Below are 226,547 nucleotides of genomic sequence, written 5' to 3' on the forward strand. Positions count from 1 at the left end.
CCGCGGCTACCGTGCCGAGGAGCCGTCCGCTGGTCGCCAGAAGGCGCGGTGGGATGCGGCGGAGCGCCGCGACCGCGCCGCGTCCGGAGAGCGCTCCGGCCGCCCGAACTGGGAGCCGCGCAGCAACGACGACGACCGCAGCCGCGGGCGGTTCCCGCGCGACGACCGGCGCGGTGCGCGGTCGTCCGACCGGGACGACCGCGGCGGCCGGTCGTACGACCGGAGCGACCGGGGCGGCCGCTCGTACGACCGGAGCGACCGGCCGCAGCGTCCCAACGACCGAGATGACCGTGGCGGCCGTTCGTACGACCGGAGCGACCGGAGCGACCGGCCGCAGCGCTCGTACGACCGGAACGACCGGCCGCAGCGTTCGTTCGATCGGAACGACCGGAGCGACCGGCCGCAGCGTCCCAACGACCGAGATGACCGTGGCGGCCGTTCGTACGACCGGAGCGACCGGCCGCAGCGGTCGTACGACCGGGATGACCGTGGTGGACGTTCGTTCGACCGGAGCGACCGGAGCGACCGGCCGCAGCGTTCGTTCGATCGGAACGACCGGAGCGACCGGCCGCAGCGTTCGTTCGATCGGAACGACCGGAGCGACCGGCCGCAGCGTTCGTTCGACCGGAGCGACCGGCCGCAGCGTTCGTTCGATCGGAACGACCGGAGCGACCGGCCGCAGCGTTCGTTCGACCGGAGCGACCGGCCGCAGCGCTCGTACGACCGGGACGACCGGCCGCAGCGTTCGTTCGACCGGAACGACCGGCCGCAGCGTTCGTTCGACCGCGATGACCGGACCGGCCGCACCCCGCGGGTCGCAGAGCGCTCGGGCCGCCACTTCGGCGATGCCCGTGAGGACCGTGCCGCTTACGTGCCCGCGGACGACGTCAAGCTCGAGAAGCTCCAGGCCGAGGCCACCGTCGCCGCGGACGTCGAGGGCGTGACCTTCGGCGACCTCGGCATCGGCTCCAACATCGTGCGGGTGCTCGCGGAGCTCGGCGCGGATCGTCCGTTCCCGATCCAGGCCGCGACGATCCCGGACGTCCTCGCCGGCAAGGACGTGCTCGGTCGAGGCCGCACGGGCTCCGGCAAGACGATCGCGTTCGGCGCGCCCCTCGTCGAGAAGCTCATGGAGAACGGTGGGGGCAAGAACCGCCGGATGGGCCGCAACCCCCGTGCGCTCATCCTGGCGCCGACGCGCGAGCTGGCGCTGCAGATCGACCGCACCGTCCAGCCGATCGCCCGTGCGGTGGGCCTGTTCACGACCCAGATCTACGGCGGGGTGCCGCAGGGCCGTCAGGTGGGCGCGCTGCAGCGCGGTGTCGACATCATCGTGGGCACGCCGGGTCGCATCGAGGACCTCATGGAGCAGGGGCGCCTCGACCTCAGCGAGGTCGTCGTCACCGTGCTCGACGAAGCCGACCACATGTGCGACCTCGGGTTCCTCGAGCCCGTCCGGCGCATCCTCCAGGCGACCGCCGACGTCACGCCGACCGGTGCGCGCGCGCAGAAGCTGCTGTTCAGCGCGACGCTCGACACCCAGGTCGCGGCGCTCGTCGACGAGTTCCTCGTCGAGCCGTCCGTGCACGAGGTCCTCGGCGAGGACCAGGCGTCCTCGACGATCGACCACCAGGTCCTCGTCGTCGAGCAGCGCGAGAAGGACCGCGTCATCGAGGAACTCGCGAGCGGCGACGGCAAGACCGTGGTGTTCGCGCGGACCCGTGCCTACGCCGAGCGTCTGGCCGACCAGCTCGAGGACGCCGGCATCCGGGCGACGAGCCTGCACGGCGACCTCAACCAGTCCCGACGCACCCGGAACCTGTCGCTCCTGACGAGCGGCCGGGTGAACGTCCTGGTCGCCACGGACGTCGCGGCGCGCGGCATCCACGTCGACGACGTCTCGCTCGTCATCCAGGCGGACCTGCCGGACGAGTACAAGACGTACACACACCGCGCCGGCCGCACCGGCCGTGCCGGCAAGGAGGGCACCGTCGTGACCCTCGTCACGCGGAACCGCGTCCGGAAGATGGAGGGCATGCTCGAGCGCGCCGAGATCGACGCCCCGATGACGCCCGTCGCTCCCGGCGACGCGCTCGTCACGGAGCTCGCCCAGCGCTGACGCCGGGCGCGATCACGGACGGGAGGGACGGTGCGGGGTGACCCGCGCCGTCCCTCCCGTCGTTCCCCACCTGCGCGTCAGGACACGAAGAAGAGGAGCCCGCGGACGTACCCGGCCTGTCCAGCGTGCTGGACGCAGTCGTCGAGGATGCTGACGAGGCGGGCGCCGGCGGTCACGGGCGGGTCCCATGCCTCGTCGACCACGGCGTCGAGGTCCTCGGGTGCGAGGCCCCGGACGTACTCGAGTGTCCGGGCGGTGGTCGCGCGGAGGTAACCGAGCAGCAGGTCGGACGATGCGCGGACCCGTCCGACGTCGTCGCGGGACATGCCGTACCCCAGCGCGTCGGCCGGGAACGGCAGGCCGAACCGGTCGTACCAGCCGTCGCTCGTCCACACCTGCTCGCTGCCGGTGAGGTCGGCGATCTGCGCGTCCTGCCCGCGGGCGATGTGCCAGGCGAGCCAGGCGAGCGTGTTCGCACCGGCGGCGGGCCGAGCGGCGAGCTGGTCCTCCGACAGGTTCCGGACGGCGCGTTCGACGGTCTCGGGGACGCGGGCGAACGCTTCGGCGAGGAGTTCTGCTGGTGTCATGTCCGCCACGCTAGCCCCGGGCGCCGACGGTGGACGGGCGGACCCGGGACGCTGTGGAGGATCAGCCCGCGGCGTGGACCGCGTCCGGGCAGCCGTCGGCGCTGGCGCACTCGCCCAGGCGCGCGGCGACCTGCTCGAACGCCCGCGCGAGCGGGACGAGGTACTCGGTGGGGATCCCGGACTCGAACGCCGCGCGGTAGACGACCCCGATCTGCTCGGCGGTCTCGGCCCCCGTCGCCGTGAGTTGCAGGAGGACGCTCCGCCGGTCCTCCGGGTTCGGGCGTCGCTCGATGTGTCCGCGGTCGACCAGGCGGTCGACGAGGTTCGTGGTGGCACCGGTCGAGAGTGCGAGGTACTCGCTCGCCTGCTTCGGGGTGACGCCGGCCTCCGCGACCGAGAGGAAGAACACGAAGCGCACGTCCGTGGCGTTGAGTCCGCGCGCGGCGCTCTCGCGGGTCAGCACGCGGGCGTGGTGCACCTGCATGAGGCGGTACGCGTTGAGCACGCGGGAGAGTGCCGACGCGTCCGCGTCCGCGTCCGTGCCCGGGGCCCTGTCCGTGGCCGTGGTGGTGGTGTCCGTCATGTCGTCCCTGATCGTCGGCGGCGCCGAGCGTGCTCCCGCCGGCACTCCATCCTCGCTCGGCGCATCTCGATCAGCAAGTATCTTGATAATCAAGCCATGTCCCCAGCAGTGGGGGTATGGCTCGGGTTGTAAGCAGCACGACGGCAAAGTAACTTGATGGTCGTACCAAATTCCGCATCTCGAACCACATCGCAAGGAGTACCGTCATGCCCCGCGTCAGCCCCCGCACCGCCCGTGTCGCCGCCTGGATCGCCATCCCCGCCGCCTTGATCGCCTCCGGCGTCGTCGTCTCCACCGCCTCGTACTCGGCCTTCTCCGCCACGACGGTGAACCCCACCAGCAACTGGACCGCCGGGACCGTCGCCCTCTCGGACGACGACGCGAACACCGCACTCTTCTCGGCCACGAACCTCAAGCCGGGTTCGACCGGCTCGAACTGCATCACGGTCACCTCGACGGGCTCGCTCGCTTCGGCCGTCAAGCTCTACGGCACGAGCGCGGCCACCACGAACGGGCTCTCGTCCTACGTGAACATCTCGGTCCAGCAGGGCACCGGCGGCGGCTTCGGCAGCTGCACGGGCTTCACCCCCTCGAGCACCAACGGCACGCTCTACACGGGCACGCTCGCGAACTTCGCGTCCTCGTACACGAACTACAGCAACGGCCTCGGCACCTGGACCCCGACCGGCTCCGCCTCGGAGTCGCGCGTCTACCAGGTCACCTACACGGTCTCGTCGACCACCCCGAACTCGGCGCAGGCCGGCACGGCGGCGCTCGGCCTCACCTGGGAGGCCCAGAACAGCTGAGCCCCCACCTCCTGACCGCCCGTGACGGCGAGCGGTCAGGACCGGCGGGACCGGGCGCGCCCCCACTGCGCCCGGTCCCGCCGACACCACCACCGTCGACCGGGAGGCACGACCTCCCACCCAGCACCGCCCACCAGCCCGACCCACCGCCAGCGGTACCGTCCCCGAGGAACGAGTCATGACCACGACCAACATCGCCATCCCGGCCCCCGCCGCGGTGCCCGCGGTGCGCGTGGACCGGCTCCGTGACCTGCGCGACTGGAACCGCCTGGTCATCGCCACCGTCGCACGCGGCGTCATCGCCACCATCCTCGGCATGGCGCTCTGGGCCGTGGCACCGGCCGTGATCGGCTGGCACCCCACCACCGTCATGACGGGTTCGATGGAGCCGCGCCTCCAGCCGGGCGACGTCGTCGTCTCGAAGCCGGTCGCGCCGACCTCCCTCCACCTCGGTCAGGTCCTGCTGTACGACGACCCCGACCAGCCCGGCGAGCTCCGTCTCCACCGCTTCCACAAGGCGGGCGAGGACGGCCAGATCATCACCAAGGGCGACGCCAACCCGCAGGCGGACTCCACGCCGATCACACGCAGCGCCGTCCACGGTGTCGGGTTCATCCGCGTGCCGTACATCGGGATGCCCGTCATGTGGCTCCGCGACGGTGAGTGGAAGAAGGTCGTGATCCTCGTCCTCGCGCTCACCGCCATGGCGTTCCTGTCCACGATCGACGCACCGCTCCGTCGCGGCCCCGTCGTCGCCGCGACGGACGACGACGAAGCCGGGGAGGGCCTCCCGGACGACGTCGACGACCTGCTCATCCCCGTCCTCGTCGACGAGGACGAGGACGAGGACGACGACGCGGACGTGCCGTCCGGTGCCCCCGCGGCACAGGGCCGGGAGGGACGTCGCCGTCTCCCCGCTCGCCTGTTCGCCCTCATCGTCGGCTCGGCCGTCGTGCTCGCCGCCGTCGGGACCGGACTGCTCCTGCCGAGCAAGGCCGAGGCCGCGCCCTTCGGCGCCATGACCTCCACGAGCGCGTCCTTCGGGGCCGCTTCGTCGTTCTCCTGCCTCGGTCGCACCGTGACCTACTCGCCGACGATCGACTACGCGTTCAACGCGGCGTCGGGCACGAGCGAGACCGACCTCGGTTCCAGCGGCACGACGGCCACGCTGTCGAGCGGTGTCACCCGCGTCGCCGGCACGTGCGGTTCGAGCCCGTACGTCACGCTCGACGGCGCGACCGGTCAGGTCACCTCGACGTCCACCACCAAGATCACCGCCCCCTCCGTGTTCACGGTCGAGGCGTGGATCCGGACCTCCACCGCCGCGGGCAAGGTCATCGGCTTCGGCAACAGCCAGACGGGCAGCTCGAGCGCGTACGACCGACAGCTGTACATCAACTCGGCGGGCGACGTCTCGTTCAGCGTCTACAACAGCGGCAACATCACGCTCACGTCGACCAAGACGGTGACGGACGGCCGGTGGCACCACGTGGTCGGCACGATGTCGTCGAGCGGCATGGTCCTCTACGTCGACGGCGTCAGCGTCGCCACGAACACGAACACCGCTGCCGAGCCCGACTCCGGCTGGTGGCGCATCGGGTACGACAACCTGAGCGGCTGGCAGAACGCGCCCACGAGCAACTACTACAAGGGCGACCTCGACGACGTCGCGGTCTACAACTCGGCCCTGTCGGCTGCCCAGGTCAGCGCGCTCTACTCCGCCGGCCGCTGATCCTCCCAGACCCCCGCGGTGCACGGTGTCCCTGACCGGCACCGTGACCGCGGGCCCCACAGCCCGGCGTAGCCGGCGATGTCCGCGGTGCCCGCTACCGTGACGTGGTCCGGACGCTCCGGGCGCAGCGGCGGAGGGGGCACATGCGGATCCTGCACACGGGGGACTGGCACCTCGGGCGGACACTGCTCGGCGCGGACCTGCTCGACCACCAGGCGGCCTTCCTGGACCACCTCGTCGATCTCGTGCAGGAGCACGCGGTGGACCTGGTCGTCGTCGCGGGCGACGTCTACGACCGGGCGGTCCCACCCGTGCCCGCCGTCCGCATGCTGTCCCGCGTGCTGGAGCGACTGAGCGCCCTCGCCCCCGTCGTCGTGACGCCCGGCAACCACGACTCCGCCGTGCGCCTCGGCTTCGGCGCCGGCGTGATGGCGCAACGGGTCCGGATCCTCGCCGAGGTCGAGCGGCTGCACGAGCCGGTCCTCCTGGACGACGACCACGGCACGGTCGCCGTCTACGGGGTGCCCTACCTCGCGCCGGACATGGTGCGCCATGCGCTCGCGGCCGATCCCGACGCGCCGCTCGCACGCTCGCACGAGGCCGTCGTCCGTGCCGCACTCGACCGGGTCCGCGCCGACCTCGGTCGCCGTCCCGGTGTCCGGAGCGTCGTGGTCGCGCACGCGTTCGTCGGCGGCGGCGCACCGAGCGAGAGCGAGCAGGACATCCGCGTGGGCGGTGTCGACCGCGTGCCCGCGGGCGTGTTCGACGGCATCGACTACGTCGCTCTCGGGCACCTGCACGGCCCTCAGCGGGTCGGCGACGCCGACCGCATCCGGTACGCCGGTTCGCCGCTCGCGTTCTCGTTCGGCGAGCGGCACCAGCGCAAGTCGGTGACCCTCGTGGAGCTCGGTGCGGACGGCGGTGTGTCCGTCGAGTTGCTCCCCGCACCCGTGCCGCGGCGGCTCGTCGACGTCCGGGCGACGATGGCCGAGATCGAGCAGGGGGCGGCCGCCGAGCACGCCGATGCCTGGGTCCGTGTGAGCGTCACCGACACCGTGCATCCGGATCGCATGTACGCGCGGGTGAAGGACCGGTTCCCCCACGCCCTGTCGATCCTCCACGAGCCCGCGGGCGGTGTCACCGATCGCACCGCCGCGACCGTCACCGCCGCGTCGGACCCGGTCGAGGTCGCGGCCGACTTCGTGGCGTTCGCGACCGGTGGCCCGGCGACCGAGGCCGAGACCGCCGTGTTGCGCGACGCGTACGAGGCCGCCCTCGCCGCCGGAGGGGAGCGCTGATGTACCTGCACCACCTCCGTCTCGCCGCCATCGGTCCGTACGCCGAGACGGTCGACATCGACTTCGCGGCGCTCGGGGCCTCGGGTGTGTTCCTGCTGGAAGGGCCGACGGGCGCGGGCAAGTCGACGATCATCGACGCCGTCGTGTTCGCCCTCTACGGGTCGCTCGCGGGCGAGGGTGCGAGCAAGGACCGCCTCCACAGCCACCACGCCGAGGCCGGGGTCGAGCCATTCGTCGAGCTCGTGTTCGAGACCGCGGCAGGGGTCCACCGGGTCCGGCGCACCCCCGCCCACGACCGCCCGAAGAAGAGCGGAGGCGGCACGACGCGGCAGAACGCGTCGGCCCGCCTGTGGCGGCTGGCCGCGCCCGGGGACGACGTCGGGGAACCCCTGTCGATCGCGACGCAAGAGGTCGGCGCCGAGGTCCAGCGCATCATCGGGCTCGACCGCGCCCAGTTCGTGCAGACCGTCGTGCTGCCGCAGGGGGAGTTCGCCCGCTTCCTGCGCGCTCCCGGTGAGGACCGTCGTGCACTGCTGCAGTCGCTGTTCGGCACCGACGTGTACGAGCGCACGACCGAGGAACTCGTCGCTCGCCGCCGTGCGGCCGCCGCGGCGGTCGAGCGTGCGGACGCCGCCGTGCACGACGCGCTCAACCGCCTCGCCGAGGCGGCGGGCCTCGAGACCGTCGACGAGCTCGCGTCCGATGCCGTGGTCGCCGAGGTCACCGCCGCCGCGCACGAGGCGACCACGGCCCGGGACGCCGCTGCGGGTGCCGCCGCGCGCGCTCGCGCCGACCTGGCGGACGCGGAACGCCGGGCGCGGTCACTCCGGCGCCGGGCGGACCTGCTCGGCCGACAGGCCGCGCTGTCGGACCGCGCGGAGCAGGTCGCCGGTGCCCGGGCCCGGCTCGAGCTCGCGGAACGGGCCGGCCGCGTGCTCGGCCTGGTCGTCGGCCTCGACACCGCCCGCACGCGTGCGGAGCGTCGCGGCGCGGACCTCGCGCGGGTCGTCGCCGAGCACCGGGACGCCCTCACACGCCACACCGTCGGGGTGGGCGCCGGAGCCGGTGGCGCGCCGCTGGACGCGGACGGCAGCGTGTTCGAGGACCTCGAGTCGATGCCGGCGGTCGACACCACCGCGCTCGCCGCGCACGCCGCCGCGCTCCGCGACGTCGTCGCGGGTGTGCGGCACGCCGTCGCGCTCGAGCGCGATCTGCCGGCCCGACGCGCCGCCCTCGCCACGGCCCGCGCCGAGCTCGCCCGCGCCGAGGAGCGCCGCGCCGCGCTCGAACCCCTCCTCGACGCCCGGCCCGCCGAACGGCTCGCGCTCGTCACGATCTCCCGCGCGGCCGCGGACCGGGCCGCCGACGGACCCGTCGCGGAGCGCGCGCTGGCCGACCTCGACGCCGTGCGGGCCCTGCTCGACGACCGCGACCGCGCCGCGGCCGACGCGACCGCCGCCGACGCCGACCTCGCCGCCGCGTCGCTCCGGGCGCAGGCGGCCATCACGCACGAGGCCGACCTGCGGACACGACGGGCGGCGGGCCTCGCGGGTGAGCTCGCCGGCGTCCTGACGCCGGGAGAGCCCTGCCCGGTGTGTGGTTCCGTCGACCACCCGGCGGTCGCGGCGCCGCTCGACGGCCACCCGACGGACGACGACATCGAGGCCGCCGCCGACGCCCGCGCCACCGCCGACGTCGACCAACGCGCCGCCGCCGCTCGGCAGGCCGTCGCGCGGCGTGAGTGCGACCGGCTCACCACCGCGATCGGTGCGGTGACGCCCGAGTCCGTCGCCGCGACCGCGTCGGCGCTGCGCGACCGGATCGCGCGTGCGCACGCTGCCGCGGCCGAGGTCGCCCGGGCCGAGGAGCAGCTCGAGGCGTTCGACCGCGACACCCGCGCCCTGGCCGAGGAACGCAGCACGCTGGCCGCGCAGGTGGCGGCCGGGCGCGCCGGCCACGCCGCCGATGCCGCCGCCCTCGCCGCCGACGAGGCCACCGTGGAGCGCTGCCGTGCCTCGGTGGTCGACGCCGGCGGTGTCGGCACCGGCTCGCTCGACCAGGCCGTCGCCGCGCTCGATCGTGACGCGGCCGCCTGCGCAGCCGTCGCCGCCGCGGCCGACGCCCTGCGGAGCGACGACCGTGACGTGCTGGCCCGCGCAGCGGAGGTCGAGCGCGCGCTGGGGGACGCGGGGTTCGCCGACGCCGACGCCGCCCGCGCCGCCGGGCTCGGGCCGGACGAGGCGTCGCGGCTCCGGTCCGAGGTCGCGGGAGCCGAACGCGAGCACGCGGTCGTGCAGGCCGGCCTCGCCGAGGCGGACGTCGCCGCGGCCGAGCACGACGCCGTCGACGGAGCCGAGTTGGAGGCCGTCCGGACGCGTGCCGACGGAGCCGAGGAGGCCCTCCAGGCCGCCACCGGTGCGGCGGCGACCGCGGAGGCCCGTGCGGCCGCGACCTCGGCTCGACGCGCCGACCTCACCCGGGCGGTGCGGGCACGACAGGAGACCTCGGCCGAGAGCCGCGCGGTGGTCCGCCTCGCCGACATCGCGACCGCGGCGTCGAGCGTCAACCCGACGGGCATCACGCTCGGCACGTACGTGCTCATGCGGCGGTTCGAGGACGTCGTCGCCGCCGCGAACAGTCGGCTCGGCGCGATGCTCGGGGGCCGGTTCGCGCTCGAGGCCTCGGACGAGCGCGAGACGTCCTCGCGCGCCCGTCGCACGGGTCTGGCCCTGGCGGTGCGCGACCACGAGACCGGACGCACGCGCGATCCCCGGAGCCTGTCGGGTGGCGAGACGTTCACGACGTCGCTGTGTCTGGCGCTCGGCCTCGCCGACGTCGTCCAGGCCGAGGCCGGCGGTGTCGAGCTCGGCACCCTGTTCGTGGACGAGGGGTTCGGCACGCTCGACCCGGAGACGCTCGACGGCGTCGTCGGGCAGCTGACGCGTCTGACGGCCGGCGGACGCCAGGTCGGCATCGTCAGCCACGTCGAGGAGCTCAAACAGCGGATCCCCGACCGGATCGAGGTCCGGCGAGCACCGGGCGGAGGGTCGACGGTGCGGACGACGGTGTGACCCGCGCGGAGCTCAGGCCCCGACGACCGGCAACGCGTACCGGACGACGGGGTCGCCGCCGAGTGGATGCGGCACGGGGTCGCCCTCCGGCCGGAACCCCGCTGCCTCGTACACCGCGATGGCCCGGGCGTTGGTCACCCGGCTCTCGAGCTCGACGAGCACCGCGCCGCTGGCCTCGGCCTCGGCGAGGACGCGCTCGAGCAGGGCCCGTCCGACGCCCAGACCCCTGGCGTCCGGCCGCGTGGCGAACAGCTCGAGCCCGACCACCGCGTCGCCCCGGTCACTCGTCACCGCGAAGCCGACGATCTCCGACCCGGCGCCGCAGTCACCGGTGCGGGTCGCGACGAGGAGCTCCGCCCCCGGCAGGGCGAACTTGGACCGGGCGCGTTCCCGCACGGGCGCGCCCTGGTCCTCGCCGTCGCGGTCGGTGAGCGCCGCCAACCAGAGGTCGACGCACGCGTCCGCCTCGATCGCGGTGCCGGGCCGGACCTGGATGCCGTCCAGCGCGCTCACGCCGCCACCCCCGCCGCCAGTGTCGCGAACCGGCTGCGGATCTCGTCGGGTGTGACGGCTCCGGGCTGGAGGTGGTCGCGGGCGGCGACGCGTGCCAGGTGCTGCACGAGCGCGTTCCGCGGTGCGTGCGTGCCGGCCGACCGCGCGAGCAGCGCGATCTCGCCGTTGAGGTAGTCGGTCTCGATCGAGCCGGACCCGCGCACGAGCGATTGCCAGGACGACCCGCCGAGTTCGTGCTCGACGCCCGGGACGGGGCGGGAGCGGAACGTGTCGCCCCGTCGGGCCTTCTCGGTCGCGTCGGACACCGCCTGGACACCGGCGGCGGCGTAGACCCCGAGGGCTTCCTCGCGGAGCGCCGACGCGAGGTCCCGCCAGGACGCCCCGTCCGGACCGAGCAGGGCCTGGAGGCCGTTCGCCAGGTTCGACAGCAGCTTCTGGTACTTCCACCCCATCACGTCGGCCTCCGGGTACACGTCGACGCCGCTCGCGCGGAAGTCCGCCGCGAACGCCGCCACGACCGGGTCGTCGTCGACCGGGCGGGCCGGGTACGCGCCGATGGTGAGGATGCCGATCGTCGGCGCGATGCTCACGACGACCTCTGCGGGGTCGAGGCTCACCGCGGGGAGCCAGACGCAGACGCCGTACACGCGTTCGAAGTACCGGAGGGCGATGCGTTCGGACTCGACGCCGTTGAGTGCGGTGGAGACGGGGAGCAGGTCGCCCGCGGTACCGATGACCGTGCCGCCGACGTCGTGCACGGGCGCGTCCGCCCAGGTCCGGAGCGCCTCGTCCGCCTGCTGCGTCTTCGTCGTCAGGACGAGCACGTCGTCGTCGCGAAGCGCGGCCTCGTCCGGGGCCTCGACGACCGCGACCGGGACGGTGACGTCCTCGTCGGGTGTCCGCAGCCGGATCCCGCGGTCGCGCAGGGCCGCGGCCCGGGCCCCGCGGGCGACGAGGACGGGCGGGTTCGGGCTGTGGCGGGCGAGGCGGGCCGCCAGGGCGCCGCCGATCGATCCGGCCCCGATGATGACGTAACGCACACGTCATGCGTACCACGGGCCTCCCGGCAGGCTCCGGGCGGACGCGGACGCGGGTCCCGACGCCGGAGCGGAGTGTCCGGCGAGGTCGGCCCGGTAGCCTTCCGGCGTGAGCGTCCCCTACCACCGCCTGTTCCGCGTCCACTCGCGCTGGCGGTGGTGGCGACCCCTGGTGGCGCTGGCCGTGTTCCTCGGGTTCTACCTCGTCAGCCAGGTGCTCATCGCGATCGGGTTCTTCGTGCCGATCCTGGCGCGATCGGGTGTGTCGGGCCTCCAGCGGTTCGCGCACGAGATCCAGCACGACGCGCTGTCGTCGACGGATCCGCTCGTGCTCGGGCTGACGCTCGCCTCCCTCGTGTTGCTGTTGCCGGCGATCATGGCGGCGGTCCGGATCGCCGGGCTCGGAACGTGGGGTCAGCTGTCCTCGGTGCGGTTCCGCGTGCGCTGGGGGTGGATGGCGCGCTGTCTGCTCCCGCTCCTCGTGCTCGCGGTCCTCACGGTCGGCATCCAGGGCTGGTCGATGTTCCACACGCCCGGCGCCGGCTTCCTCACCTTCGGCACACGGCAGCTCGGGCACCAGACGGTGTCCTCGACGACGCTCATCGTGACCGTGGTCATGGTCGTCGTGCTCGTGCCGTTCCAGGCCGCGGCCGAGGAGTACATCTTCCGCGGGTTCCTCATGCAGACGATCGGCTCGTGGGTGCGGAACCCGATCCCGGCCGTCCTCGTGTCGACGATCTGCTTCGCCCTGCTGCACCTGCCGAACGGGTACGACGTGTGGGGGATCGTCGACGTGGGGTCGTTCGGCGCCATCGCGGCGATCCTCGCCTGGCGGACGGGTGGCCTCGAGTCGGGGATCCTCGCCCACGCGCTCAACAACGTGGTCATCTTCCTGCTGCAGGCCCCGGGGTGGTCGCGGCTCGACACCACGTCCTCCGACGGCTCGGCCGGTGGCGCGATCGTCACCATCGTCACCATGGGGATCTACGCGCTGCTCGTCGACCTGCTCGCGCGGCGGTCGCGGCTCGACCGTCGACGCCCGGGCGCGGAGGGTCCGCGGTTCCGCGGGCGGACGCCGATCTGGAGCAGCACCGTCGAGCCCGGTTGGGAGGCCGTGCCCACCACCGCGGACGTCCTCCCCACCTCGGACGCGAGCGTGATCGCCCACACCGGGACGGACCGGGAGGACCGTGTCGGCGGACGCCCGTAGGCTGCCGGCATGAGCAGTCCCTCGTCCGTCCGCGCGCCCGGGGTCTCCGGTGCGCGAGACGCGTCGAGTGCGCGGTCGGCGCCGCTCGAGGTCCTGCAGCGCGTCTGGGGGTACGACGCCTTCCGCGGGCAGCAGGCGGCGATCATCGACCAGGTGGTCGGTGGCGGCGACGCGCTCGTGCTCATGCCGACCGGCGGCGGCAAGTCGCTGTGCTACCAGGTGCCCGCCCTCGTGCGCGACGGCGTCGGCGTCGTCGTGTCCCCGCTCATCGCGCTCATGCAGGACCAGGTCGACGCCCTCGCCGCGAACGGCGTGCGCGCGGCGTTCCTCAACTCCACGCAGACGCCCGACGAACGTGCCCGGGTCGAACGCGACCTCGTGGACGGTCGGGTCGACCTGCTCTACCTGGCGCCCGAGCGACTCCGGCTCGAGTCGACGCGGGCGTTGCTCGACCGCGCGGCGATCAGCCTCTTCGCCATCGACGAAGCCCACTGTGTCGCCCAGTGGGGGCACGACTTCCGGCCGGATTACCTCGAACTCAGCGTCCTGCACGAACGGTGGCCGAGCGTGCCCCGGATCGCGCTCACGGCCACCGCGACGCCGCAGACGCACCGCGAGATCTCCGCCCGGCTCGGCCTCGACGACGCCGCGCACTTCGTGGCGGACTTCGACCGCCCGAACATCCAGTACCGGATCGAGCCCAAGGCAGCCGCGTTGCAGCAGTTGCTCAAGTTCATCACCACCGAGCACGCCGGGGACGCCGGCATCGTCTACTGCCTGTCCCGGGCGTCGGTGGAGCGGACCGCCGCCGCGCTCGTGGAACGCGGGGTGCCGGCGCTGCCGTACCACGCCGGACTCGACGCCGGGGTGCGCGCCCGGAACCAGGCGACGTTCCTGCGCGAGGACGGCGTCGTCATGGTCGCGACGATCGCGTTCGGCATGGGCATCGACAAGCCCGACGTCCGGTTCGTGGCCCACCTCGACCTGCCCAAGTCGCTCGAGGGCTACTACCAGGAGACCGGCCGTGCCGGACGTGACGGCCTGCCGTCGACCGCGTGGCTGGCGTACGGACTCAACGACGTGGTGCAGCAGCGTCGGATGATCGACCAGTCCGAGGGCGACGCCGCCCACCGCCGACGGCTCAGCATGCACCTCGACGCCATGCTCGCCCTCTGCGAGACGGTCGAGTGCCGCCGCGTGCGACTCCTGGCGTACTTCGGGCAGGAGTCCACGCCGTGCGGCAACTGCGACACGTGCATCGCCCCGCCCGAGGCCTGGGACGGCACCGTGCCCGCGCAGAAGCTCCTGTCCACCGTGGTCCGGCTCGACCGTGAGCGCGGCCAGCGGTACGGCGCGGGGCACATCGTCGACATCCTGGTCGGCAAGCAGTCGCCGCGGGTGCAGGAGCTGCGCCACGAGTCCCTCGCGACCTTCGGGATCGGGCAGGACCTGTCCGAGGGCGAGTGGCGCGGCGTCGTGCGGCAGCTCCTGGCGCAGGGGTTCGTCGGTGTCTCGGGCGACGGGTACGGCACCCTCGTGCTCACCCCGACGAGCGCCGACGTCCTGGCCGGGCGTGTCCAGGTCCGGCTCCGGCGCGAACAGCCCCGTCCCGTGCGGGCGACCCGGCGTCGGGCGGCGCCCACGGACCTCCCGAGCGAGGCCACCGGCCTGTTCGAGGCCCTGCGCGCGTGGCGGAGCACCCGCGCGCGAGAACAGGGCGTGCCGGCGTACGTCGTGTTCGGCGACGCCACCCTGCGCGGTATCGCGGCGACGCGACCGGCGACGCTCGAGCAGCTCGCGCAGATCAGCGGCGTCGGGGCCGCGAAGCTCGAGGCCTACGGCCAGGGTGTGCTCGAGGTCGTGGCGAACGCAGCCTGACTCGCCGTCCTCGCGGGCTCCTCGGCGTAGCGTCGGCGGCGCTGCCGCGGCGACCGAGCCGGGCACCGGACGGAGGAGGCGCGCATGCGGGTGACGGTGTTGGGGACGGGCGCGATGGGTGCCGGCGTCGCGGGGTCGCTCCTGCGCGAGGGGCACGACGTGACGGTGTGGAACCGTTCCGCCCAGCGTGCGCAGCCCCTCGGCGAACAGGGCGCCACGGTCGCGACCTCGCCCGCTGACGCCGTGGCATCGGCGCAGGTCGTCCTGCTGACGCTGTTCGACATCGACGCCGTGCTCGAGGTCCTCGGGCAGGCGGCGGACGCGGCCCCCGAGTCGGCCATCTGGGTCCAGAGTTCGACCATCGGCCTCGAGGGCACGGAGCGCGTGGTGCGCGTCGCTGCCGAGCACGGGATCACCCTGGTCGAGGCGATGATGCTCGGGACGAAGGGACCGGCGGAGCAGGGCAAGCTCACCATGCTCGCCGCCGGTCCGGAGGAGTTCGTCGACCGCGTCCGGCCGGTGCTCGAGGCCATCAGCGTCAAGATCGTCGTCGCCGGGGACGCGGTCGGGGCGGGGACCGCACTGAAGCTCGCCGCGAACGCCTGGATCGCCTCGATCACGGCCGCGACTGCGCAGTCGCTCACGCTCACCTCCGCACTCGGACTCGACCCCGACCTCTTCCTGCAGGCGATCGACGGCAGCGCCTCCGACTCGCAGTACGCGCACACCAAGGGCGCCGCGATGATCGCCGACCGGTTCGACCCGCAGTTCGCGCTCGACGGACTCCGGAAGGACATCGGCCTGATGGTCGACGCGGCGAACGAGTCCGGCGTCAGCACGACGCTGCTCGACGCCCTCGTGGCCGTCTACGGCCAGGCGAGCGCCGCGGGGCACGGTGGAGACGACATCGCCGCCGTCGTCACGGGGTTCCGGCCGCAGGGCGCGGCCGACTGATCGCGAGCGTCGCCGACCGGCAAGGGCGGCGGACGGGGTCGGACCGGACCGGGTCGGCCGGGCGGAGTGCGCCTCCAGGCCGTTCGCGGCGGTGCGGCGGTGACCGCGTCAGTGTCGCCGGAACCAGCGGGTGAGTCGAGCGCGCACGCGCGCGACGGTCTCGTCGTTCAGGGTGTTCGCGAGGTCGAAGGCCTCGCGCCCCGGGTCGCTGCCGGCCGCGATGCGCCGGAGGGCTGCCTCGGCGCGGGCGTGTGCATCGAGCTCGGCGAGGGGCATGGTGTCCTCGGGGTGCACGCTGCGCTCGTGCTCCGCCGTCCGCTCCTGATGCGCGTCGGGCACGCGCTCGGGGTCCGATCCCTCGTCCGCCTGGTCGTGCCCCATGTGCCGACGATACCGCCGGGCGGATGGACACCGGTCGGGAGCGGGGCAGGACGGACCGAGTCGCGCGAGCGGCGAGGAGAAGGGGGACGGTGCGGCCATCGACCCGAACGAGGCCGCACCGTCCAAGGGAGGAGAGAGGTCCGGCTCCGACCCGAACGGCGCCGCACCTCTTGCCTCGCGGGTCACAATCTAGATGGCCTAACTAGAATTGTCCATACCCGCGGGTACGGAATCTTCGGCACCCACCGCATCGGCCATCTCGGTGAGGAACCGCAGCACCACGTCAGCGGCTCCGGCAGGCAGGTCCGCCACCGCTCGACCCCGTGTCGCGTCGAGTTCCGCGATCACGCGACGGGCGCGGTGGGCGGCCGGGCCGGTGGCCGTGAGGAGCACGCCACGGCGGTCCTGCGGGTCCGGGTGACGCTCGACGTACCCGCTCCGGACGAGTCGCTCGACGAGCACCGAGGTGGAGGCCGCGGTCACCCCGAGCCGGACCGCGAGGTCCTTCGCGTTGACGTCCTGCCCGACGGCCCCGGCCTCGAGCAGGAAGCGCAACGCGTGCAGACCGTTCTCGCCCACGTGGAGGGACGCACACGCTCGGCGGTGGGCGCGCTGCTCGGCCTCGCGGAGCTGACGGAGCGCCTCGAGGACGTCGGTCACCGATGCCGGGGAGGCACTGTCCCAGAAGCCCCGGGCCTGCGTCGTTGGCTCGGACATGGAGGACATGCTAGATCATCTAGCAGCTAGTCAGTCGAGGGATTTACTGCTTCGCCGATCGGCCGCGGGCACTGCAGCTGCAGCTGCATCATGGGGTCGCTGCAGGAACAGCCCCATGGACCGCACGGCGATGCTGCCCACGATCACCGTCGCGAGCGCCACGACGACCCAGGCCGACGCGATGCCGAGCGTCCCGAGGTCCGTGGACGTGAGCAGCCGGATCCCGTAGGTGGCGCTCGCGGCTGTCGTGAAGGTCATCGCCCAGAAGCCGATCGCGAACCCGGACCTGAGGTAGCGACGGACGAGGAAGGCGTGCGGGAGGAGGAAGGCGACCATGGTGCCGGCGAGGGCGGTGTGCACGATGGACGGGGCGCCTCCCGTCAGCACCCACCATGCGTTGCCCGCGACCGCCGGCGGTGCGGAGACGATCGCGAGCGTGGGCAGGAGTGCGGCCGGGATCGCCGGTCCGGTCGCGAACCGAACGAGGAGCACGGCGCCGACGAGGAGCCAGAACAGCACGCCGGTCGCGAAGAAGCCCGTCGCGAGTGCCGGGTGACCGGTGGTCGCGAGCGCCTGCGCGCCGAGCAGCGAGTTGGCGACGGTCGGGAGCAGGTACCCGCCGTGGAGCGTTCCCGGGTCGCGAGGCGTGGTGAGCAGGTCGGTCACGAACCACGCACCGAATGCCGTGGTCAGCGCGAGCATCGCCCAGACGCCGACCGCCCCGACCGTCGGCGCCCACGTCGACACGTGCACCGCGAGCAGCGACCCCACCGCGGGCACGAGCGCGGCGAACGGACCGAGGACCGGGTGGCGGAGGTCGGCGACGACTGCTCCAATCCCGCCCGGTCGGCGCAGGTACCGGACGATGGTCACGACCCAGGCGACCGCCGCGGCGGCCCACAGTACTTCGCCGATGGCGGCCGGCGCTCCGAGCAGGTCGCCGGCCGTGGTCCAGGTACCGGCGATAACTGCCGTGCCGAACGAGATCCCGAACGTGTTGAGCGGCAATCGTGGTCGCGGTGTCGTCGTGGTGGTCATCTTGGCTCCTTGTTCGGGTGCCGATGTAACCGTCATAGGTGGCACAGCATTCCCGCCCGCTCCCGTTGCGACCGGCGCGTCCGGTCGGTGCACGTCGTTGCTGCCCGGCGCGCCTCCGGACATCGCGGACGCGCCCACGCATCCGCAACATCCGTGACCCGGGCATGAAACACCGCGGCAATCACGAGTCGTTATGTTCTCGGCATGGCCGCTCCGTCCGCTGCGGCCGACGGGTCCGGAACGTCCGAGGAGGCGACGTGCTGAGCCGCACCGCCGAGAGCGTCTTCGGGATCGGCCGCTCCGTCGAACGCGCGGACGGGACCGCCCGGCTCCTCGACGTCCACCTGCAACTGCTCAACGAGGAGCCGTGGATCGAGGAGGACCTCGCCTGCCGCAGTCTGCTCGGCGTCCTGGGGGCATCGGTGCCCGACGACGAGCGACTCACCCGTGCGGACGTGCTCGGCATGCTCGCCGTCGGCCGGCACAACGCCGCCTCGATCGCGTACTCCCTGGGCGCGGCCCGGGAGGACGCACGCCGCGCCCGCGAGTTCGTGTCGACCGAGCTGTGGGAGTGCCTCAACACGACGCGGGCGCGCATGCCCCGCAAGGTCGCGAGCGACAAGGTGCACGAGTTCTTCGGGTGGGTGCGGGAGCGGAGTGCGCTCGCGGTGGGGATCATCGAGTCCACCACGAGCCACGGCGAGACCTGGAACTTCTTCACCCTCGGCCGCTCGATCGAGCGGGCCGACCTGACCGCGCGCTTGCTCGCCAGCCGCATGCTCACCGAGGTCGCCGGGCCGAGCTGGACCACGATCCTCCGCTCGTGCGGCGCCTACGAGCCGTACCTGCACACGCACCGCGGTGTGCCGTCGGCGCGGACTGCTGCCGAGTTCCTCCTGCTCGACCCGTCGTTCCCGCGCTCCGTCCTGTTCTCGGTGCGCCGCGCCGAGCAGTGCCTCCGCGAGGTCGAGCCGGCGACGGAGCGGGCCGGTACGGAGGACGATGCCCAGCGCCTCCTCGGTGGGATCCGGTCGTCGCTCGAGGTCGCGCCCGTGGCCGCGATCCTCGAGGACCTGCCGAGCCGCATGGAGCAGGTGCGGCAGGCGACGACGGAGGTGTCCGACGCGATCCGTGCCCGGTACTTCCCGACGGACGCGGCCCCGTCCTGGGCCGGAGGCCGCTGACCTCAGGCGGAGCTGGTGCGGTTCGCGACGGCTTCCTCCGAGGCGAACTCGGCCTGCATCGCCGCGCGCGCCCGACGCCCGCCGACCACCGGGATCGAGCTCGTCACGGCCAGGTGGAGCCGACTGTCCGCGTCGTACCGGAGTCGGAGGTGCTGGAACCGGGACAACCAGACGAGCGCGATCGCGAGGGCGACGAACCCCGACAGGGCCCCGACGCCGAGCGCCCACCGCGGACCCCAGGAGTCGGCCACGGCGCCGACGATCGGCGCTCCGATGGGTGTGCCACCCGCGAAGATCGCCATGTACAGCGCCATCACCCGGCCGCGCATCGCCGGTTCGGTGGTCGTCTGGACGAGGGCGTTGGCGGTGGTCATGAACGTCATGGCGGAGAGCCCGACGAACACGAGCAGGATCGCGAACGTGGCGTACGTGGGCATGACCGCGGCGACGGCGCATGCGAGCCCGAAGCCCGTGGACGCGACGACGAGCAGGCGCAGGCGCGGACGTTCGCGACGGGCCGACAGGAGTGCACCGAGCACCGAACCGATCGCCATGACCGAGTTGAGCAGCCCGAACTCGCCCGCGCCGCGGTGGAACTCCACGCGCGCCATGGTGGACGTGAAGATCGGGAAGTTGAGGCCGAACGTCCCCACCATGAAGATCATGCAGAGCACCACGACGATGTCGGGGCGGGTGCGGACGTAGGTGAACCCCGCGCGGATCTGACCCTTGCCGCGCTTCGGCCGGATGCGCCGAGCGAGCTGTGCCGGGTCGACGAACCGCAGCGCGATGAGCACCGCCAGGAACGACGCTGCGTTGATCACGAACACCCAGCCGGAACCGATGGCGGTGATGAGCACGCCGGCGATCGCGGGGCCGATGAGTCGGGCACCGTTGAACGAGGCGGAGTTGAGTGCGACGGCGTTCGCGACGTTCTCGCCCAGGACGACGTCCGACACGAAGGCCTGGCGCACGGGGGTGTCGAAGGCGGCGACGATGCCGAGCGCGAGCGCGAACCCGTAGACCGACAGGAGCGAGGCAGCGCCCGTGACCACCATGATCCCGAGTGCGAGACCGAGCGCTCCCATGAGGGCCTGCGTGACCATCAGGGTGCGCCGGCGGTCGAACCGGTCGGCGACGAGTCCGGTGATCGGCATGAGCACGAGCTGCGGCCCGAACTGGAACGCCATCGTGATACCGACGGCGACGGCGCTGTCGTGGGTGAACTGGGTCAGGACGATCCAGTCCTGCGCGGTGCGCTGCATCCACGTGCCGACGTTCGACACGAGGGCGCCGGAGAACCAGATGCGGTAGTTGCGTCCCGAGAGGGAACTGAACATGGCGGTCACTGCTGGGTGAGCCTCCTCAGGATGTCGGTGGCGTCGGCGAGGGTGCGCCGTTCGGCGGGTGTGAGCTTGGCGATGCGGGGCGCGAGCCAGGCGTCGCGGCGACGACGGGTCTCCCGGACGAAGGCGGCACCGGCATCGGTGGCGCTGATCAGGACCTTGCGCTTGTCGACGGCGTCCTCGGTCTTCCGGACCAGCCCGCGTTCAATGAGGGCGTTCACGGTCTTCGTCATCGAGGGGGGCGTGATGCCCTCGGCATCGCTGAGGTCGGCCAGGGAGCGAGGACCGTTCCGGTGCAGTTGCGCGAGGGCGGAGAACTGGGCATCCGGGACGGAGGCGTCGGCCTTCTGGGCGCGGAGGGTCCGGGACAGGCGGTTGACGGTCATCCGCAGGTCGCTGCTCAGCGATGCGTGCGGTGTCGCCCGGTCGGGGCGAGCGGGGACTTCGACGGACACATCGTTAGCCTATCAAATTAGTTCGGCGAACGAACTGGTTCCGCCGAGGGCGCAGCCGCGTGCCCGCGCGGTCGCCCGCGCCCACCGGTCGCCATGGGGTCGCCCCCATTGCGTCGAGATCGCAGAAGATGCCGCTTCGGAGGGGGCCAAAGCGGCATCTTCTGCGATCTCGACGGACCTGGAGGACCGGCCAGCCCTGGCCGGGTCGGCCGTCAGTGGAACTGGGGGACCGTCAGCCAGATCCCGAACAGCACCGCGGCGGCGCCGACCGCGAAGCACAGTCCCGCACCGGCGATCGCCGCGGGCGGCGTGCGGCCCGAACGCGGGGCCTCCTGGTCGGAGGTCGTCGCCTCACCGCGCGGGTCCTGCGGCTGGCCGACCCCGAGCAGGCGGAGGCCCAGGGTGTAGACGACGACGATGCCCACCGCGGCGACGAACCCGACGCCGAACACCTCGCCGATGGCGCTCCAGTCGATGGTGGACCCCATGTCAGGCCTCCGCTCCGGCGGCGACCGGCTCGCGCTCCGGGGCCGGCTCGTCGTTCACGTTCTCGTGCGTGATCGGCTTGCGTCGGGCGAGCATCACGAAGGTCCCGCCACCGGCGACCGCGAGCAACGCCACGATGACGAGCCCGATCGCCGAGGACGACGCGATCCAGGTCGCGATGCCGCCGGCCACCGCGGCGGCGGGGAGCGTGATCACCCAGGCCGAGGCGATCCTCCCGACCACGCCCCAGTGCACGTCGGCGAGCCGCTTGCCGAGGCCCGACCCGACGACGGACCCGCTCGTCACGTGCGTCGTCGACAGGGCGAACCCGAGGTGGCTCGAGATGAGGATCGTCGCGGCCGAACTCGTCTCGGCGGCGAACCCCTGGGGCGACTGGACGTCCGAGATCCGCTTGCCGACCGTCCGCATGATCCGCCAGCCGCCGGTGTAGGTGCCGAGGCCGATCGCCAGGCCGCAGGCGAGGATCACCCACAGCTCGGGGCCGGTCCCGGAGTCCTGGTAGTGCGCCGCGACGAGCGTGAGCGTGATGACGCCCATCGTCTTCTGCGCGTCGTTCGTCCCGTGGGCCAGGGACACCAGCGACGCCGAGATCGTCTGCCCGTGCCGGAACCCCGTCGCGGCACCGTGCGTCGTCGCGTTCCGGGTGAAGCGGTAGGCCACGAACGTCGCGACGAGTGCGATGACGCCCGCGATCACGGGGGAGAACAGGGCCGGCAGGACGACCTTCGACACCACGGTGGTCCAGCTCACCGACTGGAACCCGGCGCCGATGACCGCGGCACCGATGAGACCGCCGAACAACGCGTGGGTCGAGCTCGACGGCAGGCCGAGGTACCACGTGGCGAGGTTCCAGAGCACGGCGCCGACCAGGCCGGCGAAGATCATGACGGGCGTGATCTCGATGCCGCTCTGGCCCTCGTTGATGATCCCCTGCGACACCGTCGAGGCGACCTCCGTGGACAGGAACGCGCCGACGAGGTTGAGCGACGCCGAGATGAGCACCGCGGTGCGCGGTCTGAGTGCACCGGTCGCGACGGACGTGGCCATCGCGTTGGCGGTGTCGTGGAACCCGTTCGTGAAGTCGAACACCAGGGCGACGACGATCACGAGGACCACGGTGACGAGGACGTCCATGCTGCCTCCTGTCGTGAGGGCGTCGGCAGCGGGACTGCCGACACGGGCGCCACGCTAGGCGAGTGCCGCACGCGCCGAGGTGAACAGCGGGTGAACTCGGGCGTCGGCGCGGCAAGATGGTGCGGTGACCGCATCGCAGCCGACACCGCCCGGCCCGAGCACGCCGATCGAGGCGACGTTCACGGACGCCTGGGGGATCGACGTCGTCTACGACACCTGGAGCGCGGTGCACCCCCACGGCGTCGTGCAGATCGCCCACGGGGTGGGGGAGCACGGAGGGCGGTACGCGTCGCTCGCCCGGGACCTCGTCGCCGCGGGCTGGACCGTCGTCGTCAACGACCACCGCGGGCACGGGCGGACGGGCCTCCGACAGCACGGCGACGACCGGACGCAGCTCGGCCGGCTCGGCCCCGGCGGTCTCCGCGCCGCCGTCGCCGCCGTCCAGCAGATGACGCGGGTCGCGCGGCAGGCGCACCCGGGCCTCCCGCTCGTCCTGCTCGGCCACTCGTGGGGGTCGATCATGGCGCAGAAGATCGTCAACACCGCCAGTGGCGAGTACGACGGACTCGTGCTGTCCGGGTCCGCCTATCGGGTGCCCGGTTGGATGAACGGCGGCGAGCTCAACAAGCGGCACGCGCACCTCGGGCCGACGAAGTACGAGTGGCTGACCCGTGACCGCACGGTCATCGAGGCGATGGCGGGCGACCCGCTCGCGGCCGAGGCGGACGTCATCGGGCTGTTCGGGATCGCCGACACCCTCCGGCTCCTCGGCGTCCCGCGGCGCCGGATCCCGCACGACCTGCCGCTGCTCCTGCAGGTCGGGTCCGACGACCCGCTCGGCGGCCCGCGCTCGGTGCAGCGACTGGCGCGGGTGTACCGAGGCCGCGCCGGACTCACCGACGTACGCGTGCACGTGTACGAGGGCGCGCGGCACGAGGTCTACAACGAGACGAACCGGGACGAGGTCGTCGCCGACCTCGTCGCCTGGCTGGACGCACATGTGGGCACTGCGGACGTCCGGGGCGGAGGCGTACCCTCGGCCGGATGACGACCGAAGTGCGGAACGACGCCGACCAGAACCAGTACTCACTCGTCGAGGACGGGGCCGTCATCGGCTTCGCCGCGTACGAGATCGACGGCGACGTCATCCGGTTCGTGCACACCGAGGTCGACCCCGAGCACCGCGGCGGCGGCAATGCATCCATCCTGGTCCGCGGAGCGCTCGACGACGTCCGTGCGGGATCCGACCGCTCGGTGGTCGCGCAGTGCTCCTACGTGCACGCCTGGATCGAGAAGCACCCGGACTACCAGGAGCTCCTGGCGGTCTAGAAGCTGCGCTCGTGCGCCCCGGCACGAGCCGGCCCGCGGTCCGCACGGACCGTGGGCACCCGGATGAGCACGTGGCCGCTCAGCAGGTCGTGGTCGTCGTCCGCCGGCGTCGGCGCCTCGACCGGGAGGCGCGACTGCCGATCGAACTCGGCCTGCGTCTCGTGACGGGTCGGCGCGAACACCTCGTCCATCATCGCGATGGCGCCACCGGACGAGCCGCCCCGGCTCGCCTTGTTCGACAGGTCGACCCAGCCGAGTCGGTCCGCGACCCACGTCGCGAGCACGGCCGCCGCCACCGCGCCGAGCAGGATCAACCAGTTCACGAGCACCGAGGCTACGTGGGTCATCCGCGCGGGGGATCAGCCGCGCGGGTGATTCTCATGATCCTCGAGTCCCCGTCTCTGGTCCGGCGTGGACGATGCTCGCGTGGCGTCCGGGAGTCCCCTCCTCCCGGACGCCACGCCCTGCATCAGGGGACGCGCTCGAGCCACTCGCGAGTGGCGAACTTCGTCGCGACGAGCTCCTGGGCGCGGGCACGTTCCTCCGGCGTGACGTGGCCCTCGTGCGCGCCGTACAGCCGGGTGAACGTCGCGATGAGTCGGTCGATGATCTCGGCGCGTGACAGACCTGTCTGCGACCGCAGGGGATCGACCCGCTTCGCAGCGCTCGTGGTGCCCTTGTCGCTCATCTTCTCGCGGCCGATGCGCAGGACCTGGACCATCTTCTCGCCGTCCATGTCGTAGCTCATCGTCGCGTGGTGCAGGATCGCGCCCGTGCCGAGCCGCTTCTGCGCGGCACCGCCGATCTTGCCCTTCGCCGAGGTGATGTCGTTGAGGGGCTGGTACCAGGCCTCGATGCCCAGGGACTTCAGCGCCTCGATCACCCACTCGTCGAGGTACGCGTACGAGTCGGCGAAGCTCATGCCCTGCACGAGGTCCGCCGGCACGTAGAGCGAGTAACTGATGATCGCGCCCGCGTCCATGAACATCGCGCCCCCGCCGGAGATACGGCGGACGACCTCGACGCCGTACCGCGCCGCACCGGCCGGGTCGACCTCGTTGCGCAGGGACTGGAAGCTGCCGATCACGACGGCGGGCTGGTCCCATTCCCAGATCCGCAGGGTCGGACCGCGGCGTCCGGCACCGACCTCCTCGGTGAGGACCTGGTCGAGCGCCAGGTGCTCGTTCGGCGGGATGGGGCCCTCGTGGATGATCTCCCAGTCGTGGTCCTGCCAGGTCGAGGCCCGGGCCAGGGACCGACGCACGGCCGTGGCCACCGCCTCCGGGGTGAACCCGAGCAGGACGGCGCCCTCGGGCAGGGCGGCCCGGACGGCGGCCGCGATGCCCGCGGCGTCGGTCTCGACCGGCAGTCCGTTCACCGCCGCGTCGATGCGGGGGAGGGCGTCGTCCGGTTCGAGGAAGAAGTCCCCCGCCAGACGGAACCCGTCGATCCGGCCGTCGACGACCTCGAGGTCGACGACGACGAGCTTGCCTCCGGGGACCTTGTACTCGCCGTGCATCCCGTCAGCCTATGCCGGACGCGACGCACGCGAGCGGCGCGGGGCGTGCCTCCCGGCCCGTGGAGCGCGTCATGATGAGCGGGTGCACCCCGTTCCCGTCTCCGACGTCGAGCCCCGCCCCGCGGTCGAGCCCGACCGGGTGGTGCACGGCGACAACCTCGACGTCCTCGCGACGCTGCCCGACGGGCTCGCGACGCTCGTCTACCTGGACCCGCCGTTCAACACCGGACGGACCCAGACGCGTCGTGCGTCGACGGCGGTCCGCGCCGTCGACGGCCCCGTCCGGGGGTTCCAGGGGCGGTCGTACGAACGCGTCCGAGGTGACCTCATGCGGTACGACGACCGGTTCGAGGACTACTGGTCGTTCCTCGAGCCGCGGCTCGCGGAGGCCTGGCGGGTGCTCGCCGACGACGGCACGCTGTACGTCCACCTCGACTACCGCGAGGCGCACTACGCCAAGGTCCTGCTCGACGCGCTGTTCGGCCGCGACGCGTTCCTCAACGAGATCATCTGGGCCTACGACTACGGCGCCAAGTCCCGGACCCGCTGGCCGACGAAGCACGACACGATCCTCGTCTACGTCAAGGACCCGGAGCGGTACCACTTCGACTCCGAGGCGGTCGACCGCGAGCCCTACATGGCGCCCGGCCTCGTCACGCCCGAGAAGCGCGAACGCGGCAAGCTCCCCACCGACGTGTGGTGGCACACGATCGTGTCGCCGACGGGTCGCGAGAAGACCGGGTACCCGACGCAGAAGCCCGAGGGGGTGCTCCGCCGGATCGTCCAGGCGTCGAGTCGGCCCGGGGACCTCGTGCTCGACTTCTTCGCCGGCAGCGGGACGACCGGGGCCGTCGCGGCGGCGCTCGGACGGCGGTTCCTGCTCGTCGACGACAACCCCGAGGCGATCGCCGTGATGCGGCGACGTCTGCCCGCGGCGGTGTTCACCACGGCCGAGCCGCCCGCCGCGGACGTGGAGGACCCCGCCGTCTGACCGCGGGCGCGGCGGACCGCCCACACGCACGAACGCCCCGGGTGCTCCCCGGGGCGTTCGTGGTCGTCGCCGTGCCGACGCGATGCGTCGACGGTCGGCGTCAGGCGCTGTGCTTGCCGTGCCGCTCCGCGTGGTCGGCGTCGGTGGTGCCGTCGGTCGTCGCCGAGGTCACGGCGGTGGCGGGCGTGGTGGTGCCGCCGATCGATGCCGCGCCCCGCTCGGCCTCGAGGACCGGCGCCACGTGCTTCGGCGCCTCCGACTCCGTGTGCACGCGGCTCGGGGAGTCGACCGCGGCGGCGGCGGAGTGGGCTCCGTGCGTGGGCGCGTCCGAGAGCGGTGCGCGGGTCTCGCCGGTGTCCAGGGACACGTCCGGAGAGGTCGGCACCGTGTTCATCGACCCGGTGTCGGGCGACACGAGGGAGCCCATCGACTCCGCTGAGCCCTGCGCGTCGACCGCCACGTCGTCGCGAGCGCCGTCACCGTCCTGGCCCGCGCTCGGCACGGAACGGGAAGCGTTCGCCTGCTCCTGCAGCGCCGACACCTTGCGGAGCGGCGGCGTGCGGAAGAACCAGGTCAGGATGAACGCCAGGAGCAGGACGCCGAGGCCGACGTAGTAGATCTGCACAGCCGAGTTGTTGAACCCGGACAGGAACGCGCGGGTCAGCCGCGGGTCGGCGCCGTTCAGGAACGACGTGTCGCTGGTGTCGCTCGTCGATGCGCTCGCCTTGGACGAACCCTTCTTGATCTGCTTGATGATCGTCGGCGCGACCTCGTTCACGACGTGCTTCCGCTGCGCGGCGTTGCTGTAGTGCACGACGAGGGTGCCGTCGGACACGCTCGCGTGCGCCTGCTTGGCGGCGGCGGCCAGTGCCTGTCGTTCCGCGGCGGGCCGCGCGGTGGCGACCTGCTGCTGGATGACCGACTGCGCGGACGCTGCGGGCACGCGGCCCGCGGTGACCTGCTGCTGGACCGCGGCGGTGACCTGCTTCGTCACCGCCTGGTCGGCGGCGCCCTTCGCCTGCGCCGCGCCCTGGTCGAGCCGGTTCTGGATCTGCTTCTTGATCGGCGCGACGACTGGCGTCCAGATCTGCTTCATGACGCCCGCGTTCTGCTTCGCGTTGGCGACCGACGGGGTCAGCGCAGCGTCGAGGCCGTTCGTCAGGTTGCTCTTGTTCTCCATGGCGGTCGAGATGTTCGTCGGCATGCTGGCGAACAGCACCGAGAGCAGGATCGCCGTGCCGAGCGTTCCGCCGATCTGCCGGAAGAACGTCGAGGCGCTCGTGGCAACACCGATGTCGCGCGGGCCGACCGAGTTCTGCGAGGCGAGCGTCAGCGTCTGCATCAGCTGCCCGAGCCCGAGCCCGATCAGGAACATGGCGATGAGCAGGAACCAGAGCGGCTTGTCGATCGTGATGAAGGTGAGGACGACGAATCCGATCGCGGTGATCGCCGTGCCGGTGACCGGGAAGATCCGGTAGCGACCCGTGCGGGAGATGATCTGGCCCGAGGTGATCGAGGCGATCATCAGACCGAGGACCATCGGCAGTGTCGCGAACCCCGACTCGGTCGGGGTCAGGCCCTTCACGATCTGCAGGTAGAGCGGCAGCGTCAGCATCGCGCCGAACATGCCGAACCCGACCAGCACGCCGAGGATCGTGGACATCGAGAACACCGGCGAACGGAACAGCTTCATCGGGATGATCGCGTCGTCGCGCATCACGCGCTCGACGATGATGAACGCGATCAGACCGACGGTGCCGAGGACGTAGCAGGTCCAGGAGCCGACCGAGGTCCATCCCCAGTCACGGCCCTGCTCGGCGACCAGCAGGAGCGGGCCGAGCGTGATGATGACGAGCGCGGCGCCCCAGTAGTCGATGCGGACCTTGCGCTTCTCGCCGACCTTCGGCAGGTGCAGGAACGCGACGACCATGAACAGCGCGGCGACCCCGATCGGCACGTTGATCAGGAACACCCAGCGCCAGCCGGAGATGAAGAGGATCTGGTTCGCCCCGGAGAACAGACCGCCGACGAGCGGACCGATGACGGACGAGATGCCGAACACGGCGAGGAAGTACCCCTGGTACTTCGCCCGCTGGCGCGGCGCGAGCATGTCGCCCATGATCGCGAGCGGGAGGGACATCAGGCCACCGGCGCCGAGCCCCTGCAAGCCACGGAACCCGGCGAGCATGATCATCGACGTCGAGAACGACGCGGCGAACGAGCCGCCGATGAAGATCGCGATGGCGATGAGGAACAACGGCCGCCGGCCGAAGATGTCCGACAGCTTGCCGTAGATCGGCGTCATGATCGTCGACGCGATGAGGTAGGCGGTGGTCACCCATGCCTGCTCGTTGAGACCGTGCAGGTCGTCGCCGATGGTGCGGATCGCGGTACCGACGATGGTCTGGTCCAGGGCGCCCAGGAACATGCCGGCCATGAGGCCGTAGATCACGAGGAGGATCTGCCGGTGCGACATCACCGCGTTCGATGACGTCGTGGGGGACGGCGCGGTGCCGGCCCGTTGCGTCGCGGTCTGGGTCATTGTGCTGGTTCTCCGTCTGGTGCGGGGTCTGTGATGTGCGTCGGCGCTCGGAGCTCGAGGCGCTCCGGTCACCGCTGCCGAAAATTGCGTTACGTGCAAAGTTACAGGTCGCGCAACTCAAGCCACAACACGACGATCACGCCAGGGTATTCCCCGCTGGCCGAACCTGATCGAGCTCTGCGAGACCTGTGGACGGAAGGCGCCCCGACCTGTACCGACGCGCAGATAGGATCCGCCGCATGGCCCTCGAACCAGCCGGTCTGACCTACCGACCCGCGGATCTGCCCGGCCCCCGTCCGACGGTCCTCGTGCTGCCCGGTGGTGGGTACGAGGAACACGGCCGCCCGAGTTCGGAGCTGCTCGCCGAGTGGTTCGCCGGGATCGGCGTGCACGGGGTCGTGCTGCGCTACCCGGTCGCCCCGCACCGGCACCCCGAACCCCTGGACGCGGCACGAGCGGCCTTCCGCTGGCTGCGGTCAGGCACGGCACCGATCGCGGTGGACCCGGCGCGCGTCGGTGTCGTCGGTTCGAGTGCCGGCGGTCACCTCGCCGCGTGCCTGGCGAACGGGATCGACGACCCCGACGACGACCGGCCCGCGTTCTGCGTCCTCAACTACCCGGTCGTCTCGATGGAGCACCCGACGCGGACCCGGCCGATGCGGAACCTGCTCGGCGATGCACCGTCGTGGCGGCTCCGGCGCGAGCTGTCCATGGAGACCCGGGTCGACGCGCGGACGCCACCGACCTTCGTGTGGACGACGGCGGACGACCGCATCGTGCGCGCGACGCACGCACTCGCGTACGTGGAGGCCCTGGTCCGGAACGAGGTGCCGGTCGAGTTCCACCTGTTCCCGCACGGGAGGCACGGGCTCGGCACCGCGGTCAAGGAACCGCACACCTCGCAGTGGACACGCCTGTGCGAGAACTGGCTGCGGTACCAGCGCGTGCTCTGACCGTCAGCTGATCGGGAGGCGCGGGGCGGAGCCGCACCGTACCTCCCGACCGAGTGCCCGGGTCGTCAGGCGTCGCCGAGTGCGGCGTCGACGATCTCCCTGGCCTCGCGCTGGACCTGCTCGAGGTGCTCCTGCCCGACGAACGACTCCGCGTAGATCTTGTAGACGTCCTCGGTGCCGGACGGGCGTGCGGCGAACCACGCGCGGTCCGTGACGACCTTGACGCCGCCCACGGCCGCGCCGTTGCCCGGTGCCTTCGACAGCTTCGCGACGATGGGGTCGCCCGCCAGGGTGTCCGCCTGGATCGCGTCGCCGTCGAGCTTGCCGAGCGCTGCCTTCTGGGCCTTCGTCGCAGCGGCGTCGACGCGCTGGTACACGGGGTCACCGAAGCGCTCCGTGAGCTCGCGGTAGAGCTGCGACGGGGTCTTGCCCGTGATGGCGATGATCTCGGACGCGAGCAGCGCGAGGATGATGCCGTCCTTGTCGGTCGTCCACGCGGTGCCGTCCATCCGGAGGAACGAGGCACCCGCGCTCTCCTCGCCACCGAAGCCCACGGAGCCGTCGATCAGGCCCGGGACGAACCACTTGAACCCGACCGGGACCTCCCACAGGGTCCGGCCGAGCGACTCCGCGACGCGGTCGATGATGCTCGAGGAGACGAGGGTCTTGCCGATCGCAGCGTCCTGCCGCCAGTGCGGACGGTGCGAGTACAGGTACTCGATCGCCACCGCCAGGTAGTGGTTGGGGTTCAGGAGCCCACCGTCCGGCGTGACGATCCCGTGCCGGTCGGAATCGGCGTCGTTGCCCGTGAGGACGTCGAATTCGTCCTTGTGGGCGAGCACCGACGCCATGGCGGACGGGCTCGACGGGTCCATCCGGATCTTGCCGTCCCAGTCGAGGGTCATGAACGACCACGTCGGGTCGACGTCGGGGTTCACCACCGTCAGGTCGAGGCCGTAGTGGTCCCGGATGCGGTTCCAGTAGGGCAGGCTGGCGCCGCCGAGCGGGTCCGCGCCGATCCGGACGCCCGCGCGCTTGATCGCCGCGATGTCGATGATGTCCGCCAGGTCGTGCACGTACGTGTCGAGGAAGTCGTACCGGCCGGGGCTCGCCTGCTCCTGGCGCTGCACGTCCACGAGACCGCCGGCGATGATCGCGTTGGCCCGGTCGGCGATCCACTTCGTCGCGTCGCTGTCCGCGGGCCCACCGTGCGGCGGGTTGTACTTGAAGCCGCCGTCGCGCGGGGGGTTGTGGCTCGGCGTGATGACGATGCCGTCGGCGGTGTCGTCGTGGCCCTCGCGGTTGTAGCGGATGATCGCGTGGCTCAGCGCGGGCGTCGGCACGTAGCCGTTGTCCTTGTCGGCGAGCACGGTGACGCCGTTCGCGGCCAGGACCTCGAGCGCGGTCCGTTCGGCCGGACCGCTCAGCGCGTGCGTGTCGCGGCCGATGAACAGCGGCCCCGTGGTGCCCTGCTGCGCGCGGTACTCGACGATCGCCTGGGTGATGGCGGCGATGTGTGCGTCGTTGAACGCGGTGTCGAGCGAGGAGCCCCGGTGGCCGGACGTGCCGAACACCACCATCTGCTCGGGGTTCGATGCGTCCGGGACCCGCGAGTAGTAGGCGTCGACGAGCTCTTGGAGATCGACGAGGTCCTCGGCGGTCGCGGGCGTTCCGGCACGGTCGTTCATGGGCCCATCCTGGCACCGCGCCGTGTCCTGTGCCCGACTGTCCACAGGCCGACGCCCGACGGGGTCCAGGGAGGAATGACACCGGTTGCATCGACAACCATTCCGTAGGATCGGGGGATGACGACGGACGACGTGCCCTGGCTCGACCGCGAGCAGGTCCGCGTGTGGATCCGCCTCGTCGCCGTCATGGAGCTCCTGCCCGCGGCGCTCGACCAGCAGTTGCAGCGCGATTCCGACCTGACGCACTTCGACTACATGGTCATCGCCATGCTCTCCGAACGCGACGACCGCACGCTGCGCATGACGGCCCTGTCCGCCGCCACGAACAGCTCGTTGCCGCGGCTGTCCCACGTCGTCACCCGCCTCGAGAAGCGCGGGCTCGTCTCGCGGTGCCCGTCGACGGACGACCGGCGGGCAACGGACGTCCGACTCACGGACGCCGGGTGGGAGGCCGTGGTCGCCGCTGCCCCCGGCCACGTCCGGAACGCCCGCCACCTCGTGGTCGACGCGATCGGCGAGGACCGCTTCCGGCAGCTCGACGCCGACCTCCGCGCGATGCTCCGCCGACTCGACCCCGAGGGTCGCCTCGCCGCCCTCACCGACCCGGATGGCCGCCCGCCCGTGCAATAGAGTCGGCCGCATGGCCGAGCCCGATGCCTCCGCGTCCGACACGTACAGCTACCTCGGACCGGCCGGGACCTTCACGGAGGCCGCGCTCAAGCAGGTCGCCGCGGCCGCCGGCAAGCCCTGGCGGTCGGTCAACAACGTCGGCGAGGCCCTCGACGACGTCATGAGCGGACGGAGCGTCGGCGCGGTCATCGCCATCGAGAACAGCGTCGACGGTGGGGTCACCGCCACGCAGGACGCCCTCGCGCGCATCCCGGGGGTCCGCATCATCGGCGAGTACCTCGTGCCGGTCGACTTCGTCCTCGTCGCCCGGCACGGCACCGTGCTCGCGGACGTCCGCACGGTGAACGCCCACCCGGTCGCGTACGGGCAGACATACCGCTGGCTCGAGGACCACGTCCCGGGGCACGGACACATCCCCGCGTCGTCGAACGTCGCGGCGGCGGCGGCGCTCCTCGACCCGGCCGCGGGGGCGCTCGCCGAGGCCGCGGTCGCCCCGCCCGGCATCACCGACCACCACGACCTCGCCGTCCTCGCCGAGCACATCGGCGAGAACCCGTTCGCCGTCACGCGGTTCGTCCTCGTGTCGCGGGACCTGGCGATCCCGGCCCGGACCGGCGCCGACAAGACGAGCGTCGTCGTGGAGCTGCCGGACGACCGCGCAGGTGCGCTCGTCGACCTGCTCGAGCAGTTCGCCACCCGGGGCATCAACATGGGGCTCCTCAGCTCGCGGCCGATCGGCGACGAGCTCGGCCGCTACCGCTTCGTCATCGACCTGGACGGCCACGTGCACGACGAGCGCGTGGCGGACGCGCTCCTCGGCCTCCGGCGGTTCAGCCCCCGGGTGACGTTCCTCGGGTCGTACCCCAGGGCCGACGGCCACGCGTCCGAGGTGCAGGCCCGGTACCGGGACGAAGCGTTCACCGAGGCACGCGAGTGGCTCCGACGGATCGTCGCGGGTGAGCCTGGTTGACCCGGCCGGGCCGGACCCGGTGACCCACCAGGTGGGCGCCTGTGGAACGACCCGACCGTCCACAGAAGCCGGGGGCCGAGAGGACGGATCAGGCGGTCCCGGTAGCGTTGCCGCATGACGACGCCCCCCGAGACCGATGCGGCCCCGCGCGACGACGTCGCCGCGGTGCCCTCGACCGCCGCCCACTCGGCCACGAGCCGGCACATCGCCGCCGTGGTCTACAACCCGATCAAGGTGGACCTGCCGGCCCTGCGCCAGAGCGTGAGCCGCTACGAACGTGAGGCCGGGTGGAGCGAGACCCTCTGGTTCGCGACGACCGAGGAGGACCCGGGCGCCGGCATGGCCCGGGCCGCGCTCGAGGCCGGTGCCGATGTGGTGGCCGCCGCGGGCGGCGACGGCACGACGCGGATCGTCGCCGAGGTCGTGCACGGATCCGGCGCGTCGCTCGCGCTGCTGCCGAGCGGCACCGGCAACCTGCTCGCGCGGAACATGCGGTTCCCGCTCGACGAGATGGACACGAGCGTGCAGACCCTGTTCCACGGCGAGGACCGCGCGGTCGACATCGGCATGCTCACCGTCGAGCGTGAGGGTGGGGAGCGTGAGGACTTCGGGTTCCTGGTCATGGCCGGGCTCGGGCTCGACGCCCGGATGCTCGCCAACACGCGCCCGGAGCTCAAGAAACGGGTGGGCTGGCTCGCCTACGTCGACGCCGTGGCCCGATCGCTCCGTGACTCCGACAACATGGAGGCCCGCTACAACCTCGACGGTGCCGGCAACCGCTCGCTCCGCGCCCACACGCTCATCGTGGGCAACTGCGGCACCCTGCAGGCCGGCATCCTCCTGCTGCCCGACGCCACGATCACGGACGGCGTGTTCGACGTCGTCGCGCTGCGGCCGAAGTCCGTGTTCGGCTGGGCCCGGATCGGCGCTCGCCTGATGTGGGAGAACGCGATCCTGCGGCGTGCGCGATCGACGAAGATCGGCCAGACCGCGGTGGGGGAGCGGATCATCGCCCGGGCACGTGAGGAACGTCCGCTGCGGTACATGCGCGGCAAGGAGATCGTCGTGCGGCTCGAGACCCCCGACGAGTTCGAGATCGACGGCGACCCGGTGGGTCGGATCCGGGCGTTCCGGGCGCGCATCGACGAAGGCGGCTTGACGGTGCGCGTGCCGGTCGGGCACGTCCTGCACTGAGCGACGGCCGCCGACGACGGACGTCCGGCACCCACCGACCTCCTGCACGATCCGTGCGACGGCCGGGAGGCGCGGGACGGGCGCGCGCCGTCCCTCCCGTCCGATCGGCGCCGGACCGGCGCGAGGGGGCGGTCGGTAAGATGTTCCAGTGATCGATCCGCAGCTCCTCCGCGACCACCCCGACCGGATCAAGGCGTCGCAGGCGGCCCGTGGTGACTCCGTGGAGCTCGTCGACCAGGCGCTCGCCGCGGACACCGCACGTCGGCTGGCGATCTCGTCGTTCGAGGCGCTCCGTGCCGAGCAGAACGCGTTCGGCAAGACCGTCGCGAAGGCACCGAAGGACGAGAAGGCGGCGCTCGTGCAGCAGGCGCAGGCGCTCGCCGCCCGGGTCAAGCAGGCCCAGGCGATCGTCACCGAGTCCGAGGACGCGTTCCGCACGACCGTCGGGAAGCTCGCGAACCCGATCATCGAGGGCGTCCCGAGCGGCGGCGAGGAGGACTTCGTCACCCTGCGCACCGTCGGCACGAAGCCGGAGTTCGACTTCGAGCCGAAGGACCACGCCGACCTCGGCGAGCACCTCGGGATCATCGACATCCCGCGTGGCACGAAGGTGTCCGGCTCGCGCTTCTACTTCCTCCGCGGCATGGGGGCGCGGCTCGAGATCGCGCTCATGAACCTCGCGCTCGACCGGGCGATCGCCCACGGCTTCGAGCCCCTCATCACGCCGACGCTCGTGCGCCCCGAGACGATGGCCGGCACGGGGTTCCTCGGTGAGCACGCCGACGAGATCTACTACCTGCCCGCCGACGACCTGTACCTGACCGGCACGAGTGAGGTCGCGCTCGCGGGCTACCACTCCGACGAGATCCTCGACGTGTCGAACGGCCCCCTCCGCTACGCCGGGTGGTCGACGTGCTACCGACGCGAGGCCGGGTCCGCGGGCAAGGACAACCGCGGGATCCTCCGGGTCCACCAGTTCAACAAGCTCGAGATGTTCGCGTACGTGCACCCCGACGAGGCCGAGGCGGAGCACGACCGGCTCGTCTCCTACCAGGAGGACATGCTCGGCGCGCTCGGACTCCACTACCGCGTCATCGACGTCGCCGCCGGTGACCTCGGGCAGAGCGCCGCCCGCAAGTTCGACATCGAGGCGTGGGTGCCGACGCAGGGGACCTACCGCGAGCTCACCTCGACGTCGAACTGCACGACGTTCCAGGCCCGCCGCCTCGACATCCGGCACCGCACCGAGTCCGGCAAGACCGCCCCGGTGGCGACGCTGAACGGCACGCTCGCCACGACCCGTTGGCTCGTCGCGATCCTCGAGACGCACCAGCAGGCCGACGGCTCGGTCGTCGTGCCCGAGGTCCTCCGCCCGTACCTCGGCGGCACCGAGGTGATGGAGCCGCGATGACCGACGACCTCCGCGAGCAGGCCGTCCCCGACCCCGGGGCGAGCTCGGGTGCGACGTCGACGGCGCCGCGGCCGGACCACTGGCTCGTGGCGCTCGACATCGACGGGACGGTCATGCGCGAGGACGGCGTCATCACCGACGCGACGAGCGCGGCCGTCCATGCTGCGGTGGAGGCCGGACACGAGGTGATGCTCTCGACCGGTCGCAGCGCCTCCATGACGTTGCCCGTGGTGGCGGCCCTCGGGATCCGCCCACGGTTCCTGGTGTGCGCGAACGGCGCGATCACGCTCGAGCGGAGCGACGCCCCCGAGGACGCCGAGCGCGGGGGCTACCGCCGCGCGTTCGTGGAGTCCTTCGACCCGACCGAGGTCCTCCGCACCATCCGCGGGTCCCTGCACGGCGCCGCGTTCGGCGTCGAGGACGAGACGGGCCACTACCGCGTGCACGGGATCTTCCCCGAGGGCAGCCTGAGTTCCGACGTCGAGCACGTCGCGTTCGACGACCTCTTCGGCGTCGAGGCCACCCGGGTCGTCGTCATCTCGCCGAACCACGACCTCGACGACTTCCTGCGGGCGGTGGACCGGATGGGCCTCCACAAGGTGTCCTACAACGTGGGGTGGACCGCCTGGCTCGACATCGCGCCCGAGGGCGTGACCAAGGCCAGCGCGATGGAGCGGGTCCGGTCCGTGCTCGACGTCCCACGGTCGCGCGTGTTCGCGGCGGGCGACGGCCGGAACGACATCGACATGCTGCACTGGGCCGCCGAGTCCGGCCGCGGCGTCGTGATGGGCCAGGCGCCCGAGGACGTCGTCGCTGCCGGCGGTGAGGTCACCGGGAGCGTCGCGGAGGACGGCCTGGCCGCCGCACTCGCGACGCTCCCGCGCTGACCCGGCCCGGTTCCCGGTTCCCGGTTCCCGGTTTCCGGTTCCCGGTTCCGCAAGATCGCAGTCGTTGCCGTTTCGACGGTGGTGTGAGCAGCAACGACTGCGATCCCGGTGGGATGACGTGGCGTCAGCCGCAGAACTCGTAGGGCGGCACCCGGTCCGTGCTCACCCAGATCGACCGCACCTGCTGCGGCGTCGACCGCACGTCGAACACGATCCAGGCACCGTGGTCCTGGTAGCCGCGGTAGTCCTCCTGGTCGTCCTCGCGGATCTGCACGAGGTCGGGGTGGTGCGCCTCGAGGGTCGCCAGCGGTGTGCCGAGCGTGTCGCCCTGCGCCGTCTTCGGCGAGGAGGCCCCGGCGCCCTGCAGGAGGATCCCGTGCACGACGTCGCGCGCGTCCGGCAGTGCCTGGGTCCACACGGAGGAACCGGTCCGCCGCCACATCGCGATGTTCGGGTTCGGGCAGTCGTCCGAGCGCGTGTACGCGGTCATGGACGCGCCCTCGGCCGTCACCGAACCGCCGATGGTGAGCGGCCCGACGCCGGCACCCGTGATCGTCCACGTCGTCGGGTCGGCGAGGTCGAGCGTCGGGGAGGCGGATGGTGTGGCGGCCGGCGGCGTGGTGGGCGTCGCGGTCGTGCTGGGCGTGGGCGTCGTCGCGGTGGCCGACGCACTCGGGCGTCCGGTGTGGCCGACCGTGGTGGCGGTGTCGGCCGCGGTCGAGGTGCTGCAGCCGGCGAGGGTGACGACGAGAGCGGTCGCGGCGATCAGGACGATCGCGGACCGCGGTGTGGTGGACATCGAGGCGTTCCGTTCCGGGAGACGCCGGTGCCCCGTGGCATCCGCTCCACGTCCCCCGTCGCTCATCTTGGCGGACTGGTCGACGGTGCGTGGCGGCTCCACGATCACGGTTCCGTCACATCGATCACGGTTCCGTCACGGGGTGCGGGAGGCGCCTCCCGGCCGTCCCGGCCGCCGCTCGTCCGCCGCATCGCGAGATCGCAGAAGGTGCCGCTTTGGGGGTGCTCAGAGCGGCAACAACTGCGATCTCGACGGGAGGGTCGGCGATGGGGTTGGCGGGGCGGGCGCGGGCCGTGCCTCCCGGCCGGGAGGCTCGCTAGACTCTCACGCGCCGGTCGCCACCGTCAGGTGGTCCAGCCAGGAGGGTTGTCCGAGCGGCCGATGGAGCTTGTCTTGAAAACAAGTGGGCAGTGATGTCTCGTGGGTTCGAATCCCACACCCTCCGCCTGTAGTTACAAGGGATTGGGGCGTTAGCCCGACGTCCTACTGGTCCTCACGGACCGGCTGTGTGTGCAATGTGCGTGCTCCGCCTCCTCTCGCGCTCATCATGAGGGCGTCCATCGCCTCCGCTGCTCGCCGGTTCGTCTCGTCGAGCAGGTGGCCGTAGAGGTCAGAGGTGATGGCGAGCGTGGAGTGCCCGAGGCGCTTGGACACGGTGCCCAGATCGACGCCGGAGGCGAGCATCAGCGACGCGTGCATGTGCCGCAGACCGTGGAAGCGCATCCGCGGGAGGCCCGCGCGGGTTACGAGCACGTCAAATCGCTTCGTGACGTAGTCGGGCCGCAGCGGCTCCCCGAGCGCCGTGGTGAACACGTAGCCGGACGGGTTGTAGGTCGACCCCAGGAGCTCGGCCTCCTGGGCCTGACGGACCTGCCAGGCGATGAGGGATCCGACGACGTTCGCGCCGAGAAGCACACGCCGATCCTGACCCGCGTCCGTCTTGACGGCGCCGACTTCCACCCGGGACCCGACCTGCACCCGCTGCTGGCGGACGGTCACCTGGGCTCGAGGGAGGTCGACGTCGGACCAGCGGAGGCCGACGATCTCGCCGCGGCGCATGCCGGTGTAGAGCGCGAACTCGAACAGGACACCGAGCCGCTCGTCGGTGAGGCCGTCGAGGAACTGCTGTGCCTGCTGCGGTTCCCACATCGTCATCGGCTTCCGCGCAGGCGTCGGCACGGTGACGTTCGCTGCCGGGTTGCTCGCGATCAGGTCGAGGCGCTCCGCGTCCGCGAGCGCAGCCCGCAGGGTGGAGTAGATCCGGCGCACGGTGACGCCGCCTCGTCCGTCGTCGCGGAGCTTCCGCACGAGAGCGTCGATGTGGTGCCGGCGGAGGTCCGTGAGCTTCAGCGCGCCGACCTGCGGCACGATGTCGTTCGTCACGTACGCCGAGTAGGTGTACGCGGTCGAGGCCCGCAGGCCGTCATCCACGCGGCGGCGCAACCACTGCTCGAGGTACTCGCGCACCGTCAGCTTCCGGTCGACTCGGTAGCGGCCGGTGCTGAGCTCCGTGAGCTTCGCAGCTCGAGCCTGCTGCGCTTCACGCTTCGTCGTGAACGTGGACTCACGCAGCTGCAGCCGCTTGCCGGTGCCCGGGTCCTTCCCCGCGCTGATGTAGAAGCCCCACGACCCGTGTCCGGTCTCCGTGAGCAGCCGTGGGCACGCAGCGGCTCGCTGTGCGTCCGTCGCACGGTCGGGGAGCGACCCGTAGGACTTGCCGTCCGGTCGCCGGCAGCCACAGCGCCGGTAGATGTCAGCCACGAGGGTCCGGCCCGTACGGGTACCGAAGGTCCACGAGGGCGACGTAGATCATCGCGAGCCCGTCCGTTCCCGAGATGTCGAGACGAACGGACTGGACCGTCGCCTGGCGTCCACCCGTGAGGTCAACGATGCTGCCGACGGGTGGGTAGATCGCGTCGGCCAGGTAGCCGACTTTGTCGCCGTCAATCATGAAGCAGGTGCAGTAGTCGCTCCTGCTGGAGTCGAAGTGAAAGGTGCGCCCTTCGCCCTCCGGCTGCTGGTATGTCGTCATCGTCAGTTCCTTTCGTTGGGTAGCTGCTCGCCGGCGCGCCCCGGGATGGACGCTCCGAGAAGTCCCCGCTCTCGAGCGCGCTGGATCCAGCGCCGCAGCGTCGGTTCGGATTGATGCCAGGCGAGCGCGAGGTTCTTGATCGGCGCGTTCGGCCAACGCTCGAGGGCGAGCTTGTAGGCACGGGCGACCGTCTCGAAGAGCGCGGGGTCGAGGGACTGACTTCGGACACGCTGTGGCGCCTCTGGGAAGTCGTCAATCGCGGCCGAGGCCTCGTCGCCCCACTGCTGCACCTTGGATACGGCGGCAAGCAACTCGGGCAGCTTGACGTGGCGCAGGATCCGGGAGGTGATCTCCCCGGAGGCGAGCTCGTGGCCGGGAGTCAGAGCGCCGATGATCAGGCCCTTGCAGGCGAGACGGCCGCTCGGCGTGCGGGCGAGGGTGATGTACACGGGCGGGACGTTCCGATCTGTCGGAACGTCCGGTTCGAGGCGGATCCAGGTCCGATCCCGGATGAGGTCGGCGACCACGTCCACGTGCTCCGAGTGCGCGGGGAACAACCCGTCAGGGTGCCACTCGGCTGGGAGCTTCGTCGTGTCGTCCACGGCTTCTATGTAACCAGGCCTGTCACCAGTGCGCAACCCCTATCAAAGTGATGTGCACGTTTGACGGCGTACCGACACGGCACCGACCCTGAGTAACAACGAAAGGGAGGTGCACCGATGATCGACCTCATCGAAGAAGTGGCCGCGGCGCGGCAGCTGCCGACTCCGCGGCTCGCTCGAGAGATCCGCCTCGCAGCCGGAGTTTCCCAGGCCCGCCTGGCAACTCAGCTTGGCGTGCAACGCGTCACCGTCGCGCGCTGGGAGAGCGGCGTGCGGCGTCCGCGGGGGCAGAACCTGCTCGCGTACGTCGGCTTGCTGCGGAACCTGCAGGAGGTGCGTCAGTGACCCTCGACGACATCCGCGATCACGCGACGATCGCGCTGTGGCCTGACGCCGGCGTTCTGCTCGGCCTCTCGAAGAACAGCACCTACGCCGGTGCACGAAGCGGCGAGATCCCAACGATCCGGATCGGCAGTCGCTACCTCGTGCCTGTCCGACCCTTCCTCCGCCTCGTCGGAGCTGATGACGAACAAGACCCCCGAGCGGATGCAGCCGCTGCGGGGGTCGAGACCCAGGGCGCCTGATGAGCGATCCCCAGATGGAGAAGAACAAACACAGCATGCCACGAACCTCTGACATCCGTGAGGTAAGCCTCCCGGACGGCGTCGACCAGTACCTCGAGCAGGTGGGTGATCAGCTGCTCGCCGGCCGCACGGAGCTGTGGCGCATCCCGCCTGGCGTCCTCAGCCTTTGGACCTACGCCCAGACCGTCGCCCGGCAGCCGTTGCTCGAACAGATCGCTCGGCTCAACGCCGAATGCGACCGCCTGTACGTCGAGGTCGCTCGCCGCACACCGCCGACAGCGCCCGAGCACGTGCCGTTCGCCGAGCTCCAGCGACGCCGCACCGAGATGTACGGGGGTGGCCGATGACGGACACCGTTCCCCGGCAGCTCGTCCTCACTTCCATGGCGGACGTCGAGCCCGAACGGCAGCTGTTCCTCTGGACCGGACGCATCCCGATGGGAACCGCGACGATCTTCGCCGGCCGCGGCGGCGAGGGGAAGTCGACCTTCTCGCTCTGGCTCGCGTCCCACGTCACCCGCGGCACACTCGACGGCGAACACCAGGGAGCGCCCGGCCGTGTGCTCCTCGTCGGCCACGAGGACGACCTCGCCACCATCGTGGTGCCCCGGCTGCTGGCCGCCAACGCCGACATGAGCCTCGTGTCGTCGGTGAAGGTCCGCACCGTCGTCGAGGGGTTCGAGCTCGACGAGGTGCCGTCGCTCGTCGACGACCTCGCCCGCATCCGGGAAGCAGTCCAGCGGACCAACGCGCGCCTGATCATCGTCGACCCCCTGACCTCCGTCATGGCCGGCGCGAACCTCGACAAGACCGCCGACGTCCGCAAGGCGCTGAACCCGTTCGTCGCCCTCGCCGGGGAGCTCGGAGTCGCAGTCGTCGCGATCATGCACCTGCGGAAGGGCAGCGGCGACACCCGCGACCTCATGTCCGGCTCCCACGCCTTCCGCGACGTCGCCCGTAGCGTCATCCTGTTCGCCACCGATGAGGACACCGGCCAACGCGTCGCCACCGTCGACAAGTCGAACTACAGCGAAGCGCGCGGCGACTCGTTCGCATTCGAACTCGAGAGCACCCGCGTCCCCGTCGCCATGAACGAGTGGGCCACCGTCGCCCGCGTCAACTACCTCGGCGACACCGACACCACCGTCGACGACATCGTCAACCGGCCTGACCCCACCGACGTCACCGACCTCGGCGAGAACATCGGCGCCGTCGTCGACTGCGTGAACGCCCACCCCGGCGGCATCCGCACCAAGGAAGTCGCCGACCAGCTCGCCATCAGCCGCAACGCCGCCAGCCGCGACCTCGGACGAGCCGTCAAGCGAGAGCTGATCCGCCGCGTCTCCTACGGCCTGTACTACCCCCGCGCAACCGCATCACCGAGTGCACCACCTACAGAACCTGGTGCACCTGATGCCCTTGGTGCCCTTACGTCCTAAATCCATCAAGTGCACCAACAGCACCATGCCACCACGCACGGAGAGCAGTGATGCACTTCCACCCACCGGAGCAACCATGACCACCGAAACCACCCCCCTCGCCGACTGGATCGACTCCTACGTCCACCGAGCCGACGGGGACACCCACGAAGCCCTCCGCCTCATGGCAGCAGACCTCGGAATCCACGACCAAGACGTGCGCTACGTGAACGACCAGGACGACGAGACGAGGGGTGAGCAGCACGTCGCCGTCGTCACGCCGATCTCGCAGAACCCCGCGCCCGTGCGAGAGCACACATGCAGCACGCACAAGTACGAGAAGCCCCGGTCAGACGTCACGTCACTTGACAGTGAGTCAGGGGAGCACGAGGTGTGCTCGTGACCAACGCGACGACGGACGCTGTCGCCTGGCAGCCGGAGTTCCCGGGCCAGCGTGCACCCTTCGAGCAGGGCAACACCCTCGCCATCAAGCACGGCGCCTACTCCGTCCGCACCACCGGACCCATCGCCGAGAAGCTGGTCGACGCCGTCCTGAACGACCCCGAGATGTCGTTCCTCGCGCACGGCAGCTACCTGCCCGCCCTGAACGCCTGGGCAGCCGCAGAGGCCAAGGTGATCGTCCTGTCCGAGTGGGTGGACGGGATGCCCATCGAGCAGGCAGCCGAGAGCAAGCAGGGCCAGGTGTCGCCGCTCGAGCTGCTGCGCCGGTGGGAGTCCAACGCCACCACCCACCGATCACGGCTCGGGCTCGATCCGCTCGCACGGGCCCGTCTCGGCCGTGACGTCGCAGCGACCAGGGTCGACGTCGCCACGGTCCTGACGCAGATGCGTGAGGCTGCAGACCAGGGGGGTACCCCCGATGAGCGGTGAGGTGGCATCCCCGGCGAACGATCCCGGGATTTTCGCGGAGAAGCTGCTGGGCCGTCCGTTGTGGCCGCATCAGCTCGAGGTGGCTCGTTCGTCTGCACGGTACCGGGTGATCTGTGCTGGCCGGCAGGTGGGGAAGAGCTCGGTGCTGGCGACGATCGCGCTGTTCGAGGCGTTCACCCGTCGGAACATCCTGGTGATGCTGATCTCGGCGGGTGAGGCGGCGTCGCAGCGGCTGTTGGAGGAGTGTGCAGCGTTGGCGGGGCATTCGGACATGCTGCGCGGGTCGGTGCTGGACGAGAGCAAGAGCTTGCTGACGCTGTCGAACGGGTCGAGGATCCTGTCGGTGCCGGCCTCGGAGAAGCAGATCCGTGGCTGGTCGGTGGACCTGCTGATCGCGGACGAGGCGGCGTTCATCTCGGGGTCTGTGTGGTCGGCTGCCGAGCCTGCGATCATCGCGCGGCCGGGGTCGCGGGTGATCTTGACGTCGACGCCGTTCGGGATCGATCACTTCTTCCGGCGGCTGTGGCGGCGGGGGATGGACTCTCCGGATGCGATGTACGCGTCGTGGCACTGGCCGTCGACGGTGTCGCCGCTGATCTCGGAGGATCTGCTCGAGGAGATCCGGCAGCACGAGAACCCGATCACGTTCGCGCGGGAGTACCTGGCGGAGTGGGCGGACGCGTCGGGGCTGCTGCTGACCCCGGACGAGCTGCAGAACTCGGTGCTGGACTACGAGCTCGTGCATCCCCGTGACGCTCATGATCATGGCCAGTTCCGGACCCACCGCTTCTTGGGCGGGTCGCCGTTCACAGAGTGGGAGCTGCCGCGGGTCATCGCGGGGTTGGACTGGGGGTCGGCGCAGGACGCCAACGCGGTCGTGATGCTGGCGGCGCTGGACGACGATCGGCTGAACGTGCCCGAGCGAACGAACCGGTTCGCGGAGGGCGATCACGTGTTCTTCGTGCCGCATCTCGAGGTGCACCATCGGATGCTGTACGGCGACTTCATCGACCGGTTGGAGCAGCTGGCCAGCACGTTCTACGTCCACGTGTACGTGTCGGAGACGAACGGTGTGGGCGCATACCCGACGGAGGAGCTGGTGCGTCGGCTGGACCGCGCGTGGGTGGATCGGCGCCTCGCAGGGTGGGGGCACCGGAAGACGTGGGTGTCACCGGTGTGGACCGACAATCGGCGGAAACAGGCGATGTTCGGCAGGTTGAAGGGGTTCCTGCAACAGGGGCGTTTGGTGTTGCCGCAGCATCCGGAGCTGCTGTCACAGTTGGCCGCGTTGGAGATGACGGAGACCGCGGCGGGGAACGTGCAGATCAGCGTCCCGGAGACGCGGGGCCATGACGACCTCGCGATGGCCTTGGGGCAGGCGTTGGCGGGCATCGGGGACACGAGACGGGTGCCGAACCAGCGGTACTGGCTGCGTCCGACGGACCGTCCGCCGCAGGAGGTCGTGACCATGCCGACGGGAACGCGGGTGCCGATGCCACCGCGGATGCTGGCGCCGGACAACCCGGACGTGTTCGACGCTGGGGTGGCTGGCACGGAGAAGGACATCCGATGGTGAGTCCGTTCGAGGTGACCGCGGACGGCGCGATCATCGGCGACATGGACGAGCTGCGCAGGATCGTCCCGTGGCTGCAGGCGAAGTACCGGGAGGACGCGGCCCGACGATCTGGCACGGGAAGTCGCCTGCTGAACGACTTCATCTCCGCCTGCGCGGAGTCAGTTCGTGTCCGCGAGGTAGTGGGTGTGCCGTTCCCGGCACTCACGACTGGCGGTCCCGAGAGGATCGAGGTGTCGGTTGATGAAGCGGCCGTGGTACTCGGGTGCTCGCCGACCCTCGTGCGTCGAAGGGCTCGCGAGGGTCGGTGGCCGGCCCGCCGCATAGGACATCAGTGGCTGATCGACATCACACGCTTCTTGGAGGACTGATGAGCACGAAGAGCCAGCCCAGCCGCGAGCTGACCCCGGCCGAGATCATCGCGCAGGCCGAGGCCGAGTACCTCGCCGCGCAGCAGCATGTCGAGACGGTGGAGGCCCAGATCGCCGCCGGGGACGAGGACCTCACACCGGAGGATCTCGACAAGGCCAAGAGCGTGTCCCGGTTCGCCGACCTCCGCCGTGCCGCCGCTGAGCGGAAGGCCGCGAGGGCTGCAGCGAAGCAGCAGCGGGCGCACACCGCGAAGGTCATCGACGACAACATCATCGCCACCCAGGGTCTCGAGCAGCAGATCGACCCTCTGCTGCAGCAGGCGCGGGTGCTCATCGACCAGGCCCTCGAGATCACGAAGCGCCACGATCGCGCGGTGTTCGCCATCGCCGAGCTCGCCGAGACCGAAGGTAACCCCTACAGCCACGACGACGACCCCGACGTCATCGGCCTCGCCAGACCGGGCGCTTTCGAGCTGACGTGGTTCGAGACACGTGGGGTGCGGGGCGAGGTCTACGGCTCCCAGAAGGTGCTCACTCGCCTCACTTCTCAGTACCGCAACCGCTCGATCTGAACTCCCGGAGGAACACCCGCATGACCATCACCGTTCCTGGCGAGGACAACGCACGGTTCGCCGCGCTCCTCGCCGCCGCCTCCCCGAAGCAGGCCGTCGCCGGCCGCACGGTCACCCTCGACGAGAGCTCCCGGATCATCACCCGGCAGCAGCTCACTGACCCGGACTTCTACGCGAAGGTGCGGCTCGGTGTCCTCGACGGCTCAGTGACAGTCCTCGACCAGCAGCTCGACAGCGTCCGCATCGGCGGCACTGTGTATCCGCTGACCAGCGAGGACGCCCTCATGGCGCTCGCCAACTCCGAGGCGTCGTGGATCGGCCGCGAGGACGACAACCCGTTCCTGTCGAGCCTGATGCGCGGCAAGCGCGCTTGACCACGACGACGGGCTGACAGATGAGTGACACCGAGGTCGGCGGGATCAAGGGGTTCCTGAGCCTCGACGACACCGCGTGGGACGCGACGGTCGCGAAGGTGAAGGCCGACGCCGAGCAGATCGGCCGGCTGAACCCGAACATCCGCGTCACCCTCGACACCGCGTCCGCGGAGGAGCGTCTCGCGGCGCTGGACGCGCAGATCAAGGCGATCGGGTCGGAGTCCGTCACGGTCGGCGTGAACGTCGACGAGCGGTCCACCGGTGGCGGCGCAGCATCGGCCGCGGCGGCCGCGGAGGCACAGCTCGCAGCCGCGCAGGACAAGGCAGAGTCGAGCGCGCAGCGTGCCGCCCGGGCCGAGACCGAACTCGCCGCCGCTCGAGCAGCCGCGGACGTGGCGAACGAGGCCACGGCAGCTGCCGAGGCGCAGCTGACGGCCGTGCGGGAGTCGCAGACGTCCACGACTGCGCAACTCGTCGCCGCGCAGGAAGCCCTCGCTGTCGCTGATGCGCAGCTCGTCGCTGCCGCGGATGCCGCTGCTGCCGCGGAGACGGCTCAGGCTGCCGCTCAGGCGGAGTCTGCCGCCACCGCAGCGGAGGACGCAGCCGCGCAGGAGGCGGAGGCTGGCGCGACGACGAGTGCGACGGCGGCCCGATCCGCTTCGACCGACTCGATCTTCTCCGCGGTCAGCGCGAACAAGCTGCAGCTCGCTGCGATCGTCGCGCTGATTACTGCCCTCGGCCCGCTGACCGCGGCGTCGGTGGCGTACGCGGGCGCGCTCACCGGCATGGGTGCCGCCGGGGTGCTCGCGGTCCTCGGGATCAAGAACGAGATGACCGCCGGCACTGCGGTCGGCGACGAGTACGGCGCTGGCCTGCAGTCGCTCAAGGGCGACCTCGACGAGCTGTCCGGGACCGCGGCGCTCGGGATGCTGTCCTCGTTCGAGGCGGCGCAGAAGCGGATCAGCGCCGACATGCCGGAGCTGAACCAGGAGGTCGCGACTTTCACGGGCGAGCTCGGGCAGACCGGCACGACCATCCTCGACGCGCTCCTGACGGCGCTGCCCGTGATCAACCCGCTCCTGCAGGACGGTGCCGCGTTCATCCAGCGGCTCGCGCAGAGCATCGACGACTTCGCCGCCGGCAACGGTCTCAAGGACTTCGTCACCTACGCCGAGTCGGAGCTGCCGATCGTCGAGGACGCCATCATGGCGGTCGCGCACGCCGGCATCGAGGTCGTCACCGACCTCGCCCCGTTCGGGCAGATCCTCCTGCAGATCATCACCCTCGCCTCGGAGGGGTACACGGCGCTGCACTCGCTGAGCCTCGGGTTCGGTGAGTCCGCATCGGAAGCGGAGAAGTACACGCAGAAGGCCGCCACCGCCTCGACGGCGGGCGAGGCGTTCCGGGACTCGGTGCTCGCGCAGCAGTCCCCGATCTCCTGGATCGCGAACGCTGTTCGAGTCTGGCAGGACAACGTCGACGGGACGACGGCCGCGAATAAGCGAGCAGCCGCGGTGGAGCAGGCTCACGAGTCGCAGATCTCGAAGCTCGCCGCGACGTACGGGATGACGTCGGGCGCGTACGAGGCGGCAGCGAAGGCAGCCGACAAGCAGACCGCGTCGACCAAGACGGCGACGCAGGCGCTGCAGCTCGAGAACGACGCTGCGGGGCTGCTCACGAACGCACTCACCCTCCTCAACGGCGGCGCACTGTCAGTGGCGCAGGCACAGACCGGGGTGGCATCGGCCACGAACTCCGCGGTCCAGTCGTTCAAGGACAACAAGACCGCGATCGACGGGAACTCGGCCGCGGCGGTCGCGAACCAGCAGGCCATCCAGCAGCAGGTGCAGTCGGCGCAGCAGCTCGCTGAGGCGCAGGCGAAGGCGACCGGTTCCACGGCGGCCGGGGTGAAGGCGTACACCGACTCCAAGACGGCGCTCGAGGGCGCTCTCAAGGCGCAGGGGTCTCTCACGCCGGCGGTGCAGGCGTACATCGACAAGCTGTACGACGTCAACGACCTCAAGGTGAAGCCGACCAAGTTCGAGATCGACAAGGCCGCGGCCGACAAAGCGATCGCCGACTTCAAGGGCGGCGTCGCCTCGGTGCCGGGGAAGCACAACACCAGCCTCGAGGCGCAGAAGGACGCAGCAGAGAAGGCGATCGCGGCGCTCAAGGGCGACATCGCTACCGTCCCCGCGTCGAAGCGCACCGAGCTTCGCGCCGAGATCGCCGCAGCCAAGGCCGCGCTGCAGCAGATCAAGAACGAGCTCGCGGGTATCCAGTCGAAGACGGTGACGATCACCACCCGGTCTGTGATGCAGAAGGTCGGGTCGGCCGCGAACGACCCGTCTGTGTCCGGCAACGGCCGAATGGGGACGGACGCGCACGGCGGCACCATCGGGGGCCGCGACGAGCACGTGCAGCACTTCGCTCTCGGCGGCACGTCCGGCACCGTCACGGGATCGGTGGGGTCGTCGACGTCGGACTCGCTGCTCACGCGGCTGTCGCTGAACGAGGAGGTCGTGAACGCCTACGCGTCGTCCTACCCGGGCGCGCGGGCCGTGATCAAGTCGATCAACGCCAACCCCGGCAAGGCGATGGATGCGATCAACGGTGGCGGCGGGACCGTGAAGCACATCGTCGAGCTCCGTGATCGGACCGACAGTGGCCTCGGGCAGTTCGTCGAGGCGACTGTGACCAGCGTTGTGGTGAAGCGGGAGAAGCGGGCCCGAACGCAGCAGATCGGCGGGACTACCCTGTGACGGCGGACGGAGGAGGCCCTGTGGACGAGACGCCTGAGGAGCGTGCGCTGGCGATCGGCGGCCTCGCCTGCCACCTCGTCATCGCGATCCGGGAGAACACCCCCGAGGAGGTTCAGGGGCTGATCACTGCCGTACACCGATCCTCGGGCGTCGATGGTCTTGCTCAGCTGGCGTACGAGACCGCGAAGATCGCGGCGGAAGCATTCGACCGGTCCCTGGATCGCGAGGTGTGGCAGGGCGCCCTTCGCGACCAGGCGATACGCCTGGAGCTACTCGGCGACCTCGAGGAGTTCGACCGCACCGGCGGCGAGGACCTCGGCACCGACTGAGCTACCGGCGCCCCACCCGGCAGCGGTTCGCGGTGTCCTCCCGCTGGTGATGGATGGAGCAGCCCGGATGCGTCCAGTACGTCGCCGGGCGGCGTCGGCGGCGGGGGAACACGGAGCCGCTGAGTGAGAACGGGCCCGGGAGCGGGATGTGCCAGCGGACACCCATCCGTGAAAGGTACACGAGCGCTCGTTTTCGCGCGGAAGCGCGACAACGACGACGCCGCAAGCAGCGCCGTTCGCTAAGTCACTGGCGTAGGATCTTCCGCGCGTTGTGTGGATGGCACCGTTCGAACTACGAGCCGTTGTCGTAAATCGATACGGACTGTCAATAAGTGAACAGCGTGTGTATCGTGGCACGCATGTTCCACTCGACCGATTTTGCCGTGCTGGCGCAGTCCATCGGCGAAACGACGATCGGGTACCTCGGCCGTGAGACGCTCCGTGCTCTCGCCGTTGAGATCAACCCTCAGACCCTAGAGGCCGACGTCGAGATCGTGCTGCGGGACGACACCGAGGACGCCCGCCGCGCTGCGCTCACTGCCTTCCACGAGGTGGAGAGCATCTTCTTCGCCGAGGTCGTGCTTGCCCACAACTTTGTGGGGGAGCTGCACGACCGCCAGCGGGCGGTTGCAGATCAACGCCGTCAGTTCCAGTTCGCCTGACGTCGGCTTATGCTCGTCGCATGACGTCGAAGGCCCTGAGCACTGCTCAACAGTGCATCGATCGGGCTGAAGCATGCCGCGAGACGGCAGACAGGCTCGCCGCGGCCGGTGACGAGTGGGCCGCGGTCTGCAACTTCTACGCCGCCTTCCATGTCGTGCGCGCGGCACTGCTCGCCGATCCGATTTTCACCTCGATCAAGGCGTGCGCGGCGAAGCACATCAACCTCCAGATGAGCGACCGCGACGTCACTATGCACCAAGCCCGCCTAGGAACGAGCTCGGGTCGCGCCTTCGGAGTGAACGATCTGGTCAAGTTGCTCTACCCGCAGATCGAGTTCGAGTACCTCGAGCTTCACTCGTGGAGCGTGAACGTGCGCTACAACGAGGGACTCGAGCCACACTCGTCGATCGGAGCATCCCGGCGGTACTACGAGACGATCCGAACGGCGTACGACGAGGGCCGCCTGGTCGCTTGACCGTCCGGGAGCGGCCGTCGGAGGGTACGTCCGGCGGCCGCTCGCTCGTCACGGTACCGCGGGGTGGGGTCGCTGGTGCCGACGTCACCCGAAATTCACCCGCGGCTTCACCCCGTGCCGGTTACCGCTTCCGGGCCGAGGTGACGGGCACGGAGACGGTGGGCATCAGCAGCACCGCTTCCTGCAGCCGCTTCGACGACACGGCCGTGTAGATCTGCGTCGAGGCGAGTGAGTCGTGCCGGAGCATCTCCTGCACCACCCGGATGCTCACACCCGCGTCCACGAGCTCAGTCCCGTAGGTGTGGCGCAGCGAGTGCCCGGTGATTCTCGGATCGGTGATCCCGGCCTTTCGGATGGCGCCCGTCATCAGGTCGGACACCGACCGGTACGTGATGTGGCTGCCCGCGTTCGGACCGCGGCCCGGGAACCAGTAGCCGTCGGGCATCGCCTTCGCGACCTCCCGGATCGCCGGGTGCAGCGGGATCGTGCGGTCCTTACCGCCCTTGCCGCGCACGAACAGCGTTGATGCCGTCAGGTCGATGTGCTCCCCGCGGAACTTCGCGATCTCGTGGGCGCGGAGGCCCTGGTAGAGGCCCAGCATGATCATGACGCGGGTTCGGAAGTAGACGCCGGAGTTCAGCATCGCCTCGACCTGCTCGAGCGTCATCGGCCGTGGACGGCCCTTCGGGACCCGCACCTTCGGTAGGTCCTTCGCCGGATCCTTCTTGACCAGCTTCGACGCTTTCACCCATCGGAAGAACGCCTGCAGGTCCGCTCGCTCCCGCTGCATGGAGGCCGGCGCAATCCCGCGGCCCATGCGCATCATGAGATCCGTCGCCGTGATCTCCGCTGGGGGCTTCCGCGTCGCCCGGGCGAGAGCGAGGAGCATTGCCCTCCGCACCTCGATCGTCCGATCCGCGAACCCCTGAGCGCGTTCGTAGGACTCGAACAGGGTGAGGACGGGCATCCACGCCATCTCGACGACGTCGTGGCTCCCAGAGGCCGTCCACATTCCGGTCCCGCTGTTGCGCGTCCTGGACGTATCGAACGGTCGCAGCGGAACGACGTTGGTCGTCTCGGGCAGGAGCTCCTGGCCGGCGGCGGTCATCGCTGCGCGCTTCCCTTGCGTGCGGCAACCCACTCAGCCGGCGTCGACGGCTCGCCGACGAGGGACCGGAGGTGGGCGGAAAGCCGGTCGAGGTCGCCGGCCAGCTGTAGTAGCTCCTCGCTTCCGACCTCGGCGTCGAGCTCGATGGAGATCGCGTGCCCGAGCGTTCCACCGTTCGCGATTCGCGCGATCTCGACTGGTGCACCGAGCAGTGTCACCGGCTTCTCGTACTCACCCGTGTGCATCTCCGTCTCTCCCTCGTCGATGGAGAGCGGGCCCTCCATGACGTGCCCGGTGCACCACTGGTACTCGGTGCAGGCGACACGGCTGCCGTTCTCGAGGTGCGCCACCCCTGACTCGATGCTTCGGACGTAGAACACCCCGAGGAACCGGACGTACCGTCCGTCCATGAGTGCGCGCTCCGTGCCCGCCAGGCAACGTCGGAAGATGTCGAGCAGTGGCTCGACGCTGTAGTTGGTCGGGCCGTCGTCCATCTGGGTGGCGAACACGAAGTCGCCTGCTTCGATCTCGTCGTCGATGTCGTCGAGGGGGACGTCGAGGCGGCGGATGGCGTTGTTGCGGTTGATGATGGTCACTGTTCGCTCCGTTGAGCTGGTCCCGTTGCGGGACAGATGTGTGCACGCATATGTGTGCAATCTCGTTGGGAACGGTTGCGATCCGGCACGACCGAGACGGTCGGGGAGATCGGCGGTTTCCCGGGTGCCCGGGCCTCGTGATACCTGGTGGTACCGGTTGAGAGGCCGGGTGGCTCCCTTGAAAACAAGTGGGCAGTGATGTCTCGTGGGTTCGAATCCCACACCCTCCGCCGAGGGGCCTTTCGGAATTCGGAAGGTCCCATTTTCGAAGTTCCTCCGGGTAACGGCCTGTTCACTGCGGAGTAGCGGCGACTTTTCCCGGCTGACGGGCGGTAGCCCGGCGAGCTTTTCTTCCGTCGCACCGCGCGTCCGGGGCCGGTTAGATTCGTCGTTGCGCGGCCTGACCTGGGGTTTCTTGGCTCATCGCAGGTGGTGGGCGGTCGTATGCAAGTTCGAGATCGCGGGCGGGTTGGAGTGCGCGGTCTGGGCGGTCTCGCCGCGACTTGTTCGGCTTCGTGGCCAGGGCGAGGATGCTGCGGATCACGTTCGTTCGGCTGCTTCAGATGTCGTCGGCGTGGTGCTCCGGGAGGTGCCCTTCGATCAGGCGTGCGGTGTTGTGGTGATGGAGGTGTCAGCGGCGCGGGGCGCGGGGAACCTTCCGCCGCGAGGTCGCGCCTGGTCGCCGGGTGCGCGAACGGGAGACGACGCCGACGCTGCTGTGCGCGATGGGCGTTGGGCACTTGTGCGGGCGCTCTTGAGGGAGGGGGTTCGTCTGTCAGGTCGAGGTGTCGTGCCAGTCGACGGCGATGTGCGGTCCGCCCTTGCCCGGCAGTGGAAGCGGCAGCATGCGGCGTGGAGGAGCCGGGAGCGCGACGCTCTCGAAGCCTGGGATGCCCCGTTGGACCTTCGCCTGTGGGGCCAGCCGCCTGAAATCGATCCCCTGAAGGTTCGACCGCGATTCGTGGTCGTTTCCGACGTGGAGTCCGCGGACGCTGCGTTGTGGCGGTGGGTCGTGTTGAACGCAGGGTGGCCGGTGAGAAGAGGTACACACCGCAGGATTCGTGTGCTGGTCGTCGACGAAGGCCATGGTGGTCGGTTAATTGGAGTCCTCGGCGTCAGTGAGGCATCGGAACGACTGCCGCTGCTGCACGCTTGGTGTGGGGCTGACGTTGGCGCGACGGGATCGGACCGCGCCTGGCTGTTGCATGTATTCGAGGCGGTCGGGCCCTACCGCAGTACGCATGGTCGCATGCTTCTCGCTGGTCTCGTGACGAGCGCGGAATTCCATCAGGTGATCCATGAAGAGGCTGGTTCCGATGTGGCGGCGCTGGTGGTGCGAGAAGAGCTGGGCCGCCGAACGTTCGTGGGCTTCGAGGTGCCAGCTGGCCCGGTGATTCGATTGGGCTTAGGAGCAGATCATGATTGGCGGGTATGGGGAGAAAGTGCGCAGCTGCTGCTTAACGCGGCGCGATCGCGGCTCCGTGACGCGCCTGAGCGAGTGCCCGACGAGGGAATCGCTCTCGGGTCAATGGTGGGGCGTTCGGGTCTCGCAGCGCTCGGACTCGGGGCGCAGCACACCCGAGGTTGATTGGTTCGGGTGCTCAGGTGCTCGTTCTTCCCATGACGCGCGCGGCGCGTTCCGTGCTTGGCGGCGGTGGAGGACGGGAGGGTCAGGTTGCTGTCGCGACAGTGACGCGGTGGTGGGCACGGCGCTGGGGCAGGCGAGGTGTGGTCCCGATGGCACTGCCGTCACGCGCGACGCGCCCGGAAGAAAGCCGATTCGCGGCCTGACAAGGCCGCCCTAGTAGATCACCCCCGGACTGGGGTGAAATCGAGCCGCTCATCACTCGCGTGGTTCAGGCGGCGTAATGCGCCGTTGGGCTGGACCGGGGCTAGTGAAGCACTTTGGCTGCATCTAGAGACTTGTTCGGGCAATGGTCGACGACAACGGCGAACAGGGCTTTCTGTGATTGACACATCGGCGCTTGTAGGTACTGTAAGCCAGGGGTGAGCTGGAACTACAATCTTGTAACAAGACCCCCTGTGGTCGATCGTGGCGCATTCCACGCGAGCAAAGTACGCGTTTTCCCGGAGCCGTCGCTCGATGCATGCTCAGAGGCCCCGATCCCCACAAACACGCGGATCTGTCTGCTCGGATCGCTTGCGCGTGGACATTCCTGAGGGTGACCTGGCTCCTTGCGCATCGCCGCGTGCGGAAACCACGTGTCGTATCGTGATTGCACGGTCGAGTTCGGTCGACCGCTGACTACCGAAGGGCACGCATGGCACTCCCGCACGACTCAAGCTGACATGCCGCGGCGCAGGATGGATCCCCATCCAACCCGCCACTGCCAAGTCCTTCTGCACCCACAGACATAAGGGAAACCATGACTGCGCACCACGCGCAGGACATGCAGAAGGCCACCCAATCCGTTGGAGCGGATTACTTGGGTGGCCTTCGTGGATCCTCGCTCGGAAACCACGATCAGAATAGCCCGGCGATTCACGCTGGTCAACTGCGTCTGATCACGCATGCCTGCCACACCTCGCACAACGCCCGACGACCGTCCTCCTCAGACGCGACAGCGCCTCCCGCGTGACGCCGCCTGGGCGCAATACACCGCCGGCGGCCGCCCGGGTATCCGGGAGCTCGACGCGCGGATGTGCAGCCGCCGCATCCACCGCGCCGACCGCGTCCGACGTCAGCGGAGGGGCGCCGATGACGCTCATGACTGCGGACGAGCTGCTCGAAGCCGAGGCACGCCTGCTACCCAATGTCGTCGGTGGCGAGCCCGCTGTGCCGTGCGGCGTCCTCGTGGAGCGGTACGTGCCGTCGATGGCCAACACGTGGTGGTGGCATGAAGGGCGTCATGTCTTTCGACTCTGGGTGCTGTCCGCCTCGCCCAAGATCAACAACGTCCGAACCTTCCTGGCGATGATGCGTGCCCTGTCGCGGATGATGTTCTACGCCGAACAGACAGGCCTCGACCTCGACGTCGAGACCCTCTTCACGGACCGAGTCATCGATACGTTCATCACGCAAGGTCTTGGTCCTGGCATCTCGGACCGCAGCCGGACGGTCTACCGGTCCCGTCTGCGGGCGTTCGGTGAGGCGCTGCTGCGTCGGCCGCCGCGGCGACGCGTTCCTCCCACGTGGGGCCGTTTCGGCCTCGCTCGCCCGTACACACCGTCGGAGGTTGATGCCCTCTTCGATCTGCCTCGAGTGCAGCGGACACCGCTACTGCAACGCTTCGCCACTGGCTGGATCGCGCTGTGTATCGGCGGCGGCATTCGCTCCGGTGAGGTGCGTTCGATCGCGGCTGACGACCTCGTCACCGTAGGAGGTGTGCGATGCGTTCGCGTCCATGGACCACGCGAACGCGTCGTACCGCTGTGGACGCGCGTGCTGCCGATGCTCGACGCGCTTGCGGAAGAGCATCCAGCCGGGCCGCTCGCAGCGAACTATCGACCCGAGCAGCGAGACCCCATGCAGCAGCACCGCGACCGGCTCAAGATCCCAGCTTGGTCGCCACGGCCGCACACCGAGCGCATGCGTATCACCTGGACCGTGCGACTCCTCACCGCCGGCATCCACATCAACCGCTTCGGCGAATACAGCGGAACGCCGAACTTCCGATTCGCCGATGCAGCCCGACTCCTCCCCGATCGCGCCGACCACATCGTAGACGACCTCCGACTCGCAGCAGGAGACCCCAAATGAACCGCAACCACGGACGCGCGGATGCGCACCGGACGCTCTCGATGCGTAGACGTTCGCGTCGCCGGCCCATGACTAGCCCGAGCCGATTGCGCGACCGCGTAGCAGGCTGGAAACCTCGCCGATCCCCATCGGCCCGGTTAGCGAACCCCACCCGGCGGGACGGCGGTTCGGTCCTGGGCGACGCGCTTCGGGCGCAGCCATCCTGGCTCACCGACTTCGACCCACATGGCGACCTGTGCGATGCCCTAGTCGAGCAAGGCGTAGTGCGGTGAGCGTCGCCGTCGACAACTCCGAGGGCGCAGAAGGCACCGGAAGCGACGCGCCGTTGGCCGTCGATTGGCTGCGATTTGGAGTGCCAGAGCCAGCGCTGTCCTGCCGCCTGCCTCGGCACGTCCCTCAGATCCGGCTTAAATCGGTTCGTCGGTCGGTCAGCAATGCGCTTCGGATCTTCGACCGGTCCGGGCTCGCCGACGATGTGCTGCGCTACGACCGTGACCGCAGGGGTCCGGCGCGGACCGTGTCCATGCGCACCGTAATCCTCCTGCTCCTGGCGTACCAGGTGCAGCGTCCCAGCCGCGACCTTGCCTTCCTGCCGCTGGTTCGTTGGGCGACGTCAGAAATGTCCGGACAGGATCGCGAACGGATCGGTCTGACCCACCCCCGCTGGTCCTACTACAAGGTCGTCGCCACGTTCCACGCGTTCATCGCCCTGATCGACGATGCCGATTCGAACCACCGCGTCGACGGGGGTGGTCTCATTCGCGAACGCCACCCTGCACTGCCGTCCCGTCATATGATCCTCAACCGCATCATTGGCGCCGCCATCCCCGACGCATGCCCCCCAACTCCCGTGGCCGCACTCGATTCAACCGACGTTGAAGCGTCCGGCGCATGGGCGAACTCACCCGACCTTCCTGACCGCAGCGACGGCGACGACGAGTACATCCCAGACGACGTGGCACAACGCCCGGCGAAGCGATCGAGACGCCCAAAACGGCAATGGCCGCAGGGCCCCGATGGGCGCAACATCTACTCGTCCGACCCGGACGCGCGGGCCGGCTATCGAACCGTTGTACACAACCGATCGCGGATCTTCATCGGCTGGGACGCGCACGTCTTGTGTGACGCGGGTTGGTACGGCGCTCACCACTACGTGCAGTTCATCCGCGGCATGCTCTTCGAACCGGCCGGGCAACACAAGGGCCGAGCTGGCATCGATTTGATCGACTCCCTCGCACCGGGGTTCACCATCGACACGCTTTGCTCCGACCGCGGCTACAGCTACAGCGTTGCGGAGCAGTGGGTCGAACCTCTCCAAGCTCGTGGCATCACGTGGGTACACGACCTCCACACCAACCAACGAACACCACGCTCCCTCATGCATCACGACAAGTTCTCTGCGCACATCATGATCGACGGAACGCTCTTCACCCGAGGGATGCCAGAACGCCTCCACACGCTCCCCAGGTACCACCCCGGCATGACGTACTCAGAGAAGCGCTCTCTCGCCGCTCGCTATGACGAACGCGCGCAGTACGCGTTCGTCCCGAACGGTGGCCCTCGGAGCGACGGAAGCTGGCAGTACCGCGGGCCTGCCTACCTCGGCCGGGTGAACTGCATCAACATGTCTTCGACCCGCCGGCTCAACCGCAACGCACCCCTCACCAGCTGCCGAGAAGGCGACGGCTGCTGGTGCGATAAGATGTTCCGCCCCGGATTTAGTGGAGGCTCGGTAGTGCCGCCTCGACGGTAATCGGAGCGGGGTTGTGCCGGTAGTGGTCGTGCTCAAACTCGACCGGCGGGACCATGCCGAGTTCGCCGTGGAGGCGGCGGTGGTTGAACCAGTCGATGTACTCGACGGTCGCGATCTCGAGGTCCTCGATGCCCCGCCAGGGACCGCGGTGGCGGATCAATTCGGCTTTGAAGATCGAGTTCACCGCCTCCGCGAGCGCGTTGTCGTAGCTGTCGCCCTTCGACCCGACGGACGCGACCGCACCGGCTTCTGCAAGCCGTTCGGTGTAGCGGATTGCTCGGTATTGCACGCCGCGGTCGCTGTGATGGATCAGTCGCGTCAGATCGCGGTGTTCGCGTTGCCTCGTCCAGATGCCCATCTCGAGGGCGTCCAGGACGAGATCGGTGCGCATGTTCCTCGACAGCTGCCAACCCACGATCCGGCGGGAGAACACGTCGGTGACGAACGCGGCGTAGACCCAGCCGGAGAACGTGCGGATGTAGGTGATGTCCGCCACCCAGAGCTGATCCGGGCCGGTCGCGGTGAACGCCCGCTGGACCAGATCCGCGGGTCGATCCCCGACCGGACCTGGAACCGTCGTCTTCGGGCCCTTCCGCTTCGAGACGCCCTGCAACCCGGCGACCCGCATCAGGCGTTCAACGGTGCAGCGGGCCATCAGATGGCCTTCCCGATGCAATTGCGCGTGCACCTTCCGGGCGCCATAGACGCCGTAGTTCGTCCGGTGTACCCGCTCCACCTCGACGACGCGAGTGGCGTCGCTGATCGATCGGGCCGACGGCGGCCGCGCCTTGGCGGCGTAGTAGCTCGACGGGGCGACCTGCAACGTGCGACAGATCGGCTCGACCCCAAACTCGGCTTTGCGCTGGTCGATGAACGTGATCATCTGCTGGACGGGCGGTCGAGCTCCGCCGCGAAGAAAGCCGACGCCGACTTCAAGATCGCGTTGGCCCGCCGCAGCTCGCGGACCTCACGCTCCAACTCCGCGATCCTGGCCGCGTCGTCAGTGGTCACGCCTGGCCGGTCGCCGGCATCGATCTCGGCTTGCTGCACCCAGTTCCGCAACGTCTCCGGATTGATCCCGAGTTGCTCACCGATCCGACGCAACGCACCGGATCTCGTTGCCGGCTCGCGGCGTGCTTCCACCGCGAGCCTGACCGCTCGCTCCCGAAGCTCCTCCGGGTACTTCCTCGGTGCTCCCATGACTCTCATCCTCCCGTGGATTGAGAGCCTCCATCAGACACGGGGCGGAACAAGACACCAACTGTCGGGTTGCGCGATCAGCTCAGCGTGCGGCAGAAGTACGCGTACGGCACGAACCAATGGTTGGCGTACTACGGGATGCGCAACGCCAGCGAAGCCAAGATGGCGAACCTGAAGAGGACGCACGGGACGATGCGACGCGCCAGCTCGACCGTGAAGGGCACAACCGCGAACGCCTTCCTATTCGCGGTGCGATGCGCTGCCATCAACATCGCCCTGCTCGACGCCGTCTACGAGGGAAGCGTGACGCTCGCCACTACAGAGCCACGAGATGTCCCAACCACCAGCCCTCGCACTCGTCGAAACACCCCCACACACCTGAGGAACGGACCGAAAGCTCGACCGCCGCGTCGCACACGGCGCACACCAGAGCCCGACCGAAAGGCGCCGAAGTCAACAACGCCTGCACGGCCCTGACCAGCTTCGGCCCGCGAACAGACGCTCGGTGCTGCGGCGGCTCTCACGATCTCCAGCAGTGGACCGCGCGCCACGCGAGCGCGTCGCAGCTGGCGGAGGACCGCAGCCCGAGGGCCACATGCGAACCCGCGGATGTTGCTCGGCTGGGAGGGCCACGGCGATCAACGAGTCTGCCCATACAAATGCCCGTGGGACTGCCGGGACCCGGGTCCGCGACGCCTCCCGCGGCGCTCCAAGCGACCCCTGCGACAAGATTCTCTATAATTCCTATGAATCGGTCGCCCTCGGAACCCGACCTCGCCGGCCTTCGTCCGCGGCGTGTCGCCGGTACTCGTGTGGAACGCGCAGTCCGATTCGTCGTGGACTGACGAGCTATTCGGCGCCACGTTCGGTCGTCAGTGTCAACGACAGGCGCGCGTCAGCAAAGCGGCGAAGATCGCTTCGGCACTCAGGGGACCGTCCCACGCGTTCGAGGCTGCGATGACCTCCAGGCGTCGCAGGAGCGCCTCCATCGACAGATGACCGAAGCGTTGGTGCGCTTCTGCCAGATCCAATGCGACCTCGTCGAAGTCGACTGTGTAGCCGAACTGGCCGGCGAGGACCGCCTCGACACCGATGTAGGGAAACGGGCCGAACCAGGACACGTCCTCCGCGGAGCGACCGTCCCACACATAGCCCACCTCCCCAGGAACCGGTGGCAACGAAGTACCAGCAGGAAGGTGCACCACCGCTGGCCACGGGCTGGAACCAAAGCCCCACCGTCGATATGCGGCGCCGCCGCCGATCACCGCCCGGCAATCAGGACGAGCACGATCGCGGCGTGCCCGCTCCCACAGCGGCACGGCCGGTTCCAACGCGACCCACGCCGCTCGTGCTGCAACATCGATATTCCCGGCTGCAGGGTCGGCCACGACGTGCAGCCACACCCCCGGCACGACCTCGTTGAGTTCGCCCGCGCGTGCCATCGCTCGCAACGCGGTGCGAGCGTCGACCCGGCTCCAGGATTGCTCGAGCTGCTCGACGGTCAGGAATCCTTCCTGCGACGCGGCAATCTCCAGCATCCTCGGCCGGACCGTGCGCACCAAGGCGCAGACGCTCCGCGCCGAGGCGGACGGCGGCGTGTGATGCATCCTGCGGGCCCGCTTCATCAACGGCTCTCTCACAGGCCCACACCCGTCGCTGGGGAACAACCAAGATCCGTCACCGTCAAGGAAGGAAGATCAAGGAGCCTGAGATTGTCCGGCTCCGTCGCGACCGGCAGTGCGATCGTCTGGCGGCCGTTCCCGTCATCCGCACGCCCACCGACGTGCATATGCCCATGCAATGCGAGCGCCGGCTGCACCGCAGCAACCAGCCGGTCGATTCGGCGACGGCTCGCGGCAGACAGGGTCAGCCTTCGCTCAGACCACCGACCCGGTTTCGCGACGATGTACTCCACCTCCCGGACGCCGGCATTGGGCGGCTCGTGCGTGAGCAGCACGTCCACACTGCCGGCTCGTGCCGCGCGGTCGACATCTGCGTCGGTCGGTGCTTCTGCCAGTGAGCGATCAGCGTCAACAGAGACGGCACCACCGAACGACAGAAAAGTGCGACCAGCGAGTGAGAAGCGGAAACCGCGAGGGAAAGCCCAAATGTGCGGCGAGAGACGCCGAGGACGCTCGGGATGCGCAGCAAACGCCGGCCCCAACGCGCTCCAATCGTCGTGATTACCGGGGGTGAGCAGCAGCCGAAGTTCCAGCTCCGCAAGCAACTCTTCGAGCCGGGGCAGGAAGCCCTCGTGGGCGTAGACCCGCCCGCCGCCAGCAAGACGGACCGGTTGCTCCCAGCGGAGATCCCCAAGATGCAGCACCGTGTGCACCTCCGGATGGAGCCGGCGGAGTAGCCGCAGTTTGCCGTACACATGCTCCCCAAGCGACTCCCAGTCGCCTGCAACCGCCACCTTCGTCTCACCCTCAAGCGTCAGGTTCGCCCCCGGACGTCCTGACGCGGTTGGCCACACCAGTCGCGCGTTCCCACGAACGCTCAGTCGCTCGCGCTCGTTCTTGCCGCGCTCAACCACGCCGAGATCCTCGTCCGTCGGCGCCCGCTTGATGCCTTCCTGCGGAAGGCGTGCGATCCGCAGCATCCGTGCGTGGGCGACTGACGGGGATGACCATCGCGAACGGCTGCCCGTGGAACGTCAGAATGAGTCGCCATCCCGAGCGGACGCGGCGGACGACGCGTGCATCCCGACGGAGACTCGTCGCGGTCGTCACCTCAACGCCCCAGGGGATCTTCCAGTCCATCGCTGGGTCGCCAGCGCGTGCCGATCGGTCGAGCATCCAGGCGATGAAAGTCCCAGGCGCGACGCCGAGCGCTTGCGCCGCGGAGAGCACTCGCTTTGACTGCGCGATTCGGCTGCTGACTGCGCTCACCTCAGGAGCGACAAGGGACGCATGATTCGTTCGCATGACACACAGCCTCACCCTCATTCAAGCCAGGACGTTTGTCCCGAACATGGACGAAGATCGCACTTGGGGACAGCGGTCCGCAAGGTCTCGTGAACTCACTTGCGATTTCATACAGTACGTGTCGAGGTGTCACAGAATGGCCAGGGTCAGGCCATTACGCCGATCCGTAGTGAAGCAGTCTGCGCTTTTATTGCAGAACGGGCGTAGGGACGAGCATCAGAAAAAGTTGCACACGCCGATTCGATGGTCGGACGGTGGTTCTTGCTAAGCTTCAAACAGCTTGAGCCGGCACGCATGATGCGTCCGGCTCAGAGTGGATGCGCCGACGCCGTGGAAAGTGACCGGCGCGCCCAGTTGTGCTGATATCAAATTGAACATCGTCCATCGCGTGGACGGCTCGGCCATATTCGCACGGGACCGCGTGCGAGAACAAGGCTACCTGGCCATCGATGGAACTTGATGATCATGAACGAAATGCCGCGTGATCCCGAAGCGATCAGCAGCGTGGTCCGAGCGGCGCGCGATGATGTTCTCGCGCGGCTACGGGATGCAACCGAGCAGTATCGCCGATCGGACGACGAGCGGCGGCAGCTCATGGTGACAGCCGCTGACCTGGGGCTCTCGATTCGGCAGATCGCGGCCGTCACCGGGGACGGTCACTCGTCAGTGGCGACATGGATCAAACGCACGCGCACGGGTCGCGGTCCGCGCGTTGAGAACGGCCACCCGGCGGACCTGTGAGATTGAACAGACGACGCGTATGGCCGCTGATCCCTGACGTCGTCATGGGTCCGAGGCCTGAACACTAGCGCAATCGTAGAAGGACGCCCGTCGGTCTTCATGCGCTTCCGTTCTGCCCGAGACGGCAGATCGGGCTCGCCAGCGGTAGGCCGATGCTGTTGAGGTCGATGGATGCGGTCGACGCAATAATGACGAGCACGCTGGTGACGAGGCTGATCAGCGCTGCGATCAAGGGTCATCCCGGCGGCGGCGTCGGGGAGCGAGCCCAACGTGACGATCAGGACGACGAGGGCCGCGACAAGGACGATGGCGCTACCGCTTCCGGTGGCATACCCGACATCAGGCAGGACCGGTGCAGTTGCGCCGACTCGCAGCCCAGCTGGGTGCGAAGCGACCAGGAGCCGCTCCATTGAACGCTTCGCTGCCGGAGTTAACGCGCCACAAGAGGCGGTGACCGGCAGCTTGATCGTATGACCGCTGGGTGCGTTCAGTCGTGCTGAACGTGGGGCGCTGCACGGATCTGGGGCCGCTCGACGCTGCCGATCGCAGTCAGGCGCAGCGCAAGGTCGTGGACCCAAGTGATCTGGGTGGGAGCTTAACTAGCGACTTCGCGCCGAGCCGTGTGCCCCAGGACCAATTGTCGTCCTCAACCGATGGACTAGGGTCCCGAGAAGGAGCCTCACCGTGATGACTCTCACCCCTTCGCCGCTGTCGAACGCGGCGATCGCCGAGTACGCCGAGCGAGTCGCTGAGGCGCACGGCGAGTACGTGTCGGGTAACCGTGTGGATCTGGACCGGCTCGTAGGACGGCTCGGCGGTCGGATTCAAACCTCGCTGGACATCCTCGGACACGAAGCTCTGACGGTCCACGACCGCGGCAACTTCACCGTGCATCTACCGCCGCTGACTTCCGACCGGCGTGACCGGTTCACGATCGCGCACGAACTCGGGCACTACTTCTTGCACTACTTGCACCCAGGCGTGACTGGACCGAAAGGGTTCGCACGCGGCAGCCGCAGTCGAGCAGAGACGCAGGCAAATATCTTTGCTTCCTCACTGCTGATGCCGCATCAGCAATTCCGAGAGGCCGTGGAACGGTACGGGCAAGACTGGTGGCGGGTTGGAGAAGAGTTCGGCGTTTCTCCGAGCGCCGCATCAGTTCGTGCACAAGTTCTCGGGCTTAGTTGATCGGGCGTGAGTGAAGCAGGTAAATCCAAGTTGTTCGTGTCCTGCGACTTGGTAGGATCGACACAATTCAAGCAATCGCGCCCAGGCTGGCAGAAGGTCTTTCTGTCGTTCTACAGAGAGTTCCCACAGTTTGTTGCGCGCGCCAATCTCGCTGCGCATGGCGACGAGGAGGGTGAACCGCTAGCGTTCCATCTATGGAAAGCTGTCGGAGACGAGTTGATCTTCGAGGTTCACGTCCGTGCAGAGAAGGATATCGGTGCCGCCATCCGCGTGTGGCTGCACGCCATGCGCGCATACGAGCAGGAATCGCTCGCAGAGTTTGGTCTAGCGCTCAAGGGTGGGGCGTTTGTCGCAACCTTCCCCGGTCCGGACAGTGAATCAACCATTCCTCGAGATCCGAGCTATGAAGATTCGGACGACCCGGTGGTTGTGCTTAATGAGGACGCCCTGCGTGGTCGACGTGCGCACACCAAATATTTGTACGATTATTTCGGGCCCAGTATCGACACCGGGTTCCGCGTCTTTGGTCTATCGTCCCGGCGGTACTTCACCCTGAGCGTCGAAGCCGGCTGGGCGCTTGCAAGCGCCGCCTACGCAGCGACAGGCGATAAATCAGATACAGACACTCATCACGTCAGCGACGTTGTTCTGCATGGTACCCACACGCTGAAGGGAGTCTGGGCTGGCCGCGAATATCCAGTGTTCGCTATCGACCGTGACCACGGCGACGCGGTCAACGTCGCATTGGCTCAGCTTCGCGCAGAGGAAATGACGGCACACAAAGTTATCGAAGTCTGCCACGCCTGTCACGCAGACCCGGGCTGGCCTTCGAAACTGTACTTACCAGCGTCAGCAAACAAAGCCTTCTGGCACGAGCCCGACGACGCAATCAAACCGCTCCTCGAGACAGAGACGCCACGAGACGTCAGTGATCGCGCTGACAGCGACGGCTCTCAAGGTCAAGGGCTGGACGAGTCGGCACCGCTCAGCTAGCGGCTGGGACGTCGACTGACAAGTTACCAGCCCATAATCGTCCTCTGCCTGCAGGACCGGATGTCGCCCTTGGGGGCGCGTATCTGGAGGGTACTCAGTCGTCGTGCTCATGGCTCGTCGACGCCGTGGTGACCTTTTCACCATGGATCATCGAGAGGGCGATTCATGTCGCTCCGGCTGCGTTACTGCCTGTTGGACTAGGTTCGCGACCGATGTCCGCGCTGGACAAGCTTGTATCTGCTCTGAGCAGATCGGTGAGGATGGTGATCGGGATGGTCGCCTTCACGGCATCCTTCGTTGCCTCGTACGGAACGGAACGATGCGCTGGGCTCGACAATGGCGGTCCGACTCTGCAACCGTGATCGCGCTCGTCGTTTCCGCTACCGGTTCGGCGCTAGGTGAAGCCGATCTACTGCCCGCTCCGTGGAGTTCGCGTCGCGCGTGGAGGGTCCCACTCGCATGGTTCGTGGCAGCGATCCTGGTTGAAGTCGCCGTCTGATACGTCGGCTGGTCAGTGCAGGTAGCGGCACGATCCTCGAAAAAAGCATCCTCGTTCCGTACGCCGTCGTGAATGCCAGACCATAGCGGTCACCCGCTCTGATGTCGTAGCCTCAGGTCAACTCAACCATCATCGGAGATGGGACGGGCACGAGAATGGCACAGCGAATCCTGATCGAGCGTAGTGACGGCAAGTGGGGCTGGCAGCTCAAAGCGAACAACGGACAGATCGTCGCCACCGACGGCTCGCAGGGGTACGAGAACGAGTCGGATGCTCGGGAGATGGCCGATCGGGTTATCGGCGGTGAGTTCGCAGGGGCCGAGAAACGCATACGTCGACAGCCGTAGATGCACACCTGAACTGACTGAGACGAGTCGGCAAGGCATCGAGCTTCGACCACGGGCGGGTAAGCACCCATCCAACGCGAGGTTACCTGCGAGTGGTGCCTGCACCCGCTCCGTCCGACCCGTTAGCCTGCAACGGTGACTGCCAACGGTGCGAAACACGCGTTCATCTCCTACGTGAAAGAAGATACGGCGGCTGTTGACAGCCTCTGTCGCATCCTTGATCGCGCAGGGATCCCATATTGGCGAGACCGGAAGGACTTGGCGCCCGGAGACGCGTGGCGGGCGAAGATCAGATCTGCGATTCGTGATGGCTCGCTTGCGTTCTTGGCGTGTTTCTCTGACCAGTCTCGTGCTCGGGGGAAGTCATACATGAACGAGGAGCTGACGATCGCGGTGGACGAGTTCCGTCAGCGGCCGCCGGGTGCTACTTGGCTGATCCCTGTCCGCTTCGACGACGGTGAGGTGCCTGACTGGGATCTCGGGGCGGGGCGGTCGCTGACAGACCTGAACTACTCGGACCTCTTCGGGGAGCGGTACGCCGAAGAAGTAGCTGGCCTGATCGCGAGCGTGGCATCGGTAATCGGTGCGAACTCCGAGGTCCCGGACCAGGCCGCGGAGGTGGTCGCTGGGGCGCAGCCGGATGACCGTGCGGAACTGATGCGTCGGCACACGAAACGGATGCTTCCAAATCCCGAGCAACGCATCGCCTTGGATGATCTTGTCCGGCAGGAGACCCGCCGAGTAGTCGATGCGCTGACCGGTCCGGCGTTCCCTACCTCTCCAGAGGGTGTGCCACGGTCGGAGATGCTGCCCTTCGCTGTCCGGCGCGCGATCGACATGGCCAAGCTGGTAGAGCCGCTGTGCTGGTCGATGCAGGTGGCGGCGCGGTGGGCTGACCCTTCGACCATCGAGTTATGGGCTGGCGTGCTGAAGTCGGTGGCGACTGCTGGACTGAAGATTCAATCCGGATACACACTGCTCGCCGCCCTGCGGTCATTGCCAGCCTTGTGCTTGCTCACTACCGGCGCGGTCGCAGCGCATGCGTCCGGGCGGTGGGACAACCTGCACGCGCTGACATCGGTGATGATCCCCGACGCCGGCCGCGGCAGCGAGCCGGTACTGAATCTTGTCACTCCGTGGCACGCATTTGACTCCAACGAGACACTGCCAAACGTCCTGGCACGGTCGGAACGCGATGGATCGGACGCTCCTGCGCAGTTTGAGTCCCTCGAGGCAGGAAGGATGCCGAAGCTGCTGACGCCGATCAGCGAGTGGATGCTGAATTGGATGCGGCCCTGCTTCGATGAACAGTTTGCGTCCCATGACGAATACGAGGGTGCGTTCGCGGCGGCTGAGACCTTCCTCGGCGTCATGTCGGAAGACGCGGCGTCCCGAGGCGCGGTCCGGTTCGGATCAGCTTGGTACGGGCGTGACACCTGGCGCGACCGCCACCGAGAAGGCAACGTCGTCGACGATCTGATCGCGGAGGCGGAGGCAGCGAAGGAAGCCTGGCCGCCACTTGTCGGTGGACTGTTCGGCAGAGACGAGAAGCGAGCCCTCTCAGCACTTCGGTCCTACCGAGCGAACTTCGCGGAGGTGGCACGTAAGCGCTGGTGACCTGTCCGCGTGCGCTGGGCGTGCGAATCGCGTTCCGGACGTCCCGTCAGGGGCGGCAGATCTTCGCTCTTGAAACGCCTAAGCGACCAGTGTCCCAACGGCGTCGGTTGCCTAACGCCAAGCCGCCGTCCAAGCCGCCTGAGATGGAACGTCAGTCAGGACGCAGGGGACCCGTTCGCCGCGCACCTCTCTTGCTGCCGATGGTCGTCCAAAGTCTCCGCAATCAGTTCCGGTACGGCAGACAGTGCAGTGCCCAGCAGGATCCGACCTGCGAGGAGTCGAAGGGGCTGGATCGCGCAAAAGCGGCTCGTGCGCGGCCTTCCCCTCGGTGGTCGCGGCACGAGCCGTGCTTCTCGTTGCCACGTTGGGATTGATGCGCTTCGCTGGTCCCTGTATGAGGTACCGGGATGGGTTTCCCGACATCGTTCAGCGCGCGTGCCCGACGCAACTGGAGATTGCATCTTCGAACGGATACGCCGCAAACCTGGTACGCGCTGCTCACGGCCTAGATCCAAGAGGATGCGACGGACGGACTGACGCGCATCTCCTCCACCTAGTCGACCTCGTTACGCTCATCATCGACGGTGAGCTTTCCCTCATAGATGTACCCGCTGAGATTGATCGGAACGACTTTCCCCTTCAGTATTTGCACTTCGACCTCGATGAGGCTGTGATTTCCCGGATCAAGCAACACCGCGTCGTCCATCAACGAGGTTGCAAGCTCGCGCTCGCCACTATTGATGTGCCGGGCGGCCAGGAGGACGCGGAAAGCAGCGTCGATGCGTCGCGGGAGTTCAAGAGACACGCGAGCCCGTCGCAGATCAATGTCCCGTGCATCCAGAACGGCGACAAGCTCCTCGGTCGTCCACGGGGGCTGCTTGCCCAATAGGACGCCAAGCGTAAGGGCCGGTACTGAAGGCCTGTTTAGGTCCGTTTCGAACTTGTCGATCAGTCCGGCTGAGCCCGGCCGGTGAAGCGCGGGCCCGGTCAGGCGATGCCACAGCACGTACGTTGCGATGAACGGCACACGCTGCTCGGCTTTCGCGAGCTGGGGGAGCAGCTCCTCGATCCGCTCCAGTGGCGCGGACATGTCAGTGACCTTCCCGTCGCCGCTCAGGGCGGCGACAAACATCTGGACGGTGTGCCCGAACAGGAACGGCCCGTCAGCCGCGCCGAACGACCCGTACCCGTGCAACCACAGTTCCGGCGACATCTTCACTTGCATGATGCCCGGAAGGTCTCCCTGCCAATCGTGATCGATATCCACGCCTGTCGGGGCACGGTCAACGAACGCGCGGATCACGTGACGGCTGAGCCGGTTCAGCCCCTCCAGCGTGAGCACCCATCGATCCTTCATGATGGTCGTGTCCGCAGCGCCCGACATGTTCCACAGCTCCGGCGCGAGATCACGAATCTCGTGCAGTGACACCGACCGTGTCTGGTACGCGAAGTCGAGTGCTCGCGGAAGATCAACGGCCCGGATCGGGTTGTCCGCCTCCGAAGCCTCAGCGCGGTAGTACGACGACGTCACATGCCCAAGAACGAACGCCTGGAACTTGCGACGCAACGACAGCTGGTCGATCTGTAAGACGGCAGCCCGTACTCGCTCGACGCGGTCCTCAGGCAGACCTGCAACGGCCGCATCCACTGCTTCCCGCTTCCGCTTGTCGTACGATTCCCATTCCGGAACAGGCACCTCAGTACCCGACGACAACGATTCCAACGCCGCCACGAACAGGCTGTACGACAACGTCGCGTCGCTCTCGGCAAGCACCGCCGCGTCGACCACGCGTCGAATAGCGCGCATCGCTCGCACAAATGGACCACGACGAAGTGCGACCAGCTGGCCAACGAACGCCGCCACGTCCGCAGCGCAGTCGTCCGACAACGCACGCTCGGCTTCGAACGTTCTCCGGAGCCGCGGCCCTCGACGTCTGGACGTGCTCTCACGTGACCGGGTGAGGCGTTCTCCTAGGACCACACTGTCCAGCACGACAGCATCCGTCGTGAAGGCAACTACATCAGCGATGTCCGACAACAGTGCTACACCGTCCGTCGCCACATGGAACGACTCCGAACCATCCGCGCTCTGCTTCGGCAAACGATCGACCGCAGAGATCTCGACAGCACGTTCCAACGCCGAAAATTCCAACCGCCCAACCGGCAGGTCAACTGCCCCGCCGTCCGTCAGAACCAGGTTGGTGAAGAAGCGTTGACGCTGTTCGGTTTCCCACACCTCCGCATCCTCGAAGAACTTCCCAGACGAGATCTGAAGCATCAACCCTCCGCCGAACGCTATCAACTCGTGGCCATGCTCGCGCCAACCACGTCAAGCATCGCACCCGCACCCGCGGCCGCCGAGAACGCACGAACCGGACTGGGGTGCTCCGCCAGTATGAGCGCGAGCCTACTGCGCTCCGCATCGATCTTGAGACTGGGGGAGAGCACCGTAGAGACTTCGCTTGGCGACTCAATCCTGTTGTCCAGCTAACCAATTTGGGCTTGGAGCCGATAAGGCGCGATTGGGGGAGATGTATGACGACAACACGCGCGATCTCGGTGATGACGCTCGCCGACGTCCTTCGGCACAGTGATCTTCGATTCGCCCATGCCGACACGGACCCGCTCCCTGCGTCTCCCGGTGTCTACTGCCATGTGGACCCTTTGGACGGTGCAGTCCTCTATATAGGCTCCGCCGCAGGCAATCACGGTCTGCGACGCCGACTCGGCAGCGAGCTGAACTGGATCGCTGCCACCGCCGGTGATGATGGCCACCTATCCCGCCGCACCAATCGTGCAGCTGTGATAGCCGGCCTGGTCGAGCACCGGACGCAAGCGCATTACGCGATCACCGCGACGGGGGCCGACGCGCGCGCCTGGGAGCGTCGTCTCGTGCACCTGAGCGTGTTGCTGACCGGCGCGCCGCCGCTGCTTCGGGGTTGGGACGTTCGTGGCGCTTCCGCGGAGGCCTTCCATTGGGTTCGAGCGCGTCTACAGCCCTGATCACCCGTCCACCTATGCAGAAAGTTCTCAATGCCCACCTTCAAGTATGTCACCCCGAACGACGCCTATTCGCTCACCCACCTGATCATCGCCAAACCGACCAATGCGTCGCTCGTTCAATACGATGCACTCCAACCCGCCGAGCAGCGTCTCGTTCGCGCTGAACTCACTGCACGCGCGGAGGACCGCCAGCAGGGTCGAGTGCTGACCGTCCTGGTTGCGGCAGCCACGCTGGTCATCGGATTCCTTGGGCTAATCTTCAACGTCGCGTTCTCCGCTCATGGAGCAGCGCTGTCCTGGGAAGGGCCGGCTCGGATCATTGGCCTCTTGGTCCTGGTTCTGCTCGCCAGCTACGTGGGCATCTGGATCCGAATCGAGTACCTCGACTCGCGCGCCCTCCGCGCCCGCGCCATGCTCGAAGCACTTCGCCCTGCAGAGTGATCCGTGATCACATAGTTGGTCGACGGACCTGTAGTGCTGCCGAGCACGCGAGCACGCGAGCACGGTGTACGCGGGCACGGAGATGTTGGGGACGGGAGCGGTTGCCCCTATGACAGCGGTGATGCGTGTGTGCCTCTGAGTGGCCGACTCACACGGGGCGGCGGTTCAAGCGCGACATGCCTATTTGACTGCGCGCTGATGGAGCGATCTGCCCGCGGACCCCTACAGTAGGGTTTATTGACGATGCGTCAACAACGATGGCGTGTCCCTCTCGATCGGATTGACATGGCGCGCACCTACCGCCCGTTCCTCGCCGCGAAAGCAGGCGAGACCGCTGCGTTGTCGAGCGTCTCGACGTGGTCACACTTCGAGCCGGTTCTTCGCATTCCGCCGCAGGACAAGGACTGGGTCGCTGGAGGCTACAAGAAGACGCTCGACGGCCACTTGGATGCCGTCATCGAGCGGATCACCAACGCGGTAGGGGCACATAGCGTGTACATCGACACGGAGGCGCTCGGCACGGAAGGCCCGACCCACGGTGTGCATCCGCTGGCATGGGTGCTGACCGAGTGCGCGCGCCTTGGTGCGGACGTTCGGCCTGTGCTCCGGGCTACGTCATCGTCCGCCGCGCTTGCGGCTGCTCGCGCTCATCACGCCGCGGCGGGCACCGGCGTCGGAGTCTACGTCGGCATTGACGACTGGGAGACTGGATCCAGCGCGGCTGGCCGCGGGTTGATTTCCTCCGTCGGCCTCGCCGACGCGGTGATCGACCTCTTCGTGGATGCGGGTCCCGCGCCGTCGACAGCGTCAGCGGTGGATCTCGACGCCGAAGTCGACGCGCTGACCGCCGGACACTCCTTCCGGTCGGTTACCGTCGGGGCGGCTGGGTTCGTGGATGCCCGTTCTGTGCCGAAGGGCCAGACGTTGCACCCGCGCCTCGACCTAACGACGTGGCTGTCGACCTACGGCTTGCGTGCCGGTCTCAGCAAGTCGGTGGTGGACTTTTTCGATTACGGCATTGAAAACCCATGGTATTTCGGCGGAGAGGTTAACCCGGCGTTCTTGTCGTTCAGCGCGTTCTTCCGATACACGGCAGGGCGGCAGTGGGTTCTCGCGAAGGGCGACCTCTACAAGGGCAGTGGCGGCTCTGGCCGCGGCGGTGAGGCGATGGTTGATGTGCTCACCGATTTGACGAAGCATCCGCTCTACAAAGATATGCTCGCTACTGACGCGGATGCCTGGATCGATCAAGTCGTCGCGAGGACGACCGGTCCCGGCAATCCGCAAGGTTGGCGGAGGTGGGGCACGCTCCGCCACATCGCTATCACTGAGCGGCAGGTCTCCAGTCTGGCCTGAGCTGCAGACGCGATCTAACAGCGTCGCGGAGGGCGTTCGTAGAAACCTGCTCCACAAGCGCCCTCCGAAGCTGGGTCCCGTTTTTTGAACGCATGCCCCGATCTGATCCGAGTGACGCGAGCACCTCTAGCGCTTCATCTCGCCAGAGCAGGCTGGTCAGGTACCACGGGTCGAGGGTCCTGTTCCGGCGTGCTTGTGAGCGTCGGACCAGCCGCATCCCGCTGCGTATGGTGCACGCCTCCGTCACTCCCCACCAGTCGGGAATGATCCGGCGCGCACCGTCGAGGTGGCGGGTGTCGACAACGAGCGTGACGTAGTCAAAGACGCGTGAGAAGACCTCGACCTGCGATGGCAGACGGCGAAGCGAGTCGCGTTCGCTTTTGATTTCGAATCCATGTAGATGGTCGCCGATTAGAGCGACGTCGACTCGGGCCTCGCCAGCGATACCCATCTCCTCGACGATGTACTGCTGCCGCCGACCGCGCGCGAGCTGCGACAACAACGCAGCACGCAGGTCTGCATCGGTCGATCCAGGCGACTGGTCGGAGGTTGCCATCGAGGTCGCGAGGGTGGTCATGCGGGCTCGATCACGTTCACGAGTGTGGGTCCTTTGAGGCGTCGGGGCAGCGTGCCGCCAACTCTAGTTCCGAGTGTCTGGCTGTGCGGCACGTCCACGCGATCGGTCGCTGACTTCTGAACAACATCCCGTCGAGCACCGCCCAGCTGCGAACCAGGGCAGGGGAGGAGTCACCGCTCTCCCGCTCATCGGGCCGTTGTGCACCTTTGCCCGGACTTCGCGGCAGAGTTTCGGCGGCGCCTCTGCAACGCCGTTTGAGAGCGTCCGATGTCATTACGCACGAAGATCGGGTCGAGGCCAACGGGCAGAGACATACGACCCCGGAGGGATCGCGAGAGAGATGCAACTGTCGGAGAGGTCCCTCCGATCAAACAGCAAGCTCCGTGAGTTGTGACAGGACGCTGACGAGGGGGTGTCGGGATGGGCGGTCGAGTAGCGACTGAGGTCATCCAACCAAGTAGTTCGGTTTGAGCCTGTAGCGCTTGGACGGTAGCTCGATCCGTCTTCGCGCATCCGCGGGTCAGAGCTGACAGCGCACAGTCCCCCTTGAGATGTCGTCCACCGTGGGCCGCCAGGTCGGACAGCAAGGGCGCACCGACAGAGGATGGTGTGGCACCCCACAACACGGAGAGAACAAATGGCAAACACCCTCGACGTCGGCGATCGCAGATTCGGGCAACTCCTCGGCCTTGGAGCCGACGGGCGCCCCATCGAGGTCCTCCTGGAACGAACTGACACGGGCATCAGCCTGACTGTCACGTGGGCGTCATCGGAGGACGCCGCATTCGCGTCCTGGTTTGTCACCGAAAGCGCAGTCTCGTCCACCGAGGGCGGCGCGCGGCCGTCGCCACCTCGTCGTCTCCGGTTCCACGACACGAAAGGCTTCGTCACCTTGCTCGGCTGCTACAGCGGCGGGTACACGATCCGGCACGGTGGCCTGGCATCGGGAACCATCCGCGCCAGCTTCGCAGTACTCGACGCACCGAGAGACACCGATTTTGACCACATTGGCGGTGCTCGCTCGTCGGTGAGCCACTTGCAAGGATGGCTGGGGGTGAAAGCGTGGCAGGCGCACGAGAAGGGCGAAGGCGGGCGCACCACCGAGTTGGCGTTCGAGGCGACGCTGCCAGAGGCCATTGACCTCGGCATGTGGGGTGGCACTCGCACACAGTTGAAGACCAGTGCCATCCAACGGAATCTCGACGATGGTGTCGTCCAACTCGAGAGCCAGACTTCCGTCGAGACCACACGCTCGTACGCGACCAGCTGGGACCGTCACCTCCGACCGTCACGCGCGCTACACGACCTCCTCGTGATCAGCGGATGGAACCGAGAGCACGTCAGTATGATCTCGGTCCACCATCCCAGCGACACACACCCAACAGCCTCCGGACAGGAACTACCCTGGTGGCGCCCGGTGGTCTCCGCCGATGTTTCGGTGGGCGATCGCCCCCGTACTCGTAACCATCTGATCACCTGGGCGGACCTGGGCGTCGACGGTATCCGACGATGGTTCTGCCTGCGAGAGCGGTACATGCGGGTGATCGACCCGGTCGTCACCAGCATCTCGCTGCGCAACGCGACTCCAACGACAATCCTGGCGCAAACGGGTCCAGCCCTCGAAGCGCTCGGCTACTATCTGCTGCTTCGAGACGGTCTCGCAAGGTCACGAGCAAACAAGATGAGTCTCGGCGCTCGCCTGGAACGGATCTTCGCTGACGTGAACCAGGTCATGCCGTTTGACGAGACCGAGTGGATTGATCGCTTTACTTCCGCGTACAACGGCATCAAGCACGCAAATCGTCAGCTCCCGGACGATTTGGATGTCGTCAACGCGCAACGAGAAGGCATCCTCGTGGTGCGAGCTTGGTGCGCACTCGAGTTGGGGGCGGACGCCGCGAGTCTGCGACAGCGGGTGCTCGAGGATCCGCAGGCGGTGCCATTCATCCGCCGGTAGTGCCCACGCAGGACCGTTGTGGGGACGCGCTGGTCTGGGCCGCCGATGTCCAGAGCCACGGTTCAACCCAGCGTGAGCGCACGCGCTCGCACGGAATGACCTCTCGCTAGCCTGATCGTATGCAAGAGCAGCACTCCGACGTATGCAACAATCGCGGTGCGATTGAGCAGAGCCCAGCGCTCAGGCGGCTAGATGCAAATCCGCAAACCCCCGCCGACGGGCTACGCGGCGGCGGCGGCGGCGCGCGCGAGCAGTCCGAGCGTGTCGACCACCCGGTTCGAGAACCCCCACTCGTTGTCGTACCAGGCGACGACCTTGACGTGGCGGCCGCCGTCGACGCGCGTGAGGAGCGAGTCGAACACGCTCGACTCCGGACGCCCCGTGATGTCGGTCGACACGAGCGGGTCCGCCGTGTACGCGAGCACCCCGGCGAGTGGCCCGTCGGCAGCCGCACGGTAGGCGGCGTTCACCTCGTCGACCGTGACGTCACGGGCCACGACGGTGTTCAGCTCGACGATCGACCCCACGGGGACGGGCACCCGGATGGAGTCGCCCGAGAGCTTGCCGTCGAGTCGGGGGAGCACGAGTCCGATGGCCTTCGCGGCGCCGGTGGTCGTCGGGACGATGTTCACGCCCGCGGCCCGGGCTCGCCGGAGGTCCCGATGCGGGCCGTCCTGCAGGTTCTGCTCCTGCGTGTACGCGTGCACGGTCGTCATGAACCCGTGCTCGATGCCGGCGAGGTCGTCGAGGACGCTCGCGAGCGGCGCGAGGGCGTTCGTCGTGCAGCTCGCGTTGCTGACGACGGTGTGCGTGGCGGGGTCGAACGCGTCGGTGTTCACGCCGTAGGCGAGAGTCACGTCCGCCCCGGTGGCCGGTGCGCTCACGAGCACGCGACGGGCGCCCGCCTCGAGGTGCTGCGCAGCGGCCTCCCGTGCCGTGAAGCGGCCGGTCGACTCGAGGACGACCTCGACGCCCAGGTCGGCCCAGGGCAGTGCCGACGGATCGCGCTCGGCGAGCACGCGGATCCGCTGACCGTCGACCACGAGCGTGTCGTCGTCGACCTCCACGCTCCCGTCGAAGGGTCCGAGTGCGGAGTCGTAGCGGAACAGGTGGGCGAGGGTCGCGGGTGCGGTGAGGTCGTTGACGGCGACGACCTCGAGGTCCTCGCCGCCGCGGGCCAGGAGCGCGCGCAGGGTGTTGCGGCCGATGCGGCCGAATCCGTTGATGCCGATGCGGGTCATGTGGGTTCCTTCCGTTCCTCCGCTCATCGTCATCGAGCCGGGAGGGCCGCTCCAGTGGCAGGAACGCCACGATCCGGGAGGATCGCGCCAGGGCTACTGCTGGAACGCGCGGCGGTAAGCGGTAGGGGAGATGCCGAGGATCCGCCGGAAGTGCAGACGCAGGTTGGCGTCCGTCCCGAGCCCCACGCGCGCGGCCACCTGGTCGACGGCGAGGTCGGAGCGTTCGAGCAGCTCCCGCGCCAGGTCGACGCGTGCCCGGAGCACCCACTGCATCGGCGTGGAGCCGGTGCTCGCCACGAAGCGGCGTGAGAAGGTCCGGGCGGACACGTTCGCGTGCGCGGCGAGGGCGTCGAGCGTCAGGGCGTCGCCGAGGTGACGCAACGCCCATTCACGCGTCGTCGCGAAGGTGTCGTCGGTCGGGTCCGGCACGGTCCGTTCGATGTACTGGGCCTGGCCGCCGCTCCGGTGGGGCGCGCTCACGAGCCGTCGGGCGACGTGGTTCGCGAGCCCGACGCCGTGGTCGCGTCGGACGATGTGGAGGCAGAGGTCGATGCCGCTCGCCGCCCCCGCGCTCGTGAGCACCGACCCCTCGTCGACGAAGAGCACGTCCTCGTCCACCTCGACGCCGGGGTACCGGTCCTGCAGCACCCGCGTGTAGTGCCAGTGGGTCGTCGCCCGGCGCCCGTCCAGGAGGCCCGCCGCAGCGAGCGCGAACGCCCCGGTGGAGATCGCGGCGACGCGCTTGCCGCGCTCGTGGGCACCGCGGAGTGCGGTGACGACCTCGGGAGGCGGTGGCGTGTCCGCCGGGAACCGGTACCCCGGCACGAACACGGTCTGCGCCCAGTCGACGGCCTCGAGCCCGCGCCCCACCGCGTAGGCGAGGCCGTCCCCGCCGCGGACGGTGCCGACGCTCGGGCCACAGACGCGCACCTCGTACGGCATGCTCGGCCGGTTGGCGAACACCTGGGCGGGGATCCCGACGTCGAGCGGCTTCGCGCCGGGCAACACGAGCACCGCCACACGGTGCGGTCGGACAGCCATCCTGCGACGGTAGCCCGAACCCGCGAACACTCGACGCGCGTCCAGCGTACGGTCACCGGTGCGTGCCGCCGAGGGGTGGCCGTGCGAGGAGGAACACCGACATGAGCAGCACCGGCGCCGTTCGTGATCAGCCGACCAGGAGTCTCGTCCCGGCTCGGATGGATCGCTTGCCCTGGACCCGGTTCCACTGGTCGATCGTGGTCGGCCTCGGGATCTCGTGGGTCCTGGACGGTCTCGAGATCCAGATCGTGTCGAACGCGGGATTCCAGAAGCCGCTCGGCCTCTCGACCCAGGAGGTCGCCGACCTCGGCACGATCTACCTGTTCGGACAGGTCATCGGCGCGCTCGTGTTCGGGCGGCTCTCGGACCGGCTGGGTCGACGGAAGCTGTTCCTCCTGACGCTCGCGATCTACCTCGTCGGATCGGGGATCGCCGGGTTCGCGCCGGACTTCGCGTTCCTCGCGGTGTTCCGGTTCGTGGCCGGCCTCGGTATCGGTGGCGAGTACGCGGCGATCAACTCCGCGATCGACGAGCTCATCCCGTCGCGGTTCCGCGGACACGTGGACATCGCGATCAACGGCACGTACTGGGGCGGTGCCGCGATCGGTGCGGCCGCGAACATCTACCTGCTCAACACCGCGAACTTCTCGGAGAACGTCGGCTGGCGCATCGGGTTCTTCATCGGCCCGGTGCTCGGCATCCTCATCATCTTCCTGCGGCGACACATCCCGGAGAGTCCGAGATGGCTCATGACCCACGGGCGCGAGCAGGAGGCCGACGACACCGTGACCCGGATCGAGGCCGAGGTCGAGCGGGAGTCGGGCCGACCGCTCGAGCGGGTCGACGAGTCGAAGGCGATGGAGGTCACGCCGCTCGATCGCGTCGGCTTCCGCACGATCGTCGGTGTGCTGTTCCGGCAGTACCCAACGCGGACGCTCGTGGGCGCGACCATGATGATCACGCAGTCGTTCCTGTACAACGCGATCTTCTTCACGTACGCGCTCGTGCTCACGAACTTCTACGGCCTGCAGACCTCGCAGACGTCGATCTACTTCTTCCCGTTCGCGATCGGCAACCTGCTCGGGCCGCTCGTGCTCGGTCGCCTGTTCGACACCTGGGGCCGTCGGCAGATGATCTTCCTGACCTACCTGGTCTCGGGGATCGTGCTGGCCGTCTCGGCGTTCATGTTCCAGGCCGACGCGATCAGCGCCACCTGGCAGACCGTGTTCTGGTGCGTCTCGTTCTTCTTCGCGTCGGCCGGCGCGTCGAGCGCGTACCTGACGGTGAGCGAGATCTTCCCGCTCGAGCTGCGGTCGCAGGCGATCTCGTACTTCTTCGCCCTCGCGCAGATCTTCGGCGCGGTCGCGCCCCTCATCTACGGCGCGTTCATCGGCGACGGGTCGAGCCGCACCCCGCTGTTCTGGGGGTACCTCATGGGCGCTGCGATCATGGTGCTCGGTGGTGTGATCGCCCTGATCTTCGGGGTGGACGCGGCGCGGAAGGGCCTGGAGTCCGTCACGCAGCCGCTCTCGGTCGTGGGAGGCGGGGCGCGCACGAGCGACCGGGCCGACCGGGCTCGCGCGCGCCGGTAGGCGCGGCTCCGCGCCGCTCGGGGTTCGACTTCGTACTTCGTATCCCGTATTCAGGATGTTTGGCGCATCGAACGGTCGCCTGGCAGCCTTCCGGTTCGAGCGTGTGGAAGCCACGCGCTCCGGACCAGGGGCGGAGGCGACATGGGGTCAGCGCAGGGCGGAGTCGAACCGGGGCGAGCGCGGGGCATCCAGGTCGGTGCGGTGGCGTGGACGGGTGCGGTGGCGCGGACGACCGTCGTCGGGGTCGGCCGGACGGCTGCGATCGGCAGCTGCGGCAGCGCCCGCGATCTGAAGTGCTGCCCCGTCCACATCGAGGGTCCGAGTGCGCTCGTCCCGAGTCGGCACATCCAGCGGGGCACGGGCCGATGCCGCTGAGTGAGGGTGTCGTGATGCACCGCTCAGATCGCACCCCGGTCCCGGGTGGACGGACGACGTCCCCCGCCGATGGTGGTGCGCGGAACAACGCTGCGCCAGCCGCCGGGCTCGGTCGGTCAGCGACGGGCGCGGGTGCTGTCGGGCCCGACACCGGCGTCGTGCCGATCGACGAGACGCCGGGTGCGGGCATGACCGGTCCGGACGCAGGGGTGGGTGGCGCGGTGCGCCGTGACCTCCTGCGCGACGCGGTGTTCACGCGGCTGGTCCACCGGATCCTGCGCGGGGAGTACCGGTCCGGGCAGCGGTTGCGGCTCGACGGGATCGCCGCCGAACTCGGGGTGTCCCGGACTCCGGTGCGCGAGGCCCTCGTCCCGCTCGAGGCGTTGCGGCTCGTCCAGGTACAGCGTTACGTCGGCGTGGTCATCGCGCCCTGGACGCCGGCGCACATGCTCGAGCGGGTGCAGATCGCGCAGGGTCTGCTCGCGGTGCCGTACCCGACATCGTCCATCGAGCGTCATCGGAGCGACCCGCCGGTCGACGTCGGAGCGTTCGATGCGACCGCGCTCCGGGCCTGCCGATCCGACGCCGGTCGGTTCGCCGTCCTCGCCGAGTGGACGCTCCGGCGCCTCGATCGCCCGGTGAGTGCGGACTGGCTCGCGGCGCAGCTGCCCGTGCTCGACGCCTTCTACATGCGTGAGGTCGCCGGCCGGCACGGGTTGGACGTCGCCGTCGGGGCCGCGGAACGCGCGAGCTCGCTGGCGTCAGCGCTCGGGGCGGTGTGGGACGAGGACCTCGTCGCGGCCATCCGTCACCTCGACGCCTTCGCCGACGCGCTCGCTGCGTTCGACCGAGGGACCCACAGACGCGACCTCCACTGAACGGCTGCCATCGCGGAACTCGGCTACCGCTGCTAGCGTGATCGCAATTCGTGATAGGAGGGCCCATGATGTTCGAGACCGCACTGCTCACGAGCTTCCTCGCCGTGGAGCGCACGGGGGGCTTCACCGCTGCTGCCAAGGACCTCGGTCTGCGGCAGTCGACGATCAGCGGACACGTCGCCCGACTCGAGCGACAGACCGGTCGGCAACTGTTCCGACGGGACACGCACGCCGTGGAGCTGACACCCGACGGCATGGCCATGGTCCGCTTCGCCCGCGAGATCCTCGCCGCACAGGGACAGGCCGAGGCGTACTTCACGGACACCGGACTCGCCGGTCACATCCGGTTCGGTGCGTCCGAGGACATCGTCGCGACCGGTCTGCCGGACATCCTGCTCGACTTCCGGAACGCGTACCCCTCGGTGGACCTCGACCTCCGGGTGGGGCTGACCGCGGAACTGCGCGAGGAGGTCCGGAGCAACCGGCTCGACCTCGCCCTCGTCAAGCGCCGTCCGAGCGAGGACGTCGGCGACCTGGTGTTCCGCGACCCGCTCGTGTGGGCCGGGCGCGAGGGTGAGGTCGTCGACCCGGACGAACCCGTGCACCTCGTCACCTACCCCGGGACGAGCGTGACCCGTGATGCCGCCGTCGCCGCGCTCGAGGGTGCCGGCCGGCCCTACCGGATCACCTGCGTGTCCGCGAGCCAACAGGGCATCCGGGCAGCGGTGTACGCCGGGCTGGGCGTGACCGTGCACCCCGGGTCGATCCTCCCGGCCGGGTTGGTCCCACTGACCGGACTGCCGGACCCGGGCTGGACGGAGTTCACGCTCGTGTCGCGTGCCGGACCGCCGAGCGTCGCGATGTCGGAGCTCGTCAACGCGATCCGTACGGGCGCGGACCGCGTCATCAAGGGGCATTCGATCGCGCGCGCGGGGGCCTGACGCTCCCTCGACGTGACCCCCATTCGGGGGCACGCCGAGGGGATCCCGGCGGTGGCCACCCGCTCGGGTATCGTCCCCGCGGACGACGGCACCCGAGCCGTCAGCCCGAACTGCCAGGAGGAAGCGTCGTGTCCGACTTCGACGACCTCACCGACCCGCGGCGGGAGCCGACGATCCTCCGAGGTCCGGGTGGTCGTGTGATCGGCGCACGGCACGGTCGACGGCACCGCGGGTTCCGGCCGGCGCGACTCCTGGTGGGTGTGGCGATGCTCGCCGGCATCAGTGTCGTGACCGCCGGCTCACTCACCGCCTACGCCGCCTACGACCTGGGGCACCGGATCGCCCAGAACGCGGTCGACGTCGGGGGAGCGGGCGGGCAGAGCACCGACGGCGCGTTCAACGTCCTGGCCGTGGCTGCCGACAACGACCCCGGGCAGGGCACCGAGTACGGGCTCCGGCAGGCGACGCTCAACGACGCGAACGTGCTGCTGCACGTGTCCGCGGACCACACGCAGGCCGTCGCGATCAGCTTCCCCCGCGACCTGCTCGTCGACCAGCCGGCCTGCACGAGCCACGGGACGACGACTGCCGCGGTGCAGGACACCCCGCTCAACGAGGCGTACGGGCGCGGCGGCCTGGGCTGCGTGGTGAGGACCGTCGAGCAGGTCAGCGGACTGCGCATCCCGTACGCCGCGCAGATGAGCTTCGACGGCATCATCGGACTCTCCGACGCGATCGGGGGTGTCCCCGTCTGCGTGACGGACGACGTCGACGACCCGTACACGGGCCTCCGGTTACGCGCCGGCGAGCACACGGTGTCGGGGGCGACCGCGCTGGCGTTCCTCCGCGACCGCCACGGGATCGGCGACCAGAGCGACCTGTCCCGGATCTCGAGCCTGCAGCAGTTCCTGTCGTCGCTCGTGCGGAAGGTCAAGGGCAACGGCACGCTCGGCGATCCGGCGAAGCTGTACGGGCTGGCCCGCGTCGCCTCGCACACGGTCAAGCTCTCGACGACACTCACGGATCCGTCGACCATGGTCGCCATGGCGCGGACGTTCCAGGGCATCGGACTCGACCGCATCACGTTCGTGCAGTACCCGGGTGCCACAGACGACCCGGACCACCCCGGCAAGGTCGTTCCGGACTCCACGACCGCCCGCCAGCTCATGGCGGCGGTGCGCTCGGATCGGTCGTTCTCGCTCGCCGCGGGGTCGGTGGGCCGTGGGTCGGAGTCGGTCAGCGGTGGGTCGAGCGGGTCGGGTGGGTCCAGCGCGGCGGGCGGGTCCTCGGGTGCGAGCGGCGGTGGCTCAGGCGGCAGCGGCAGTGCGGGCTCCGGCGGCTCCGGCTCCGGTGGCTCCGGCTCCGACGCCGATTCCGGCTCCGGCTCCGGCTCCGGCTCGGCAGGGTCGGGAGGCGCGGGGCACGAGGGGACTTCAGCCTCCGCACGTCCCGAGACGATCAGCGGCGTGACCGGTCAGACCGCGCAGCAGCGGACCTGCGCGGTCGCGGCCGGTTGACGAGCCGGACCGGGCAGCGGAGCCGAATCGGTCGCGGCCGAGTGACCGGAGGAACACTCGGGTCGCGGACGCGACCACGAGGTGACGTGCGGGGTGAGCGGGGCCGGAGCCGGGCCTCCCGGCCGGTGTGCTCGTCGTACCGTCCTGCCCGAGTCGACACATCGTCGGCTCGGACAGGAGGAGTGCCATGAGCGTCGTCCGAACCGTCAGCGTCCCGGCCCCCGACGGGAGTCCCGCGCACTGCTGGGCGGGGATGATGATCCCGCAGGCGGTCGTGCGGAACCCCCGGAACGGGCACGTCCTCATCGCGCGGTACCGGACCGACCGGACGATGGGCGTGCTCGACGTCGACGTCTCCGCCGCGACGGCCCGCACCCGATCGGACACCACGCTGCTCGACGGTGCCGGCGCCGCCGTCGTGTTCGACCAGGGGCAGGCGACGGCGACGGCGAGCAACGGGAACATCAACGATTCGCACAACTCGGTGTCCGCGGTCGTCGACCGGCAGGGGGACCTGCACGTCACCGGGAACAACCACAACACCGCGCTCCGGTACTGGCGGACCACGTCGCCGGACGACCCGACCACGCTCCGGAGCAAGGACGCGCCGGGGCCCATGGAGGGCGTCTGGGTGGTGAAGGACCGCACGGGCGCCGAGGTCCGGCGGTACCTCGACGCCGGTGCGGAGCTCGGCGCCTGCAGCTACCCGACGTTCTTCCGAGGCCCCCAGGGGCAGGTGTTCCTGTCGTGGCGGAACGGGGAGTCCGGCCGCGGCAACCAGTTCCTCTACGGGTACGTCGAGTCGTCGAAGCGGTGGGTGAGCGTCGCGGGGGAGGACGTGCGGTACGCGCCGTACCCCGACGGCCGCATCCTGCTCGAGGGCATGTCGAGCGACGTCAGCCCCTATCCGAGCGTGCCGGTGCCCGGGCCCGACGGATGGTGGTGGATGGTGTGGGTCTGGCGCGGGGACCCGACGGACGCGGACACGAACGGAGGGCTCTCGGCGGCGCGGAGCCAGGACCTGCGCCAGTGGTACGGCCTCGACGGGACGACGCTCCCGCCGACCATCACGTTCGGGACGCCTGGGGTCGTGGTGGATGACCTCCCACTCACCGGGAGCGGTCTGCTCAACGACGCGACGCGCATCGGGTTCGACCGTGCAGGGCGACCGGTCATCGCCTACTACAAGTACGTCGGCAGCGGGAGCGGGCGGACGACGCAGCTGTTCGTGGCCAGGCCGGACGGGGCCTCCCGGCAGTGGGTCGTGACGCAGGTGTCGGCCTGGAGCGGGGCCTACGACCTCGCCCGACTCGGCACCGCGCAGCAGGGCATCGCGGTGACGAGCGTGTCGACACCGGTTCCAGCAGCGGCACCGGACGACGTCGTCATCGGCTACGCGCGATCGAACGGACCGGCTCGCGCGATCACGGTGGCGAGCGGGGCGAGCGGGGCGAGCGGGGCGAGCGGGGCGAGCGTCGGCAGCGCACACAGCGTCGCGGACGCGCCCATCCCGACCACCACGACCCCGCCCGAACTCACACAGCGGTCCGTCGACCCCGCGCGGTACCCCGGTCTGGCCGTGCGGACGGCCGTCACGGACGCCTTCGACGACAGCGGCCGCCGCGTCGCGTGGACGCTCCGGTGGGACGCGGGGCCGTACCGGAACGATGGGCGGGCGCCCGACGTCGCGTTCCCGGCCGAGGGGTCGCCCCTGACGCTGGTGCTCACCGACGTGGACGACTCGGGGGTCGCGGGGTAGGCGGTCGGGCGGGGCGGGCAGCGGTGGCTCAGAACCCGTAGAGCAGGGATCCGTGGAGCTCGACGCCGGATACGGCGGAGACGGTGGGATTTGAACCCACGGTTCCCAAAAGGGAACTCCACCTTAGCAGGGTGGTGCACTAGGCCTGACTATGCGACGTCTCCCGGTGCCCACCGGAGCGAGCACGCGACCACCATCATAGGGGAGCCGAGCGGCGGGCGGGACCACCGCCTCCCGGACCGGTGCGCCTGAGCCGCGCCACGCAGACCCTCGAAATGGGGACAACGCGCCCGTTGTCCGCCATTCTGGGGACTCGTAGCATCGGCTCCGTCGCGCGCGCGATCACATCCGGGTCGTCTGATCCGGTGCGCGGACACGTACACAGCAGAGGCGTCGCTCCTCGCGAGCCCCAGGGCGCGGCCGTATCCGATCGGCATGCGCGGGGTGGGGAGCGGCTCGAGGGGGCGCGGCCGTCGTGTCGCGTCCCCTCCTGTGCCGCTGCCCGTCGCGCGTCGTGTGCGAGCCCCGCAGATTGCTTCGGCCTGCCGCCGACGCCATGTCGACTCGCGTCCCAACGGGGTCGCCGGATCACCGCGGGGAGATCGGCACGATGGCGACGCGAGCAACGGAGCGACGGGTTGCTTGTTCGAATGATGCTCGCTAATCTACGGGCGGCCGGGTGTCGGGGGCTGGCGGTCATCGTGGTGGTCGACGCAACGAAGCGTTTTCCCGGGAGCTGGTCAACCGCAGCGGTGAGTCAGGGGCACATGCGAAGCGAGACGAGCGCACGACCAGGGCGGGCAGGGGAAAACGTCGTTGAATTTGCCGCGTTCTCGAAGTCGTTCGGGGAATTCCCCGCGGTGCAGGATCTGGATCTCGAGGTCCGCCGCGGCGAGGTGTTCGGTTTCCTCGGTCCCAACGGAGCAGGCAAGACGACCACCATCGAATGCATGGTGGGCTTGCAACGTCCCACCAGCGGAGTCATCCGCGTACTCGGACTCGACCCAGCCATCGAGCGACAAGCGATCACACGTCGTGTCGCGGTGCAGCCGCAGTCGGCGAGCCTCTTCGACACGCTCACCGTGCGGGAAACGCTCGAGCTGTTCGCCTCGTTCCACGAGCAACCCCGCCCCGTCGCGGACGTGCTCGCCGAGGTCGGTCTCTCGGATCAAGCGGTCGAACGGACGAAGGGATTGTCCGGCGGGCAGACGCGCCGGCTCCTCCTCGCTGTGGCCCTGGTCGCAGATCCCGAGGTCCTCGTCCTCGACGAACCGTCCGCGGGCCTCGATCCTGCGGCACGACAGGCACTGTGGCAGATCATCCACGGCCTGCGGGACAGGGGAACGACGATCGTCCTCTCCACACACCACATGGACGAAGCGACGACGGTCTGCGATCGTGTCGCCATCATCGTCGGCGGGCGCCTGGCTGCACTCGACAGCCCGGACGAGTTGATCCGTCAGCACGCGACCACCAGTGACGTCGCCTTCACCGTGGCCCCGACCGTCGCCGATGAGCAGATCGGCGCCGCCCTGCGGACTCCGTACAGCTCCGAACCCGTGCTGGGAGGTGTCCGCGTGCAGGTCACGACAGAGGACCCGGACGAACTGATCCGTCGAGTGACGTTCGCCCGGACCCTGCGGGCTCGCGAGCTCAGTGTCCGCCAGGCGAGCCTCGAGGACATCTTCCTGCAGCTCGCAGAACTGCCGGACGAACGTCGCGTGCGCCGGGGGGCGACGACGAAAGGGAACCGGCCATGAGAACCGCACCGAGCGCCTCCGCGCGGTCGACCCATCGCGACGCGTTCCGGCAACTGGTGTTGTTGAGCTCTCGAGAGCTGTTCCGGAACATCAAGACGGTCATCGCCTTGATGTTCATGTTCTTCTTCTTCCTGATCCTGATGGTCGGGATCGACTTCGTCATCAACGGCGGTCGGCCCGCTCCAGTTGCGTCGGTCGCGAACGGGCCACACACCGCGCAGGTCGTCGAGGCGTTGCGGAACCGCGACATCGCCGTGCGGGCGGAGGACGCGGCGACCGCCAGGATCACGGTCGAGGATGACAGCGCGCGGATCGTGCTCGTCGGCAAGACCAAACCGGCGTGGAAGCACCTCGTCGCCGCGGTGCACTCCACCGGGATCCCGTCGGCGGACATCGTCGTCACTGATGCTTCCGGCGAGGCCGAGACCGACATACTGCGGGTCAATCTCGCCACGGTGCTGGTCACCGGGTTCATGGCGATCGCGTTCATGGGGACCTCCGTGCCGTTGGTCGCGCTCCGGCAACGCGGCACACTCCGGCTGCTCGGGACGACTCCGGTCAGACGGATGGCGTTCATCCTCGCGCAGAGCCCGGTGCGCTTGGCCCTGGGCATCGCCGAGGCGATCGTCATCGTGCTCATCGCCTGGAGCCAGGGGTACGTGGAGTCGTTCAACATCGTGCGACTGTTCGTGACCCTCGTCCTCGGGTTGGCGATGCTGTTCTCCTTCGCCTACCTCTTGGCGAGCCGGTCCGCGAACCCTGATGTGACCACACAGATCACCGGGTTCCTCCCGGTCATCGTCATCCTGACCTCCGGCACCGTCGTGCCGATCGACGTGTTCCCGGACGCAGTGCGCTCCATCACGTACGGGTTCCCGAGCACGTGGTTCATGCAGGCGATCGGGGCGGACATCGCCGGGACGGACCCGTTCGTCTCGGTCTACTGGCTGTGGCTGATGATGGCCGCGGTCGGCATCGCAGCTGCGCTGCTCGCGGCGCGACTGTTCAAGTGGGACCAGGGCGAGCTGTAGTCGCGATGTTGAGGAGATGCCGCTGGCGTCCGCGGGTCGCTTGGGTGTCCCGGCCTTGTCGTTGCGCCGGCCTTACATAAGGTTGTGCCATAACCTTATGCAAGGAGGTGGCGACCGATGAGTTCAGGAGCGAGTCCGGCAGGGCAGGACGGTCCGGCGGTGCGGTACGAGGAGCGCGTGCTCCCGCCTGTGCACAACCCGGACCTGCTCTCGCGACGAGCAGCCGAGCGGCGTCGCGCGCCCTACCTCGCCGCAGTTCCACCGGCGATCGCCGCGATGCCCTTCACGATCCCCACCGAGGTCCTCGCCGAGGTCGATGACGCGTCCAGGACGATCACCCGGTTCGACGCCGAGTTCGCGGGATTCCCGGCGCCGTTCTCGGCCGTCCTGCTCCGCAGCGAGTCCGCGTCGAGCTCGCAGATCGAGCACCTGACCTCCGGCGCTCGAGCCATCGCCGAGGCGGAGATCGACGAGCGGATCCAGGGCAACGCGCCGCTCATCGTGCGCAACGTCCGCGCCATGGAAGCAGCGATCGCCCTCGCCGACGACATCAGCGACGCGACGATCATCGAGATGCACCGCCAGTTGCTCGAGAGTTCCGCACCCCGGCTGGTCGGCGGGTACCGCGCGGAGCAGGTGTGGATCGGGGGCGCACTCCCGCACGACGCGGCGTTCGTCCCGCCGCACCACGAACGCGTGGCGGATGCGATGGCCGATCTCGTCGCGTTCACCAGGCGGACGGACCTCCCCGTCCTCGTCCAGGCGGCCGTCGCACATGCGCAGTTCGAGACCATCCACCCGTTCCCCGACGGGAACGGCCGGACGGGCCGCGCGCTCGTGCAGGCCATCCTCCGCAACGGTCGGCTGATCCGACACATGACGATCCCGGTCAGCAGCGGCATCCTCACGGACGTCGACGCGTACTTCGATGCGCTCGACGCCTATCGGCGGGGGGACGTGGCCCCGATCGTGGCTGTGTTCGCGACGGCCTCACTCGCAGCGCTCCGCAACGCGACCGTGCTCGCCGAGGACCTGGCGCGACTGCAGCGCGAGTGGGACGGTCGGTTGACGGGCCTCCGTGCGGACTCGACGGCGCGACGGCTCGCGCGGGTGTCCATCGAGCACCCGGCACTCAACGCTCGGCTCGCACGCGAGCGCACGGGCGCAAGCCAACCGGCGGTGGACAACGCGCTGCAGCAGTTGACCGAGCGCGGGATCCTCCGGATGGTCAACGGCCAGCGGCGGAACCGGGTGTGGCTGAACCCGGAGGTGCTCGACGCCCTCGACGCCTTCGGGGAGCGGAGCGGCCGGCGCCAGGATCCGTCGTACTGACGACCCTCCGGACGCCGCCACTTCGGAGGTACGCGAGGACTCCTCGCGACCCCTATGCTGACGCTGATCGGTGGATCCGGTCGCAGCGCCGCGGACCCGAACCCGGCGGCGCACGGAGGGGAACATGCGCAAGCGCGCCATCACCATCGGCCTCGTGCTCACGGCGGTCGCGGTCGCCGGGGTCGGCAACGCCACCGCCGCCGAGGCAGCCACCACCAAGTACGCCAACTGCACCGCCGTGCACAAGGTCTACTCGGGCGGCATCGCCAAGACCTCGGTGACGTACAACACGGTGCACCACACCAACGGCACGGTCGAGCACCGCAAGCTCAAGGGCACCGTCAAGAAGGACAACGCCCTGTACTCGGCGAACAGCAAGCTCGACGCCGACAAGGACGGGATCGCCTGCGAGGCGGACTGACCCGGCGCCCCTCGGCGGCCGCGCCAGCGGGATGAGCCGCGGAACGGACCAGGAGCCGCGCATCGCCCCGGTTCACAGTCCGTTCCGCGGCTCATCGACGCCGGTGCGACGTCGGTGCGAGTCAGTGCGACGCCGCGCGACGGCGGAGGCGGTGCGCCGCCTCAGACGAGGATCGCGTCGTGGGGCAGCAGCGCGTGCACGCCCCACGTCTGGTTCGCGATCTGGGTGACCCGCATGCTGACGGCGACACTGGCCATCGCCAGGGCCTGCGCGCGGGTGACGTCGTGCAGCGCAGCGATCCAGTCGACCATGGCGTTCAGGGCCGTGGCGGTCGCCGCGTTGAGGTCGGCGTCGAACCCGAAGGTGATCCGACCCGCCGGGGTGTCAGCGTGGACGCCCGGGACCGGTGCCGTGTCGAGCAGGGACAGCGTCATCGTCGTCGTCATGTCGCACTCGACGGCGGTGCCCGAGACCTCGCCGTCGCCCTGCGCCGCGTGGCCGTCGCCGACGAACAGGAGCGCGTCCGGCACGGTGACCGGGAGGTACAGCGTCGCGCCTGCGACGAGCTCGCGGCAGTCGATGTTCCCGCCGCCGACGGGCCGCGGCGGGATGGTCGAGTGCTCGCCGGTCGGCTCGGGAGGCACGCCCACGACGCCGAGGAACGGTGCGGTCCGGACGCCCAGGCCGAGCTGGTTCCGTGCCACGCCGGCCTCGGCGTCGATGTCCCAGAGCAGCGGGCCCCGCGTCGCGGTGTCGGCGAGACCGAGGGCCCGGTTCAGCTCGTTGTCGACGCCGCCCGAGCCGGTGTAGCCCCAGGTCCCGGGGACCAGGGCGTCGAACCGCACGGCGAGCACCTGCCCGGGCAGCGCGCCGGTGAGCGCGACGGGGCCGACGAGGCAGTGGCCGCGGCGGCTCGTGATGAGTGTCGGGACCTCCTGGCCCGGCTCCTGCTGTCGTTCGAGGTACCCGGCCGCGCTCAGCGTGCGGACGGTGACGGTGTCGCCGGGGGACGCCCGCAGGATGGGCGCGCGCTCCGCCGTGAAGACGTCGATCGCCGTGTCGGTCGTGGGCTCGAGAACGTGGTCCGCCATGCACCGATCCTGCCACCGAGAGGGGTACAGAACGGCGCCCGCCGTCGCGGAGGGGGCTGCCATCGGCCCGAGGTAGCATTCCCGGACACGTCCTACGAGCCTGGAGGTCCGGCTTGCCACACAGCGCTGACGTCGCCGATCCGGGGGGACCGGGCGGGGCGGGGGCATCGTTCCCGGTCGACGAGATCCGCTCCGCGGGCGACGCGATCGTGCGTGCGGTGGGCACGGTCGTGGACGGCAAGACCGAGGCGATCCGCACCGCGCTGACGGTCATGCTGGCCGAGGGGCACCTGCTCGTGGAGGACGTCCCGGGTGTCGGCAAGACCGTGCTCGCGAAGGCCCTCGCGGCCACGGTCGGTGGGTCGGTGAGCCGCATCCAGTTCACGAGCGACATGCTGCCGTCCGACGTGACGGGCGTGAACATCTACGACCAGGCGTCCGGGTCCTTCCGGTTCGCCCCCGGGCCCGTGTTCGCGAACGTGGTCATCGGTGACGAGATCAACCGGACGAGCCCCAAGACCCAGTCCGCCCTGCTCGAGGCCATGGCGGAGTCGCAGGTCACGGTCGACGGCGTGACACGGCCCCTCGAGTCGCCGTTCATGATCGTCGCGACGCAGAACCCCATCGACATGGAGGGCACGTACCCACTGCCCGAGGCACAGCGTGACCGCTTCATGGCCCGTATCACGATGGGCTACCCGAGCCTCGACGCCGAACGCGAGATGCTCCGCAGCCGTGGCGTCGGCGACCCGATGTCGGCACTGCGGCCCATCGTCGACGTCGCGACCCTCGCGACGATGATCCGGGCCGTGCACGCCGTGCACGTCGCGCCCGACGTTGAGGGCTACGTCGTCGACATCGTCCGCTCGACCCGGAGGCACCCGGACCTGCTGCTCGGTGCGAGTCCGCGGTCGACCCTGCACCTCGCCGGTGCTGCACGGGCTCGCGCCGCGCTCGAGGGTCGTCCGTTCGTCACCCCCGACGACGTCGCCGCGCTCGCCCCGGTCGTGCTCGCGCACCGCCTCGTGCCCGTCGCCCGGAACCTCGGCGGCGGTGCCGAGGACGCCGCTCGTGACGTCGTCGTCCGTATCGTCGCCGACACGGCGGTGCCGTTCGGCGCCGCGGCCGTGCGGTCCTGATGCCCGGGACCCGCCGCGGTCGGGTCGCCCTGCCGCGGCCGACCTCACGCGGGTGGACCACGGTCGCGGTGGGCATCGGTCTGGTCGGGGCCGGGCTCGTGGCGACGACGAGCCTCGCGGTGACGGCCGGGCTCCTCGTCCTCGTGCTCGTCGTCCTCGGCGCCGTCGTCGCGATGGTCGCCGCCGGACCGATCCGGGCGACGCGGCAGGTCCCGCGTACGACGATCGAGGCCGGTGCCGTGTTCCGCGCCACGCTGCTGGTCGAGGGTCGGCAGCGGGCGCTCGGCGTCGTGCGGGTGCTCGTGCGCGACCGCCTCGACGACCACTTCGCATCGGCAGGGGACCTCGAGGCCCTCGTCGACGTCGGGTCGAGTCGTCCCCCGGCGCGGCTCACCGTCGAGGCCATCGCCGCGCGCCGCGGTCGTCCCCGGTTGGGTCCGGCGACGGTCCGTGTCGCCGACCCGTTCGGACTCGTCCACGTCGACCGGGTCGTCGCGGCGGCGCAGGAGATCGTCGTCGTGCCCCGCACCACGGTGCTCGGCGCGATCGAGACGGGCGTGCTCTCGGGCGCGGTCTCGGCCGAGGCCGGACGAACCGGCCAAGGCGGGTCCGCGGACGACAGCGAACTCCGGCCCTACCGACCGGGCGATCCCATCCGCCGCGTGCACTGGGGGCAGAGCGCCAAGCGCGGCGAACTCCACGTCCGGCAGACCGCACAGGCCCAGCCGCCCGAGGCGACCGTCCTGCTCGACGTGCGCCGCGCCTCCTACCAGGAGCTCGGCCGCGACCCGTTCGCGGAGCTGTCCGACATGGCCGGGGACGCCGCGTTCGAGCACGCGGTCGTCGTCGCCGCGAGCGTCGCACGGGTGCTCGCCGCGCGGACGTCCCGCGTCGCCCTCGTCACCGCGGACGACGTCCAGCCGTCGCCCGCGGGGGACCTGGCGTCCGTGCTCGTCGGACTCGCCGATGTCGCGCTGCGCTCCGACGCGCGCCCGGTGGCCGAGGTCCTGCCCGAGGTCCGCGCCGTCGACGTGCACGGCATGACCGCGGTCGTCACGGGCCAGTGCACGGCGGAGCAGGCGTCCGAGCTCGTCGCCCGCACGCCCGCGGCCTCGCGCGGGCTCCTCGTGGCGATCACGCCACCGGACGCCGCCGCTCGCGGGGTCCTCGACCGTGCCGGATGGCGCGTCCTCGTGGTGCCCGTGGGTGGGAGTGCCCGATGACCGACACCGCCCGTCGCCCGGTCACGGGCCGTGACGTCCTCGAGCGCGACGACCGCACCGACGAGGACCCGGGCACGCCGAGCCGCACGCTCGTGGCCGCCGCGGCGCTGCCCGTGGTCGTGGCGTCGCTCGCCGTCCGCCCGCTCGTGCAGGGGATCGCGTGGTGGGTCTCCGCGCTCGTCGTCACCGCCCTGCTCGTGGGCGTGATGCTCGCCGTCCGCACCCGCCCGCGGTGGGCCCGCTTCGTCGCGCTCGTCGTCACCCTCGTCGGCGGTTCATGCGCGCTGGCGATCCTCGACGGCACCGAGCCGCTCGGGTGGCTCGACCGCAGCGGCGCGCTCGGGCAGGCGCTGCTCGCGATCAAGGTGAACCCCGCGCCGCTCCCCGAGACCGACGCGGTGCAGCTCGTCGTGTCCGTCACGCTCGTCTGGACCGCCGGCGTCGCCCTGTTCGTCGCGGTCATCGCGCCCACGGCCGCCCTCGCCGCCGTGCCCGCGTTCGTCGCACTCGTCGTCCCGGGGATCGTGACGGGAACGGCGCCGAGCGTGGTGCTCGTCGTGCTCACGGGCATGGCGTTCCTGCTCGTCCTCTGGTTGTCGGTCCGGCCCGTGCAGCAGGCGTTCCCGGCGATGGTGATCGGCGCGGTCGCCCTCGTCGTCGCGGTGGGCCTGCCGACCGTCGTCCCGATCGACGCCAGCTGGCTGTCGGGGGTCACGGGCGCGATCCAGGCCCCGATCAACCCCGGGCGCCCCGGCACCCTCCTCAAACTCGGTGACGACCTGCGGCGTCCGAGCGAGATCGAGGTGTTCCGCTACCGGACGACGACGGGGGTGCCGGAGTACCTCAAGCTCGCGGACCTCGACGAGTTCGGCACGGGCGACTGGGTGCCCTCGGTGGTCGATGCCAGCACCGCCCCGAGCGCTGACCAGGGCCAGTTCGCCACCGGGGTGAACCCGCGGGTCGCCAGCCGCGAGGACGTCCAGGTCCGGGTCACCGGGCTGTCGAGCCAGTACCTGCCGCTGCCGTCGGGTGCGGTCGGGATCCAGTCCCGGTCGACCGCGCTCGACCTCACCCAGTGGCGGTGGATGGGGCGGTCGAACACCGTCCGGTCCACCGGGCAGACGACCCGCCGCGGCGACGTCTACCAGGCGTACGGGGTCGCGACGTTCGCCAACCCCTACCTCGACGCGATCGCCCAGCACGGTCGCTTCGGCATGATCACGAGTGGCGACTGGAACCGTCCGACGTCCGCCCAGCTCCGCACCGACCTCCAGCTGCCGCGCAACCTCCCCGGGAGCATCCGCGCCGCCGCCGAGCGCGTCGCCGGGACGGCGGGCGACCAGTACGAGCAGGCACGCGCACTCGAGTCGTGGTTCCGGAGCGGCCGCTTCACCTACTCCGAGACGGCGCCCGTCGAGCAGGGGTACGACGGCGACAGCATGGACGTCGTCGCGAAGTTCCTGCAGGTGCGGGCCGGGTACTGCGTGCACTTCGCCTCGGCGATGGCGGTCATGGCCCGGGTGCTCGGGATCCCGTCGCGCATCGCGGTCGGGTACCGGCGGGGCGGCACGCAGAAGGACGGCGAGTACGTCGTCTCGAACCGGCAGCTGCACTCGTGGCCCGAGTTGTACATCAAGGGTGCCGGCTGGGTGGGCTTCGAGCCGACGCCGGTCGCACAGGACCAGTCGGACGCCGAGCTGCCCGCCACCGCGTCGCCGACCTCGCTCCCGACGGTCACGCCGCTCCGCTCCGCGCCCGCGAACCAGCCGACCGCGCAGCCCTCGTCGGCGTCGCCGACGCCGGATGCTGCGTCCGGCGCTGGCACGGGCGGATCGGACGGCGGCTCGGCGACGTGGGAGATCGCCCTGGCGGTCCTCGTGGCGCTCGGTGCGCTGGTCGGGCCGGGACTGTTCCGCACCCTCCGCCGTCGTCGTCGTCTCGGACTGGTCCAGACCGGTCGCGATCCCGCCGCGAACGCCTGGCGCGAGGTGATCGACGACGTCGCGGACCACGGGTTCACGCCGGCGACGGTGCCGCCGGACGATCCCGCGCTCGCGGCCCGGACGGCCCGAGCGGTGCTGACGCGCCTGGGCGCCACCCTGCCGCCGGCGACGCTGACGCCGCTGGGGACGGTGGTCGACGCGCTCGACCGCGAGCGTTACGCACGACCGGGTACCGCACCGGTCGACCAGGACCGGTTGCGGGACGCCGTTCGGGAGGTCCGGGTCGGGCTCGACGCAGCCGTGTCACCCTGGCGCCGGGTGCTGTCCCGGGTGTGGCCGCCGTCTCTCGCGCCGTCGAGAGCGTGGACCGGTCGCGGGCGCCGGCATGCCGCACCGCAGGCGCCGCGACCCGCCGAGTAGGTCCCGTCGCGACCCGCCGAGGAGGTCCCCGCCGCGCTGCTGAGGACGTGCTGCAACCGACCCCGAGACGGTGTCCCGGCCCGCCGCCGAGTAGACAGGACGGGTGGACGGACTCGAGCTCGCCGTCGTGCTCGGCGCGACCATCCTCGTCGGGGGCGTGGTCGCCCAACGCATCCGCGTCGCGGCGCCGCTCGTCCTCCTGGTGCTCGGCGCGGGGGTCGGGTTCCTGCCGGGGCTCGGCGGCGTGCGGCTGCCGTCCGAAGCGGTGCTGCTGCTGTTCCTCCCCGCACTCCTGTACTGGGAGTCCCTCAACACGTCACTGCGCGAGATCCGGAGCAACCTGCGCACGATCGCGCTGCTCGCGGTGGGTCTCGTGTTCGCCACGGCCGCGGTGGTCGCGGTCGTCGCGCACCTGCTCGGGCTGACCTGGGCGCTGTCGATCACGCTCGGCGCGGTCCTCGCCCCGACCGACGCCACGGCGGTCGCGGCGGTGGCCGCGCGGTTGCCCCGGCGGCTCATCACGACGCTCCGGGCCGAGAGCCTCGTCAACGACGGCACCGCGCTCGTCCTCTACTCCGTCGCCGTGGGTGCCGTGGTGAGCGGGCAGGACATCGACGTGTGGGGCGCGGTCGTGCGGTTCTTCGCCTCGTACGGGTTCGGCATCGCGATCGGCCTGGCGGTCGGTCTCATCGTCTACTGGGTGCGGCGGTACCTCGACAACCGGCTGCTCGAGAACACGCTCAGCGTGCTCACCCCGTTCCTCGCGTACCTGCCCGCCGAGCTGTTCGGCGTCTCCGGGGTCGTCTCGGTGGTCACGGCGGGGTTGCTCCTGACGCAGATCGGGCACCGCGTCATCAGTGCGCACGCGCGGATCCAGGGGTACGGCTTCTGGCAGGTCACGTCCTACCTGCTCAACGGCGCGCTGTTCGTGCTCGTCGGACTCGACTTCCATCCGACGCTCCTCGCCGTGCTCCACGACGACTGGGTGACGGCACTCGCGCTCGGGCTCGGGAGCACCGCCGCGGTGATCGGCATGCGGTTCCTCTGGGTCAACACGACCCCGTACGCGAGCCGGTTGCTCGACCGGCGTGCGGGGGAGCGCGACCGGCACCTGCACTTCCGGGAGCGCATGCCGATCGCGTGGGCCGGGTTCCGGGGCGCGGTGTCGCTCGCGGCCGCGCTCGGTGTCCCGCGCGCCATGTCCGACGGGAGCCCGGTCCACGACCGCGACCTCGTCATCGCGGCGACGTTCGTCGTCATCCTCGTGACGCTCGTGGTCGAGGGACTCACGATGCCCGTGATCGTGCGATGGGCACGCCTGCCCGAGGACCCCGAGGAGCAACGGGAGGAGATCGAGGCGGAGCGGGCGGCCCTGCAGGGGGCGCTCGATTCGCTCGACGACGTCGCGAGCCGGCTCGAGTCGCCCGAGGAGGTCCGTGAGGACCTGCGCGCCGACTACGGGCGCCGCCTCGAGCGGCTGCGGCGCGATGCGGAGGCCGCCGAGGGCGACGCCGCGGCAGCGAGTCGGGCGGCGGCGGACGCCGGGGTGACCGTGTCCGCCGCGGTGATCGGCGGCACGGGCGGATCGGCCGGCGAAGCCATGGCTGCAGGTGCCGACGGCTCCGACGCGGAGGACCCGATCGGCGGGGCTGCTGAGGATGCGACGGACGTCGAGCCCGACGAGATCCAGCTCGAGCGGGAGGCCGAGCAGGCCGACATCGCGCTGCGGCTCGCGCTGCTCGAGGCGAAGCGGGCGGCCGTCGACGACCTCCGACGCTCCCGGGCCATCGATGACGCGGTGATGCGGCGCGTGCAGAGCCGGTTCGATGTCGAGGAGCTCCGCCTCGCCGCGATCAGCGAGGACGACTGAACCGAGCCCGAGCAGGTGGCGGCGGACCGGGACGGCGGGCGACGGCCCTCCGGCGGATCCCCACCGCTCGGGGCGAGGCCGCGGGTGACGCGACGGGCGCGGACCGGTGGTGCCGTGCCTCCCGGCGGATGCGGCGCGCCGCGGTCCGGGCAGCATGCCCGGAACGCCGAGGAGGACCGCCATGCCCACGATCACCTGCGTCATGCCTGCCCGGAACGCGGCCGGCACGGTCGGCACGGCCGTGCGGACGGTCCTCCGCGCGCTCCCCGAGGACGGCGAGCTCCTGGTGCGCGACGACGGCAGCACGGATGACACGCTCGGGGTGCTCGAGCGGATCCGGGACGCCCGGCTCCGCGTCCTGGTCGGGCCGAGCGTCGGGATCGCCGCCAGCATGAACACCCTGCTCGACGAGGTCACGGCGCCCGTCGTCGCACGCATGGACGCGGACGACGTGTGCGCACCGTTCCGGTTCCGGCGACAGCTCGCCCTGCTACGGTCCGCGGACCTCGTGTTCGCGCCCGCGGTCGACTGGCTCCCCGGTACACCCGTCGCGCGCCCGCAACCGCTCCGCCGACTGTCCGCTGCGGCGGCGCCGTTCGCGCTGCTGCTCGAGAACCCCTTCATGAACCCGACGATGACCGCGCGCACCCGGCTGATCCGAGACCTCGGCGGATGCCGATCCGTCGCGTCCGAGGACTACGACCTCTGGCTCCGCGCTGCCGGTGCGGGGCTCCGGCTCGTGCGGGACCGGGTCCCGGCGGTCCTCTACCGACGCCACCCCGGCCAGATCACGGCACAGTCGTGGTGGCGGGCCGCCCGCGCGGACACCGAGCTCGTCCACGAGGCGTTCGACGCGCTCGCGCTCGCGACCGTCGGGTTCCGTCCCTCGTGGTTCGCGTGGCGTCGGGCCGGACTGCCGGCGGGTGGGGCGCCGGACGGGATCGGCGAGGAGCTGCGGCGGTTCCGGGGCGCGGTGGCGGTCCTCCCGGCCGGGCAGCGGCGGCCGCTGCTCCGCCGGATCGCGCTCATGGAGCGGCGGGCGTTGCTGCGCTGACGGCGACGGCCGTCAGGGACGTTCGGGAGGCCCGTCCGAGGTCGCGGAGGCCGGCCCGTCCTGGTCGTCGCGCTCGCGGCCGCGTCGGGACCGGCGCAGGAGCCGCATGCGCTCGGGCCGCCGACCCCGGCGGAAGAGCGTCGCGAGCGCGGACTGCGGCTGCCAGTCGCGGCCGTTCGGCAGCCCCCAGCCGTACCGGACGGCGCCGAGCCGGAGCAGGAGCGACAGCAGGATCGCGACGACGATGCCGATCGTCGGGACGTGCAACGCCGACGCGACGACCATGACGATCGACGCGGCCACGGCGACGGACGCGTAGAGGGCGTTCCCGCCGAGCACCGCGGGCACCCGCCGGAGCAGGAGGTCACGGGCCGCACCGCCCCCGACCGCGGTCACGGTGCCCATGATGATCGCCGGACCCCAGCCCAGGTGCGCGTCGAACGTCCGCTGCACGCCGACCACGGCCCAGAACCCGATGACGGCTGCGTCGAGCACCGTGAACAGGCGGTCCCACGCCCGCTCCGAGATCGAGACGAAGAACGCCACGAGCGCTCCGACGAGCGCCACCGGGACGTACAGCGGGTCGGTCAGCGCGACCGGCGGGCCGTCCTGGAGCAGGACGTCGCGGAGGATCCCGCCGCCGAGCCCCGACACGAACCCGACCACGAGGAACCCGAACAGGTCGAAGTCCATCTCGCGCGCGAGCGACCCGCCGAGCAGCGCGGACGCGAACACCCCCGCGAGGTCGAGGACGTTCGTCACGGTCGCGAGCGCGTGCGCGGGGACGACCAGTGCGTCAGCGGAGGAGAACTGCACCGGTCCATCTTCGCGGTTCGGGCCGGGCCGTGGACGACACCCGCGCTCTTAGGTTAGCCTTACCTCCGTTCCACTCCGCGGGGTCGTCGCCCCTCACCCCACCGGGATCCCACTCCATGCTCGCCACGCTCGTCATCGGCCTCCGCGAAGGCCTCGAAGCGACCCTCATCGTCGGGATCATCGCCGCGTTCCTCCGCCGCGGTCGCATCTCGCTCGTGCCGATGTGGGGCGGGATCGCGCTCGCTGTCGTGCTCAGCGTCGCCGTCGGCGTGGGGCTCGAGGCGCTCGAGCAGGCGCTCCCGCAGTCCGAGCAAGAGGCGATGGAGTCCGTCATCGGCGCCGTCGCCGTCGTGTTCGTCACCGGGATGATCATCTGGATGCGGACGCACGCCCGCGACCTCAAGGGCGACCTCGAGGCGAGCGCCGCAGCGGCCGTCGGTCGCGGCACCGCCTGGGCGCTCGCGGGCATGGCGTTCCTCGCCGTCCTCAAGGAGGGCTTCGAGACCTCCGTGTTCCTGCTCGCCACGTTCCAGGCCGCGAGTTCGGCGGGCACCGCGGCGCTCGGCGCCGTGATCGGCGTGCTCGTCGCCGTGCTCATCGGCTGGGGGATCTACACCGGCGGGGTCCGGCTCGACCTCCGGCGGTTCTTCACCGGCACCGGCGTGTTCCTGGTCTTCGTGGCGGCAGGGCTCGTGCTCACCGCACTCCGGACCGCGCACGAGGCCGGCTGGGTGACGATCGGGCAGCAGCGCACCGTCGACCTGTCCTGGCTCGCGCCGACCGGGTCCGTGCAGGCCGCACTCGTCACCGGTGTGCTCGGGATCCTGGCGGACCCCCGCGTCGTCGAGGTCGTCGGCTGGGTCGGCTACCTCGTCCCCGTGCTCGTCGTGAGCCTCTGGCCGCGGTCCCTCCGCCCGTCGCCGGTGCAGGTCCCGCGCGTGCGCGTCCTCGTCGCCGCGGGTCTCGTGGTGGCTGCGGTCGTGCTCGCGGTGGCCGTCCCCACCGGCCGGGAGGCCCTGCCCACCTCCGCCACCCTCGCCACCGGTGCCGGGGACCCGCGCCCCACCACGCGGCACACCGCGACGGCGACCGTCGACGGTGCCGCCGCGACCCTCGTCGTCCGCGCCGGCGACACCGTGCAGCGCGCCCGCTTCTCCTCCGCCGACCACACGACCACCACGCACGCCGGCGTCACCGCCGACCGCTGGCGCGCCACCACGCGCGTCCCGAGCACCGGCCGACCCGCGACGCTGACCTTCGACCAGCTCACCGACCTGTTCGGACGCGTGCCCGTCGGCATCTCGCCCGCGCAGCAGCCCGGCCCGTTCACCGCGCACTGGACCTCGACCGCGACCCGGACGCTCTGGACCGTCGACGGCGGCCTCCTCGACGCGCGCCGGACCGAGCGCGCGGTCCTCACCGTGTCCGGCGGCGGCCTGCCGAGCAGCCGGACCTATTCGTTCGACGCCACCGCCTGGGCGGTCCCGGCGATCCACGTGGCCGCCGCGGGCGAGACGGTGGCGAGCGGCGCCTCCGCGGGCCGCGAAGCGCTGCTCTGGAAGGCGTGGCTCCCCGCTGCGCTCGCGATCGCCGCGGTCGCCCAGGCCCTGCTCGCCCTGCGGGACCGACGCCGACCCGGGGGCAGCCGCCGATCCTCCCGACCGACCACCACGAACCCCGTCGCCGACCGGCACGGGGCGACCAGCAGGAAGACCGCCGATGCCGTTCGCTGACCGCCGCACCCGATCCGTCCTCGTCCTCGGAGCGGCCCTCGCCGCCGCAGCCCTCGCGCTGACCGGCTGCTCGACCGCGTCGTCCTCCGCCGAGGACGCCGCGACGCCGTCCGGCGCGGTGCACCGGGTGGCCGTGACCCTGACGAACGACGGCTCCGACAAGTGCGCCGTGTCGACGACCTCGGTGCCCGCCGGACCGGTGACGTTCACCGTGCGGAACACGTCGTCGACCGCGATCACCGAGGTGGAGCTCCTGCAGGACCAGAAGATCCTCGGCGAGAAGGAGAACCTGGCACCCGGACTCGACCCGGTCAAGTTCACCGTGACGCTCGGCGGCGGCAAGTACCAGGTGTACTGCCCCGGGGCGACCAAGGAGCTCACGACCTTCACCGTCACCGGCACGGCCGCATCGACCGCGAACAGCAGCGCGGCGACCCTCCTCCGGCAGGGCGCCAAGGGCTACGCGGACTACGTCGACGCCCAGGTCAACGACATGGTGACCGCCGTGCGGCAGCTGCAGGAGGACGTCGACGCGGGGGACCTCGCCGCCGCCAAGACGGCCTACGCGAACGCGCGCCCGTACTACGAGCACGTCGAGAGCGACGTCGACGGGTTCGTCAAGAAGGGCCACAAGGCGACTGACAACGCCGGGAACCTCGACTACCTCGTCGACATGCGCGCCTCGAACCTCGACCCGTCGGTCGGATGGCACGGATTCCACGCCGTGGAGCGCGATCTGTTCCAGGGCGGCGCCATCACCGCGAGCACGAAGCAGCTCGCGGCCGAGCTCACCGAGAACGTCACCCTGCTCGACAAGCTCGTCCCGACGCTCACCTACAAGCCCGAGGACCTCGCCAACGGCGCGGCCGGCCTGCTCGAAGAGGTCCAGTCCGAGAAGATCACCGGCGAGGAGGAGGGCTTCAGCCACATCGACCTCGTCGACCTGGCGGCGAACGTCGAGGGTGCGCGGCAGGCGTTCGCGTACCTCAAGCCCGGCCTGCAGAAGCTCGACCCGTCGATCACGAAGCAGATCGCGACCCAGTTCGACAGCGTCGACACGCTCATGGACGGCTACCGGGACGGCACCGCCCTCGGCGGTTTCCGCACCTACGACGCCGCCACCCGCACCGCCGACGCGAACACGATCTCGCAGACGATCCAGGCCCTGCAGGACCCGCTGTCGCGGCTCGCCGAGAAGGTCGCCACCGCGTGAGCGGAGCGCCGGAGCAGGAGCGCGACGGGTCTCCGCGTCCGTCGGTGTCGCGCCGCGGACTCATCGGCGGGCTCGCGGCGGCAGGTGCCGGGGTGGGCGCACTCGCCGGGATCGGCGGCGCCCTCGCGGCGAGTGCGGTCGGACGCACCCCCGACGACGAGTCCATCGACCTGTCGCGGACCCACCCGTTCTACGCGACCGCGGCGGGGCAGCCGCAGGGTGGGATCCGCATCGAGCCGCAGCGGTACTGCGTCTTCATGACGTTCGACATGGCGTCGACCCTGGCGACGGACCTGCAGGTCCTGCTCGCCCGGTGGTCCGCCGCGATCGCGCAACTGCAGTCCGGCGGCACCATCGGCGCGGTCGTCCCGGCGCACGCCGACGGCGTCGGTGCCGACACCGGGGAGGCCCTCGACCTCGGCCCGGCATCGCTCACCGTCACCGTCGGGCTCGGCCCCGGGCTGTTCGACGAGCGGTTCGGCCTGGCGGCCCACAAGCCCGCCGCGCTCGCTCCGATCCCCGCGCTGCCGAGCGACGCCCTCGACCCCGCGCTGAGCGGTGGCGACCTGTCCCTGCAGGCGTGCGCCGACGACCCCCAGGTCGCCTACCACGCGATCCGCGACCTCGCCCGGATGGCCAGGGGCACCGCGACCGTGCGCTGGACCGTGCTCGGGTTCGGGCGCGCGTCGGCCGGGGCGCACCAGACCACACCGCGCAACCTCATGGGCTTCAAGGACGGCACGCGGAACATCACGAGCGACGAGGACTACGAGCGGTTCGTGCGGCTCGGGGACGACGCGGACTGGATGGCGGGCGGCACCTACCAGGTCACGCGGAAGATCCAGATGAACATCGAGATCTGGGACGCCGACGTCATCAGCGACCAGCAGCGGGTGTTCGGGCGCACGAAGGTCGAGGGCGCGCCGCTCTCCGGGGGGACCGAGCACACGACGCCCGACTTCCACGCGACCGACCATGCCGGTGACACGAAGATCGACGCGCGCGCACACGTCGCCCTCGCCGCGCACGAGAACAACGGCGGCGTCAAGATCCTGCGTCGCCCGTACAACTACACCGACGGGCTCAACCAGTACGGGCAGCTCGACGCCGGGCTGTTGTTCACCGCGTTCATGAACGACCCCGATCACTTCACACGGATCCAGCGTCGGCTCGGAGCGTCCGACCGGTTGAACGAGTACATCTCGCACATCGGCTCGGCCGTGTTCGCCGTGCCGCCGGCGCCGCGCAAGGGCTCGTACATCGGGGAGCGGCTCTTCCGCTGAACCGTGGGGCCGGCGCCGGTCCGGCCTACCGCCGGTCCGGCGCCAGCAACGCGGTGACGACGTCGCTGAACGGGCCGGTCAGGTCGCTCGCCGACGCGTTGACCAGGGGGCCGAGCCGAGTGGAGGCACGCAGGAGCGTGATGCCGAAGGCCGTGGCCAGCGCGACCTCTGCGCGGAGCAGGATGCCGTTCGTGTCGACGTCATCGGGGTCCCACCCGGCGATGCGCGCCATGCGCTCCGCGTACGAGGTGAGTGTCGCATTGCGGATCCGGTCGGCCTGCTCGTCTCCGGAGGACCGGATGAGCAGGAGGAGCTCGACCGCGTGCTCCCCGGTCGGCGCGTTCGTCACCCGCTCGACGAGGCTCTGGAGCATCCGTTCGACCGAGTCGTCGTCCGGCCGGGGGGCATCGAGGTCCTCCACCGCGCGCTCGAGACAGGCCTCGAAGAGGCCCTCTTTGCTCGTGAAGTAGCGGTTGATGAGCGCGACGTTCACTCCGGCGTCGGCTGCGATCTCCCGGACGGTGGTCGCAGAGTAGCCGTCGTACGCGAACCGACGTCGAGCCGCGGCGACCAGGAGCTGCCGGGTCTTCGCGGCGTCGCGCGTCCTCGACGGCACCTGCGACTCGAGCGTCATGACGTCCTCTCCATCTCCGCAACGGTACCCGCACCGGGAGGTGCGGTGTAAACGCGCTTTGACTTCCGCGCGAGGAGCAGTAGGCTCACGACTTGTAAGCGCTTGTTTACGTCTTTCGATCACGGAGAACGATGTCCCGAGTCACCGAGGGCCCCCGCACGGGCTCGACCCCCGTCGCGGAGCGACACAGCAGCCCGAACACCACCCTCATCGTCGTGTACCTCGCACTCGGCGGCTTGGCCTACGCGGTGCTCCAGTCGCTCGTCGCTCCGGCACTGTCCACGATCGGCAAGGACCTCGGGGCCTCGACCAGCAACGTGAGCTGGATCATCACCGCCTACCTGCTGTCGGCGTCCGTCCTCACGCCGATCTTCGGCCGCATGGGCGACATGATGGGCAAGCGGCGCATCCTCATCGTCGTGATGAGCCTCCTGCTCGTCGGCACCGTCGTCGCCGCCCTCGCGCCGAACCTCGCCACGTTGATCGTGGCCCGCTGCCTGCAGGGTGCGGCCGGCGCCGTGCTGCCGCTGTCGATCGGCATCGTGCGCGACGAACTCCCGAAGGACCGGGTGAGCGTCGTGATCGGTCTGCTGTCGGGCATCTTCGGCATCGGGGCCGGTATCGGCATCGTCGCGGCCGGACCGATCGTGCAGCACCTCGATTGGCACTGGCTGTTCTGGCTGCCGCTCGCGCTCATCGTCGTCGGGCTCGCCGGTATCGTGTTCGGGATGCCGGAATCGGACGTCCGGAAGCCCGGGCGCCTCGACCTCGCCGGGACGGCGATCCTCTCGATCTCCCTCGTGGCGCTGCTGCTCGCTGTCAGCGAGGGCGAGACCTGGGGCTGGGGTGACGTCAAGACCATCGGTCTGCTGGCGGTCGGCGTCGTCGCGCTCGTGGTCTTCATCGTCGTCGAGCTCCGCGTGAAGGCGCCGCTGATCGACGTCCGGCTCTTCCGCATCCGTGGCGTCTGGACCGCTCACGTCGTCGCGCTCGTCTTCGGGTTCGCGATGTACGGCACGTTCGTGCTCGTCCCGACGCTGCTCCAGCTGCCGTCGTTCACCGGGTACGGCTTCGGCAAGACCGCCTCGCAGGCCGGCCTGTTCCTGCTCCCGACGGTCCTCATGATGATCGTGGTCTCACCGGTCGCGGGGGCCCTCGTCCGACGGACGGGTCCGAAGCCGCCGCTGGTCATCGGGGGTGTGCTCCTCACCGCGGCGTTCGTGCTCCCCGGGCTCGCGCACGATCAGGTCTGGCAGATCCTGGTGTCCGGCATCCTCACGGGTGCCGGGATCGGATTCGGTCTCTCGGCGGCGTCCAACGCGATCATCGAGAGCGTGCCGATCGAGCAGACGGGTGAGGCGATCAGCGCCAACACCGTCGTCCGGACGATCGGCTCGAGCGTCGGAACGGCCGTCATCGCCGCGCTGATCTCGTCGCACACGAAGGTGTTCACGTTGCCCACCGGGCACGTGGGGCTCCCTGGGGCCGCGGCGTTCACCATCGGCTTCTGGGCATGCGCTGGGGTCGGCGCCCTCGCGATCGTCGGCGCCCTCGCCGCTCCCGGCATGCGAAAGCGGCGCGCTGACGCCATCGCGGCGGGCGTCGAGGACATCGACGCTGTCGTCGACGAGCGCTGACGGGGTCTGCTCGACGCTGCCGGTGCATCCGGGCGGGGAGGAGGGGTGCCCTCCGCCGTTTCCCTGGAGACGGAGGGCACCCGCGCCGCCGGGTTCGTCGGGCGGAACCACCGCCCGGGATGAGAGGACACCGCAGCGGCGCCGTCGCCATGCGACGCCTCAGGGTACCGCCGCCGCTGCCGAAAACATAGGGTGCGGCAGACGAGCGGTCTCGTTCCACCCGCCTCGTTACTTCCGATCGCCGATGTGGAGCGCGTCCTTCACCCGCTCGATGCCCTCGGTCGCGAGCGCCGATGCCGAGTCCCGGATCACGCCGGCCTCCATCGGGTCGCCCTTGAGCAACGACTTGGCCGTGTTGAGCGCGTACTCACGGGTGATGTGCGGTGGGAGCGGCGGGACGTTGCGGCTGACGTAGGCGTCGATGAGCGTGACCCCGTCGTGCGCGAAGGCCTCGGCGACAGCGGACTCCACCTGGTCGTCACTGCGCACCTGGACGCCCCGGAACCCGAGGAGCTCGGCGTAGCCGGCGTAGTCCATCGACTCGACGTCCTGCGAGCCGCGCCACAGCGGATTGCCGTCCTCCGTGCGCATCTCCCACGAGACCTGCGCGAGGTCGTCGTTGTGCATGACCACGATGATGAACTGCTTGGTCTCCCACTGCTGCATGTACTTCTTCACGGTGATCAGCTCGTTCATGCCGAGCATCTGGAACGCGCCGTCACCGATGGTGCAGACCACCGTCTTGTCGGGGTGGGCCAGCTTCGCCGCGACCGCGTAGGGCATCGCCGCGAGCATGGTCGCCAGGCGGCCCGAGAGGTCGCCGCGCATGCCCCGCTTCAGGCGGATGTGGTGCCCGAACCAGTCGGCGGTCGTCCCGGCGTCCGCGGTGACGATCGCTCCGTCGGGCAGGTTCGCGTTCACGGCCTCGGTCACGCGCCGCGGGTTGACCCCGTCGTGGTACTCCTTCTGTGCCTGCGCGTGCATCTCCTGTTCCCAGTCCTGCATCTCGGCGGCGATCCGCTCCTGCCAGGACAGGTCGGTCTTCTGCTCGAGCAGGGGGAGGAGGGCCTCGAGCGTCGACTTCACGTCGCCCCAGAGGTTCAACTCCGTCGGGTAGCGCACGCCGAGCTGTTCGGGCTTGAGGTCGACCTGGATGCCACGCGCCTGGCCCGTCGTGGGCAGGAACTCGCCGTACGGGTAGTTCGTGCCGAGCAGCACGATGGTGTCGCAACGCTTGATCTGGTGGAGGCTCGGCAGGGACCCGAGGAGACCGACCTGCTGCGTGTGGTACGGCACGTCGGACGGGATCACGTCCTTGCCGCGGAGCGCGGTGATGATGCCCGCTCCGGCCTTCTCGGCGGCGGCGAGGACCTCGTCGGTGGCGCCCCTCGCACCCGCGCCGACCAGGAACGTGACCTTCTCGCCCGCGTTGATGATGTCCGCCGCCTGGCGGATCTGCTCCATCGGGGGCGTGATCGCCGTCGACGGGATGGCGTCGCTCGAGCGCGAGACCCAGTGAGCCGACGGCGTCGCCTTGATGGTCATCGCCTGGACGTCGTGCGGGATCACGACGACCGCGGGCTGGAGACGGAGCCGGGCCGTGCGGAAGGCGGTGTCGATGACGGCGCTGGCCTGGTCGGGCGACACGATCGTCTCGACGTAGCAGGCGACGTCCGTGAACACGCGCTCGAGGTTGCTCTCTTGCTGCGTGAAGGTGCCGATCGAGTCGAGACCCTGCTGCCCGACGATCGCGACGACCGGCTGATTGTCCATCTGGGCGTCGTACAGCCCGTTGAGCATGTGGAACGCGCCGGGGCTCGAGGTCGCGACGCACACGCCGACCTCGCCCGTGAACTTGGCATGCGCGGTCGCCATGAGCGCGCAGATCTCCTCGTGCGTCGGGCGGATGTACTCGATGCCCGTCCCCGCACGATCGGTCTTGCCGAGTGCTCCGTCGAACGCGCCGATGCCGTCGCCGGGGAACCCGAAGATCCGGCTGACGCCCTGGTCCTTGATCCGCTCGATCAGGAACTCGCTCACGGTGGTCATCGCGTGCCTCTCTCCGGCGCCGGGGTCGGGTGCCTGGGACTCGGGTGGTGGGACGGGGCCGTCCTCGTGTATCCAGCGTGCTCCCTCCACGGGGCCGGGTTCCCAGCCCGTCGCCCGTGGTGGAGGATCGGGGGAGCGGACCGGATGTGGAGGAACGGGCAGCATGACCACGATCGATCTCAACGCAGACCTCGGCGAGGGCTTCGGCCGGTGGACCCTCGGGGACGACGCCGCGATGCTCGATGTCGTCACGAGCGCGAACGTGGCGTGCGGATTCCACGCGGGCGACCCGTTGTCGCTCCGGTCCGTGCTCGAGCAGGCCGCGGAACGGCAGGTGTCGGTCGGCGCGCACGTCGCATACCGGGACCTCGCCGGGTTCGGTCGGCGGTACGTGGACGCCTCCCTGCACGAACTCGCAGCGGACGTGATCTACCAGATCGGCGCGCTGGCCGCCCTCGCCCGGGCAGCCGGGACGACCGTCCGTTACGTCAAGCCGCACGGTGCCCTCTACAACACCATCGCGGAGGGCGGACCGCACGCCGAGGCGGTCGTGCAGGCGGTCCTGGCGGTCGACCCGGGCCTCCCGGTCGTCGGTCTCGCCGGGTCCGCGTTCCTCGACCTCGCTCGCGATGCCGGGCTGCCCGTCGTGGCCGAGGCGTTCGCGGACCGTGCGTACGCCGCCGACGGGTCCCTCGTGTCCCGACGCCTTCCGGGGGCCGTGCTCCACGATCCGACCGAGATCGCCGAGCGCGTCGTCGGGATGGTCACCAGCGGGGCGGTCACCGCGGTCGACGGGACCAGCGTGCCGATCGACGCCGCGTCGATCTGCCTGCACGGGGACTCGCCCGGCGCGGTCGCCGCGGCGCTCGCCGTCCGGTCCGCACTCGGATCAGCGGGCGTGGTCCTGGCGCCGTTCGCGGCGGTCCGAGCGGCGTGACGGCGACCGGCGGCGTGACCGGCCCGGAGGGCGAGAGCGGGTCCGGGCGCGTGACCGACTCCGGCGCCCGGGCGCCCCGGGTGCTGCGCCTCGGCGTCGACGGCGTGCTCGTCGAGGTCCCCGACACGGCCGCCGCGCTCGCCCTGCACGCCGCGCTCCGGACGCTCGACCTGCCCGGGGTGACCGAACTGGTGCCCGCCGCGCGGACCGTCGCCGTCCGCTTCGCACCGGGCGCCACGACCGCCGACGCGATCGCCGCCGCGCTGCGCGGCGTACCGCTCGACGCGCCGCCGCCCGCCGCCGACGGTCTCGTCGAGGTGCCAGTGGTCTACGACGGCGAGGACCTCGACCACGTCGCCGACCGCACCGGGCTCAGCGTGGACGAGGTCGTCCGCCGGCACACCGCGCCGGAGTACTCGGTCGCGTTCACCGGGTTCGCGCCGGGGTTCGCCTACCTGGTCGGAGGCGACACGGTCCTCGACCTGCCGCGGCGCAGCAGTCCGCGCACGGCGATCCCCGCCGGTTCCGTCGCGATCGCGGGCGGCCACAGCGGCATCTACCCGCGGCCGAGCCCCGGCGGCTGGCATCTGCTCGGGCACACCGACCTGGTGATGTGGGACCCCCATCGGATCGGGGCGGAGGCCCTGCTCCGTCCGGGCATGCGCGTCCGGTTCCGCGCGGTCCACGCGGCGTCGTCCGCGGCTGCGTCATCCGCCGCAGCGTCATCCGCCGCTGCGTCCCCGGCCGCACGCCAGACCGCCGTCGGGCGGGAGGCCCGACCCGCTCCGACGGAGCCGTCACGTCCGACCGCTCGCAGGCGAGGGCTCGAGGTCCTGTCGCCCGGGCTGCTCAGCACCGTGCAGGACCTCGGCAGACCGGGCCGCGCGGCCCTCGGCGTCACCCGCTCCGGTGCGCTCGATCGCGTCGCCCACCGTCGCGCGAACCGTCTCGTCGGGAACCCGGCGGGCGCCGTGGCGGTCGAGCACGTCGGGGGAGGGCTCACCGTGCGGGCTCGTGGCGAGCTCGTCCTGGCGGTCACGGGCGGCGTCGGCGCGATCGAGGTCCTGCCCGCGGCGGAAGGGACGCTCGACGAGCGATCGGTGCTGCTCCCGGGCGACGACGAGCCCGCGCGCCGGGCGGTGCCGATCGAGCCCGACCGTCCGTTCGCGCTGCACGACCGTGAGGTCCTGGTGCTCGGTGTGCCGACGACCGGGGCCGTCGCGACCCTCGCCGTCCTCGGTGGACTCGACGTGCCGCCGGTGCTCGGATCACGCGCGACCGACGTGCTGTCCGGTCTCGGGCCGGCACCGCTCCGGGCCGGCGACGTCCTGCCCATCGGGTCGGACACGGCGGCGGCGGTGGCCGACGCGGCGGAACCGGGCCCGGTCCTCCCGACCGTCGAGGACGTGGTCGACGTCCGGTTCGTGCCCGGACCCCGCGACGACTGGATCGACGGGGGTGCCGACGCCCTGCACGCGGTCGTCTGGCGGGTGACGCCACGCTCGAACCGTGTCGGGGTGCGGCTCGATGCGGGCACGCACGCACTCGCGCGGAGCGTGGGCGGCGAGCTGCCGAGCGAGGCGGCGGTACCCGGGGCGATCCAGGTGCCACCCGAGGGTCGACCGGTCGTGTTCCTCGCCGACCACCCCGTCACGGGCGGCTACCCCGTGGTCGGCGTCGTCGTGCCCGAGGACCTCGGGCTCGTCGCACAGGTACCGGTCGGCGGCGCGATCCGGTTCACGCCGACGGCGAGTGCTCTTCGGCGATGAGCGGCCGTAACGTCCGGTGCGCGATCCGGAGCCCCTCGAGCACCTTGTCGTCCGTGCCACTCCACAGCGGGTCTTCGTGCTCGACCGACAGCGTGCCCGTGAACCCGGCCTCGTACAGGCGATCGACGACGTGCGACCAGTCGACCACGCCACGACCGGGCACGCGGAAGCGCCACCACCCCATGTCCCACGGGTCGTCGCCCTTGTCGACGAGCCCGAAGAAGCCGTAGCGGTCGCGCCGCGCCGGGAACAGTTCGACGTCCTTCGCCTGCGCGTGCACGATGTGCTCCGCGAACGGCAGGATCGTCTCGACCGGGTCGATGCCGATCCACGTCAGGTGCGACGGGTCCCAGTTCAGGCCGAACCCGAGGCCGGTCACCCACTCCCACAGCTCCGGGCTGTAGGCGATGTTCCCCGGGTAGCCGTCCGGGTGCCAGCCCTCCATGACGCAGTTCTCGATGATGAGCTTGACGTCGCGCTCGCCCGCGTAGTCCACGAGCTCGGGCAGCACGCGGTCGCCCTCAGCCATGTTCTCGCGCACGCTCTTGCTGTTGTCGCGGCCGATGAACGTGCCCACGTAGGGGACGCCGAGCCGCTGCGCCGCGTCGATCGCGTGCTTGAGGTGGGTCCGGACCGCGTCACGACGCTCGGGGTCCTGGTGCAGGTTGTTCTCGTAGTAGGCGAGCGCGCTGATCTCGAGTCCCGTGCGGGCCATCAGGTCCTCGGTGGCGCTGGCATCCTCGTCGGTGAACGTCGCGACGGGCAGGTGCGAGGCCTCGAAGTCGCGGCCGCCGACGTTCGGCCACACGGCGACCTCGAGTCGCTCGTACCCCTGAGCGGCCGCGAACTCCGCGATCCGGCCGAGGTCCCATCCGGGCAGGCAGGCCGTGAGCATCCCGAGCTTCATGCGATGTCCTTCCAGGCTCCGTCACCGGCACTGGCGACGACGGCGTCGATGACGTGGGCGGCGCGCGCGCCGTCCGCGAACGTGGGCAGGCCCTCCGGCCACACGCCGCCGTCCCGTGAGGCACGGACGGCGGCGTAGGTGTCGCCGACGAACGCCGTGAAGGCGTCGAGGTACCCCTGTGGGTGACCCGATGGCACGACGGCCAACCGCCGCTGGTCGGGCGACCCCTGCGAGGGGTCGCGCACGAGGATCGTCGCGCCGGTCTCGGTGCCGAACCAGGCGGACTCCGGTTGCTCCTGGTCGAACGCGGCGCTCGAGCGGGTCCCGTCGACCTCGAACCACAGGCGGTTCTTGCGCCCGGCCGCGACCTGCGACACGACGACGTTCCCGATCCGGCCACGGGTCGTGCGGAAGGTGGCCACCGCGGTGTCCTCGGTGGTGACGGGGGCCTGCGCGACGGGCACCGCGCCTCCCGGCAATGGATCGGGGTAGGGGGCGCCGGAGAAGGACGGCCCCGACGACGCCGGGCGCGTGGGGTAGACGATGTCGGCCGTGGCCGTCACGGTCGCGAATCGCTCGCCGGTGACGAACTCGACGAGGTCACACCAGTGCGACCCGATGTCGGCGAAGGCGCGCGACACACCGCCCGCTCCGGCGTCGACCCGCCAGCTCGACGAGCCCTCGTCGAGCATCCAGTCCTGCAGGTACGAGCCGTGGATCGCGAGCACGCGTCCGAGATCGCCGCCGGCGATCCGCGACCGGATCTCGCGCACGATCGGGTGGAAGCGGTAGACGAACGGGACGGTCGCGACGACACCGGCACGCTCGGCGGCGGCCGTGAGCTCGTCGGCCTGTGCGGCGTCGACCGCCAGGGGCTTCTCGCACACCACGTGGATCCCCGCCGCGATGATCGCCATCGTCTGCGGGTGGTGCTGGTCGTTCGGGGTGCACACGTGCACGACGTCGGGTGCGTCGGCGAGGAGCTCGTCGAGGTCGGCGTAGCCGCGCGGGAGCCCGAGGTGCTCGGCGACCTGTGCCGAGCGTTCGGGAGTGCGTCCGAGGACCCCGGTGACCACGGCACCGGCGGCGCGCGCCGATCGTACGTGGACGGTCGCGATCATGCCCGTGCCGATGACGGCGACGCGCAGCGGGGGTGTGTTCATGGATGCTCTGCGTTCCTCGGTTCCGGAGTGAGCGTATTGGTGACGCACGGCCACGTTCAAGGACTCGCCGCCGAGCGTAACGTCGGGCCCCAACAGGTGCCGCTGGCCGCCCCGTGTGGTGGACGGCCGCTCTCGGCGGACGAGTGTGGAGGAACGATGACGGTGTCCGGGGACTACCAACTGCAGGGTCGGACCGTGATCGTGACGGGTGCGGGCTCCGGGATCGGGCAGGCGATCGCGCGCGCGTTCATCGATCAGGGCTGCAACGTGGTCCTCGCCGGACGGCGCGAGGACGCACTCGCCGAGACCGCCGAGGGCGCGCCGGCCGAGCACGTCATCGCGGTGCCCACCGACGTGACCGACCGCGAGAGCGTGGCCGACCTCGTCGCGATCGCCGCCGATCGCTTCGGTCGGATCGACGTCGTGGTCAGCAACGCGGCCGCCTACACGGCGGGCGAGATCGACGAACTCGGTGAGGGCGACTACCGCGCCATGGTCGCGACGAACCTCGACGGCACCGTGCACCTCGTGCAGGAAGCGCTCCCGCACCTCGAGCGGGCGCGGGGCGTCATCCTGTTCACGACGAGCGCCTCGGGACTCCGGGGGGACTGGCGCCAGGCCGTCTACAACGCCACGAAGGGCGCCATGACGACGCTCATGCAGTCGCTGGCGCTCGACCTCGGGGCGCGCGGCATCCGCGTCAACGCGGTGGCGCCGGCCCTGACCCGTACGGCGGCGAACGCGGAGCACTTCGCCGACCCGGACGTGGTCGCCCCACACGCCCAGCGGACCGCGCTCGGACGCATCGGCGAACCCGAGGACGTCGCGCCGGCGTTCCTCTTCCTCGCCAGCGACGACGCCCGCTACATCACGGGCGTCACGTTGCCGGTCGACGGAGGCACCACGGCGTCGACGGGTCAGGCGCACGTCGTCGGCTGACCCCCGGTCGCGACCGCGCCCGGTCCTCGACAGCCGGGAGGCCCGTTCGAGGTTCCACAGTTCGGCCGGCGGTCGGAACCGGATCAGCGGTGCGTCGGTACGTTCGGAGCCATGGCGATCCAGACCACCCTCCTCATCCTCGGTGCCAGCGGCGACCTGACGAAGCGGCTCCTGCTGCCCGGCCTCGCCACACTCCTCGACGTCAAGCAGGACTGGGACATCGAGCTCATCGGCGCGGGCGTCGACGAGCTCTCGGACGAGGACTGGAAGCAGCGCGTCCGCGAGTCCTTCTCGAGCGCCGAGTGCTCCGGCGATCGCTTCGAGCAGATCATCGCGGCCAGCCACTACCGGAAGACGGACGTCACGAGCGCGGACGACCTCGGCGAGCTCCTGGCACAGTGCTCGCACGCGCCGGCGATCTACTTCGCCCTGCCGCCGGCGATCACCGAGCAGGCGTGCGAACAGCTCAAGGGCATGGACCTGCCCGACGGTGTGCGGCTCGCGATGGAGAAGCCGTTCGGCACCGACGCCGCGAGCGCCGAGAAGCTCAACGAGCTCCTCCACTCGTTCATCCCCGAGGAGCGCATCCACCGCGTCGACCACTTCCTCGGCCGCTCGACGGTGCTCAACCTCCTGGGCCTGCGGTTCTCGAACCGGATCATCGAGCCCCTGCTGTCGTCCACCCACGTCGAGAGCGTCGACATCATCTACGACGAGACCCTGGGCCTCGAGAACCGCGCGCGGTACTACGACCACGCCGGCGCGCTCACGGACATGATCCAGAGCCACCTGCTGCAGGTGCTCGCGGTCGTCGCGATGGAGGCCCCCGCCACGCTCGACGCCGACGACCTCCGCACGCAGAAGCAGCTCGTCTTCCGCGCCGTCAAGCCGTGGGGTGACGACCCGGCGACCGCTGGCAAGCGCGCCCGGTACACCGCCGGTACCGTCGGAGACCGCCAGCTGCCGTCGTACGTCGACGAGGACGGTGTCGACCCGGCGAACCAGACCGAGACCCTGGCGCAGATGACCGTCGAGGTCGCGAACTGGCGGTGGGCGGGCGTTCCGTTCACCCTCCGCTCCGGCAAGGCCCTGGGTGAACCGCGGCGCGAGATCGTCATCAACTTCCGCCCCTCGCCGCACGTGCCGGACGGCGTCGGCGGCGAGCACGAGCAGGACCGGCTCCGCATCTGGATCGCTCCCGACGAGATGAGCCTCGAACTCAACGTCAACGGTCCCGGCGACCCGTACGTCGTCGACCGCGCCAAGCTCGAGACGAAGTTCAACCCGGGCCGACTCACGGCGTACGGCGAGGTCCTCGCCGGTGTGCTCGAGGGCGACGCCACGCTCTCGGTGCGCGGTGACAGCGCGGTGCAGTGCTGGCGCATCGTCCAGCCGGTCATCGACGCCTGGCGCAACGGCGAGAGCCCGATCGACGAGTACCCGGCCGGTTCGCACGGTCCGTCGAACTGGGACAACCTGCTCCACTGATCCCGGGCGTACGGTCGGACGCGTGGCAACCATCCAAGACATCCTGAACACCGTTCCCGAGCCCGCCGGGGCCGACGTCCGCACCGGCATCGTCGAGTACGACCACGACGGCACGCCGCTCGAGGGCATCCTCGCGAAGGACGCGAACCTCACCGGTCGGCGTCCCGCCGTGCTCGTCGTCCACGACTGGCACGGCGTGAACGAACACGTCGAGGCCCGCGTCACGATGCTGGCCCGCCTGGGCTACGTCGCGTTCGCGGCCGACATCTACGGCAAGGGCGTGCGCCCGACCGGAGCAGAGGCCGGAGAGGTCGCCGGCAGCTTCTACCAGGACCTCGGGCTCCTGCGTGCCCGTGCTCGTGCCGGACTCGACCGCCTGCTCGAGGACCCGCAGGTCGACCCCTCGCGCGTGGTGGTCATGGGCTACTGCTTCGGCGGCTCCACGGCCCTGGAACTCGCCCGGACCGGTGCGGACCTCGTGGGGGCGGTGTCGTTCCACGGCGGTCTGATCACCCACGATCCGTCCGACGCCGGCGACATCCGGGCGAAGCTCCTGGTGCTGACCGGTGCTGCCGATCCGATGGTCGGGGACGACAAGGTCCACGCGTGGGAGGACGAGATGCGCGCGGCGCCGCGCGTCGACTGGCAGCTCGTGTCGTACGCGAACGCGATGCACGCGTTCGCCGTCCCCGGTACGGACGCGCCCGACCACGGCGCGCAGTACCAGGCGCTCGCCGACCGCCGCTCCTGGCGTGCGCTCGAGGAATTCCTGACCGAGGTGTTCGGTCCGGAGCAGCTCGCGGCCTGACCGTCCGGGCGGGAGGTGCGGCGTGCCTCCCGTCCGGCGCCGCGCTGGCACCACCCGTTCGCGCCTCGATCGGCGCGCCGGATCCCGTGCCCCGGGTCCCGTGCCCCGATTGGCGCGCCGGGTCCCGAGCCTGGTAGAGTCTTCCACGGCCGTTCGGCCACTGCGCTCGTAGCTCAATGGATAGAGCATCTGACTACGGATCAGAAGGTTGGGGGTTCGAGTCCCTTCGAGCGCACACTGTGTTGAGACAGCAGTGAACGAGAACGCCCCGGCATCGCCGGGGCGTTCTTCGTTGTCCCGGTGATCTCGGAACCGGAGCGACGTCGCGTCGAACGTCCTGGTGGCGACGCCCAGTGGCCGCCGCGTCCGCGCTGCTCGAGAGCGGCTGCTGTCCGCAGTCCGTGCGCAGCGGTCCTCGAGCGGAGCCGGGACGGCCACGCGAGGAGGCCGCCCGCTGGACGCCGGCCTCGCTGGTCGGCGGTATCCGCGCGCATCGGTCGCGGCTTGCGCGTGAAAACTCTGTGTTACCGCCTTGCCGTGACCGATTTCAGCACTGGACGCCGCTTCCGTGACGGATTACCGTCGCCGTATGACGAGTTCGGGTGATCGCGCGTCCGTTCGGCCACCGGCCGTGGGGGACGTCGATGGCACTCCGGCCGACGGCAACGCTGGGACGCCCGATCCGATCGACCTCGCGCTCCTGACAGCGCTCGCTGCGGACGGTCGCGCTTCCTGGGCCGCCCTGGGCGAGGCATCCGGATGCTCGGCATCGACAGCACAGCGGCGGGTCGGTCGCTTGAACGTGCTGGGCTTCGTCCGGATCATCGCCGCGACCGACGTGCTCGCAGCCGGGTTCGGGGTGTCGGCGATGGTCCGGATGCGCTGTGGCGCGAGCCGGACGACCGATCTCGTCGCACGACTGCAGAGCCGCCCCGAGGTCCGGTTCCTCGCCACGCTGACCGGCACTGCGGACTGCGTCGCCGAGCTCGTGGTCGAGCGGATCGCGGACATCGGACCCCTGCTCGCCGACATCGCGCCGGACGGTGATGTCGAGACCGAGGCGTTGCCCGTGCTCCGCACGTTCACGGCACCCTTCACGGTGTTCCCGGGGAAGTCCCTCCCGATGCCCCTGAGCGCGACGGCCAACGCGCCTGCTCCGGACCTCGGCGCCGATGACGGGGTGCTGCCCACCGAGGTCGCCGCGACGCCGCTCGAGCGCGCGATGGTCGGCGCTCTCGTCCGTGATGGGCGGACGCCGCTGAACGACCTCGCGCGGCACCTCGATCGAACCGAGACCGCCACGCGTCGCGCGCTCGAGCAGCTCATCGCCTCCGGGCGGGTCCGCGTCGGACCACTGGTCGCGCCGGCGCTGCTCGGCCTGGGCACCGAGCTCATGGTCTGGATCTCGGTGGCGCCGGACCTGCTCGGTGCGGCCGCACGACAGCTCGCCCAGCACCCCGCCGTGCACTACGCGGCCGCGACCCTCGGACGGTACAACCTCATCGGCCAAGCGTTCCTCCGGGACTTCGCCGCGGTCTACACCTTCGCCACGGACGTGCTCGGAGCGCTGCCGGGTGTCCGCGAGGTCGACGTCACCGTGCAACTGACCACCAGGAAGCGCATGTGGCGCCGCATCGAGGACGGCCGGTTCGTCGACGCCGACGACGCGCAGGCCCCCGTGCTGACATGACCGGCACCGCGGCGGCCCCGACCGGGGTCGCCGCTCCGACCAACCCACCCGACGAGGAGTGACCTCATGAGCGAGATCGAGCAGCAGGAGCCCTGGCGCTGGCCCGAGGAGGTCTGGCGCGGCCACGTGGAGCGGGTGCGGGCCGGCCGCAGCCTCCTGCCCGCAGCGGGCCCCGGTCGCTGGCCGGACGAGGCACGCGTCGCGGTGGCGATCTCGTTCGATTCGGATCACGAGACCCCGGCACTCCGCGACGGCGAGACGTCACCCGGGCGCATGGCCCAGGGGGAGTACGGGGCCCGTGCGGCAGTGCCACGCATCCTCGAACTGCTCGACCGGTACGAGGCGCCCTCGTCGTTCTACATGCCGGCGGTCTGCGCGCTGCTGCGTCCGGACGAGGCCCCGACGTACGTCGAGCACGGCCACGAGGTCGCGGTGCACGGCTGGATCCACGAGCGGAACACGCTGCTGGCGCACGACGACGAGCTCGATCTGCTCGGGCGTGCGATGGAGGTGCTCGAGTCGCAGACGGGTGTGCGCCCGACGGGCATCCGAACGCCGTCCTGGGACTTCTCGGATTCGACGCTCGACGTCGTCCGCGAGCTGGGGTTCACGTACGACTCGTCCTTGATGGCGGACGACGACCCCTACGAGATCCTGCAGGACGGTGAGCGCACCGGCATCGTGGAGATCCCGGTGGACTGGATCCGTGACGACGCTCCGTACCTGATGATGGAGCGGTTCCAGTCCCTCCGGCCGTACACGCCGCCGCGCGAGGTGGGCCGGATCTGGCGTGACGAGTTCGACGCCGCGTACGCGGCCGGTGGTGTGTTCCAGCTGACCATGCACCCCCACTTCATCGGGCACCGGTCGCGGCTGCTCGTGCTCGACGAGCTGCTCGCCCACATCCGCACGCACGACGACGTCTGGTTCGCCACACACGCCGACCTCGCCGCGCACGTGGCGCCCGGCCTGGCCGACTGAGTCGCCGGCGAGCACCCCGTCCGTCGACCGCGTACCGCTCCACCCGCCCATCCACCCCGTCCCGTTCCACCGACCAGAAGGGGTCATCGTGACCCAGGACGCAACCCCCGCAGCAGCGCTGCCCAACGCACCGACGGCGACCAGCACACCCCCGCCCGTCGCGACGAGTGACACGAAGCTGTCCCGCCGTGGCCGCAAGGCGATCCTCGCCGGCGGCATCGGCAACGTCGTCGAGTGGATCGACTGGTCCGTCTACACGACGTTCTCGTCCGTCTTCTCGCACCACTTCTTCCCGTCCGGTGACGACGCAGCCGCGCTCCTGGCGACGCTCGCGGTGTTCGCGGTCGGGTTCGTGATGCGCCCGGTGGGTGCGGCGGTGCTCGGGGCCTTCGCGGACCGCCACGGGCGCAAGAAGGGCCTCATGCTCACCATCGGGTTGATGGCGGCCGCGTCCCTGGTGATCGGCGTCACGCCGAGCTACTCGGTGATCGGGATCGGCGCGCCGATCGTGCTGCTGCTGGCCCGGCTCGTCCAGGGGTTCTCGGCCGGTGGCGAGTTCGGCTCCTCCTCGGCGTTCCTGGTCGAGTCCGCGGCACCGCGCCGCCGGGCGTTCGCGGGCTCGTGGCAGCAGGTCTCCGTCGGGGCGGGGGTGCTCGTCGCATCCGGCATCGGCGCGATCATCACCTCGACGTTCTCGGCGAGCGCCCTCGACGCCTGGGGTTGGCGCGCCGCCTTCGTGTTCTGCGCTGCGATCGGGCTCGTCGGGATCTGGCTGCGCACCAGCGTCGAGGAGACCGACTCGTTCACCACCCAGCGCCGCGACGACGAGGCCGGGGAGGTCCGGCGCCGCAACCCGATCGTCGCGATGTTCCGCGACCACCCCGGTGCCACGGCACGGGTGTTCGGCGTCACGATCGCGGGCACGCTCCTGTACTACATGTGGGTCTCGTACATGCCCACCTACGCCGCCGTCACGACGGGCCTGCCGCTCAACGAGGCGCTCCTGGCCAACGTGATCGCGATGGTCGTGTTCCTGGTGCTCCTGCCGTTCGCGGGTCTCCTGTCCGACAAGATCGGACGGAAGCCGACGATGTCGATCTTCGCCGGCGGGTTCCTCGTGTTCGCCTGGCCGGCGTTCACGATGCTGAACGGATCGTTCTGGATGCTCGTCCTCGTCGAGGTGATCGGGATCGTGCTGTTGCTCGGCTACTCGGCGAACTGCGCCGTGATCATGGCGGAGCAGTTCCCGCCCGAGGTGCGAGCCACCGGGATCGGCCTGCCGTACGCGTTGGCCGTCGCGATCTTCGGCGGAACGGCGCCGTACATCACGACCTGGATGAGCGGCGCGGGTCTCGGTCACGTCGTCTGGGTCTACTGCGCGATCGCCGCGGCGATCGGACTGGTCGTCTACCTGACCATGCCCGAGACCAAGGGCAAGGTCCTCAAGTGACGCGGCACGTGCTCGTGACCGGCGCCGCGAGCGGCATCGGTCTCGCGGTCGCGACCCGGTTCGCGACCGACGGCGCGCTCGTGACCATGGTCGACCTCCGCGCCGAGCCACTCGACGCGGCGTCCGCGTCGGTCGCGTCGGTCGCCGCACTCGGTCGGGAGGCGGTGGTCACCATCACCGCGGACCTCCGCGAACCCGACGCACCCGCCGCGGTCGTCGACAGGGCATGGGACCGGGCGGTCGTCGACGTGCTCGTCAACGCGGCGGGCGTCTACCCGGCGACCCCGTTCCTCCAGCTCGACGCGGCCACGTGGGACGCCGTCCAGGCGGTCAACGTCCGCGCCCCGCTCCTCGCCACCGTCGCGCTCGCGCGGCGGGCCGAGACGGCGGGGACGCGGCCGTGCGTCGTGAACATCTCGTCCGGTTCGGCGCTGCGTGCGCGTCCCGGCGCGGCCCCGTACAGCACGTCGAAGGCCGCGCTGGAGATGGTGACCCGTGCCTCTGCACTCGAGCTCGGTGCCGCCGGCATCCGCGTCAACGCGGTCGCGCCCGGGTTCGTCGACGTCGACAGCGACGTCAACCGTGTCACCGACGAGTACGCCGCAGCGGTGTCCGCCAACCCGCTCGGTCGTCGAGGCCGCCCGACCGACATCGCGAACGCCGTGGTCTGGCTGGCCGACGACACGGCGGCCGAGTGGGTGACCGGCTCGATCCTCCGGGTCGACGGCGGATCGTCGACCGGAGCCCACGCACTGCCCCTGAGTTGGGACCCGGTCGACGCGCGTGCCGACACGGACGACCAGCCCATCCGAGAGGAGACATCCGCATGACCACCGACCGCACCACCACGATCGTCGGCGCCGGCGCGATCGGGGGCACCCTCGCCGTGCACCTCGACGCCGCGGGCGTCCCGGTCCAGCTCGTCGACGCCGATCCCGCCCACGTGGCAGCGATCCGTGAGCGCGGGCTCACCCTGCTCACGCCCGACGGGGCGACGACCGCGCACGTGCCCGCGTACACGCTCGAGGACGCGCCCGACGAGCTCGGCCGGGTCCTGCTCGCCGTCAAGGCGCTCGCCACCGATGCGGCTGCCGCCTGGATCGCACCGCGGCTCCGCTCGGACGGGTTCGTGGCGTCGCTCCAGAACGGACTCAACGAGGCCACCATCGCCGGGCACGTCGGTGTCGACCGGACCGTCATCGCCTTCGTCGACCTCTTCGCGGACGTGATGGAGCCGGGGGTCGTCAAGGACGGCGGCCACGGGGGCATGGCCCTCGGCGAGTTCGCCGGCGGGACGAGTGACCGCGTGCGCGACCTGGCCGCCGATCTGGCGCACTGGGGGAGCCCGGTCGTGTCCGCCAACGTCGAGGGCTTCCTCTGGTCGAAGCTCGGCTTCGGCGCGATGCTCACGGCCACCGCGCTCGCGGACGACGACATGAGCGACCTCATCGACCGCAACCGCGCCGTCATGACGACGCTGGCGCGCGAGGTGTTCGACGTCGCGGACGGCCGGGGGATCGCACTCGAGCCGTTCGACGCGTTCGACCCGCAGGCGTTCCGTTCCGGTGCCGATCCGGCGACCACCGAGCGTGCCCTCGACGACCTCGTCGCCTGGCTCGCCACGCAGTCGAAGACGCGGTCCGGCATCTGGCGGGACATCGCCGTCCGGCACCGGCGGACCGAGGTGCCGGCGCACTACCGCCCGGTCGTCGCGATGGGTGCCGCGCAGGGCGTCGCGCTGCCCGCGATCGAGGCGCTCATCACCGCGATCGTGCGCCTCGAGGAGGGCGAGAGCGCGATGGACGAGGCCGCGATCGCCGCGCTCGCGCCGTCGACGGTCGGGGAGGCGCGATGACCGCCACCGGGACGACCACCGATCTGCTCGACTGGGTCGCCGGGCACCGCGACGCGATGGTGGGCGACGTCCTGGCGTACGTCGGGATCGAGACGCCCTCGGACGCGCCGGCGCTCCTCGCGGAGGGCCTCGCGTGGGTCGAGCAGTGGCTCGGCGCGACGGTCGGCGCTCCCACTGCTCGCACCGTGCACCCGACCGACGGCCACGGTGACGTCGCGGTACTCGACCTGGAGGCGCCGCTCGGCTCCGACGTGTGGGTCACCGCGCTCTGTCACTACGACACCGTGTGGGCCGCCGGGACCATCGCTGCGCGTCCTGCCGCCGTGGACGGCGACCGGATGACCGGACCCGGGGTCTACGACATGAAGGCCGGACTGGTGCAGCTCGCGTGGGCGATCCGTGCCGTGGACGCCGCCGCACTCCCGCGTCCGAACATCCGCCTGCTGCTCAACGGCGACGAGGAGGTCGGCAGCAAGGGCTCCCGCACCGTCATCGAGGACACGGTCCGGCGCACCGACGGGCCCGTGCTGGTGTTCGAGGCGTCCGCCGGAGAGCACGGCGCACTGAAGACCGCCCGGAACGGGGTCGGGCTGTTCGACATCGAGATCACCGGCGTCGAGGCGCACGCGGGACTCGACCCCCGCGCCGGGGCGAGCGCGGTGGACGAGCTCGCCCGGGTCGTGCTGACGCTCCACGGCGCGACGGACCTCGAGGCCGGGACGAGCTGCAACGTCGGTGTCGTCGCGGGCGGGACCCGTCCCAACGTCCGTGCGGGACACGCGTCCGCGGCGCTCGACGTCCGCGTCTCGTCGTCCGAGGAGGCGGACAGGATCGACGGCGTGCTCGCGGCGCTCACCCCGGAGAACCCACTGGCGACGATCACCGTCCACGGTGGGTGGAACCGACCGGTCATGGAGCGCACCGAGGCCAACGTCGCCCTGTTCGCACGTGCTGAGTCGGTCGCCCGCGGCATGGGGCTGACGGTCGAGGAGACGGCGGTCGGCGGCGCCAGTGACGGGAACTTCGCCTCTGCGCTCGGTCGCGCCGTGCTCGACGGACTGGGCGCCGTCGGTGACGGAGCGCACGCGCGGCACGAGTGGGCGAGCGTGCAGGGCATGGTGGAGCGGACCGCACTCGCGGCGGGCGTCCTCGTCGACCTGGCGAGTGGGACCGACGTGCGCCGCTGAGTCCCGCGAGCAGGACGGCGGACGGGAGGCCGGGCCTCCCGTCCGCCGGTGTCAGGGGTGGGCGGGCCCGACCACGACCGCGCCCGTCGTCAGCAGGTGCACGGTGCCCGATGCGCAGGCCGTGTACGCCGTGTCCTTGATGAACAGCGACGTCTTCGACCCGGGCGGGTAGACCCGGAACCCGTCGGCCGGCTGCGGCGAGCACTCGGCGGCGTCCTATGCGGCGGCCTGGGTGATCTTGAGCGCGACCTGTCCCTGCGCTCCCGGCCCGAGGGTGACGGTGTCGTGCTCGGAGGTCCGGTCGAGCTCGGCCGGCGCGCCGATCTGCTCGCCGTCCCCGCCGCCGACGAAGGACACGCCAGGCCAGCCTTGCAGGGTGCACGGCGTGGTGCCGGTGTTCGTCAGCGTCAGGACGATGCCGACGCTGCCGGCCGCACCGCCGGTGCCTTCCGCGGTACCTCCGCTGAGCTGATCCGTGGTGCAGCGGCCGCCGGCGGCCGAGGTCGAGCCGTCCGAGTCTCCGGTGCCGCTCCCACCGGTGCCGCTCCCGCCGGCGGTGACCGACGGGCTGGCGGTCGCGGTCGTGGTCGTGGTCGCCGTGGCGGTCCGCGTGGCCGTGACCGTCGGTCGGTCGGAGCCGCTGCCCGAGCCGGCGCAGCCGGTCAGGGCGATCACCGCGGCCAGGGCGGTCGCGGACGTGAGCACCATCGTCGTCGTCTTCACCAGGCCGACCCTAGCGCCGGCCTGGAACGGACCACGATGCGACTCGGAGGCTCCGATGCGGAATCGATACGTCAGTACCCGGCGTTCCGCGCGAGCTCGAGCGCGATGGTGTTCCACCAGGTCCCCGCGGCCGGTCCACCGTTGCACGTGCCGTCGGAGGCCCCGACGGTCTTGATCCACAACGCGGCGTCCTCGTTGCCGTGGCTGCTCGCCGCCGGTGCCTGGCCGATCGCGCGTCCCCGGGCGTTGCACCACTCGCCGTCGGAGCCGTTGCCGTTGCGCGACGTGTCGATGACGTAGTGCGCGCCGCCGAGCAGTCGGGAGACCTCGTCGGCGTAGGCCTGGACGTCGCTCGTCGACTTGTAGTTCGACACGTTCACGGCGAACCCGCGCACGCCCTGCACGCCGGCGGCGAGGAGGCGGGACACCATCGTCGCGGTGTCGACGCCGGAGTTGCTCGTCCCGGCGTCGAGGTACACGGTGGCGCCCGCGGCGGTCAGGGTGGTCGCCGCAGCGCGCAGGAGGCCCGTGCGGTCACCTTGCACGTCGGGGCATCGGCCGAGTTGCAGCAGCGCATCGGGTTCGAGCACGACGGCGACCCGTCGGTGCGCGATGCCCGCGGCGATCTGGGCGATCCACCTCGGGTAGTCCGTCGCCGAGAAGCCCCCGGCCGAGTAGCTCCCGCAGTCGCGGCCGGGGATCCCGTAGACCACTAGCGTCCCGGTGCGGCCCGCGGCGACGGCGGCTCCGACGTACGCGGACGTGGTGGCGGCGACGGTCGCGATCGTGTTGCCGCTCCCGAGCCACCGCGTGCCGCCGTGCGCGCTGATCCGGTCGAGCACCGCGGCGTCGGTGATGTCGCCGCTGGCCCGGAGCGCCGCAGCGGCGGCGACGGAGGGGTAGCCGGGGTCGACGTAGGGCGCGGCGGTGGTGAAGGGGTCCGTGCCGACGCTCGGCACCTGGGGCACCATCGGCGTGGGGGAGCCCTCGGCCCGCCACTGTGCGGTCGTGATCGGTGTGCTCACCCCGGCGACCCGCTTGACCACCTGCGATGACCCGACGCTGCTCAGGTAGTACGTGTCGGCTCGGTACGTCACGGACGATGCCGGGATGCTCGCGGTCTCGGCGGCCGTGGCGTGCCGCCAGACCCCGACCGGGGTGCGCACGATGATCTCGGAGGGGTTCGACGCGTAGCTCGAGTACTCCATCGCCGGGACCCGGTCGACGACGCGTGGCGTCGGCGTGCCCTGGGCCGTCCACTGCGCCGTGGTGACGGTGCTGACGACGTCGCTCGACACCTTGTAGATCGGGCCGGTGGTCCCGACCCGGAGGAACTGTGTGTTCGCCAGGTACGTGACGGCGTCCGGCGGCACGGCGGCGGCCTCGGCCGGCGTGAGCAGGCGGTAGCCCGCGGCGGTCTTGCCGATCACCTCGGCGGGCGCCGAGGCGTAGCGGACGTAGCCCGTGTAGGTGGTCGCCGCCGACGCGACGCCCGGGCGGGCGAGTGCCGCCGCGAGGACGGCCACGACGACCGCGAGGAGGGCGACGACCGTGCGGACGTTGGACACGAGGGCGCGCCGGAGACGCGGCGCACAGGGGTTCGACACTGGTGCTCCGTGGTGGGGGGAGGGCGTGGGGAGTCGGCCGGAGTGGTGGCCGGGCCGCTCCTGATCAGCGGTCCGGCCCCCGGCCGACAACGAGGATCGCTCCTGCGCCCGGTGTCGGGGGAGCCTCCGTTCGGGGGGTGGTTCTGCCCCAGAACGGGGGTCGACCGTCACCCCCGGCGCGAGCGGCGGGGATCGACGCCGTGATGTCCCGGTGGCCGCGCACGTCCTGACCCGGCGCGCCGCCCCATGACGGACGGTTGTGGCGGCTCGGCTGAACGACCACGCAGCCGTGCCGGCGTGCTCTGGACAGAACGCTGCGTCGAACGGCCCATCGCCGGTCACGTTCGCCGTCAGCGTTCGAAACGAGGAGTGAGCGCTCACTGTGAGCGCTCACCTCGACGTACACTCGACCGGGCCGCCGAGCCAACCGGACTCGGCGGATGGGATGACGACGGAGTTGTGATGACATCCACGGAGATGACCGCGCGGGACGCCCGCAGGACGACCGGGCACCACCGCAGGGGGATCGTGGTGTGGGCCTCGGTGATCGCAGGGCTCGGAGGGTTCCTGTTCGGCTACGACACGGGCATCGTGTCGGCCGCGCTGCTGTACGTGGCGCCCGAGTACCACCTCGGTGAGTTCGGACAACAGTTCTTCGTGGCGATCCTGCTCGCCGGCGCCGTGATCGGCGTCATGGGCGGTGGTCCGGTGGTCGACCGCCTCGGTCGACGCCGCACCCTGATCCTGCTCGCCGCGATCTACATCGTCGGCGCGCTCGGCAGCTCGCTCATCGGCTGGCTCCCGCTCATCTACGTGTCGCGGTTCCTGCTCGGCCTGAGCGTCGGGTCGTCCTCGCTCGTCGTGCCGATGTACATCGCCGAGATCGCCCCGGCCCGCATCCGTGGCCGCCTCGTGTCGTTCAACCAGCTGTTCGTGGCGCTCGGCATCTTCGTGTCCTACCTGGTCGGCTACGCGTTCGCCCCGATCGAGGGTTGGCGTTGGATGATCGGCCTCGCCGCCGTGCCGGCCGTCGTCATGCTGGTCGGCCTCCTGCCGCTGCCCGAGAGCCCGCGCTGGCTCGCCGCGAAGGGCCGGGTCGACGACGCCCGCGCCGTCCTCGAGCGCATCCGGTCCACCGTGGCCGAGGCCGCGGCGGAGCTCGGTGACATCACCGGCGCGATCAAGTCCGAGCACGCGGTCAGCTACCGGTCGCTGTTCCGGACCCGCGGTGTCCGTCGCGGCATCGTGATCGGCGTCGTCGTCGCGGCCACGAACCAGCTGTCCGGCGTCAACGCGATCCTCTACTACGCGCCCACCATGCTGAAGTCCGCCGGGTTCGGGGACTCGTCCGCGATCCTCAGCTCGGTCGGCATCGGCGGGGCATTCCTGCTGTTCACCCTGATCGGACTGCTGCTCGTCGACTTCCTCGGCCGCCGCTGGCTCCTCATCGGCGGGACCCTGATCGTCGCCATCGCGCTCGCCGCGATCGGTGCGCTCTACCTGTTCCCGCAGTCGTCGACGGTCGGCGTGCTCCTCGTCATCGGCCTCATGATCTACGAGGGCGTGTTCGCCGCGAGCCTCGGCATCGCGATCTGGCTCGTCAACAGCGAGGTCCTGCCCAACCGGGTCCGTGGCAAGGCGCAGTCCTTCGGCACGGTCACCCACTGGGGCCTCGACCTGATCATCTCGCTCGTGGTCCTCAGCGTGATCTCGGGCCTCAGCGCCACGACCCTGTTCTGGGCGTTCGCGGTCTTCGCGATCGCGGGCACGATCACGATGTGGAAGATCCTGCCGGAGACCAAGGGTCGGAGCCTCGAGGACATCGAGCGCCAGCTCGAGGAGGCGTAGGACCGGCGACGGGAGGAGCGGTGCGGACCCGCACCGCTCCTCCCGTCCGACGACGAGGATCGGGTGTCCTCCCGCTTCGGGTCACGGGAGGACACCCGCCGTTCGCCGCCGTGTCCTGCTGGTGGTCCAGGGACACGGGAGGCGCCGACCGGAACGGGGATGGTCGGCCTTCGCGACCCGATCGGCCGCGAGGAACGTCTGTGGTTGTCGGTGAGACGCCGACCCGGAACTGTTCGAGTTCCGCATTCACCGTCCCAACAGCGCACTGTACGTGTGTCCAGGTTGGGAGACAAGGGGTTGCGCGGAGCGTTCGCGTCCGTCGCCGGGGTCAGAAGTAGGCGATCTGGTGGGGGGTCCGGATGGGGACGAGCATGGCGCGGAGCCGCGCGGCCGACCCGGCTTCCGCACGGACGAGGCCGGCGGCGACGAGCGTGCCGACGTCCACCGCGCCGAGCACGAGTGCGCCGAGTTCCGCGACGTCGAGTTCGACGTCGGCCTCGTCCTGTCCGCCCGCGGTCCGCTCGACCGTCGCACGGCCCTGGACCACCGACAACCGCAGCGTCCCGTCCGCGAACCCGAGTGCGTCGTGGACGCCGATCGTCACCGTGCCGTCCACCGCGAACGGGCGGGACGCGAACGTCGCCACCGGGTCGAGCACGCGGAACCAGACGTGGTCCTCCTCGAACACGGTGGACAGCGCACGGTCGTCGGCGAGCACGTGGAGGACCGGGTCGTCGACGCGGGCCGTCCCGTACCGGACCACGCGCACGAGGTCGACGGCGAGCAGGTGGTGCCAGAGTGCGATGTACGCCTCGTCCGTCGCGGCGACGAGGTCGACGATCTCGAGCCGCACCGCGTGCCGCTCCGTCTGCTCCGCCTTGTACGTCACGTAGCCGTCGACGGGTTCGGACCGGGAGGGCCGGTGCACGACCGCGCGCACCGCCCGGTTCGGCTCACCGTCGCCCTGGCGACCGAGGAGGGCGTTCCAGGTGCCCTCGTTCCGGGTCATCGAGCCCGGCGTCCGCGCGTGGAACCGCTCGTACACCTGTCGGGCGAGCCCCTGGGCCAGGACGGCGGTGTCGACCGGGGCGATCTCGCCCCTGGCCGGCACGAGCAGCGGGAGCGCCGCGGATCGGTCGACGTCGATCGTGCGCTCGCGGATCGCGGCGCCGAAGCCGAACCGGCGGTAGATCGTGCCTTCGCTCGCCGTCAGGCTCGCGAGCGGGTACCCCTCGTCCGCGGCACGGTGCAGGGAGTCGGTCATCATGCGCCGGAGGATGCCGCGTCGGCGTTCGGTCGGTCGGACCGTCACCGACGCGATCGCGAAGGTGTCGATCTCGGTGCCGTCGCCCCAGCTCAGGCGCTTCGGGAGACTGCCGAACGTGCCGACGGGAGCGTCGACCTCGAGCGAGTCGGGCATGGGGTCGCGCCGGTGCACGCCGAGCAGCTCAGTGCGATCGTCGATCACGTGCCGGACCATCCGCCCGAGACGATCGGGGGCCACCTCGGGCTGATGGAACCCCGCGTCGACGCTCGCGAAGAACGCGGTGGTCTGCGCGTCGGCCGTGCCCTCCGGGGTCAGGCCGGGCGAGAACCGGCGGATGGTGTAACGGTCGTCGAAGCTGCTCTGGTCCACGTGCCCACGCTACCGACCGGCCTCTGCCCCTTCCGCGGGATCGCAGTCGTTGCCGTTCTGGGATCCGTCAGAGCGGCGACGACTGCGATCTCGCCGAGGGGCGGCGCGGTCAGCCGACCGTCACCGGAGCTGCCGGCGGCTTCGTCCGGGTGCGCCGCCACACGAAGAACCCGGTGAGCGTGAACACCCCGTAGAACACGTACATGAGACCTGAGGCGTAGTAGCCGGCCGAGAACAGCAGCGGCACCCCGACGACGTCGACCGCCACCCAGATCAGCCAGAACTCGACCCAGCCCTTCGCCATGCCGTAGGTGGCCAGGAGCGACCCGACGAAGATCCACGCGTCGCTCCAGACGGGCTCGTACGACCCGAGCGCCCGGAAGATCGGGGTGAGCACGAGCGTCCCGCCGACCATGCCGACGGCGAGCAGGGCGCGCGTCCGCCACGAGGCCCACCGCGGCTCGACGACGGCGTCGCCGGGCTCGGGACGCCGCGTCCACCGCCACCACCCGTACACGGACACCACGATGAACATGATCTGTCGCCCGGCCTGACCGAGCAGGTTGACGGGGTTCGGGGTGTCGAACACCGCGCCCATGAACACCGTGAACAGCAGCGCGTTGCCGACGATGCCGACGGGCCAGGCCCACACCCGACGGCGCATGCCGCCGAGCGCGCTGAGCAGGCCGAACACGTTGCCGACGATCTCGCGCCACAGCACGGTCTGGTCGCCGATGACGAGCTGCGCGTCGAACAGCCACCGCAGGAACGCCATGTTGCTCCACTCCGGGTCCACGGGTCGGGACCGCACCGGTCCATGCAACCGCATCCAGCGTGGTCGCATTCCGGGAGGCGCGTCCCGCTCCCGCCACCCGGCCTACGCTCGTCGGCGTGGATGCGACGACGGACGACGCGGACGCGATTGCCCGCGCCCGCACCGCGATCGCCGAGGCCGTGCAGCGGCTCGAGGCCGCCGGTGCGCGTGACGAGGCCGTCGGGGAGTACGTCGAACCGCGCCGCGTGCTCGGCATCCGGCGGGAGCCGACCATGCGGGATCTCGGGCGGGCGTGGCGGCTCGGGGTGCTGCTCGTCGACCGGGTCGGCACCGTCCGCGCGACGGGCCTGATCACCCGCGTGACGGAGCCGGGCCGACCGCAGTACCAGTCGACGTCGGCGGAGATCCGTCGGGCGTACCGTGCGGCGGCGGTCAAGGGCGGGTTCCGCGCGGGCGACACCGTCAACCACGGCACCGTGCCGATCCCGCTCGACGAACACCTGCGCGGCGCCGCAGGTCCCCTGTCCGTGCGCGACGGCGAGGTCGTCGTCCGCTGGAGCCCCACCGTCGCGGACGGCGATGCCCTGCCGCTCGCGCAGTACCTCGCCGACCGCGTCGACCTGCTCGTCCATCCGCCCGAGGGCGCCTGAAGCGCGAGATCGCGGTCGTTGCCGTTCTCACCGGAGCCAGAGCGGCAGGGACTGCGATCTCGCGGACAGGGGGACGGGCGGCCGGCTGCGGCACGCCCGGGTGCCGGCCGTGCAGGCGCCCCGGGGCCGATGGAGGACACTGGGAAGGCAGCCGTCCAGGAAAGGAACAACCCGTGACCGACGTCTCCTCCCAGCCTCCCGCCGAGGGTGACGACCGCGAGGTCCTCACCAACCGTCAGGGCCACCCGGTCTACGACAACCAGAACCAGCGCACCGTCGGCGCCCGGGGGCCCGCGACGCTCGAGAACTACCAGTTCCTCGAGAAGATCAGCCACTTCGACCGCGAGCGCATCCCGGAGCGTGTCGTCCACGCCCGCGGCTTCGTCGCCTTCGGGTACTTCGAGGCGACCGGGCAGTGGGGCGACGAGCCGATCGCGCAGTACACGCGCGCCAAGCTGTTCCAGGAGGCCGGCAAGCGCACCGACGTCGCCATCCGCTTCTCGACCGTCATCGGTGGCCGGGACTCCTCCGAGGCCGCCCGCGACCCGCGCGGCTTCGCCGTCAAGTTCTACACCGAGGACGGCAACTGGGACCTCGTCGGCAACAACCTCGGCGTCTTCTTCATCCGCGACGCCATCAAGTTCCCGGACGTGATCCACTCCCTCAAGCCGGACCCCCAGACGTTCCGCCAGGAGCCGGCCCGCATCTTCGACTTCATGTCGCAGACACCCGAGTCGATGCACATGCTCGTCAACCTGTTCAGCCCGCGCGGCATCCCGGCGAACTACCGGACGCAGCAGGGCTTCGGCGTGAACGCCTACAAGTGGGTCAACGCCGAGGGCGAGACGAAGCTCGTCAAGTACCACTGGATCCCGTCGGTCGGCGTCAGCAGCATGACCGAGGCCGACGCCGCCGCGGTCCAGGCGGGCGACCTCGGCCACGCGTCGAAGGACCTCCACGAGGCGATCGAGCGCGGCGAGTACCCGGAGTGGGAACTCCGCGTCCAGATGATGGACGACCACGACCACCCCGAGCTCGACTTCGACCCGCTCGACGACACGAAGCTCTGGCCCGAGAACGAGTTCCCGCCGAGGAAGGTCGGCACGATGGTGCTCAACCGGAACGTGTCGGACTTCTTCGCCGAGAACGAGCAGATCTCGTTCGGCACCGGTGTGCTCGTCGAGGGCCTCGACTTCTCGGACGACAAGATGCTCGTCGGCCGCACGTTCTCGTACTCGGACACGCAGCGCTACCGCGTCGGGCCGAACTACCTGCAGCTCCCGGTCAACCAGCCGAAGAACGCGCGCGTGCACACGAACCAGCGCGACGGGCAGATGGCCTACCACCAGGGCGGCGGACCCAACCCGCACGTCAACTACGAGCCCTCGATCACGGACGGCAGCCTCCGCGAGGCCGAGTACCCGACGCACGACGAGCAGGGGCCGGAGATCGTCGGGCGGCTGACGCGCAAGCGGATCCCACGCACGAACGACTACACGCAGGCCGGGCAGCGCTTCCGGCTCATGGAGGACTGGGAGCGCGACGACCTCGTCCAGAACTTCGTCACGCTCATCTCGCAGGCGGCCCGCCCGGTGCAGGAGCGCATGCTCTGGCACTTCTACATGGTCGAGGACGAGCTCGGGCAGCGCGTGGGCGAGGGCCTCGGCATCACCCTCGAGGAGGTCGCCGACCTGCCGCCGCTGCAGTCCCAGACCCTGTCCGACGACGAGCTCGCCCGCCTGGCGAACCTCGGGTACAACGGCCCGCGCGACGTCGAGGGGTTGCTCATGACGCACTGCGTGCCGGACGAGCGCGCCGTCATGGTCTGATCAGGTCGTCCGCCGTCCGGGAGGCGCGGTGCTGGTCCGTCCCGCACCGCGCCTCCCGTGCGTTCGGCGTCGTGTGCCGTCGCGCTGGACGCGGACAGCAGGACCGCGCACGTCAGGACGGACGCGAGCCGCCCTCGAGCAGGAGCACCTGCCCCGTGAGGTAGGCGTTCCCGAGCGCGGCGAGCGTGAGCTGGGCGACCTCGTCCGGACGCCCGAGCCGTCCCACCGGCGGCGTCGGGACCGACGAGGGCATGCCGTCGATCATCGCCGTGTCCGCGATGAGTGCCGGGGCGATCGCGTTCACCGTGACCCCGTGCGCGGCGGCCCTCGCGGACAGCGCGTGCACGAGCCCGTGCAGCCCGGCCTTCGACGCGGCGTAGTGCGGGCCGACGAACCCGCCCGTGAACGCGGCGACGCTCGAGGTGAAGACGATCCGTCCCCAGCCGCGCTCGACCATGCCGGGCAGGAGTGCCTGCGCGAGGACGAACGGCGCCGTCAGGTTGACGCGGAGGGTGCGCTCCCAGTCCTCCGGGCTGATCTCGTCGAGCGCGCGGACGTCGCCGACGCCGGCGATCGGCAGCAGGACGTCGACCGGTCCGAACGGGTCCGCGGCGGCCTCCGCCACCGCGTGCAGCCGCTCGGTGTCCGTCATGTCCGCCTCGACGAGCACGAGTCGGCCCGTGCGCCCCGGGTCGAGTTCGGCCGTGGAAGCGCGGCTGCGGTCGCGTACCGTGCCCACCACCGCGTACCCCGCGTCGAGGAGGCCCCGGGTCACCGCCCGCCCGATGCCACCGGTGACGCCCGTGACGAGCGCGACCCGTCCCTCCCGGCTCGGTTCCGACGTGGGCCGTTCGTCATCTGCCATGCCACCTGCCTACTCGCCGGCGGGTTCCCGGCGCCCGGCGGCGCCGGCCTGCGTGGCCGGTGCGGACCCCTACCGCTCGGTGCCCCTACCGCTCGGTGTCCCTACCGCTCGGTGTCCCTACCGCTCGGTGTCCCTACCGCTGGATGCCGCGGAGGACGTCGACCGCGCGGGTGATGTCGTCGCCCGTGGCGTCGAGGTGCGTCACCATGCGGATGCGCGTCCGGCCGGACTGCATCACGCGCACGCCCTGGGCCTCGGCCTCGTGCGCGAACCGCGCCGCGTCGGACACGTCCGCGAACACGATGTTCGACTCGACCGTCGCGGGGTCGACCCCGACGGCCGCGGCGAGGAGTCGGGCGTTCACGTGGTCCTCGGCGAGGCGGTCGACGTGGTTCCGGATGGCGTACCGGCCGGCCGCGGCGAGCATCCCGACCTGCCGCATGCCGCCGCCGTAACGCTTGCGCCAGATGCGGGCGGCGTCGATGCGCTCCTGTGAGGCGACGAGCACCGACCCGACCGGGGCGCCGAGGCCCTTCGACAGGCAGACCGAGACCGTGTCGAACCCGGCGGCCAGCTCGCGCAACGGCGTGCCCGAAGCGACGTGCGCGTTCCACAGCCGAGCGCCGTCGAGGTGCACCGCGAGCCCGTTCGTCCGCGCGTACTCCTGCACGGCGCGGACCTCGCTCTGGGGCTGCACGGTGCCACCGCCGAAGTTGTGGGTGTTCTCGATCGCGATCGCAGCGGTGGACACCATGTACGACCCGGCGTCCGGCTCCGCGATCTGCTCGACCGCCCGGTGGTCGAGGCGGCCGTACGGCGTCGCCCACGTCCGGGTCGTGATCCCCGAGAACACCGCGGCGGCGCCGAGTTCGGCTCGGGCCACGTGGGCCTGGACGTCGCAGACGAGCTCCTGACCGGGCGCGACGAGCATCCGCAGTCCCAACTGGTTCGCCATCGAGCCCGACGGCGCGTAGAGGCCCGCTTCGAACCCGAGGAGATCGGCGACCTCGGCCTCGAGCGCGTTCACCTCCGGGTCCTCGCCGTACACGTCGTCGCCGACCTCGGCGTCGAGCATCGCGGCGCGCATCGCGGCGGTCGGGCGGGTGACGGTGTCGGAGCGCAGGTCGATGGGCACCCGATGACGGTACTCCGACTGGTCGTGGCGCTCCGCATCCGACCCGGGGTGCGGCCGGGCCGCGTGGTGACAGCGCCTGGGCCTCCTCGGTCGCGAGCCCCGGATGGGGCAGGGCACCCTCATCGGAACCGCTTCCGGACCGGGCGTCTGAGCTGGTCATGGTGGCAGCGTCCGTGCGGTCGTTCCACGAGCGGCCGTGGCTCGCACGACCCGAGAACGGACACCGAACGGCACGGCAGGTTCGTCCAGACGGGGTGACGCCCCGGCCGCTGCGGCGTGTCGGCGGGTCATCGCAGGGCCCCGATCGCTTCCTTCGCCGCGGCAGCGACGAGCGCGTCACTGGGTTCGGCTGCCTGGGTGCTCTTGGTGGTCTGGATCGCGAGGACGATCGGCGCACCCGAGGGCGGCCACACCACGGCGATGTCGTTGCGGACGCCGTAGTACCCGGTGCCGGTCTTGTCGGCGACCGTCCATCCCGCCGGAACGGCGGCGCGGACGAGGTCGTCCCCCGTGGTGTTCGCGCGCATCCACCCGATCAGTCGGGCGCGCTCCGATGCGTGCAGCACGCTGCCGAGCACCAGCCGATCGAGATCCAGCGCCAGCGCTCGAGGTGTCGAGGTGTCGCGGTCGTCGCCGGGCACCGCCGCGTTCAGGTCGGGCTCCGTCCGATCCGACCGCGTGGTGGTGTCCCCGATTCTCCGCAACGCGGTCTCGAACCCCGCGGGGCCCCCGACTCGCTGCAACACGATGTTGCCGGCCGTGTTGTCGCTCTGCTCCAACGCCGCCGCGACGACGTCGCCGAGGCGCATCCCCGACTCGACGTGCTGCGAGGTGACCGGCGAACCGGCCAGGATCTCGTCCTGCGCGAGGTCGACGTGCGCGTCCAGATCGGTCGACGGGTCGGCCAGCAGGACGCCGGCGGCGAGCGATTTGTAGGTGGACGCGTAGGCGAACCGCCGGTTGGCGTTGTGGGCCACGGTCTGCCGGGTTCCGGTGTCCAGCGCGAAGACGCCCAGCGTCGCGCCGTACGTCTGCTGCAGACGGTCGAACGCCGGTGCTGTCGTCGCCGCCGCGCTTCGTGCCTCGTCTGGCTCGGACGTGACCGATGACGTCGGTCCCACCGCCCGGTGTGCGTCGTCCACGCCGGAGCATCCGGCCATGGCCAGGACGGCGATCGCTGCGACGACGGAACGTGCGAGCGCGCGCACTCGAGATGTCTGCATGACGCAACCCTTGCGACTGCCCGCCCGTGCAGTCAAAGACGGCTGGCTCGAACGCCATGCATGACCGGCATGCTCCGACCGTGGACCGCGTCGGCGCGCGCTGCGTCGTCGACGGCCGCGAAGACGCTCCGCGCGGTGGTCCGCTTCTTCAGCTGGTGAACGCCCTGCGATCGCCGAGGATCGCAGACCCCTGAGCATCGACGACCGCTCCGCGTGCGACCGGCAGACTGGAGGCCCAACGGTGGTCAGCAGGCGGCTCACGTCCGGCTCCGGTCGCCGACACCGTTCACCGATGCGGAGGACAGTCCATGAAAGCCGAACCCCTGAGCGGATCCGTCGCGCTCGTGACCGCAGCCGCTCGCGGGATCGGGCGATCGATCGCGCTCGACCTCGCGCAACACGGTGCCGACGTCGCCCTCGGGGTGCGCGACCCGGAAGGTGCCGCGGCGCTCGCGGACGAGATCCGCGCGCTGGGCAGGAGCGTGGCCGTCGTCGCGATGGACGTGACCGACCTCGCTGCATGCCGGGAGGCGGTCGATCGCGTCGCTGCGGAATTCGGGACCATCGACATCCTGGTGAACAACGCCGGCGGGAGCATCGTCGAGGATGCGTTCGACGTCACCGAGGAACACTTCGATGCCGTCTGGTCGCTCACCACGAAGTCGACGTTCTTCATCTCGCAGTACGTCGCTCGCCACATGCGGACTGTGGGCCGAGGCTCGATCGTGAACATCGCTTCGCAAGCCGGCCTCGTCGCGCTGCCTGGCGAGTCCTCCTACTGCACCAGCAAAGCCGCCGTGATCCACCTCACCAAGTGCCTGGCAGTCGAGTGGGGCCAGTACGGGATCCGTGTGAACGCCGTTGCGCCGACCTTCATCGAGACGGACGGCACCGCTCCAGCCCTGTCCGACGACGCGTTCCGGGACGACACGGTGGACCGCATCGCCGCACTGCACCGCATCGGACAGCCGCACGAGGTCGCCGCCGCCGTCACCTTCCTCGCAGGCGAGGGGGCCTCGCTCATCACCGGAACCGCGCTGCCGATCGACGGGGGCTGGACGGCCCGCTGACCCGAACGGAGGCGCGTCGCCGACGCGGCTCGATCCACTGGTGCGGCGTCGCGGCGTCGGCGGCTCGATGCTCGACCCCAGGGGGTCATGGTCGTCCTGGCAGCAGCCGTGTGAGGGGCCGGGTGAGGCGTGCGAGGAGCGCCGCGCGTTCGAAGAACGAGACCATCTGCCGCGGGGCGTCGTCGTTGAAGATCATGGCGAGACCGCGTGCTGATGCTGATGCTGATGCCTTCGCTCGGCGGAACATCTTCCGCTCGTAGCGTCCGAGTGCACGGTCGAGGTGTGGGCTCTCGATGACGGTGCGGGCGAGGTCTGCGCCGTCGATGAGGGCGAGGTTCGCGCCCTCGCCGGCGAACGGGGACATCAGGTGCGCGGCGTCGCCTACGGCCGTCACTCCTGGTACTCGGCGCCAGGTGAGGCCGATCGGGAGTGCGTAGATCGGACGCGGCCAGATGGTGTCGTCGCTGTCACGGATCATGTCCGTCAGCGGTCCGGCCCAGTCCCGGTACTCCCGCAGCAGCGCCGCACGCGCCGCCATCGGGTCGGTCCAGTCGATGCCGCTGGTCGCGGCCCAGTCCTCCGGCACGCGGAGACCGAGCCCCAGTGCGATCTCCTCTCCGCCATGGCCGCCGATCGACTTGTTGTCCGAGAGGGCGAAGAACGTCCCGTGCCCGGTCGTGCGGAGCGCCTCAGGGTGCGCACGGACCGCGTCCGAGAGCCGGAGCTCCACCATCGTGATGCCCGTGTACTCCGGCACGGTCGATGTCAGCGCCGTGCTCCGCACCCTCGACCACGCGCCATCGGCGCCGACGACGAGGTCTGCTGTGACCGTGCTCCCGTCGACGAACTGCAGTTCCCGCACCGGACCGTCCGTTCGGACCCCGGTGACCTTCGCGCCCCACCTGATCGTTCCTGGCTCGAGTGCGTCCACGAGCAGTTGCCGGAGTGCCTGCCGCTCGACTTCCGGGCGACCGTTCCCGCCGTCGACTTCGCTCTCGTCCACCAGCAGCCGCGCGTGGCGGTCCATCACCCGTGTCGCTTCACCTCCATGGCGAACGAGCGCGCGGAACTGATCGAACACGCCGGCCTGACGCAGTGCCTCTTGCCCGGTCGCGGTGTGGATGTCGAGCGAGCCGCCTTGTCGGCGTGCGTCCGCAGCGGTGTCGGCCTCGTGGATGGTGACGGGCAGGCCGGCTCGTTGCAGGATCCGGGCACAGACCAGGCCGCTGAGTCCTGCTCCCACGATGGCGACCGCGGGCCGCTCTTGCACGTTCATGGTCGGGACGGTAGCACTAGTCACTAGGAGTTCATAGTCGCTACAGATCGGTAGGATGGCGGCATGGGAGATGAACAGGGGCGGCGGGAGCGGAAGAAGGCCGTGACTCGCCAACGCCTCACGGACGCCGCCGTGCGGCTGTTCCTCGCTCGCGGCTACGACGCCGTGACCGTGGCTGAGGTGGCGGAGGAAGCAGACACCGCGCTCACCACGCTGTTCGCCCACTTTCCCGACGGGAAGCAAGCCCTCGTGTTCGGAGGCAGTGGGGACCGCGCGGCGAGCCTCGCACAGGCCATCGAGGGTCGACCGGTCGAGCAGGATGCCCTCACCGCGGTCGAGGAGTTCATCGCCGCGCACGGCCCGTTCGACGGGAAGCGGGACACTGAGACCAGTGCCGTGTTCGACCTGATCCGCACCACGCCCGCATTGACCGAGTACGCACGTCAGCGCTGGGTCCGATGCCAGGACGTGCTCGCCAGGACGCTCACAGAGGTCGGTGGGTACGGCTCTCCGGCCGCCGTGGACGCCCTGGCCCGATTCGTCCTCGAGTCGCCGCAGATCGCCGGCGCTCACCCGCGCCCGGGCCAGGCGCTGCACGAGATCTTCGACCACGTCCGGAAGGGATGGCCCCACGTCGAGTAGCCGACGGCGTGGCGAGTCCTCACGGACGTGCAGCCGTCGATCGGCTCCCGCACGTGCTCCGCCTGATCGCACCAGCTCACTGCATCAACGGGGACTCGCTCTCCGGGAGGAGGAACCATGTACATCACGGACTGGCCTGGCCGCAGCACGTCGACGCCGACGAGGCGGCACGGATCTTCCACCACTACTTCCAACACCGGACCGTGCCCGACGACGACACGCTCCGCCTCATCGACGACATGTGATCGCCGCCGGAGCCCGAGCACCGCTCGTCGACATCGAGGGTCCTCCACCGAGCGGTGGAGCCGGCATCCGCCGGTCGTCGGACGGAGGTGCTCCTGCTGGCGGTCGACGCGGCGGTGGCCGCACGTGGAGGCTGGTCGTATGTCTGGATCCAGCACGTCCCGTTTCCGTCTCATGACCGCGACCGCCATCGCCGCGTCGGTCGCACTGCTCGGCACCGGGTGCAGTTACGTCGACCAGCAGATCGGTGACGCGTGGGCGGTCACCTACGAGGTCCACGTCGACCGGCCGACCGGCGCGGAACTCACCGAGGTCAAGGCCGAGGGTGCCAGGGAGCGTGGTGACGCTCCGGAGGTCCAGCGGCTCGGATCCGTCACGACGGGCACCACGGACGGTGACGGGTCGCGGTGGACGCACGACGTCGTGGTCCTGACCGAGCAACGAGCGTCGGTCACCGCGACGCCCGGGAAGGGTGCCACGGCGACCTGCCGGATCCTGCTCGACGGGAAGCGCGTGATCGCGACCGAGACGTCCACGACTCCAGGTGGGCGTGTTGCGTGCTCAGTGACGACGCCGAAGTTCAGCTAGCGCGACCCGCTCGGACACTGCTCCGCCTACCGAACGGTAGGTAGACTGTACGCATGACACAACCGGTCCGACGCGCGGCGGCCGTCAGCCGGCGCGGGAGCGACACGCGTCGACGCGCCCAACGTGCTGCGCTGCAGCTGTTCACCCGGCAGGGGTACGAATCGACCTCGTTGCGGGAGATCGCCGACGAGCTCGGGATCAACAAGGCGTCGCTGTACCACCACTTCGCGAGCAAGGAAGCGATCCTGCAGTCGCTCTTCGACGAGCGCGGCACCGAGGCCCAGGAGCTCCTCGCATGGCTCCGCGAGCAGCCACGGACTCCGACGCTGCTCGAGGAGACCGTGGTGCGCTGGGTGGACACGTTCACCAGCGACAAGCTCGCCGCGATCCGGTTCATGACCGCGAACCCGCTCGTGATCCGCGGTCTCGCCGACTCGAGCGGGCGGAGCATCGGTGCGCCGCTGAACGCGATCGTGGACGAACTCACCGCGCTCGTCCCCAGCGGTCGCGAGCAGGACGGCCTGTTGGTGCGGATGGCGGTCCTCAGCATCAACGCAGCCGTGCAGGCCGCGGTGCACGCCGAGGTGACGGACGCGGACGTCATCGCCGCAGCGCAGCGGGCAGCGCGGGCGCTGGTCCGCGAGGTCGGCGGCACACCGTGAACGTGGTGCTCGTGGTCCAACTGGTGCTCGTGGGTCTGCTCGCGGGTGAGGAGTTCATCGTCCGATGGGGCATCCAGCCCGCGATCAGGACGCTGCCCGATGATGCGCATCTCCGCACCCGCATCGCGTTGGTGAAGTCGCTCAAGGTCGTCGTGCCGATCCTGATGGTCCCGGCCCTGCTGGCCTCGGTCGCCGTCCTCGTGATCGCCGGGGCAGACGACGGTCTCGGGTGGCGGATTGCCGCGATGGTGGCATTGGTGGTGTTCGTGCTCGCTTCGTTCCTCGGCACGGTCCCGATCAACATCGGCGTCAACGACTGGGATCCGACCGACCCGCCAGCAGACTGGAAGCGCGTCGTGATGCGGTGGGAACGCATCGACGTCCTCCGCTCGAGCGCAGCCGGCGTCGCATTCGTGCTGTTCGCCGCCGCTGTCGTCCAGATGCTGGGCTGACGAGCGGCTACGGCTCCTCGTCGACGAGGGCGACGAATCTCGTGCCCACGCCATCCACCTCGCGCCGCACGCGCCCCGCGGCCGGTTCCGGCGCCTGGTACCCCGCGTGGTAGTCACACATCAGGAAGTCCCAGTCGGGCCACCACTTCTTGGGCCGCGCATCCTCGGTGAAGCCGCAGACGACGCACTCGAGGTGGACCCAGACCTTCTTGCCCGTGCGGTTGGCCCGGGACTGCACGAGCCAGGCAGGCGGATCCTGCTCGATCGCCGCGAGGTCGGCTTCGCTGAGGCGTGGGGGGATCCCGTGATGGGCCGCCATCTCGAGGGGGATGTCGAGCCGGATGGCGGCGTCGCGTCGCGAGAGCATCCGCCCAGGGTAGGTTCTGCCGCTGGGCGCGGCCACGTCGAGGACGGACGCAGCGTGTCCGCGCAGCACGAGTCGAGGGCGAGGAGCCGCGTCCACCATCATCGCTGCTGTCGTCGGCGGTCGCTATCGTGACCGCATGCTGCCCGTCGCGCCCGGCGCCCTCCGCGTCCTCCACCTGTCCGACACCCACCTGACCGGTGACGGCTCGCTGCACAACGGCGTGGTGGACACCGCGGCCACACTCGACGCGGTCCTCACCCGGGTCGCCGACGTCCCCGGTGTCGGCCTGGTCGTCGTCTCCGGGGACTGCTCGGACGACGGCACGCCCGCCTCGTACCAGGCCCTGCTCGACCGCGTCGGGGCATGGGCGCGTGGGCACGGTTCGGCGGTCGTCGCCGTGCCCGGGAACCACGACGGGCGCGCCGGGTTCCGTGAGGTCCTCGGGAACGGCCATGTGTTCGCCGAAGGTGGGGCACCGGTCGCGCACACGCTGCAGCACGTTGCGCCGAGCGTCCCGGTCGACGGCGTCTCGATGGTGGCCGGGCGCCGGATCATCACGCTCGACACCTCGGTCCCCGGCGCCGGCTACGGCCTGCTGCGGCCCGAGCAGCTCGAACGGCTCCGCGAGCTGCTCGCCGATCCCGCTCCGTACGGGACCGTCCTCGTGCTGCACCACTCGCCGTTGCCGGCGCCGACCGCCCTGCACGAGGCGTTACGACTGCAGAACCCGGACGAGCTGGCGGATGCGCTGCGGGGGAGCGACGTGCGCGTCGTCCTCGCGGGGCACTACCACCACCACATGGTCGGCACGATCACGGGGGTCCCCGTGCTCGTGGCGCCCGGGGTCGCGAACGACACCGACATCGCGGGCGTCTACGAGCGGGAGCGCATCCTCGCCGGCGCCGGAGCGCTCGTGGTCGACGTCCCCGCCGAGGGCACCGTGCTCTCGACGCCCGTGCACGTCCCCGTGCCGGACGAGGGGCGCGAGCTCTTCACGTTCGACGAGGCGCGGGTCGCACGCATCGCGGCGGAGTCCGGCCCGCGCCGCTGAACGGCCCCGGCGGGCGCGGCGAGTCGCAGCCGCAGCCGCAGCCGCAGCCGCCGCAGCGAACCGGCCGCGGACCCAGCCAGGGGAGCGCATGCTCGGCGGTACCGCATCACGGTTGCGACGGCGACGGCGACGGTGCCGACAGCAGGAGCGTGCCATGCGTGTGGGATCAGCGGTCGAGTTCGACCGGTACGGCGGGACCGACGAGCTCCACTTCGTCGACCAGGAACGACCGACCCCGGCGGACGGTGAGGTCGTCGTCGAGGTCGTGGCGGCCGGCCTCAGCCACATCGAGATCGCGACCCGCGAAGGGGCCCTGGCGGACCGGCTTCCGACAGTGTTCCCCTCGCGGCAGGGATCGTGCTTCGCGGGCATCGTCCGGGCGAAGGGGCGGTCGGTGCGCGGGGTGCACGCCGGGCAGGCCGTGATGGGCCACGCCGTCGGTGGTGGCGCCCAGGCGAGCTGGGTGTGCGTCCCGGCGGCGGCGATCGTGCGCAAGCCGGAGAACATCCCGTTCGAGGTGGCCGGCGGTCTGTACCTGGCCGGGACGACGGCCTGGCGGATCATCGACGACCTCGCGATCACCGCGGACGACGTCGTGGTGATCGCCGCCGCCGCCGGTGGGGTGGGGCACATCGAGGCGCAGCTGGCGCTCGCCGCGGGCGCCCGGGTCATCGGCACCTGCGGTGAGCGGAACCACGACTACCTCCGGCAGATCGGCGTGCTCCCGGTGACGTACGGGGATGGCATGGTCGAGCGGATCCGTCAGGCTGCCGCAGGGCACCCGGTCACCGCGTTCGTCGACAACCGGGGCGACGGTGCGGCCCTGTCGACGGCGCTCGGGGTCGACCCGGCGCGGTTCGTGTCGCTCGAGCGGCGCCGTGACGTCGAGCTGTACTTCGTGCAGGCCGGCGGCGATGACACCGACCCCGCGACGATCATGCAGGACCTCGGTCGGCGCATCGAGGCGCACCAGCTCCGGGTGCTCGTGTCGGGGTTCTACCCCTTCGAGTACCTGGTCGACGCCTACGAGGACCTCGCAGCGGGCCATTCCCGCGGCAAGGTCGTCGTCGGCATGCAGCCCGTCGAGACCGGGATGCGGCAGGAGTGGTACCGCTCCGAGAAGGCGCGCACGATGGCGGAACGCTGACGAGCACGAGCACGAGCGCGAGCGCCTCCGCGGAGGCGTACCCGTGCGTCAGCGTGGACGCATGCCCGGGTCCACGTCAGCTCAGGACGTCCTTCCGCACGAACCGCAGTGTGGCGAGGCCGCCGAAGACCACGACGTACGCCGCCTGCAGGAGCGCATTGTGCCCGAACGACTCGAACGACAGCGGGTCGCGTAACAGGTCCCCGAACCCGAGCCACAGGTGCGAGAACAGGAACGGGTGGAGCCAGTCGAGCTGGGGGAGCGCGTCGGCGATCTGCGAGGCGCCGGCGAGGACGACCGTGGCGGCCATCGCCCCGACGGGCACCGCGGTGAGCGTCGACGCGAACAGCCCGATCGCGGTGAGTCCGAGCATCGACAGCGTCACGTAGGCGACGAGCAACAGCGCCCGCGCGGCGTACTGCACGCCGCCGACCTGGGTGCCGGAGAGCAGCGTCACCGGACCGATCGGGAACAGCGCCGCCCCGATCGCGACACCGACCACGACGATCGTCAGGGTCGCGGCGAGGGCGAACGCGCCGGCGCCGACGAACTTCACGAGTACGAGCCGGAGCCGGCCGATCGGCGCGACGAGCAGGTAGCGCAGGGTGCCGAGGTTGGCCTCGCCCGCGATCGTGTCCCCGGACGCGACCCCGATCGTCAGCGGCAGGAACAGCGGGATCGACACCGTCAGCGCCGTGAACGCGACGAACAGCCCGTTGTTCGTGATGTCGGAAAGGAACGCCGGGCCGCCCGACGTCCGATGCGTCGCGACCCGGACGGCGACCGCGATGAGGATCGGTACGAGTGCGAGCGCTCCGAGCATCGCCCAGGTGCGCCAGCGGCGGAACAGCACGCGCACCTCGGAGCCGAGGAGCGCGGTGGCGCGCGTGCCCCGGCGACCGGTGTCGGGCCTCCCGGTCGGCGTGACGGCGGTGCCGTCCACCGCGACCGCGCCCCCGTCAGCGGCGCGGTGGCTCGTGCCCGCTGCCTCACCCTGCGACATCGAAACCCTCCCCGGTCAGCGCGACGAAGCGGTCCTCGAGCGTGCCGCCCCCGACGGCGATGCCGCGCACGCGGACGCCGGCCTCGACCAGTGCGGCGGTGACGGTCTCGGCCGGCACCTCGTCCGGGAGGTCCGCCACGAGTCCGTCGGACCGGCTCGCTGCGTCGACGTGGAGGCCGAGCCGCGTGAGCACGATGTGGGCGTCGCCCCGGTCCGGCGTCTGGACCGTGACCCGCGCGGTCCCGACCCGCCGGAGCTCGTCGAGCGAGCCCTGCGCGACGAGGCTGCCAGCACGCATCACTCCGGCGTGCGTGCACACCTGCTCGATCTCGGCGAGCAGGTGGCTCGACACGAACACGGTGGTGCCGTCGTCGGCGAGTGACCGGATGAGGTTCCGGACCTCACGGGTGCCTTGCGGATCGAGCCCGTTCGTGGGCTCGTCGAGCACGAGGAGGTCACGCTGCGTGAGGAGCGCGTTCGCGAGGCCGAGCCGTTGCTTCATGCCGAGGGAGTAGGCGCCGGCCTTCTTGTCGGCCGCGTGCGTGAGCCCGACGCGGTCGAGGGCGGCGTCCACCCGGCGCGTGCGCGAGGTCGGGTCGGAGCGGGGATCGGCGGCGTCGAACCGGTGCAGGTTCGCCCGCCCGGACAGGAACGGGTAGGACGCTGGTCCCTCGACGAGCGCGCCGACCCGCGGCAGCACGCTGGGGAGCGCGCGAGGCATGCGTTCACCGAGGACCTCGATAGTCCCGGCGCTCGCCGCGGTCAGACCGAGGAGCATGCGGATCGTCGTGGTCTTGCCGGAGCCGTTCGGGCCGAGGAACCCGAACACCGAGCCGCGCGGCACCGCCAGGTCGATGCCGTCGACGGCGTGCTGCCGTCGGAAGACCTTGCGCAGACCCTGGGTGCGGATCGCGAGGTCCGCGGTGCTCACTCGGCTGCGGCCTCGAGCGCCGACACCGGCACCGCGCCGGCGAGGACGCGGCCGTCGTCCGTGATGAGGATCGACACGAGCGAGGTCTGCACCGCGCGCCCGCCGTCGACCGCCTTGGTGAGCTGTCCGAACAGCTGCGAGCCGTCGGCGTCGAGCTGGCGCTTCGGGAACGTCCCCGCGGGCAGGGTCACGATGCTCGACCAGCCGTCGCCCTGGACGCTCGGGGTCGGTGCGCCGGAGGCCCGCACGTCACCGGGGGCCACGAGGCCGGGGTGCTTGGCCGTCGAGCTGTGCTCCGCGGCGTCGGAGAGGTCCTTCGTCGTCACCTTCGCATCGCTCGGCGGCGTGAAGTCGAACAGTGACGCCTTGGGTGCGCCGTACGAGAGCGCGCTGAACCGCACCGACACCGCTGCCGTGGACTGCCCGCGAGCGTCGATCCGGGCGCTCAGCGGCAGGCCGGTGGACTTGTCGATCGCGATGACGACGTCGTGCACGAGCGTCGACGAGGACTTCGGGGTCAGTCGCACCTGCCAGGCGGCGTGCCCGGCGACCGAGGTGGTCGTCGGCGTGCCGACGTGGGTGCTCGGCGTGATCCCGGCGATCGCCCGCGCGGCGATGTCGGCGGGCGACGCGGACCCCGTGTCGGTGCCGTTCGCTGCCGCGGCGGACGACGGGAGCGTGACGTGCACGGCCTTGTCCGCCTTGGAGTCCCAGGTCCAGACGTCGCGCCCGTTGCGGATGACGTCGCGCTCGGCGAGCTGGTCGAGCACCTGCACGCGGGCCTTGCTGCGACCGTCGACGTAGACGCGCGCCTCGTGCGACGCGGTCAGCAGATCGAGCACGTCCGATGCGCCGGACCGCGCGCTCGACGCCCCGGACGAGCCGCTCGTCGACGGCAGCGACGGCAGACCGAGGTCGCTCGTCTGGCTGATCCGCCCGGAGTACGACAGGGTGTCGCTGTGTGCGACGCTCGCGAGCACCTGCGCCGCCGTGGGATGGCTGCCGGTGGTGGCGGGGGACGGGGTCGCGGCGCTCGCGGCGAGCGGGGCGGCGACCGCCCCGGCGACGACGACCGGCGCGACGACGGCCGGGAGCCAGGTCGACTTCTTCTTCATGACGCATCCCCTTCGACTGCAGGTCCGCTGACGGTACGTCCACAGCCCGAACGTCCGCTGTGGAGGTGCGGATCAGGCGCGCGGTCGGCGGACGTCCGCCAGGTGGTGGACCGGGTCGTGCAGGTAGTACCGGGCGAGGGACTCCACCGTGAACGCACTGCCGTCCGAGCGGAGGCCCGGCCGGTCGACCTGGTCGTCGCGCACCGCGGCGAAGGCGGCGGCGGTCCGATCGGCGGCGGCGAGGAGCTCCTCGGCGACGACGGCCGGGTCCTGCTCGCCGTACCGGTCCTCCACAGCGGTGGCGTCCTGGTCCCAGTTCGGGAACCGGGGCGCGTCCTCGGCGAGCATGAGCTCGAGCCGACCCGCCATGACGCGGTGCACGTCGCGGACGTGGGCGCCGTACTCCAGCGGTGACCACGTCGCGTCGTCCGGACGCTCGCGGACGTCGTCGCGCGCCAGCTCGGCCGGCCACGCGGCGGCGTTCGCACGGACGAGCCCCGGGACCTCGTCGAACGTCACGGTGCGACCGTCGAACCCGCACTCGGGGCACCGGTCCTCGAGCACCCAGGTCCAGTTCTTCGTGTCGGGTTCGATCGGCATGGCGGGACGCTACCGTACCGGGGCCCGCCCGTTCACCGGGGTCCGTAGGCTCGGCGCATGCGTCTCCTGCTCATCCGCCACGGCCAGACCCCCGCGAACGTCGACGGGGTGCTCGACACGCTCGTGCCGGGGCCGGGGCTCACCCCGCTCGGCCGGGAACAGGCGGCCCGGTTGCCCCAGGCGCTCGGCGACCGCGGTGTCGGCGCGGTGTTCGTCTCGGACATGGTCCGGACCCACGAGACGGCGGCACCGCTCGCCGACGCGCTAGGACTCGAGCCGATCGAGCTCCCGGGACTCCACGAGATCGACGCGGGCGACCTCGAGGGCAAGCGCGACCGCGCCTCCGTCCTCGAGTACATGGGCACGGTCTTCGCGTGGCTCGAGGGGGACCGCGACCGGCGCATGCCGGGCGGACCGGACGGGCACGCGTTCTTCGCGCGCTTCGACGCCGCCGTGGCGACGATCGCCGCGGGCGGCGCCGACACGGCTGCCGCGTTCAGCCACGGCGCGGCCATCCGGAGCTGGGCGGGTGGGACCGCGACGAACCTCGCGGACCACGCGCTCGCGCGCCACACACTCGAGAACACCGGCATCGTCGAGCTCGACGGCGACCCCGCCAGCGGGTGGACCGTGGTCCGCTGGGAGGGGCAGCCCGTCGGTGGCGACGAGGTCACGGACCGCAGCGCGCCCGATCCCACGGGCGAGGCGTTCTAGCCGCCGGACGGAGCGACGCCCGCCTCCCGGTGATCGGGAGACGGGCGTCGGGGGCCGGCCGGGGCGAGGGTCAGCGCGCCGCGACCGGGGTCGATCCGAGCGGGACGACGACGCCGTGCGCGACGCGGAGTTCCTCGAGCGTCGCGGCGATCTCCTCGTCGCGCTCGTCGGAGGTCCACTGCAGCGCCGTCGCGAGGACGTCGGCGAGCTCGGTGAGGAGCTCGATCGTCACGCCGCCGACGAACGCCAGGTTCGTCCGGCGGAGCACGACGTCGGACAGGTGCACGGCGTGCTCCCGCTCGGCGAAGAACGCCACCTCGGCGGTGGTCAGCTCGGGGTCGGTCTCGAGCGGCACGACGGGCTGGTCGAGGAGCACGTCGATGACCTCGGTCGCCCGGGTGCCGTACCGGGTGAGGAGCCGGTCCACGGCTGCGGGGTCGAGCCCGTCGCGGTGCGTCTGCACCCACAGGGCGCGGTCGCTGTCGGTCGTCGGGAAGTCCTTGCCGCCGCCGATCGGCATACCCGTCGTGTCGACCTTCCGGCTGACACCGAGGCGGTTCGTCACCTCGGTCGACAGGTGCGCGGACAGGGCGCGGAACGTGGTCCACTTGCCGCCGACGAGCGAGAGCACCGTGGCGGACCCGAGGCCGTCGATCGGCGTCTCGACGATGCGGTAGTCACGTGAGACGAACCCGGGGGCGGTGTCCTCGTGCCGGGGGAGCGGCCGGATGCCCGAGTAGCGGTAGACGATGTGCTCGCGGTCGAGGGCGATCTGCGGGAACACGTGCCGGACGAGGTCGAAGAAGTAGTCGACCTCCTCCTCGGTGCACACGGCGGGCTCGGCGGGGTCGGCGTCGATGTCGGTCGTGCCGATGAGCACCCGGCCCTTGAGCGGGTAGATGAGCACGATGCGGCCGTCGTCGTTCTCGAAGAAGATCTCGCGGCCCTTCGTCGCCGCGAGCAGCTCCGGGTTGTCGACGACGATGTGGGAGCCCTTCGTGCCGCCCATGTACGCCGTCTCGCCCCCGAACGCCGCGTTCGTCAGGTCGGTCCACGGCCCGGAGGCGTTGACGACGACCGGCGCGGTGACGACGAACTCGGTCCCAGACTCGACGTCGCGGAGCAGGACGCCGCCGTCGCGCGTGCCGACGGCCTCGACGTAGTTCGCCGAGCGGGCGGTCGCGGCGCTGCCGTTCCCGGTACCCGCGGCGAGCCCGTCCTTGAGGACGTCGAGCGCCAGGCGCTCGGGCTCGTGCACGGACGCGTCGTAGTAGGTGCCCGTGTACTTGAGGTCGTGGTTCAGGGCGGGCATGTCCTCGAGCGCGGCCTTCTTCGTGAGGAAGCGGTGCTTCGGCACGGATCCGCCGTCACGCGAGAACGAGTCGTAGAGCGTCATGCCGATCTTGATGAGGGCAGCGCCACGCTCCTTGGTGGACCGCTGCTTGTGCGTCAGCATCCGCAGCGGGGCGTTCATGATGCCCGAGAACGTGGAGAACACCGGCATGGTGGTCTGCAGCGGCTTGACGTAGTGCGGGGCGATCCTGATGAGGCCGTTGCGCTCCTGCACGGACTCGCGGACCAGCCGGAACTCGCCGTTCTCGAGGTAGCGGATGCCGCCGTGGATCATGTGGCTCGACGCGGCCGAGGCCCCCGACGCGTAGTCGTTCCGCTCGACGAGCACGACGTCGACGCCCTGCAGCGCGAGGTCGCGGAAGGTCGCGATGCCGTTGATGCCCCCACCGACGACGAGGACCTGGGCGGTGGGCCGGTCGGTGATGGCCGCGACGTTCGGTCGCAGCGCGGTCTTCTTCGACATGTGGTTCGTCTTCCTCCTCAGCGACGCGGCTGGATTCGCCGCGGCGACTCCTCGATGGTGCGCGCCGGTGACAGGAGGGGCAACCCGCCTGCACGAACGTGCACGGGGCCTCCAGAGCGGCGACGACCGGTGGCAACGCACGTCCGCTGGGGGCGAGAATGGAGCCAGCGGCCGTGCACGTGCGTGCAGGGCGCGCGACCAAGGTGCCGCGCGACGCTGGTGCCGCTGCACGGCACACGAACGCGGAGGACGCACGATGAGCGACGCGGCACAGGCGGTGCGGACGCAACAGGCGCTCCGCGCCGCGCACCTGTACTACATGCAGGACCTGACGATGGAGGCCATCGCCGACGAACTCGGGACGTCCCGGTCGTCCGTCTCGCGGCTGCTCAAGTACGCCCGCGACACCGGGCTCGTCGACATCCAGATCCGGTCCCCGCTCGACCAGGCCGCGGCCCTGAGCCGTGCCCTGCGCACCCGGTTCGACGTGCACGCGCACGTCGTGCCCGTGCCCGACCACACGAGCGACGTCGACCGGCTCGAACGCGTCGCGCTCTCCGCCGCCCGGATCCTGACGCAGTACATCGACTCGAACATGGTGATCGGGATCTCGTGGGGCTCGACGGTGAGTGCGATCAGCCGGTACCTCGTGCCGAAGGCGACGCACGGCTCGACGATCGTGCAGGTGAACGGTGCGGCCAACACACGCACGACCGGCATCGTCTACGCCAGCGAGATCCTCCGCCGCTTCGGCGACGCGTACGGGGCGGTCGTCCAGCAGTTCCCGGTCCCGGCGTTCTTCGACGACCCGGCGACGAAGGCCGCGCTGTTCCGCGAGCGGAGCCTCCGTCCGGTGCTCGACCTGCACCAGCGCATGGACCTCGTGCTGTTCGGGGTCGGCTCGCCCCAGGCCCTCGTCCCGAGCCACGTGTACTCGGGCGGGTACCTCGACCCGGCCGACCGCGAGGAGCTCAAGCGCGACGGCGTCGTCGGCGACGTCACGACGGTGTTCTACCGAGCCGACGGTTCCTGGCGGGACATCGGCCTGAACGCCCGCGCCGGTGCGCCGGACCTCGACACCCTGAAGCGCGCGCCGCGGCGGATCTGCGTCGTCGCGGGGCGCTCGAAGGTCACGAGCCTCGAGGGGGCGCTGGCGGCCGGGCTCGTGACGGACCTCATCGTCGACGAGAGCGCGGGACAGGCGCTGCTCGGCTCCTGAGCGACGGGGAGGCCGGCCGCCGAAGCCGGGCCACGGGGGACCCGTCGGGGGACACGGGCCGGGGGACGAACCCGGACGTGTTCCCAGCTGAGCGGGCGTAGGCATGGCGAGCTGTCCGACCACGCAAGGAGCCCTCCATGGCCGTCCTCGACGCTGCCGACGTCCTCACCCAGACCCCGATGCCGTATCCGGCACCGCGCGGGCCGCTCGGCGAGGCGATCCGCGCCGTGCTCACCGAGCGTCCGGACGCCGACCGATCCGCGCTCACCGACACCGCCCGCCGCGCGATCGCCGACGCCGAGGACCTCATCCGCGACGACGACGTGCAGAGCAGCCTCTTCGTGCTCCAGGAGCTCGCGTACGGGGGCATCCAGGGTGTCGACGACCGCTTCGAGTGGGACCCGGACCTCCTCGCGGTGCGTGCCGTGCTCGAGGAGGCGTTCGAGGCCGAGCTCCGCCGCAGGGTGCCGATGCCCGAGCGACCCGAGCCGACCGCGGACGCCGTCGCGGCGGCCCTGTTCGCGATGACCTCCGCCGACTCGGGGCCGAGCCTCTCGCGCTACGTCGCGCGGAAGGCCACGCTCGAGCAGGTCCGCGACCTCCTCGTGAACCGGACGGTCTACACGCTCAAGGAGGCCGACCCGCACTCCTGGGCGATCCCGCGCCTGACCGGCCGCGCCAAGGCCGCGCTCGTCGAGATCCAGTCGGACGAGTACGGCGGGGGCCGGCCGAAGCGCATGCACTCCGCGATCTTCGCCCGCACCGTCCGTGCCGCCGGACTCGACGACTCCTACGGCGCGTACGTCGACGCCGTGTCGGCGCTGACGCTCGCGACGAACACGATGATGAGCCTGTTCGGGCAGCACCGTCGGTTGCGCGGTGCGACCGTCGGGCACCTGGCGGCGTACGAGATGACCTCGTCCATCCCCAACAAGCTGTACGGGGACGGTTTCCGGCGCCTCGGCTTCGACGAGGACGCCACGTGGTACTTCGACGAGCACGTCGAGGCCGACGCGGTCCACGAGCAGATCGCCGGGCGCGACCTCGCGGGCGGCCTCGTCGAGGCCGAGCCCGCGCTCCTCGACGACGTGCTGTTCGGCGCCGCCGCGTCGCTCACCGTCGACGGCTGGGCCGCCGCCGAACTGCTCGAGGCGTACCAGGCCGGGCGGTCCTCGCTCCGCGCACCGGTGCAGGTGGCCGCACCGTCCCTCCAGGCCGGATGACCGCACGCGGCGGGGGTCCCCGTCCCGTCGGCCACGCCGCCGACGGCGGCGCCGAGCGCCTGCCGGCCGAGTACGTCCTGCCGCTCCGGTGGGACGACGACACCGACCCGACGGAACTCGCCGCCTACCTGGCGCGCCTCGTCGGGGTCGTCGACGTCACCGTCGTCGACGGCTCGTCGACGGTCGCGGTCGAACGGCACCGCGCCGCGTTCCCGCCGGGGGTCCGGCTGCTGCCGCCACGGGACCGGGCCGGGAGGAACGGCAAGGTCCGCGGGGTCGTCACCGGTGTCGAGACGGCCCGGCACGACGCGGTCGTGGTGGCGGACGACGACGTCCGGTACGACGAGCCCGCGCTCGCCCGCGTCGTCGCGCAGCTCGCCGACGCGGAGGTCGTCCGGCCGCAGAACCACTTCGACCCGTCGCCGTGGCACGCCCGCTGGGACACCGGCCGCACGCTGCTCAACCGCGCGCTCGGGTCGGACTGGCCCGGGACGCTCGGCGTCCGACGCGGGGTGCTGCTCGCGACGGGCGGGTACGACGGGGACGTCCTGTTCGAGAACTGCGAGCTCGTCCGGACCGTGCTGGCCGTCGGGGGTCGACAGGTCCGCCTCGACGACTGCTTCGTCGCGCGCCGACCGCCGACGGTCCGGCACTTCCTGGGGCAGCGTGTGCGCCAGGCGTACGACTCGTGGGCGCAACCGCTCCGGCTCGCCCTGGAACTCGCCGTCCTGCCCGCGGCGCTGCTCGCCGTGCGTCGACCGCGGCGGCTCGTGGCCGGGGCGATCACCGTGGTCGGGCTCGCCGAACTCGGCCGCCGCCGCGCCGGGGGGACCGCCGTGTTCCCGCCGACCGCGGCGCTGTGGTCGCCGCTGTGGCTCGCCGAGCGCGCGGTGTGCTCCTGGCTCGCCGTCGTCGCCCGGGCCCGCGGCGGCGTGCGGTACGCGGGCGAACGGCTCCCGCGCGCGGCCACCCCGTTGCCCCTGCTCGCCGACGCCTCGCCGGTGTCGGCTCCGTGACCGACACCCCGACGGAGGGACCCCGCCCATGACCCACGACCCCGACATCGAGATCGTCGCGTGCCCCGACGGGCCGCTCCTCGTGCGCGGCGACGTCCGCATCACGAACCCCGACGGCGAGGACCTGCCCCGCCGCCGACGCACGGTCGCGCTCTGCCGGTGCGGCAAGTCGATGCTCAAGCCGTACTGCGACGGGACGCACAAGATCATCGGCTTCCGGACCGAGCCGGAGCTGCCCGCCACGGACGTCGCGGCCGACCCGGTCTGACCGTCACCACGACGACAGCGGGCCCGCGACGATCGTCGCGGGCCCGCTGTCGTGCGTCCGGGCGTGTCAGCCCACGGTGCGGATGCGGTCGTCCCGGCGGCTGCGCGAGCGCGGCAGCACGAAGCCGAGCAGGATCATGCCGACGGCGAGCACGAGGTGCAGCCAGTTGTCGGCCGTGTTGAGCGGCACGAAGTTCGCCCCGCTCGTGTGGTTCGCGGTGAACAGGCCGTAGATCCAGAGGACGGCGTAGACGATGCCGCCGATGATCATGTACGCGCGCGAAGCACCGGCACCGCGGGCGGCGATGACACCGACGACACCGAAGGCCAGGTGCACGATGTTGTGGAGCACGGACACCTGGAACAGGCCGAGCAACATCGCCATCGAGCCTGATCCGGCACCGCTCAGCGAGCCGGTCGTGATCCCCGGGATGAACCCGGCGATCCCGACGACCAGGAAGACGATCCCGACGATCAGCGCGCCCTTCTGGACGGCGGTCGCGGCGTAGGGCGGGTGGGCGGAGGAGTCGGACATGGGAGTTCCTTCCTGATCAGCGCGGCATGGCCGGGTTGGTGGGATCGCCGTGTGACGGCGGGTTGATCGGCGGCCCGGAGGTCGCGGGGGTCACGCCGCCCCCGGGCACGCCGGCCTGGACCTCCGGCAGGTGGTCCGGCACGGAGCCGTGGGGTTCGGCGCCGGCGTCGAGGGCCTCGAGCCGGTGGCGCAGGACCTCGACGACCGGCAGGCGGTCGCCGTGGGCCCGTTCGTGGTCGAGCAGTGCCTGCAGGTCCGAGCGATCGAGAGCGACGATGCGTTCCCGGAGCGCCCCGAGCGGCACGTGGTCGAAGTCGGGGATCGCGAGTTCCTCGTTGGTCATCACTGGTCCTTCCCCTCGACGGCTCGTCGTCGAGTGGCCTGGACGGTACCCGGACCGGACTGCCCGGTCGCGCAGTGAACGGGGGACAGTCCGGCCGGGAGGCCCGCCACCGGTCGATCCTTCGGTGCACGCCCTTGCGGGGCGCCCGGGACCGAATCCACGAGCACGAGCAGCGCGTGCAACCGAACGATGTGCTGCTGTGACACGGCCGTTCGAAACGGATGCCTGAATGACCTCGACCCCGCGGGCCGCCGCGGGCACGACCACGAGGAGTCCCCATGCTGATCGGTGTCCCCACCGAGGTGAAGAACAACGAGTTCCGGGTCGCCGTGACCCCGGCGGGCGTCGCCGAGCTCACCCTGCACGGGCACCGGGTGCTCGTGCAGGCCGGCGCGGGCGCGGGCAGTGCCTTCGCCGATGACGAGTACGCGGACGCCGGTGCCGAGGTCGTCCCCGACGCCGCCGCCGTGTGGGGTGCCGCGGACATGGTGCTCAAGGTGAAGGAACCCGTCGCGAGCGAGTACCCGCTCATCCGGCCCGGTCAGGTGCTGTTCACCTACCTGCACCTCGCGGCGGACCGGGCGCTCACCGAGGCGCTCCGGGCGTCCGGCGCAACGGCGATCGCGTACGAGACGGTGCAGCTGCCCGACCGGTCGCTGCCCCTGCTCTCGCCGATGTCGGAGATCGCCGGGCGGCTCGCCGCACAGGTGGGCGCGAACCAGCTCATGCGCACCGCGGGCGGTCGTGGCCTGCTGCTCGGCGGCGTGCCCGGGACCCCGAAGGGCCGCGTCGTCGTCATCGGCGGCGGGGTCGCCGGCGAACACGCGGCGGCGATGGCCCTCGGGCTCGGCGCCGAGGTCACCGTCATCGACATCGCGCTCCCGCGCCTCCGTGCCCTCGACGCGCGGTTCGACGGCCGCGTGACCACCCTCCGTTCGAGCAGCTACGCGATCGCCGAGGCCCTGCGTGACGCGGACCTCGTGATCGGCTCGGTGCTCATCCCCGGGGCCGCCGCGCCGAAGCTCGTGACCGACGCCATGGTCGCGGACATGCGCCCCGGCTCCGTGCTCGTCGACATCGCGATCGACCAGGGCGGTTGCTTCGAGGGCTCCCGGCCCACCACGCACGACGACCCGACGTTCGCGGTGCACGGCTCGATGTACTACTGCGTCGCGAACATGCCCGGCGCGGTGCCGCGGACGAGCACGATCTCGCTGACGAACGCGACCCTGCCGTACGCGGTCGCGATCGCCGACGCCGGCTGGGAGCGGGCGCTCGCCGCGGACCCGTCGCTCGCGAAGGGCCTCAACGTGCACGCCGGCGCCGTCGTCAACGCGGCCGTCGCCGCTGCGCACGGCCTCGAGGTCGCCACGGCCTGACCGCTGGGGCGTGGGTGGTCCGACCCAGCGCGAGCGGTCCCGTACGCTTCGGGGCGGAGGACCCATGCCCGTCGCGCTCAACACCGTCTTCGTCGACCAGATCGCCCCGATCTCCTCGACCTCGCTCGAGGAGACCTTCCGGATGGTGGCGGAGGACCAGGCCGCCGCGTGCCTCTGCCTCGACCACCCCACGCCCGAGGAGCTCGGGGACGTCGCCGTGGCGTTCGGGCTGCACGAACTGGCCGTCGAGGACTCCGCCCACGGGCACCAGCGGCCGAAGCTCGAACGCTACGGGGACACCCTGTTCACGGTGCTGCGTCCCGCCCTCTACGTCGACGCCGACGAGGTCGTCCGGTTCGGTGAGATCCACGCGTTCGTCGGCCCCCGCTTCTTCGTCGCCGTCGTCAAGGAGGACCCGCGCGGGTCCGTCGCCATCACCACCGCCCTCACCCGCCTGGCGCACAAGTCCGGCCTGGTCGGCGCGGGACCGCAGGCACAGCTCTGGGCCCTGTTCGACTCCATCGTCGACGGGTACCGTCCCGTGGCCGACGGGCTCGAGGAGGACATCAACCAGATCGAGGACCAGCTGTTCGCCGGCGTCGCGAACACGTCGCGACGCATCTACGAGCTGTTCGGCGAGGTCGTCGACTTCCAGCGCGCGACCCGGCCGCTCGTCGCCATGCTCGAGGCGCTGCACCGCGGCGCCGACAAGTACCACATGCCCCTCGAGCTCCAGCGGCGGTTCCGCGACGTGCTCGACCACGTCATCCGGATCACGGACCGCGCCGACACGTTCCGTGCGCTGCTCCAGAACGCGCTGACGGTCGACGCCACCCTGGCGGCGCAGAAGCAGAACGACGACACCAAGCGCATCTCGGCGTGGGCCGCGATCCTGTTCGCCCCGACGCTCATCGCCGCGATCTACGGCATGAACTTCACGAACATGCCCGAGCTGCACTGGCGGTACGGGTACCCCCTGTCGATCGTCGCGATGGTCGTGTTCGCGGTCGTCCTGTTCGTCGTGTTCAAGGTCAAGCGGTGGTTCTGACCGGAGCCGGGCCGCGCGCGCACTCCACGCCGCACTGGACCCTCCGCATCGTCGTCGTCACCGCGCTCGTCGGGGTCGCGGGGGGCGTCGCCGGCGTCAGCGTGTGGGTCGCGCTGCACCTCATCCAGGTCGTCGCGTTCGGGTTCCCGTTCCACACGGGGGACGAGGCGGCGGACGAGCCGGACGCCCTGCACCGGTTCCTGGCGGTCTTCGCCGCGGGCCTCCTGGCCGGGGTCGCGTGGTGGGCGCTCCGCCGGTGGGGCCGCCCCGTCGTCGCCGTGCAGGGCGCGGTCGACGGCCGGCACATGCCGTCGCTCGTCACGGTCGCGAACGCCGGGATCCAGATCGTCATCGTCGGACTCGGAGCCTCGATCGGCAAGGAGGTCGCACCGCGTGAGATCGGGGCCTGGCTCAGCCAGCAGATCACCGACCGTGCCGGGCTGACCCGCCGCGAGACGCGGATCCTCGTCGCCTGCGGTGCCGCGGCGGGACTCGCCGCCGTGTACGACGTGCCGCTCGGCGGAGCGCTGTTCGCCGTCGAGGTCCTGCTCGGTGAGATCACCTTCGCCACCGCCTTGCCCGCGTTCGCGACGAGTGCGATCGCCGCGCTCGTCGCCCGGGCCGTCGTGCCCGTCGAGACCCTCTACACGGTGCCGACGCTCACCCTGTCGCCGTCGCTCGTCGTGTGGGCGGTGCTCGTCGGACCGGTGCTCGGCTTCGCCGGGATCGGGTTCGTCCGCCTGACGAACCGGCTGCAGACCGCACGACCGCGCGGGTGGCGCGTCATGATCGTCATGCCCGTCGTGTTCGCCGGTGTGGGAGCGGTCGCGATCTGGTTCCCCCAGGTCCTCGGCAACGGTCGCGCCCTCGGACAAGCGGCGTTCGGCACCCACCTGCACGACGCGGCGGTGCTCGGACTGGCCCCGGTCCTCCTGGTCGGCGTCCTGTCGCTGGCGAAGACCGCGACGACGACAGCGACCATCGGTGCCGGGGCCGCCGGTGGCACGCTCACCCCGTCGATCGCGATCGGTGCGACCGCGGGGGCGTTCCTCGGCGGCGCGTGGCTGCTCGTCTGGCCGGGGTCGGGGCTCGCCGCGTTCGCGTTCATCGGCGCCGCCGCGTTCCTGGCGACGACGATGCGCGCCCCGTTCACGGCGCTCGTCCTCGTCGTCGAGTTCACCGGGCAGGGGCCGACGATCCTCATCCCGGCGCTCCTGGCGGTCGGCGGTGCCGTGGCCGTCGGGTACGTCCTCGGGCGGCGTCGCCTGGTCGGGGTGGCGTAGCGCCGGAGCGCCCACGGGTGCGCCGTTCGTGACGGCGGGGTCCTCGCTGGGCGCCGGGGCCCGCGCGGCCTACTTCCCGAGCGACGCCAGCAGGGGGAGCATCAGCCCGGCCACCCAGATGAGCACGAAGAGCAGGCCACCCAGGACGGTCAGGCGCCGCCAGCGGCGGGTCGGGAGGTCCGGGGTCGAGCCCCACATCTGCGACCGGGTGACGACCCGGTTGGCCTGCGCGACGACCCGCGCGACGTCCGGATCGGACGTGTCGAGCAGCCCGTCGGCCGCGTTCGTCGAGATCCGCTCGGCCTCCTCGAGCGGCATGGTCAGCCGGGGAGGTCGCTCGCGGCGGGCGACGCGTGCGGACCGCTCGTTGCGCATGGGCGTCCTCGTTCGTTCGGGGTGTGCCCCGAGTCTGCTCCGTACGGCGGGTGTCCGTCCAGGGCATCGCGCCTAGGATCGCGCGCATGGCCGGGTTCGATGACATCAGCAAGAAGGCCCAGGAGTTCCTGGGCAACGACAAGGTGAAGAACGCCCTCCGCAGCGAGCAGGCCGAGGGCCTCAGCGACAAGGTGCTCGACGCGGTGCAGGGCGCGGTGGACAAGGCCACCGGCGGCAAGTACAGCGACCAGCTCAAGGGCGCGCGGGACCAGGCCGACAAGCACATCGGCAAGGTCGTGGGGCCAGGAGGGGACGACCGGGGGCACGACGCGCAGGCGCACGGCGACCACGGCGTGGCGGGTCACGGGGGCCACGCGGCGCACGGCGCACCGGACCAGGAGCACGACGGCGGGCCGCACCACGGCGACGGATCGGGCAAGCACAAGGCCTGACCGCGGTCACCGACTGGACGGGATCCGGAACAGCGGGGACCATGGACGGGTCGCCCTCGGGTGACGTCGCCGGCACCGTGCCGAGCGACACCGCCCACCCGGGCGCCAGGAGGACCGCACCACCGTGACGACGACCGTGACCACCGACCCGCTCACCGACGCCGAGGTCCGCGCCATCCGCGCCGACTTCCCGATCCTCGGTCAGGAGGCCGGCGGCGTCCCGCTCGTGTACCTCGACTCCGGGGCGACCGCGCAACGGCCGTCGCAGGTGCTCGACGCCGAACGGCGGTTCCTCGAGACGAGCAACAGCGCCGTCCACCGCGGAGCACACACGCTCGCCGCGCTCGCCACCGACGCGTACGAGGAGGCCCGGGCGACCGTCGCCGGGTTCATCGGCGCCGCTGCCGCGACCGAGGTCGTGTGGACCGCGAACGCCACCGACGCGCTCAACCTCGTCGCGTACGGCATGGGCAACGCGAGCCGAGGACGGGGCGGGCCCGCGGCCGAGCGCTTCCGGCTCGCCGCCGGCGACGAGATCGTCGTCACGGAGGCCGAACACCACGCCGACCTCGTGCCGTGGCAGGAGCTCGCGGCCGCGACCGGGGCGACGCTCCGCTGGGTCCCCGTCGACGACGACGGTTGCTGGACCGCCGAGGACGCCGGCGCGGTGATCGGACCACGGACCCGTGTCGTCGCGTTCGCGCACGTGTCGAACGTCACCGGGATGATCGCGCCGGTCGAGCAGGTCGTCGCGCTCGCCCACGGCGTCGGCGCCCTCGTCGTGCTCGACGCCTGCCAGTCCGCGCCGCACCGGCCGCTCGACGTCGGCGCCCTCGGGGTCGACTTCGCCGCGTTCTCCGGACACAAGATGCTCGGCCCGAACGGCATCGGGGTGCTCTGGGGACGCCAGGAACTCCTCGATGCGCTGCCGCCGTTCCGCACGGGTGGGTCGATGATCACGACGGTCACGATGGAGCACACCGAGTTCATGCCCGCGCCCGAGCGGTTCGAGGCCGGGACGCAGCCGGTGTCGCAGGCCGTCGCGCTCGCCGAGGCCGTCCGCTACCTGCAGGGCATCGGGATGGACCGGGTGCGGGCGCACGAGGAGGCCCTCGCCCAGCGCCTCGTCGGAGGACTCACCGCGATCCCGGGCGTCCGCGTCGTCGGGCCCGGGGTGGGCGTCCCGCGGTCGGGACTGGCGGCGTTCGACGTGGACGGGGTCCACGCGCACGACGTGTCGCAGGTGCTCGACGCGCAGGGGTTCGCCGTCCGCGCCGGGCACCACTGCGCGCAGCCGCTGCACCGCCGACTCGGCCTCGTGGCCACGAGCCGTGCGAGCACGTACGTGTACACGACCGAGGACGAGGTCGACCGGTTCCTCGAGGCCGTCGCGGGCGTCCGCGCGTACTTCGGGCTGTCGGACGCCGACGGCCGGGCGGACGCCGGCGCGCCGGTCGAGGTCGGAGTGGACCGATGAGCGACGCGCTCGCGGGGCTCTACCAGCAGGTCATCCTCGACCACGCGAAGGCCCGCACCGGCGAGGGTCCGCTGCCCGACGCGGACGCCGAGCACCACGAGCGGAACCCCACGTGCGGAGACGAGATCACCGTGCGGATCCGGCTCGAGCCCGGTACCGACCGCATCGCGGACCTCCGCTGGCAGGGCGCCGGGTGCTCGATCTCGATGGCGTCGGCGTCCGTCCTCGCCGAGATGGCGCCGGGCCGGACCGTCGCGGAGTTCACGGCGCTCGCCGACGCGTTCCGGACCATGCTGCGGTCGCGGGGCGTGGGTGAGCCCGACGAGGAGCTGCTCGGCGACGCGGTCGCGTTCCAGGGGGTCGCGAAGTTCGTCATGCGGGTCAAGTGCGCGATGCTCGCCTGGGTGGCCACCGAGGCGTCCGCGGAGCTGGCCGCGGGGCGCTGACCCGACCCGTCCCTCCCGGTCGGCCCCCGTCACACGAGGTCACACACCCGGCAGCGGGGTCGGGGGCGGCCGTAGCGTCGGAGCGTGACCGAACCCCAGGACGTCCGACGGATCCGCTTCAACGCGTTCGACATGAACTGCGTCGCGCACCAGTCCTCCGGGCTGTGGCGCCACCCGCGTGATCGTTCCCGCCACTACAACGACCTCTCCTACTGGACCGACCTAGCACGGCTGCTCGAGTCCGGGGACTTCGACGGGATCTTCATCGCCGACGTGCTCGGCACGTACGACGTGTACGGCGGATCGAACGAGGCCGCGTTGCGGACGGGGTCGCAGGTCCCCGTGAACGACCCGATGCTCCTGGTGTCGGCGATGGCGTCCGTCACCGAGCGCCTCGGCTTCGGCATCACCGCGGGGACGGCCTACGAGCACCCGTACCCGTTCGCCCGACGCATGTCGACGCTCGACCACCTGACGAAGGGCCGGATCGGCTGGAACGTCGTGACCGGGTACCTGCCGAGTGCGGCGCGGAACATGGGACAGACGGACCAGCTCGCGCACGACGACCGCTACGACGTCGCCGACGAGTACCTCGAGGTCCTCTACAAGCTGTGGGAGGGCTCCTGGGAGGACGACGCGGTGGTCGCCGACGTCGAGACCGGCGTCTTCACCGACCCCGCCAAGGTGCACCCGATCGAGCACCACGGCCGGCACTTCGACGTGCCGGGCATCCACCTGTCCGAACCGTCGGTGCAGCGATCGCCCGTGATCTACCAGGCCGGTGCGTCCCCCAGGGGGATCCGGTTCGCGGCCGAGCACGCCGAGGCGATCTTCGTCGGCGCGCCGACGATCCCGCAGCTCGCGGCCACCGTGCGCAAGATCCGGGACGCGCTGGAGGCGGCGGGTCGCGACCGGTACGCCGCTCGCGTCTACACCCTGCTGACCGTGATCACCGACGCCACGGACGACCTCGCACGGGCGAAGTACGCGGACTACCTGTCCTACGCGTCCGAGGTCGGCGCCCTCGTGCTCAACTCCGGGTGGATGGGCGTCGACCTGGCGCAGTACGACCTCGACGAGCCGCTCGGCAACATCGAGTCGAACGCGATCCAGTCCGCGGCCGCGAACCTCTCGGCCGCGACCGGCGAGGACGGTTCGACGTGGACCGTCCGGGACATCGCGCGACGGACCGCGATCGGCGGGCTCGGCCCCGTCGAGGTGGGCAGCGGCGCGACGATCGCGGACCGCCTCCAGGAGATCGTGCGGGAGACCGACGTCGACGGCTTCAACCTCGCCTACGCGGTGACCCCGGGGACCTGGGAGGACGTCGTCGAGTTCGTCGTGCCCGAGCTCCGGGCCCGCGGGGCCTATCCGGAGGCATCCGGAGCGGGGTCGTTGCGCGACAAGCTGTTCGGCCGGGGCGACCGGTTGCCGGACGAGCACCGTGGTGCGTCCCACCGGGTGGGGGCGCGCGCGGCAGCCGTGTGACGGCGGGGGCCCTGTGCCTCCACGATCGCCCTCCGCGTCCATCCACCCGGCTCTCGTGGTGCACCGGCTAGCGTCGAGCTGAGCACGCCGACGGACAGCGCGTGCCGGACAGGAGCGCACTCGTGAGCGGAACAGGGACGTCCGTCGTCGTCATCGGAGGCGGGGCGAGCGCCGTGTACGTCGCGGTCGCGCTCCGCGAGCGCGCCGCCGCGCGGGACCTGCCCGCACCGGACGTGACGATCGTCGCGCGTGAGACGCCGATCGGTCGCGGGCTGGCGTACGGGCACGCCGAGGCGCACCACCGGCTCAACAGCCCCGCGGGCGGGATGAGCGTCTCCGCGGGCGACGCCGCGCACTTCGTCCGGTGGTGCGCCGACCACGGGTACGACGTCGCGCCGGGGGACTACGTCGAGCGCCGGCTGTTCGGTGACTACCTCGTCGACGTCGCGGAGCACCTCGTCGCCGACCCGGACCACCCGGTGCACGTCGTGCAGGGCGAGGCGGTGGGCTGCACGACCGGCGACGACGGCGCGCACGTGGCCCTCGCGGACGGTTCGACGATCGACGCCGACGTCGCCGTCCTCGCGCTCGGGAACCCGCCGCCTGCCACGTGGCCGACGGGAGCGGCGGTGCAGATCGACGACCCGTGGGCGACCGGTGCGCTCGGCCGCGTGCCCGACGGCTCGAGGGTCCTGCTCGTCGGGACGGGCCTGACGATGGTGGACGTCGCCACGTCGCTCGCCCGCCGGGAGGCCGGGATCACCATGACCGCGACGAGTCGCCACCTCCTGCTCCCGGCGGAGCACCTGCCGGGTCCGGTGGCACCCGGACCGGGCCTCGACCCGACCGTGTCGACGCTCGGCGGGCTCGCCCACGAGCTCGGCGTACAGCTCCGTGCCGCCGAGGACGCCGGCACACCGTGGCAGGCGGTCATCGACGGCATGCGCCCTCGGCTCATGGAGCACTGGACGGGGATGGACGAGGCCGACCGCCGCCGGTTCGTCGAGCACCTCGCGCGCCGGTGGGACGTCCACCGCCACCGCATGGCGCCGTCGGTCCACGCCGAGCTCCAGGGGCTCGTCGACGGCGGCGTCCTCCGGTTCGTGGCCGACGCCGACCCGTCCGGGTTCGACGCCGTCGTGTTCTGCACCGGCCCCACCGCCGTGACGACACCCGGCTGGAGTCCCGTCGTCGATGCGCTGCTCGAGCGCGGGAGGATCCTGCCCGAGCCCCTCGGACTCGGACTGGACGCCGACTGGTCCGGCGCGGTCCGCGATGACCACGGCGACGTGGACGGACGGCTCCTGGCGATCGGGCACGCGCTGCGCGGGGCACTGTGGGAGACGACGGCGATCGGCGAGATCCGGATCATCGCGAACCGCGTCGCCGATCGGGCCCTCGACACGGTCGCGGCCGTCTCCGCCTGAGCGGGCCCGCTCACCGCTCCGCGAGGTCGCAGTCACTGCCGTTCTGGAGGGCACCAGAACGGCACCGACCGCGATCTCGCGGCGGGTCGTCGTGCCTCCAGTACCGTCGGCAGCATGACGGACCCGCTCGCGACCCTGTCGTTCCCCGTAATCGACGGCCACAACGACCTGCCGTGGGAGTGCCAGATGCGGCGCGGCTCGTCCGTCGAGGGCGTCGACGGCACCGCGCTCACGCTGCACACCGACCTGCCGAAGCTCCGTGCGGGCGGTGTCGTCGGCCAGTTCTGGTCCGTGTACGTCGACGTCGACGAGCCGGACCCCGTCCGCACGACGCTCCAGCAGATCGACCTGGTCCACCGCCTCATCACCCGCTACCCGGACGACCTCCGGCTCGCGCGCACCGCCGACGAGGTCCGCGCGGCCGTCTCGGCCGGACGCATCGCGAGCCTGCTCGGGGCCGAGGGCGGGCACGCGATCGGCGACGACCTCGCCGTGCTCCGGACGTTCGCGCGGCTCGGCGTCCGGTACATGACGCTGACGCACACCGCGGACACGGCCTGGGCGGACTCCGCGACGGGGGAGCGCGCGCACGGCGGCTTGACCGACCGCGGGCGCGAGGTCGTCGCCGAGATGGAACGGATCGGCATGCTCGTCGACCTCTCGCACACGAGCCCCGACACCATGCGCGACACGCTCGACGTCGCCACCGCCCCGGTGCTGTTCAGCCACTCGTCGACGATCGCGGTGAACGACCACCCGCGGAACGTCCCCGACGACGTGCTCGCCCGACTCACCGACAACGGCGGAGTCGTCATGATCACGTTCGTGCCGGCGTTCGTCTCCGCGGCCTGGGCCGCGTGGGAGGCCGCCGACCCGGCGAGCCGCCCGGCCGACGGCCCGATCGTCACCGTGGCCGACGTCGCGGACCACGTCGACCACGCACGCCAGGTCGCGGGCATCGAGCACGTCGGGCTCGGGGGCGACTACGACGGCACGCCCGTCCTGCCCCCGGACCTCCGCGACGTCTCGCGGTACCCGGTGCTCGCCGACGAGCTCCGGCGGCGCGGCTGGTCGGACGACGACCTCCGCGCGCTGGCGGGCGGCAACGTGCTCCGGGTGCTCGCCGCGACGGACGCGGCGTTCGTCGGCGGCTGACGCAGCGTTCGTCGCGAACCGACGACGGACGGACGGACGGGAGGCGCGGGGCCGGGCCCGTCAGAACGCGTAGCGGACGCGGCAGTACGGCATGGTCGCGGCGAGCAGCGTCGTGAACCGGTCCACCGCAGCCCGCTTCAGCTCCCGCCGGTAGCGCACGTTCACCGCGCCGTTCTCGGACACCTTCGTCTCCTGCAGCTCGGGGCGCCACAGGACGTCCTCGGCCTTCGGATGCCAACCGAGGTTGACGCCGTGCAGACCCTCGTTGTGGGTGAGCATGATGACCTCGCACGCCAGCTGCGCCTTCGTCCGCGGGGACAGGACGTCGTCGAGGTGCTCGAACAGCGCCTGCCAGTCCTGCTCCCACGTCGGTGTGAGGATCACCGGCGAGAAGTTGAGGTGGACCTCGTACCCAGCCTCGACGAAGTCGTCGATCGCCGCGATGCGCTCGGCCATGGGTGACGTCCGGATGTCCGTGAGCTTGGCGAGCTCGGCCGGCATGAGCGAGAACCGGACCCGCGTGCGGCCCATCGGGTCCCAGTCCAACAGGTCACGGTTGACGTACTTGGTGGCGAAGGACGCCTTCGCGGTCGGCATCATGCGGAACAGGTCGACGAGGTCGTGGACGTTCTCGCTCACCAGGGCGTCGGCCGAGCAGTCCGAGTTCTCGCCGATGTCGTAGACCCAGGCCTCGGGGTCGCACTGGTTCGGCTCGACCTTCGGGCCCTGCTTGGCGACGTGGCGGGCGATGTGCCGCTGGATCTGCTCGATGTTCACGAAGGTGGTGATCGGGTTGCTGTACCCCTTGCGCCGCGGGACGTAGCAGTACGCGCACGCCATCGCGCACCCGTTCGCCGTCGACGGGGCGATGAAGTCGGCGCTGCGCCCGTTCGGTCGGGTGACCAGGGACTTCTTGACGCCGAGCACGAGGGCCTCGGTCTTGATCCGGACCCACCGGCGCACGTTGGTCTCGTCGCCGTGGACCTCCGGGATTTGCCAGTGCGACGGGACCTCGACGACCTCGGCGTCCGGCCACTCGGCGACGATCTCGGCCCCGCGCGGCATCGCGAGCGCGGCCGGCTCGGCGTAGATGCGTCGGACGTCGAGGAGCTGCCGCGGGGCGGTCGTCGTGGTGCCGGTCATCGCCTCCATCGTGGTCCCGACCACCGACACCACGCGAGGTCCGCTCCGCACGCCCGGGGGCACCACGCGCGGTCGTCGTGCCCCGCCGCTGACCGCCGGTCAGCCCCGCCCGAGGTGCTGCGTCAGGAAGAGCGCGGCTCGGTCGAGCGCCCGGTCCGACTCGTCCAGCGTCCCGACGAACGTCTGGAACACGTGCGGCACGTCGGCGGTGACGTCGAGGACCACGTCGACCTCGGCCTCCACGGCCCGGGTGGCCAGGCGGACGGCGTCGTCGAGGAGCACCTCGTTCGTCCCGACCTGCAGGAGCATCGGCGGCAGGCCCGTCAGGTCGCCGACCACCGCCGGGGCGAGCAGCGGCTGGTACGGGTCCTGGCCCGCCAGGTAGAGCGCGCCGGTCCGGCGCATGCCGGCCGCGGTGAGGAACGGGTCGACGCCGTCCTTCGTGGTCATCGACGCACCCGTGCGGGTGTGGTCGAGTCCGGGCGAGAACGCGACGATCGCGGCGGGCGTCGGCAGGCCGGCGTCCCGGGCCGCGATGCTCGTCGTGACGCTCAGGCCGCCGCCCGCGGAGTCGCCCGCGAAGGCGATGGTCGCGGGGTCCTCGCCCTGGTCGACGAGGTCGCGGAAGGCCGCGACACCGTCCTCGATCGCGGCGGGGAACGGGTGCTCGGGCGCGAGCCGGTAGTCGAGCGACACGGCTCGGACCCCGGTCCGCAGGACGAGCTCCGTGGTCAGGGCCATCGCCGTGTCGGGGGAGCCGAGCAGCCAGGAGCCGCCGTGGAAGTACAGGATCGTCCCCGGACCGCCCTCACCCTCGGGTTCGACGAGGACCGCCGGGCGGCCGCCGAGTTCGACCGCGCTGCGCCGGACGCCGCCGGGGACCGGGAACCGGGCCATCAGCGCCGCGAAGTCGGCGCGCATCTCCTCGATCGATCCCGGCTCGTCCTCGTGCGCCGTCGCCCGCAGTGCCGTGTCCAGGGCCCGTCGTGCTGCTCTCGTCATGTCGTCCTCCTCGTTCGGAAACTGCATGCCGTGGCATGCATCGTAGACTGTATGCCATGGCAAGTACATCGGCAACCGCCCGCCGCGCGGCGCTCTTCGACGACCTGGTGCGGTGCGAGACCCGCGTCTACAACGCCCTCACCGACCGGCTCCGCACCGACCACGGCATCGTCGCGTCCCAGTTCGAGATGCTCCGGTACCTCCGCGCGCACCCCGATGCACGGGTCGGTGACGTCGCCCGCACCGTCGCCGCCGGGATCGGCGCGATCAGCAAGGGGGTCGACCGCCTGGAGGGCCGGGGCTGGGTCACGCGCGTCCCCAACCCGGTGGACGGCCGGTCCTCGCTCCTCCGGCTCACCGGACGCGGGGCGGAGCTGGTCGCCGAGGCAGAGCGCACCTTCGACGCGCTGCTCGAGTCCCTCCTCGCACCGGTGCTCGACGACGACCAGGTCGCCGCGACGGGCGCGGCGCTCGCCGCGCTCCGGCGGTCGCTCGAGGCGGACCGCATCGGCGTCCCCGTGGGCTAGGGGCGCGCGACGAACCCGCGGCGCACCCACGTGGCAGGCTCCGGAGCGTGACCGTCATCGCCATCGAAGAACACTGGACGACCCCCGACCTCCGCCAGGCCCTCGAACGGCTCCCCGGGGACCGTCGGGACGACAGCCTCGTCCTCAACGAGCACGGGGACACCCTCGCCCTGCTCGAGGACCTCGACGCCGCGCGCCTCGCCGTCATGGACGAGCAGGGGGTCGACCTGCAGGTCCTGTCCGTGGCCCCGCCCGCGACCGGACCACTCGACCCCGCCGACGCGGTGGCGGCGAGCCACGACCTCAACGACGCCGCGGCCGCCGCGGTCGCGCGCCGTCCCGAGCGCTTCCTTGCGATGGCGACGTTGCCGATGGCGGAGCCGAGCGCGGTCGTCGCCGAGCTCGAGCGTGCTGCCGACCTCGGCTTCGTCGGGGCCATGGTCTACGGCCGCACGGGCGACGTCCCCCTCGACGACCCACGGTACGACGACCTGTTCGCCGTGGCGGCCGCCCGGGGCCTCCCGGTGTTCATCCACCCGCAGATCCCACCGCGGGCCGTGCGCGAGGCCTCCTACTCCGGCTTCGACCCGATGACCGACCTCGCGCTGTCGACCTTCGGGTGGGGCTGGCACCTCGAGGCCGCGGTGGCGGCGCTCCGCCTGATCGCCCGGGGCACGTTCGACCGGCACCCGGACCTCCAGATCGTCCTGGGGCACTGGGGTGAACTCCTGCTGTTCTGGGTCGACCGCATCCAGAGCCTCGCGCGCACCGCTGGGCTCGACCGCCCGGTGGTCGAGTACCTGCGGTCGAACGTCGTCGTGACGACGTCGGGCATGTTCAACCCCGCGCTCCTCCGGCACGCCCTGACCGTCACGTCGGTCGACCGCCTCGTGTTCTCGACCGACTACCCGTTCCAGCGGCCGACGCGCGCGGACGTCGAGCGGTTCCTCGCCGAGTTCGACTCGGACGCCGACCGCGAGGCGTTCACGAGCGGCAACGCACGGCGCGTGTTCGGGCTCGGCGACGACGTCGCGCGGTAGCTCCGCGGGAGGTCCGCCCTACGCCCGCGCGAACACGAGCGACGCGTTGTGGCCGCCGAAGCCGAACGAGTTGAGCAGGGCGACCCCGGTGTCGACCGTCCGCGGTGTCGTCGCCACGTCGACCTCGACCTCGGGGTCCACGGCGTCGACGTTCGTCGTCGGCGGGACCGTCCCGGTCCGCAGGGCCTCGACCACGGCCACCGCCCCGAGCGCGCCGGACGCCCCGAGCAGGTGCCCCGTCATGGACTTCGTCGACGTCACGACGGGGTGCGCCCCGACGGACGACAGGATCGCGCGTGACTCGTTGAGGTCCCCGAGCGGCGTCGAGGTCGCGTGGGCGTGCACGAACCCGATCTCGGACCCGGGGACACCCGCCACCCGCAGGGCGAGCGTCATGGTGCGCGCCTGGTTGTCCGGGTCGGCCTGGACGATGTCGTGGGCGTCGCTCGTCACGGCCGACCCGTCGAGCCACGCGAGCACCCGGGCGCCGCGTGCGCGGGCGTGGTCCTCGGACTCGAGCACGAGCATCGCCGCCCCCTCGCCGAGCACGAAGCCGTCGCGGTCGGCCGCGAACGGCCGGGAGGCACGGCTCGGGTCGTCCTGCCGCCGCGACAACGCGCGGGTCTGGGCGAGCGCCGCGAGCGTGAGGCCCTCGACGCAGGCCTCGGTGCCGCCGGCGAGCACGACGTCGGCCGCGCCGGACGCGATGAGCATCCGCGCCTGCCCGAGGGCCTCGGTGCTCGACGCGCACGCGGACACGGGCGCACTGGCTCCGCCGCGGGCGCCGATCGCCATCGAGAGCCAGGCTGCGGCGCCGTTCGCCATCATCATCGTGACGGTGTGGGGGAGCACCTTCCGGGATCCCGACCGCTCGAGCGCGTGCTGCTGCTCGATGGTCGAGTGCAGGCCGCCGATCGCGGTGCCCACGACCACGGCGGCGCGGTCCCGGTCGTCGTCGGTGAGGGGGCCGGCGTACCCGGCGTGGGCCCACGCCTCCCGGCCGGCGACCATGGCGATCTGCTCCGCGCGGTCCATGCGCTTCGTCTCGCGCACCGTGAGGTGCGCGCCGAGGTCCGCGTCGACGCGCGCACCGATGCGGACCGGCAGCTCCGCCGCCCAGTCGTCCTCGATCAGGGCGACACCGGAGCGACCGGCGAGGAACGCCGCCCAGGTGCTCGGGGCGTCGGCGCCGACGGGGGAGACGGCGCCGAGGCCGGTGACGGCGACGCGGGTGCTGGTCATGCGGTCCATCCTCGCAGCGGGTCCGGGGGTCGAATCGGTGGAGGTCCCACCACGGTTCGGCGACCGGACGGTGGTGATCCTCCAACGAGCGGTCCGCCGTGTTCGGAGCCGCGGCTAGGCTCGTCGGGTGCAGGCGATCGTCATCGAGCGGCTGGACGGTCCCGACGCGGCGGTCGTCCGAGACGTCCCGGAACCCGGACACCACCACCACCGTGCGGGCGGCGTCCGGGTCGTCGTCGAGGTCCGTGCGGCGGGCCTGAGCGTCATCGACGTCCTGCAGAGCCGGGGCCGCTACCAGTACGGCACGCCCACCCCCTACGTGCTCGGCAGCGAGATCGCGGGTGTCGTGGTCGAGGCGGACCCGGCGAGTGGCTTCGCGGTGGGCGACCGCGTCGGCAGCATCGTGTTCTGGGGCGGCATGGCCGAGCGGGCGGTCGTCGCGCCGGACTACACGGCGAAACTCCCCGACGACATGTCGTTCGCCCAGGGGGCGGCGGTGTACCTCAACTACTCGACCGCCTGGTTCGCGCTGCACCGGTCGGGCGTCCGTCCGGGAGGCACGGTGCTCGTCCACGGTGCGGCCGGCGGCGTCGGGACGGCCCTGCTCGACCTCGCCGACGCCTTCGGCGTCCGCGCGATCGCGGTCGTCTCGTCGGACGACAAGGCGGAGCTCGCGCGCCGGGCGGGTGCCGACGAGGTCATCCGGTCGGACGGCCCCTGGAAGGACGACGTCCTGCGCCTGACCGACGGCCACGGGGTCGATGCCGTGCTCGACCCCGTCGGCGGCGACCGCTTCACCGACTCGCTGCGGGCGCTCCGCACGGGCGGGATGCTCGTCGTCATCGGGTTCGCCGGCGGTTCGATCCCCGAGGTCCGGGTGAACCGGCTGCTCCTGCGGAACCTGTCCGTCACGGGGATCTCGATGGACACCATGGACGCCGAGTACCCCGGCACGCTGTGCATGGTCCGCGACGCCGTGCAGGACCTCATGGCGGCGGGACGGATCCACCCCGTCGTCGGACGGGTGTTCCCGTTCGTCGAGGCCGCCGACGCGATGCGCCTCATCGAGTCCCGCGACGCCCTCGGCAAGGTGGTCGTCACCGGCCCGTGACCGGACGGGGCGGGGACCGCCCTCCTGGTAGCGTGCTGAACGGCAGTGACACGGTGTCGACCCGAACGACACCGGCTGCCGGGTGGACCGGAACGGTGGTGGACCTTGGCACGTGGACCAGCGGACGGTGAGCGGCGCGATCCCTACTCGCCGACCCTCCTCGAGGGCGATCGGATCCTCGTGACCGGCGGCGGGTCCGGCCTGGGCAAGGCGATCGCCGGCGCCCTCGTCGCCCACGGGGCCGAGGTCGTGCTCTGGGGCCGCCGCCGCGCCGTGCTCGACGCCGCCGCGAGCGAGATCGCGATGCTCGGTGACCCGTCGCGGATCGTCGTCGACTCGGTCGACGTGCGTGACGCCGAGGCCGTCGACGCCGCGGTCGACCGGATGCACGCCGGGGGTCGTCCCCTCACCGGGCTCGTCAACGGCGCCGCCGCGAACTTCATCGCCCCGACCGAGTCGCTGTCCGCACGCGCGTTCGCCGCGGTGACATCGACGGTGATCAACGGCTCGTTCCACGTCACGCACGCCGTCGGTCGCCGATGGATCCGCGAGGGTCTCCCCGGCGCCGTCGTGTCCCTCCTGACCACGTGGGTCGAGACCGGTTCGGCCTACGTCGTGCCGTCGGCGATGTCGAAGGCCGCCGTGAACGCGATGACGATGTCGCTCGCCGTCGAGTGGGCGCACTACGGGATCCGGTTGAACGCCGTCGCGCCCGGTCCGGTGCCGACGGAGTTCGCCTGGGACGTCCTCGACCCCGGGGACAGTTCCGTCATCGGGGCCACCGACGTGCGCGGCGTCCCCGCGGGCCGGTTCGGGCGCCCCGACGAGGTCGCGAACCTCGTCATGTTCCTGCTGTCCGACGCGTGTGACTACCTGACCGGCGAGACGATCGCGATGGACGGCGGGCAGCGGCTGGCCGGACCGTCGACGTTCTCGGACCTCACCCACCTCACCGCGGACGACTGGGCCGCGATCCGCGCTCGGGGCAAGGCCGCTGCGGCCGCGACGAAGGCGCAGCAGGCGGAGGGCGCCGGGGCCGACCAGCGGTAGGGGCGGTCACTGCCCGGTGAACTCGGGCGGGCGTCGGTTCAGGAAGGCGTCGAGCGCCTCGGCCATGTCCGCGGTCCGGGACAGCAGCGCCTGTCCTCGGCTCTCGTACTCGACCGCCGCGGCGTACGACCCGATCTCGAGGTTGTGCTGCAGCGCTCGCTTCGAGAACCGGACGCCCGACGGCGAGTTCCCCACGATCGCGGCCGCGGTGGCCAGCGCCTCCTCGAGCAGGGACTCCGCCGGGACGACGCGCGACACGAGTCCGATCCGCTCCGCCTCGGCGGCGTCGACCGCGCGACCGGTCAACGTGATCTCCGCGGCGCGGCCCGACCCGATCACGCGTGGGAGGAGCCAGGACAACCCGAGATCACCGGCGGACAGGCCGATCCGGACGAACGACGCGACGAAGGTGGCCGTGGGGGAGGCGAGTCGGATGTCCGCCGCGAGGGCCAGCGAGAACCCGCCACCGGCGGCCGGACCGTTCACCGCCGCGACGACGGGGATCGGCAGGGACCGGAGGCCGACGAGCGCGCGTGCCGCGGCCTCCTGGCGGGCGAGCATCCCCATGGCGGTGAGCTGCGGGAGCTCCTTCGCCTCGTCGAGGTCGTAGCCGGACGAGAACCCCCGGCCGGCGCCCGTGAGCACGAGCACGCGGACGTGCTCGTCGCGGGCGAGCGATGCGGCGAGCTCCTCGAGCTCGGCGAACATCCCGACCGTGATCGCGTTGAGCCGCTCCGGGCGGGACAGCGTCGCCAGGACGACGCCCGGCGCGGGGCGGGTCACGACGACGGTGGGCTGGTCGGCGGTCACGGTGCTCCTCGGTTCGGCGGGCGCGGCGCCCGCCGACGTCCAGGGACTCACACGGCGACCGGTTCCGCGACCGGGACGGGCGCGCCGGGTCCGGCGACGCCCACGTGCTCGGGCAGCCGCACGACCTGCGCGGCGTACGCCAGCCCGGCGCCGAACCCGAACTGCAGGGCGATCTGGCCCGGCTGCGCGAGTCCCTCGCGCAGCAGCCGCTCGGTCGCGAGCGGCACCGACGCGGACGACGTGTTGCCCGTGTCGACGATATCGCGCGCGACGATGACGTCGTCGGCGAGTCCGAGCCGGTCGTGCAGTCCCTCGACGATCCGGAGGTTCGCCTGGTGCGGCACGAAGACCTCGATGTCCTTCGGGGTCAGGCCCGCGTCCGCGATCGCCTTGAGCGCGAGCTCCGGCAGCGCCGTCTGCGTCCACCGGTACACGCTCGGTCCGTCCTGGCGCGCGGTCGGCCACGGCACGCGCTCGTCGTCGGCGGCGTACTTGAAGTCGAGCCACGAGTGCGTCAGCCCGATCGCGCCGTTGAGGCGGCCGTCCGACCCCCACACGGTCGGGCCGATGCCGGGGGTGTCGCTCGGTCCGACGAGTGCGGCACCCGAGCCGTCACCCATGATGAACGACATCGTGCGGTCGGTCGGTTCGATGAAGTCGGAGATCTTCTCGGCACCGATCACCAGGACGTGCCGGGCGAGCCCCGAGCGGATCATCGCATCCGCTTGGCCGATCCCGTAGCAGTAGCCCGCACAGGCGGCGTTGGCGTCGAACGCGGCGGTGCCGGGTCCGGTGCCGAGCCGATGCGCCACGAGGGGCGCCATCGCGGGCGTGGTCTGCATCCACGAGATGCTCGCGACGATGACGACGTCGACCTGCTCGGGGTCGATCCCGGCGGCATCGATCGCACTGCGCCCGGCCTGCTCGGCGAGGTCCTCGACCAGGACCTCCTTGCGCGCGTGCCGACGCGTGACGATCCCCGTGCGGCGGCGGATCCACTCGTCGGACGAGTCGATGGAACCGACGAGGTCGTCGTTCGGGACGACGAGGTCCCCGCGGACGCCCCCGACGCTGATGATGCGGGAGGCCGTGGTGGTGGTCGCGCTGCGCATGGTGCTGGACACGCTATGTGTTCGAGGCGGCCCGGCTCGGGGTTTGGTGACCCCAGTCCGGGGCGTCCGCGTCGAGCGGACAGTCCGGCGCCGCGCTGCCGGTCAGGCCTGCGGTGCGGCCAGCCGGGACTCCCACTTGTCGACGACCTGCTCCGCGATCCCGCGCACGTCCTCGGTGGCCGGCCCCGGCTCGGCGACGAACCCCGCGCGCCGGTAGTACTCGAGCTCCCGGATCGACTCGAGGATGTCGGCGAGGGCGCGGTGGCCGCCGTGCTTCTCCGGTGCGTTGAAGTACACGCGCGGGAACCAGCGGCGGCAGAGTTCCTTGATGCTCGACACGTCGACGCTGCGGTAGTGCAGGTGGTTGTCGACCCGGGGCATGTACCGCGCGAGGAACGACCGGTCGGTGCCGATCGTGTTGCCCGCCAGCGGTGCCGAGCCCTCGGCGGGGACGTGCCGCAGGATGTACTCGAGCACCTGGTACTCCGCGTCGGCCAGGCTCACGCCGTTCGGGATCTCGTCGATGAGGCCCGAGGTCGTGTGCATGTTCCGCACGAAGTCGTTCATGTTGTCGAGTGCCGACTGGTTCGGCTTGATGACGATGTCGAAGCCCGGGTGGACCGGCTCGAGGTCGAAGTCCGTGACGACGACCGCGACCTCGACGAGTTCGTCGGCGTCGAGGTCGAGCCCCGTCATCTCGCAGTCGATCCAGACGAGGCGGTCGTGTGACGTGGACATGTGCTCGATCCTATGCCGGTCCGGTGACGGTCCTGGGGGTGGGGTCGGGCCTCCCGGCCGGGCCGCGTGCGGTCGGGAGGCGCGGCGGACGTCCGGTGGTCAGCTCACCTCGCCGGCGCTGACGGCCTCCGCCTCGATGCGCTGGGGCTCGGGTCCGTCGTCGACGCGGCGGAGTGCGCGCGCCGCGACGAGTGTCACGACGAAGGCGACCGTGACGGACGCGCCGGCGAAGACGTACGCGGCACTCGGGGCGATCGCGTCCGCGAGCAGCGTCGCGACCGGCGGGGCCACCGCGCCGCCGATGAACCGGACGGCCGAGTAGGCGCTCGACGCAACGGCACGGGGCAGGTCCGTGGCCTCCATGACGCTCTCGGTGAGGACGGTGTTGAGCACGCCGAGCACGAGACCGCCGATCACCACGCAGATCACCAGGCCGACCTGGCTGTGCACCACGACCGCCGCCGCGAACAGGTCGAGCGCCAGCAGCGGCAGCGCGAGCCGGAGCACCGACGTGCGCCGGAGCCGGGCCGTCAGCATCGGCGCGACCCACACCGAGGTGACCGCGAGGCCGACACCCCAACCGAAGAAGGTGAACCCGATGCCGAGCGCGTCGAAGCCGAGCGGGTACGGCGTGTAGGCGAGGAGCACGAAGAAGCCGATGTTGTAGAACAGCGCGGTCGCGGCGAGGGCGGCCAGCGCCGGACGGCCGAGCGCGCGGAACGGGGCGGACAGCGGGGTGGGCGACGGCTTCTCCACCCCGTTGCCCCGGAGGAACACGAGGATCGCCACGAACGCGATCGCCATGAGCGTCGTCACGCCGAAGAACGGCCCGCGCCAGCTGATCGACCCGAGGAGCCCGCCGACCAGCGGACCGATCGCGATGCCGAGCCCGAGCGCCGCCTCGTACAGGATGATCGCCGAGGCCGTCCCGCCCGACGCCGCACCGACGATCGTGGCGAGCGCGGTCGAGATGAAGAGCGCGTTGCCGAGCCCCCACCCGGCGCGGAAGTCGATGATGTGCCAGACGCTGCCCGACGTGGCGGCGAGCACCGAGAACAGCACGATGAGCGCGAGCCCGATCATGAGCGTCTTTTTCGCGCCGATCCGGCTCGAGACCCAGCTCGTGAAGAACATCGCGACGCCCGTCACTGCGAGGTAACTCGTGAACAGGAGCTCGGTCTGCGTCGGCGTGGCCTTGAGGGACTGCGCGATCGCCGGGAGGATCGGGTCCACGAGCCCGATGCCCATGAACGCCACGACGCAGGCGAAGGCGATCGCCCAGACCGCCGAGGACTGCTTGAGGATGCTGCTGCTGCTGCTGCTGCTGCTGCTGCTGCCGTGGCCGGTGGGGCCGTGGCCGGTGGCGGTCGGTGCTGCGTGGTCCGTCACGCGGGTGTCTCCGTCCTGACCCTCGCCGTGACGAGGGTCGCTGCTCGGTGCAGGGTGTCCCACTCGTCGGGGTCGAGGTCCGCGAAGAGCGGACCGACCTCGCGCGCGAGGGTGGCGCGCCAGTCCCGGATGGCCTGGTGGCCGGCGTCGGTGATCGTGATGAGGCCGGCCCGGGAGTCCTCCGGGTCGGTGGTCCGGCTCGCGAGGCCGTCCGTGACCATGCCCGCGACGAGCTTGGTCATCGTCGGCTGGCTGACCCGGCTGACCGCGGCGAGCTCGCCGAGGCGCATCGTGCCGTCGCTGTCGAGGATGCCGAGGGTCCGCCACACGGCCGACGAGGTCGTGTTGCCGCTGGCGCGGGCGGCGCGACGGATCAGTCGATTCACGGACACGAGGAGCGTCTCGATGGTGGCCTCGCGATCGTCCATGCCGACAATTGTATAGCCGAGCTATGTACCGGACAAGAGCCGTCCTCCCGACCGTCCTCGTGGTGCCCGATGCGCGGGCCGCTCGATGCCCCGACTGGTAGAAGGGACGAATGAGCGACATCACCATCCACGAGGGCGACGAGTACACCGCCATCTACCACGACGGCCCCTTCAACGGCACGACGGACACCCGCACCGCGACGAGCGACACGTGGGACGACGAGGTGACGGCGTTCGCGATCGTCGACGGACTCGAGACCGCGTTCACCTACAAGGCCGAGAACGCCAAGCAGGTCGTCGACCAGGTGCACGTCGACTACCGCTGGGACGCCGAGCACTCGGACCCCGTCGACGCACTCGAGAACCGGGGCGACCGCACCGGCGAGTTCGACCGCCCCTGACCCGCGTCGGCCGGCCTCCGGGAATGGCGGCCGGCCGGATCGCGTTCGGCCCGGCATGCACCTCGACCTGTACACGTCCGCGTTCTGCGCCCCCTGCGCCGCGGCACGACGGGTCGTCGGTGAGGCACAGCGGCTCGTCCCCGCGCTCGAGGTGCGGGAGCTCGACGTCGCGGCGCACCCGGACCGGGTCGAGGCGCTCGGCATCCGCTCCACGCCGACCATCGTCATCAGCGGGGCGGACGGTGACGAGGTGTTCCGTGCCGCAGGGGTCCCACGACCGGACCAGCTGCTGACGGCGCTCGCCCGCGCGCTGCCCTGACGCGTCCCCGCCGTCCCGGCACGCGCCCGTCGCCGTCCACGGCCACGCCGTACAATCGCTCGCAGGCCTCCGTAGCTCAGTGGAAGAGCAGATGGTTTCTACCCATCCTGTCGCGGGTTCGAATCCTGCCGGGGGCGCGACGACGAACGGCCGCCCCCGTCGAGGGAGCGGCCGTCCATGTGGTCCGTCTGAGCGGGCGCTCGATCAGTCGTCGTCCTGGTCGGCCCGGCGCCGGAGTTCCGCCGCGCTGACCGGTGAACCGTACGGCGCCTCGTCTGTTTCGTCGGGATCGGCCGGCTCGACCGGCGCGTCCGCGATGCGGGTCGGGATCGACGTCGTGTTCGTGGTCGCGGGCCCGGCCGCGTCGACCTTCGGGTCCGTCAGCTCGCCCGCCGGTCGGCCGTGCTCGCCGGACTCGTCCGCGCTCACCGGGACGACCTGAGCCGGGGCCGGGGCCGGGGCCGCAGCCGGGGACTGGGTCGCCGGACGCTCCGACGTCGACGGTCGTGCGACGGCCACTGCCGGCACCACGGCCGTCTGCCGGTCCGCCTCGGTCCCGCCGGTACCGGACACTGCCGCGCCGGACGGCGTCACCGCTGCCGATCCATCGGCTCCCGCCTCGCGGTCCGGCGTCCCGACCGGCCGTGCCGAAGGGGCGCGGTCCGCCGGGGCGCTGCTGTCTGCCGAAGCACTGCGGTCGGTCAGTGTGCCGCGAGCTGCCGATGCGGCGCGGTCGGGCAGGGGGCTGCGATCCACACGGGGGAGCACCGGTGCGATCGGCGCCGGACGCGGAGCGGTCCCCGAACCGACCGTCACCCCACCGGCGGCGTCGGCGGTCCCGCTCGCCGCGGTCGTGCCCGTCGCGGTCGTGCCCGTCGCGGTCGTGCTCGCCGCGTCCGAGCGCCCGGCGCGGAGGGGCGTCGTCGTGGCACCGCGCTCGGCACCGGATCCCGCCCGTACCGCCTCGGTCTGGTCCGCGTTCCACTCCTGCTGGCGCTTGACGAGGTCGGCGTCGGGGTCCGGGCTCTCGAACTTCCAGCGCTCCAGGTCCGCGCGGAACAGCTTGCGTGCCCTGGACGGCCGCGCCTGCCACTCGAGCATGCGGTCACGGAACTCGGACAGCGACTGTTCGGCCTGGAAGCTGAAGGTCGACGAGTGCTTCTTGATGTCGGCGATCTCGTGCTGCGCCCAGTTCGCCGCCACGGGTGCACCGACCACGGGCAGGAGCCGCAGCCGGATGTCGGCGTCCTCGGCCAGGTGATCCGCGTAGGAACGCTCGTCGTGGCCCAGCGCACCCCAGGTCGCGGCCTTGCGGGCGGCGGAGATGACGCCGGCGACGGCGGCGTTCTTCGCTTCGCGCTCCTGCATCGCCACGACGCGCTTGGCGGCACCGCGACCGATGAGGGCCGCGACGATCCCCGCGACGACGATCGCGACGAACGGGATGATCGCGCCCGAGATGAGTCGCCACCCATGGGCCGAACCCGACCAGTCGATGAAGCTGTTCCACCATTGCATGTGCGCACCATATCCATGGCTCACGGCGCCGTCGGCGTGCGACAGGCCATTGCGGAGAACCGCCCCGCGGAGGGTCCGATCGGTGTCACCAGCGCAGGCAGTCGACGGCGTCGTCCGGGTCCCACACCGTGGGGAGCGCCACGAAGCGACGCTCGGCGGGGACGTATCGGCGCGCTCGGTACGCCGGAGCGCCCGCGACCTCGACGCGGTCCACGTACCCGACGATCTCGCCGTTCGCGCGGGTCACCCGGCTCAGGTCCTCACGCACGTCGAGGACGCGGAGGCCGCCACGGGAACGCGCGACCGGCCGTGGCGTCCCGATCCGCCAGGGAGCTGCTGTCGTCTCCAATGTCGCCTCCTCGTCCGCCAGGCGGTTCCCGGCTCGACGACGACGCTAGGAGCACCCGCCGACAGCGCAGCGCGCGACCGCGACCGGTGTGGACGACGGGCGCCGTGCCTCCCGTGTGGAGGGCGGGCCGGGGAATGGCGAGGGGCCCGTCGTCGTTGACCACCCAGCCGGGAGTCGCCCGGCCGCGGAAGGTAGGTTGCCCCCATGACGACGTTCGTGCTCGCAGGTGGTTGTTTCTGGTGTCTCGACGCGGTGTACCGCACGCTCCAGGGCGTGCAGGACGTCGTGTCCGGTTACGTCGGCGGGACGGTCGCCGACCCCTCGTACGAGCTCGTGTGCACCGGCCGGACCGGGCACGCCGAAGCGGTCGCCGTCATCTTCGACGAGACCGTGATCCCCGCCGACGTCATCCTCGACGTCTTCTTCACGCTGCACGACCCGCGCCAGCTCAACCGTCAGGGCGCCGACGTCGGCACCCAGTACCGGTCGGCGATGTTCCCGGCCGACGACGAGCAGCGTGCCCTGTTCGAGCGCGCGATCGAGCGTGCGGCTGACATCTGGGACGGCACCATCGTCACGACGATCGAGCCGCTCACGGAGTTCTACCGGGCCGAGGAGTACCACCAGGACTTCTTCGCGAAGAACCCGGGTCAGGGCTACTGCATGGCCGTCGCGGTGCCCAAGGTGAACAAGGTGCGCCGGGCGTACGCTCAGTACATCCTGGCGTCGTAGCCGGACACCGATCCGGTCGTCGGACGGCGCGGGACCACGAGGAGGTGGTCGACGATGACGACGACGGACGAGCGTGTCACCACACGCACGACGGACACCTGGGTCGCTATCGGACCGGCCGGTGCGGTGGGCAGCATCCACCGCACCGAAGCCGGGTTCCGCGTCGCGCTCTACGGCCGGGAGGATCGACACGCGTCGTACCCGACGCTCGAGTCGGCGAAGCGTGCCGTGCACGCGGCGCTCGGGCCATTGGCCGAGCGGCCCGAGTTCCGCGCCCACTGACCGGACGTCGTCCCCAAGGGACCCGTCGAGGCGGTTGTCCACCGGTGTGGTCGACAGCGCCTCGCCGCGTTGGGCCAGGCCCGACGATCGGGGCATGAACGACACGATCACCATCCGCGGCATCGTCGCGACCGAACCACGGCACCTCGTCACGGGGACCGGCCTGGCCATCACGAGCTTCCGACTGGCGTCGCCGTCGCGGCGGTGGGACCGCGCCAACTCCGCCTGGGTGAACGGCGACACGAACTGGTTCACGGTCACCGCGTTCCGCAGCCTGGCGTCGAACTGCACCGGTTCCGTCGTCAAGGGGGACCGGGTGCTCGTCGCGGGGCGGTTGCGGGTCCGGACGTGGGAGCGCCAGGACCGGTCGGGGCTCGCGGTCGAGATCGACGCCGACGCAATCGGGCACGACCTGGCCTACGGGCGCGGTCAGTGGCGCCGCACGCCGCGGCAGACGGCCGACGAGATGGCGGCTCCGGGTGACGCGCCGTCGGCCGAGGAACGCGCGGTGGCCGGTGCCGTCGCGGTCGAGGTCGCAGCCGGCGCGCTGGGGGCGACGCCCGGTGCCGACGACGCTGGCTCCATGGACGGGAACCTGGACGACGGCGGCCCGGATGGCGACGGTCTCGCCTCGACACCGGGGATGTTCGTGGCACCGGAGTTCGCGGGCGTGGGCCCCGACGGCGTCGTGCCCGACGACGACGCCGCACCGGCCCCTGGCCCGGACCGTCACGACCCCTCGGCCCTCGCGGTGGACGCCACGGCGTGACGGGCAGTGGTCTCCCGGCCCGCCCGGGTCCTGCCCGTACACTGGTGCGGCGCCGCCGGGGGGACCGCCGTCGCAGGAAGGACGCGTCCATGCGAGGCAGGCTCCCGATGGTCCTGGCGATCACGATGCTCGCTGGGATCGGCGTGAGCGCCTGCACGGGCGGCGGTGACCACGACACGGTGTCCGCACCGCCGAGCAGCAGCGTCTCCGCGAGCACGACGGCCACGGCGATCTCGACCCCGACGGACGTCCCCGTCCCGACCGCGACGATGGACGCCGCCGCCATCGCGGCGAAGGGCCGGTTCGACGACGCCGCGCACACGCTCACCACGTCGAACGCGCACCCCGACGACGCGGCGATCGTGAACTCCCTCGTGAACGCGGGGTTCCCGAAGAAGGCGATGCAGATCACGCCGGACACGACCTCGATCGGTCGCGCCGCCGACTCGATCCAGGTGTCGGTGCTCGTCGGGTCCACCTGCCTCATCGGTCAGTTCCGCGGCGCGGCGTTCGTGAGCGAGACGGCTCCCGTGCTCAGCACGGGCAAGTGCCTGATCGGCAAGACCGAGAGCATCCAATGACGCCGGTGGTGATCACCGCCCCCGCTGTCCTCCGTACCCCTCAGTAGACTGGACGAGACATGGCTGAGTACATCTACCAAATGGTCCGCGCCCGCAAGTCGGTCGGCGAGAAACTGATCCTCGACGACGTCACGATGTCGTTCCTGCCCGGCGCCAAGATCGGCGTCGTCGGCCCGAACGGCGCTGGCAAGTCGACGATCCTCAAGATCATGGCCGGCCTCGACCAGCCGTCGAACGGCGAGGCCAAGCTCACGCCGGGGTTCACGGTCGGCATCCTCATGCAGGAGCCGGAGCTCGACGAGGACAAGACGGTCCTCGAGAACGTGCAGGAAGGCGTCGGCCCGATCAAGGCCAAGCTCGACCGCTTCAACGAGATCTCCGCCCAGATGGCCGAGCCGGACGCCGACTTCGACGCGCTCCTGGCCGAGATGGGCACCCTGCAGGAAGAGATCGACGCGGCCGACGCGTGGGACCTCGACTCGCAGCTCGAGCAGGCCATGGCGGCGCTCCAGTGCCCGCCGGCGGACGAGGTCGTCTCGCACCTCTCCGGTGGCGAGAAGCGCCGCGTCGCCCTCTGCAAGCTCCTGCTGCAGAAGCCCGACCTGCTCCTGCTCGACGAGCCGACGAACCACCTCGACGCCGAGAGCGTGCTGTGGCTCGAGCAGCACCTGCAGCAGTACCCCGGCGCCGTCCTCGCCGTGACCCACGACCGGTACTTCCTCGACCACGTCGCCGAGTGGATCGCCGAGGTCGACCGCGGACGGCTCTACCCGTACGAGGGCAACTACTCGACGTACCTCGAGAAGAAGCGTGCGCGCCTCGAGGTGCAGGGCAAGAAGGACGCCAAGCTCGCCAAGCGTCTGTCGGACGAGCTCGACTGGGTGCGGAGCAACTCCAAGGGCCGCCAGGCGAAGTCGAAGGCCCGCCTCGCCCGCTACGAGGAGATGGCGGCCGAGGCCGAGCGGACGCGCAAGCTCGACTTCGAGGAGATCGTGATCCCCGTGGGGCCGCGCCTCGGCTCGCAGGTCATCGACGCGGCCAAGCTGCACAAGCAGTTCGGCGAGCGGATCATCATCGACAACCTGTCGTTCACGCTGCCGCGCAACGGCATCGTCGGCGTCATCGGCCCGAACGGCGTGGGCAAGACGACGCTGTTCAAGACGATCGTCGGCCTCGAGCCCCTCGACGCCGGCGACCTCAAGATCGGCGAGACCGTCGACATCTCGTACGTCGACCAGACGCGCGGCGGCATCGACCCGAACAAGAACCTGTGGGAGGTCGTGTCCGATGGCCTCGACTTCATCCAGGTGGGCAAGACCGAGATCCCGTCGCGCGCGTACGTGTCGCAGTTCGGGTTCAAGGGCCCGGACCAGCAGAAGAAGGCCGGCGTGCTCTCCGGTGGTGAGCGCAACCGACTGAACCTCGCGCTGACGCTCAAGCAGGGGGGCAACCTCCTGCTCCTCGACGAGCCGACGAACGACCTCGACGTCGAGACCCTCGGCAGCCTGGAGAACGCCCTCCTCGAGTTCCCGGGCTGTGCCGTGGTCATCACCCACGACCGGTGGTTCCTCGACCGCATCGCGACGCACATCCTCGCGTGGGAGGGCGTGAACGAGGACGGCGTGCCGAACTGGTACTGGTTCGAGGGCAACTTCCAGGCCTACGAGGAGAACAAGATCCAGCGCCTCGGCGCCGATGCCGCCAAGCCCGGCCGGGCGACGTACCGCAAGCTCACGCGGGACTGACGGTGGCACGACTGCGCGTGCCCGTCCGCATCCGGTGGAGTGACATCGACGCGTACGGGCACGTCAACAACTCGGCGATGCTCCGGCTCCTGGAGGAAGCACGCATCCTCGCGTTCTGGGCGCCGGACCCCGAGGAACTCGAGGGCACGTCCGAGACGCCGCCGCCGATCATCGACGGTCGCCCCGGATCCGGGACGTTGACGGTGATCGCCGGACAGCGACTCGAGTACCTGCAGTCGATCCCGTACCTCCGGCGGCCGCTCGACATCCAGATGTGGGTCGGGCGGATCGGCGGGGCGAGCATCGACGTCTCGTACGAGGTCTGCTCGCCCGCCGGTACTGACCCCTTCGTCGTGTTCACCCGGGCGACCACCTCGCTCGTGCTCGTCGACGCCGAGACGAACCGCCCGCGCCGCCTCACCGACGTCGAGCGTGCCGCGTGCGAGGCGTACCGCGAGGAGCCCGTGGCGTTCTCGCGCCCGTAGGACCGTCGTGGGCGACGGCCGGTGCCGCCGCCCACGACCCGCTTGCCGGGTTCGGCTGCCGGTCAGCGCCCGGGCAGGTTCGCGAGCGCTGCCGACCGTCGTGCCACGAGGTCCGCGTACGTGCCGTCACGCTCCGCCCAGCGGTGCATCTGCACGCCCTGCACCAGGATCTCGTGGGGCGTCGGGTCCTGGGTGAGCAGGTCGGTCACCTCGTCCAGGAACCCCTCCAGCGGCAGGGCCGCGGGGTTGACCGCGCCCTGGTTACCCGTGTCGACCGCGGGCGGGACGAGCTCGGTGACGGCGACCCCGGTGCCGGCGAGCTGCGCGCGGAGGGCCTCCGAGTACGCGTGCACCCCGGCCTTCGACGCCGCGTAGCTCGCCATGAGGGGGAACGGGAGGAACGCGATCCCCGACGTCACCGTGATGAGGTCACCGCCGCCACGCGCGATGAGGTGCGGCGTGAACGCATCGATGACCCGGATCGTCCCGAGGAGGTTGACGTCGACGGTCACCGCGGTCTGCGCGAAGTGGGCCGGATCGCGGAGGTCCTCGAGGAGCATCACCCCCGACATCGTGACGACGACGTCGAGGTCCGGGTGGTCCCGCAGCACGGTGTCGCGTGCGTGGAGGACGGAGGCCGGATCGGTGACGTCGACGACGACGGTCTCGAGGTCGTCGACCCGGTCGACGTTCCGCCCGCCGACGACGACGGTGCTGCCCGCCGCGGCGAACCGTCTGGCGAGTCCGAGGCCGATGCCGGAGGTCCCTCCGACGATGAAGACGCTGCGTCCGTTGATGTCCATGGTGCTCTGCTCTCTGTCTGGTGACGGGGACATGAGCATCGTGGGCGCACCCGGAGCCGTGGGGGAGTCGTCGGGTCTTCCTGGGACCGTCAGACCCCCGCTCAGGCCCCGGGCACGCGGAGCATGCCCTCCTGCGCGACCGTGGTCAGCAGGCGGCCCGAACGGTCGAACATCCGGCCGATCGCCAGTCCACGGCCGCTCTGCGCGCTCGGTGACTCCTGCGTGTAGAGCACCCAGTCATCAGCGCGGCCGTCGCGGTGCCACCACATCGCGTGGTCGAGGCTCGCGCTCTTGACGCCCGGCGTGCCCCAGGCGAGGCCGTGCCGCCGCATGATCGGCTCGAGGATCGACAGGTCGCTCGCGTAACCGAGCACGGCACGGTGGAGGGCGGGGTCGTCGGGCAGGTCACCGGCCACCCGGAGCCAGACGGCCTGGTGGGCGACGCGCTCGCCGGTCACCTCGATGAACACCGGCCCTCCGGGGTGCCGGACGTCGATCGACCGTTTCGCCCAGTGGCGGGCGACGGGGTGGTCGATCCCGGCGAGGAGCTCGGCGGCCGACGGCAGGGACTCGGGATCGGGGACGTCCAGGGGCATCGCGTCCTGGTGCTCCACGCCGGTGTCGGGCGTCTGGAACGAGGCGATCATCGAGAAGATCGGCACACCCCGCTGGTACGCCTGGACCCGACGCGTGGCGAAGGAGCGGCCGTCGTGGATCCGCTCGACGGCGAACGTGATCGGCTCGTCGATGGCACCGGGTCGGAGGAAGTACCCGTGCATCGAGTGGATGGCCCGCCCGTCGATCGTGGTCTGCGCCGCGACGACGCACTGGGCGAGGACCTGCCCGCCGAACACCCGGCCGCCGGGTGACCAGTGGCTCGACCCGGTGAAGATGTCCTCGCCGGTGCTCGCACCCGTGTCCACGAGCCGGAGGGTGGGCATGAAGTCCGGTTCGCCCGTCGTCGGGCCTCCGTGCGCTGGGCCGTTCATCGCCCCGTAGTCTACGAGCCACCCGAGCGGGGTGCCCCAGCGGTCCGGGGGCGTGGTCCGTTATCCTCGACCGTTGATGAGCCCGTCGTTCACGCTTCCCGACACCACCTCCCTCGGCGACCTCCGCACCTACCTGCGGCGGGCCTCCCGGGTGGAGGACGGATCGGTGCGGCTCATCGCCGGTGGCGGCGTCCTCGCCGTCTACACGGCGATCCTCTACCCGGTCGGGTTGCTCGACGAGGTGCCGACGGTGCTCGGACTCCGGACGTTCGCGCTGGCCGATCCGGTCGAGTTCGACGCCGTCGTCCCGATCGCGTCGTTCGTCCACCGGCTCGACGCGCTCGTCGAGGAGCACCGCTCCGCCGAGGAACGCGGACTGGACCCGACCGCGGCGACCGCCGTCACGGCTGAGCTCCCGCTCGAGGTCCACACCGTGACCTGGGCCGCGATCTCGCCGCCCCGCGGTGGCTGGGTCGCGCAGCTCGACATCGATGCCCGCACGCTCCGCCGGGTCGCGCGCGAGGGCATGGCCGAGGTGGCAGAAGCCGTCCCGACGGCCGCCGGCGACGCCGTCGTGCGCCGCGTCCGCGCCGAGGTCTGGGGCAGGCCCGTGAACGGTGAGGAGCACCTGCCCGCTGGAGCCGCGTTCGCGGCCGAGAGCCTCGGGTTCCTGGCCGAGGGTGAACCCGTCCGTCTGTTCGAGACGGGGCCGTGGAGCCGCCTGACGACGACCCGCGGGCATGTGCTCGTCAAGCGTCGGGCGTGGAGCCTGTCCCGCTGACGTCGCCCGCGGCGTTCACCATGGCGTGCGCCGCGCGCTCGAGGTACGCCCAGAGCATCGCCTCGTCCATCGGAGCGAGGTCGAGACCGTCGACGGCGGCGCGCATGTGCCGCAACCAGCGGTCCCGTGCATCCGGGGTCACGCGGAACGGCATGTGCCGCATCCGCAGCCGCGGGTGCCCGCGCTCCTCCGAGTAGGTCGTCGGTCCGCCCCAGTACTGCTGGAGGAACAGGGAGAGTCGCGAGATCGCGCCCTCCAGGTCCTCGGCCGGGTACATCGGCCAGATGACGGGGTCGCTCTGGACACCCTCGTAGAAGGCGCGGACGAGCCGGTCGAACGTCGGGGCGCCGCCGATCCGGTGGAAGAGCTCGCCGCCCGGGGTCACGCCGCCCGAGCCCACGCGGAGCGTGATCGGCTGCGGCCCGACGCCGACGCCGGGGCGCTCGGTGCCCTGGGCGGGGCGCTCGGTGCCGTCGCCGCTCATGCCGGGTCCCGGGGCGCCGTGGCCTTCTTGCGGGACGGTCGGGTGACGGGCGTCGGATGCGTGCGCGGGGGGCGAGCGCCGTTGATCGAGGTGGCGTTCTCCCACCCGGCGGGCATGATCATCGCCATGGCGGGCAGCGTCACGCCGAGGTCGTCGACCGCCTTCTTGAGGCGGACCCGGAGCTCCCGGCCGACGGCGTCGAGTTCGGCAGCGCGCGTCTTGATGACGAGCCGGAACACCATCGCACCGTCGGTGATCGTCTGGAGGCCCCAGATCTCCGGCTTCTCGACGATGCGCTGCCGCCAGCGGGTCTCCTGCGCCATCGCCACCGCCGCGCCGAGCAGTGCGTCCTCGACGGCGTCGATGTCCGTCTCGTACGGGACGGTGACGTCGACGAGGACGCGGGACCATCCCTGCGACATGTTCCCGACGCGGAGGATCTGCCCGTTCGGTACGAACCAGAGGATCCCGTTGACGTCACGGACCTGCATGACCCGCAGGCCGACGTTCTCGACCACGCCGGTGGCCTGACCCGTGTCGACGACGTCACCGACGCCGGCTTGGTCCTCGATGATCATGAAGATCCCGGACAGCAGGTCCTTGACGATGCTCTGCGCCCCGACGGCGAGGCCCGCGGCGACCACCGACGCCCCCGCGACGAGCCCCAGCAGGTTCGCGCCGAACTGGCTGGCGATGATGACGAGCGCCACGACGGCGATCACCACGGTCGCGACGTTCTCGAGCACGCTGCCGAGCGTCCGGGTGCGCTGGATCACACGCGCGGTCTGCAGGGGCGACGCGATGAGGGCCTGCGTGTCCTCGACGTTCTGCCGACGCTTCACACCGTTGACGATGCGGTCGACGAGGTTCCGGATGACCCGGCGCAGGAACAGTCGCAGGACGACAGCGAGGACCACGACGATCACGATCGTGATCGCCGTGTGCCAGGTGTCGACGAACTGCGTGAAGGCGTTCGTCACGATGGTCTTCGCTTCGTCGGTGGGGGATGGGGTCGATGTCGCGGCGAGGAGCATGGTCCGAGCGATGGTAGGGGATGGACCTCGGCCGGACGTTCAGCTGCGCCCGGCCGAGGCGCGGTCACACGGTGTTCTCAGGGGTCCCGAGGCCTGTCACGAGGATGACACCCTGGAGAGGATCCCAGGAGCGGGCGGAGTACCCGAGGGAGGGGCGGCGGGGGCTCCCGCCGCCCCTCCCTTCGATCAGGCGTCGGCCGCCTGGACCGCGAGCGCCCGCTCGACACCGGCGAGGTTCTCGACGACCAGGCGGCGGAGCGCCGGGGTCTCCGCGTGGGTGTCGAGCCATGCCTGCGTCGCGTCGCGGAGTTCGACGCTCGCGAGCGGCGCCGGGTAGAGGCCCGCCACCAGGGTCTCCGCGATGTGGTAGGTCCGGTTGGCCCAGATCTCGGTCAGGGCGTCGAAGTACCGCGACACGATGCCCTCGAGCGCGACGGGCGTGAGGACGTGCTGGTACCCGACCGCGGTCTGCCGCACGATCGCGTTCGGCAGGGCGTCGGAGTCGACGAGCGACGAGAACGCGGTGAGCTTGCCCTCGGCGGTGGGGATGGTCGCCCGCGCGCGCGCCGCGGCCTGCTCACCGTTCGCCGTCGGGTCGGCGGCGAGCTCCGTGGCGATCTCGGACTCGCCCGCGGCGCCGTTGAGCACGAGCCCCTCGAGCAACTCCCAGCGCAGGTCCGTGTCGATCGTCAGGTCGTTGAGCAGGACGTCACCGCTCCGGAGCCCCTGCAGCGTCGCGACGTGCTCCGGGGTCGACGCGATCTGCGCGAAGAACTTGACGAACTGGAACTGGGCGTCGGATCCGGCCTCCGCCGTCGCCGCCAGCTGCCAGAGGGCGTCGCCGACCTCGCGGACGGTGGCCTCTCGCTTCGCGGGCGCGACGTAGCTCCGGGCGGCCAGGAGCAGCTGCGACAGCGTGGTCCGGATGGTCGTCGACTCGGTCTCGGTGGCGATGTTGCCGAGGACCAGGCGGACGTAGTCGCTCGCCGGCGCTTCCGCGTCGCGGGTGGCGTCCCACACCGCACCCCAGACGATCGACCGGGCGAGCGGGTTCGCGATGGCGGCCAGGTGTTCCACCGCCGTGCGGCGCGAGTCCTCGTCGAGGCGGATCTTGGCGTACGCCAGGTCGTCGTCGTTGAGCAGCACGAGGTCCCCGCGGTGCACGCCGACGAGCTCCCGGACCTCGGTCCGCGGGCCGTCGACGTCGATCTCGATGCGGTGCGTGCGCTCGAGCTTGCCACCGGCGGACGCGGCGTTCGCGCCGAACGGGTGGACGGCCTCCTCGTGGGCGTCGCCGCCGAACGCGTACACGCCGATGGCGAGGCGATGGGGACGCAGCGTCGGGTGGTCGCTCGGGGCCTCCTGGAGGACCGCGAACGCGGTGATCACGCCGTCGTCGTCCGTCGTGAACTCGGGACGGAGCGTGTTCACCCCGGCCGTCTCGAGCCAGACGCTCGACCAATCGGAGAGGTCTCGGCCGCTCGTGACCTCGAGCTCGGCGAGCAGGTCGCGCAGCTCGGTGTTGCCGTGCGCGTGCTTCTTGAAGTAGGCCGAGACGCCGGCGAAGAAGGCGTCGATCCCGACCCAGGCGACGAGCTGCTTGAGGACCGAGCCGCCCTTCGCGTACGTGATGCCGTCGAAGTTGACCTGGACGTCCTCGAGGTCGTTGATGGTGGCCACGACGGGGTGGGTCGACGGGAGCTGGTCCTGCCGGTAGGCCCAGGACTTCTCCATCGCCTGGAACGTCGTCCAGGCCTCGGTCCACTCGGTGGCCTCGGCGGTCGCGATCGTCGACGCCCACTCCGCGAAGGACTCGTTGAGCCAGAGGTCGTTCCACCACTTCATCGTGACCAGGTCGCCGAACCACATGTGCGCGAGCTCGTGCAGGATCGTGACGACGCGGCGCTCCTTGATCGCATCGGTCACCTTCGAGCGGAACACGTAGGTCTCGGTGAACGTCACGGCACCGGCGTTCTCCATGGCCCCCGCGTTGAACTCGGGCACGAAGAGCTGGTCGTACTTGTCGAAGGGGTAGGCGACGTCGAACTTGTCCTCGTAGTAGGCGAAGCCCTTGCGGGTCGTCTCGACGACGTACTCGGGGTCGAGGTACTCGGCGAGCGACTGCCGGGCGAAGATCCCGAGCGGGATGGTGCGGCCGTCGCGGCTCGTCAGTTCGCTGCGGACCACGGTGTACGGACCCGCGATGAGCGCGGTGATGTAGCTCGAGATCCGCGAGGTTGGAGCGAACGTCCACGTCGCGACGTCGCCGTCGACGCGGGGCTCGGGGGTCGGCGAGTTCGACACGACCTGCCAACGAGACGGCGCGGTGACCGTGAACGCGAACGTCGCCTTGAGGTCGGGCTGCTCGAACACGGTGAACATCCGGCGCGAGTCCGGGACCTCGAACTGGGAGTAGAGGTAGACCTCGCCGTCGACGGGGTCGACGAAGCGGTGCAGGCCCTCGCCCGTGTTGGTGTACCGCATGTCGGCGACGACGGTGAGCTCGTTCTCGGCCTGGAGATCGTCGAGGCGGATGCGCACGCCGTCGTTGACGTCCGCCACGTCGAGCGCGGTGCCGTTGAGCGTGACCGCGTGCACGGCCGCGGTGATCGCGTCGATGAACGTCGCGGCACCCGGCGTCGCGGAGAACCGCACGGTCGTGGTGCTCCCGAAGGTCTCGTCACCCCGTGTCAGGTCGAGGTCGACCTCGTAGGCGGCGACGTCGACGACGGCCGCACGCTCCTGGGCTTCGATTCGGGTGAGGTTCTCTCCGGGCACGGGCCGCTCCATCCTTCTGCGAGCGCGCAGGCGTCGTGGGCCCGGCGCGTCGGGGGTGTCGTCGCCGTCGATGGCGACCCGTCAACCCTACCGACGCGCGTAGTGTCACCGGCATGACGGACACCGCTGTGGACAGCTCCCCGACGACCCCGACCGCTGTGGACTTCTGGTTCGACCCCACGTGTCCCTGGGCGTGGATGACGAGCCGCTGGGTGGGCGAGGTCGAGCAGCACCGCGACCTCGACGTCACGTGGCACGTCATGAGCCTGTTCGTCCTCAACGAGGGCCAGGACATCCCCGAGAACTACAAGGAGGCGCTCGACCGGAACCAGGTGTACTCGCGGCTCGTCACCGCGGCGCGCCTCCGCCACGGCCAGGACGTCGTCAAGCGCCTGTACGACGCCCTCGGCGAGCACATCCACCACCGTCAGGAGAAGGACCCGCAGCAGGTCGTGCCCACCGTCCTGGAGGAGCTCGGACTCGAGGCCGATCTCGCCGACGCCGCGTGGACCGACGAGACCGACGCCGCGATGCGCGAGAGCCACCGCGACGGCATCGAGCGGGTCGGCCAGGACGTCGGCACCCCGGTGATCGCCGTCGAGGGCACCGCGTTCTTCGGCCCCGTCATCTCGCCCGCCCCGAAGGGTCAGCAGGCGCTCGACCTGTGGGACGGCGTCGTCGCGGCGGCCCGGTACCCCGGCTTCTTCGAGCTCAAGCGCTCCCGCACCGTCGGCCCGATCTTCGACACCGTCTGACGCGGCCGCCGTCGGCCGGGAGGCGCGGGTCGGTCCCGCCCCGTCCCTCCCGGCCGCCCCTGGCCGGCCCCCGGAGTCGCCGAGATCGCAGAACACGCCGCTCACGGATGGACGTGAGCGGCGTGTTCTGCGATCTCGTCGGAAGGTCGACGCGGAGGCGGAGGGTCGGGCCCACCCCGTCAGGCCAGGGCTCGCCGCATGACGACGAGGTCGTGCCACCGGTCGAACTTGCGGCCGACCTCGCGCACGGTGGCGACGTGCTCGAACCCGAACCGTTGGTGCAGGCGGATCGACGCGGCGTTGTCCGAGGCGATGTCGGCGATCATGACGTGTCGTCCGGCCCGGACGGCGTGGTCGATCGCGGCCCCGAGGAGCGTCGACGCGATGCCCCGGCCGTGGAACCGCGCGTCGAGGTAGATGCTGTCCTCGACGGTCCACCGGTAGCCCGGGTTCTCGCGCCACGGCCCGTAGGTGACGTAGCCCGCGACCGCACCGTCGGCCTCGGCGACGAACACCGGGAACCCGTCGCGGCGGCGCTCCGCCAGCCAGTCGTCGAACCACGCGCGGGGGAGCGGTTCGTCGCGCCAGATCGCCGTGGAGTGCAGGACGGCCTCGCGGTGGAGCGCGTGCACGACGTCGAGGTCGTCCGGCTCGGCATGCCGCACGACGACGTCCGGCGGGGTCGTGGTCATGCCTCGATGCTAGGGGCCGGCAGCACCCCGGACCGGCCCGGAGCGGCGTCTGCGCCCGGGAATAGGATCGCAGGCATGCGCATCCACCTCGGCACGGACCACGCCGGCCTCGACTTCTCGCACACGCTCGCCCAGCACCTCACCGAGGCCGGCCACGAGGTCGTCGACCATGGTCCCGCCGAGTACGACCCGCTCGACGACTACCCCTCGTTCTGCATCAACGCCGCGTCGGCCGTCGTGCGCGACCAGCGTGCGGGCGTGCAGGCACTCGGCGTCGTGTTCGGTGGGTCGGGCAACGGCGAGCAGATCGCCGCCAACAAGGTCGAGGGTGTGCGCGCCGCGCTCGTGTGGAACGAGTCGACCGCGCTGCTGGCCCGGCAGCACAACGACGCGAACGTCATCTCGATCGGTGCCCGCCAGCACACCGAGGCCGAGGCCATCCGCTTCGTCGACCTGTTCATCGCCGAGCCGTTCTCGGGCGAGGAGCGCCACGCGCGTCGCATCGCGCAGCTCGCCGAGTACGAGACCACCGGCACGATCGCCGGCAAGCAGATCGACGCCTGAGCCGTCCCGATGCCCGAGGGTCACTCCATCCACCGCATCGCGCGGCAGTTCTCCCTGCACTTCGTGGGGCAGCGCTGCAGCGTGTCCAGCCCCCAGGGGCGGTTCGCGGCCGGCGCCGCCCAGCTCGACGGCCGCGTGATGACCGGGGCGACGGCGGTGGCGAAGCAGATGTTCCTCGAGTTCGAGGGCGGCCTGTTCCTCCGCGTGCACCTCGGCCTCTACGGTGCTTGGGACTTCGCCGGCGAGATATCGACCGACGCCACGATGGCGAGCGCGAACGGCCGGATCGGGCAGACCAACCAGCGCGGGACGATCGTCGACGCCGCGGGCGAGGACTCCCTGGCCAGCATCGGGGCACCCCGCCGCTCGCGCTACCGCATGGCGGAGCAGGAGCACGAGGAGACCCCGATCGAGGCCTTCCCGCCCGAGCCGGTCGGCCAGGTGCGGGTCCGGATCCTCACGGACACCGCCGTCGCCGACCTCCGTGGGCCGACCGCGTGCGTCGTCGAGACGGCGGAGGAGATCCAGCGCGCCATCGACAAGCTCGGCCCGGACCCCATGGTCGACGACGGCCCCGAGGCCGAGCAGCGGTTCGTGGACGGTGTGCGGCGGCGGAACGTCCCGATCGGGCAGCTGCTCATGGACCAGTCGGTCGTCAGCGGCATCGGGAACGTCTACCGCGCGGAGCTGTTGTTCCGCGCCCGCCTCGACCCGTACAAGCCGGGCAAGCAGGTCACCGACGAGCAGGCACGGGCCCTCTGGCGGGACTGGTCGAAGCTCCTGCACGACGGCGTCCGCGTCGGTCAGATGATGACGATGGACGACCTGACCCCCGAGGAGTACGACGCCGCGCTCCGCAGCCGTGACGACCGCCACTGGGTGTACCACCGCGCCGGGCTGCCCTGCCGCGTGTGCGGGACGAACATCGCCATGGCGATGATGGCGGGCCGCAAGCTCTACTGGTGCCCGGTCGACCAGACCTGACCCGGTCCGCACCGCAGCGGCCCTGCTCGGCGCCGGCCCCGCTCAGCGCCGGCCCCGCTCAGCGGTCCAGGTACGTCCAGCGCCCCGCGACCGCGGTCCCCAGGACGCGCATCGACCGGAGCGCACCGGACGACGCCGCGAGCGGGTCCGATGCCACGAGCACGAGGTCCGCGACGTCGCCGACCGCGACCGTGCTGCGGCCGTCGGTCGACGCCGTCCACGCGGTCAGCTGGTCGATGCGCTGTTCCGGGTGCCACGCCTCCCGGCCGTCGCGGTCCCGACCGACCGCCGCCGCCATCGACACCCACGGATCGAGCGGCGCGACGGGGGCGTCGGACCCGAGGCGGAGGCGCGCCCCGGCCTCGCGGAGTGTGCGCAACACGAACGCGCGGTCGGTCCGGCCGGCCCAGTAGCGGTCCGCCACGTCGCGGTCGTCCATCGCGTGCTCCGGCTGCACGCTCGCGTCGACGCCGAGTCGAGCGAACCGGGCGACGTCGGCGGGGCGCAGGAGCTGCGCGTGCTCGATGGACCCGCGGACCCCGACCTGCTCGAACACGTCGAGCGCCAGGGCGTTCGCCCGGTCGCCGATGGCGTGCACCGCGGGGACGAGCCCGCCGTCGGCGGCGCGGCGCACGAGCGCGCGGACCTCGTCCGGCGTGAACGCGAGGACCCCGAGTGCGTCGTGCCCGTGCAGCCCCGCGTAGGGCTCGTCGACCGCGGCGGTGCGGGTGTTGAGCGAACCGTCGGTGATCACCTTGAACGGCCCCATGGACACCAGGCCGAGGGTGCCGGGCACGACATCCCCCGTGCGCAGCCCGCGGTCGAGCACCGCGTCGAGCTCCTGGGGGTAGACGCCGGATCGGACCCGGATGCCGTCGATGCCGGCGCGGACGCGGCGCGTCCAGCGGTCGAGCCCGAACCGCATCTCGAGGTCGACGACCCCGACGACGCCCCGGCCGCTCGCCGCCTCGACGGCGTCGGCGACGTAGTCGTCGAGCACCGCGTCGGGCACGCGGGAGATCGCCGTGCTGACGTCGAACGCGTCCTGCTCACGGAGCAGCCCGGTCGGATGGGCGACGAGGGAGCGGCCGAGCAGGTCGCCGTACCGCGCGAGCGCGATCCCGTTGCACCACACCGCGTGCAGGTCACCGCTGACGACGACGACCGGGAGGCCCGGCGCGGCCCGGTCGAGCAGGTCACGGTGGGCGGCGTCCGGCCAGAGCCCGTCCCGGAACCCGTAGCCGATGAGGACGTCGTCGGGCGGGGCGCTCCGCGCGGCGTCGGCGATGACCGCGGTGACGGCGGCGGCGCTCGTGCATGCCGAGACGTCGACCCGGCGCCGGACGAGCGCCCACTGGTCGAAGTGCGTGTGGTGGTCCCACAGCCCGGGGCCGAGCCAGGCACCGTCCGCGTCGACGACGTCCTCGAGGTCGGCCGTGGGCGTGGTGGACTCGATGACGCCGGCCGGTGCGACGGCGGCGATCCGGCCCTCCCGGACGAGCACGTCCGCGGACGCGCCCGCGGTCCCGATGCGCCGGACGTGGCGGATGAGGGTCCCGGTCACGTGCGGTCCGTCCCGGGTGCCGGTTCCGGCGCGGGCCGGTCCTCGGGATCCGGCGCGGCCGTGGCGCGGTCACGGACGCGACGCATCTCCGCGGCGAGCGCCGGGTGTCCGTACGGCCCGGGGGACTCGAGCCCGGCGATGACGTCGTCGACGACCTCGGGCGCCTTGTTCTGACTGAGCTTGGCGCGCGCCTCGAACCGCGTCACCCGGATCCGGATCCCGACGGTGCCCCGGGCGATGCGGCGGGCGGCGTCCTCGTCGACGTCGAGGCCGACCGGCGACGGCATGCGCCGCTCGAAGTGGTCGACGAGCTCCCCCAGCACACGGAAGTTCTCCTCGTCGGACAGGATCTCGGGCGTGCCCCACAGGTGGGCGGTCACGTGGTTCCAGGTGGGCACGAACTGCTGGGCCGGGTACCAGGCGGGCGAGACGTACCCGTGCGGACCCTGCACGATGACGAGGACCTCGTGCCGTCCGAGTTCGTGGGCGACCTCGTCGGGGCGCCCGACGTGGCTGACCAGGGTGATCTCCGTGGCGTCGTCACCCGGGTCCTCGAGCAGGAACGGGTAATGCGACGCGACCAGGCCCTCCGTCGTCGCGGACACGATCGTCGCCCACGGGTGCGCGCGGACCAGGCGGCGGACCTCCTCGGGGTCCGTCATCAGGAACGCGGGTGTGTGGCGCATGTCGGACAGCGTCCCACAGGCCCTGCGCGGCCACCACCGGGGCTGTTTCGTCGGTGTTTCGACCTCGTGAAGCTTTCAACGCGGAGTGAAAGAAGCCTTGAGTGCGCGCCGCCGTGCTCCCTACCGTGAGCAGCCAAGCCGGCTCCTGCCCGGCCCGGCCGACCGATCCGGCGGCCACAGCAGGCCCGGCGCGACGCGTCGCGGCCCCGCGAGGAGCGAGATGGACATGCGACGGAGTGGCATCGCGGCGGTGGCCGCGGCGGCGGCGTTGGCACTGGTGGCGACCGGGTGTTCGGCGGGCGGCGGGTCCTCGTCGGACGACGCGTCCGGCACGAGCCTCGTGTACGCGACCGGCGTGCCCGACCACCTGACCCCGGGCCGACAGACGGTGGCGTTCGACCAGGTGATGAGCCTGTTCGCGCCGCTCGTCCAGACCGACAGCGACGACCACCTGACGGACCTGGCCGCGAAGAGCGTCAAGAGCGACGACGCCACGACCTGGACCATCACGCTCCGCCACGGCTGGAAGTTCCAGAACGGCGAGACCGTGACGCCCGAGAGCTACGTCCGCGCCTGGAACTACACGGCGTACGCCCCGCACGCGTGGGAGAACAGCGGCGAGCTCGCCGGGATCGTCGGGTACTCCGACCTCAACCCCACCTCGGGCACGCCGACGACCGACACCATGCGCGGGCTGAAGGTCACCGGCAAGGACACGTTCACCGTCACGCTGACGCACGCCGACAGCCAGTTCCCGCTCCAGCTGAGCCAGGCGCAGACCGCGTTCTACCCGATGCCGAAGGCCGCCTACCGGGACATCAAGGCGTACGACAAGAAGCCGATCGGCAACGGCCCGTACGAGATGACCGAGGCCTGGACGAAGAACAAGGAGTTCACCGTCAGGGCCTGGAGCGGGTACCAGGGGCCGGCGCCGAAGACCGAGCGGGTCACCTACCGCAGCTACAGCGACATGGACACCGCCTACACGGACGTCCTGGCCGGCAACGCGGACGTCCTCTACCTGCCCGCCGACAAGATGACGAGCGCGAAGTCGGACTTCGGGGACCACCTGTACTCGTTCACCTCGCCGGGCATCGACTACCTCGGGTTCCCGCTCTGGGACAAGCGGTACTCCGACCCGCGGATCCGTCAGGCGATCTCGATGTCGATCAACCGCAAGCAGGTGGACAAGGCGATCTACGGCGGACTCTACGATCCCGCGACCGCGCTCACCCCGCCGGTCATGTCCGGAACCCAGGAGGGCATCTGCGGCAAGTACTGCACGTACGACCCCGCGGCCGCCAAGCAGCTCCTCGCCGCGGCGGGCGGGTTCTCCGGCGAGATGGACCTCGTCTACCCCGGCGGCCTCGGACTCGACTCCCTGTACCAGGCGTACGCGAACCAGATCCGCCAGAACCTCGGTGTCGCGAAGGTCGTGGCGAAGCCCACCACGGACTGGGCGTCGTACTACAGCACGCTGACCGCCAAGACGGTCGCCGGACCCCACTTCGGCCACTGGGGCGCCCTGTACACGAGCCAGCAGAACACGCTCCGCGCGCTGTTCACCGCGGCGGGCGGGTGCACGACCTGCGCCGGGTACTACCAGAACGACGACGTCGACCGGCTGCTCGACCAGGCCGACGCCGCATCGACGCAGTCCGCCGCCGACGCCCTGTACAACAAGGCGCAGAAGCGGGTGCTCCAGGACTTCCCGATCGTCCCGACGTTCTTCGACAAGTACTCCTACGTCACGAGCAGCACGGTGACGAAGCTCCCCGAGGTCGCCGGCAGCCCCGTGATCTCGGAGATCCAGGTCAGCAAGTGACCGGCCTCGACACCGCCACGATCGTCGAACACGCCCGCGCGGTCCCGCAGCACACCGGGTTCCCGACGGTCGACGACCTCGTCGCACGGTTCGACCGCCTGGCGGCCGACCACCCCGACGCCGTCACGGTCATCCGCGTCGGCACCAGCCGCCTCGGCGAGCCGATCCACGCCTACCGGGTCGGCCGCGGTGCACGCTCGGCGGTCGTGGTCGGCGGGGTGCACCCGAACGAGCCGATCGGGTCGTGGACCGCGCTGCACCTGGCCCAGAGCGTGCTCACCGACCCGGTGCTCGCGGCGGCCCTCGACACGACGTGGCACATCGTCCCGACGATCGACCCGGACGGCATGCGGCTCAACGAGGCGTGGTTCGACGACCCGACGGACCGCGTGCACTACGCCCGGCACTTCTACCGGCCGGCACCCGACGCCCAGGTCGAGTGGACGTTCCCGACGAACCACAAGGGCGCGTACTTCGACCGGGTCCTGCCCGAGACGCTCGGACTCATGCTGCTCATCGACCGGGTGCGGCCGGACCTGCTCGTGAGCCTGCACAACGGCGAGATGGGCGGCGTCTACTACTACCTCTCCCGCGACGAGCCGGAGGTCATCACCACCCTGCACGCCGTGCCGGCCGCGCTCGGGCTCCCGCTCGACACCGGCGAACCGGAGTCCCCGTACCTGCGGGAGTACGCGCGGTCGGTGTTCGCGATGGGGGAGATCGACGAGGCGTACGACTACTACGAGTCCCTCGGCATCGACCCCGCCGCGTTCATCGGTGGGTCGTCGTCGTCCTCGTGGGCGGGGCGCCACGGCACGCTCTCGCTCGTGGCCGAACTGCCGTACTGGCAGCACCCGGACGCCGACGACGACACGGCGACGGGCGAGTCCTACGCCGACCTCGTCCGTCGGACCGCCGACGCCATGGCGGTCACCGGTTCCGTCCTCGATCAGGTGCTCGACGCCGCGTCCCCGATGCTCACCATCGCGACCCCGTTCCTCGAGGCCTCGCGCGCCTTCGTCCCGATGCTCGCGCGCATGGCGGAGACGGACCGCGCCCGGGCCGACCGCGAACCGCCGGAGCGGATGGCCACGGTCGCCGAGCGGTTCGGCCTCGAGGACCTCGTGCGGTGCTTCCGGCTCCGCTACGGCGGCATGCTCCTCCGTGCGATCGAGGCCGAGACCACCGCGGGCACGGCGCCCGTGGCGCTCCGGCGCCTCCGCGACCGCCTCGTCGAGCAGTACGCGACGTGGCAGGCCGAGGCGGGGACCGGAGCGGAGCAGCCGATCCCGCTCGCCGCGCTCGTCGGCGTGCAGTACGGCGCGGTCCTCGCTGCGGCGTCGCATCTCGCACGCACGCTCGGCCCGGCGGCGGGCGGCGGCGACGGACCGGCGGCCGGCTCTTCGGCGGAGGCCGACCCAGGGGCGGACGCCGGCGACGGGGCCGCCCGCAGCCGCGCCTCCCGACCGGTGGGCGTGCCGGGAGGCGCGTGATGCGGACCGCGCTCGTCGTCGGCCGCCGACTCGGCGGCCTGCTCATCGTGTTCCTCGGGGTGACGTTCCTCATCTACGCGATGACGTTCGCGCTCCCCGGCGACCCGATCAAGGCGCTCGGCGGCGACCGGCCGCTCAGTGACGCGGTCGTGCACGCGCTGCGGGCCGAGTACCACCTCGACGAGCCACTGTGGGAGCAGTACCTCCGCTACCTCGGCGGCCTGCTCCACGGCGACTTCGGCACGGACTTCGACGGCGAGAGCGTCGGCTCGGAGATGGCCGCGCGGTGGCCAGTGACGATCGCACTCGCGCTCACCGCCTGGCTGTTCGAGATCGTCCTCGGCATCGGACTCGGCGTCGTGTCGGCGCTCCGGCGGGGCACCGTGCTCGACCGGACGGTGCTCATCGGCACGATCGTCATCGGCGCCGTGCCGGTGTTCGTGCTCGGCGTCGGCGCACAACTCGTGTTCTCCGTGCGGCTCCGGTGGTTCCCGGTCGCCGGGGTCACCGCGGGGTGGCCGTTCGCCTACGTCCTGCCCGCCCTCGTCATCGCGGTCTTCGGTCTCGCGGCCGTCTCGCGGCTCACGCGGACCAGCGTGCTCGACACCCTCGACGCGGACTTCGTGCGCACCGCCAGGGCCAAGGGGCTCACCCCCGGACGCGTCGTGGGCGTGCACGTCATGCGCAACTCGCTCATCCCGACGGTCACGTACCTGGCGACGGACCTCGGGTACCTGATGGGCGGGACCGTCATCGTCGAGGGCATCTTCAACCTCCCCGGCGTCGGCAACCTGCTGTTCCAGGGGATCCGGTCGCACGAGGGCGCCACGGTCGTCGGGATCTCCACCGCCCTCATCCTCGTGTTCCTGGTGACGAGCGTGCTCGTCGACCTCCTCCACGCCGCCCTCGACCCGCGAGTGAGACGATGACCGACTCCGCGCTCAGCGCCACCCTCGAACCCGTCGTCGCGACGCGTCGTCGTCCGCTCGCCGCGGCCCTCCGCACGCCCGGTTTCTGGGTCCCCGCCGCGGTCCTGGCGCTCGTGCTCCTCATCGCCGTGTTCCCGGCGTTCTTCGCCGGGATCTTCGGCCACGGCGACCCGCGTGCCTGCGACCTCGGCCGGAGCGGTCACGGCGCGTCCGCCGGGCACCCGTTCGGCTACGACCTGCAGGGCTGCGACGTGTACGCGAACGTCGTGTACGGCACCCGCTCGTCGGTCGCCGTCGGGGTCCTGACGACCGTCCTCGCGATGGTCGTCGCGGTCGTCGTCGGCACGCTCGCCGGCATGAACGGCGGTTGGGTCGACGCCGTCCTCTCCCGCCTCACCGACGTGTTCCTCGGCTTCCCGTTCCTGCTCGGCGCCGTCGTCGTGCTCAACAGCGTCGGCGACCGGAACGTCCTGACGGTGTCGCTCGTGCTCGCCCTCTTCGGCTGGCCGACCATGGCCCGGCTCGTCCGCGGGTCCGTGCGCGGCATCCGGCAGGCCGAGTTCGTGCTCGCCGCCCGCACGATGGGACTCTCGACCTGGCGTATCACGACGCGGTACGTCCTGCCGTCGTCGATCTCGCCGCTGCTCGTCCTCGCGACCATCACGGTCGGTGGGGTCATCGTGTCCGAGTCGTCGCTGACCTACCTCGGCATCGGGCTCGAGGCGCCGGCGATCTCCTGGGGCCTCCAGCTCTCGGCGGCCACCACCCAGTTCCAGCAGGCGCCACACATGCTCGTGTTCCCCGCCCTGTTCCTCGCGGTCACCGTGCTCAGCGTCATCGGGCTCGGCGATACGCTGCGGACCGCACTCGACCCGCGCCGCCGTTGACGCCGGTCACCGATCAGGAGGTACTCCCTTGACCAACGCCGAACCCTCCGCCGCCGCGCTCGACGCGTACCGCGGCGTCCTCCCGTACATCGCCGACTGGGTCGCGTACAAGGTGTGGCAGCTCCGGGTGCCGGGCGTGCAGGTCGCCGTCGGCTACCAGGGCGAGGTCGTCTGGTCGACCGCCTACGGCTACGCCGATGTGGAGGCCGAGCGCCGGTTGACGGAGCACGACCTGTTCCGCATCGCCTCGCACTCCAAGACCTTCACCGCCACGGCGCTCATGCTGCTCGCCGAGCGGGGGCAGCTCCGTCTCGACGACACCGTGGGCACGTACGTCCCCGCGCTCGTCGACGCGGGGTCGCCGATCGCCGACGCGACCGTCCGCGAGCTCATGGAGCACGGCGCCGGGGTCCTCCGCGACGGACTCGACGGCGACTACTGGTCGCTGGCGCGGCCGTTCCCCGACGAGGACGAACTGCTGGCGCTCGTGCTCGACCAGGGGTCGAAGGTCCCGGTCGGCTCGAGCTTCAACTACTCGAACCTCGGGTACTCGCTGCTCGGCATGGTCGTCGCCGCGGTCTCCGGGCGTCCCTACAACGACTACGTGCGCGAGGAGATCATCGAACCCCTCGGCCTCCGGGACACCGGGCCGGACTGGGACCCGACCCGGGCGGACGACTTCGTCGTCGGGTACACGGGCTTCCACGTCGACCGCACCCGCTCGCGGCTCCCGCACGTGGACACGCGCGCGATGGCCTCGGCGACCGGGTTCCACGGCACGGCCGAGGACCTCGTCCGGTACTTCTCCGCGCACGTCATCGGGCAGGGCGAGCTCCTGTCCGACCACGCCAAGCGTCAGGCGCAGCGTCGGGCGTGGACCGCCGAGGACGACCCGGCGTCGCGCGGGTACGGCATGGGGTTCATCGTCGACCGCGTGGCCGGGCACGACGTCCGTGGACACTCGGGCGGGTTCCCCGGGCACATCACGCAGTCGCTGTTCGACCCGACGTCGTCGCTCGTCATCTCGGTCATGACGAACGCCGCCGCCGGACCCGCGACCCTGCTCGCCCAGGGCATCCTCCGGCTGCTCGACGCCGCCGCGGACACGGCGGCCCCGGGCGACGCACTCTCGGACGCCCCCGACGACGTGGACGTCGACACCCTGACCGGTCGGTTCGCGAACCCGTGGGGCGTCGTGGACATCGCCCGGATCGGCGACCGTCTGCTCGAGATCGACCCCTCGGCGCCCGGACCGCTCGACAGCGTCACGCGCCTCACCGTCACCGGGCCGGACACCGTGCGCATGAGTTCCGGCAACCGGTTCGGCTCCGTCGACGAGGACATCCGGTACACCCGCGACGACGACGGCGCGGTGACCGCGATCCGGGCGGGCGGGGGCATGTCGATGACGCCCTGGGCCGTCCCGGGCGACGAGTCGCCCGCGGTCGCCGCCGGACTCGCCTGAGCACGGGACACGGATGAGCACGGACGAGCGGACCCCCGCCGACGCCACCGGTGTCGGCCCCGTCCTCGACCCCGCCCGCCAGGCGTTCGTCGAGGAGTTCGCGATCATGCTCCAGGGGTCGGGGTTCCCGCTCATGGACGGACGGGTGCTCGCGTACCTCATCATGACGCGCGCGCCGTACTCGTCGTCGGCGGACATCGCGGCCGGGCTCGAGGCGAGTTCCGGCGCGGTGTCGATGGCCACGCGGCACCTCGTCGTGTCGGGGTTCATCAAGCGGCACTTCGTCCCGGGCGAGCGCAGCCACTACTTCCGCGCCGAGAACGACGTGTGGGGGAGCTGGCTCGCGGGGGAGCGTCGCTACCTCGACCGCGAGCGCGACGTGATCGAGCAGGGTCTCGCGGCACTCGGCGACTCGGACGACCCCGCCGACGCACCGATCCGCGAACGCCTGGTCAACGGACGCGACTACATGACGTGGCTGCACAGCCACCACCGCAAGATGCTCGCGGAGTGGGAGGCGTTCAAGGCCGCCCGCGACGCCGGCACCGACCCCGAGGAGCGACCATGACGACACCGACCGCGTACGACACCGCGACGGACGCACCCGTCCTCGTCGTCGACGGCCTCACCGTCGCGTTCACGGTCGAGGACGAGGAGGTCGTCGCCGTCGACCACGCCTCGTTCACCGTCGGCCGCGGCGAGGTCGTCGCCGTCGTCGGGGAGTCGGGGTCGGGCAAGAGCATGACCGCCATGACGGTCATGGGCATCGCGCCCGAGGGAGCGCGGACGTCGGGAGCGGTCCGACTCGGCGATCTCGACGTCGTCGGCGCGGACGAGCCGACGCTCCGCCGGGTCCGTGGCCGGCGGGTGTCGATGATCTTCCAGGACCCGATGGCCGCGCTCAACCCGGTGTTCTCCATCGGGTTCCAGCTCGCCGAGGCGGTGCGCCGGGCCGACCCGGGCCTCCGCGACCGGGACGCCGTGCGCGTGCGGTGCGTCGAGCTGCTCCGCATGGTCGAGGTGCCGGACCCGGAGCACCGGATCCGGCAGTACCCCCACGAACTGTCCGGGGGCCAGTGCCAGCGCGTCATGATCGCGATGGCGCTCGCCGCGGACCCGGACCTCCTCATCGCGGACGAACCGACGACGGCGCTCGACGTGACGGTGCAGGCCGAGGTGCTCGACGTCCTCCGCCGGCTCCGCGCACGCACCGGGGCGAGCATCCTGCTCATCACCCACGACATGGGCGTCGTGGCGGACCTGGCCGACCGCGTCGTCGTGATGCGCAACGGGCGCGTGGTCGAGACCGGCGACGTCGCGGACGTCTTCCACCACCCCGCCGCCGAGTACACGCGTGAGCTGCTCGCCGCCGTCCCGCGCATGGGCGAGACCGGCCGGGAGGCCGTGCCCACCGCCACCACGCCCGTCCCGGACGCGGTCCTCGCGGTCCGCGGCCTCGTGGTCGAGTACGGCAGTCGCCTCCGCGGGCGGTTCCGGGCGGTCGACGACGTCACGTTCACGGTGGGGCGTGGTGAGATCGTCGGCCTGGTCGGGGAGTCCGGCAGCGGCAAGACCACGATCGGACGGGCCGCGGTGGGACTCGCACCCATCACCGCCGGCACGGTCACGGTCGTGGGGACGGACGTCGGGACGGCGCGTCGTGCCGACCGGCGTGCGATGCGTCGGCGGGTCGGCGTCGTGTTCCAGAACCCGATGCTCTCGCTCAACCCCCGGTACACGGTCGCGCAGACGATCGCCGAGCCGCTCCGCCACATCCTCGGGCTGGACCCCGCGGAAGTCGACGTGCGCGTCGACCGACTGCTCACCGACGTCGGGCTCGGCCCCGGGTGGCGACACCGGTACCCGCACGAGCTCTCGGGCGGGCAGCGGCAGCGGATCGCGATCGCCCGCGCGGTGGCGCTCGATCCGGCACTCCTCATCGCCGACGAGCCGACGAGCGCCCTCGACGTGTCCGTGCAGGCGCGGGTGCTCGACGTGTTCCGCGAACTGCAGGAGCGCCTGGGGTTCGCCTGCCTCTTCGTGACCCACGACCTCGCCGTCGTCGACTCGCTCTGCGACCGCGTCGTCGTGCTCAACCACGGGCGGCTGGTGGAGTCGGGGACCCGCGAACGCATCCTCCGCTCGCCCGAGGACGCGTACACCCGCCGGCTCATCGCGGCCGCTCCCGTGCCTGACCCGATCGAGCAGGCCGCCCGGCGGGAGGCCCGTCTGGCCAGCTGACCGTCCCCTCCCGCGCGCCCCGCTCGTTCCCGACACTCCCGCGGTCGTCCGACGAGGCATGGTCGATCCGTGCGGAAGCGCCCCGTACAGCGGTACGTGACGACGATCCAGGTGTCGCACGACGACGGCCACGTCGGAACCAGGCGGAAGGGGGACCGGGTGGGTCTGCCCGGAGGGTGGGACTACCCGGAGGGTCGGAGGGGGACAACCCCACCACGGGGCCGGGAGCGGGCAGGATGGGGCGCGGGCCCGCCGACCGCGAGGCTCGATCCATGACCGAAACAGCTCGCATCGACACCGCGGAGACCGTGCCCATGCCCTCCGACCAGCTCCCGTCGGCCGCGTCGGGCGGCGTGCCCGCGTCCGGCAGCGCGCCCGCGTCCGCTCCCGGCCGCATACCCGGGACCCGACTCGGCGACGTCCCCCCGTCCGGCCCGGACGACGGCGCCGTCCCGCCCGGCGGTGGGGGTGGTGGCGACGGCACCCCGCGCCGCTCCTTCTACCGGGACGCCTGGAGGCACGTCCCCCGCGACTTCGGGTACCTCGCGTTCACGGCGCTGCTCCTCGGCACCGTGTACTCCGTGTTCCCCCTCGTGATCCTGCACGGGACCGCCGGGCAGGTGCTCAACCCGATCTCGCTCGTGCTGTTCCTGGCGTCGCTGTTCGTCGCGCGATGGCTCGGCGCGTTCGAGCAGCTCCGGATGAGCTGGGCCGAGCCCGAGCGCTTCCGCCCCGTCGACTGGACACCGCGGTGGCGACAGAACTGGTTCCTCCGGATCGTGTCGGCCGTGGCGAACCCGCACTACTGGCTGTACCTGCTGCACGCGGTCGTCGTCTACCCGCTCGTCGCGTGCATCACGATCGGCGCCGGTGCCACCCTCGTCGCCGGCGTCGTGGCCCCGGTCGGCGCCGGGTTCGCCGCCATCACCCACGGGTGGCAGATCAACCAGTACCTCGCCCATCAGGGGATCGGCCAGACCTGGCCCTGGGTGGTCGGCGCGATCGCGTGCGCGGTGTCGGTGACGGCAGCGGTCCTCCTGTTCCCGCTGTGGACCCGCGGCGCGGTGCTCGCGCACTACTGGGTGGACCGAGCACTCCTCGGCGGCTTCCGGTCCGAGGTGCTGCAGCAGCGCGTCGTCGGGCTGCAGGCGTCGCGGGCCGGTGCCGTCACCGCCGAGGGCCAGGCGCTCCGTCAGATCGAGCGTGACCTGCACGACGGACCGCAGCAGCGGCTCGTCCGGCTGCGGATGGACCTCGCGGCGGCCGAGCGCGCGTTCGAGCGTGACCCCGAGCGTGCCCGCGGGCTCATGGCCGAGGCGTCCGGGCACGCGAAGGACGCCCTCGACGAGCTCCGTGCGCTGTCCCGGGGGTTCGCGCCGCCGATCCTGCTCGACCGCGGGCTCGTCGCGGCACTCGAGGCGCTCGTGTCCCGGACGCCCTTGCCCGTCGACCTCGACGTGCGGCTGCCGGACGGGTTCGTGCTGCCGACCGAGATCGAGCGCAACCTGTACTTCACGGTGAGCGAGCTCCTGACGAACACCACGAAGCACGCGGAGGCGTCCTCCGCCGAGGTCTCGATCACCCTGACGTCCGACGCCGACGGTCAGCCGGTGCTCGAACTCCGGGTCCGGGACGACGGCCGGGGTGGTGCCGCCGTGCAGGAGGGCCACGGGATCCTCGGGCTCATGGGGCGGATGCGCGCGCTCGACGGCGAGCTGTCGGTGTCGAGCCCGGCGGGTGGCCCGACCGACGCCGTGGCGCGGATCCCGCTCGGCGCGCTGCGGGGTACGCCGACGACGATGCCGGGAGGCCCGTCCTCGTCCACCACAGGTCCGGTCGCGCCCGCCGCGGGACCGACCGCGGCGCCGTGACGGCTAGCATCGAGCGCATGACCGACGGCCCGGATGCACCTCGCATCCGGGCCGTCGTCGTCGACGACGCGGTCCTCCTGCGCGAAGGCCTCACGCGCGTCCTCGACGAGGCCGGGATCGCGGTCGTCGCGCAGTACGGTGACGCGGTGACGTTCCTCGCGAGCCTGCCGGAGGTCCGACCGGACGTCGTCGTGATGGACGTCCGCATGCCGCCGAGCTACACGGACGAGGGTGTGCGCGCCGCGGTCGCGGCCCGTCGCATGGTGCCGGGCATCGGGGTGCTCCTCCTCTCGCAGTACGTCGAGGCGTCGTACGCCGAGGAGCTCCTGGCGGACGGATCGAGCGGGCTCGGCTACCTGCTCAAGGACCGCGTCACGCGCCTCGACGAGATCGACGACGCGATCCGGCGCATCGCGAGCGGCGGAACGGTGCTCGATCCCGAGGTCGTGACGGAGCTCATGGGGCGTCGGCGTGACCCGCTCGCCGCCCTGACACCGCGCGAGCGGGACGTCCTCGCGCTCATGGCCGAGGGGCGCTCGAACGCCGCGATCGCACGCACCCTCGTGATCGGGACCGGCGCCGTCGAGAAGCACGTGTCGAACATCTTCGCCAAGCTCGGACTCGAGGACACCGGCGACGACCACCGTCGTGTCCTCGCCGTCCTCGCGTCCCTGCGATGAGGCACCGATGAGCGCGCCGACCCCGGCCCGGGACGGTGACCGCGCGGCACGCGTCCCGGCGCCCGCGCTCGCCGTCGCCGCCATGGTGTCGGTGCAACTCGGCGCGGCGATCGCGAAGACCCACTTCGACGTCGTCGGGTCCGTCGGTGCGGCCGTGCTCCGTCTGACGATCGGCGCCGTCGTGTTCGCCCTCGTGGTGCGGCCGGCGGTGCGGTCGTGGGACCGCGCGCAGTGGCTCGGCGCCCTCGGGCTCGGTCTCGCGCTCGGCGGCATGAACGTCTGCATCTACGTCGCGTTCGCGAGCATCCCGATCGGCATCGCGGTGACGGTGGAGTTCCTCGGGCCGCTCGCGCTCTCGCTCGTGTACACCCGGCGATGGCGCGACGTGGTCTGGGCCGCGCTCGCACTCGCCGGCGTCGTGCTGCTCGGTGTCGGCGCGTCCGGTCCCGCCGCGGTCGCGGGGTTCGTGTTCGCCGTCGTCGCCGCGGTGTGCTGGGCGGCGTACATCGTGCTCAACCGGCACGTCGGCGCGCGGATCCCCGGGGTGGACGGTCTGAGCGTCTCGCTCGTCGTCGCGATGCTCGTCGCCCTCCCGGTCGGTGCGGGCGCCGCCGTGCACGGTGTCCGAGCGGATCCGGTGCTGCTGCTCGTGTTCGGCGCCGTGGCCGTGCTGTCGAGCGTCCTGCCCTACGCCCTCGAGATGCAGGCGCTCCGGACGTTGCCCCCGCGGGTGTTCGGGGTGCTCCAGAGTCTCGGGCCGGCCATCGCAGCGCTCGCCGGGTTCGCGATCGCGGGCGAGGCCCTGTCGGCGCGGGAGCTCGTCGCGCTGGCCTGCGTGACGCTGGCGAGCATCGGCGTCACCGTGAGCGGCCGACGGGAGCGCGGGAGGAGCTCACCGGTACCCGACGCGCCGCCCGCTTGACGGGCCTCCCGGCCCGCGCCGGGGCCGGTCAGTCCTCGGACACGAGGAAGTCCGCGTACGTCGGCTCGGTCTGGTCCGGGGCGAGGAGCGACGGGTCGTTGACGCGCTGCTCGACGTAGGCCGCGATGACCTCGGGCGGGGTGAGGACGTGGGACATCCAGGAGGGGACGTCGGTCTTCTTCATCTGCCCTCCCGTGGTCGATGCGGCCGGCACTGGTCCGTCCGTCCAATCCTTCGCGCGCTGAAATGTTCAACGACGTGCGATTCGCTGAACGATCCTCTGTATGGGCAGGGCTGTCAATGCGGTCGCGTCAGAATGTCCGCTTCACGCGGTCCATGCGTCCGCGGCGTCGTTGGATGGTCACCATCGGTCGTCCGCCACCCGGCGCGTCCGGCGGTCGTCCTCGCGGAGGGTGCGGTGCTTGACGGCGGATCGCCAGACCCAGGCCTCGGCCGGATGACCGAACTGCGCCCACTCCACGAGGACGGCGTCGACGGTCCAGCTGCGGGCGAACGCCTTGACCCGGACGTGGAACGACGGGAACTGGATCCACGCCCACACCGGGATCGGCGTGACGGCGTGGCAGGGATCGCCGCCCCGGGCGTCCTCCGACAGCGAGAACGCGTCGGGGCGCGGCGACTCGGGGTGCTCCGGTGGTGACCACCGGTCCTCACGTCGCCGTCCCATACCCCTATTCGAACGTCTGTTCGAACCCGGCGTCAAGTCGAGCGGCGCGTCCCGGCTCGGCTGCGCGTCCGGTACGCCCTCGGCCGACCCTACGTGGCGTCGTAGTCCAGGTCGACGAGGAAACTGAGGTCCTGCACGTCGGTCATCTCGGCGGGCCACTCCGGCCGGCTCGGTTGCAGGGACATCGTCCCCCGCTCGAGGCGCTCGATGACCTCCTGGTCGAGCGGTTCGTCCGGGCTCTCGAGGACCGGTGTCGAGAAGATCTGGCTCGCGGGCCCGATGAGCAGGTGGGCGTACGCCCTGCTGCCGCCGTCCGTGACGACCGGGATCTGGACGACGTCGGCGACGCCCGCCACGGCGAGTGCCCGGGCGTACCGGAGGAGGGCCTTGCACGTGCTGTCGCCGGTCATGACGTACCCCCCGGCGTAGTGGATGCGTCGCATGATGCCAGCGTGGTCGTTCCGGTCTGGGTACGCTGACAGGACAGGCGTTGGGCTCCCTGGTGGCGATTCCAGGAGCCGGATCGGAGGCTGGTCCCATGGGCAGGATGATCTACAACAGCTCGTACACCGTGGACTTCGAGGACCGCCTGCTCGCGCACCTGCAGATCGTGATCGCGACGAAGCTGCGCCGCGGCGAGTCGTTCATGTTCTCCTGGAAGGACGACCGCGACGTCGGGAACGGTCGGACCGCGATCTGGCTCGACCGGACCGTGCCCCTCGTCATCCGCTACTCGGGCAGTCGCCCGCCGACCATCAACCGCGAGTGGGTCGAGGCGTTGGCCCAGGCAGCCGGGTCACCCGGCGGACTGCGCATCGTCCCCGAGCCCTCGGAAGGGACCCCGGCATGATCCGGACCATCGTCATCTACGACGGGATCGAGTACACGATCTCGAAGGAGGGGCCCGACGCGGTGCGGGAGCGGATCCGGACGGCCCTCGCATCCGACGGCCTCATGTGGCTCGAGGTGAACCGTGGCGACGGCCGGCCGACTCCGGCCCTGCTGCTCGTGTCCCGGAGTTCGACCATCGCACTCGTCGCCGACCGTGATGCATCGGACGACGGCGATCCGGTGCGGTACCGGCTCGAGGAGGACGAGCACCTGCTCGGCACGGTGGACGACGTCGGGTCGGGTCACGTGGAGGGGATGACGGGAATCGAACCCGCGTAGCCAGTTTGGAAGACTGGGGCTCTACCATTGAGCTACATCCCCGTGCGGCACCGCAGCGTCGCCCTCCGATGGTAGCGGACGGGCCGGGTCGCCACGCACACCGCGCCTACACTCGGCGACGTGCGGGTACCCCGGGTCGCGACCACCAGCCACGATCCGCTCGTGCGGCGTTCGCGCCTGGTCTCCTACGTCCTCGTCGCCGTCGGCGTCGTCGTCCTGTCGTTCGCGCCGTCGGTCGTCGGCGGTCGGGTGGGAGAGCCGCTGCACGTGCTCCTGCACGTCGTCCGCCCGATCGTCGCGGTGGCGCTGTTCGCGGCCGCGGTGCTCGTCCAGGTCGCCGTGGGCGTCCGCTGGCGGCGCCGGCTCCTGCGGGACGCCGCGGACGACGGCCGCCAGGACCGCAGGACCGGTCGCGGGCAGGACGCCGCCACCGACGGCCGGGAGGACCGGGGCGCGCTGCCACCGCCGCCCGCGTGACGCGGGTGCCCACCGCCTCCACGGCCGCTGGGAGGGCCGGGAACGCGGCGCTCGCGTGCCGCTAGACTCGTCGGGATCGATCGCGGTCGGGTCCGTCCTGCCCGCGCTCGTTGCACGACCCTGGCCCGGCAACGACCGGGGCGTAGCTCAGCTTGGTAGAGCGCCCGCTTTGGGAGCGGGAGGTCGCAGGTTCAAATCCTGTCGCCCCGACCAGGTCACACCATCGTCAACCTCAGGAGAACACACCCTTGGTCACCAGCACCGTCGACAAGTTGAGCCCCACCCGGGTCAAGCTCACCGTGAACGTGACGCCGGACGAGCTCAAGCCGAGCATCGACCACGCGTACAAGCACATCGCCGAGCAGATCAACATCCCCGGCTTCCGGAAGGGCAAGGTGCCGCCGGCCATCGTCGACCAGCGCGTCGGCCGCCCGGAGATCCTGAACCACGCCGTCGGGGACGCCATCGACACCTTCTACCGCCAGGCGGTCGAGGAGAACGAGCTCCGCGTGCTCGGTCGCGCCGAGGCCGACATCGCCGAGCTCCCGAGCGTCAAGGACTTCTCCGGCGACCTCGTCCTCACGTTCGAGGTCGACGTCCGTCCCGAGTTCGACCTCCCCGACTACGAGGGCCTCGAGCTCACGGTCGACGCGGTCGACGTCACCGACGACGAGATCGAGGAGGAGCTCCAGAACCTCCGCACGCGCTTCGGCACGCTCGTCACGGTCGACCGCCCCGCCACCGCGGGCGACTTCGCCCAGCTCGACCTCACCGCGACCATCGGCGACGAAGAAGTCGACTCGGCCACGGGCGTCTCGTACGAGATCGGCTCCGGCGACCTCATCGAGGGCATCGACGACGCCCTCGAGACCCTGACCGCAGGCGAGTCCACCACCTTCGAGTCGAAGCTCCTCGGTGGCGACCACGAGGGCGAGACCGCCCAGATCGCCGTGACGCTCACGGCCGTCAAGGAGCGCGAGCTGCCCGAGGCCGACGACGAGTTCGCCCAGATCGCGAGCCAGTTCGACACGATCGACGAGCTCAAGGCGGACCTCAAGGAGCAGATCGCCAAGTCGAAGACCTTCGGCCAGGGCGCCGCGGCCCGCGACCAGCTCGTCGAGAAGCTCCTCGACAGCGTCGAGATCCCGATCTCGCAGCAGCTCATCGACGACGAGGTCCACCGTCACCTCGAGCAGGAGAACCGCCTCGAGGACGACGAGCACCGCGCCGAGGTCGCCGAGTCCAGCGAGAAGGCGTTCAAGTCGCAGCTGCTCCTCGACGCGGTCGCCGAGCAGGAGCAGGTCCAGGTCAGCCAGGAGGAGCTGACCCAGTACCTGATCCAGGCCGCCGCGCAGTACGGCATGGAGCCGGGCGAGTTCATCAAGGTGATCGACCAGAACGGCCAGATCCCGGGCATGGTCGGCGAGGTCGCCCGTTCCAAGGCGATCGCGACCGTGCTCGCCAAGGCGAAGGTCGTCGACACGAACGGCAACCCGGTCGACCTGTCCGCGTTCACCGCGGGCGTCGCGCAGGAGCCGGCGACGGACGACGAGGCCGACGCCGAGTGAGCCGACCTGACTGACCGACCTCGCAGGCTCGGTCGGCGCCGCGCAACGCTGGCGCGTCGCACCTGCGAAGAGCGCGCACGGGAGGCCCGGGACCAGCTGGTCCCGGGCCTCCCGTGCGTCGTTCCCGGCCCTGGTATTGCCGACAGCGAACTCGGGAGATGCGCCGCGTTGCACCCGATAGGTTCGACGACAAGCGACAACTGAACGGGAGCTACACATGGCCGAAGCGACACTGAACCCCAGTGTTTTTGACCGTCTTCTGAGGGACCGGATCGTCTGGCTCGGCTCCGAGGTCCGTGACGACAACTCGAACGAGATCGCTGCGAAGCTGCTGCTGCTCGCGGCGGAGGACCCCGAGAAGGACATCTACCTCTACATCAACTCGCCCGGTGGTTCGATCACCGCCGGCATGGCCATCTACGACACGATGCAGTTCGTCCCGAACGACATCGTCACCGTCGGTATCGGGCTCGCCGCCTCGATGGGGCAGTTCCTGCTCTCGTCCGGCACCCCGGGCAAGCGCTACATCACCCCGAACGCCCGCGTGCTCCTGCACCAGCCGTCCGGTGGCTTCGGCGGGACCGCCGCCGACATCCAGACCCAGGCCAAGGTCATCCTCGACATGAAGCAGCGCATGGCGGAACTCACCGCCGAGCAGACCGGCAAGTCGATCGAGCAGATCCTCAAGGACAACGACCGCGACAACTGGTTCACCGCGCAGGAGGCCCTGGAGTACGGCTTCGTCGACCACCTCCGTGCGATGTCCAGTGAGGTCATCGGTGGCGGCGGGACGGTCGGCGACGGCGAGACCGAGACCCCGGCCGCGGCGCCGTCCGCCGAGTAGCCCACCACCAAGAAAAGGAAATCGAGAATGCATCTCCCCATGCTCGGTGGCGCGCAGAACGTCCCCGCACCCTCCGACCGCTACATCCTCCCGAGCTTCGAGGAGCGCACCGCCTACGGCTACAAGCGCCAGGACCCGTATGCCAAGCTCTTCGAGGACCGCATCGTGTTCCTCGGCGTGCAGGTGGACGACGCCTCGGCCGACGACATCATGGCCCAGCTGCTCGTGCTCGAGTCGATGGACCCGGACCGCGACATCGTCATGTACATCAACTCGCCCGGTGGCTCGTTCACGGCCATGACGGCGATCTACGACACGATGCAGTACATCCGTCCGCAGATCCAGACGGTGTGCCTTGGTCAGGCCGCGTCCGCCGCGTCGGTGCTCCTGGCCGCCGGCACGCCGGGCAAGCGTCTCGCGCTGCCGAACGCCCGCGTGCTCATCCACCAGCCGGCAACCCAGCAGGGTGGCGGGCAGGCGTCGGACATCGAGATCCAGGCCGCGGAGATCCTCCGCATGCGCACCTGGCTCGAGGAGACCCTGTCCCGGCACTCGAACCGCACCCCGGAGCAGGTCAACCACGACATCGAGCGCGACAAGATCATGTCCGCGCAAGAGGCCGTCGAGTACGGGCTCATCGACCAGGTGCTGACCAGCCGCAAGTCGCTGCCGGCGCTCGTCAAGTAGTCCCGACAGACAGAGGGCCCCGACCGTTCTGGTCGGGGCCCTCCGTCGTGTCCGGCGGCTTGGTGGCCGCGCCTGCGCCGCTGGCGCGGCCTGCGGCCTGCGGCCTGCGGCCTGCGGCCTGCGGCCTGCGGCCGGCCTGCGGCCGGCCTGCGGCCTGCGGCCTGCGGCCGCCCACCCTTCCGCGAGATCGCAGTCGTTGCCGTTCTGGGTCTCCTCAGAACGGCAACGACTGCGATCTCGCGGCTGGGGGGTGCGGTCAGTCGCGTGCGTCGTCGGCGAGGTCGTCCTCGTCGTCGCGGCCGCGTCCGGCGGTCGCCGTCTCCACGGTGGATGCGGCAGGGCGGCGAAGCAGCAGCAGGACCACCACGACGAGCGCCACGAGCACGAGTCCACCCGCGCCGATCCAGATGGCGTCGCCCACGACGCCGCTGGAGCCACTGTCCGCGCTGCCCGTGCCGGTGTCGGACGCAGCGGCCGACGCGCCGGGCCCGGAGGCGCAGACCGGCGGCCGCGTGCTCCCCGTGGCGGGACGGAAGCCGGCCGGGGCCTCCCAGCGGAACCGGTACCGGTCCGACACCGTGTGGCCGTCGGCGCTGACGATCTGCCACTCGATCGTGTACTCGCCCGACCGTCCGAGCGCCGCCTTCGTCGTCATCGACGGGCCGTCCACGATGAGGCAGCCGTTCTCGTAGTACCGACCGCTCGGTCCGACGATCCGGTAGGCGAAGCCCGAGTTGGTGTCGCCGATGTCGAGCAGTCGATCGTTCGTCGTGATCTCGAACCGCTTCGGCAGTGAGGTCAGTGTGCCGTTGACGGTCGGCGTCGACGCGATCATGTAGTTGTGCGCGGAGGCCGGGGCCGCCAGTCCGAGGACGGCGCCTGCGGTGACCGCCACCGATGCCAGCGCGAGGGCGAGCGCGCGACGCGGCCCGGTCCTCCCGGCCGGCGATGCCGCGCCGGATCCGGTGCGGATGCGGCGGGCGCTCACCGGGGACGCCGCCGGGCCATGGCGGCCGCACTCACGACGCCCACCGCGCCGACGACGAGTCCGGCGATGCCGAGGCCCCGAGCGACGAGGTCGGTGTCCCCGTCGGAGGACCCGGTGCCGCTCGCCTGTGTGCCCGTGGTGTCGGTGCCGCTCGCGCTCCCCGTCGCCGCGTCGCTCGCGTGCTCCTGCGCGTGGTCGTCGTCGTCGTCCGCGCCCGGGATCGCCGCGGTCAGGGTGACGGCCGGTGCGGGGTGCTCGGGCTCGTCCTGGCCGGCCTTCTGCACCTGGTCCCACTCGGTCGATCCGGTGACGCATGTCTGGGTCACGGGGAACGCGACTATCGTGCCGGGCTTGCCGTCGGGCAGCGAGAGCGAGAGCTGGAAGGTGTCGCGCTCGTCCGCGGCCAGGGGCGTCGTCGCCGTGTAGGTGACGCTCGTCACGCGCGTCCCGGCGTCGGCGGGGTCCTCGTCGTCGCTCGCGGACTGCTTGCTCGTGTAGGGCTCCGTCGCCTTGGTGATCGTCCAGTTGGGATTCACCGTGGGCGTGACGTCGATGACCGACCGCGGAACGTGGAAGGTCAGCGCGGTGGTGGGGGAGCCGTCGCATCCGTGCGGGACCGAGAACGTCAGGGTCGTGTACGAGTCGGCGGCGGTGTCGGTGGCCGTCGCCTCGACGTGGGCGCTCGCGGCGGCGGCGGTCCCGAGGACGAGAGCGGCCGTGATGCCCACGGTGGCGGCGGTGCCCGCGACGAGGCGCTTGCGCATGGAGGTCCTTTCGCTTCTACAACTTGTAGAGTCCCGACGGCCACCGTAGTCCGAGGCGGTCCTGCGGCACAAACCGGCCACCCCGAGCGAACGCGTCGTGGATTGCGGCACGGCCGCGCCGTCAGTGTCGTCGGATGCGATTAGGCTCAACTCCACGACGACCTCGTGTGCCAGCCACCGGTGCGCGACGACCAAGGAGGCCTCGCATGGCACGCATCGGAGAGAGCGCCGATCTCCTCAAGTGCTCCTTCTGCGGCAAGAGCCAGAAGCAGGTGCAGCAGCTCATCGCGGGCCCGGGCGTGTACATCTGCGACGAGTGCGTCGAACTCTGCAACGAGATCATCGAGGAACGCCTCGCCGAGGCCGGCGAGGACACCGCGGACGGCGACTTCGACCTCCCCAAGCCGCGCGAGATCTTCGACTTCCTCGAGGAGTACGTCATCGGGCAGGACCCGGCCAAGCGTGCGCTGTCGGTCGCGGTCTACAACCACTACAAGCGCATCCGCGCTCAGGGTGCGATCACCGCGGCCGAGCACCGCGGCGACGACATCGAGATCGCCAAGTCGAACATCCTGCTCATCGGCCCGACGGGCTGTGGCAAGACCTACCTGGCGCAGACCCTGGCCAAGCGGCTCAACGTGCCGTTCGCGGTCGCGGACGCCACGGCGCTCACCGAGGCCGGCTACGTCGGCGAGGACGTCGAGAACATCCTGCTCAAGCTGATCCAGGCCGCCGACTACGACGTCAAGCGGGCCGAGACGGGGATCATCTACATCGACGAGGTCGACAAGATCGCCCGGAAGGCCGAGAACCCCTCGATCACGCGCGACGTCTCGGGCGAGGGCGTGCAGCAGGCGCTCCTCAAGATCCTCGAGGGCACGACGGCGTCGGTGCCGCCGCAGGGTGGGCGCAAGCACCCGCACCAGGAGTTCATCCAGATCGACACGACGAACGTGCTGTTCATCGTGGCCGGGGCGTTCGCCGGGCTCGAGGACATCATCTCGTCCCGCATCGGCAAGCGGGGCATCGGCTTCGGCGCACCGTTGCACAGCCCGCTCGACCAGACCGACGTCTACGGCGAGGTCCTGCCCGAGGACCTGCACAAGTTCGGCCTGATCCCGGAGTTCATCGGGCGCCTCCCCGTCGTGACCACCGTGACACCGCTCGACCAGGCCGCCCTCATGGAGATCCTGACCGAGCCGAAGAACGCGCTGGTCAAGCAGTACCAGCGGATGTTCCAGATCGACGGCGTCGAGCTCGAGTTCGACCGGCAGGCGCTCGAGGCGATCGCGGACCTCGCGGTGCTCCGCCAGACCGGTGCCCGTGGTCTTCGCGCCATCATGGAAGAAGTCCTCGGCCCGATCATGTTCGAGGTCCCCTCGGACGATGACGTCGCTCGCGTCGTCGTCACGCGGGAGTCCGTGCTCGAGAACGCCGCGCCGACGATCGTGCCGCGGGCGCGCAAGCGCGTCGAGAAGTCCGCGTAGCGCCGCTGCAACGCGGTCGGCGGACGTCTCGCTGGCCCGTTGAACACGCCCGTGCCGTTCGAACACCGCGATCCCGGTGTTCGAACGGCATCGCGGTGTTCGGAGCCCGGCGGCGCCCCGGCGCGACGTCGGCCGGCCTACTCGAGCCCGCGGCGGCGCAGCAGGGGACCGACCTCGGCGTCGCGGCCCCGGAACTCGCGGTAGGCCTCGAGCGGGTCGCGGGACCCTCCGACACCGAGGACGATCGAGGCGAACCGGCGTCCGGCCTCGCGTGACAGGCCGCCGTGCTCCCGGAACCACTCCACGGTGTCCGCGTCGAGCACCTCGCTCCAGATGTAGCCGTAGTAGCCCGCGTCGTACCCGCCCGAGAACGTGTGGGCGAAGTACGTCGACGAGTAGCGCGTGGGGACCGCGGGGACGGCGATGCCGGCGGCCTCGAGGGCGTCCTGCTCGAACGCCTCCACGTCGGTCACCGCCGCGGCCTCCGCGGAGCTGAGGCGGTGCCAGGCCTGGTCGAGCATCGCGGCAGCGAGGTACTCGGTCGTGGCGAAGCCCTCGTTGAACCCCTCGGAGTCGCTGAGGCCGAGCACGAGTTCCGCGGGCATGGGCTCGCCGGTCTCGTGGTGTCGGGCGTAGTTCACCAGGACCTCGGGCCAGTTGAGCCACATCTCGTTGACCTGGCTCGGGAACTCGACGAAGTCGCGCTCGACGCTCGTGCCCGAGAACCGCGGGTACGTCGTCCGCGCGACGAGGCCGTGCAGCGCGTGCCCGAACTCGTGGAACAGCGTGGTGACCTCGTCCTGGGTCAGGAGTGTGGGGGACCCGGCGGCGGGCTTCGGCACGTTGAGGTTGTTGACGACGACGGGCAGGGTGCCGATCAGGGCCGACTGCTCGACGATCGGGTTCATCCACGCACCGCCGCGCTTGCCGTCGCGCGTGTACAGGTCGAGCAGGTAGAGGCCGACCGACGCGCCCTGTTCGTCCGTGACCTCGAACACCCGGACCTCGTCGTTGTAGCCGTGCAGGTCGGGCCGCTCGGCGAACGACAGGCCGTACAGGGCGTTCGCCGCGTGGAACACACCGTCGTGCAGCACGCGCTCCGCCTCGAAGTACGCGCGCATCGCGGTCGCGTCGACCGCGAACTGCTGGGCGCGGAGGATCTCGGTCGCGTACGCCCAGTCGTGCGCCTCGACCTCGTGGCCGAGCACCCGCGCCCGGACCTCGCGCTCGTCCCGGGCGTTCGCGGCGGCGGCGGGCGCGAGCGACGTCAGGAGGCCGTCCACCGCCTCCGGCGTCCCTGCGGTCTCGTCGGCGGTCACGGCGGCGGCGTGGTTCGGGAACCCGAGGAGTTCCGCGCGCTCGGCACGGAGCCGGACGATGCGGAGCACGAGGTCCCGGTTGTCCCAGTCGTTGCCCCGCCGACCCCGCTGCAGCGAGGCGTCCATGATGCGGGCCCGGACCGCTCGGTCCGTCAGCGTCGCCAGGTAGGGGTGCCCGGTGAACAGCGGCAGGGTGATGAGCCAGCCGTCCAGGCCGCGCGCCTCGGCGGCCCCGCGGGTCGCGGACCGGGCACCGTCATCGAGGCCGTCGAGCTCCGCCTCGTCGGTGATGTGCACGGCGAGGTCGTTGGTGTCGTCGAGCAGGTTGCGCTCGAACCGTGTCGTGAGCGTCGAGAGCTCCTGGTTCAGCGCGGTCAGGCGCTCCTTGCCGGATGCGTCGAGCCCCGCACCGGCCAGGGTCATCTCGGTGTGGGTCCGCTCCACGAGGCGGAGGTCCTCGCCGGTCAGGCCGAGGTCCTCGCGGGCGTCGTGCACGGCGGCGACCCGCTCGTACAGCCGGCTGTCGAGGGTGATCGCGTCGCGGTGGGCGGCCAGCAGCGGCGAGATCTCGGCTTCGAGGTCGTGGATCTCGGCGGTCGAGTCCGCCGAGGCGACGGTGAAGAAGGCCATGGACACGCGCGCCAGGAGCTGCCCGGACCGCTCGAGGGCGACGAGCGTGTTGTCGAACGTCGGGGACTCCGGGTCCGTCGCGATCGCCTCGACCTCTGCACGCTGCTCGCGCATGCCCTGGTCGAACGCGGGGCGGTAGTGCTCGAGCCGGACCTCGGTGAACGGGGGGAGCGCGTACGGGAGGGTGCTCGGGGCGTCGAAGGGCGTGGCCATGTCCACCACCCTAGGACCGGGGGTGCGGGGACGCCCGGGGGTGGGCCTCCCGGCCGGTTCAGCGGGTGGCGACTGCGGCGTCGACGAGCGTGGCGGCGGCGCGTCGGGCGTGGACGGCGGCGTCGGCGGTGCCGGCGATCGCCGCGGTGGTCTGGGCGCCCTCGGCGAGCAGTGCGAGCTGGGCGGCGAGCTCCTCGGCGTGGGCGTGGTCGAGCCCGATGGTGGCGGTGAGCCCGGCGATGTACCGCTGGAAGGACTCCTTGTGTCGCCGCGCCATGTCCGCGATCGCAGGGGAGGTCGCGCCGAGTTCCCCGAAGGCGTTGATGAACCCGCACCCGCGGAACGAGCTGTCGGCGAACCACGCCTCGAGGTAGTCGTAGACGGCGAGGAGCTTCGCTCGGGGCCCGTCGGCGGCGTCGACGGCGGCGCTGACCCCGCGCTCCCACATGTCGTGCCGGCCGGCGAGGACGGCGACGACGAGGTCCTCCTTGCCGGGGAACTCCTTGTAGAGGCGTTTCAGCGACACGTTCGCGGCCGAGCGAACGGCGTCCATGCCGACCGACTGGATGCCACGTCGGTAGAACAGCTCGTCGGCAGCGGCGATGATGCCGGCCCGGGTGTCGTCCTGCTCGACGGTGACGGTGCTCATGTCTGGTTCCTCTGGTCCTCGGTCGTGGCAGCGGAGGAGCTGCGGCGGGATGGTGTCGACGTCCCCCGTTCGGAGCAGTACCTGCGAGTCGGCTGAGACCGGCTTGCGCGGAGAACGCTCGTTCTCTACTGTAGCGGACATCGGCGGAGAACGATCGTTCTCCACCGGACCGGACCGAGAGACGGCCCGGACGACGAAGGGATGTAGGACGATGAGCACCATCACGGTCGGGACCGAGAACAGCATCGACATCGAGCTCCACTACGAGGACAAGGGCACGGGCCAGCCGGTCGTGCTCATCCACGGCTTCCCGCTCGACGGCAACTCGTGGGAGGGCCAGGTGCCCGCGCTCCTCCAGGCGGGCTACCGCGTCATCACGTACGACCGCCGCGGGTTCGGGCAGTCCTCGCAGCCGTCGACCGGGTACGACTACGACACGTTCGCGGCGGACCTCAACGTCGTCATGGAGACCCTCGACCTGCACGACGCGATCCTCGTCGGCTTCTCGATGGGCACCGGCGAGGTCGCCCGGTACATCGCCACCTACGGTTCCGGGCGCGTCGCGAAGGCCGCGTTCCTCGCGTCGCTCGAGCCGTACCTCGCGGTGACCGACGACAACCCGGACGGAGCGGCGCCGATGTCCTTCTTCGAGGGGATCGCCGAGACCGTCGCGCAGGACCGTTACGCGTACTTCACCGCCTTCTACCAGGACTTCTTCAACCTCGACGAGAACCTGGGCAGCCGCATCAGCGAGGAGGCGGTCCGCAACGCGTGGAACGTGGCCGCCGGTTCCGGGGCCATCGCGTCCGCGGCCGCGCCCCTGACCTGGCCGACCGACTTCCGCGCGGACATCCCCCAGGTGGACGTCCCCGCGCTCATCGTGCACGGCACCGGCGACCGCATCCTGCCGATCGACGCCACCGGTCGGCGCTTCGCCGGGGCGCTGCCGTCGGCGGACTACGTCGAGATCGAAGGCGCGCCGCACGGGCTCCTCACGACCCACACCGCGGAGGTGAACGAGGCCCTGCTCGCCTTCCTCCGCAAGTAGGCCCGGCGCAGCACCAGCCCGCTCCTCTCGCACCCCGCCCTCCGATCCGGCAGGGTGGTGGCCGCAGGGCGATGCCCCGCTCCACTCCGGAGCGGGGCATCGCCGTGTCCGGCGCTCGCGGCTCGCGAACGGCCGTCGCTGGGAACGACGGCCACCCGGAGGGCGTACCAGTGGACCGTCAGGAGACGGGGACGTCCCGCTCCGCCGAGCGCACCGGGAGGCGCACCATGGGCAAGCGGAACCGCACGATCGTCATCACGGGGGCGTCCAGCGGCATTGGTCGGGCCACGGCGCTCCGGTTCGCCCGTGCGGGTGACGCGGTCGTCCTCGCCGCCCGTCGTCCCGCCGCCCTGGAGGCCGTGGCCGCCGAGTGCCGTGCGCTCGGTGGCGAGGCGCTCGCCGTGCCGACCGACACGAGCGACGAGACCGCCGTGCTCCGCCTGGCAGCGGAGGCCGTCCGCCGGTTCGGACGCATCGACGTGTGGATCAACGACGCCGCCATCTCGTCGTTCTCGCCGTTCCTGCAGATGCCGATGGACGAGTTCCGCCGCGTGATGGACGTCAACGTCATGGGGTACGTGTACGGCGCACGCGCGGCCCTCGAGGTCATGGAGCGGCAGGGGCGTGGCGTGCTCGTCAACGTGTCGTCCATCGTGGGCGAGGTCCCGCAGCCGTACACCGCGCCCTACGGCATGTCGAAGGCGGCGGTCCGTGCCCTCGGCGTGAGCCTCCGGTCCGAGCTCATGCTCCGCGGCAAGAAGCGCATCCACGTCGTCACGGTCCTGCCGCCCACCGTGGACACGCCGTTCTTCCGGCACAGCGCGAACCACACCGGCCGCAAGATCGTCGCGCTGCCGCCGGTCTACGGTGTCGACAAGGTCGCGCGCGCGGTCGTCCGCGCGGCCGACGCGCCCGGCAAGGCGACCGAGATCGCGATCGGAGGTGCCGGCAAGGCGTTCGTGCAGCAGCACCGCATGACCCCGGCCGCGGTCGAGGCGCAGATGGCGATCCAGACCGACAAGACGCACCTGTCGCGCCACGAGCACGTCCCCGACAACCAGGGCACGATCTTCACCCCGTCGTCCGACCCGCGGGACGCGACGGCGGATGGCGGGTGGCACGGCGGACGGCGTACCGCGAGCCGCAACGTGATGGGCTGGGCGCTCGTCGGCGCGATCGCGGTGTTCGTCGGACGGCGTCTCCGCGCGCGCTGACCAGCCCCGCCTGGCTGCCTGCCCGGCCCGGCCGAGACCGGGCTGGGTCCGCTCAGGGCTCCTCGTCGTGGGGTGGCGTCGTCACGGCCTGCCCGAGCGGGTCGAGGTGGATCCGCGTCCCGTCGTCGAGCTCGGCGATCGGTCGGCGCTCGAGCCACGTCAGGGTCCAGCGCCACGTCGAGGCGTCGACCCCCTCGTCGGCGAGTTCCTCCTCGACCGTCCGGACCGCGACGAGCATCGCCTCCGGCAGGGCGGCCGGTGGCTCCTGCCCGACGCTCCATCGTGTGCCCAGCTGCATGCGTGCCTCCAGTCCGTCCCAGTCCGATCCGAGATCGCAGTCGTTGCCGTTCTGATCGAACCAGAACGGCAACGACTGCGATCTCGCGGAGGGGGGTCAGACCGCGGGCTGCTCCTCGAGCTCGATCTCGACGACGCTGAGCTCCGCGCCCTCCGCGAACGCCAGGTTCCGGATCCGCCCGACCGCGGCGAGGTCCGGCGCGGCCTGCTCGATGAGCGCCCGCACCGGCTCGGGAGCCGCGACGACCGCCCGCGTGACGGGCGTCTTCTGCGACGCCTTCGCCGCCGTCTTCGCCCCGCGGATGCCGATGAGCGCCTGCCCGACGGCCTCGAGCAGCCCGGACTCGTCGGCGTCGACCGGCAGGTCGGCCGGGGTCGGCCAGGAGGCCCGGTGCACCGATCCGTCGTGCGTCCAGGCCCACACTTCCTCCGTTGCGAACGGGAGGAACGGTGCGAGCAGGCGGGTCAGCACGTCCATCGCGGCGCGGAGCGCGAGCACCGCCGAGGCCTGCGTCTCGTGGGTGGCCTCGTCGGCGGTGCCGTACGCGCGCTCCTTGACGAGCTCGAGGTAGTCGTCGCAGAACGTCCAGAAGAACCGCTCGGTGACCTCGAGCGCGCGGGCGTGGTCGTACTGCTCGAACGCGGTCGTGGCCTGCTCGACGACCGAGCGGAGCGCGGCGAGCATGTCCACGTCGAGCGCCTCGGTGACGCTGTGCGCACCGACGGGCAGCTCGAAGCCGTGCACGAACTTCGCGGCGTTGAGCACCTTGATCGCCAGGCGTCGACCGACCTTGATCTGCTTGGGGTTCTGCGGGTCGAACGCCGCGTCGGTGCCGAGACGCGAGGACGCCGCCCAGTACCGGACCGCGTCGGCGCCGTGCTGCTCGAGCATGTCGATGGGCGTGACGACGTTGCCCTTCGACTTCGACATCTTCTTGCGGTCCGGGTCGACGATGAACCCCGAGATCGAGGCGTTCGCCCACGGGGCGACGCCGTCCTCGAGCTGGGCCCGGAGCGCGGTCGTGAACAGCCAGGTCCGGATGATGTCCTGGCCCTGCGGACGGACGTCGTACGGGTAGACGATCCCGAACAGGTCGGGGTCCCGCTCCCACCCGCCGGCGAGCTGCGGGGTCAGGGACGACGTCGCCCACGTGTCCATGACGTCGACCTCGCCGATGAACCCGCCGGGGACGCCGCGCTGGTCGGCGGAGTAGCCGGGAGCCGGGTCGGACGACGGGTCCACGGGGAGCTGGTCCTCGGTCGGGGTGATCACCTGGTCGAACACGGGGTTGCCGTCGGCGTCGAGCGGGTACCAGACGGGGAGCGGCACACCGAAGAACCGCTGCCGCGACACGAGCCAGTCGCCGGACAGGCCGTTCACCCAGTTCTCGTACCGGACGCGCATGAAGTCCGGGTGGAACGCGATCTGCTGACCGCGCTCGACGAGGGTGTCCTTGAGCTGCTGGTCGCGCGACCCGTTGACGATGTACCACTGCCGCGTCGACACGATCTCGAGCGGCTTGTCGCCCTTCTCGAAGAACTTGACCGGGTGCGTGATCTTCTTGACGTCGCCGATGAGCTCGCCCGATTCGGTGAGCGCGTCGACGACGACCTGCTTGGCGCTGAACACGGTCTTGCCGGCCATCTCGGCGTACACGGCCAGGCCGCGCTCCGAGGTGATGACGTCGGGCGCCTGTGACACGATGCGGCCGTCGAACCCGATCACCGAGCGGTTCGGCAGCTGCAGCTCGCGCCACCAGACGACATCCGTCGTGTCGCCGAAGGTGCAGATCATCGCGATGCCGGCGCCCTTGTCCTGCTGTGCCAGGTGGTGTGCGAGCACCGGGACCTCGACGTCGAACAGCGGGGAGCGCACGGTCGTCCCGAACAGGTCCTGGAACCGTTCGTCGTCCGGGTGTGCGACGAGTGCGACGCACGCGGGGAGCAGCTCCGGCCGGGTCGTCTGGATCACGACGTCGCCGCTGCCGTCGGTCTTGTGGAACGCGATGCCGTGGTACGCGCCGGGCTGGTCCCGGTCCTCCAGTTCGGCCTGCGCGACCGCCGTGCGGAACGTGACGTCCCACAGGGTCGGTGCGTCCGCCTGGTAGGCCTCGCCGCGGGCGAGGTTCCGCAGGAACGCCTTCTGCGCGATCGCCTGCGATTCGTCGCCGATCGTCCGGTACGACTGCGTCCAGTCGACCGACAGGCCGAGGGTGCGCCACACGTGCTCGAACTGCTGCTCGTCCTCGACGGTCAGGCGTTCGCACAGCTCGATGAAGTTGCGGCGCGAGATCGGGACCTGGTCGGCGGCCTTGGTGCTCTTGCCGTCGCCGCCCTCGAACGGTGGCGTGAAGGACGCGTCGTAGGGGAGCGACGGGTCGCAGCGGACGCCGTAGTAGTTCTGCACGCGGCGTTCCGTCGGCAGGCCGTTGTCGTCCCAGCCCATCGGGTAGAACACGCGCTTGCCGCGCATGCGCTCGAACCGCGCCTTGACGTCGGTGTGGGTGTAGCTGAACACGTGCCCGATGTGCAGCGAGCCGGACGCCGTGGGCGGCGGGGTGTCGATCGAGTAGACGTCGGCGCGGGTCGCACCATCGCGGTCGAACCGGTAGGTGCCGTCGGTCTCCCACTGCGGGCCCCAGACCTGCTCGAGGCCGTCCACCGAGGGCTTGTCGGGCATGGGCTTGGTCATGGCTGCACCTTCCGGTCGATGTGTGCGGCACCGAGTCCGTGATGAGGTGCCTGAGTGTTCCGCGCGCTGCGGGTCGGGACAAGGGTACCGGGGCCGGGAGGGTCGGACCAGTCGTCGCCACACGGCGACCACGACAGGCGAGGCGCACACCCTGAGCGGTGAGGACGCGCACGGGCCCACCGATACGGCACTCTGGTACGTGACATTCCACGACGCCCGGGAGGACCAGGACCAGTGACCGCGCCATCGAACGACACCACGACGTCCCGACCGCGCCGCAGGGGAGCGCCGGACCTCGTCCGGTCCGCCCGGCGCCGCCTGACCGCGGACGACGTGACGGTCGTCGACGGTCCGCTGCTCAAGCGCGCGGTCACCGCGGCGGCGCTGGGCAACGCGATGGAGTGGTTCGACTTCGGCGTCTTCGCCTACCTCGCCACGACGATCGGGCAGGTGTTCTTCCCGTCGGCGGACCCGACGGCCAGCACGATCTCGGCGTTCGCGACGTTCACCGCCGCGTTCCTGGTCCGACCGCTCGGCGGCGTGGTGTTCGGTCCGCTCGGGGACCGGATCGGGCGGCAGCGGGTGCTCGCGCTGACGATGGTGCTCATGGCGGCCGGGACCTTCGCCATCGGGCTGGTGCCCGGGTACGACCGGATCGGGCTGTGGGGTGCGGTCCTCCTCTTGCTCGCCCGGCTGTTGCAGGGATTCTCGACGGGCGGTGAGTACGGCGGGGCGGCGACGTTCATCGCCGAGTACGCACCGGACCGGTGCCGTGGCGCCCTCGGCGCCTGGCTCGAGTTCGGGACGCTCGGCGGGTACGTGCTCGGCGCCGGGCTCGTGACGGCCCTCCAGGCGACGCTGTCGGACGACGCGCTGCTCGCGTGGGGGTGGCGGGTCCCGTTCCTCGTGGCGGGTCCGCTCGGGGTCATCGGGCTGTACCTGCGTCTCCGGCTCGAGGAGACGCCCGCGTTCCGACGACAGCAGGCCGCGCTCGCCGAACGCGAGGCGGAACGGACCCCGGTCGTGCGCCTGCTCGCCGAACACTGGCGGCCGCTGCTCGTGTGCATCGGGCTGGTGCTCGTGTTCAACGTCACCGACTACATGCTGTTGTCCTACATGCCGACCTACCTGACCGAGACGCTCGGCAGCGACGCCACCGACGGCCTCGTGCTCGTCATCGTCGTGATGGTCGTCATGATGGCGGTGATCGGGCTCGGCGGCCGGCTGTCCGATCGGTTCGGACGGCGCCCCGTGCTCTTCGCGGGCTGCATCGGCTTCATCGTCCTGTCGTGGCCGGCCCTCGCCCTCGTGCAGACCGCAGACCCGTGGCTCGGGTTCTGCGGACTGCTGCTCATGGGACTCGTGCTCGTGACGTTCACGTCGACCATGCCGTCGACGCTGCCCGCGCTGTTCCCGACCGCCGTCCGCTACGGCGCGCTCGCGATCGCGTTCAACGTCTCGGTGTCGTTGTTCGGCGGGACGACACCACTGGCGACCGAGGCGCTCGTCGCGGCCGCGCACGACGCCGGCCTGCCGTGGGCGGACGACGTGCCCGCGCTGTACCTCGTCGTCGCCGCGGTGATCGGGCTGGTGGCGGTGGCCTGCACCACCGAGACTGCACAGGAGCCGCTGCTCGGCTCGGGGCCCACCGTGACCACCGAGGCCGAGGCGTCCGCCGTCATCGAGCAGTACGCCGACCCGACGAGCGCGTTCTCGCGCACGAGCTGGGCGCAGGACTTCGCCACGAGTCAGATCCCGGTGGTGGGGGAGCAGGACGACCCACGCGACCGCCCTCGGTCCGTTCGGTAGGGTCGACGCACGCTGCCGAGCGGGCGGCGCGACAGCGACGCGCGGAGGTCGGATGTGCTGACCGTGGTCCTCGGGCTGCTCGGCGCCATGACCTACGGGGTGTCCGACTTCCTCGGCGGGGTCGGGTCGCGGACGGCGCGGCCGATCATGGTCACGGCCATCGCCGCGGTCGTCGGCATCGTGCCGCTCGTGGCCGCAGTCCCCCTGCTGCACGCCCGGTTCACCGGCCACGCGCTCCTGTGGGGGTCGGTCGCCGGGGTCGCGGGCTCCATCGGCGTCCTGCTGCTCTACGCCGCGCTCGCGATCGGGCCGATGAGCGTGCTCTCGCCGGTCACGTCGGTGTTCGCAGCCGTCGTGCCCGTCGTCGTCGGTGTCGTCGCGGGAGTTCGACTCGGGCCGGTGGCGATCGCCGCGATCATCGCCGCCGTCGTGGCCGTCGTGCTCGTCGCCACCTCGGCGAGCGAGTCCTCGACGCCGCTGACCCTCCGCGGCCTCGGGATCGCCGCAGTGTCGGGATGCGGGTTCGGGGTCCTGGTCATCGCCTACGCCCGGACCGACGCAGCGGACGGGATCGCGCCGCTCGTCGTCGCCCGGGTGATCCAGGCGATCGTCATGTGGACGGGCGTGCTCATCGTCGTCGCACGATCACGACGCGCTGCCGCTGCTGCGCCCGCCGGAGCTGAGGGTTCGCGGGATCGCGCACCGCTCCTCCCGGTCCACCGGCGGTTCTGGGTCGTCGTGGTCGCGTGCGGGTGCTTCGACGCGTCCGCGAACGTGTTCATCCAGGCCGCACTGCACGTGTCCGACGATCCGGCGGCGCTGCCCGTGGTCAGCGTGCTGGACGCGCTCTACCCGATCGGGACGATCCTCCTGGCCGCGATCGTGCTGCGGGAGCGGCTGTCGCGCGTGCAGGTCGCGGGCTTGGTGCTCGGGTTCGCGGCGAGTGCGACGCTGGCGCTCGCCTGACGTGGACCGGCGCACGGCGCACCGGCGCTCGCCGGACCGTGCTCGACGCGTCGGTCAGGCAGGCTGCGTCTGCTCGCCAGTGCCTGCGGGCGTGAGCCGGTCGCGCAGGAACTGAACCGTACGGTCGCGGGCCGCGAGTGCGGGATGCCCGGGGACCTCCCGGACCTCGTTGGTGAGCACGGAGTGGGCGTGCGGGCCGAAACCGCCGCTGTTGCCGGGGGACGAGTCGAGCTCGATGACCTCGAAGGCGTCCCCGAGCCGACGCTTGAGTGTCTCGAACCGGGCGCGGGGCACGCTGCCGTCCTCGCTGAACCGCAGGCCGAGTGCACACACCTCGCCCGCGGCGGCACGCGCGGCGATGCGGTCGAACTCGGCCGTCGAGACGGGCCCCGGCGCGAGCTTGCGCGCGCGGCCGAGGGGGAACGGGACCGCGGGCTGACTGAGGACCGATGCCCTGACCGTGTCGTCGATCGCCGCCGCCAGCGCGAAGCCTCCGGTGAAGCACATGCCGATCACGCCGACACCCTTTCCCAGTGTCCGAGCCGCGAGGTCCGCGGCGACGGCGCGCAGGAAGTCGGTCACCGGTCGATGCGCGTTCACCGCGAAGGCGCGGAACTCCGCCGAGACGCACAGTCTGGCGACCACGCCGAGGGTGGAGGCGGGCGTCGCCGACCGATCCGGCTCACCGAAGGGCGATGGGACGACGACGGTGAAGCCGCTGTCGACCAGGTGCTCCGCGAGCCCGAGGACCTCGGGCGTGATCCCCGGGATCTCCGGGATGAGGACGACGCCGGGGCCGGTGCCCTTCTCGAAGCAGTCGTACGTCAGACCACCGCCCGTGAACGGTGAGCGCGTCCATCCGGTGAGGTCGGATCGAGGGGCGGTGCTGGCGGGCATGGCGACTCCTTCGTCGGTGGATGCAGCCTAGGGGGCGGTGCGCGGTGGGGTCCGTGCGGTCACCCGCGCTGCTCGGTCGACCCGCCGCTGCCAGCGCACCGTGCACTTCGTCGCCCGCCACTCACCCGGCGTGCCGGGAGGCCCGACTCCCGTCCTCCGCGCGGCGTCCGCCGATGCCGAAGAACGCCGCGGCCGCGGCCGCCACGGACAGGTCGTGACCGGTGCGCCCGAGGACGAAGGGCGCCCGCTTCGGCCCGGGGACCGTGTGCCCACCCCGGTGGACCGTGACCAGGCGGACGGGCATGCGCCCGTCCTCCCGGTGGTCGACCTGCTCCATCCATGTCGATCCGTGCCCGTCGGAGGGGATCCGGTCCACGACCCCCGGCGTGCTGATGCCGTTGCGCCGGGCGAAGTACGCGGCCGTGTCGCGTGCCGATAGGGCGCTGCCGCCGACCTTGAAGAAGCGCTGTGCCCACGGCTTCATCGCGCCACCGGCGTAGGGCGCGATCGGGTCGGCCGTGCCGTGCACGAGCAGGATCG

Annotated in this window: 216 protein-coding genes, 6 tRNA genes and 1 other annotated feature (2 of these 223 running past the window's edge); of the genes, 139 read left to right on the plus strand and 83 right to left on the minus strand. The window is 71.0% G+C overall.

Annotated elements, in window-relative coordinates:
• On the plus strand, nt 1-2,119 hold the 3' portion of the coding sequence (locus DEI93_RS03035) for a DEAD/DEAH box helicase (RefSeq protein ID WP_111120361.1). 89 nt of this gene lie to the left of the window's left edge; 2,119 of the gene's 2,208 nt are visible here — the last part of the coding sequence; its start codon lies off the left edge, out of view; the stop codon is at nt 2,117-2,119.
• Between the two features lie 77 nt (nt 2,120-2,196).
• Here DEI93_RS03035 and DEI93_RS03040 read toward each other — a convergent pair whose 3' ends face one another.
• Together DEI93_RS03040 and DEI93_RS03045 are read right to left on the minus strand one after the other, a co-directional pair.
• Nucleotides 2,197-2,706, minus strand: coding sequence for a mycothiol transferase (locus DEI93_RS03040; RefSeq protein ID WP_111120362.1), 510 nt, complete (start codon nt 2,704-2,706; stop codon nt 2,197-2,199).
• 61 nt (nt 2,707-2,767) lie between these two features.
• Nucleotides 2,768-3,289, minus strand: coding sequence for a MarR family transcriptional regulator (locus DEI93_RS03045; protein ID WP_111120363.1), 522 nt, complete (start codon nt 3,287-3,289; stop codon nt 2,768-2,770).
• A gap of 206 nt (nt 3,290-3,495) precedes the next feature.
• On the opposite strand from DEI93_RS03045, the gene DEI93_RS03050 reads away from it, so the two are divergent.
• The 4 genes from DEI93_RS03050 to DEI93_RS03065 all read left to right on the plus strand — a co-directional run bounded on the left by DEI93_RS03050 (nt 3,496) and on the right by DEI93_RS03065 (nt 10,196).
• A complete protein-coding gene (locus DEI93_RS03050) occupies nt 3,496-4,095 on the plus strand; it encodes a M73 family metallopeptidase (RefSeq protein ID WP_111010174.1) in 600 nt (199 codons plus the stop codon).
• A gap of 178 nt (nt 4,096-4,273) precedes the next feature.
• Nucleotides 4,274-5,827, plus strand: coding sequence for a signal peptidase I (locus tag DEI93_RS03055; RefSeq protein ID WP_111120364.1), 1,554 nt, complete (start codon nt 4,274-4,276; stop codon nt 5,825-5,827).
• A gap of 143 nt (nt 5,828-5,970) precedes the next feature.
• Nucleotides 5,971-7,125: a metallophosphoesterase family protein gene (locus tag DEI93_RS03060; RefSeq protein WP_111120365.1), complete on the plus strand. Its 1,155-nt coding sequence runs from the start codon at nt 5,971-5,973 to the stop codon at nt 7,123-7,125.
• Nucleotides 7,125-10,196, plus strand: a complete 3,072-nt coding sequence (locus DEI93_RS03065; protein WP_111120366.1) for an AAA family ATPase — start codon at nt 7,125-7,127, stop codon at nt 10,194-10,196. The genes DEI93_RS03060 and DEI93_RS03065 overlap by 1 nt, the downstream gene beginning before the upstream one ends.
• 12 nt (nt 10,197-10,208) lie before the next feature.
• On the opposite strand, the gene DEI93_RS03070 is transcribed toward DEI93_RS03065, so the two are convergent.
• Both DEI93_RS03070 and DEI93_RS03075 read right to left on the minus strand, forming a co-directional pair.
• Nucleotides 10,209-10,709: a GNAT family N-acetyltransferase gene (locus DEI93_RS03070; RefSeq protein WP_111120367.1), complete on the minus strand. Its 501-nt coding sequence runs from the start codon at nt 10,707-10,709 to the stop codon at nt 10,209-10,211.
• A complete protein-coding gene (locus DEI93_RS03075; protein WP_111120368.1) occupies nt 10,706-11,749 on the minus strand; it encodes a ketopantoate reductase family protein in 1,044 nt (347 codons plus the stop codon). The genes DEI93_RS03070 and DEI93_RS03075 overlap by 4 nt, the downstream gene beginning before the upstream one ends.
• Before the next feature lie 106 nt (nt 11,750-11,855).
• On the opposite strand from DEI93_RS03075, the gene DEI93_RS03080 reads away from it, so the two are divergent.
• The 3 genes from DEI93_RS03080 (at nt 11,856) to DEI93_RS03090 (ending at nt 15,788) form a co-directional block, all read left to right on the plus strand.
• Nucleotides 11,856-12,956 carry a CPBP family intramembrane glutamic endopeptidase gene (locus DEI93_RS03080; protein ID WP_111120369.1) on the plus strand — a complete coding sequence of 367 codons (1,101 nt, stop codon included), beginning with the start codon at nt 11,856-11,858 and terminating at the stop codon, nt 12,954-12,956.
• Between the two features lie 9 nt (nt 12,957-12,965).
• Nucleotides 12,966-14,834, plus strand: coding sequence for a DNA helicase RecQ (gene recQ / locus DEI93_RS03085; RefSeq protein WP_111010161.1), 1,869 nt, complete (start codon nt 12,966-12,968; stop codon nt 14,832-14,834).
• 84 nt (nt 14,835-14,918) lie between these two features.
• Nucleotides 14,919-15,788 carry an NAD(P)-dependent oxidoreductase gene (locus tag DEI93_RS03090; RefSeq protein ID WP_181436107.1) on the plus strand — a complete coding sequence of 290 codons (870 nt, stop codon included), beginning with the start codon at nt 14,919-14,921 and terminating at the stop codon, nt 15,786-15,788.
• 108 nt (nt 15,789-15,896) lie between these two features.
• Here the strand turns inward: DEI93_RS03090 and DEI93_RS03095 are convergent, their stop codons facing one another.
• From DEI93_RS03095 to DEI93_RS03105, 3 genes are all read right to left on the minus strand, one after another.
• Nucleotides 15,897-16,169 carry a hypothetical protein gene (locus DEI93_RS03095; RefSeq protein WP_111120370.1) on the minus strand — a complete coding sequence of 91 codons (273 nt, stop codon included), beginning with the start codon at nt 16,167-16,169 and terminating at the stop codon, nt 15,897-15,899.
• 198 nt (nt 16,170-16,367) lie between these two features.
• Nucleotides 16,368-16,886 (minus strand): MarR family winged helix-turn-helix transcriptional regulator, encoded by a 519-nt coding sequence (locus DEI93_RS03100; protein WP_181435055.1) that lies wholly within the window; start codon nt 16,884-16,886, stop codon nt 16,368-16,370.
• Nucleotides 16,887-16,916: 30 nt separating this feature from the next.
• Nucleotides 16,917-17,924, minus strand: a complete 1,008-nt coding sequence (locus tag DEI93_RS03105; protein ID WP_111120371.1) for an SLAC1 family transporter — start codon at nt 17,922-17,924, stop codon at nt 16,917-16,919.
• Between the two features lie 257 nt (nt 17,925-18,181).
• On the opposite strand from DEI93_RS03105, the gene DEI93_RS03110 reads away from it, so the two are divergent.
• Entirely contained in the window at nt 18,182-19,108 is a 927-nt protein-coding gene (locus DEI93_RS03110) for an alpha-E domain-containing protein (RefSeq protein ID WP_111120372.1), read from the plus strand.
• 2 nt (nt 19,109-19,110) lie between these two features.
• On the opposite strand, the gene DEI93_RS03115 is transcribed toward DEI93_RS03110, so the two are convergent.
• From DEI93_RS03115 to DEI93_RS03130, 4 genes are all read right to left on the minus strand, one after another.
• A complete protein-coding gene (locus DEI93_RS03115) occupies nt 19,111-20,457 on the minus strand; it encodes an MFS transporter (protein ID WP_181436108.1) in 1,347 nt (448 codons plus the stop codon).
• Nucleotides 20,454-20,909, minus strand: coding sequence for a MarR family winged helix-turn-helix transcriptional regulator (locus DEI93_RS03120; RefSeq protein WP_220037213.1), 456 nt, complete (start codon nt 20,907-20,909; stop codon nt 20,454-20,456). Before DEI93_RS03120 ends, DEI93_RS03115 begins: the two co-directional genes overlap by 4 nt.
• Nucleotides 20,910-21,121: 212 nt before the next feature.
• Complete coding sequence (locus DEI93_RS03125; RefSeq protein ID WP_111010149.1) at nt 21,122-21,397, minus strand: hypothetical protein; 276 nt, start codon at nt 21,395-21,397, stop codon at nt 21,122-21,124.
• A gap of 1 nt (nt 21,398) precedes the next feature.
• The gene (locus DEI93_RS03130) at nt 21,399-22,550 is read right to left on the minus strand and encodes an inorganic phosphate transporter (RefSeq protein ID WP_111120373.1); all 1,152 of its coding nucleotides are present in this window, start codon (nt 22,548-22,550) and stop codon (nt 21,399-21,401) included.
• A 124-nt stretch (nt 22,551-22,674) separates the two neighbouring features.
• Between DEI93_RS03130 and DEI93_RS03135 the strand changes: the two genes are divergently transcribed.
• The gene (locus DEI93_RS03135) at nt 22,675-23,598 is read left to right on the plus strand and encodes an alpha/beta fold hydrolase (RefSeq protein ID WP_258372316.1); all 924 of its coding nucleotides are present in this window, start codon (nt 22,675-22,677) and stop codon (nt 23,596-23,598) included.
• On the plus strand, nt 23,595-23,879 hold the full coding sequence (locus DEI93_RS03140; protein ID WP_111010146.1) for a GNAT family N-acetyltransferase: 285 nt from the start codon (nt 23,595-23,597) through the stop codon (nt 23,877-23,879). The genes DEI93_RS03135 and DEI93_RS03140 overlap by 4 nt, the downstream gene beginning before the upstream one ends.
• Here the strand turns inward: DEI93_RS03140 and DEI93_RS03145 are convergent.
• Nucleotides 23,876-24,226, minus strand: coding sequence for a hypothetical protein (locus DEI93_RS03145; RefSeq protein WP_146242791.1), 351 nt, complete (start codon nt 24,224-24,226; stop codon nt 23,876-23,878). The genes DEI93_RS03140 and DEI93_RS03145 overlap by 4 nt on opposite strands.
• A gap of 122 nt (nt 24,227-24,348) precedes the next feature.
• Nucleotides 24,349-25,398: a lipoate-protein ligase LplAB gene (lplAB, locus tag DEI93_RS03150; protein WP_111010142.1), complete on the minus strand. Its 1,050-nt coding sequence runs from the start codon at nt 25,396-25,398 to the stop codon at nt 24,349-24,351.
• A gap of 82 nt (nt 25,399-25,480) precedes the next feature.
• Between lplAB and DEI93_RS03155 the strand changes: the two genes are divergently transcribed.
• Nucleotides 25,481-26,389, plus strand: a complete 909-nt coding sequence (locus DEI93_RS03155; RefSeq protein ID WP_111120374.1) for a DNA-methyltransferase — start codon at nt 25,481-25,483, stop codon at nt 26,387-26,389.
• A gap of 100 nt (nt 26,390-26,489) precedes the next feature.
• On the opposite strand, the gene DEI93_RS03160 is transcribed toward DEI93_RS03155, so the two are convergent.
• Entirely contained in the window at nt 26,490-28,931 is a 2,442-nt protein-coding gene (locus DEI93_RS03160; RefSeq protein ID WP_502868537.1) for an MDR family MFS transporter, read from the minus strand.
• A gap of 239 nt (nt 28,932-29,170) precedes the next feature.
• Between DEI93_RS03160 and DEI93_RS03165 the strand changes: the two genes are divergently transcribed.
• Nucleotides 29,171-29,884 (plus strand): alpha/beta hydrolase, encoded by a 714-nt coding sequence (locus tag DEI93_RS03165; protein WP_111120375.1) that lies wholly within the window; start codon nt 29,171-29,173, stop codon nt 29,882-29,884.
• A gap of 65 nt (nt 29,885-29,949) precedes the next feature.
• On the opposite strand, the gene pgm is transcribed toward DEI93_RS03165, so the two are convergent.
• Nucleotides 29,950-31,572, minus strand: coding sequence for a phosphoglucomutase (alpha-D-glucose-1,6-bisphosphate-dependent) (gene pgm / locus DEI93_RS03170; protein WP_111120376.1), 1,623 nt, complete (start codon nt 31,570-31,572; stop codon nt 29,950-29,952).
• Between the two features lie 117 nt (nt 31,573-31,689).
• Here pgm and DEI93_RS03175 point away from each other — a divergent pair, with 117 nt between their 5' ends.
• The 5 genes from DEI93_RS03175 to DEI93_RS03195 all read left to right on the plus strand — a co-directional run bounded on the left by DEI93_RS03175 (nt 31,690) and on the right by DEI93_RS03195 (nt 36,664).
• Nucleotides 31,690-32,202: a MarR family winged helix-turn-helix transcriptional regulator gene (locus DEI93_RS03175; RefSeq protein ID WP_111010134.1), complete on the plus strand. Its 513-nt coding sequence runs from the start codon at nt 31,690-31,692 to the stop codon at nt 32,200-32,202.
• 10 nt (nt 32,203-32,212) lie between these two features.
• Nucleotides 32,213-33,172, plus strand: a complete 960-nt coding sequence (gene pheA, locus DEI93_RS03180) for a prephenate dehydratase (RefSeq protein WP_181434622.1) — start codon at nt 32,213-32,215, stop codon at nt 33,170-33,172.
• 114 nt (nt 33,173-33,286) lie between these two features.
• Entirely contained in the window at nt 33,287-34,366 is a 1,080-nt protein-coding gene (locus tag DEI93_RS03185; protein WP_111120377.1) for a diacylglycerol/lipid kinase family protein, read from the plus strand.
• A gap of 148 nt (nt 34,367-34,514) precedes the next feature.
• Entirely contained in the window at nt 34,515-35,777 is a 1,263-nt protein-coding gene (gene serS, locus DEI93_RS03190; RefSeq protein WP_111120378.1) for a serine--tRNA ligase, read from the plus strand.
• Nucleotides 35,774-36,664: an HAD family hydrolase gene (locus DEI93_RS03195; RefSeq protein ID WP_111035519.1), complete on the plus strand. Its 891-nt coding sequence runs from the start codon at nt 35,774-35,776 to the stop codon at nt 36,662-36,664. Before serS ends, DEI93_RS03195 begins: the two co-directional genes overlap by 4 nt.
• A gap of 124 nt (nt 36,665-36,788) precedes the next feature.
• Here the strand turns inward: DEI93_RS03195 and DEI93_RS03200 are convergent, their stop codons facing one another.
• A complete protein-coding gene (locus DEI93_RS03200; RefSeq protein ID WP_146244456.1) occupies nt 36,789-37,463 on the minus strand; it encodes a hypothetical protein in 675 nt (224 codons plus the stop codon).
• A gap of 360 nt (nt 37,464-37,823) precedes the next feature.
• On the opposite strand from DEI93_RS03200, the gene DEI93_RS03205 reads away from it, so the two are divergent.
• Nucleotides 37,824-37,908 (plus strand) — tRNA-Ser (locus DEI93_RS03205).
• Between the two features lie 38 nt (nt 37,909-37,946).
• On the opposite strand, the gene DEI93_RS03210 is transcribed toward DEI93_RS03205, so the two are convergent.
• The 3 genes from DEI93_RS03210 to DEI93_RS03220 are packed head-to-tail and all read right to left on the minus strand — an operon-like array spanning nt 37,947 to nt 40,022.
• The gene (locus DEI93_RS03210) at nt 37,947-39,224 is read right to left on the minus strand and encodes a site-specific integrase (RefSeq protein ID WP_111120380.1); all 1,278 of its coding nucleotides are present in this window, start codon (nt 39,222-39,224) and stop codon (nt 37,947-37,949) included.
• Nucleotides 39,217-39,495, minus strand: coding sequence for a hypothetical protein (locus DEI93_RS03215; RefSeq protein WP_111120381.1), 279 nt, complete (start codon nt 39,493-39,495; stop codon nt 39,217-39,219). Before DEI93_RS03215 ends, DEI93_RS03210 begins: the two co-directional genes overlap by 8 nt.
• A gap of 2 nt (nt 39,496-39,497) precedes the next feature.
• Nucleotides 39,498-40,022, minus strand: coding sequence for a hypothetical protein (locus tag DEI93_RS03220; protein WP_146244457.1), 525 nt, complete (start codon nt 40,020-40,022; stop codon nt 39,498-39,500).
• A gap of 192 nt (nt 40,023-40,214) precedes the next feature.
• On the opposite strand from DEI93_RS03220, the gene DEI93_RS03225 reads away from it, so the two are divergent.
• The 14 genes from DEI93_RS03225 (at nt 40,215) to DEI93_RS03290 (ending at nt 50,108) form a co-directional block, all read left to right on the plus strand.
• The gene (locus DEI93_RS03225; RefSeq protein ID WP_111120383.1) at nt 40,215-40,442 is read left to right on the plus strand and encodes a helix-turn-helix domain-containing protein; all 228 of its coding nucleotides are present in this window, start codon (nt 40,215-40,217) and stop codon (nt 40,440-40,442) included.
• Entirely contained in the window at nt 40,439-40,681 is a 243-nt protein-coding gene (locus tag DEI93_RS03230) for a helix-turn-helix domain-containing protein (RefSeq protein WP_111120384.1), read from the plus strand. The genes DEI93_RS03225 and DEI93_RS03230 overlap by 4 nt, the downstream gene beginning before the upstream one ends.
• A gap of 35 nt (nt 40,682-40,716) precedes the next feature.
• Nucleotides 40,717-41,028 (plus strand): hypothetical protein, encoded by a 312-nt coding sequence (locus DEI93_RS03235; protein WP_146244458.1) that lies wholly within the window; start codon nt 40,717-40,719, stop codon nt 41,026-41,028.
• A complete protein-coding gene (locus DEI93_RS03240) occupies nt 41,025-42,119 on the plus strand; it encodes an AAA family ATPase (protein WP_181436109.1) in 1,095 nt (364 codons plus the stop codon). The genes DEI93_RS03235 and DEI93_RS03240 overlap by 4 nt, the downstream gene beginning before the upstream one ends.
• A 76-nt stretch (nt 42,120-42,195) precedes the next feature.
• Nucleotides 42,196-42,501 carry a hypothetical protein gene (locus DEI93_RS03245; protein ID WP_111120386.1) on the plus strand — a complete coding sequence of 102 codons (306 nt, stop codon included), beginning with the start codon at nt 42,196-42,198 and terminating at the stop codon, nt 42,499-42,501.
• Entirely contained in the window at nt 42,498-42,989 is a 492-nt protein-coding gene (locus DEI93_RS03250) for a hypothetical protein (protein ID WP_146244459.1), read from the plus strand. The genes DEI93_RS03245 and DEI93_RS03250 overlap by 4 nt, the downstream gene beginning before the upstream one ends.
• Nucleotides 42,979-44,565, plus strand: a complete 1,587-nt coding sequence (locus tag DEI93_RS03255) for a terminase large subunit domain-containing protein (protein WP_111120404.1) — start codon at nt 42,979-42,981, stop codon at nt 44,563-44,565. Before DEI93_RS03250 ends, DEI93_RS03255 begins: the two co-directional genes overlap by 11 nt.
• On the plus strand, nt 44,559-44,933 hold the full coding sequence (locus tag DEI93_RS03260; RefSeq protein WP_111120388.1) for a helix-turn-helix domain-containing protein: 375 nt from the start codon (nt 44,559-44,561) through the stop codon (nt 44,931-44,933). Before DEI93_RS03255 ends, DEI93_RS03260 begins: the two co-directional genes overlap by 7 nt.
• Nucleotides 44,933-45,505 (plus strand): hypothetical protein, encoded by a 573-nt coding sequence (locus DEI93_RS03265; protein ID WP_111120389.1) that lies wholly within the window; start codon nt 44,933-44,935, stop codon nt 45,503-45,505. The genes DEI93_RS03260 and DEI93_RS03265 overlap by 1 nt, the downstream gene beginning before the upstream one ends.
• A 20-nt stretch (nt 45,506-45,525) precedes the next feature.
• Complete coding sequence (locus tag DEI93_RS03270; protein ID WP_111120390.1) at nt 45,526-45,879, plus strand: hypothetical protein; 354 nt, start codon at nt 45,526-45,528, stop codon at nt 45,877-45,879.
• A gap of 20 nt (nt 45,880-45,899) precedes the next feature.
• Nucleotides 45,900-48,641, plus strand: a complete 2,742-nt coding sequence (locus DEI93_RS03275) for a hypothetical protein (RefSeq protein WP_111120391.1) — start codon at nt 45,900-45,902, stop codon at nt 48,639-48,641.
• A gap of 20 nt (nt 48,642-48,661) precedes the next feature.
• Nucleotides 48,662-48,970, plus strand: coding sequence for a hypothetical protein (locus DEI93_RS03280; RefSeq protein WP_111120392.1), 309 nt, complete (start codon nt 48,662-48,664; stop codon nt 48,968-48,970).
• Nucleotides 48,971-49,329: 359 nt separating this feature from the next.
• Entirely contained in the window at nt 49,330-49,632 is a 303-nt protein-coding gene (locus tag DEI93_RS03285) for a hypothetical protein (RefSeq protein WP_111120393.1), read from the plus strand.
• 20 nt (nt 49,633-49,652) lie between these two features.
• A complete protein-coding gene (locus DEI93_RS03290) occupies nt 49,653-50,108 on the plus strand; it encodes a hypothetical protein (RefSeq protein WP_111120394.1) in 456 nt (151 codons plus the stop codon).
• 121 nt (nt 50,109-50,229) lie between these two features.
• Here the strand turns inward: DEI93_RS03290 and DEI93_RS03295 are convergent, their stop codons facing one another.
• Together DEI93_RS03295 and DEI93_RS03300 are read right to left on the minus strand one after the other, a co-directional pair.
• A complete protein-coding gene (locus tag DEI93_RS03295; RefSeq protein ID WP_111120395.1) occupies nt 50,230-51,216 on the minus strand; it encodes a tyrosine-type recombinase/integrase in 987 nt (328 codons plus the stop codon).
• On the minus strand, nt 51,213-51,812 hold the full coding sequence (locus DEI93_RS03300; protein ID WP_111120396.1) for a hypothetical protein: 600 nt from the start codon (nt 51,810-51,812) through the stop codon (nt 51,213-51,215). The genes DEI93_RS03295 and DEI93_RS03300 overlap by 4 nt, the downstream gene beginning before the upstream one ends.
• Nucleotides 51,813-52,434: 622 nt before the next feature.
• On the opposite strand from DEI93_RS03300, the gene DEI93_RS16445 reads away from it, so the two are divergent.
• The 3 genes from DEI93_RS16445 (at nt 52,435) to DEI93_RS03310 (ending at nt 57,286) form a co-directional block, all read left to right on the plus strand.
• Nucleotides 52,435-53,400 carry a Druantia anti-phage system protein DruA gene (locus DEI93_RS16445; protein ID WP_349815076.1) on the plus strand — a complete coding sequence of 322 codons (966 nt, stop codon included), beginning with the start codon at nt 52,435-52,437 and terminating at the stop codon, nt 53,398-53,400.
• 1,131 nt (nt 53,401-54,531) lie between these two features.
• On the plus strand, nt 54,532-55,533 hold the full coding sequence (locus DEI93_RS03305) for a site-specific integrase (protein WP_111120397.1): 1,002 nt from the start codon (nt 54,532-54,534) through the stop codon (nt 55,531-55,533).
• A 268-nt stretch (nt 55,534-55,801) separates the two neighbouring features.
• The gene (locus tag DEI93_RS03310) at nt 55,802-57,286 is read left to right on the plus strand and encodes a hypothetical protein (RefSeq protein WP_146244460.1); all 1,485 of its coding nucleotides are present in this window, start codon (nt 55,802-55,804) and stop codon (nt 57,284-57,286) included.
• Here the strand turns inward: DEI93_RS03310 and DEI93_RS03315 are convergent.
• The 3 genes from DEI93_RS03315 to DEI93_RS03325 form a co-directional block, all read right to left on the minus strand.
• A protein-coding gene (locus DEI93_RS03315) for an IS3 family transposase (RefSeq protein WP_258372372.1) occupies nt 57,252-58,486 on the minus strand; the annotation gives its coding sequence in 2 pieces (ribosomal slippage) (nt 57,252-58,207 and nt 58,207-58,486; 1,236 coding nt in all). The two genes, DEI93_RS03310 and DEI93_RS03315, sit on opposite strands and share 35 nt — an antisense overlap.
• Nucleotides 58,095-58,208 (minus strand) — a sequence feature (AL1L pseudoknot). Its footprint overlaps the gene before it by 114 nt.
• An 878-nt stretch (nt 58,487-59,364) precedes the next feature.
• The gene (locus DEI93_RS03320) at nt 59,365-60,048 is read right to left on the minus strand and encodes a hypothetical protein (protein WP_146244414.1); all 684 of its coding nucleotides are present in this window, start codon (nt 60,046-60,048) and stop codon (nt 59,365-59,367) included.
• Nucleotides 60,049-60,122: 74 nt separating this feature from the next.
• The gene (locus DEI93_RS03325) at nt 60,123-61,088 is read right to left on the minus strand and encodes a metallophosphoesterase (RefSeq protein WP_111119856.1); all 966 of its coding nucleotides are present in this window, start codon (nt 61,086-61,088) and stop codon (nt 60,123-60,125) included.
• A gap of 784 nt (nt 61,089-61,872) precedes the next feature.
• Here DEI93_RS03325 and DEI93_RS03330 point away from each other — a divergent pair.
• Nucleotides 61,873-62,154 carry a hypothetical protein gene (locus DEI93_RS03330; RefSeq protein WP_111119855.1) on the plus strand — a complete coding sequence of 94 codons (282 nt, stop codon included), beginning with the start codon at nt 61,873-61,875 and terminating at the stop codon, nt 62,152-62,154.
• Nucleotides 62,155-62,251: 97 nt separating this feature from the next.
• Here the strand turns inward: DEI93_RS03330 and DEI93_RS03335 are convergent, their stop codons facing one another.
• Nucleotides 62,252-62,386 carry a hypothetical protein gene (locus tag DEI93_RS03335; protein WP_258372247.1) on the minus strand — a complete coding sequence of 45 codons (135 nt, stop codon included), beginning with the start codon at nt 62,384-62,386 and terminating at the stop codon, nt 62,252-62,254.
• A 455-nt stretch (nt 62,387-62,841) separates the two neighbouring features.
• Between DEI93_RS03335 and DEI93_RS03340 the strand changes: the two genes are divergently transcribed.
• The 4 genes from DEI93_RS03340 to DEI93_RS03355 all read left to right on the plus strand — a co-directional run bounded on the left by DEI93_RS03340 (nt 62,842) and on the right by DEI93_RS03355 (nt 66,798).
• Nucleotides 62,842-63,342, plus strand: a complete 501-nt coding sequence (locus DEI93_RS03340; RefSeq protein WP_111119878.1) for an ImmA/IrrE family metallo-endopeptidase — start codon at nt 62,842-62,844, stop codon at nt 63,340-63,342.
• Nucleotides 63,343-63,348: 6 nt separating this feature from the next.
• A complete protein-coding gene (locus DEI93_RS03345; RefSeq protein WP_146244413.1) occupies nt 63,349-64,335 on the plus strand; it encodes a hypothetical protein in 987 nt (328 codons plus the stop codon).
• A gap of 654 nt (nt 64,336-64,989) precedes the next feature.
• The gene (locus tag DEI93_RS03350; protein ID WP_111119853.1) at nt 64,990-65,181 is read left to right on the plus strand and encodes a YegP family protein; all 192 of its coding nucleotides are present in this window, start codon (nt 64,990-64,992) and stop codon (nt 65,179-65,181) included.
• Nucleotides 65,182-65,355: 174 nt separating this feature from the next.
• A complete protein-coding gene (locus DEI93_RS03355; protein WP_258372248.1) occupies nt 65,356-66,798 on the plus strand; it encodes a toll/interleukin-1 receptor domain-containing protein in 1,443 nt (480 codons plus the stop codon).
• Nucleotides 66,799-67,351: 553 nt separating this feature from the next.
• On the opposite strand, the gene DEI93_RS03360 is transcribed toward DEI93_RS03355, so the two are convergent.
• Nucleotides 67,352-69,076, minus strand: coding sequence for a hypothetical protein (locus DEI93_RS03360; RefSeq protein ID WP_111119851.1), 1,725 nt, complete (start codon nt 69,074-69,076; stop codon nt 67,352-67,354).
• 257 nt (nt 69,077-69,333) lie between these two features.
• Here DEI93_RS03360 and DEI93_RS03365 point away from each other — a divergent pair, with 257 nt between their 5' ends.
• The 3 genes from DEI93_RS03365 (at nt 69,334) to DEI93_RS03375 (ending at nt 71,598) form a co-directional block, all read left to right on the plus strand.
• The gene (locus DEI93_RS03365; RefSeq protein WP_146244412.1) at nt 69,334-69,801 is read left to right on the plus strand and encodes a GIY-YIG nuclease family protein; all 468 of its coding nucleotides are present in this window, start codon (nt 69,334-69,336) and stop codon (nt 69,799-69,801) included.
• A gap of 30 nt (nt 69,802-69,831) precedes the next feature.
• Entirely contained in the window at nt 69,832-70,242 is a 411-nt protein-coding gene (locus DEI93_RS03370; RefSeq protein ID WP_111119850.1) for a hypothetical protein, read from the plus strand.
• Nucleotides 70,243-70,527: 285 nt separating this feature from the next.
• Nucleotides 70,528-71,598, plus strand: coding sequence for a beta family protein (locus DEI93_RS03375; RefSeq protein WP_181436046.1), 1,071 nt, complete (start codon nt 70,528-70,530; stop codon nt 71,596-71,598).
• On the opposite strand, the gene DEI93_RS03380 is transcribed toward DEI93_RS03375, so the two are convergent.
• The gene (locus DEI93_RS03380) at nt 71,567-72,175 is read right to left on the minus strand and encodes a sce7726 family protein (protein WP_146244410.1); all 609 of its coding nucleotides are present in this window, start codon (nt 72,173-72,175) and stop codon (nt 71,567-71,569) included. The two genes, DEI93_RS03375 and DEI93_RS03380, sit on opposite strands and share 32 nt — an antisense overlap.
• Before the next feature lie 637 nt (nt 72,176-72,812).
• On the opposite strand from DEI93_RS03380, the gene DEI93_RS03385 reads away from it, so the two are divergent.
• Nucleotides 72,813-74,132, plus strand: coding sequence for an ApeA N-terminal domain 1-containing protein (locus tag DEI93_RS03385; protein WP_111119848.1), 1,320 nt, complete (start codon nt 72,813-72,815; stop codon nt 74,130-74,132).
• 221 nt (nt 74,133-74,353) lie between these two features.
• On the opposite strand, the gene gap is transcribed toward DEI93_RS03385, so the two are convergent.
• Both gap and DEI93_RS03395 read right to left on the minus strand, forming a co-directional pair.
• Nucleotides 74,354-75,373, minus strand: coding sequence for a type I glyceraldehyde-3-phosphate dehydrogenase (gene gap, locus DEI93_RS03390; protein ID WP_111119847.1), 1,020 nt, complete (start codon nt 75,371-75,373; stop codon nt 74,354-74,356).
• A gap of 93 nt (nt 75,374-75,466) precedes the next feature.
• Entirely contained in the window at nt 75,467-76,414 is a 948-nt protein-coding gene (locus DEI93_RS03395) for a GlxA family transcriptional regulator (protein WP_111119876.1), read from the minus strand.
• A gap of 101 nt (nt 76,415-76,515) precedes the next feature.
• Here DEI93_RS03395 and DEI93_RS03400 point away from each other — a divergent pair, with 101 nt between their 5' ends.
• From DEI93_RS03400 to DEI93_RS03420, 5 genes are all read left to right on the plus strand, one after another.
• Nucleotides 76,516-78,006, plus strand: a complete 1,491-nt coding sequence (locus DEI93_RS03400) for an MFS transporter (RefSeq protein WP_181436045.1) — start codon at nt 76,516-76,518, stop codon at nt 78,004-78,006.
• A gap of 533 nt (nt 78,007-78,539) precedes the next feature.
• Entirely contained in the window at nt 78,540-79,259 is a 720-nt protein-coding gene (locus tag DEI93_RS03405; RefSeq protein ID WP_181436044.1) for a GntR family transcriptional regulator, read from the plus strand.
• Nucleotides 79,260-79,324: 65 nt separating this feature from the next.
• Nucleotides 79,325-80,200 (plus strand): LysR family transcriptional regulator, encoded by an 876-nt coding sequence (locus tag DEI93_RS03410; RefSeq protein ID WP_220035650.1) that lies wholly within the window; start codon nt 79,325-79,327, stop codon nt 80,198-80,200.
• A 128-nt stretch (nt 80,201-80,328) separates the two neighbouring features.
• Nucleotides 80,329-81,717 carry an LCP family protein gene (locus DEI93_RS03415; RefSeq protein WP_111119843.1) on the plus strand — a complete coding sequence of 463 codons (1,389 nt, stop codon included), beginning with the start codon at nt 80,329-80,331 and terminating at the stop codon, nt 81,715-81,717.
• Between the two features lie 187 nt (nt 81,718-81,904).
• A complete protein-coding gene (locus DEI93_RS03420) occupies nt 81,905-83,476 on the plus strand; it encodes a BNR repeat-containing protein (RefSeq protein ID WP_111119842.1) in 1,572 nt (523 codons plus the stop codon).
• A gap of 75 nt (nt 83,477-83,551) precedes the next feature.
• On the opposite strand, the gene DEI93_RS03425 is transcribed toward DEI93_RS03420, so the two are convergent.
• Nucleotides 83,552-83,640, minus strand: a tRNA-Ser gene (locus DEI93_RS03425).
• Between the two features lie 537 nt (nt 83,641-84,177).
• On the opposite strand from DEI93_RS03425, the gene DEI93_RS03430 reads away from it, so the two are divergent.
• The 4 genes from DEI93_RS03430 to DEI93_RS03445 all read left to right on the plus strand — a co-directional run bounded on the left by DEI93_RS03430 (nt 84,178) and on the right by DEI93_RS03445 (nt 88,020).
• On the plus strand, nt 84,178-85,236 hold the full coding sequence (locus tag DEI93_RS03430) for an ABC transporter ATP-binding protein (RefSeq protein ID WP_181436043.1): 1,059 nt from the start codon (nt 84,178-84,180) through the stop codon (nt 85,234-85,236).
• Nucleotides 85,233-86,267: an ABC transporter permease gene (locus DEI93_RS03435; protein WP_111119840.1), complete on the plus strand. Its 1,035-nt coding sequence runs from the start codon at nt 85,233-85,235 to the stop codon at nt 86,265-86,267. The genes DEI93_RS03430 and DEI93_RS03435 overlap by 4 nt, the downstream gene beginning before the upstream one ends.
• A gap of 117 nt (nt 86,268-86,384) precedes the next feature.
• Entirely contained in the window at nt 86,385-87,599 is a 1,215-nt protein-coding gene (locus tag DEI93_RS03440) for a Fic family protein (protein WP_111119839.1), read from the plus strand.
• Between the two features lie 124 nt (nt 87,600-87,723).
• A complete protein-coding gene (locus DEI93_RS03445) occupies nt 87,724-88,020 on the plus strand; it encodes an excalibur calcium-binding domain-containing protein (protein ID WP_111010079.1) in 297 nt (98 codons plus the stop codon).
• Nucleotides 88,021-88,181: 161 nt separating this feature from the next.
• On the opposite strand, the gene DEI93_RS03450 is transcribed toward DEI93_RS03445, so the two are convergent.
• A complete protein-coding gene (locus DEI93_RS03450; RefSeq protein ID WP_111119838.1) occupies nt 88,182-89,111 on the minus strand; it encodes an acetamidase/formamidase family protein in 930 nt (309 codons plus the stop codon).
• A gap of 113 nt (nt 89,112-89,224) precedes the next feature.
• On the opposite strand from DEI93_RS03450, the gene DEI93_RS03455 reads away from it, so the two are divergent.
• The 5 genes from DEI93_RS03455 to DEI93_RS03475 all read left to right on the plus strand — a co-directional run bounded on the left by DEI93_RS03455 (nt 89,225) and on the right by DEI93_RS03475 (nt 96,760).
• Nucleotides 89,225-90,250, plus strand: a complete 1,026-nt coding sequence (locus DEI93_RS03455) for an AAA family ATPase (RefSeq protein ID WP_220037881.1) — start codon at nt 89,225-89,227, stop codon at nt 90,248-90,250.
• Nucleotides 90,250-91,473, plus strand: a complete 1,224-nt coding sequence (locus tag DEI93_RS03460; protein WP_111119837.1) for a DUF58 domain-containing protein — start codon at nt 90,250-90,252, stop codon at nt 91,471-91,473. Before DEI93_RS03455 ends, DEI93_RS03460 begins: the two co-directional genes overlap by 1 nt.
• Nucleotides 91,470-93,836, plus strand: a complete 2,367-nt coding sequence (locus tag DEI93_RS03465; RefSeq protein WP_111119836.1) for a transglutaminase TgpA family protein — start codon at nt 91,470-91,472, stop codon at nt 93,834-93,836. Before DEI93_RS03460 ends, DEI93_RS03465 begins: the two co-directional genes overlap by 4 nt.
• A 103-nt stretch (nt 93,837-93,939) precedes the next feature.
• The gene (locus DEI93_RS03470; RefSeq protein WP_111119835.1) at nt 93,940-95,706 is read left to right on the plus strand and encodes a Na+/H+ antiporter; all 1,767 of its coding nucleotides are present in this window, start codon (nt 93,940-93,942) and stop codon (nt 95,704-95,706) included.
• A 181-nt stretch (nt 95,707-95,887) separates the two neighbouring features.
• Nucleotides 95,888-96,760 carry a glycosyltransferase family 2 protein gene (locus DEI93_RS03475; RefSeq protein WP_181436042.1) on the plus strand — a complete coding sequence of 291 codons (873 nt, stop codon included), beginning with the start codon at nt 95,888-95,890 and terminating at the stop codon, nt 96,758-96,760.
• A gap of 12 nt (nt 96,761-96,772) precedes the next feature.
• Here DEI93_RS03475 and DEI93_RS03480 read toward each other — a convergent pair whose 3' ends face one another.
• Nucleotides 96,773-97,576: a trimeric intracellular cation channel family protein gene (locus DEI93_RS03480; protein WP_258372246.1), complete on the minus strand. Its 804-nt coding sequence runs from the start codon at nt 97,574-97,576 to the stop codon at nt 96,773-96,775.
• 116 nt (nt 97,577-97,692) lie between these two features.
• On the opposite strand from DEI93_RS03480, the gene efeU reads away from it, so the two are divergent.
• The 3 genes from efeU to DEI93_RS03495 are packed head-to-tail and all read left to right on the plus strand — an operon-like array spanning nt 97,693 to nt 101,805.
• Nucleotides 97,693-99,309: an iron uptake transporter permease EfeU gene (gene efeU, locus DEI93_RS03485; protein ID WP_111119833.1), complete on the plus strand. Its 1,617-nt coding sequence runs from the start codon at nt 97,693-97,695 to the stop codon at nt 99,307-99,309.
• Nucleotides 99,296-100,522, plus strand: coding sequence for an iron uptake system protein EfeO (gene efeO, locus DEI93_RS03490; protein ID WP_111026475.1), 1,227 nt, complete (start codon nt 99,296-99,298; stop codon nt 100,520-100,522). The genes efeU and efeO overlap by 14 nt, the downstream gene beginning before the upstream one ends.
• Nucleotides 100,519-101,805 (plus strand): Dyp-type peroxidase, encoded by a 1,287-nt coding sequence (locus tag DEI93_RS03495; protein WP_181436041.1) that lies wholly within the window; start codon nt 100,519-100,521, stop codon nt 101,803-101,805. Before efeO ends, DEI93_RS03495 begins: the two co-directional genes overlap by 4 nt.
• 25 nt (nt 101,806-101,830) lie before the next feature.
• Here DEI93_RS03495 and DEI93_RS03500 read toward each other — a convergent pair whose 3' ends face one another.
• The gene (locus DEI93_RS03500; protein ID WP_111010059.1) at nt 101,831-102,439 is read right to left on the minus strand and encodes a TetR/AcrR family transcriptional regulator; all 609 of its coding nucleotides are present in this window, start codon (nt 102,437-102,439) and stop codon (nt 101,831-101,833) included.
• Nucleotides 102,440-102,570: 131 nt separating this feature from the next.
• On the opposite strand from DEI93_RS03500, the gene DEI93_RS03505 reads away from it, so the two are divergent.
• The gene (locus DEI93_RS03505; protein ID WP_111010057.1) at nt 102,571-104,076 is read left to right on the plus strand and encodes an MFS transporter; all 1,506 of its coding nucleotides are present in this window, start codon (nt 102,571-102,573) and stop codon (nt 104,074-104,076) included.
• A gap of 228 nt (nt 104,077-104,304) precedes the next feature.
• Here DEI93_RS03505 and DEI93_RS03510 read toward each other — a convergent pair whose 3' ends face one another.
• Nucleotides 104,305-106,125, minus strand: coding sequence for a thiamine pyrophosphate-requiring protein (locus DEI93_RS03510; protein ID WP_111119832.1), 1,821 nt, complete (start codon nt 106,123-106,125; stop codon nt 104,305-104,307).
• A gap of 163 nt (nt 106,126-106,288) precedes the next feature.
• Between DEI93_RS03510 and DEI93_RS03515 the strand changes: the two genes are divergently transcribed.
• Together DEI93_RS03515 and DEI93_RS03520 are read left to right on the plus strand one after the other, a co-directional pair.
• Nucleotides 106,289-107,062 carry a LamB/YcsF family protein gene (locus DEI93_RS03515; protein WP_111119831.1) on the plus strand — a complete coding sequence of 258 codons (774 nt, stop codon included), beginning with the start codon at nt 106,289-106,291 and terminating at the stop codon, nt 107,060-107,062.
• A complete protein-coding gene (locus DEI93_RS03520) occupies nt 107,059-108,831 on the plus strand; it encodes a 5-oxoprolinase subunit B/C family protein (protein ID WP_258372245.1) in 1,773 nt (590 codons plus the stop codon). Before DEI93_RS03515 ends, DEI93_RS03520 begins: the two co-directional genes overlap by 4 nt.
• Here DEI93_RS03520 and DEI93_RS03525 read toward each other — a convergent pair.
• The gene (locus DEI93_RS03525) at nt 108,800-109,738 is read right to left on the minus strand and encodes a sugar phosphate isomerase/epimerase family protein (protein WP_111119830.1); all 939 of its coding nucleotides are present in this window, start codon (nt 109,736-109,738) and stop codon (nt 108,800-108,802) included. The two genes, DEI93_RS03520 and DEI93_RS03525, sit on opposite strands and share 32 nt — an antisense overlap.
• Nucleotides 109,735-110,901, minus strand: coding sequence for a Gfo/Idh/MocA family protein (locus tag DEI93_RS03530; RefSeq protein ID WP_111119829.1), 1,167 nt, complete (start codon nt 110,899-110,901; stop codon nt 109,735-109,737). The genes DEI93_RS03525 and DEI93_RS03530 overlap by 4 nt, the downstream gene beginning before the upstream one ends.
• A gap of 162 nt (nt 110,902-111,063) precedes the next feature.
• Between DEI93_RS03530 and budC the strand changes: the two genes are divergently transcribed.
• The 10 genes from budC to DEI93_RS03580 all read left to right on the plus strand — a co-directional run bounded on the left by budC (nt 111,064) and on the right by DEI93_RS03580 (nt 121,299).
• Entirely contained in the window at nt 111,064-111,840 is a 777-nt protein-coding gene (gene budC / locus DEI93_RS03535; RefSeq protein ID WP_284158583.1) for a meso-2,3-butanediol dehydrogenase, read from the plus strand.
• 111 nt (nt 111,841-111,951) lie between these two features.
• Nucleotides 111,952-113,328 carry a glucose-6-phosphate dehydrogenase gene (locus tag DEI93_RS03540; RefSeq protein WP_111035549.1) on the plus strand — a complete coding sequence of 459 codons (1,377 nt, stop codon included), beginning with the start codon at nt 111,952-111,954 and terminating at the stop codon, nt 113,326-113,328.
• A gap of 22 nt (nt 113,329-113,350) precedes the next feature.
• Nucleotides 113,351-114,136: a dienelactone hydrolase family protein gene (locus DEI93_RS03545; protein WP_111119827.1), complete on the plus strand. Its 786-nt coding sequence runs from the start codon at nt 113,351-113,353 to the stop codon at nt 114,134-114,136.
• A gap of 162 nt (nt 114,137-114,298) precedes the next feature.
• Nucleotides 114,299-114,371: transfer RNA gene (locus tag DEI93_RS03550), tRNA-Arg, on the plus strand.
• Nucleotides 114,372-114,725: 354 nt separating this feature from the next.
• Entirely contained in the window at nt 114,726-115,826 is a 1,101-nt protein-coding gene (locus DEI93_RS03555) for an Lrp/AsnC family transcriptional regulator (protein ID WP_111119826.1), read from the plus strand.
• Between the two features lie 66 nt (nt 115,827-115,892).
• Entirely contained in the window at nt 115,893-116,807 is a 915-nt protein-coding gene (locus DEI93_RS03560; protein ID WP_111026470.1) for a polysaccharide deacetylase family protein, read from the plus strand.
• 88 nt (nt 116,808-116,895) lie between these two features.
• Nucleotides 116,896-118,257, plus strand: coding sequence for an MFS transporter (locus DEI93_RS03565; protein ID WP_220035649.1), 1,362 nt, complete (start codon nt 116,896-116,898; stop codon nt 118,255-118,257).
• A complete protein-coding gene (locus DEI93_RS03570; protein ID WP_111013843.1) occupies nt 118,254-119,087 on the plus strand; it encodes an SDR family NAD(P)-dependent oxidoreductase in 834 nt (277 codons plus the stop codon). Before DEI93_RS03565 ends, DEI93_RS03570 begins: the two co-directional genes overlap by 4 nt.
• Entirely contained in the window at nt 119,084-120,112 is a 1,029-nt protein-coding gene (locus DEI93_RS03575) for a ketopantoate reductase family protein (RefSeq protein WP_220035648.1), read from the plus strand. The genes DEI93_RS03570 and DEI93_RS03575 overlap by 4 nt, the downstream gene beginning before the upstream one ends.
• On the plus strand, nt 120,109-121,299 hold the full coding sequence (locus DEI93_RS03580; RefSeq protein ID WP_220037880.1) for a M20 family metallopeptidase: 1,191 nt from the start codon (nt 120,109-120,111) through the stop codon (nt 121,297-121,299). The genes DEI93_RS03575 and DEI93_RS03580 overlap by 4 nt, the downstream gene beginning before the upstream one ends.
• A 216-nt stretch (nt 121,300-121,515) precedes the next feature.
• On the opposite strand, the gene DEI93_RS03585 is transcribed toward DEI93_RS03580, so the two are convergent.
• Nucleotides 121,516-122,022: a DUF4232 domain-containing protein gene (locus tag DEI93_RS03585; protein WP_258372244.1), complete on the minus strand. Its 507-nt coding sequence runs from the start codon at nt 122,020-122,022 to the stop codon at nt 121,516-121,518.
• 71 nt (nt 122,023-122,093) lie between these two features.
• Entirely contained in the window at nt 122,094-123,590 is a 1,497-nt protein-coding gene (locus tag DEI93_RS03590; protein WP_146244409.1) for a glycoside hydrolase family 6 protein, read from the minus strand.
• A 501-nt stretch (nt 123,591-124,091) separates the two neighbouring features.
• On the opposite strand from DEI93_RS03590, the gene DEI93_RS03595 reads away from it, so the two are divergent.
• Complete coding sequence (locus tag DEI93_RS03595) at nt 124,092-125,477, plus strand: sugar porter family MFS transporter (RefSeq protein ID WP_220035646.1); 1,386 nt, start codon at nt 124,092-124,094, stop codon at nt 125,475-125,477.
• Nucleotides 125,478-125,805: 328 nt separating this feature from the next.
• On the opposite strand, the gene DEI93_RS03600 is transcribed toward DEI93_RS03595, so the two are convergent.
• Nucleotides 125,806-127,113, minus strand: a complete 1,308-nt coding sequence (locus DEI93_RS03600; RefSeq protein WP_111119824.1) for a GNAT family N-acetyltransferase — start codon at nt 127,111-127,113, stop codon at nt 125,806-125,808.
• Nucleotides 127,114-127,222: 109 nt separating this feature from the next.
• On the minus strand, nt 127,223-127,888 hold the full coding sequence (pnuC, locus tag DEI93_RS03605; protein ID WP_111010218.1) for a nicotinamide riboside transporter PnuC: 666 nt from the start codon (nt 127,886-127,888) through the stop codon (nt 127,223-127,225).
• A gap of 116 nt (nt 127,889-128,004) precedes the next feature.
• Between pnuC and DEI93_RS03610 the strand changes: the two genes are divergently transcribed.
• On the plus strand, nt 128,005-128,538 hold the full coding sequence (locus DEI93_RS03610) for a hypothetical protein (protein WP_111026466.1): 534 nt from the start codon (nt 128,005-128,007) through the stop codon (nt 128,536-128,538).
• Between the two features lie 173 nt (nt 128,539-128,711).
• Complete coding sequence (locus DEI93_RS03615) at nt 128,712-130,367, plus strand: catalase (RefSeq protein WP_111119823.1); 1,656 nt, start codon at nt 128,712-128,714, stop codon at nt 130,365-130,367.
• Between the two features lie 112 nt (nt 130,368-130,479).
• Here DEI93_RS03615 and DEI93_RS03620 read toward each other — a convergent pair whose 3' ends face one another.
• The 3 genes from DEI93_RS03620 to bla all read right to left on the minus strand — a co-directional run bounded on the left by DEI93_RS03620 (nt 130,480) and on the right by bla (nt 133,590).
• Nucleotides 130,480-131,232, minus strand: coding sequence for an SDR family NAD(P)-dependent oxidoreductase (locus DEI93_RS03620; RefSeq protein WP_111026464.1), 753 nt, complete (start codon nt 131,230-131,232; stop codon nt 130,480-130,482).
• 133 nt (nt 131,233-131,365) lie between these two features.
• A complete protein-coding gene (locus DEI93_RS03625; protein WP_111119822.1) occupies nt 131,366-132,367 on the minus strand; it encodes a threonine aldolase family protein in 1,002 nt (333 codons plus the stop codon).
• Nucleotides 132,368-132,654: 287 nt separating this feature from the next.
• Nucleotides 132,655-133,590, minus strand: coding sequence for a class A beta-lactamase (bla, locus tag DEI93_RS03630; RefSeq protein ID WP_111119821.1), 936 nt, complete (start codon nt 133,588-133,590; stop codon nt 132,655-132,657).
• 308 nt (nt 133,591-133,898) lie between these two features.
• Here bla and DEI93_RS03635 point away from each other — a divergent pair, with 308 nt between their 5' ends.
• Nucleotides 133,899-134,660, plus strand: coding sequence for an SDR family NAD(P)-dependent oxidoreductase (locus DEI93_RS03635; RefSeq protein ID WP_111010021.1), 762 nt, complete (start codon nt 133,899-133,901; stop codon nt 134,658-134,660).
• An 85-nt stretch (nt 134,661-134,745) separates the two neighbouring features.
• On the opposite strand, the gene DEI93_RS03640 is transcribed toward DEI93_RS03635, so the two are convergent.
• Complete coding sequence (locus DEI93_RS03640) at nt 134,746-135,936, minus strand: FAD-dependent oxidoreductase (protein ID WP_111119820.1); 1,191 nt, start codon at nt 135,934-135,936, stop codon at nt 134,746-134,748.
• A gap of 63 nt (nt 135,937-135,999) precedes the next feature.
• Between DEI93_RS03640 and DEI93_RS03645 the strand changes: the two genes are divergently transcribed.
• From DEI93_RS03645 to DEI93_RS03665, 5 genes are all read left to right on the plus strand, one after another.
• A complete protein-coding gene (locus DEI93_RS03645) occupies nt 136,000-136,578 on the plus strand; it encodes a TetR/AcrR family transcriptional regulator (RefSeq protein WP_111010017.1) in 579 nt (192 codons plus the stop codon).
• A 53-nt stretch (nt 136,579-136,631) separates the two neighbouring features.
• Nucleotides 136,632-136,823 carry a hypothetical protein gene (locus tag DEI93_RS03650; protein WP_111026462.1) on the plus strand — a complete coding sequence of 64 codons (192 nt, stop codon included), beginning with the start codon at nt 136,632-136,634 and terminating at the stop codon, nt 136,821-136,823.
• Nucleotides 136,824-136,995: 172 nt separating this feature from the next.
• Nucleotides 136,996-137,409 carry a hypothetical protein gene (locus tag DEI93_RS03655; protein ID WP_111026461.1) on the plus strand — a complete coding sequence of 138 codons (414 nt, stop codon included), beginning with the start codon at nt 136,996-136,998 and terminating at the stop codon, nt 137,407-137,409.
• 53 nt (nt 137,410-137,462) lie between these two features.
• Nucleotides 137,463-138,071: a TetR/AcrR family transcriptional regulator gene (locus DEI93_RS03660; RefSeq protein WP_111026460.1), complete on the plus strand. Its 609-nt coding sequence runs from the start codon at nt 137,463-137,465 to the stop codon at nt 138,069-138,071.
• A gap of 11 nt (nt 138,072-138,082) precedes the next feature.
• The gene (locus tag DEI93_RS03665; protein ID WP_181436048.1) at nt 138,083-138,523 is read left to right on the plus strand and encodes an anthrone oxygenase family protein; all 441 of its coding nucleotides are present in this window, start codon (nt 138,083-138,085) and stop codon (nt 138,521-138,523) included.
• 7 nt (nt 138,524-138,530) lie between these two features.
• On the opposite strand, the gene DEI93_RS03670 is transcribed toward DEI93_RS03665, so the two are convergent.
• Nucleotides 138,531-138,890 carry a hypothetical protein gene (locus DEI93_RS03670; RefSeq protein ID WP_111026459.1) on the minus strand — a complete coding sequence of 120 codons (360 nt, stop codon included), beginning with the start codon at nt 138,888-138,890 and terminating at the stop codon, nt 138,531-138,533.
• A gap of 136 nt (nt 138,891-139,026) precedes the next feature.
• Between DEI93_RS03670 and DEI93_RS03675 the strand changes: the two genes are divergently transcribed.
• Nucleotides 139,027-139,941: a metallophosphoesterase gene (locus tag DEI93_RS03675; protein WP_111119819.1), complete on the plus strand. Its 915-nt coding sequence runs from the start codon at nt 139,027-139,029 to the stop codon at nt 139,939-139,941.
• A gap of 154 nt (nt 139,942-140,095) precedes the next feature.
• Nucleotides 140,096-141,088, plus strand: a complete 993-nt coding sequence (locus DEI93_RS03680; protein ID WP_111119818.1) for an NADP-dependent oxidoreductase — start codon at nt 140,096-140,098, stop codon at nt 141,086-141,088.
• 76 nt (nt 141,089-141,164) lie between these two features.
• Here DEI93_RS03680 and DEI93_RS03685 read toward each other — a convergent pair whose 3' ends face one another.
• From DEI93_RS03685 to DEI93_RS03700, 4 genes are all read right to left on the minus strand, one after another.
• Nucleotides 141,165-142,091 carry an ABC transporter permease gene (locus DEI93_RS03685; protein WP_111119817.1) on the minus strand — a complete coding sequence of 309 codons (927 nt, stop codon included), beginning with the start codon at nt 142,089-142,091 and terminating at the stop codon, nt 141,165-141,167.
• Nucleotides 142,078-143,022, minus strand: a complete 945-nt coding sequence (locus DEI93_RS03690; protein ID WP_111026456.1) for an ABC transporter ATP-binding protein — start codon at nt 143,020-143,022, stop codon at nt 142,078-142,080. The genes DEI93_RS03685 and DEI93_RS03690 overlap by 14 nt, the downstream gene beginning before the upstream one ends.
• Nucleotides 143,019-144,137, minus strand: a complete 1,119-nt coding sequence (locus tag DEI93_RS03695; protein WP_111119816.1) for a LolA family protein — start codon at nt 144,135-144,137, stop codon at nt 143,019-143,021. Before DEI93_RS03695 ends, DEI93_RS03690 begins: the two co-directional genes overlap by 4 nt.
• A gap of 72 nt (nt 144,138-144,209) precedes the next feature.
• Complete coding sequence (locus DEI93_RS03700) at nt 144,210-144,737, minus strand: DinB family protein (protein ID WP_111009998.1); 528 nt, start codon at nt 144,735-144,737, stop codon at nt 144,210-144,212.
• A 57-nt stretch (nt 144,738-144,794) separates the two neighbouring features.
• Here DEI93_RS03700 and DEI93_RS03705 point away from each other — a divergent pair, with 57 nt between their 5' ends.
• The gene (locus DEI93_RS03705) at nt 144,795-145,451 is read left to right on the plus strand and encodes a histidine phosphatase family protein (RefSeq protein WP_111119815.1); all 657 of its coding nucleotides are present in this window, start codon (nt 144,795-144,797) and stop codon (nt 145,449-145,451) included.
• A gap of 70 nt (nt 145,452-145,521) precedes the next feature.
• Here the strand turns inward: DEI93_RS03705 and DEI93_RS03710 are convergent, their stop codons facing one another.
• Nucleotides 145,522-147,267 (minus strand): glycerol-3-phosphate dehydrogenase/oxidase, encoded by a 1,746-nt coding sequence (locus DEI93_RS03710; protein WP_111119814.1) that lies wholly within the window; start codon nt 147,265-147,267, stop codon nt 145,522-145,524.
• Nucleotides 147,268-147,523: 256 nt separating this feature from the next.
• On the opposite strand from DEI93_RS03710, the gene DEI93_RS03715 reads away from it, so the two are divergent.
• From DEI93_RS03715 to DEI93_RS03730, 4 genes are all read left to right on the plus strand, one after another.
• Complete coding sequence (locus tag DEI93_RS03715) at nt 147,524-148,486, plus strand: sugar-binding transcriptional regulator (protein ID WP_111009993.1); 963 nt, start codon at nt 147,524-147,526, stop codon at nt 148,484-148,486.
• A gap of 137 nt (nt 148,487-148,623) precedes the next feature.
• Entirely contained in the window at nt 148,624-149,709 is a 1,086-nt protein-coding gene (locus DEI93_RS03720; protein ID WP_258372243.1) for an iron-containing redox enzyme family protein, read from the plus strand.
• Nucleotides 149,706-150,725 (plus strand): glycosyltransferase, encoded by a 1,020-nt coding sequence (locus DEI93_RS03725; RefSeq protein ID WP_111119813.1) that lies wholly within the window; start codon nt 149,706-149,708, stop codon nt 150,723-150,725. Before DEI93_RS03720 ends, DEI93_RS03725 begins: the two co-directional genes overlap by 4 nt.
• A 28-nt stretch (nt 150,726-150,753) precedes the next feature.
• Complete coding sequence (locus DEI93_RS03730; protein ID WP_111009989.1) at nt 150,754-150,993, plus strand: CDGSH iron-sulfur domain-containing protein; 240 nt, start codon at nt 150,754-150,756, stop codon at nt 150,991-150,993.
• 66 nt (nt 150,994-151,059) lie between these two features.
• On the opposite strand, the gene DEI93_RS03735 is transcribed toward DEI93_RS03730, so the two are convergent.
• Both DEI93_RS03735 and DEI93_RS03740 read right to left on the minus strand, forming a co-directional pair.
• Nucleotides 151,060-151,527 (minus strand): DUF4383 domain-containing protein, encoded by a 468-nt coding sequence (locus DEI93_RS03735; RefSeq protein WP_111009987.1) that lies wholly within the window; start codon nt 151,525-151,527, stop codon nt 151,060-151,062.
• Nucleotides 151,528-151,543: 16 nt separating this feature from the next.
• A complete protein-coding gene (locus DEI93_RS03740; RefSeq protein WP_111009985.1) occupies nt 151,544-151,870 on the minus strand; it encodes a DUF8129 domain-containing protein in 327 nt (108 codons plus the stop codon).
• A 278-nt stretch (nt 151,871-152,148) separates the two neighbouring features.
• Between DEI93_RS03740 and ald the strand changes: the two genes are divergently transcribed.
• From ald to DEI93_RS03755, 3 genes are all read left to right on the plus strand, one after another.
• Nucleotides 152,149-153,249 carry an alanine dehydrogenase gene (gene ald, locus DEI93_RS03745; protein WP_111119812.1) on the plus strand — a complete coding sequence of 367 codons (1,101 nt, stop codon included), beginning with the start codon at nt 152,149-152,151 and terminating at the stop codon, nt 153,247-153,249.
• A gap of 64 nt (nt 153,250-153,313) precedes the next feature.
• On the plus strand, nt 153,314-154,297 hold the full coding sequence (locus DEI93_RS03750) for a magnesium and cobalt transport protein CorA (RefSeq protein ID WP_111009981.1): 984 nt from the start codon (nt 153,314-153,316) through the stop codon (nt 154,295-154,297).
• Nucleotides 154,288-155,580 (plus strand): chloride channel protein, encoded by a 1,293-nt coding sequence (locus DEI93_RS03755; RefSeq protein ID WP_258372242.1) that lies wholly within the window; start codon nt 154,288-154,290, stop codon nt 155,578-155,580. Before DEI93_RS03750 ends, DEI93_RS03755 begins: the two co-directional genes overlap by 10 nt.
• Nucleotides 155,581-155,649: 69 nt before the next feature.
• Here the strand turns inward: DEI93_RS03755 and DEI93_RS03760 are convergent, their stop codons facing one another.
• Nucleotides 155,650-155,955 (minus strand): hypothetical protein, encoded by a 306-nt coding sequence (locus tag DEI93_RS03760; protein WP_111009979.1) that lies wholly within the window; start codon nt 155,953-155,955, stop codon nt 155,650-155,652.
• 86 nt (nt 155,956-156,041) lie between these two features.
• On the opposite strand from DEI93_RS03760, the gene DEI93_RS03765 reads away from it, so the two are divergent.
• The 6 genes from DEI93_RS03765 to DEI93_RS03790 all read left to right on the plus strand — a co-directional run bounded on the left by DEI93_RS03765 (nt 156,042) and on the right by DEI93_RS03790 (nt 162,400).
• The gene (locus tag DEI93_RS03765) at nt 156,042-156,407 is read left to right on the plus strand and encodes an Rv0909 family putative TA system antitoxin (RefSeq protein ID WP_111013816.1); all 366 of its coding nucleotides are present in this window, start codon (nt 156,042-156,044) and stop codon (nt 156,405-156,407) included.
• Between the two features lie 124 nt (nt 156,408-156,531).
• Nucleotides 156,532-157,884 (plus strand): SufS family cysteine desulfurase, encoded by a 1,353-nt coding sequence (locus DEI93_RS03770; protein WP_258372241.1) that lies wholly within the window; start codon nt 156,532-156,534, stop codon nt 157,882-157,884.
• Nucleotides 157,881-158,330 (plus strand): Fe-S cluster assembly sulfur transfer protein SufU, encoded by a 450-nt coding sequence (gene sufU / locus DEI93_RS03775; protein ID WP_111119811.1) that lies wholly within the window; start codon nt 157,881-157,883, stop codon nt 158,328-158,330. Before DEI93_RS03770 ends, sufU begins: the two co-directional genes overlap by 4 nt.
• An 84-nt stretch (nt 158,331-158,414) precedes the next feature.
• On the plus strand, nt 158,415-159,818 hold the full coding sequence (locus DEI93_RS03780; protein WP_258372240.1) for an LLM class flavin-dependent oxidoreductase: 1,404 nt from the start codon (nt 158,415-158,417) through the stop codon (nt 159,816-159,818).
• A gap of 122 nt (nt 159,819-159,940) precedes the next feature.
• Complete coding sequence (locus tag DEI93_RS03785) at nt 159,941-161,245, plus strand: FAD/NAD(P)-binding protein (RefSeq protein ID WP_181436039.1); 1,305 nt, start codon at nt 159,941-159,943, stop codon at nt 161,243-161,245.
• Nucleotides 161,246-161,359: 114 nt separating this feature from the next.
• Nucleotides 161,360-162,400: a dipeptidase gene (locus DEI93_RS03790; RefSeq protein ID WP_111119809.1), complete on the plus strand. Its 1,041-nt coding sequence runs from the start codon at nt 161,360-161,362 to the stop codon at nt 162,398-162,400.
• Between the two features lie 60 nt (nt 162,401-162,460).
• Here the strand turns inward: DEI93_RS03790 and DEI93_RS03795 are convergent, their stop codons facing one another.
• Together DEI93_RS03795 and DEI93_RS03800 are read right to left on the minus strand one after the other, a co-directional pair.
• A complete protein-coding gene (locus tag DEI93_RS03795) occupies nt 162,461-163,543 on the minus strand; it encodes a spore photoproduct lyase family protein (RefSeq protein ID WP_111119868.1) in 1,083 nt (360 codons plus the stop codon).
• 99 nt (nt 163,544-163,642) lie between these two features.
• Nucleotides 163,643-164,545 (minus strand): alpha/beta hydrolase, encoded by a 903-nt coding sequence (locus tag DEI93_RS03800; RefSeq protein WP_111119867.1) that lies wholly within the window; start codon nt 164,543-164,545, stop codon nt 163,643-163,645.
• A 56-nt stretch (nt 164,546-164,601) separates the two neighbouring features.
• On the opposite strand from DEI93_RS03800, the gene DEI93_RS03805 reads away from it, so the two are divergent.
• Together DEI93_RS03805 and DEI93_RS03810 are read left to right on the plus strand one after the other, a co-directional pair.
• Nucleotides 164,602-165,072: a MarR family winged helix-turn-helix transcriptional regulator gene (locus DEI93_RS03805; RefSeq protein ID WP_111009971.1), complete on the plus strand. Its 471-nt coding sequence runs from the start codon at nt 164,602-164,604 to the stop codon at nt 165,070-165,072.
• 47 nt (nt 165,073-165,119) lie between these two features.
• The gene (locus DEI93_RS03810; RefSeq protein ID WP_111119808.1) at nt 165,120-166,112 is read left to right on the plus strand and encodes an amidohydrolase family protein; all 993 of its coding nucleotides are present in this window, start codon (nt 165,120-165,122) and stop codon (nt 166,110-166,112) included.
• Nucleotides 166,113-166,130: 18 nt separating this feature from the next.
• Here the strand turns inward: DEI93_RS03810 and DEI93_RS03815 are convergent, their stop codons facing one another.
• The gene (locus DEI93_RS03815; RefSeq protein ID WP_111119807.1) at nt 166,131-167,354 is read right to left on the minus strand and encodes a beta-ketoacyl-[acyl-carrier-protein] synthase family protein; all 1,224 of its coding nucleotides are present in this window, start codon (nt 167,352-167,354) and stop codon (nt 166,131-166,133) included.
• Nucleotides 167,355-167,481: 127 nt separating this feature from the next.
• Between DEI93_RS03815 and DEI93_RS03820 the strand changes: the two genes are divergently transcribed.
• Together DEI93_RS03820 and DEI93_RS03825 are read left to right on the plus strand one after the other, a co-directional pair.
• Complete coding sequence (locus tag DEI93_RS03820; protein ID WP_111119806.1) at nt 167,482-168,465, plus strand: NADPH:quinone oxidoreductase family protein; 984 nt, start codon at nt 167,482-167,484, stop codon at nt 168,463-168,465.
• Nucleotides 168,466-168,570: 105 nt separating this feature from the next.
• A complete protein-coding gene (locus DEI93_RS03825) occupies nt 168,571-169,515 on the plus strand; it encodes an SDR family oxidoreductase (protein ID WP_111013799.1) in 945 nt (314 codons plus the stop codon).
• A 6-nt stretch (nt 169,516-169,521) separates the two neighbouring features.
• Here DEI93_RS03825 and DEI93_RS03830 read toward each other — a convergent pair whose 3' ends face one another.
• From DEI93_RS03830 to DEI93_RS03850, 5 genes are all read right to left on the minus strand, one after another.
• Nucleotides 169,522-170,325 carry an enoyl-CoA hydratase/isomerase family protein gene (locus DEI93_RS03830; RefSeq protein ID WP_111026505.1) on the minus strand — a complete coding sequence of 268 codons (804 nt, stop codon included), beginning with the start codon at nt 170,323-170,325 and terminating at the stop codon, nt 169,522-169,524.
• Between the two features lie 47 nt (nt 170,326-170,372).
• Nucleotides 170,373-171,437 (minus strand): beta-ketoacyl-ACP synthase 3, encoded by a 1,065-nt coding sequence (locus tag DEI93_RS03835; RefSeq protein ID WP_111009962.1) that lies wholly within the window; start codon nt 171,435-171,437, stop codon nt 170,373-170,375.
• A gap of 102 nt (nt 171,438-171,539) precedes the next feature.
• A complete protein-coding gene (gene orn, locus DEI93_RS03840; RefSeq protein WP_111009960.1) occupies nt 171,540-172,175 on the minus strand; it encodes an oligoribonuclease in 636 nt (211 codons plus the stop codon).
• A gap of 99 nt (nt 172,176-172,274) precedes the next feature.
• Complete coding sequence (locus DEI93_RS03845; protein WP_258368572.1) at nt 172,275-173,480, minus strand: MFS transporter; 1,206 nt, start codon at nt 173,478-173,480, stop codon at nt 172,275-172,277.
• Nucleotides 173,481-173,560: 80 nt separating this feature from the next.
• The gene (locus DEI93_RS03850; RefSeq protein WP_111009956.1) at nt 173,561-173,992 is read right to left on the minus strand and encodes a MarR family winged helix-turn-helix transcriptional regulator; all 432 of its coding nucleotides are present in this window, start codon (nt 173,990-173,992) and stop codon (nt 173,561-173,563) included.
• Between the two features lie 110 nt (nt 173,993-174,102).
• On the opposite strand from DEI93_RS03850, the gene DEI93_RS03855 reads away from it, so the two are divergent.
• The 3 genes from DEI93_RS03855 (at nt 174,103) to DEI93_RS03865 (ending at nt 174,849) form a co-directional block, all read left to right on the plus strand.
• Nucleotides 174,103-174,393, plus strand: a complete 291-nt coding sequence (locus DEI93_RS03855; protein ID WP_111009955.1) for an oligoribonuclease — start codon at nt 174,103-174,105, stop codon at nt 174,391-174,393.
• Between the two features lie 55 nt (nt 174,394-174,448).
• A complete protein-coding gene (locus DEI93_RS03860) occupies nt 174,449-174,712 on the plus strand; it encodes a glutaredoxin family protein (protein WP_111009954.1) in 264 nt (87 codons plus the stop codon).
• Nucleotides 174,713-174,777: 65 nt separating this feature from the next.
• A tRNA-Arg gene (locus tag DEI93_RS03865) sits at nt 174,778-174,849 on the plus strand.
• A 67-nt stretch (nt 174,850-174,916) separates the two neighbouring features.
• On the opposite strand, the gene DEI93_RS03870 is transcribed toward DEI93_RS03865, so the two are convergent.
• On the minus strand, nt 174,917-176,230 hold the full coding sequence (locus DEI93_RS03870) for a hypothetical protein (RefSeq protein ID WP_111009952.1): 1,314 nt from the start codon (nt 176,228-176,230) through the stop codon (nt 174,917-174,919).
• A gap of 85 nt (nt 176,231-176,315) precedes the next feature.
• Nucleotides 176,316-176,579 carry a hypothetical protein gene (locus DEI93_RS03875; protein ID WP_111009950.1) on the minus strand — a complete coding sequence of 88 codons (264 nt, stop codon included), beginning with the start codon at nt 176,577-176,579 and terminating at the stop codon, nt 176,316-176,318.
• 204 nt (nt 176,580-176,783) lie between these two features.
• Here DEI93_RS03875 and msrA point away from each other — a divergent pair, with 204 nt between their 5' ends.
• The 6 genes from msrA (at nt 176,784) to DEI93_RS03905 (ending at nt 181,173) form a co-directional block, all read left to right on the plus strand.
• Complete coding sequence (gene msrA / locus DEI93_RS03880; protein ID WP_111119804.1) at nt 176,784-177,311, plus strand: peptide-methionine (S)-S-oxide reductase MsrA; 528 nt, start codon at nt 176,784-176,786, stop codon at nt 177,309-177,311.
• 54 nt (nt 177,312-177,365) lie between these two features.
• Complete coding sequence (locus DEI93_RS03885) at nt 177,366-177,593, plus strand: methyltransferase (protein WP_111009946.1); 228 nt, start codon at nt 177,366-177,368, stop codon at nt 177,591-177,593.
• A 94-nt stretch (nt 177,594-177,687) separates the two neighbouring features.
• The gene (locus tag DEI93_RS03890) at nt 177,688-178,362 is read left to right on the plus strand and encodes a single-stranded DNA-binding protein (RefSeq protein WP_111009944.1); all 675 of its coding nucleotides are present in this window, start codon (nt 177,688-177,690) and stop codon (nt 178,360-178,362) included.
• Between the two features lie 89 nt (nt 178,363-178,451).
• Complete coding sequence (locus DEI93_RS03895; protein ID WP_146242799.1) at nt 178,452-178,943, plus strand: DUF6993 domain-containing protein; 492 nt, start codon at nt 178,452-178,454, stop codon at nt 178,941-178,943.
• Nucleotides 178,944-179,002: 59 nt separating this feature from the next.
• The gene (ettA, locus tag DEI93_RS03900; RefSeq protein ID WP_111009941.1) at nt 179,003-180,688 is read left to right on the plus strand and encodes an energy-dependent translational throttle protein EttA; all 1,686 of its coding nucleotides are present in this window, start codon (nt 179,003-179,005) and stop codon (nt 180,686-180,688) included.
• A 17-nt stretch (nt 180,689-180,705) separates the two neighbouring features.
• Nucleotides 180,706-181,173, plus strand: a complete 468-nt coding sequence (locus DEI93_RS03905) for an acyl-CoA thioesterase (protein WP_258368554.1) — start codon at nt 180,706-180,708, stop codon at nt 181,171-181,173.
• A gap of 62 nt (nt 181,174-181,235) precedes the next feature.
• Here DEI93_RS03905 and DEI93_RS03910 read toward each other — a convergent pair whose 3' ends face one another.
• Both DEI93_RS03910 and DEI93_RS03915 read right to left on the minus strand, forming a co-directional pair.
• A complete protein-coding gene (locus tag DEI93_RS03910) occupies nt 181,236-181,976 on the minus strand; it encodes an SDR family oxidoreductase (RefSeq protein WP_111119803.1) in 741 nt (246 codons plus the stop codon).
• Nucleotides 181,977-182,077: 101 nt separating this feature from the next.
• Complete coding sequence (locus tag DEI93_RS03915; RefSeq protein WP_181434903.1) at nt 182,078-182,965, minus strand: acyl-CoA thioesterase; 888 nt, start codon at nt 182,963-182,965, stop codon at nt 182,078-182,080.
• Between the two features lie 76 nt (nt 182,966-183,041).
• Here DEI93_RS03915 and DEI93_RS03920 point away from each other — a divergent pair, with 76 nt between their 5' ends.
• Complete coding sequence (locus DEI93_RS03920; protein WP_111119802.1) at nt 183,042-183,746, plus strand: DUF8185 domain-containing protein; 705 nt, start codon at nt 183,042-183,044, stop codon at nt 183,744-183,746.
• Here DEI93_RS03920 and DEI93_RS03925 read toward each other — a convergent pair.
• From DEI93_RS03925 to pepN, 3 genes are all read right to left on the minus strand, one after another.
• A complete protein-coding gene (locus DEI93_RS03925) occupies nt 183,715-184,230 on the minus strand; it encodes a globin (RefSeq protein ID WP_111119801.1) in 516 nt (171 codons plus the stop codon). The two genes, DEI93_RS03920 and DEI93_RS03925, sit on opposite strands and share 32 nt — an antisense overlap.
• Nucleotides 184,227-185,264 (minus strand): mechanosensitive ion channel family protein, encoded by a 1,038-nt coding sequence (locus DEI93_RS03930; RefSeq protein ID WP_111009932.1) that lies wholly within the window; start codon nt 185,262-185,264, stop codon nt 184,227-184,229. The genes DEI93_RS03925 and DEI93_RS03930 overlap by 4 nt, the downstream gene beginning before the upstream one ends.
• 186 nt (nt 185,265-185,450) lie before the next feature.
• A complete protein-coding gene (pepN, locus tag DEI93_RS03935; RefSeq protein ID WP_111119800.1) occupies nt 185,451-188,042 on the minus strand; it encodes an aminopeptidase N in 2,592 nt (863 codons plus the stop codon).
• Nucleotides 188,043-188,155: 113 nt separating this feature from the next.
• Between pepN and DEI93_RS03940 the strand changes: the two genes are divergently transcribed.
• On the plus strand, nt 188,156-188,797 hold the full coding sequence (locus DEI93_RS03940; RefSeq protein WP_111013790.1) for a mycothiol-dependent nitroreductase Rv2466c family protein: 642 nt from the start codon (nt 188,156-188,158) through the stop codon (nt 188,795-188,797).
• Between the two features lie 179 nt (nt 188,798-188,976).
• Here the strand turns inward: DEI93_RS03940 and DEI93_RS03945 are convergent, their stop codons facing one another.
• Nucleotides 188,977-189,489 carry a GNAT family N-acetyltransferase gene (locus tag DEI93_RS03945; RefSeq protein WP_111027790.1) on the minus strand — a complete coding sequence of 171 codons (513 nt, stop codon included), beginning with the start codon at nt 189,487-189,489 and terminating at the stop codon, nt 188,977-188,979.
• 75 nt (nt 189,490-189,564) lie between these two features.
• Between DEI93_RS03945 and DEI93_RS03950 the strand changes: the two genes are divergently transcribed.
• Together DEI93_RS03950 and DEI93_RS03955 are read left to right on the plus strand one after the other, a co-directional pair.
• Nucleotides 189,565-190,053, plus strand: coding sequence for a ribose-5-phosphate isomerase (locus DEI93_RS03950; protein ID WP_111009926.1), 489 nt, complete (start codon nt 189,565-189,567; stop codon nt 190,051-190,053).
• Between the two features lie 9 nt (nt 190,054-190,062).
• The gene (locus DEI93_RS03955) at nt 190,063-191,037 is read left to right on the plus strand and encodes an Fpg/Nei family DNA glycosylase (protein WP_111013788.1); all 975 of its coding nucleotides are present in this window, start codon (nt 190,063-190,065) and stop codon (nt 191,035-191,037) included.
• A gap of 58 nt (nt 191,038-191,095) precedes the next feature.
• Here DEI93_RS03955 and DEI93_RS03960 read toward each other — a convergent pair whose 3' ends face one another.
• Both DEI93_RS03960 and DEI93_RS03965 read right to left on the minus strand, forming a co-directional pair.
• Nucleotides 191,096-192,601, minus strand: a complete 1,506-nt coding sequence (locus tag DEI93_RS03960) for an amidohydrolase (RefSeq protein ID WP_220037879.1) — start codon at nt 192,599-192,601, stop codon at nt 191,096-191,098.
• Entirely contained in the window at nt 192,598-193,287 is a 690-nt protein-coding gene (locus tag DEI93_RS03965) for an FMN-binding negative transcriptional regulator (protein WP_111035596.1), read from the minus strand. The genes DEI93_RS03960 and DEI93_RS03965 overlap by 4 nt, the downstream gene beginning before the upstream one ends.
• Nucleotides 193,288-193,507: 220 nt before the next feature.
• Here DEI93_RS03965 and DEI93_RS03970 point away from each other — a divergent pair, with 220 nt between their 5' ends.
• The 10 genes from DEI93_RS03970 (at nt 193,508) to DEI93_RS04015 (ending at nt 205,600) form a co-directional block, all read left to right on the plus strand.
• The gene (locus tag DEI93_RS03970) at nt 193,508-195,112 is read left to right on the plus strand and encodes a peptide ABC transporter substrate-binding protein (RefSeq protein ID WP_258372239.1); all 1,605 of its coding nucleotides are present in this window, start codon (nt 193,508-193,510) and stop codon (nt 195,110-195,112) included.
• Nucleotides 195,109-196,605, plus strand: coding sequence for a M14 family zinc carboxypeptidase (locus tag DEI93_RS03975; protein WP_111119799.1), 1,497 nt, complete (start codon nt 195,109-195,111; stop codon nt 196,603-196,605). Before DEI93_RS03970 ends, DEI93_RS03975 begins: the two co-directional genes overlap by 4 nt.
• Nucleotides 196,605-197,534, plus strand: coding sequence for an ABC transporter permease (locus DEI93_RS03980; RefSeq protein WP_111009919.1), 930 nt, complete (start codon nt 196,605-196,607; stop codon nt 197,532-197,534). Before DEI93_RS03975 ends, DEI93_RS03980 begins: the two co-directional genes overlap by 1 nt.
• Complete coding sequence (locus tag DEI93_RS03985; protein ID WP_111119798.1) at nt 197,531-198,421, plus strand: ABC transporter permease; 891 nt, start codon at nt 197,531-197,533, stop codon at nt 198,419-198,421. The genes DEI93_RS03980 and DEI93_RS03985 overlap by 4 nt, the downstream gene beginning before the upstream one ends.
• A gap of 28 nt (nt 198,422-198,449) precedes the next feature.
• Nucleotides 198,450-199,886 (plus strand): serine hydrolase, encoded by a 1,437-nt coding sequence (locus DEI93_RS03990; RefSeq protein ID WP_111119797.1) that lies wholly within the window; start codon nt 198,450-198,452, stop codon nt 199,884-199,886.
• 13 nt (nt 199,887-199,899) lie between these two features.
• Nucleotides 199,900-200,454, plus strand: a complete 555-nt coding sequence (locus DEI93_RS03995; protein WP_181434902.1) for a GbsR/MarR family transcriptional regulator — start codon at nt 199,900-199,902, stop codon at nt 200,452-200,454.
• Nucleotides 200,451-202,127, plus strand: coding sequence for a dipeptide ABC transporter ATP-binding protein (locus tag DEI93_RS04000; protein WP_111119796.1), 1,677 nt, complete (start codon nt 200,451-200,453; stop codon nt 202,125-202,127). The genes DEI93_RS03995 and DEI93_RS04000 overlap by 4 nt, the downstream gene beginning before the upstream one ends.
• 272 nt (nt 202,128-202,399) lie before the next feature.
• Nucleotides 202,400-203,998, plus strand: a complete 1,599-nt coding sequence (locus tag DEI93_RS04005; protein ID WP_111119795.1) for a sensor histidine kinase — start codon at nt 202,400-202,402, stop codon at nt 203,996-203,998.
• 17 nt (nt 203,999-204,015) lie between these two features.
• Nucleotides 204,016-204,678, plus strand: coding sequence for a response regulator transcription factor (locus DEI93_RS04010; RefSeq protein ID WP_111119794.1), 663 nt, complete (start codon nt 204,016-204,018; stop codon nt 204,676-204,678).
• A gap of 7 nt (nt 204,679-204,685) precedes the next feature.
• The gene (locus DEI93_RS04015) at nt 204,686-205,600 is read left to right on the plus strand and encodes an EamA family transporter (RefSeq protein ID WP_111119793.1); all 915 of its coding nucleotides are present in this window, start codon (nt 204,686-204,688) and stop codon (nt 205,598-205,600) included.
• Between the two features lie 28 nt (nt 205,601-205,628).
• On the opposite strand, the gene DEI93_RS04020 is transcribed toward DEI93_RS04015, so the two are convergent.
• The 3 genes from DEI93_RS04020 to DEI93_RS04030 form a co-directional block, all read right to left on the minus strand.
• Complete coding sequence (locus tag DEI93_RS04020) at nt 205,629-205,784, minus strand: hypothetical protein (protein ID WP_181434930.1); 156 nt, start codon at nt 205,782-205,784, stop codon at nt 205,629-205,631.
• Between the two features lie 177 nt (nt 205,785-205,961).
• On the minus strand, nt 205,962-206,288 hold the full coding sequence (locus DEI93_RS04025; RefSeq protein ID WP_111011015.1) for a hypothetical protein: 327 nt from the start codon (nt 206,286-206,288) through the stop codon (nt 205,962-205,964).
• A gap of 89 nt (nt 206,289-206,377) precedes the next feature.
• Complete coding sequence (locus DEI93_RS04030; protein ID WP_111011016.1) at nt 206,378-206,731, minus strand: hypothetical protein; 354 nt, start codon at nt 206,729-206,731, stop codon at nt 206,378-206,380.
• 95 nt (nt 206,732-206,826) lie between these two features.
• Between DEI93_RS04030 and DEI93_RS04035 the strand changes: the two genes are divergently transcribed.
• Both DEI93_RS04035 and DEI93_RS04040 read left to right on the plus strand, forming a co-directional pair.
• The gene (locus DEI93_RS04035) at nt 206,827-207,138 is read left to right on the plus strand and encodes a DUF7882 family protein (protein WP_111011017.1); all 312 of its coding nucleotides are present in this window, start codon (nt 206,827-206,829) and stop codon (nt 207,136-207,138) included.
• Complete coding sequence (locus DEI93_RS04040; RefSeq protein ID WP_111119792.1) at nt 207,135-207,458, plus strand: hypothetical protein; 324 nt, start codon at nt 207,135-207,137, stop codon at nt 207,456-207,458. The genes DEI93_RS04035 and DEI93_RS04040 overlap by 4 nt, the downstream gene beginning before the upstream one ends.
• Here the strand turns inward: DEI93_RS04040 and DEI93_RS04045 are convergent.
• A tRNA-Gly gene (locus DEI93_RS04045) sits at nt 207,427-207,500 on the minus strand. The two genes, DEI93_RS04040 and DEI93_RS04045, sit on opposite strands and share 32 nt — an antisense overlap.
• Nucleotides 207,501-207,578: 78 nt before the next feature.
• On the opposite strand from DEI93_RS04045, the gene DEI93_RS04050 reads away from it, so the two are divergent.
• The 5 genes from DEI93_RS04050 (at nt 207,579) to DEI93_RS04070 (ending at nt 211,034) form a co-directional block, all read left to right on the plus strand.
• Nucleotides 207,579-207,935 carry a hypothetical protein gene (locus DEI93_RS04050; RefSeq protein WP_146244407.1) on the plus strand — a complete coding sequence of 119 codons (357 nt, stop codon included), beginning with the start codon at nt 207,579-207,581 and terminating at the stop codon, nt 207,933-207,935.
• Between the two features lie 136 nt (nt 207,936-208,071).
• A tRNA-Pro gene (locus tag DEI93_RS04055) sits at nt 208,072-208,148 on the plus strand.
• Between the two features lie 35 nt (nt 208,149-208,183).
• Complete coding sequence (gene tig / locus DEI93_RS04060) at nt 208,184-209,503, plus strand: trigger factor (protein WP_111119790.1); 1,320 nt, start codon at nt 208,184-208,186, stop codon at nt 209,501-209,503.
• A 217-nt stretch (nt 209,504-209,720) separates the two neighbouring features.
• Nucleotides 209,721-210,347, plus strand: coding sequence for an ATP-dependent Clp protease proteolytic subunit (locus tag DEI93_RS04065; protein WP_111011021.1), 627 nt, complete (start codon nt 209,721-209,723; stop codon nt 210,345-210,347).
• 27 nt (nt 210,348-210,374) lie between these two features.
• A complete protein-coding gene (locus DEI93_RS04070; RefSeq protein WP_111011022.1) occupies nt 210,375-211,034 on the plus strand; it encodes an ATP-dependent Clp protease proteolytic subunit in 660 nt (219 codons plus the stop codon).
• 256 nt (nt 211,035-211,290) lie between these two features.
• Here DEI93_RS04070 and DEI93_RS04075 read toward each other — a convergent pair whose 3' ends face one another.
• Nucleotides 211,291-212,022, minus strand: coding sequence for a copper resistance CopC family protein (locus DEI93_RS04075; protein ID WP_111119788.1), 732 nt, complete (start codon nt 212,020-212,022; stop codon nt 211,291-211,293).
• Complete coding sequence (locus tag DEI93_RS04080) at nt 212,019-212,786, minus strand: YcnI family copper-binding membrane protein (RefSeq protein WP_111119787.1); 768 nt, start codon at nt 212,784-212,786, stop codon at nt 212,019-212,021. Before DEI93_RS04080 ends, DEI93_RS04075 begins: the two co-directional genes overlap by 4 nt.
• Nucleotides 212,787-212,992: 206 nt before the next feature.
• On the opposite strand from DEI93_RS04080, the gene clpX reads away from it, so the two are divergent.
• Nucleotides 212,993-214,273, plus strand: coding sequence for an ATP-dependent Clp protease ATP-binding subunit ClpX (gene clpX, locus DEI93_RS04085; protein WP_111011025.1), 1,281 nt, complete (start codon nt 212,993-212,995; stop codon nt 214,271-214,273).
• Between the two features lie 137 nt (nt 214,274-214,410).
• Here the strand turns inward: clpX and DEI93_RS04090 are convergent, their stop codons facing one another.
• Together DEI93_RS04090 and DEI93_RS04095 are read right to left on the minus strand one after the other, a co-directional pair.
• Nucleotides 214,411-216,435, minus strand: a complete 2,025-nt coding sequence (locus DEI93_RS04090) for a M3 family metallopeptidase (RefSeq protein WP_111119786.1) — start codon at nt 216,433-216,435, stop codon at nt 214,411-214,413.
• 58 nt (nt 216,436-216,493) lie between these two features.
• Complete coding sequence (locus DEI93_RS04095) at nt 216,494-217,084, minus strand: TetR/AcrR family transcriptional regulator (RefSeq protein WP_111011027.1); 591 nt, start codon at nt 217,082-217,084, stop codon at nt 216,494-216,496.
• 211 nt (nt 217,085-217,295) lie between these two features.
• Between DEI93_RS04095 and DEI93_RS04100 the strand changes: the two genes are divergently transcribed.
• The gene (locus DEI93_RS04100; protein WP_111119785.1) at nt 217,296-218,132 is read left to right on the plus strand and encodes an alpha/beta fold hydrolase; all 837 of its coding nucleotides are present in this window, start codon (nt 217,296-217,298) and stop codon (nt 218,130-218,132) included.
• Nucleotides 218,133-218,302: 170 nt separating this feature from the next.
• Nucleotides 218,303-219,346, plus strand: a complete 1,044-nt coding sequence (locus DEI93_RS04105; protein ID WP_258372238.1) for an SDR family oxidoreductase — start codon at nt 218,303-218,305, stop codon at nt 219,344-219,346.
• Between the two features lie 52 nt (nt 219,347-219,398).
• Here DEI93_RS04105 and DEI93_RS04110 read toward each other — a convergent pair whose 3' ends face one another.
• Nucleotides 219,399-219,644 carry a hypothetical protein gene (locus tag DEI93_RS04110; protein ID WP_111119864.1) on the minus strand — a complete coding sequence of 82 codons (246 nt, stop codon included), beginning with the start codon at nt 219,642-219,644 and terminating at the stop codon, nt 219,399-219,401.
• A gap of 96 nt (nt 219,645-219,740) precedes the next feature.
• Complete coding sequence (gene valS, locus DEI93_RS04115) at nt 219,741-222,335, minus strand: valine--tRNA ligase (protein WP_111013920.1); 2,595 nt, start codon at nt 222,333-222,335, stop codon at nt 219,741-219,743.
• 234 nt (nt 222,336-222,569) lie between these two features.
• Here valS and DEI93_RS04120 point away from each other — a divergent pair, with 234 nt between their 5' ends.
• The gene (locus tag DEI93_RS04120) at nt 222,570-224,144 is read left to right on the plus strand and encodes an MFS transporter (RefSeq protein ID WP_111119784.1); all 1,575 of its coding nucleotides are present in this window, start codon (nt 222,570-222,572) and stop codon (nt 224,142-224,144) included.
• Nucleotides 224,145-224,198: 54 nt separating this feature from the next.
• Nucleotides 224,199-225,110, plus strand: coding sequence for a DMT family transporter (locus tag DEI93_RS04125; protein ID WP_111119783.1), 912 nt, complete (start codon nt 224,199-224,201; stop codon nt 225,108-225,110).
• Nucleotides 225,111-225,164: 54 nt separating this feature from the next.
• On the opposite strand, the gene DEI93_RS04130 is transcribed toward DEI93_RS04125, so the two are convergent.
• Nucleotides 225,165-226,007 (minus strand): dienelactone hydrolase family protein, encoded by an 843-nt coding sequence (locus DEI93_RS04130; RefSeq protein ID WP_111119782.1) that lies wholly within the window; start codon nt 226,005-226,007, stop codon nt 225,165-225,167.
• Between the two features lie 121 nt (nt 226,008-226,128).
• On the minus strand, nt 226,129-226,547 hold the 3' end of the coding sequence (locus tag DEI93_RS04135; RefSeq protein ID WP_111119781.1) for a CE1 family esterase. Its footprint extends 487 nt past the window's final position; only the last 419 of its 906 coding nucleotides appear in the window; its start codon lies beyond the right edge, outside the window — the gene reads right to left on this strand; it ends in the stop codon at nt 226,129-226,131.

The organism is Curtobacterium sp. MCBD17_035 (assembly GCF_003234815.2).
GTDB lineage: Bacteria > Actinomycetota > Actinomycetes > Actinomycetales > Microbacteriaceae > Curtobacterium.

Bases quoted from the DNA above. Each gene is read 5' to 3' on its own strand.
- clpX (WP_111011025.1), top strand. From the start codon at position 212,993: ATGGCACGCATCGGAGAGAGCGCCGATCTCCTCAAGTGCTCCTTCTGC.
- DEI93_RS04040 (WP_111119792.1), top strand. From the start codon at position 207,135: ATGATCCGGACCATCGTCATCTACGACGGGATCGAGTACACGATCTCG.
- DEI93_RS03795 (WP_111119868.1), bottom strand. From the start codon at position 163,543: ATGACCGGCACCACGACGACCGCCCCGCGGCAGCTCCTCGACGTCCGA.
- DEI93_RS04110 (WP_111119864.1), bottom strand. From the start codon at position 219,644: ATGCAGCTGGGCACACGATGGAGCGTCGGGCAGGAGCCACCGGCCGCC.
- DEI93_RS03375 (WP_181436046.1), top strand. From the start codon at position 70,528: ATGGCGCGCACCTACCGCCCGTTCCTCGCCGCGAAAGCAGGCGAGACC.
- DEI93_RS03995 (WP_181434902.1), top strand. From the start codon at position 199,900: ATGAGCACGGACGAGCGGACCCCCGCCGACGCCACCGGTGTCGGCCCC.
- DEI93_RS03510 (WP_111119832.1), bottom strand. From the start codon at position 106,125: ATGACCACCGTGAGCGAGTTCCTGATCGAGCGGATCAAGGACCAGGGC.
- DEI93_RS03435 (WP_111119840.1), top strand. From the start codon at position 85,233: ATGAGAACCGCACCGAGCGCCTCCGCGCGGTCGACCCATCGCGACGCG.
- DEI93_RS03715 (WP_111009993.1), top strand. From the start codon at position 147,524: ATGAGCGACGCGGCACAGGCGGTGCGGACGCAACAGGCGCTCCGCGCC.
- DEI93_RS03765 (WP_111013816.1), top strand. From the start codon at position 156,042: ATGGCCGGGTTCGATGACATCAGCAAGAAGGCCCAGGAGTTCCTGGGC.
- DEI93_RS04100 (WP_111119785.1), top strand. From the start codon at position 217,296: ATGAGCACCATCACGGTCGGGACCGAGAACAGCATCGACATCGAGCTC.
- DEI93_RS03105 (WP_111120371.1), bottom strand. From the start codon at position 17,924: ATGACCACCACGACGACACCGCGACCACGATTGCCGCTCAACACGTTC.
- DEI93_RS03285 (WP_111120393.1), top strand. From the start codon at position 49,330: ATGTTCCACTCGACCGATTTTGCCGTGCTGGCGCAGTCCATCGGCGAA.
- sufU (WP_111119811.1), top strand. From the start codon at position 157,881: ATGAGCGACGCGCTCGCGGGGCTCTACCAGCAGGTCATCCTCGACCAC.
- DEI93_RS03505 (WP_111010057.1), top strand. From the start codon at position 102,571: ATGTCCCGAGTCACCGAGGGCCCCCGCACGGGCTCGACCCCCGTCGCG.
- DEI93_RS04005 (WP_111119795.1), top strand. From the start codon at position 202,400: ATGACCGAAACAGCTCGCATCGACACCGCGGAGACCGTGCCCATGCCC.
- DEI93_RS03640 (WP_111119820.1), bottom strand. From the start codon at position 135,936: ATGAACGTGCAAGAGCGGCCCGCGGTCGCCATCGTGGGAGCAGGACTC.
- DEI93_RS04090 (WP_111119786.1), bottom strand. From the start codon at position 216,435: ATGGCCACGCCCTTCGACGCCCCGAGCACCCTCCCGTACGCGCTCCCC.
- DEI93_RS04010 (WP_111119794.1), top strand. From the start codon at position 204,016: ATGACCGACGGCCCGGATGCACCTCGCATCCGGGCCGTCGTCGTCGAC.
- DEI93_RS03215 (WP_111120381.1), bottom strand. From the start codon at position 39,495: ATGACGACATACCAGCAGCCGGAGGGCGAAGGGCGCACCTTTCACTTC.
- DEI93_RS03970 (WP_258372239.1), top strand. From the start codon at position 193,508: ATGGACATGCGACGGAGTGGCATCGCGGCGGTGGCCGCGGCGGCGGCG.
- DEI93_RS03750 (WP_111009981.1), top strand. From the start codon at position 153,314: ATGCCCGTCGCGCTCAACACCGTCTTCGTCGACCAGATCGCCCCGATC.
- DEI93_RS03090 (WP_181436107.1), top strand. From the start codon at position 14,919: ATGCGGGTGACGGTGTTGGGGACGGGCGCGATGGGTGCCGGCGTCGCG.
- DEI93_RS04020 (WP_181434930.1), bottom strand. From the start codon at position 205,784: ATGAAGAAGACCGACGTCCCCTCCTGGATGTCCCACGTCCTCACCCCG.
- DEI93_RS03325 (WP_111119856.1), bottom strand. From the start codon at position 61,088: ATGCTGCGGATCGCACGCCTTCCGCAGGAAGGCATCAAGCGGGCGCCG.
- DEI93_RS03985 (WP_111119798.1), top strand. From the start codon at position 197,531: ATGACCGACTCCGCGCTCAGCGCCACCCTCGAACCCGTCGTCGCGACG.
- DEI93_RS04025 (WP_111011015.1), bottom strand. From the start codon at position 206,288: ATGGGACGGCGACGTGAGGACCGGTGGTCACCACCGGAGCACCCCGAG.
- DEI93_RS03955 (WP_111013788.1), top strand. From the start codon at position 190,063: ATGCCCGAGGGTCACTCCATCCACCGCATCGCGCGGCAGTTCTCCCTG.
- DEI93_RS03400 (WP_181436045.1), top strand. From the start codon at position 76,516: ATGAGCAGCACCGGCGCCGTTCGTGATCAGCCGACCAGGAGTCTCGTC.
- efeO (WP_111026475.1), top strand. From the start codon at position 99,296: ATGCCGTTCGCTGACCGCCGCACCCGATCCGTCCTCGTCCTCGGAGCG.
- DEI93_RS03730 (WP_111009989.1), top strand. From the start codon at position 150,754: ATGACCCACGACCCCGACATCGAGATCGTCGCGTGCCCCGACGGGCCG.
- DEI93_RS03145 (WP_146242791.1), bottom strand. From the start codon at position 24,226: ATGACCCACGTAGCCTCGGTGCTCGTGAACTGGTTGATCCTGCTCGGC.
- DEI93_RS03925 (WP_111119801.1), bottom strand. From the start codon at position 184,230: ATGAGCGGCGACGGCACCGAGCGCCCCGCCCAGGGCACCGAGCGCCCC.
- DEI93_RS03670 (WP_111026459.1), bottom strand. From the start codon at position 138,890: ATGCTCTCGCGACGCGACGCCGCCATCCGGCTCGACATCCCCCTCGAG.
- DEI93_RS03440 (WP_111119839.1), top strand. From the start codon at position 86,385: ATGAGTTCAGGAGCGAGTCCGGCAGGGCAGGACGGTCCGGCGGTGCGG.
- DEI93_RS03575 (WP_220035648.1), top strand. From the start codon at position 119,084: ATGACCACCGACCGCACCACCACGATCGTCGGCGCCGGCGCGATCGGG.
- DEI93_RS03125 (WP_111010149.1), bottom strand. From the start codon at position 21,397: ATGGGGTCCACCATCGACTGGAGCGCCATCGGCGAGGTGTTCGGCGTC.
- DEI93_RS03855 (WP_111009955.1), top strand. From the start codon at position 174,103: ATGAGCGACATCACCATCCACGAGGGCGACGAGTACACCGCCATCTAC.
- msrA (WP_111119804.1), top strand. From the start codon at position 176,784: ATGACGACGTTCGTGCTCGCAGGTGGTTGTTTCTGGTGTCTCGACGCG.
- DEI93_RS03980 (WP_111009919.1), top strand. From the start codon at position 196,605: ATGCGGACCGCGCTCGTCGTCGGCCGCCGACTCGGCGGCCTGCTCATC.
- DEI93_RS03885 (WP_111009946.1), top strand. From the start codon at position 177,366: ATGACGACGACGGACGAGCGTGTCACCACACGCACGACGGACACCTGG.
- DEI93_RS03920 (WP_111119802.1), top strand. From the start codon at position 183,042: ATGAGCCCGTCGTTCACGCTTCCCGACACCACCTCCCTCGGCGACCTC.
- DEI93_RS03380 (WP_146244410.1), bottom strand. From the start codon at position 72,175: ATGACCACCCTCGCGACCTCGATGGCAACCTCCGACCAGTCGCCTGGA.
- DEI93_RS03100 (WP_181435055.1), bottom strand. From the start codon at position 16,886: ATGTCCGAGCCAACGACGCAGGCCCGGGGCTTCTGGGACAGTGCCTCC.
- DEI93_RS03710 (WP_111119814.1), bottom strand. From the start codon at position 147,267: ATGTCGAAGAAGACCGCGCTGCGACCGAACGTCGCGGCCATCACCGAC.
- DEI93_RS03255 (WP_111120404.1), top strand. From the start codon at position 42,979: ATGAGCGGTGAGGTGGCATCCCCGGCGAACGATCCCGGGATTTTCGCG.
- DEI93_RS16445 (WP_349815076.1), top strand. From the start codon at position 52,435: ATGGAGGTGTCAGCGGCGCGGGGCGCGGGGAACCTTCCGCCGCGAGGT.
- DEI93_RS03705 (WP_111119815.1), top strand. From the start codon at position 144,795: ATGCGTCTCCTGCTCATCCGCCACGGCCAGACCCCCGCGAACGTCGAC.
- DEI93_RS03130 (WP_111120373.1), bottom strand. From the start codon at position 22,550: ATGGACGTCCTCGTCACCGTGGTCCTCGTGATCGTCGTCGCCCTGGTG.
- DEI93_RS03790 (WP_111119809.1), top strand. From the start codon at position 161,360: ATGACGGACCCGCTCGCGACCCTGTCGTTCCCCGTAATCGACGGCCAC.
- DEI93_RS03800 (WP_111119867.1), bottom strand. From the start codon at position 164,545: ATGACGAGAGCAGCACGACGGGCCCTGGACACGGCACTGCGGGCGACG.
- DEI93_RS03195 (WP_111035519.1), top strand. From the start codon at position 35,774: ATGACCGACGACCTCCGCGAGCAGGCCGTCCCCGACCCCGGGGCGAGC.
- DEI93_RS03095 (WP_111120370.1), bottom strand. From the start codon at position 16,169: ATGGGGCACGACCAGGCGGACGAGGGATCGGACCCCGAGCGCGTGCCC.
- DEI93_RS03860 (WP_111009954.1), top strand. From the start codon at position 174,449: ATGCACCTCGACCTGTACACGTCCGCGTTCTGCGCCCCCTGCGCCGCG.
- DEI93_RS03965 (WP_111035596.1), bottom strand. From the start codon at position 193,287: ATGCGCCACACACCCGCGTTCCTGATGACGGACCCCGAGGAGGTCCGC.
- DEI93_RS04070 (WP_111011022.1), top strand. From the start codon at position 210,375: ATGCATCTCCCCATGCTCGGTGGCGCGCAGAACGTCCCCGCACCCTCC.
- DEI93_RS03360 (WP_111119851.1), bottom strand. From the start codon at position 69,076: ATGCTTCAGATCTCGTCTGGGAAGTTCTTCGAGGATGCGGAGGTGTGG.
- DEI93_RS03675 (WP_111119819.1), top strand. From the start codon at position 139,027: ATGCTGCCCGTCGCGCCCGGCGCCCTCCGCGTCCTCCACCTGTCCGAC.
- DEI93_RS03185 (WP_111120377.1), top strand. From the start codon at position 33,287: ATGACGACGCCCCCCGAGACCGATGCGGCCCCGCGCGACGACGTCGCC.
- DEI93_RS03460 (WP_111119837.1), top strand. From the start codon at position 90,250: ATGCCCGGGACCCGCCGCGGTCGGGTCGCCCTGCCGCGGCCGACCTCA.
- DEI93_RS03805 (WP_111009971.1), top strand. From the start codon at position 164,602: ATGGCAAGTACATCGGCAACCGCCCGCCGCGCGGCGCTCTTCGACGAC.
- DEI93_RS04095 (WP_111011027.1), bottom strand. From the start codon at position 217,084: ATGAGCACCGTCACCGTCGAGCAGGACGACACCCGGGCCGGCATCATC.
- DEI93_RS03680 (WP_111119818.1), top strand. From the start codon at position 140,096: ATGCGTGTGGGATCAGCGGTCGAGTTCGACCGGTACGGCGGGACCGAC.
- ettA (WP_111009941.1), top strand. From the start codon at position 179,003: ATGGCTGAGTACATCTACCAAATGGTCCGCGCCCGCAAGTCGGTCGGC.
- DEI93_RS03915 (WP_181434903.1), bottom strand. From the start codon at position 182,965: ATGAACGGCCCAGCGCACGGAGGCCCGACGACGGGCGAACCGGACTTC.
- DEI93_RS03930 (WP_111009932.1), bottom strand. From the start codon at position 185,264: ATGCTCCTCGCCGCGACATCGACCCCATCCCCCACCGACGAAGCGAAG.
- DEI93_RS03950 (WP_111009926.1), top strand. From the start codon at position 189,565: ATGCGCATCCACCTCGGCACGGACCACGCCGGCCTCGACTTCTCGCAC.
- DEI93_RS03175 (WP_111010134.1), top strand. From the start codon at position 31,690: ATGACGACGGACGACGTGCCCTGGCTCGACCGCGAGCAGGTCCGCGTG.
- DEI93_RS03685 (WP_111119817.1), bottom strand. From the start codon at position 142,091: ATGTCGCAGGGTGAGGCAGCGGGCACGAGCCACCGCGCCGCTGACGGG.
- ald (WP_111119812.1), top strand. From the start codon at position 152,149: ATGCTGATCGGTGTCCCCACCGAGGTGAAGAACAACGAGTTCCGGGTC.
- DEI93_RS03515 (WP_111119831.1), top strand. From the start codon at position 106,289: ATGACCACGATCGATCTCAACGCAGACCTCGGCGAGGGCTTCGGCCGG.
- lplAB (WP_111010142.1), bottom strand. From the start codon at position 25,398: ATGCACGGCGAGTACAAGGTCCCCGGAGGCAAGCTCGTCGTCGTCGAC.
- DEI93_RS03410 (WP_220035650.1), top strand. From the start codon at position 79,325: ATGATGTTCGAGACCGCACTGCTCACGAGCTTCCTCGCCGTGGAGCGC.
- DEI93_RS03890 (WP_111009944.1), top strand. From the start codon at position 177,688: ATGAACGACACGATCACCATCCGCGGCATCGTCGCGACCGAACCACGG.
- DEI93_RS03870 (WP_111009952.1), bottom strand. From the start codon at position 176,230: ATGCAATGGTGGAACAGCTTCATCGACTGGTCGGGTTCGGCCCATGGG.
- DEI93_RS03055 (WP_111120364.1), top strand. From the start codon at position 4,274: ATGACCACGACCAACATCGCCATCCCGGCCCCCGCCGCGGTGCCCGCG.
- DEI93_RS03525 (WP_111119830.1), bottom strand. From the start codon at position 109,738: ATGAAGCTCGGGATGCTCACGGCCTGCCTGCCCGGATGGGACCTCGGC.
- DEI93_RS04030 (WP_111011016.1), bottom strand. From the start codon at position 206,731: ATGCGACGCATCCACTACGCCGGGGGGTACGTCATGACCGGCGACAGC.
- DEI93_RS03700 (WP_111009998.1), bottom strand. From the start codon at position 144,737: ATGCCGATCGAACCCGACACGAAGAACTGGACCTGGGTGCTCGAGGAC.
- DEI93_RS03740 (WP_111009985.1), bottom strand. From the start codon at position 151,870: ATGACCAACGAGGAACTCGCGATCCCCGACTTCGACCACGTGCCGCTC.
- DEI93_RS03720 (WP_258372243.1), top strand. From the start codon at position 148,624: ATGGCCGTCCTCGACGCTGCCGACGTCCTCACCCAGACCCCGATGCCG.
- DEI93_RS03235 (WP_146244458.1), top strand. From the start codon at position 40,717: ATGCCACGAACCTCTGACATCCGTGAGGTAAGCCTCCCGGACGGCGTC.
- DEI93_RS03140 (WP_111010146.1), top strand. From the start codon at position 23,595: ATGACGACCGAAGTGCGGAACGACGCCGACCAGAACCAGTACTCACTC.
- DEI93_RS03735 (WP_111009987.1), bottom strand. From the start codon at position 151,527: ATGTCCGACTCCTCCGCCCACCCGCCCTACGCCGCGACCGCCGTCCAG.
- pgm (WP_111120376.1), bottom strand. From the start codon at position 31,572: ATGAACGACCGTGCCGGAACGCCCGCGACCGCCGAGGACCTCGTCGAT.
- DEI93_RS03275 (WP_111120391.1), top strand. From the start codon at position 45,900: ATGAGTGACACCGAGGTCGGCGGGATCAAGGGGTTCCTGAGCCTCGAC.
- DEI93_RS03555 (WP_111119826.1), top strand. From the start codon at position 114,726: ATGACGAGTTCGGGTGATCGCGCGTCCGTTCGGCCACCGGCCGTGGGG.
- DEI93_RS03365 (WP_146244412.1), top strand. From the start codon at position 69,334: ATGACGACAACACGCGCGATCTCGGTGATGACGCTCGCCGACGTCCTT.
- DEI93_RS03295 (WP_111120395.1), bottom strand. From the start codon at position 51,216: ATGACCGCCGCCGGCCAGGAGCTCCTGCCCGAGACGACCAACGTCGTT.
- DEI93_RS04130 (WP_111119782.1), bottom strand. From the start codon at position 226,007: ATGCCCGCCAGCACCGCCCCTCGATCCGACCTCACCGGATGGACGCGC.
- DEI93_RS03945 (WP_111027790.1), bottom strand. From the start codon at position 189,489: ATGACCACGACCCCGCCGGACGTCGTCGTGCGGCATGCCGAGCCGGAC.
- DEI93_RS04080 (WP_111119787.1), bottom strand. From the start codon at position 212,786: ATGCGCAAGCGCCTCGTCGCGGGCACCGCCGCCACCGTGGGCATCACG.
- DEI93_RS03240 (WP_181436109.1), top strand. From the start codon at position 41,025: ATGACGGACACCGTTCCCCGGCAGCTCGTCCTCACTTCCATGGCGGAC.
- DEI93_RS03245 (WP_111120386.1), top strand. From the start codon at position 42,196: ATGACCACCGAAACCACCCCCCTCGCCGACTGGATCGACTCCTACGTC.
- recQ (WP_111010161.1), top strand. From the start codon at position 12,966: ATGAGCAGTCCCTCGTCCGTCCGCGCGCCCGGGGTCTCCGGTGCGCGA.
- bla (WP_111119821.1), bottom strand. From the start codon at position 133,590: ATGCAGACATCTCGAGTGCGCGCGCTCGCACGTTCCGTCGTCGCAGCG.
- DEI93_RS04015 (WP_111119793.1), top strand. From the start codon at position 204,686: ATGAGCGCGCCGACCCCGGCCCGGGACGGTGACCGCGCGGCACGCGTC.
- DEI93_RS03655 (WP_111026461.1), top strand. From the start codon at position 136,996: ATGACCGCGACCGCCATCGCCGCGTCGGTCGCACTGCTCGGCACCGGG.
- DEI93_RS03595 (WP_220035646.1), top strand. From the start codon at position 124,092: ATGACATCCACGGAGATGACCGCGCGGGACGCCCGCAGGACGACCGGG.
- DEI93_RS03835 (WP_111009962.1), bottom strand. From the start codon at position 171,437: ATGCGCAGCGCGACCACCACCACGGCCTCCCGCATCATCAGCGTCGGG.
- DEI93_RS03560 (WP_111026470.1), top strand. From the start codon at position 115,893: ATGAGCGAGATCGAGCAGCAGGAGCCCTGGCGCTGGCCCGAGGAGGTC.
- DEI93_RS03350 (WP_111119853.1), top strand. From the start codon at position 64,990: ATGGCACAGCGAATCCTGATCGAGCGTAGTGACGGCAAGTGGGGCTGG.
- DEI93_RS04065 (WP_111011021.1), top strand. From the start codon at position 209,721: ATGGCCGAAGCGACACTGAACCCCAGTGTTTTTGACCGTCTTCTGAGG.
- DEI93_RS03645 (WP_111010017.1), top strand. From the start codon at position 136,000: ATGGGAGATGAACAGGGGCGGCGGGAGCGGAAGAAGGCCGTGACTCGC.
- DEI93_RS03160 (WP_502868537.1), bottom strand. From the start codon at position 28,931: ATGACCCAGACCGCGACGCAACGGGCCGGCACCGCGCCGTCCCCCACG.
- DEI93_RS03465 (WP_111119836.1), top strand. From the start codon at position 91,470: ATGACCGACACCGCCCGTCGCCCGGTCACGGGCCGTGACGTCCTCGAG.
- DEI93_RS03895 (WP_146242799.1), top strand. From the start codon at position 178,452: ATGCGAGGCAGGCTCCCGATGGTCCTGGCGATCACGATGCTCGCTGGG.
- DEI93_RS03340 (WP_111119878.1), top strand. From the start codon at position 62,842: ATGACTCTCACCCCTTCGCCGCTGTCGAACGCGGCGATCGCCGAGTAC.
- DEI93_RS03530 (WP_111119829.1), bottom strand. From the start codon at position 110,901: ATGAACACACCCCCGCTGCGCGTCGCCGTCATCGGCACGGGCATGATC.
- DEI93_RS03445 (WP_111010079.1), top strand. From the start codon at position 87,724: ATGCGCAAGCGCGCCATCACCATCGGCCTCGTGCTCACGGCGGTCGCG.
- DEI93_RS03065 (WP_111120366.1), top strand. From the start codon at position 7,125: ATGTACCTGCACCACCTCCGTCTCGCCGCCATCGGTCCGTACGCCGAG.
- pheA (WP_181434622.1), top strand. From the start codon at position 32,213: ATGGCCGAGCCCGATGCCTCCGCGTCCGACACGTACAGCTACCTCGGA.
- DEI93_RS03940 (WP_111013790.1), top strand. From the start codon at position 188,156: ATGACGGACACCGCTGTGGACAGCTCCCCGACGACCCCGACCGCTGTG.
- DEI93_RS03395 (WP_111119876.1), bottom strand. From the start codon at position 76,414: ATGGCTGTCCGACCGCACCGTGTGGCGGTGCTCGTGTTGCCCGGCGCG.
- DEI93_RS03165 (WP_111120375.1), top strand. From the start codon at position 29,171: ATGGCCCTCGAACCAGCCGGTCTGACCTACCGACCCGCGGATCTGCCC.
- DEI93_RS03330 (WP_111119855.1), top strand. From the start codon at position 61,873: ATGATCATGAACGAAATGCCGCGTGATCCCGAAGCGATCAGCAGCGTG.
- DEI93_RS03450 (WP_111119838.1), bottom strand. From the start codon at position 89,111: ATGGCGGACCACGTTCTCGAGCCCACGACCGACACGGCGATCGACGTC.
- DEI93_RS03580 (WP_220037880.1), top strand. From the start codon at position 120,109: ATGACCGCCACCGGGACGACCACCGATCTGCTCGACTGGGTCGCCGGG.
- DEI93_RS04000 (WP_111119796.1), top strand. From the start codon at position 200,451: ATGACGACACCGACCGCGTACGACACCGCGACGGACGCACCCGTCCTC.
- DEI93_RS03385 (WP_111119848.1), top strand. From the start codon at position 72,813: ATGGCAAACACCCTCGACGTCGGCGATCGCAGATTCGGGCAACTCCTC.
- DEI93_RS03060 (WP_111120365.1), top strand. From the start codon at position 5,971: ATGCGGATCCTGCACACGGGGGACTGGCACCTCGGGCGGACACTGCTC.
- DEI93_RS03635 (WP_111010021.1), top strand. From the start codon at position 133,899: ATGAAAGCCGAACCCCTGAGCGGATCCGTCGCGCTCGTGACCGCAGCC.
- pnuC (WP_111010218.1), bottom strand. From the start codon at position 127,888: ATGGCGTTCCTGCGGTGGCTGTTCGACGCGCAGCTCGTCATCGGCGAC.
- DEI93_RS03910 (WP_111119803.1), bottom strand. From the start codon at position 181,976: ATGGACATCAACGGACGCAGCGTCTTCATCGTCGGAGGGACCTCCGGC.
- DEI93_RS03040 (WP_111120362.1), bottom strand. From the start codon at position 2,706: ATGACACCAGCAGAACTCCTCGCCGAAGCGTTCGCCCGCGTCCCCGAG.
- DEI93_RS03760 (WP_111009979.1), bottom strand. From the start codon at position 155,955: ATGCGCAACGAGCGGTCCGCACGCGTCGCCCGCCGCGAGCGACCTCCC.
- DEI93_RS03540 (WP_111035549.1), top strand. From the start codon at position 111,952: ATGGCGATCCAGACCACCCTCCTCATCCTCGGTGCCAGCGGCGACCTG.
- DEI93_RS03370 (WP_111119850.1), top strand. From the start codon at position 69,832: ATGCCCACCTTCAAGTATGTCACCCCGAACGACGCCTATTCGCTCACC.
- DEI93_RS03815 (WP_111119807.1), bottom strand. From the start codon at position 167,354: ATGACCAGCACCCGCGTCGCCGTCACCGGCCTCGGCGCCGTCTCCCCC.
- DEI93_RS03420 (WP_111119842.1), top strand. From the start codon at position 81,905: ATGAGCGTCGTCCGAACCGTCAGCGTCCCGGCCCCCGACGGGAGTCCC.
- DEI93_RS04035 (WP_111011017.1), top strand. From the start codon at position 206,827: ATGGGCAGGATGATCTACAACAGCTCGTACACCGTGGACTTCGAGGAC.
- DEI93_RS03050 (WP_111010174.1), top strand. From the start codon at position 3,496: ATGCCCCGCGTCAGCCCCCGCACCGCCCGTGTCGCCGCCTGGATCGCC.
- gap (WP_111119847.1), bottom strand. From the start codon at position 75,373: ATGACCCGCATCGGCATCAACGGATTCGGCCGCATCGGCCGCAACACC.
- DEI93_RS03290 (WP_111120394.1), top strand. From the start codon at position 49,653: ATGACGTCGAAGGCCCTGAGCACTGCTCAACAGTGCATCGATCGGGCT.
- DEI93_RS03695 (WP_111119816.1), bottom strand. From the start codon at position 144,137: ATGAAGAAGAAGTCGACCTGGCTCCCGGCCGTCGTCGCGCCGGTCGTC.
- efeU (WP_111119833.1), top strand. From the start codon at position 97,693: ATGCTCGCCACGCTCGTCATCGGCCTCCGCGAAGGCCTCGAAGCGACC.
- DEI93_RS03660 (WP_111026460.1), top strand. From the start codon at position 137,463: ATGACACAACCGGTCCGACGCGCGGCGGCCGTCAGCCGGCGCGGGAGC.
- DEI93_RS03225 (WP_111120383.1), top strand. From the start codon at position 40,215: ATGATCGACCTCATCGAAGAAGTGGCCGCGGCGCGGCAGCTGCCGACT.
- DEI93_RS03475 (WP_181436042.1), top strand. From the start codon at position 95,888: ATGCCCACGATCACCTGCGTCATGCCTGCCCGGAACGCGGCCGGCACG.
- orn (WP_111009960.1), bottom strand. From the start codon at position 172,175: ATGTCCACGTCACACGACCGCCTCGTCTGGATCGACTGCGAGATGACG.
- DEI93_RS03270 (WP_111120390.1), top strand. From the start codon at position 45,526: ATGACCATCACCGTTCCTGGCGAGGACAACGCACGGTTCGCCGCGCTC.
- valS (WP_111013920.1), bottom strand. From the start codon at position 222,335: ATGACCAAGCCCATGCCCGACAAGCCCTCGGTGGACGGCCTCGAGCAG.
- DEI93_RS03500 (WP_111010059.1), bottom strand. From the start codon at position 102,439: ATGACGCTCGAGTCGCAGGTGCCGTCGAGGACGCGCGACGCCGCGAAG.
- DEI93_RS03850 (WP_111009956.1), bottom strand. From the start codon at position 173,992: ATGGACGATCGCGAGGCCACCATCGAGACGCTCCTCGTGTCCGTGAAT.
- DEI93_RS03305 (WP_111120397.1), top strand. From the start codon at position 54,532: ATGACGCTCATGACTGCGGACGAGCTGCTCGAAGCCGAGGCACGCCTG.
- DEI93_RS03045 (WP_111120363.1), bottom strand. From the start codon at position 3,289: ATGACGGACACCACCACCACGGCCACGGACAGGGCCCCGGGCACGGAC.
- DEI93_RS03265 (WP_111120389.1), top strand. From the start codon at position 44,933: ATGAGCACGAAGAGCCAGCCCAGCCGCGAGCTGACCCCGGCCGAGATC.
- DEI93_RS03620 (WP_111026464.1), bottom strand. From the start codon at position 131,232: ATGGCAGATGACGAACGGCCCACGTCGGAACCGAGCCGGGAGGGACGG.
- DEI93_RS03725 (WP_111119813.1), top strand. From the start codon at position 149,706: ATGACCGCACGCGGCGGGGGTCCCCGTCCCGTCGGCCACGCCGCCGAC.
- DEI93_RS03200 (WP_146244456.1), bottom strand. From the start codon at position 37,463: ATGTCCACCACACCGCGGTCCGCGATCGTCCTGATCGCCGCGACCGCT.
- DEI93_RS03260 (WP_111120388.1), top strand. From the start codon at position 44,559: ATGGTGAGTCCGTTCGAGGTGACCGCGGACGGCGCGATCATCGGCGAC.